217 protein-coding genes and 6 tRNA genes (2 of these 223 running past the window's edge) are annotated in these 230,686 nt (G+C 44.6%); 119 read left to right on the top strand and 104 right to left on the bottom strand.

Annotated features, from left to right (window positions below; genetic code table 11):
- Nucleotides 1–1,882: the final stretch of a T9SS outer membrane translocon Sov/SprA gene (gene sov, locus AC3WJC_RS13665; RefSeq protein ID WP_492399669.1), read on the top strand. It extends 5,138 nt beyond the left edge of the window; the window shows 1,882 of its 7,020 coding nt (coding positions 5,139–7,020); its start codon lies beyond the left edge, outside the window; it ends in the stop codon at nt 1,880–1,882.
- 65 nt (nt 1,883–1,947) lie between these two features.
- Nucleotides 1,948–2,553: a hypothetical protein gene (locus tag AC3WJC_RS13660; RefSeq protein ID WP_492399668.1), complete on the top strand. Its 606-nt coding sequence runs from the start codon at nt 1,948–1,950 to the stop codon at nt 2,551–2,553.
- A 3-nt stretch (nt 2,554–2,556) separates the two neighbouring features.
- Here AC3WJC_RS13660 and AC3WJC_RS13655 read toward each other — a convergent pair whose 3' ends face one another.
- From AC3WJC_RS13655 to AC3WJC_RS13625, 7 genes are all read right to left on the bottom strand, one after another.
- The gene (locus AC3WJC_RS13655) at nt 2,557–4,284 is read right to left on the bottom strand and encodes a M56 family metallopeptidase (protein WP_492399667.1); all 1,728 of its coding nucleotides are present in this window, start codon (nt 4,282–4,284) and stop codon (nt 2,557–2,559) included.
- Between the two features lie 4 nt (nt 4,285–4,288).
- Complete coding sequence (locus AC3WJC_RS13650) at nt 4,289–4,660, bottom strand: BlaI/MecI/CopY family transcriptional regulator (protein ID WP_492399666.1); 372 nt, start codon at nt 4,658–4,660, stop codon at nt 4,289–4,291.
- A 141-nt stretch (nt 4,661–4,801) separates the two neighbouring features.
- Nucleotides 4,802–7,792: a translation initiation factor IF-2 gene (gene infB / locus AC3WJC_RS13645; RefSeq protein ID WP_492399665.1), complete on the bottom strand. Its 2,991-nt coding sequence runs from the start codon at nt 7,790–7,792 to the stop codon at nt 4,802–4,804.
- Between the two features lie 63 nt (nt 7,793–7,855).
- Nucleotides 7,856–9,091 carry a transcription termination factor NusA gene (nusA, locus tag AC3WJC_RS13640; RefSeq protein ID WP_492399664.1) on the bottom strand — a complete coding sequence of 412 codons (1,236 nt, stop codon included), beginning with the start codon at nt 9,089–9,091 and terminating at the stop codon, nt 7,856–7,858.
- Between the two features lie 4 nt (nt 9,092–9,095).
- Entirely contained in the window at nt 9,096–9,560 is a 465-nt protein-coding gene (gene rimP, locus AC3WJC_RS13635) for a ribosome assembly cofactor RimP (RefSeq protein ID WP_492399663.1), read from the bottom strand.
- 105 nt (nt 9,561–9,665) lie between these two features.
- Complete coding sequence (locus AC3WJC_RS13630) at nt 9,666–10,079, bottom strand: hypothetical protein (RefSeq protein WP_492399662.1); 414 nt, start codon at nt 10,077–10,079, stop codon at nt 9,666–9,668.
- Nucleotides 10,080–10,084: 5 nt separating this feature from the next.
- Nucleotides 10,085–11,899 (bottom strand): FAD-dependent oxidoreductase, encoded by a 1,815-nt coding sequence (locus tag AC3WJC_RS13625; protein ID WP_492399661.1) that lies wholly within the window; start codon nt 11,897–11,899, stop codon nt 10,085–10,087.
- An 83-nt stretch (nt 11,900–11,982) separates the two neighbouring features.
- Here AC3WJC_RS13625 and AC3WJC_RS13620 point away from each other — a divergent pair, with 83 nt between their 5' ends.
- Nucleotides 11,983–12,516 (top strand): YfiT family bacillithiol transferase, encoded by a 534-nt coding sequence (locus tag AC3WJC_RS13620; RefSeq protein ID WP_492399660.1) that lies wholly within the window; start codon nt 11,983–11,985, stop codon nt 12,514–12,516.
- 86 nt (nt 12,517–12,602) lie between these two features.
- On the opposite strand, the gene AC3WJC_RS13615 is transcribed toward AC3WJC_RS13620, so the two are convergent.
- The 5 genes from AC3WJC_RS13615 to AC3WJC_RS13595 all read right to left on the bottom strand — a co-directional run bounded on the left by AC3WJC_RS13615 (nt 12,603) and on the right by AC3WJC_RS13595 (nt 16,891).
- Nucleotides 12,603–13,403, bottom strand: coding sequence for a hypothetical protein (locus tag AC3WJC_RS13615; protein WP_492399659.1), 801 nt, complete (start codon nt 13,401–13,403; stop codon nt 12,603–12,605).
- A gap of 456 nt (nt 13,404–13,859) precedes the next feature.
- Nucleotides 13,860–14,357, bottom strand: coding sequence for a heavy-metal-associated domain-containing protein (locus AC3WJC_RS13610; protein WP_492399658.1), 498 nt, complete (start codon nt 14,355–14,357; stop codon nt 13,860–13,862).
- A gap of 84 nt (nt 14,358–14,441) precedes the next feature.
- Nucleotides 14,442–14,837, bottom strand: a complete 396-nt coding sequence (locus tag AC3WJC_RS13605; protein WP_492399657.1) for an HYC_CC_PP family protein — start codon at nt 14,835–14,837, stop codon at nt 14,442–14,444.
- 91 nt (nt 14,838–14,928) lie between these two features.
- The gene (gene prfA / locus AC3WJC_RS13600) at nt 14,929–16,002 is read right to left on the bottom strand and encodes a peptide chain release factor 1 (RefSeq protein ID WP_492399656.1); all 1,074 of its coding nucleotides are present in this window, start codon (nt 16,000–16,002) and stop codon (nt 14,929–14,931) included.
- A 94-nt stretch (nt 16,003–16,096) separates the two neighbouring features.
- Nucleotides 16,097–16,891 (bottom strand): UDP-2,3-diacylglucosamine diphosphatase, encoded by a 795-nt coding sequence (locus tag AC3WJC_RS13595; RefSeq protein ID WP_492399655.1) that lies wholly within the window; start codon nt 16,889–16,891, stop codon nt 16,097–16,099.
- Between the two features lie 126 nt (nt 16,892–17,017).
- Between AC3WJC_RS13595 and AC3WJC_RS13590 the strand changes: the two genes are divergently transcribed.
- The 6 genes from AC3WJC_RS13590 to AC3WJC_RS13565 all read left to right on the top strand — a co-directional run bounded on the left by AC3WJC_RS13590 (nt 17,018) and on the right by AC3WJC_RS13565 (nt 22,188).
- A complete protein-coding gene (locus tag AC3WJC_RS13590) occupies nt 17,018–17,902 on the top strand; it encodes an FAD:protein FMN transferase (protein ID WP_492399654.1) in 885 nt (294 codons plus the stop codon).
- A 142-nt stretch (nt 17,903–18,044) separates the two neighbouring features.
- Nucleotides 18,045–18,380, top strand: coding sequence for a hypothetical protein (locus AC3WJC_RS13585; protein WP_492399653.1), 336 nt, complete (start codon nt 18,045–18,047; stop codon nt 18,378–18,380).
- Nucleotides 18,381–18,395: 15 nt separating this feature from the next.
- Complete coding sequence (locus AC3WJC_RS13580) at nt 18,396–19,271, top strand: hypothetical protein (RefSeq protein ID WP_492399652.1); 876 nt, start codon at nt 18,396–18,398, stop codon at nt 19,269–19,271.
- Nucleotides 19,272–19,277: 6 nt separating this feature from the next.
- On the top strand, nt 19,278–19,961 hold the full coding sequence (locus AC3WJC_RS13575) for a response regulator transcription factor (protein WP_492399651.1): 684 nt from the start codon (nt 19,278–19,280) through the stop codon (nt 19,959–19,961).
- An 11-nt stretch (nt 19,962–19,972) separates the two neighbouring features.
- Complete coding sequence (locus AC3WJC_RS13570) at nt 19,973–21,301, top strand: sensor histidine kinase (protein WP_492399650.1); 1,329 nt, start codon at nt 19,973–19,975, stop codon at nt 21,299–21,301.
- Nucleotides 21,302–21,504: 203 nt separating this feature from the next.
- Nucleotides 21,505–22,188 carry a YiaD family glycine zipper/OmpA-like lipoprotein gene (locus tag AC3WJC_RS13565; protein WP_492399649.1) on the top strand — a complete coding sequence of 228 codons (684 nt, stop codon included), beginning with the start codon at nt 21,505–21,507 and terminating at the stop codon, nt 22,186–22,188.
- Nucleotides 22,189–22,252: 64 nt separating this feature from the next.
- Here AC3WJC_RS13565 and pdeM read toward each other — a convergent pair whose 3' ends face one another.
- The 3 genes from pdeM to AC3WJC_RS13550 form a co-directional block, all read right to left on the bottom strand.
- A complete protein-coding gene (gene pdeM / locus AC3WJC_RS13560) occupies nt 22,253–22,918 on the bottom strand; it encodes a ligase-associated DNA damage response endonuclease PdeM (protein WP_492399648.1) in 666 nt (221 codons plus the stop codon).
- 76 nt (nt 22,919–22,994) lie between these two features.
- Entirely contained in the window at nt 22,995–24,731 is a 1,737-nt protein-coding gene (locus AC3WJC_RS13555; protein WP_492399647.1) for a thiamine pyrophosphate-dependent enzyme, read from the bottom strand.
- Between the two features lie 230 nt (nt 24,732–24,961).
- On the bottom strand, nt 24,962–26,797 hold the full coding sequence (locus tag AC3WJC_RS13550) for a DNA polymerase III subunit gamma/tau (RefSeq protein ID WP_492399646.1): 1,836 nt from the start codon (nt 26,795–26,797) through the stop codon (nt 24,962–24,964).
- Between the two features lie 298 nt (nt 26,798–27,095).
- Between AC3WJC_RS13550 and AC3WJC_RS13545 the strand changes: the two genes are divergently transcribed.
- The 3 genes from AC3WJC_RS13545 to AC3WJC_RS13535 are packed head-to-tail and all read left to right on the top strand — an operon-like array spanning nt 27,096 to nt 30,136.
- The gene (locus AC3WJC_RS13545; RefSeq protein WP_492399645.1) at nt 27,096–29,330 is read left to right on the top strand and encodes a heavy metal translocating P-type ATPase; all 2,235 of its coding nucleotides are present in this window, start codon (nt 27,096–27,098) and stop codon (nt 29,328–29,330) included.
- Nucleotides 29,331–29,350: 20 nt separating this feature from the next.
- The gene (locus AC3WJC_RS13540) at nt 29,351–29,563 is read left to right on the top strand and encodes a heavy-metal-associated domain-containing protein (RefSeq protein ID WP_492399644.1); all 213 of its coding nucleotides are present in this window, start codon (nt 29,351–29,353) and stop codon (nt 29,561–29,563) included.
- Nucleotides 29,564–29,569: 6 nt separating this feature from the next.
- Nucleotides 29,570–30,136, top strand: coding sequence for an AraC family transcriptional regulator (locus AC3WJC_RS13535; RefSeq protein ID WP_492399643.1), 567 nt, complete (start codon nt 29,570–29,572; stop codon nt 30,134–30,136).
- On the opposite strand, the gene AC3WJC_RS13530 is transcribed toward AC3WJC_RS13535, so the two are convergent.
- The 3 genes from AC3WJC_RS13530 to AC3WJC_RS13520 form a co-directional block, all read right to left on the bottom strand.
- Nucleotides 30,129–30,725: a DUF4202 domain-containing protein gene (locus AC3WJC_RS13530; RefSeq protein WP_492399642.1), complete on the bottom strand. Its 597-nt coding sequence runs from the start codon at nt 30,723–30,725 to the stop codon at nt 30,129–30,131. The two genes, AC3WJC_RS13535 and AC3WJC_RS13530, sit on opposite strands and share 8 nt — an antisense overlap.
- Before the next feature lie 26 nt (nt 30,726–30,751).
- Nucleotides 30,752–31,333, bottom strand: coding sequence for a TetR/AcrR family transcriptional regulator (locus tag AC3WJC_RS13525; RefSeq protein ID WP_492399641.1), 582 nt, complete (start codon nt 31,331–31,333; stop codon nt 30,752–30,754).
- 98 nt (nt 31,334–31,431) lie between these two features.
- Nucleotides 31,432–32,181: an SDR family NAD(P)-dependent oxidoreductase gene (locus AC3WJC_RS13520; RefSeq protein ID WP_492399640.1), complete on the bottom strand. Its 750-nt coding sequence runs from the start codon at nt 32,179–32,181 to the stop codon at nt 31,432–31,434.
- Between the two features lie 214 nt (nt 32,182–32,395).
- Between AC3WJC_RS13520 and AC3WJC_RS13515 the strand changes: the two genes are divergently transcribed.
- Together AC3WJC_RS13515 and AC3WJC_RS13510 are read left to right on the top strand one after the other, a co-directional pair.
- The gene (locus AC3WJC_RS13515; protein WP_492399639.1) at nt 32,396–33,481 is read left to right on the top strand and encodes a WG repeat-containing protein; all 1,086 of its coding nucleotides are present in this window, start codon (nt 32,396–32,398) and stop codon (nt 33,479–33,481) included.
- Between the two features lie 77 nt (nt 33,482–33,558).
- Complete coding sequence (locus AC3WJC_RS13510; RefSeq protein ID WP_492399638.1) at nt 33,559–34,545, top strand: tetratricopeptide repeat protein; 987 nt, start codon at nt 33,559–33,561, stop codon at nt 34,543–34,545.
- Nucleotides 34,546–34,599: 54 nt separating this feature from the next.
- Here AC3WJC_RS13510 and AC3WJC_RS13505 read toward each other — a convergent pair whose 3' ends face one another.
- The 7 genes from AC3WJC_RS13505 to AC3WJC_RS13475 form a co-directional block, all read right to left on the bottom strand.
- Complete coding sequence (locus AC3WJC_RS13505; RefSeq protein ID WP_492399637.1) at nt 34,600–35,043, bottom strand: hypothetical protein; 444 nt, start codon at nt 35,041–35,043, stop codon at nt 34,600–34,602.
- 230 nt (nt 35,044–35,273) lie between these two features.
- Nucleotides 35,274–35,346 (bottom strand) — tRNA-Phe (locus tag AC3WJC_RS13500).
- Nucleotides 35,347–35,459: 113 nt separating this feature from the next.
- A complete protein-coding gene (locus tag AC3WJC_RS13495; RefSeq protein WP_492399636.1) occupies nt 35,460–36,437 on the bottom strand; it encodes a type I phosphomannose isomerase catalytic subunit in 978 nt (325 codons plus the stop codon).
- 15 nt (nt 36,438–36,452) lie between these two features.
- Nucleotides 36,453–36,797, bottom strand: a complete 345-nt coding sequence (locus AC3WJC_RS13490) for a HepT-like ribonuclease domain-containing protein (RefSeq protein WP_492399635.1) — start codon at nt 36,795–36,797, stop codon at nt 36,453–36,455.
- Complete coding sequence (locus tag AC3WJC_RS13485; RefSeq protein ID WP_492399918.1) at nt 36,790–37,041, bottom strand: nucleotidyltransferase family protein; 252 nt, start codon at nt 37,039–37,041, stop codon at nt 36,790–36,792. Before AC3WJC_RS13485 ends, AC3WJC_RS13490 begins: the two co-directional genes overlap by 8 nt.
- Nucleotides 37,042–37,162: 121 nt before the next feature.
- Nucleotides 37,163–37,633, bottom strand: a complete 471-nt coding sequence (locus AC3WJC_RS13480; protein WP_492399634.1) for a hypothetical protein — start codon at nt 37,631–37,633, stop codon at nt 37,163–37,165.
- A gap of 77 nt (nt 37,634–37,710) precedes the next feature.
- Nucleotides 37,711–38,940 carry an NADP-dependent isocitrate dehydrogenase gene (locus AC3WJC_RS13475; RefSeq protein WP_492399633.1) on the bottom strand — a complete coding sequence of 410 codons (1,230 nt, stop codon included), beginning with the start codon at nt 38,938–38,940 and terminating at the stop codon, nt 37,711–37,713.
- A 193-nt stretch (nt 38,941–39,133) separates the two neighbouring features.
- Between AC3WJC_RS13475 and AC3WJC_RS13470 the strand changes: the two genes are divergently transcribed.
- The 5 genes from AC3WJC_RS13470 (at nt 39,134) to AC3WJC_RS13450 (ending at nt 43,404) form a co-directional block, all read left to right on the top strand.
- Nucleotides 39,134–39,847, top strand: coding sequence for a hypothetical protein (locus AC3WJC_RS13470; RefSeq protein WP_492399632.1), 714 nt, complete (start codon nt 39,134–39,136; stop codon nt 39,845–39,847).
- A gap of 76 nt (nt 39,848–39,923) precedes the next feature.
- Nucleotides 39,924–40,382 carry a hypothetical protein gene (locus tag AC3WJC_RS13465; RefSeq protein ID WP_492399631.1) on the top strand — a complete coding sequence of 153 codons (459 nt, stop codon included), beginning with the start codon at nt 39,924–39,926 and terminating at the stop codon, nt 40,380–40,382.
- Nucleotides 40,383–40,593: 211 nt separating this feature from the next.
- Nucleotides 40,594–40,809: a hypothetical protein gene (locus tag AC3WJC_RS13460; protein ID WP_492399630.1), complete on the top strand. Its 216-nt coding sequence runs from the start codon at nt 40,594–40,596 to the stop codon at nt 40,807–40,809.
- A 77-nt stretch (nt 40,810–40,886) separates the two neighbouring features.
- Nucleotides 40,887–42,629, top strand: a complete 1,743-nt coding sequence (locus AC3WJC_RS13455; protein WP_492399629.1) for a S41 family peptidase — start codon at nt 40,887–40,889, stop codon at nt 42,627–42,629.
- Nucleotides 42,630–42,819: 190 nt separating this feature from the next.
- Nucleotides 42,820–43,404: a hypothetical protein gene (locus AC3WJC_RS13450; RefSeq protein ID WP_492399628.1), complete on the top strand. Its 585-nt coding sequence runs from the start codon at nt 42,820–42,822 to the stop codon at nt 43,402–43,404.
- Nucleotides 43,405–43,474: 70 nt separating this feature from the next.
- Here the strand turns inward: AC3WJC_RS13450 and AC3WJC_RS13445 are convergent, their stop codons facing one another.
- Nucleotides 43,475–45,592, bottom strand: a complete 2,118-nt coding sequence (locus AC3WJC_RS13445; protein WP_492399627.1) for a prolyl oligopeptidase family serine peptidase — start codon at nt 45,590–45,592, stop codon at nt 43,475–43,477.
- A gap of 532 nt (nt 45,593–46,124) precedes the next feature.
- On the opposite strand from AC3WJC_RS13445, the gene ispG reads away from it, so the two are divergent.
- From ispG to AC3WJC_RS13425, 4 genes are all read left to right on the top strand, one after another.
- Nucleotides 46,125–48,152, top strand: a complete 2,028-nt coding sequence (ispG, locus tag AC3WJC_RS13440; protein WP_492399626.1) for a (E)-4-hydroxy-3-methylbut-2-enyl-diphosphate synthase — start codon at nt 46,125–46,127, stop codon at nt 48,150–48,152.
- A 12-nt stretch (nt 48,153–48,164) separates the two neighbouring features.
- A complete protein-coding gene (locus AC3WJC_RS13435; RefSeq protein WP_492399625.1) occupies nt 48,165–48,974 on the top strand; it encodes a 5'-nucleotidase, lipoprotein e(P4) family in 810 nt (269 codons plus the stop codon).
- A gap of 179 nt (nt 48,975–49,153) precedes the next feature.
- A complete protein-coding gene (locus AC3WJC_RS13430; RefSeq protein WP_492399624.1) occupies nt 49,154–50,020 on the top strand; it encodes an aldose 1-epimerase family protein in 867 nt (288 codons plus the stop codon).
- A 90-nt stretch (nt 50,021–50,110) separates the two neighbouring features.
- On the top strand, nt 50,111–50,455 hold the full coding sequence (locus tag AC3WJC_RS13425) for a hypothetical protein (protein ID WP_492399623.1): 345 nt from the start codon (nt 50,111–50,113) through the stop codon (nt 50,453–50,455).
- A 56-nt stretch (nt 50,456–50,511) separates the two neighbouring features.
- On the opposite strand, the gene AC3WJC_RS13420 is transcribed toward AC3WJC_RS13425, so the two are convergent.
- Together AC3WJC_RS13420 and AC3WJC_RS13415 are read right to left on the bottom strand one after the other, a co-directional pair.
- Entirely contained in the window at nt 50,512–51,276 is a 765-nt protein-coding gene (locus AC3WJC_RS13420; RefSeq protein WP_492399622.1) for a PLDc N-terminal domain-containing protein, read from the bottom strand.
- Nucleotides 51,277–51,340: 64 nt separating this feature from the next.
- Nucleotides 51,341–54,076: a DNA gyrase/topoisomerase IV subunit A gene (locus AC3WJC_RS13415; RefSeq protein WP_492399621.1), complete on the bottom strand. Its 2,736-nt coding sequence runs from the start codon at nt 54,074–54,076 to the stop codon at nt 51,341–51,343.
- 198 nt (nt 54,077–54,274) lie between these two features.
- On the opposite strand from AC3WJC_RS13415, the gene AC3WJC_RS13410 reads away from it, so the two are divergent.
- Nucleotides 54,275–54,703: a nuclear transport factor 2 family protein gene (locus AC3WJC_RS13410; protein ID WP_492399620.1), complete on the top strand. Its 429-nt coding sequence runs from the start codon at nt 54,275–54,277 to the stop codon at nt 54,701–54,703.
- Nucleotides 54,704–54,768: 65 nt separating this feature from the next.
- Here the strand turns inward: AC3WJC_RS13410 and AC3WJC_RS13405 are convergent, their stop codons facing one another.
- Nucleotides 54,769–55,275: a YdeI/OmpD-associated family protein gene (locus AC3WJC_RS13405; protein WP_492399619.1), complete on the bottom strand. Its 507-nt coding sequence runs from the start codon at nt 55,273–55,275 to the stop codon at nt 54,769–54,771.
- A complete protein-coding gene (locus tag AC3WJC_RS13400; protein ID WP_492399618.1) occupies nt 55,262–55,396 on the bottom strand; it encodes a hypothetical protein in 135 nt (44 codons plus the stop codon). The genes AC3WJC_RS13405 and AC3WJC_RS13400 overlap by 14 nt, the downstream gene beginning before the upstream one ends.
- A gap of 307 nt (nt 55,397–55,703) precedes the next feature.
- On the opposite strand from AC3WJC_RS13400, the gene AC3WJC_RS13395 reads away from it, so the two are divergent.
- On the top strand, nt 55,704–56,126 hold the full coding sequence (locus AC3WJC_RS13395) for a nuclear transport factor 2 family protein (protein ID WP_492399617.1): 423 nt from the start codon (nt 55,704–55,706) through the stop codon (nt 56,124–56,126).
- A gap of 65 nt (nt 56,127–56,191) precedes the next feature.
- Here AC3WJC_RS13395 and AC3WJC_RS13390 read toward each other — a convergent pair whose 3' ends face one another.
- Genes AC3WJC_RS13390 through AC3WJC_RS13380 form a run of 3 tightly spaced genes read right to left on the bottom strand, consistent with a single transcriptional unit; the run spans nt 56,192 to nt 58,402 of the window.
- A complete protein-coding gene (locus tag AC3WJC_RS13390; RefSeq protein WP_492399616.1) occupies nt 56,192–57,235 on the bottom strand; it encodes a sialidase family protein in 1,044 nt (347 codons plus the stop codon).
- Between the two features lie 15 nt (nt 57,236–57,250).
- On the bottom strand, nt 57,251–57,910 hold the full coding sequence (locus AC3WJC_RS13385) for a GDSL-type esterase/lipase family protein (RefSeq protein WP_492399615.1): 660 nt from the start codon (nt 57,908–57,910) through the stop codon (nt 57,251–57,253).
- 3 nt (nt 57,911–57,913) lie between these two features.
- Nucleotides 57,914–58,402: a cytidine deaminase gene (locus AC3WJC_RS13380; protein WP_492399614.1), complete on the bottom strand. Its 489-nt coding sequence runs from the start codon at nt 58,400–58,402 to the stop codon at nt 57,914–57,916.
- Nucleotides 58,403–59,090: 688 nt separating this feature from the next.
- On the opposite strand from AC3WJC_RS13380, the gene AC3WJC_RS13375 reads away from it, so the two are divergent.
- The 3 genes from AC3WJC_RS13375 to AC3WJC_RS13365 all read left to right on the top strand — a co-directional run bounded on the left by AC3WJC_RS13375 (nt 59,091) and on the right by AC3WJC_RS13365 (nt 60,699).
- Nucleotides 59,091–59,657, top strand: coding sequence for a porin family protein (locus AC3WJC_RS13375; protein ID WP_492399613.1), 567 nt, complete (start codon nt 59,091–59,093; stop codon nt 59,655–59,657).
- Between the two features lie 131 nt (nt 59,658–59,788).
- Nucleotides 59,789–60,529 carry a hypothetical protein gene (locus tag AC3WJC_RS13370; RefSeq protein ID WP_492399612.1) on the top strand — a complete coding sequence of 247 codons (741 nt, stop codon included), beginning with the start codon at nt 59,789–59,791 and terminating at the stop codon, nt 60,527–60,529.
- A gap of 2 nt (nt 60,530–60,531) precedes the next feature.
- Nucleotides 60,532–60,699: a hypothetical protein gene (locus tag AC3WJC_RS13365; protein WP_492399611.1), complete on the top strand. Its 168-nt coding sequence runs from the start codon at nt 60,532–60,534 to the stop codon at nt 60,697–60,699.
- 9 nt (nt 60,700–60,708) lie between these two features.
- On the opposite strand, the gene AC3WJC_RS13360 is transcribed toward AC3WJC_RS13365, so the two are convergent.
- Nucleotides 60,709–61,359: a metal-dependent transcriptional regulator gene (locus tag AC3WJC_RS13360; RefSeq protein WP_492399610.1), complete on the bottom strand. Its 651-nt coding sequence runs from the start codon at nt 61,357–61,359 to the stop codon at nt 60,709–60,711.
- A 118-nt stretch (nt 61,360–61,477) separates the two neighbouring features.
- Between AC3WJC_RS13360 and AC3WJC_RS13355 the strand changes: the two genes are divergently transcribed.
- The 3 genes from AC3WJC_RS13355 (at nt 61,478) to AC3WJC_RS13345 (ending at nt 66,901) form a co-directional block, all read left to right on the top strand.
- Nucleotides 61,478–63,931, top strand: coding sequence for a TonB-dependent receptor (locus AC3WJC_RS13355; protein ID WP_492399609.1), 2,454 nt, complete (start codon nt 61,478–61,480; stop codon nt 63,929–63,931).
- Nucleotides 63,932–64,020: 89 nt separating this feature from the next.
- Nucleotides 64,021–64,548 (top strand): protease, encoded by a 528-nt coding sequence (locus tag AC3WJC_RS13350; protein ID WP_492399608.1) that lies wholly within the window; start codon nt 64,021–64,023, stop codon nt 64,546–64,548.
- Nucleotides 64,549–64,654: 106 nt separating this feature from the next.
- Entirely contained in the window at nt 64,655–66,901 is a 2,247-nt protein-coding gene (locus AC3WJC_RS13345) for a Tex family protein (protein ID WP_492399917.1), read from the top strand.
- 4 nt (nt 66,902–66,905) lie between these two features.
- Here AC3WJC_RS13345 and AC3WJC_RS13340 read toward each other — a convergent pair whose 3' ends face one another.
- Nucleotides 66,906–67,382 (bottom strand): Lrp/AsnC ligand binding domain-containing protein, encoded by a 477-nt coding sequence (locus tag AC3WJC_RS13340; protein WP_345331955.1) that lies wholly within the window; start codon nt 67,380–67,382, stop codon nt 66,906–66,908.
- A gap of 152 nt (nt 67,383–67,534) precedes the next feature.
- Between AC3WJC_RS13340 and AC3WJC_RS13335 the strand changes: the two genes are divergently transcribed.
- Nucleotides 67,535–67,646, top strand: a tRNA-Asp gene (locus tag AC3WJC_RS13335).
- A gap of 225 nt (nt 67,647–67,871) precedes the next feature.
- On the opposite strand, the gene AC3WJC_RS13330 is transcribed toward AC3WJC_RS13335, so the two are convergent.
- Nucleotides 67,872–68,849 carry a helix-turn-helix domain-containing protein gene (locus tag AC3WJC_RS13330; RefSeq protein ID WP_492399607.1) on the bottom strand — a complete coding sequence of 326 codons (978 nt, stop codon included), beginning with the start codon at nt 68,847–68,849 and terminating at the stop codon, nt 67,872–67,874.
- 92 nt (nt 68,850–68,941) lie between these two features.
- Between AC3WJC_RS13330 and AC3WJC_RS13325 the strand changes: the two genes are divergently transcribed.
- Entirely contained in the window at nt 68,942–70,069 is a 1,128-nt protein-coding gene (locus AC3WJC_RS13325) for an FAD-dependent oxidoreductase (RefSeq protein WP_492399606.1), read from the top strand.
- A 53-nt stretch (nt 70,070–70,122) separates the two neighbouring features.
- On the opposite strand, the gene AC3WJC_RS13320 is transcribed toward AC3WJC_RS13325, so the two are convergent.
- The 3 genes from AC3WJC_RS13320 to AC3WJC_RS13310 form a co-directional block, all read right to left on the bottom strand.
- Entirely contained in the window at nt 70,123–70,692 is a 570-nt protein-coding gene (locus AC3WJC_RS13320) for a hypothetical protein (protein ID WP_492399605.1), read from the bottom strand.
- Nucleotides 70,693–70,768: 76 nt separating this feature from the next.
- On the bottom strand, nt 70,769–70,990 hold the full coding sequence (locus AC3WJC_RS13315) for a zinc ribbon domain-containing protein YjdM (protein ID WP_492399604.1): 222 nt from the start codon (nt 70,988–70,990) through the stop codon (nt 70,769–70,771).
- A 79-nt stretch (nt 70,991–71,069) separates the two neighbouring features.
- Complete coding sequence (locus AC3WJC_RS13310) at nt 71,070–72,053, bottom strand: pyruvate dehydrogenase complex E1 component subunit beta (RefSeq protein WP_492399603.1); 984 nt, start codon at nt 72,051–72,053, stop codon at nt 71,070–71,072.
- Nucleotides 72,054–72,193: 140 nt separating this feature from the next.
- On the opposite strand from AC3WJC_RS13310, the gene AC3WJC_RS13305 reads away from it, so the two are divergent.
- The gene (locus tag AC3WJC_RS13305; RefSeq protein ID WP_492399602.1) at nt 72,194–74,077 is read left to right on the top strand and encodes a DUF4153 domain-containing protein; all 1,884 of its coding nucleotides are present in this window, start codon (nt 72,194–72,196) and stop codon (nt 74,075–74,077) included.
- A gap of 116 nt (nt 74,078–74,193) precedes the next feature.
- On the opposite strand, the gene AC3WJC_RS13300 is transcribed toward AC3WJC_RS13305, so the two are convergent.
- The gene (locus AC3WJC_RS13300; RefSeq protein WP_492399601.1) at nt 74,194–75,840 is read right to left on the bottom strand and encodes a S8 family serine peptidase; all 1,647 of its coding nucleotides are present in this window, start codon (nt 75,838–75,840) and stop codon (nt 74,194–74,196) included.
- Nucleotides 75,841–76,236: 396 nt separating this feature from the next.
- Between AC3WJC_RS13300 and AC3WJC_RS13295 the strand changes: the two genes are divergently transcribed.
- Nucleotides 76,237–77,640 carry a tetratricopeptide repeat protein gene (locus AC3WJC_RS13295; protein ID WP_492399600.1) on the top strand — a complete coding sequence of 468 codons (1,404 nt, stop codon included), beginning with the start codon at nt 76,237–76,239 and terminating at the stop codon, nt 77,638–77,640.
- 56 nt (nt 77,641–77,696) lie between these two features.
- On the opposite strand, the gene AC3WJC_RS13290 is transcribed toward AC3WJC_RS13295, so the two are convergent.
- From AC3WJC_RS13290 to AC3WJC_RS13280, 3 genes are read right to left on the bottom strand one after another with little or no spacing between them, the layout of a single operon-like run.
- Nucleotides 77,697–78,689, bottom strand: a complete 993-nt coding sequence (locus tag AC3WJC_RS13290) for an MBL fold metallo-hydrolase (protein ID WP_492399599.1) — start codon at nt 78,687–78,689, stop codon at nt 77,697–77,699.
- A 44-nt stretch (nt 78,690–78,733) separates the two neighbouring features.
- Nucleotides 78,734–79,567: an alpha/beta hydrolase family protein gene (locus AC3WJC_RS13285; protein ID WP_492399598.1), complete on the bottom strand. Its 834-nt coding sequence runs from the start codon at nt 79,565–79,567 to the stop codon at nt 78,734–78,736.
- 47 nt (nt 79,568–79,614) lie between these two features.
- Nucleotides 79,615–79,998, bottom strand: a complete 384-nt coding sequence (locus AC3WJC_RS13280; protein WP_492399597.1) for a DoxX family protein — start codon at nt 79,996–79,998, stop codon at nt 79,615–79,617.
- Between the two features lie 299 nt (nt 79,999–80,297).
- On the opposite strand from AC3WJC_RS13280, the gene hemA reads away from it, so the two are divergent.
- Nucleotides 80,298–81,524, top strand: a complete 1,227-nt coding sequence (gene hemA / locus AC3WJC_RS13275; protein WP_492399596.1) for a glutamyl-tRNA reductase — start codon at nt 80,298–80,300, stop codon at nt 81,522–81,524.
- 5 nt (nt 81,525–81,529) lie between these two features.
- On the opposite strand, the gene AC3WJC_RS13270 is transcribed toward hemA, so the two are convergent.
- The gene (locus tag AC3WJC_RS13270) at nt 81,530–82,021 is read right to left on the bottom strand and encodes a hypothetical protein (protein WP_492399595.1); all 492 of its coding nucleotides are present in this window, start codon (nt 82,019–82,021) and stop codon (nt 81,530–81,532) included.
- Nucleotides 82,022–82,104: 83 nt separating this feature from the next.
- Here AC3WJC_RS13270 and AC3WJC_RS13265 point away from each other — a divergent pair, with 83 nt between their 5' ends.
- The 9 genes from AC3WJC_RS13265 (at nt 82,105) to hemJ (ending at nt 91,630) form a co-directional block, all read left to right on the top strand.
- Complete coding sequence (locus AC3WJC_RS13265; RefSeq protein ID WP_492399594.1) at nt 82,105–82,935, top strand: TlpA family protein disulfide reductase; 831 nt, start codon at nt 82,105–82,107, stop codon at nt 82,933–82,935.
- Between the two features lie 119 nt (nt 82,936–83,054).
- Entirely contained in the window at nt 83,055–84,629 is a 1,575-nt protein-coding gene (gene hemC, locus AC3WJC_RS13260) for a hydroxymethylbilane synthase (RefSeq protein WP_492399593.1), read from the top strand.
- A gap of 86 nt (nt 84,630–84,715) precedes the next feature.
- Entirely contained in the window at nt 84,716–85,687 is a 972-nt protein-coding gene (gene hemB / locus AC3WJC_RS13255; protein WP_492399592.1) for a porphobilinogen synthase, read from the top strand.
- A 365-nt stretch (nt 85,688–86,052) separates the two neighbouring features.
- Nucleotides 86,053–87,423 carry a glutamate-1-semialdehyde 2,1-aminomutase gene (gene hemL, locus AC3WJC_RS13250; RefSeq protein WP_492399591.1) on the top strand — a complete coding sequence of 457 codons (1,371 nt, stop codon included), beginning with the start codon at nt 86,053–86,055 and terminating at the stop codon, nt 87,421–87,423.
- 42 nt (nt 87,424–87,465) lie between these two features.
- On the top strand, nt 87,466–88,335 hold the full coding sequence (locus AC3WJC_RS13245; RefSeq protein WP_492399590.1) for a sensor histidine kinase: 870 nt from the start codon (nt 87,466–87,468) through the stop codon (nt 88,333–88,335).
- A 15-nt stretch (nt 88,336–88,350) separates the two neighbouring features.
- Nucleotides 88,351–89,058: a response regulator transcription factor gene (locus tag AC3WJC_RS13240; protein WP_194101113.1), complete on the top strand. Its 708-nt coding sequence runs from the start codon at nt 88,351–88,353 to the stop codon at nt 89,056–89,058.
- On the top strand, nt 89,058–89,585 hold the full coding sequence (locus tag AC3WJC_RS13235; RefSeq protein ID WP_492399589.1) for a tetratricopeptide repeat protein: 528 nt from the start codon (nt 89,058–89,060) through the stop codon (nt 89,583–89,585). Before AC3WJC_RS13240 ends, AC3WJC_RS13235 begins: the two co-directional genes overlap by 1 nt.
- A gap of 61 nt (nt 89,586–89,646) precedes the next feature.
- Nucleotides 89,647–90,672 (top strand): uroporphyrinogen decarboxylase, encoded by a 1,026-nt coding sequence (gene hemE / locus AC3WJC_RS13230; RefSeq protein ID WP_492399588.1) that lies wholly within the window; start codon nt 89,647–89,649, stop codon nt 90,670–90,672.
- Between the two features lie 424 nt (nt 90,673–91,096).
- Complete coding sequence (gene hemJ, locus AC3WJC_RS13225) at nt 91,097–91,630, top strand: protoporphyrinogen oxidase HemJ (protein ID WP_492399587.1); 534 nt, start codon at nt 91,097–91,099, stop codon at nt 91,628–91,630.
- 2 nt (nt 91,631–91,632) lie between these two features.
- Here the strand turns inward: hemJ and vapC are convergent, their stop codons facing one another.
- Both vapC and AC3WJC_RS13215 read right to left on the bottom strand, forming a co-directional pair.
- Nucleotides 91,633–91,923 carry a type II toxin-antitoxin system VapC family toxin gene (vapC, locus tag AC3WJC_RS13220; protein WP_492399586.1) on the bottom strand — a complete coding sequence of 97 codons (291 nt, stop codon included), beginning with the start codon at nt 91,921–91,923 and terminating at the stop codon, nt 91,633–91,635.
- 109 nt (nt 91,924–92,032) lie between these two features.
- Nucleotides 92,033–92,212 carry a type II toxin-antitoxin system VapB family antitoxin gene (locus AC3WJC_RS13215; protein ID WP_492399585.1) on the bottom strand — a complete coding sequence of 60 codons (180 nt, stop codon included), beginning with the start codon at nt 92,210–92,212 and terminating at the stop codon, nt 92,033–92,035.
- A 109-nt stretch (nt 92,213–92,321) separates the two neighbouring features.
- On the opposite strand from AC3WJC_RS13215, the gene AC3WJC_RS13210 reads away from it, so the two are divergent.
- From AC3WJC_RS13210 to AC3WJC_RS13195, 4 genes are all read left to right on the top strand, one after another.
- Entirely contained in the window at nt 92,322–92,891 is a 570-nt protein-coding gene (locus AC3WJC_RS13210) for an RNA polymerase sigma factor (RefSeq protein ID WP_492399916.1), read from the top strand.
- The gene (locus tag AC3WJC_RS13205) at nt 92,863–93,669 is read left to right on the top strand and encodes a hypothetical protein (protein WP_492399584.1); all 807 of its coding nucleotides are present in this window, start codon (nt 92,863–92,865) and stop codon (nt 93,667–93,669) included. The genes AC3WJC_RS13210 and AC3WJC_RS13205 overlap by 29 nt, the downstream gene beginning before the upstream one ends.
- A 31-nt stretch (nt 93,670–93,700) precedes the next feature.
- Nucleotides 93,701–94,543 carry an outer membrane beta-barrel protein gene (locus AC3WJC_RS13200; RefSeq protein ID WP_492399583.1) on the top strand — a complete coding sequence of 281 codons (843 nt, stop codon included), beginning with the start codon at nt 93,701–93,703 and terminating at the stop codon, nt 94,541–94,543.
- A 73-nt stretch (nt 94,544–94,616) separates the two neighbouring features.
- Nucleotides 94,617–95,615, top strand: coding sequence for an ABC transporter ATP-binding protein (locus AC3WJC_RS13195; RefSeq protein WP_492399582.1), 999 nt, complete (start codon nt 94,617–94,619; stop codon nt 95,613–95,615).
- A gap of 17 nt (nt 95,616–95,632) precedes the next feature.
- On the opposite strand, the gene AC3WJC_RS13190 is transcribed toward AC3WJC_RS13195, so the two are convergent.
- The 3 genes from AC3WJC_RS13190 to AC3WJC_RS13180 all read right to left on the bottom strand — a co-directional run bounded on the left by AC3WJC_RS13190 (nt 95,633) and on the right by AC3WJC_RS13180 (nt 99,250).
- On the bottom strand, nt 95,633–97,516 hold the full coding sequence (locus AC3WJC_RS13190; RefSeq protein ID WP_492399581.1) for a CocE/NonD family hydrolase: 1,884 nt from the start codon (nt 97,514–97,516) through the stop codon (nt 95,633–95,635).
- A 19-nt stretch (nt 97,517–97,535) separates the two neighbouring features.
- Nucleotides 97,536–97,997: a DUF2314 domain-containing protein gene (locus tag AC3WJC_RS13185; RefSeq protein WP_492399580.1), complete on the bottom strand. Its 462-nt coding sequence runs from the start codon at nt 97,995–97,997 to the stop codon at nt 97,536–97,538.
- Between the two features lie 62 nt (nt 97,998–98,059).
- Nucleotides 98,060–99,250: a phosphoglycerate kinase gene (locus AC3WJC_RS13180; protein WP_492399579.1), complete on the bottom strand. Its 1,191-nt coding sequence runs from the start codon at nt 99,248–99,250 to the stop codon at nt 98,060–98,062.
- A 662-nt stretch (nt 99,251–99,912) separates the two neighbouring features.
- Between AC3WJC_RS13180 and AC3WJC_RS13175 the strand changes: the two genes are divergently transcribed.
- Both AC3WJC_RS13175 and AC3WJC_RS13170 read left to right on the top strand, forming a co-directional pair.
- Nucleotides 99,913–100,542, top strand: coding sequence for an outer membrane beta-barrel protein (locus tag AC3WJC_RS13175; RefSeq protein WP_492399578.1), 630 nt, complete (start codon nt 99,913–99,915; stop codon nt 100,540–100,542).
- A gap of 112 nt (nt 100,543–100,654) precedes the next feature.
- On the top strand, nt 100,655–101,401 hold the full coding sequence (locus AC3WJC_RS13170) for an EcsC family protein (RefSeq protein ID WP_492399577.1): 747 nt from the start codon (nt 100,655–100,657) through the stop codon (nt 101,399–101,401).
- Nucleotides 101,402–101,473: 72 nt separating this feature from the next.
- Here AC3WJC_RS13170 and AC3WJC_RS13165 read toward each other — a convergent pair whose 3' ends face one another.
- Entirely contained in the window at nt 101,474–101,944 is a 471-nt protein-coding gene (locus AC3WJC_RS13165) for a hypothetical protein (RefSeq protein WP_492399576.1), read from the bottom strand.
- A gap of 221 nt (nt 101,945–102,165) precedes the next feature.
- Here AC3WJC_RS13165 and ligA point away from each other — a divergent pair, with 221 nt between their 5' ends.
- The 8 genes from ligA to AC3WJC_RS13125 all read left to right on the top strand — a co-directional run bounded on the left by ligA (nt 102,166) and on the right by AC3WJC_RS13125 (nt 109,757).
- Nucleotides 102,166–104,175, top strand: coding sequence for an NAD-dependent DNA ligase LigA (gene ligA, locus AC3WJC_RS13160; RefSeq protein WP_492399575.1), 2,010 nt, complete (start codon nt 102,166–102,168; stop codon nt 104,173–104,175).
- 51 nt (nt 104,176–104,226) lie between these two features.
- Nucleotides 104,227–104,778: a hypothetical protein gene (locus AC3WJC_RS13155; protein ID WP_492399574.1), complete on the top strand. Its 552-nt coding sequence runs from the start codon at nt 104,227–104,229 to the stop codon at nt 104,776–104,778.
- Between the two features lie 135 nt (nt 104,779–104,913).
- A tRNA-Arg gene (locus tag AC3WJC_RS13150) sits at nt 104,914–104,987 on the top strand.
- Between the two features lie 61 nt (nt 104,988–105,048).
- Complete coding sequence (locus AC3WJC_RS13145; RefSeq protein ID WP_492399573.1) at nt 105,049–105,621, top strand: adenylate kinase; 573 nt, start codon at nt 105,049–105,051, stop codon at nt 105,619–105,621.
- A 173-nt stretch (nt 105,622–105,794) separates the two neighbouring features.
- Nucleotides 105,795–106,793: a GTPase ObgE gene (obgE, locus tag AC3WJC_RS13140; protein WP_492399572.1), complete on the top strand. Its 999-nt coding sequence runs from the start codon at nt 105,795–105,797 to the stop codon at nt 106,791–106,793.
- Nucleotides 106,794–107,005: 212 nt separating this feature from the next.
- Complete coding sequence (gene gap / locus AC3WJC_RS13135) at nt 107,006–108,001, top strand: type I glyceraldehyde-3-phosphate dehydrogenase (RefSeq protein ID WP_492399571.1); 996 nt, start codon at nt 107,006–107,008, stop codon at nt 107,999–108,001.
- Nucleotides 108,001–108,435 (top strand): GNAT family N-acetyltransferase, encoded by a 435-nt coding sequence (locus AC3WJC_RS13130; RefSeq protein ID WP_492399570.1) that lies wholly within the window; start codon nt 108,001–108,003, stop codon nt 108,433–108,435. The genes gap and AC3WJC_RS13130 overlap by 1 nt, the downstream gene beginning before the upstream one ends.
- Before the next feature lie 122 nt (nt 108,436–108,557).
- The gene (locus AC3WJC_RS13125) at nt 108,558–109,757 is read left to right on the top strand and encodes a peroxiredoxin family protein (RefSeq protein WP_492399569.1); all 1,200 of its coding nucleotides are present in this window, start codon (nt 108,558–108,560) and stop codon (nt 109,755–109,757) included.
- 75 nt (nt 109,758–109,832) lie between these two features.
- On the opposite strand, the gene AC3WJC_RS13120 is transcribed toward AC3WJC_RS13125, so the two are convergent.
- Nucleotides 109,833–111,716 (bottom strand): DUF885 domain-containing protein, encoded by a 1,884-nt coding sequence (locus AC3WJC_RS13120; RefSeq protein WP_492399568.1) that lies wholly within the window; start codon nt 111,714–111,716, stop codon nt 109,833–109,835.
- Nucleotides 111,717–111,826: 110 nt separating this feature from the next.
- Between AC3WJC_RS13120 and AC3WJC_RS13115 the strand changes: the two genes are divergently transcribed.
- Nucleotides 111,827–112,303, top strand: a complete 477-nt coding sequence (locus tag AC3WJC_RS13115; protein ID WP_492399567.1) for a DinB family protein — start codon at nt 111,827–111,829, stop codon at nt 112,301–112,303.
- Between the two features lie 373 nt (nt 112,304–112,676).
- Here the strand turns inward: AC3WJC_RS13115 and AC3WJC_RS13110 are convergent, their stop codons facing one another.
- Nucleotides 112,677–113,978: an alpha/beta hydrolase gene (locus tag AC3WJC_RS13110; protein ID WP_492399566.1), complete on the bottom strand. Its 1,302-nt coding sequence runs from the start codon at nt 113,976–113,978 to the stop codon at nt 112,677–112,679.
- Nucleotides 113,979–114,147: 169 nt separating this feature from the next.
- Between AC3WJC_RS13110 and AC3WJC_RS13105 the strand changes: the two genes are divergently transcribed.
- The gene (locus tag AC3WJC_RS13105; RefSeq protein WP_492399565.1) at nt 114,148–116,592 is read left to right on the top strand and encodes an outer membrane beta-barrel family protein; all 2,445 of its coding nucleotides are present in this window, start codon (nt 114,148–114,150) and stop codon (nt 116,590–116,592) included.
- On the opposite strand, the gene AC3WJC_RS13100 is transcribed toward AC3WJC_RS13105, so the two are convergent.
- The 3 genes from AC3WJC_RS13100 to AC3WJC_RS13090 are packed head-to-tail and all read right to left on the bottom strand — an operon-like array spanning nt 116,589 to nt 118,044.
- The gene (locus tag AC3WJC_RS13100; RefSeq protein ID WP_492399564.1) at nt 116,589–116,804 is read right to left on the bottom strand and encodes a KTSC domain-containing protein; all 216 of its coding nucleotides are present in this window, start codon (nt 116,802–116,804) and stop codon (nt 116,589–116,591) included. The genes AC3WJC_RS13105 and AC3WJC_RS13100 overlap by 4 nt on opposite strands.
- Before the next feature lie 41 nt (nt 116,805–116,845).
- Nucleotides 116,846–117,205: a DUF1634 domain-containing protein gene (locus AC3WJC_RS13095; RefSeq protein WP_492399563.1), complete on the bottom strand. Its 360-nt coding sequence runs from the start codon at nt 117,203–117,205 to the stop codon at nt 116,846–116,848.
- Between the two features lie 2 nt (nt 117,206–117,207).
- On the bottom strand, nt 117,208–118,044 hold the full coding sequence (locus AC3WJC_RS13090) for a sulfite exporter TauE/SafE family protein (RefSeq protein WP_492399562.1): 837 nt from the start codon (nt 118,042–118,044) through the stop codon (nt 117,208–117,210).
- A 142-nt stretch (nt 118,045–118,186) separates the two neighbouring features.
- Here AC3WJC_RS13090 and AC3WJC_RS13085 point away from each other — a divergent pair, with 142 nt between their 5' ends.
- The 3 genes from AC3WJC_RS13085 to AC3WJC_RS13075 are packed head-to-tail and all read left to right on the top strand — an operon-like array spanning nt 118,187 to nt 120,456.
- Nucleotides 118,187–119,137, top strand: coding sequence for a 1-phosphofructokinase family hexose kinase (locus AC3WJC_RS13085; RefSeq protein ID WP_492399561.1), 951 nt, complete (start codon nt 118,187–118,189; stop codon nt 119,135–119,137).
- Between the two features lie 45 nt (nt 119,138–119,182).
- Nucleotides 119,183–119,941, top strand: a complete 759-nt coding sequence (locus AC3WJC_RS13080) for a L,D-transpeptidase family protein (RefSeq protein WP_492399560.1) — start codon at nt 119,183–119,185, stop codon at nt 119,939–119,941.
- A gap of 26 nt (nt 119,942–119,967) precedes the next feature.
- A complete protein-coding gene (locus AC3WJC_RS13075) occupies nt 119,968–120,456 on the top strand; it encodes a hypothetical protein (protein ID WP_492399559.1) in 489 nt (162 codons plus the stop codon).
- A gap of 63 nt (nt 120,457–120,519) precedes the next feature.
- Here AC3WJC_RS13075 and AC3WJC_RS13070 read toward each other — a convergent pair whose 3' ends face one another.
- The 3 genes from AC3WJC_RS13070 to AC3WJC_RS13060 all read right to left on the bottom strand — a co-directional run bounded on the left by AC3WJC_RS13070 (nt 120,520) and on the right by AC3WJC_RS13060 (nt 127,543).
- Nucleotides 120,520–123,909 (bottom strand): ThuA domain-containing protein, encoded by a 3,390-nt coding sequence (locus tag AC3WJC_RS13070; protein ID WP_492399558.1) that lies wholly within the window; start codon nt 123,907–123,909, stop codon nt 120,520–120,522.
- Nucleotides 123,910–123,979: 70 nt separating this feature from the next.
- Nucleotides 123,980–126,079, bottom strand: coding sequence for a plastocyanin/azurin family copper-binding protein (locus tag AC3WJC_RS13065; RefSeq protein ID WP_492399557.1), 2,100 nt, complete (start codon nt 126,077–126,079; stop codon nt 123,980–123,982).
- Between the two features lie 21 nt (nt 126,080–126,100).
- Complete coding sequence (locus tag AC3WJC_RS13060; protein ID WP_492399556.1) at nt 126,101–127,543, bottom strand: 3-keto-disaccharide hydrolase; 1,443 nt, start codon at nt 127,541–127,543, stop codon at nt 126,101–126,103.
- A 221-nt stretch (nt 127,544–127,764) separates the two neighbouring features.
- Between AC3WJC_RS13060 and AC3WJC_RS13055 the strand changes: the two genes are divergently transcribed.
- The 3 genes from AC3WJC_RS13055 to AC3WJC_RS13045 are packed head-to-tail and all read left to right on the top strand — an operon-like array spanning nt 127,765 to nt 131,115.
- On the top strand, nt 127,765–128,952 hold the full coding sequence (locus tag AC3WJC_RS13055; RefSeq protein ID WP_492399555.1) for a glycosyltransferase family 4 protein: 1,188 nt from the start codon (nt 127,765–127,767) through the stop codon (nt 128,950–128,952).
- Nucleotides 128,949–129,947, top strand: a complete 999-nt coding sequence (locus AC3WJC_RS13050) for a lysylphosphatidylglycerol synthase transmembrane domain-containing protein (protein WP_492399554.1) — start codon at nt 128,949–128,951, stop codon at nt 129,945–129,947. The genes AC3WJC_RS13055 and AC3WJC_RS13050 overlap by 4 nt, the downstream gene beginning before the upstream one ends.
- Nucleotides 129,928–131,115, top strand: coding sequence for a glycosyltransferase family 4 protein (locus AC3WJC_RS13045; protein WP_492399553.1), 1,188 nt, complete (start codon nt 129,928–129,930; stop codon nt 131,113–131,115). Before AC3WJC_RS13050 ends, AC3WJC_RS13045 begins: the two co-directional genes overlap by 20 nt.
- Here the strand turns inward: AC3WJC_RS13045 and AC3WJC_RS13040 are convergent.
- A complete protein-coding gene (locus AC3WJC_RS13040; RefSeq protein WP_492399552.1) occupies nt 131,084–131,953 on the bottom strand; it encodes a phosphatidylinositol-specific phospholipase C/glycerophosphodiester phosphodiesterase family protein in 870 nt (289 codons plus the stop codon). The two genes, AC3WJC_RS13045 and AC3WJC_RS13040, sit on opposite strands and share 32 nt — an antisense overlap.
- Before the next feature lie 180 nt (nt 131,954–132,133).
- Between AC3WJC_RS13040 and AC3WJC_RS13035 the strand changes: the two genes are divergently transcribed.
- Complete coding sequence (locus AC3WJC_RS13035; RefSeq protein WP_492399551.1) at nt 132,134–133,030, top strand: magnesium transporter CorA family protein; 897 nt, start codon at nt 132,134–132,136, stop codon at nt 133,028–133,030.
- 68 nt (nt 133,031–133,098) lie between these two features.
- On the opposite strand, the gene AC3WJC_RS13030 is transcribed toward AC3WJC_RS13035, so the two are convergent.
- The 3 genes from AC3WJC_RS13030 to AC3WJC_RS13020 are packed head-to-tail and all read right to left on the bottom strand — an operon-like array spanning nt 133,099 to nt 134,850.
- A complete protein-coding gene (locus AC3WJC_RS13030) occupies nt 133,099–133,914 on the bottom strand; it encodes an MBL fold metallo-hydrolase (RefSeq protein ID WP_492399550.1) in 816 nt (271 codons plus the stop codon).
- Between the two features lie 52 nt (nt 133,915–133,966).
- Nucleotides 133,967–134,374, bottom strand: coding sequence for an iron chaperone (locus AC3WJC_RS13025; RefSeq protein ID WP_492399549.1), 408 nt, complete (start codon nt 134,372–134,374; stop codon nt 133,967–133,969).
- A gap of 2 nt (nt 134,375–134,376) precedes the next feature.
- On the bottom strand, nt 134,377–134,850 hold the full coding sequence (locus tag AC3WJC_RS13020) for a VOC family protein (RefSeq protein ID WP_492399548.1): 474 nt from the start codon (nt 134,848–134,850) through the stop codon (nt 134,377–134,379).
- 320 nt (nt 134,851–135,170) lie between these two features.
- Between AC3WJC_RS13020 and AC3WJC_RS13015 the strand changes: the two genes are divergently transcribed.
- The 6 genes from AC3WJC_RS13015 (at nt 135,171) to AC3WJC_RS12990 (ending at nt 145,254) form a co-directional block, all read left to right on the top strand.
- Nucleotides 135,171–135,533 (top strand): Dabb family protein, encoded by a 363-nt coding sequence (locus tag AC3WJC_RS13015; protein WP_492399547.1) that lies wholly within the window; start codon nt 135,171–135,173, stop codon nt 135,531–135,533.
- Nucleotides 135,534–135,620: 87 nt separating this feature from the next.
- Entirely contained in the window at nt 135,621–138,089 is a 2,469-nt protein-coding gene (locus AC3WJC_RS13010) for a TonB-dependent receptor (RefSeq protein ID WP_492399546.1), read from the top strand.
- Between the two features lie 785 nt (nt 138,090–138,874).
- On the top strand, nt 138,875–141,727 hold the full coding sequence (locus AC3WJC_RS13005; protein WP_492399545.1) for a M16 family metallopeptidase: 2,853 nt from the start codon (nt 138,875–138,877) through the stop codon (nt 141,725–141,727).
- Between the two features lie 69 nt (nt 141,728–141,796).
- Complete coding sequence (locus AC3WJC_RS13000; protein WP_492399544.1) at nt 141,797–142,789, top strand: glycoside hydrolase family 5 protein; 993 nt, start codon at nt 141,797–141,799, stop codon at nt 142,787–142,789.
- Between the two features lie 117 nt (nt 142,790–142,906).
- Nucleotides 142,907–144,214 carry an NAD(P)/FAD-dependent oxidoreductase gene (locus tag AC3WJC_RS12995; RefSeq protein ID WP_492399543.1) on the top strand — a complete coding sequence of 436 codons (1,308 nt, stop codon included), beginning with the start codon at nt 142,907–142,909 and terminating at the stop codon, nt 144,212–144,214.
- Nucleotides 144,214–145,254 (top strand): LLM class flavin-dependent oxidoreductase, encoded by a 1,041-nt coding sequence (locus tag AC3WJC_RS12990; protein WP_492399542.1) that lies wholly within the window; start codon nt 144,214–144,216, stop codon nt 145,252–145,254. Before AC3WJC_RS12995 ends, AC3WJC_RS12990 begins: the two co-directional genes overlap by 1 nt.
- 9 nt (nt 145,255–145,263) lie before the next feature.
- On the opposite strand, the gene AC3WJC_RS12985 is transcribed toward AC3WJC_RS12990, so the two are convergent.
- A complete protein-coding gene (locus AC3WJC_RS12985; protein ID WP_492399541.1) occupies nt 145,264–145,464 on the bottom strand; it encodes a hypothetical protein in 201 nt (66 codons plus the stop codon).
- Between the two features lie 98 nt (nt 145,465–145,562).
- On the opposite strand from AC3WJC_RS12985, the gene AC3WJC_RS12980 reads away from it, so the two are divergent.
- Complete coding sequence (locus tag AC3WJC_RS12980; RefSeq protein ID WP_492399540.1) at nt 145,563–146,771, top strand: MFS transporter; 1,209 nt, start codon at nt 145,563–145,565, stop codon at nt 146,769–146,771.
- Nucleotides 146,772–146,830: 59 nt separating this feature from the next.
- Here the strand turns inward: AC3WJC_RS12980 and AC3WJC_RS12975 are convergent, their stop codons facing one another.
- Nucleotides 146,831–147,064: a hypothetical protein gene (locus tag AC3WJC_RS12975; protein WP_492399539.1), complete on the bottom strand. Its 234-nt coding sequence runs from the start codon at nt 147,062–147,064 to the stop codon at nt 146,831–146,833.
- Nucleotides 147,065–147,253: 189 nt separating this feature from the next.
- Between AC3WJC_RS12975 and AC3WJC_RS12970 the strand changes: the two genes are divergently transcribed.
- A complete protein-coding gene (locus tag AC3WJC_RS12970; protein WP_492399538.1) occupies nt 147,254–147,619 on the top strand; it encodes a VOC family protein in 366 nt (121 codons plus the stop codon).
- 4 nt (nt 147,620–147,623) lie between these two features.
- Here AC3WJC_RS12970 and AC3WJC_RS12965 read toward each other — a convergent pair whose 3' ends face one another.
- On the bottom strand, nt 147,624–148,196 hold the full coding sequence (locus tag AC3WJC_RS12965) for a hypothetical protein (protein WP_492399537.1): 573 nt from the start codon (nt 148,194–148,196) through the stop codon (nt 147,624–147,626).
- A gap of 207 nt (nt 148,197–148,403) precedes the next feature.
- Between AC3WJC_RS12965 and AC3WJC_RS12960 the strand changes: the two genes are divergently transcribed.
- The 3 genes from AC3WJC_RS12960 to AC3WJC_RS12950 all read left to right on the top strand — a co-directional run bounded on the left by AC3WJC_RS12960 (nt 148,404) and on the right by AC3WJC_RS12950 (nt 149,688).
- Complete coding sequence (locus tag AC3WJC_RS12960) at nt 148,404–148,808, top strand: hypothetical protein (RefSeq protein WP_492399536.1); 405 nt, start codon at nt 148,404–148,406, stop codon at nt 148,806–148,808.
- A 50-nt stretch (nt 148,809–148,858) separates the two neighbouring features.
- Nucleotides 148,859–149,173 (top strand): hypothetical protein, encoded by a 315-nt coding sequence (locus AC3WJC_RS12955; protein ID WP_492399535.1) that lies wholly within the window; start codon nt 148,859–148,861, stop codon nt 149,171–149,173.
- Between the two features lie 74 nt (nt 149,174–149,247).
- Entirely contained in the window at nt 149,248–149,688 is a 441-nt protein-coding gene (locus tag AC3WJC_RS12950) for a hypothetical protein (RefSeq protein WP_492399534.1), read from the top strand.
- Between the two features lie 6 nt (nt 149,689–149,694).
- Here the strand turns inward: AC3WJC_RS12950 and AC3WJC_RS12945 are convergent.
- Together AC3WJC_RS12945 and AC3WJC_RS12940 are read right to left on the bottom strand one after the other, a co-directional pair.
- Nucleotides 149,695–149,778: transfer RNA gene (locus AC3WJC_RS12945), tRNA-Leu, on the bottom strand.
- A 60-nt stretch (nt 149,779–149,838) separates the two neighbouring features.
- A tRNA-Leu gene (locus AC3WJC_RS12940) sits at nt 149,839–149,922 on the bottom strand.
- A gap of 103 nt (nt 149,923–150,025) precedes the next feature.
- Here AC3WJC_RS12940 and AC3WJC_RS12935 point away from each other — a divergent pair.
- The 3 genes from AC3WJC_RS12935 to AC3WJC_RS12925 all read left to right on the top strand — a co-directional run bounded on the left by AC3WJC_RS12935 (nt 150,026) and on the right by AC3WJC_RS12925 (nt 152,973).
- Nucleotides 150,026–151,036, top strand: a complete 1,011-nt coding sequence (locus AC3WJC_RS12935) for a WD40/YVTN/BNR-like repeat-containing protein (protein ID WP_492399533.1) — start codon at nt 150,026–150,028, stop codon at nt 151,034–151,036.
- Between the two features lie 131 nt (nt 151,037–151,167).
- Nucleotides 151,168–151,240: transfer RNA gene (locus tag AC3WJC_RS12930), tRNA-Lys, on the top strand.
- A gap of 416 nt (nt 151,241–151,656) precedes the next feature.
- Complete coding sequence (locus AC3WJC_RS12925; RefSeq protein WP_492399532.1) at nt 151,657–152,973, top strand: site-specific integrase; 1,317 nt, start codon at nt 151,657–151,659, stop codon at nt 152,971–152,973.
- Between the two features lie 47 nt (nt 152,974–153,020).
- Here AC3WJC_RS12925 and AC3WJC_RS12920 read toward each other — a convergent pair whose 3' ends face one another.
- The 23 genes from AC3WJC_RS12920 to AC3WJC_RS12810 all read right to left on the bottom strand — a co-directional run bounded on the left by AC3WJC_RS12920 (nt 153,021) and on the right by AC3WJC_RS12810 (nt 175,971).
- On the bottom strand, nt 153,021–153,305 hold the full coding sequence (locus AC3WJC_RS12920) for a hypothetical protein (protein ID WP_492399531.1): 285 nt from the start codon (nt 153,303–153,305) through the stop codon (nt 153,021–153,023).
- Nucleotides 153,306–153,309: 4 nt separating this feature from the next.
- Nucleotides 153,310–153,576: a DNA-binding protein gene (locus AC3WJC_RS12915; RefSeq protein WP_492399530.1), complete on the bottom strand. Its 267-nt coding sequence runs from the start codon at nt 153,574–153,576 to the stop codon at nt 153,310–153,312.
- Between the two features lie 32 nt (nt 153,577–153,608).
- Entirely contained in the window at nt 153,609–153,899 is a 291-nt protein-coding gene (locus AC3WJC_RS12910; RefSeq protein ID WP_492399529.1) for a hypothetical protein, read from the bottom strand.
- 3 nt (nt 153,900–153,902) lie between these two features.
- Nucleotides 153,903–154,958: a hypothetical protein gene (locus AC3WJC_RS12905; RefSeq protein ID WP_492399528.1), complete on the bottom strand. Its 1,056-nt coding sequence runs from the start codon at nt 154,956–154,958 to the stop codon at nt 153,903–153,905.
- Between the two features lie 18 nt (nt 154,959–154,976).
- Entirely contained in the window at nt 154,977–156,113 is a 1,137-nt protein-coding gene (locus AC3WJC_RS12900; protein ID WP_492399527.1) for a hypothetical protein, read from the bottom strand.
- Between the two features lie 12 nt (nt 156,114–156,125).
- On the bottom strand, nt 156,126–156,953 hold the full coding sequence (gene traN / locus AC3WJC_RS12895; RefSeq protein ID WP_492399526.1) for a conjugative transposon protein TraN: 828 nt from the start codon (nt 156,951–156,953) through the stop codon (nt 156,126–156,128).
- Between the two features lie 19 nt (nt 156,954–156,972).
- On the bottom strand, nt 156,973–158,256 hold the full coding sequence (gene traM, locus AC3WJC_RS12890; RefSeq protein ID WP_492399525.1) for a conjugative transposon protein TraM: 1,284 nt from the start codon (nt 158,254–158,256) through the stop codon (nt 156,973–156,975).
- A gap of 2 nt (nt 158,257–158,258) precedes the next feature.
- Nucleotides 158,259–158,738, bottom strand: a complete 480-nt coding sequence (locus AC3WJC_RS12885; protein ID WP_492399524.1) for a hypothetical protein — start codon at nt 158,736–158,738, stop codon at nt 158,259–158,261.
- Between the two features lie 9 nt (nt 158,739–158,747).
- The gene (gene traK, locus AC3WJC_RS12880) at nt 158,748–159,368 is read right to left on the bottom strand and encodes a conjugative transposon protein TraK (RefSeq protein WP_492399523.1); all 621 of its coding nucleotides are present in this window, start codon (nt 159,366–159,368) and stop codon (nt 158,748–158,750) included.
- Nucleotides 159,369–159,383: 15 nt separating this feature from the next.
- Nucleotides 159,384–160,583, bottom strand: coding sequence for a conjugative transposon protein TraJ (gene traJ / locus AC3WJC_RS12875; protein ID WP_492399522.1), 1,200 nt, complete (start codon nt 160,581–160,583; stop codon nt 159,384–159,386).
- Between the two features lie 10 nt (nt 160,584–160,593).
- Nucleotides 160,594–161,229 (bottom strand): TerB family tellurite resistance protein, encoded by a 636-nt coding sequence (locus AC3WJC_RS12870; RefSeq protein WP_492399521.1) that lies wholly within the window; start codon nt 161,227–161,229, stop codon nt 160,594–160,596.
- The gene (locus tag AC3WJC_RS12865) at nt 161,226–161,846 is read right to left on the bottom strand and encodes a hypothetical protein (RefSeq protein ID WP_492399520.1); all 621 of its coding nucleotides are present in this window, start codon (nt 161,844–161,846) and stop codon (nt 161,226–161,228) included. Before AC3WJC_RS12865 ends, AC3WJC_RS12870 begins: the two co-directional genes overlap by 4 nt.
- Nucleotides 161,847–161,875: 29 nt before the next feature.
- Nucleotides 161,876–162,313, bottom strand: a complete 438-nt coding sequence (locus AC3WJC_RS12860; RefSeq protein ID WP_492399519.1) for a hypothetical protein — start codon at nt 162,311–162,313, stop codon at nt 161,876–161,878.
- 10 nt (nt 162,314–162,323) lie between these two features.
- Complete coding sequence (locus AC3WJC_RS12855) at nt 162,324–163,004, bottom strand: conjugal transfer protein TraI (protein WP_492399518.1); 681 nt, start codon at nt 163,002–163,004, stop codon at nt 162,324–162,326.
- Between the two features lie 3 nt (nt 163,005–163,007).
- Nucleotides 163,008–165,485 carry a TraG family conjugative transposon ATPase gene (locus AC3WJC_RS12850; RefSeq protein ID WP_492399517.1) on the bottom strand — a complete coding sequence of 826 codons (2,478 nt, stop codon included), beginning with the start codon at nt 165,483–165,485 and terminating at the stop codon, nt 163,008–163,010.
- A gap of 31 nt (nt 165,486–165,516) precedes the next feature.
- Nucleotides 165,517–165,834, bottom strand: coding sequence for a DUF4133 domain-containing protein (locus tag AC3WJC_RS12845; RefSeq protein WP_492399516.1), 318 nt, complete (start codon nt 165,832–165,834; stop codon nt 165,517–165,519).
- Nucleotides 165,835–165,845: 11 nt separating this feature from the next.
- Nucleotides 165,846–171,392, bottom strand: a complete 5,547-nt coding sequence (locus AC3WJC_RS12840; protein ID WP_492399515.1) for a helicase-like domain-containing protein — start codon at nt 171,390–171,392, stop codon at nt 165,846–165,848.
- Between the two features lie 35 nt (nt 171,393–171,427).
- Nucleotides 171,428–171,856 carry a hypothetical protein gene (locus tag AC3WJC_RS12835; RefSeq protein WP_492399514.1) on the bottom strand — a complete coding sequence of 143 codons (429 nt, stop codon included), beginning with the start codon at nt 171,854–171,856 and terminating at the stop codon, nt 171,428–171,430.
- 9 nt (nt 171,857–171,865) lie between these two features.
- The gene (locus tag AC3WJC_RS12830) at nt 171,866–172,198 is read right to left on the bottom strand and encodes a DUF4134 domain-containing protein (RefSeq protein WP_492399513.1); all 333 of its coding nucleotides are present in this window, start codon (nt 172,196–172,198) and stop codon (nt 171,866–171,868) included.
- Nucleotides 172,199–172,334: 136 nt separating this feature from the next.
- A complete protein-coding gene (locus AC3WJC_RS12825; RefSeq protein ID WP_492399512.1) occupies nt 172,335–172,805 on the bottom strand; it encodes a hypothetical protein in 471 nt (156 codons plus the stop codon).
- A 210-nt stretch (nt 172,806–173,015) separates the two neighbouring features.
- Nucleotides 173,016–173,555 carry a hypothetical protein gene (locus tag AC3WJC_RS12820; RefSeq protein WP_492399511.1) on the bottom strand — a complete coding sequence of 180 codons (540 nt, stop codon included), beginning with the start codon at nt 173,553–173,555 and terminating at the stop codon, nt 173,016–173,018.
- 15 nt (nt 173,556–173,570) lie between these two features.
- On the bottom strand, nt 173,571–174,824 hold the full coding sequence (locus tag AC3WJC_RS12815; protein WP_492399510.1) for a hypothetical protein: 1,254 nt from the start codon (nt 174,822–174,824) through the stop codon (nt 173,571–173,573).
- Nucleotides 174,825–175,074: 250 nt separating this feature from the next.
- On the bottom strand, nt 175,075–175,971 hold the full coding sequence (locus AC3WJC_RS12810) for a LytTR family DNA-binding domain-containing protein (protein WP_492399509.1): 897 nt from the start codon (nt 175,969–175,971) through the stop codon (nt 175,075–175,077).
- A 104-nt stretch (nt 175,972–176,075) separates the two neighbouring features.
- Between AC3WJC_RS12810 and AC3WJC_RS12805 the strand changes: the two genes are divergently transcribed.
- The 8 genes from AC3WJC_RS12805 to AC3WJC_RS12770 all read left to right on the top strand — a co-directional run bounded on the left by AC3WJC_RS12805 (nt 176,076) and on the right by AC3WJC_RS12770 (nt 187,231).
- A complete protein-coding gene (locus tag AC3WJC_RS12805) occupies nt 176,076–176,507 on the top strand; it encodes a hypothetical protein (RefSeq protein ID WP_492399508.1) in 432 nt (143 codons plus the stop codon).
- A gap of 55 nt (nt 176,508–176,562) precedes the next feature.
- Entirely contained in the window at nt 176,563–177,141 is a 579-nt protein-coding gene (locus tag AC3WJC_RS12800) for an RNA polymerase sigma factor (RefSeq protein ID WP_492399507.1), read from the top strand.
- Nucleotides 177,142–177,606: 465 nt separating this feature from the next.
- The gene (locus tag AC3WJC_RS12795; protein ID WP_492399506.1) at nt 177,607–178,851 is read left to right on the top strand and encodes a hypothetical protein; all 1,245 of its coding nucleotides are present in this window, start codon (nt 177,607–177,609) and stop codon (nt 178,849–178,851) included.
- A 144-nt stretch (nt 178,852–178,995) separates the two neighbouring features.
- Entirely contained in the window at nt 178,996–180,117 is a 1,122-nt protein-coding gene (locus AC3WJC_RS12790) for a FecR family protein (protein WP_492399505.1), read from the top strand.
- Nucleotides 180,118–180,243: 126 nt separating this feature from the next.
- Nucleotides 180,244–180,624: a hypothetical protein gene (locus AC3WJC_RS12785; protein WP_492399504.1), complete on the top strand. Its 381-nt coding sequence runs from the start codon at nt 180,244–180,246 to the stop codon at nt 180,622–180,624.
- 158 nt (nt 180,625–180,782) lie between these two features.
- Complete coding sequence (locus AC3WJC_RS12780) at nt 180,783–184,340, top strand: SusC/RagA family TonB-linked outer membrane protein (protein ID WP_492399503.1); 3,558 nt, start codon at nt 180,783–180,785, stop codon at nt 184,338–184,340.
- A 7-nt stretch (nt 184,341–184,347) separates the two neighbouring features.
- The gene (locus tag AC3WJC_RS12775) at nt 184,348–185,688 is read left to right on the top strand and encodes a RagB/SusD family nutrient uptake outer membrane protein (protein ID WP_492399502.1); all 1,341 of its coding nucleotides are present in this window, start codon (nt 184,348–184,350) and stop codon (nt 185,686–185,688) included.
- A 4-nt stretch (nt 185,689–185,692) separates the two neighbouring features.
- Complete coding sequence (locus AC3WJC_RS12770; RefSeq protein WP_492399501.1) at nt 185,693–187,231, top strand: TlpA family protein disulfide reductase; 1,539 nt, start codon at nt 185,693–185,695, stop codon at nt 187,229–187,231.
- Between the two features lie 50 nt (nt 187,232–187,281).
- On the opposite strand, the gene AC3WJC_RS12765 is transcribed toward AC3WJC_RS12770, so the two are convergent.
- From AC3WJC_RS12765 to AC3WJC_RS12745, 5 genes are all read right to left on the bottom strand, one after another.
- On the bottom strand, nt 187,282–187,593 hold the full coding sequence (locus AC3WJC_RS12765) for a hypothetical protein (protein WP_492399500.1): 312 nt from the start codon (nt 187,591–187,593) through the stop codon (nt 187,282–187,284).
- A gap of 79 nt (nt 187,594–187,672) precedes the next feature.
- The gene (locus AC3WJC_RS12760; RefSeq protein ID WP_492399499.1) at nt 187,673–188,116 is read right to left on the bottom strand and encodes a MauE/DoxX family redox-associated membrane protein; all 444 of its coding nucleotides are present in this window, start codon (nt 188,114–188,116) and stop codon (nt 187,673–187,675) included.
- Nucleotides 188,113–188,694 carry a hypothetical protein gene (locus AC3WJC_RS12755; protein WP_492399498.1) on the bottom strand — a complete coding sequence of 194 codons (582 nt, stop codon included), beginning with the start codon at nt 188,692–188,694 and terminating at the stop codon, nt 188,113–188,115. Before AC3WJC_RS12755 ends, AC3WJC_RS12760 begins: the two co-directional genes overlap by 4 nt.
- Before the next feature lie 279 nt (nt 188,695–188,973).
- Nucleotides 188,974–189,888, bottom strand: a complete 915-nt coding sequence (locus AC3WJC_RS12750; RefSeq protein ID WP_492399497.1) for a LytTR family transcriptional regulator DNA-binding domain-containing protein — start codon at nt 189,886–189,888, stop codon at nt 188,974–188,976.
- 148 nt (nt 189,889–190,036) lie between these two features.
- Entirely contained in the window at nt 190,037–190,324 is a 288-nt protein-coding gene (locus tag AC3WJC_RS12745; protein WP_492399496.1) for a hypothetical protein, read from the bottom strand.
- Nucleotides 190,325–190,478: 154 nt separating this feature from the next.
- On the opposite strand from AC3WJC_RS12745, the gene AC3WJC_RS12740 reads away from it, so the two are divergent.
- From AC3WJC_RS12740 to mobC, 4 genes are all read left to right on the top strand, one after another.
- Nucleotides 190,479–191,408 carry a DUF8464 domain-containing protein gene (locus tag AC3WJC_RS12740; RefSeq protein ID WP_492399495.1) on the top strand — a complete coding sequence of 310 codons (930 nt, stop codon included), beginning with the start codon at nt 190,479–190,481 and terminating at the stop codon, nt 191,406–191,408.
- Between the two features lie 171 nt (nt 191,409–191,579).
- Nucleotides 191,580–191,999 (top strand): plasmid mobilization protein, encoded by a 420-nt coding sequence (locus AC3WJC_RS12735; RefSeq protein WP_492399494.1) that lies wholly within the window; start codon nt 191,580–191,582, stop codon nt 191,997–191,999.
- The gene (locus AC3WJC_RS12730; protein WP_492399493.1) at nt 191,987–193,264 is read left to right on the top strand and encodes a relaxase/mobilization nuclease domain-containing protein; all 1,278 of its coding nucleotides are present in this window, start codon (nt 191,987–191,989) and stop codon (nt 193,262–193,264) included. Before AC3WJC_RS12735 ends, AC3WJC_RS12730 begins: the two co-directional genes overlap by 13 nt.
- A gap of 17 nt (nt 193,265–193,281) precedes the next feature.
- Nucleotides 193,282–195,270, top strand: coding sequence for a conjugal transfer protein MobC (gene mobC / locus AC3WJC_RS12725; RefSeq protein ID WP_492399915.1), 1,989 nt, complete (start codon nt 193,282–193,284; stop codon nt 195,268–195,270).
- A 7-nt stretch (nt 195,271–195,277) separates the two neighbouring features.
- Here mobC and AC3WJC_RS12720 read toward each other — a convergent pair whose 3' ends face one another.
- From AC3WJC_RS12720 to AC3WJC_RS12695, 6 genes are all read right to left on the bottom strand, one after another.
- Nucleotides 195,278–197,941: a TonB-dependent receptor gene (locus AC3WJC_RS12720; protein WP_492399492.1), complete on the bottom strand. Its 2,664-nt coding sequence runs from the start codon at nt 197,939–197,941 to the stop codon at nt 195,278–195,280.
- Nucleotides 197,934–198,659, bottom strand: a complete 726-nt coding sequence (locus tag AC3WJC_RS12715; RefSeq protein ID WP_492399491.1) for a GLPGLI family protein — start codon at nt 198,657–198,659, stop codon at nt 197,934–197,936. The genes AC3WJC_RS12720 and AC3WJC_RS12715 overlap by 8 nt, the downstream gene beginning before the upstream one ends.
- A 1-nt stretch (nt 198,660) precedes the next feature.
- Nucleotides 198,661–198,981 (bottom strand): hypothetical protein, encoded by a 321-nt coding sequence (locus AC3WJC_RS12710; protein WP_492399490.1) that lies wholly within the window; start codon nt 198,979–198,981, stop codon nt 198,661–198,663.
- Nucleotides 198,982–199,088: 107 nt separating this feature from the next.
- Nucleotides 199,089–199,412 carry a hypothetical protein gene (locus tag AC3WJC_RS12705; RefSeq protein ID WP_492399489.1) on the bottom strand — a complete coding sequence of 108 codons (324 nt, stop codon included), beginning with the start codon at nt 199,410–199,412 and terminating at the stop codon, nt 199,089–199,091.
- Nucleotides 199,413–199,442: 30 nt separating this feature from the next.
- Complete coding sequence (locus AC3WJC_RS12700) at nt 199,443–199,757, bottom strand: hypothetical protein (protein WP_492399488.1); 315 nt, start codon at nt 199,755–199,757, stop codon at nt 199,443–199,445.
- A gap of 100 nt (nt 199,758–199,857) precedes the next feature.
- A complete protein-coding gene (locus AC3WJC_RS12695; RefSeq protein ID WP_492399487.1) occupies nt 199,858–200,628 on the bottom strand; it encodes an XRE family transcriptional regulator in 771 nt (256 codons plus the stop codon).
- Between the two features lie 68 nt (nt 200,629–200,696).
- Between AC3WJC_RS12695 and dinB the strand changes: the two genes are divergently transcribed.
- From dinB to AC3WJC_RS12655, 8 genes are all read left to right on the top strand, one after another.
- A complete protein-coding gene (dinB, locus tag AC3WJC_RS12690) occupies nt 200,697–201,860 on the top strand; it encodes a DNA polymerase IV (protein WP_492399486.1) in 1,164 nt (387 codons plus the stop codon).
- 1 nt (nt 201,861) lies between these two features.
- Nucleotides 201,862–204,921 carry a DNA polymerase III subunit alpha gene (locus AC3WJC_RS12685; RefSeq protein ID WP_492399485.1) on the top strand — a complete coding sequence of 1,020 codons (3,060 nt, stop codon included), beginning with the start codon at nt 201,862–201,864 and terminating at the stop codon, nt 204,919–204,921.
- A 31-nt stretch (nt 204,922–204,952) separates the two neighbouring features.
- A complete protein-coding gene (locus AC3WJC_RS12680) occupies nt 204,953–205,375 on the top strand; it encodes a DUF1810 domain-containing protein (protein WP_492399484.1) in 423 nt (140 codons plus the stop codon).
- Nucleotides 205,376–205,385: 10 nt separating this feature from the next.
- Nucleotides 205,386–205,622 (top strand): hypothetical protein, encoded by a 237-nt coding sequence (locus tag AC3WJC_RS12675; protein ID WP_492399483.1) that lies wholly within the window; start codon nt 205,386–205,388, stop codon nt 205,620–205,622.
- A 76-nt stretch (nt 205,623–205,698) separates the two neighbouring features.
- Entirely contained in the window at nt 205,699–206,730 is a 1,032-nt protein-coding gene (locus AC3WJC_RS12670) for a hypothetical protein (protein WP_492399482.1), read from the top strand.
- A 273-nt stretch (nt 206,731–207,003) separates the two neighbouring features.
- Nucleotides 207,004–208,014, top strand: a complete 1,011-nt coding sequence (gene ligD / locus AC3WJC_RS12665; protein ID WP_492399481.1) for a non-homologous end-joining DNA ligase — start codon at nt 207,004–207,006, stop codon at nt 208,012–208,014.
- A gap of 43 nt (nt 208,015–208,057) precedes the next feature.
- Entirely contained in the window at nt 208,058–208,261 is a 204-nt protein-coding gene (locus AC3WJC_RS12660) for a DUF2188 domain-containing protein (protein ID WP_492399480.1), read from the top strand.
- Nucleotides 208,262–208,279: 18 nt separating this feature from the next.
- Complete coding sequence (locus tag AC3WJC_RS12655) at nt 208,280–208,462, top strand: DUF3606 domain-containing protein (protein WP_492399479.1); 183 nt, start codon at nt 208,280–208,282, stop codon at nt 208,460–208,462.
- A 244-nt stretch (nt 208,463–208,706) separates the two neighbouring features.
- On the opposite strand, the gene AC3WJC_RS12650 is transcribed toward AC3WJC_RS12655, so the two are convergent.
- A complete protein-coding gene (locus AC3WJC_RS12650) occupies nt 208,707–211,754 on the bottom strand; it encodes a DEAD/DEAH box helicase (RefSeq protein WP_492399478.1) in 3,048 nt (1,015 codons plus the stop codon).
- A gap of 675 nt (nt 211,755–212,429) precedes the next feature.
- On the opposite strand from AC3WJC_RS12650, the gene AC3WJC_RS12645 reads away from it, so the two are divergent.
- The 16 genes from AC3WJC_RS12645 (at nt 212,430) to AC3WJC_RS12570 (ending at nt 225,417) form a co-directional block, all read left to right on the top strand.
- Nucleotides 212,430–212,870, top strand: a complete 441-nt coding sequence (locus AC3WJC_RS12645; protein WP_492399477.1) for a response regulator — start codon at nt 212,430–212,432, stop codon at nt 212,868–212,870.
- 43 nt (nt 212,871–212,913) lie between these two features.
- Nucleotides 212,914–213,087: a hypothetical protein gene (locus tag AC3WJC_RS12640; protein ID WP_492399476.1), complete on the top strand. Its 174-nt coding sequence runs from the start codon at nt 212,914–212,916 to the stop codon at nt 213,085–213,087.
- Nucleotides 213,088–213,155: 68 nt separating this feature from the next.
- Complete coding sequence (locus AC3WJC_RS12635; protein ID WP_492399475.1) at nt 213,156–214,373, top strand: MBL fold metallo-hydrolase; 1,218 nt, start codon at nt 213,156–213,158, stop codon at nt 214,371–214,373.
- The gene (locus AC3WJC_RS12630) at nt 214,366–215,655 is read left to right on the top strand and encodes a S1 family peptidase (protein WP_492399474.1); all 1,290 of its coding nucleotides are present in this window, start codon (nt 214,366–214,368) and stop codon (nt 215,653–215,655) included. Before AC3WJC_RS12635 ends, AC3WJC_RS12630 begins: the two co-directional genes overlap by 8 nt.
- Complete coding sequence (locus tag AC3WJC_RS12625) at nt 215,642–216,187, top strand: ABC-three component system middle component 1 (RefSeq protein ID WP_492399473.1); 546 nt, start codon at nt 215,642–215,644, stop codon at nt 216,185–216,187. The genes AC3WJC_RS12630 and AC3WJC_RS12625 overlap by 14 nt, the downstream gene beginning before the upstream one ends.
- Nucleotides 216,180–219,335, top strand: a complete 3,156-nt coding sequence (locus AC3WJC_RS12620; RefSeq protein ID WP_492399472.1) for an AAA family ATPase — start codon at nt 216,180–216,182, stop codon at nt 219,333–219,335. The genes AC3WJC_RS12625 and AC3WJC_RS12620 overlap by 8 nt, the downstream gene beginning before the upstream one ends.
- Before the next feature lie 445 nt (nt 219,336–219,780).
- On the top strand, nt 219,781–220,209 hold the full coding sequence (locus AC3WJC_RS12615; protein ID WP_492399471.1) for a single-stranded DNA-binding protein: 429 nt from the start codon (nt 219,781–219,783) through the stop codon (nt 220,207–220,209).
- A 49-nt stretch (nt 220,210–220,258) separates the two neighbouring features.
- Nucleotides 220,259–221,332 (top strand): DUF932 domain-containing protein, encoded by a 1,074-nt coding sequence (locus AC3WJC_RS12610; RefSeq protein ID WP_492399470.1) that lies wholly within the window; start codon nt 220,259–220,261, stop codon nt 221,330–221,332.
- Nucleotides 221,333–221,385: 53 nt separating this feature from the next.
- The gene (locus AC3WJC_RS12605; protein WP_492399469.1) at nt 221,386–221,763 is read left to right on the top strand and encodes a hypothetical protein; all 378 of its coding nucleotides are present in this window, start codon (nt 221,386–221,388) and stop codon (nt 221,761–221,763) included.
- An 11-nt stretch (nt 221,764–221,774) separates the two neighbouring features.
- On the top strand, nt 221,775–222,014 hold the full coding sequence (locus AC3WJC_RS12600; RefSeq protein ID WP_492399468.1) for a hypothetical protein: 240 nt from the start codon (nt 221,775–221,777) through the stop codon (nt 222,012–222,014).
- 11 nt (nt 222,015–222,025) lie between these two features.
- Nucleotides 222,026–222,556: a PRTRC system protein E gene (locus AC3WJC_RS12595; protein ID WP_492399467.1), complete on the top strand. Its 531-nt coding sequence runs from the start codon at nt 222,026–222,028 to the stop codon at nt 222,554–222,556.
- A gap of 2 nt (nt 222,557–222,558) precedes the next feature.
- A complete protein-coding gene (locus tag AC3WJC_RS12590) occupies nt 222,559–222,777 on the top strand; it encodes a PRTRC system protein C (protein WP_492399466.1) in 219 nt (72 codons plus the stop codon).
- A 3-nt stretch (nt 222,778–222,780) separates the two neighbouring features.
- Nucleotides 222,781–222,945, top strand: a complete 165-nt coding sequence (locus AC3WJC_RS12585) for a hypothetical protein (protein WP_492399465.1) — start codon at nt 222,781–222,783, stop codon at nt 222,943–222,945.
- 152 nt (nt 222,946–223,097) lie between these two features.
- Nucleotides 223,098–223,913: a hypothetical protein gene (locus AC3WJC_RS12580; protein ID WP_492399464.1), complete on the top strand. Its 816-nt coding sequence runs from the start codon at nt 223,098–223,100 to the stop codon at nt 223,911–223,913.
- Nucleotides 223,910–224,623, top strand: a complete 714-nt coding sequence (locus AC3WJC_RS12575; protein ID WP_492399463.1) for a PRTRC system protein B — start codon at nt 223,910–223,912, stop codon at nt 224,621–224,623. Before AC3WJC_RS12580 ends, AC3WJC_RS12575 begins: the two co-directional genes overlap by 4 nt.
- Complete coding sequence (locus AC3WJC_RS12570) at nt 224,620–225,417, top strand: PRTRC system ThiF family protein (protein WP_492399462.1); 798 nt, start codon at nt 224,620–224,622, stop codon at nt 225,415–225,417. The genes AC3WJC_RS12575 and AC3WJC_RS12570 overlap by 4 nt, the downstream gene beginning before the upstream one ends.
- Before the next feature lie 141 nt (nt 225,418–225,558).
- On the opposite strand, the gene AC3WJC_RS12565 is transcribed toward AC3WJC_RS12570, so the two are convergent.
- On the bottom strand, nt 225,559–228,936 hold the full coding sequence (locus AC3WJC_RS12565) for a DEAD/DEAH box helicase (protein WP_492399461.1): 3,378 nt from the start codon (nt 228,934–228,936) through the stop codon (nt 225,559–225,561).
- Entirely contained in the window at nt 228,933–229,775 is an 843-nt protein-coding gene (locus tag AC3WJC_RS12560) for a Hachiman antiphage defense system protein HamA (protein WP_492399460.1), read from the bottom strand. The genes AC3WJC_RS12565 and AC3WJC_RS12560 overlap by 4 nt, the downstream gene beginning before the upstream one ends.
- Nucleotides 229,776–229,892: 117 nt before the next feature.
- Here AC3WJC_RS12560 and AC3WJC_RS12555 point away from each other — a divergent pair, with 117 nt between their 5' ends.
- Nucleotides 229,893–230,686 carry the 5' portion of a DUF6602 domain-containing protein gene (locus tag AC3WJC_RS12555; RefSeq protein ID WP_492399459.1) on the top strand. It continues 196 nt past the right edge of the window, so 794 of the gene's 990 nt are visible here — the first part of the coding sequence; its start codon is at nt 229,893–229,895; the stop codon falls past the right edge of the window.

Raw genomic sequence — 230,686 nt, 5'->3', positions numbered from 1 at the left:
CGACAGGTTTTATTCGGAAAATACCCTGCGGCTGAATAATGATCCGCTTAATGCTATCGCCATACCGGCAAGTACCATTCCGACCACGTTTAACAAAAACTTTAACATTACCCGGGTATACGGTATCGGCTGGAACATCTCCAAATCATTACAAATGGATATTGATGCCACCAACCTCTCGGTGGTTGATGAGCCTGCGGGGCGCATTAACGGTTTGAAGCGCGATACCTTGTGGGAGAACCTCAAGAGCCTGGGGCGTACCACCAACTACAGCCACACCTTAAACTTTAACTATACCACGCCGATCAGCAAGATACCGGGTTTGAACTGGACATCGGCCATATTGCGTTATAGCACGCACTTTAACTGGCAATCGCAACCGGAGTTTTCCCTGCGCGATCCGCAGTTGGCGGTAGGTAACAGTATACAGAACGCGCGTACGGTGCAGCTCAACCCTACGCTTAATTTTGTAAGCCTGTACAATAAGTTCCCATTCATCCGCAAGGCTAATAACCCGAATAGTAAAGGCAATATTTTAATAGGGCTGCTCACCAGTATCAAAAACCTCAGCGGTACGCTAACCCGTACCGAGGGCACCTTCTTGCCCGGTTATCTCCCGATAACAGATGTGTTTGGGCAGGATCTGGGTTATGGTTCGCCGGGACTGGGTTTTGTACTGGGTAGCCAGGCTGATATTCGCGCCAAGGCGGTAGCCAACGGATGGCTCTCTACCGACTCGCTGCAAAACCAGTTGTATGTAAAAACCTATAACGAAGACATCAGGCTAAAAGGCACTATTGAGCCGTTTAAGGATCTGCGTATCGAATTGATCGCCTTCCGAACTAAGGATCGAAACTTTCAGTCCAATTACAAGTTTCAGCAATCGTCAAACCAGTTTGAGGAGCTGAGTCCGGTTACTACGGGCAGCTACAGCGTGTCATTCCTGTCGCTGGGTACGGCGTTTAAGGGAACGAGCGGAATTGACAATATATCGGGCGTGTTCCAGCAGTTCCTTCAAAACAGGCAGGTGGTATCGCAGCGTTTGGGAAGGGCGAATCCTAACTCGGCAGGTGTTACAGGTGGTTATGCCGATGGTTACGGGCCAAACTCACAGGATGTATTGGTTACCTCGTTCCTGGCGGCTTATACGGGTAAAAACGCGTCGAATTATAACCTTAATCCGTTCCCCTCAACCCCGATACCCAACTGGCAGATCAATTACAGCGGATTAAGCCGTATGCCGCTGCTCTCGGATGTGTTCGACTCGTTCGATCTGAGGCATGGTTACCGTTCATCCTACAACGTAAATGGCTACACTACACTGCTGCAATACCAGGAGCAGAACGGCGCGGTAGCTTCACGGGATATTGATGCTGACTTTTTGCCTTATTACCAGTTTTCGCAGGTAACCATATTTGAGCAATTTGTGCCGCTGGTAGGTATGGACGTTCGTTTTAAAAACAGCATGACGGCTAATTTTGAATACCGTAAAAGCCGTACACTGAGCCTGAGCTTGTTGAACAGCCAGTTAGCGCAGTTGAATGAAAGTATTGTGGTGTTGGGCTTTGGTTATCGTACCACTAAATTCAAATTTCCGTTCGGGTTATTCGGTAACTCGCGCAATAATAATGATGTGAACTTTAAGCTGGATGTGGCACTGCGCGATAATAAAACGCTGATCTATCGGGCTGATGTACAGGCCGCCGAAGTATCATCAGGCGCGCAAAACATTACCCTGCGCCCGGCAATTGATTATGTGATCAACCAGCGCTTTAACCTGAACATCTTTTACGATTCGAACATTACCCGCCCTTACACCTCGCAAAGCTTTAATACCTCGTTCACCAACTTTGGTATCAACCTCAAGTTGCTGCTGCAATAGCAAGTTTAATTAATATTTTACCGAACACAGTTGCTCTTGGTTTGTTATCACCCAAAATATACCGCATGGAGGCTACCGCTAAATTTATTCCTGAACAGAAAGAAGGGGAGCATAATGATATTGTTGAATTTATAGGGCAAAGTTCGTACGCTGAGGCCCACAAGCATTTTATGCTGGTAAAAAACCGGCTTAAAGATGTAGGTAACTGGCACCAGTTTGTAGGGCAGGCAGGTTCAACATTCGCTATTACCGATGCACAGGGTAATGTAACTTATAAGGCGGCGGAGAAAGGTGATATTTTTTATATCGATATGCCCGGCCCTGGTCCGGCTGGTGGCGATGGGTATGATTGGGTGCGCATTGAGGAAGTACATGAGCATGAGGATGAAAATGGCGATAGCGAGTATTATGTAATGACCGTACGCCCGGTAGCCAATCCGCATACGCAGGGCGAAGTAGCACACTTTTTTAGCCACGAATCAACCAATACTTTCATCGTGGAGCGCAGCGGAAACAAGCTCAGCGCCGAAGTGCATGGCCGTAACGAGAAACCTAATACCGATGGTAGCTTATTAGATAAGGCCCGTAATTTTGTGGTAGGGCTGGCCGCCCGACATGGACTGTCAGCCCCGCACTGGCAAACTTTTGCCGGTAATATATTAAGGGCTTAGGGGTTAGTTGTAGGTTCCTTTTGGTTTTTTAGTTGTTAGTAAAATTACTCCATTGCCACCTCTTGAACCGTAGAGAGCGGTGGCCGTAGCATCTTTTAATACCTCTATAGATACAATGCTTTTCTCATCAATAGTTTGCAGGTCTTCTATTGGGTGTTCGGTATGATCAATAAAAAGCAGCGCGGTTGTCCAGCCCATCCAGGCATGCTGCGGTATAGTTACCTTGCTGGCGGTGATGGTATTTCCGGCATCCTGAATTTTTACTTTTCCATACAAGGTCATCATCTTTCTGGTGGTATCTATCACCAGCGAATCCTCGGCGCTGAATGATGTTTTAGTTTTACCTTTCTCGGTTATTGAAACGGATGCTTTGAACAGTTTCGTTTTCTGACTTCTGCTTGCCAATGGCCGTTTTACAGCAGCTTGTTTTTTTGTAGTTGGCCTAACAGATTTGCTTTTAGACAGTAAATTATAAAACTTATAAGCATCAGTTTTTAACGCTGACCCTGTGTTGGAAGATGCTTGCATGATAGCTGAAAATTTATCGCATTGTTTGCAGTTGGCATTTTTATTTTTACTTAGCCCTATTAACTCGATAACTGCTTTTTCATGTTTTCTATAAACAGGGTACTGAAAGCGGCGCTCGGATTTTAGGTAGCCATTCTTTTTAAAGTTAAGGCTTATGTGAAGGGCTTTATCTTTTTGTATACTTATCGGTATAGCTACATAACCTTTTGCATCGGCATTGTAGCTTTTATTACCATATATCTCACTTACTTCTACATCAGCCAATCGCTCTTTAGTATCTATATCATAAAATATTACAGCGTAGGTCATCTCGTCCTTTTGCTGCGGCATAAGCTGGTTACGGAAGGCTACAAGGGTAACCGCCAGCAAGGGCAGTATAAACATAAATTTAAGCAGGTTGATTTTTGCTGAGCGTACTTTGTTCATCATGATGATACGGTTTTTTAGGGATGTAAAATTAAATTGGTTAGCTATGCGGTATTGTGGAATACCGATCACTTTAAGCAGGTGATATTGATAAGCTTTTTTATCAAGCCCGGTATTCACCACATTGTCATCAGCAATGTATTCCAGGTTTTGGCGGATGCTGTGCCTGATAAGCCAGGCGAAGGGGTTGTACCAGTTTACTATACAAAGCAGTTCGGCAAGTAAAATATCAAGCGTGTGCCGCTGCTTTACGTGCACATATTCATGCAATATGATCTCCTCAAGTTCGGCTTCGGTATGCAGGTTTTTGTTGAGGTAGATGGCATTACCGAAGGAGAAGGGCGTAACGTTTTTATCAGTATGATAAATTGGGGTTTCGCCATCACCAATGGGTATGGCTTTTAGTTTGATCCGTCGCAGCGCGAATAGTTGCCCTATTAGGCGGATCAGCATAAATATTGAGCCTGCAGCCAAAGCATATGCGGCAAACAGCCACCAGTTTATAGTATCACTTACGTTGGTAAGGGGCTGCTCCATGCTTTTTTCGGTAAGCGATTGTACTGACGGCACATAATGTATGATTGATTGCTGGCCTGTGGTAGCGGTGAAAGTTGATACATCAACCAACGGAATGATGAAGCAAAGCATTGTGTAGCCAGCCAGGTACCAGCGGTTAAGGTTGTAAAAGGTGAGCCTGCGTAATACTACATAGTAAAAAAGGTAGATCAGGGCAATACTTAATGATAGTTTTATTAGGTATATAAACAGGGCAGGCATAGCGTTATGATTTATGGTTATCACCTTTTTCAATCATGCTGATGATCTCCTTCAATTCATCGGCACTAATTTTCTCTTCCTTCGCAAAAAACGCGATCAGCTCTTTGTATGAACTTTTAAAGTAATCCTGTACAAAGCCTTTCATAAATTTGCGTTTATATTCTTCAGCTTTTACCAGCGGGGAGTAACGGTAGGAGTTGGCCAGCTTTTCGCTTTGTACATAACCCTTTTTTTCCAGGTTTTTTATGGTTGATGCCAGGGTAGTGTAAGGTGGTTTAGGCTCGGGCATTAAATCCAGAAAGTCCTTAACAAAACCTTGCCCGGCTTGCCATACCACTTGCATAGCCTCTTCTTCCTGTTGGGTAAGTTTCTCCATTTCAAATTACTATTATATCGTAAATCTACGAATATTTCGTAATTATGCAAATATTTAATAAAATATTTTGGTGGAGTATTGCCACACAACAAAAAAGGCCTGCCGAATGGCAAGCCTTTAAGTATATCAGTGTTTGATAAGTTACGCTAACTTACGTTTTACTTCAACATTTTCGTAAGCTTCAACAATGTCGCCTACTTCAATATTATTAAAGTTTTGAATGTTTAAACCGCACTCGTAACCGGTACTTACTTCTTTCACATCGTCTTTATAACGTTTAAGTGATGCCAGTTCGCCGGTGTAGATAACAACACCCTCGCGGATGATGCGGATCTTACTGTTACGGGTGATCTTGCCATCCAGTACCATACAACCTGCAATGGTACCCACCTTGCTGATCTTGAAGGTTTCGCGAATCTCTACGTTAGCCACGATCTTCTCTTCAAATGTCGGTGCAAGCATACCTTCCATCGCGGCCTTGATCTCGTTGATCGCGTCGTAGATGATAGAGTACAGCCTGATATCGATCTGCTCCTGCTCGGCCAGTTTACGGGCACTGCCTGATGGGCGTACCTGGAAACCGATGATGATCGCGTCAGATGCCGAAGCTAACAATACGTCAGATTCAGAGATCTGGCCTACTGCTTTAGAGATGATGTTAACCTGTATCTGCTCGGTAGACAGTTTCAGCAACGAGTCAGACAATGCCTCGATAGAGCCATCCACGTCACCCTTAACAATGATGTTAAGCTCCTTGAAGTTACCCACTGCCAAACGGCGGCCGATCTCATCAAGCGTGATGTGTTTCTGCGTGCGTAAACCTTGTTCGCGTTGTAATTGCAAACGTTTGTTGGCAATTTCACGTGCTTCCGGCTCGCTGTCCATCGCGTTGAATTTATCACCCGCGGTAGGGGCTCCCTGCATACCCAGCACCTGTACCGGTGTTGATGGGCCTGCTGATTCAACACGCATACCACGCTCATTGGTTAAAGCTTTAACACGGCCGCTGTAACAACCTGCCAGTATCGGGTCGCCCACTTTAAGGCGGCCGGCTTGTACAAGCACCGTAGTAACAATACCACGGCCTTTATCCAGGGCTGCCTCAATAACGGTACCTACGGCACGTTTGTTAGGGTTGGCTTTTAGTTCAAGCAATTCCGCTTCGAGCAATATTTTTTCGAGCAGTTTATCAACGTTAAGGCCTGATTTGGCTGAAATTTCCTGCGACTGGTATTTACCGCCCCATTCCTCAACCAATATGTTCATGGTAGCCAGTTGCTCACGTACCTTATCGGCATTAGCTCCCGGTTTATCTATTTTGTTAAAAGCGAAGATGATCGGTGCACCGGCAGCCTGCGCGTGGTTTATGGCCTCGCGGGTTTGCGGCATCACGCTATCGTCAGCAGCTATCACAATAATAACAATATCTGTTACCTGGGCACCACGTGCACGCATCGCCGTAAAGGCTTCGTGACCCGGGGTATCCAAAAAGGTGATCTTGCCTTTATTTTCAGGCAGGGTAACCTCATAGGCACCAATGTGCTGGGTTATACCACCGGCCTCACCGCCAATTACGTTGGTGTTGCGTATAAAGTCGAGCAATGAGGTTTTACCGTGGTCAACGTGACCCATAATGGTAACGATCGGTGCACGGGGGATCAGGTCAGCCGGGTTGTCAACCTCTTCAAGGTTAGCTTCCTCGTCTTCCGGTTTAACAAACTCAATCTGGTAACCAAACTCGTCGGCAACTATGGTCAGTGTTTCCGCATCCAGCCTTTGGTTGATGGATACGAACATGCCCAGACTCATACAAGTAGAGATGATCTGCGTTACCGCGACATCCATCATTGATGCAAGCTCATTGGCGGTTACAAACTCGGTAACTTTTAATACCCTTGAGCGTGCTTCCTGTTCCATGGCCAGCTCTTCCGCATTGGCTGCTACGTCATCACGTTTTTGGCGACGGAATTTTGCACGCTGTGCAAACTTACCTGATTTACCTGCACCGCTCAGGCGGGCAAGTGTTGCCTTAATTTGGTCTTGTATATCCTTTTCAGTCGGTTCCTCTTTCGGGGTATTCGGCTGAGCGGTTCTGTTACGGTTATCCGGCCTGTTGTTGCCACCACCGGTATTATTATTACGGTTCCTGAAATCAGGGCGGCCACCCGGCCCGTTCTGACCCTGGCCTTGTCCTTGTTGCCCAGGACCGCCTTGTTGCTGGCCTCCGGGTTGGTTAGGGCCTCCGCCTTCTTTACGCTTTCTTTTGCGTTTATGGTCGGCTGAGTTAGGGTTTGATGATGATGCCACCGGGTTACGCTTCGGCTCATTAACCGGAAGCTGAATTTTACCAACAATATTAGGGCCGGTAAGGCGTTCAGCCTTGGCGCGTATTACATGGTTCGGATCATTTACCGGTGTTTCAGGTGCCGGAGCCGCAGCTTGTGGTTGTGCCGGTTGCGGAGCAGGAGCAGATGGCCTGTTCTCAGCAGCAGCAACTACCGGTTCCGCTTTTGGCGCTTCAGGCGCCTTAACAGCAGGAGCTTCTTCCTTAACAGGAGGGGCGGCTGTAACCGATTCCGGTTTCACTTCAGCTTTAACCTCCGGTTTTACTTCGGGGGTAGGAGTTGGTTCCGGTGCTGGTTGCGGTTTTGGCTGTTCGGCAGGTTTTGGCGCAGCGGCTTGCGGCCTTGCATTCAAGTTGTTAAGGTCAATTTTACCTACTACTTTTACGCCGGGCAGGTTATCCCCGCGGTCGTCTGTTTTAGCAGGCGCGGCAGGTTCAGCCAGTTTTGTTTTTTCGGGTTGCTGAGCAGTAAAGTTACCCGCGTTTTTAATCAGTATCTCCTCATTCTCAAATTCCTTTGAGCGGCGTGGCTCGGCAGGTTTATCAGAAGTGGCAGGCACTTCATCTTTCCTGATCTTGCCTATGCTGATCTGTTTAGCTTCTTCCTTAATGCTTTTATCCGCAGCAAATTCCTTTAACAAGGTGGTATACATATCGCTGTCAAGCTTCGCCATAGGTTGTTTTTCAACTTTAAACCCTTTGGAAGCCAGAAAGTCGACAATGGTACCCATACCAATGTTCAGTTCCTTTACTGCTTTTATTAATTTTATGCTTTTGTCTTCTGACATTTATTATTCTTTCTCTGCTTGTAATATTTGCAAAAATACGATTTTATATCGGCTTAATTGATTTTATTCAAATTCCGCTTGCAATATTGACAGAACCTCTTTTACAGTTTCTTCTTCAAGGTCAGTACGTTTAACTAATTCATCAACGCTAAGGCCTAAAACCGACTTGGCGGTATCTAAACCAACACGTTTGAACTCATCAAGTATCCAACTGTCAATCTCATCCGAGAATTCTTCAATATCAACATCCTCTTCCAATTCATCCGCTTCGCGGTAAACATCAATTTCATAACCGGTTAGTTTACCGGCAAGTTTAATGTTATGGCCACCGCGGCCAATGGCCAGTGATACCTGGTCGGGCTTTAAGTAAACAGCGGCAGTTTTTTTCTCATCGTCAAGCTTTATTGAAGTTATCTTGGCAGGCGATAAGGCACGCTGAATATATAGTTGAATGTTATTGGTAAAGTTAATCACGTCAATATTCTCGTTCTTCAACTCACGAACGATACCATGTATACGTGAACCCTTCATACCTACGCAGGCACCTACAGGGTCAATACGGTCGTCGTATGATTCAACCGCAACTTTAGCTCTTTCGCCCGGTTCGCGAACAATCTTTTTAATGGTGATCAAACCGTCAAATATCTCCGGAACTTCCTGCTCAAACAAACGCTGCAAAAATTCAGGCGCGGTACGTGAAATTATGATCTTCGGGTTGCTGTTCAACATATCAACCTTTGATACTACAGCTTTAACGCTGTCGCCTTTTTTAAAGTAGTCGGCAGGTATCTGCTCGGTTTTTGGTAATAAAAGCTCATTGCCTTCATCATCAAGCACCAGGGTTTCTTTTTTCCAAACCTGGTAAACCTCGCCGGTAACTATCTCGCCCACGCGGTCTTTATATTTTTTGAAGATCTCGTCTTTCTCCAACTCCAGTATTTTTGATACCAGGGTTTGGCGGGCTGCCAGTATTGCACGGCGGCCAAAGCTCTCCAGCGTTATCTGCTCAACATGCTCGTCGCCAACCTCGTAATCCTCGTCAATCAGCTTTGCTTCGGCCAGTTCAATTTCCAGATCATCATCCTCGCTAAATCCGTCTTCAACAATCTGGCGGGTGCGCCATATTTCTAAGTCACCATTGTCGGTGTTAACAATTACGTCGCAATTTTCGTCGTTACCATATTTCTTTTTGATCATGCTTCTGAAAACGTCTTCCAGCACGCTCATCATGGTAGGGCGGTCAATGTTCTTAAAATCTTTGAATTCCTGAAAGGAATCAATTAAATTAATATTGCTCATTTACTTATTTGAATGATATTAAAACCTTGGTTTCACTTATTTCATTTACGGGGATGATGCTCTCAATTAATTGGGCTTTCTTCCCTTTTTCTTTTATACTCTCTTCAATGGTAATCGCGTTCTCGTCAGCAGCCAGCAGTTTGCCTTCGCGTTTGGTGCCCGCGGTTGTTTTAACCGATAACAGCCTGCCAATGTTTTTGGCGTATTGCCTTGGCAGGGTAAGCGGCATATCAATACCCGGCGATGATACCTCGAGGTTGTAAGCCGTTTCGATAGTGTTTTCTTCCTCAAGATGAAAACCCACATGGCGGCTAACCTTTACGCAATCATCAATACCGATACCGTTATCACCATCAAGCAGTATCATCAATTTTCCGTTTGAAAGGAAATTGATGCTCACAATAAACAGGTCCGGCCGGTCGGCTAATTTTTCCTCAACCAGTTCGGTTACCCTTTTCTCAATATTCATGTATCCGTTGTCCGTTTGATTGGTAAAATAAAAGAGGGGGCTACCCAGCCCCCTCCGTATTTTAATGCAAATATAAATATTTTTATTTGTTATTCAAGTACTTTGTTATAGTTTGAAGGGCACATCCGTATGCGGATGATCGCCGGGTTTATTCCTTTTGCGGATATAATCCCACAGGCGACCGCCCTCGGCATAACGGTAATACCGCACAAAGTAGGGCTGCCCTTTTGCAAAGGCGGTATCTGGTGTAAAACGGATCTGTTTATTTATAATTTGATACGTGCCCGGCTGCTCGGGTTGAAAATCTTTCATCTCCTCGTCGGTAGGTAAACGGTAAACGGGCAGTAGGCTTAGCCACAGTGCCTTAGAGGTGTCCTGTGCTAATTGGGCCAACACATCGGCAGGTAAGCCGCTGATAATGATCTGTTCATTGCTGTTTGCCGTTACGCTTATGGCAGCATCGTCAGCAGTTGAACAGGCCGCGAACATTACCCATATTATTAACCAGGCTTTTTTCATATCGATCAATTTATTACCCGGCCGGTAAGATCCACCCGGCGGGCAAACGGGTTGATGAACTTATTGGCCAGCGCGGCAAACTCATAGCGGGTAACCGGGCGGTTCATGTCAAACGTGGTCTTAAACTTATAGGTGGTCTGCCAGTTTTTTTGCATGATCTTTTTCAGCGTTTCAGGGTCGGTAAGGGTAACATCGCTGATGAACGACATGAGGTTGCCAACGGTGAATTTTTCGCCCGGTTTATTTTGATTGAACCAGATGAACGCCCGGGTATAATATTCGTTTAGTAAAGGTTTGATATCGGCTGTATTAATGGTGGAATCAGGCTTGAATATTATGGCCACGCGGTTACCCTCGGTTTTAAAAATGCCTTGCAGCAAACCGGTAGCGCAAACCTGCTGCACAGCCCTGAAATACGGATCGCTGAAAGAAATATCACTGATCGGAAAAATATATCCTTTATGATCCAGCACCTCGCCCTGAATAATGCGTGCATGCAGGTTTTTGGTAGTGGTTTTAAAAAAAGCCAGGAAAGCGGCAGTGGCCCCGGCACTTTGCCCCAAGGTCATCTGCACGGCCGGGTCGGCTGTTGTGGCGTTGGCCAGGTGACTTACGGATAAGCCTTTTTCGGTGATCACCAGGTTCTCCGCATCGCGCGCCACAAAAGCGGTAAGCGGAATGCCATAAGCCGGGAACGGCGGATAGTTCACCTTGTTCTTATCATCGCTGTAAGCCTGCATAGGCAAGGCATCACCAACCGTTATATAGGTACGATATAACTTATTTGGCCGCGAATAGGGTTGATAAATGTCATCAACGGTAAACTTCAGGATGCCGTTTGCCCGCTGGTATTCGCGGATAAAGGGAATGTACGGTAATTTATCGGGCGTATTATATTCCTCTAAACTAAAGCTTTTATAACCCAGCACCGTTTGCAGGTAATAGATAAGTCCTAATGTATGCAGGCGCGCTTTTTTAAAGGTTTGGGCCCGGTTTTCGGACGTAAGCTGCTCCACCGAAACGGTGTATTGGTTAGCGCACCAGTTGATCAGGTATTTGTCATTAGGCAGTTTGCCCGCGACCAATAGTTTTTTTACATCCGCGCCTTTAAGGCAACTATACGCCGCGGGATCATAGCCCTCCGGTTTTTTTATAGTTCGATCAGCCGCCCGTCCGTTATCCTTTACTATCGCGGCAAAGCTGATATCCTGAATTTCGGAAGTTGCGTTAGCCGGAGCCAGCGCCTCGCCGGTTTGGGTGCGGCTATCGGTACCGGCATCAAACTTTACACCCACGGCTGTTGCGGCATCAGCCAGTTCGGTGGCATCTATCAGCACGCGGGCCTTGATGGTGATGGGCTCGTTTTTTTCGGTGATGGTAACTTCCCAGCCGGTGCCATCTTTTTTAAGGTTAGTATAAGGCGTGTTGAGTTTATAAGTGAGATTTTTAACCGTATCGGCAATTTTTTTCAGGATGGCCGCGCCGGTGTATGGTTCGTAACGGAGTACGGCGTTCAGCGTGGTATCATACCCCGGTGTTTTTTTGTAGAAAGTGGTGATATGCCTGCGAAACTCCGCCCAAATGCCTGATTGAAAGTTTCTGTTGGCGTTGAGCACGCAAATGCCGCCAGCCGTCATGCCGCCGCCCAGCCAGGGGCCGGTTTCAATCAACATGGTTTTTACGTTGCTGCGTGCACATTGTATGGCCGCCGCCGTACCGCTGGCGCTGCCGCCTATAACAAGCACATCGGTTTTAATGGTTTCGGCAAAACAAACAGCACATTGAAGGAAAACACAAAGCAGCAGTAACTTTTTTATCATCAGGCTTAAATAACAAAATACAAAACGCTAATTTGGGCAAAACCTTGTTGAACTGAAAGATTAATACATAATATATTCTGCCCATGCTTACCGACGAACAAATGCGCTACCCGATAGGGAAATTTCAGCCCCCGGCATCGTATACGGATGATGACCTTTACCGTTGGATGAATGATATACGTATGCTGCCCGGGCAATTGCGGCAGGCAGTTATCGGTTTAAATGACGATGACCTGAACACCCCGTACCGCCAGGGCGGCTGGACGCTGCGTCAGGTTGTACACCATGTAGCCGATAGCCACATGAACTCCATTACCCGCATCAAACTCGCCCTTACCGAGGATAGCCCCACCATAAAACCGTACGAGGAAGCCTACTGGGCACTGCAAGCCGACTACCACCTGCCCGTGGAGCCATCATTAAAAATGCTGGAAGGCATCCACCAGCGCATGATCGTGCTGTTTGAAAGTTTTACCGAAAAGGAGTGGGAGCGTACCTTCATCCACCCGGAAACCGGTGCCACTAACTCGCTCAAAAAAACTTTGGCCACCTACTCATGGCACGGCCGTCATCATTTGGCACATATTACTGAAACGAGGAAGAAGTATGGGTTTTAATAAACCAATAAACCAAGCTTTCTACATCAAAAACTTGGTTTATCACTCCCCCTTTAGGGGGCTGGGGGGCTCGGCTTGCTGTTGCCCTATAGTCCGAAAATATTATACTCAAACCTCAGCAAATACATATTTTTACTATTACGTACCATATCATTATATAAAGGTGTGCGGTAGCTCAGATCCAGCCGGCATACACTGTTAAATATAAGCTGTACGGCCGGGGCTATATCAAGGTAACTCTGCGCATGGCCCGGGTTGGTTTTACCCAGCAGTTCCACATACAGGTTAAGGTTTACCTGGTCGTAATTCTCATACTTTTTAGGCAGCAACAAATAACCCGCTGATAGGGTATAGCCAATGCTGTTGCGCGCATAGCCGCCAGCAAAGGTATAGCCGCCGCGGTTATCAAACCCGCGCAGGTAACTTGCCGAACCAGATAACGCCAGCTTGTGCATCAATTGTGTAAACACCAGTCCGCTTTGCAGGCCGGAGTTGTCGCCCTCCAGGGAAATCTCCTGATTGACCAGCGGATTTTTAATGCTTGCTGCCTTAACAAACATAGCCCCCCTGAAATGCCGCTGCACACTATCAACCGATAAAAAGCGGTACTTGGCGTACAGGCTGCCACCTTCAAAGCGCTGACCCTGCTGGTAAAAGTTAGACATGTAGGCCGAGCCATGAAACATAAAATATTTGCTCGCGCCATACATCAGCTCAATGGTACTGCGGTTTTTGTATTCCGGCTTAAAAAAGCCTTGGTTTTCTACCCGTATACCTAATGATCGCGCCGCCATGTTGCTGGCCGGTTCGGTATTCACATAAAGCTCCTGGGCGTAGGTTGTTATAGTGATCGCCATTAGTATGGCGATGAATAGTAGTTTTTTCATGACCCCTCCTAAATCCTCCCCGAGGGGAGGACTTGATTGAATTTTGTATAAAAATCACGTCATTGCGAGGTACGAAGCAATCCTCGAGCGATCTGCTTGAAGAATATCCTAAAGAGATTGCTTCGTACCTCGCAATGACGCGGTTGTGAGTTCTTTATTGGTCATTTCTCCGGCATCAGTAATGCCCGGAGTAGTACCTGCCTTGCCCAAGCATAACCTTTCACCGGGCAGGACGTAGCCGGCGACTTTTGCTTCTTTTGTTTCGCACAAAAGAAGTTTAGGACAAGCACCCCTCCTAAATCCTCCCCGAGGGGGGGACTTGATTGAGTTTTTTGTTTAAAAACCACGTCATTGCGAGGTACGAAGCAACCTCTAAAGCGTCTTATCAAACAGGAATATCCTAAAGAGATTGCTTCGTACCTCGCAATGACGATTGGCTGATTTGCAGTTTTTGCCTCATATCGCTACACAATAAACCTTTTTACCATCAGTGGCAGCGGGTTTTTGCGGGGCGTACTTTTTATTGGTGGCAATGGGGGCAAAACCTTTATCTAAAAAGGTGATGGCTACCGGGCCGTTGAGATCTTTTTCGCTGGCGTTTACCAGGTGAAAATGCTTGCCCGAATACTCGAACATGTTATTGCTGAGTTTGGTGCCGGCAAAGTTATAGGTAGCTTTCAGGTTATTTACCGAAAAGCCCGCGCTTTGCACTTTGCTGCTTAATTTATCAAAATCAACAGCCACATCCTTTTTAAAGGTTACGACGAAGATGTTGCGGTTCAAATCGGGCTTTACATCACCAACGAAGCTCAACGAGCGGAGTGACTTTTCGGTAGCTTTTGAGCACATGGAGCAGGTGAGGCCGCTTACCTGTACTTCGGCTTTGGTGAACTGGGCTTTGGCAATGCCAACAGATATAGCCATAATGGCTATGAATATTTTTAAGGCTTTCATATTGTTATCAAAAAATTAATGTAAAAAACTATACCACGGGCTAGTTAACAGCACGTGCAATTGGTTTAAAAATTAATTTTTAAATCAGATACGAAAGTTGCAGTTGATGAGAAAGATGGAGTTTTTAGCCTTCGGCGCATCCGGCGGCGGGCCACGGTCAAAAATTTTCTCTAATAATGCCCTTTGTGCAGACAGGAAGAATTCCTCGAAAGGTAAGGCCGAAATATCAAATGAAAATACTTTGCTTAAAAGCGATTGCGGTTTTTCGGCCTGGTGAGCGTCTTTTACCTTAACAGTTACCTTTTTATCCTTGCAGCACTTCATTTTTGAAGCCGCTGTTTCGGTATGGCATTTTTTGGCAGGCTGCTCAATTTTTACGGATGCAACCGTTTTGCCGCAGTAATGAAAGTTCAGGGCAAAACCGGACACTGTAGCAAAGTACAGCAGCAGTAAAGTTATAACGCCTGATCTTTTAAACATAACACAAATCTATGTGCTTTTATAATGATATGCAAGTGTTTAACAATTTATAACACTTGCATACCAGAGAGTTAATATCTAATCGGATGGCTTACGCTACCGTTCCTTCTTTTAGTTTCTCGGCATTCTCGGCAAATTGCAGGGCTTCCATTATATCCTGTATGCCGCCGTTCATCACCTCGGGCAGGTTGTAAATGGTAAGGCCGATACGGTGCTCGGTTAAGCGGCCCTGTGGAAAGTTGTAGGTACGAACTTTGGCCGAACGGTCGCCGGTAGCCACCATGGTTTTACGTTTCTTAGAAGTTTCCTCCAGGTGCTTTTGCAGCTCCATTTCGTAAACACGTGAACGTAGTACCTGTAAAGCCTTGTCAAAGTTTTTTAACTGCGATTTTTGATCCTGGCACTGGGCCACCAAACCGGTAGGTAAGTGTGTTAACCTAACGGCTGAGTAGGTGGTGTTAACCGACTGCCCGCCCGGACCCGATGCGCAGAACAGATCCTTGCGGATATCGCTCATATTAAGTTCGATGTCAAACTCATCAACCTCGGGCAATACCACTACTGATGCTGCCGAGGTATGTACACGGCCCTGCGTTTCGGTATCCGGCACGCGTTGTACACGGTGCACGCCCGACTCAAATTTTAATGTTCCGTAAGCATCTTCGGCCAGTACGTTGAACACGATCTCCTTATAACCGCCTGATGTGCCTTCGGTATAATCAACCAGTTCGGTACGCCAGCCGCGTTTTTCGCAAAAGCGCATGTACATGCGGTAAAGATCGCCTGCAAAAAGCGAGGCTTCATCACCACCAGTACCGCCGCGTATCTCAATAATGGCGTTCTTTGTATCTTCAGGATCTTTCGGGATCAGCATCAAACGGATCTGCTCTTCCTTTTCCTCTTGTTGAACCAATAATAAATCAAGTTCTTCTTTGGCCATATCACGAAACTCCGCATCCTTTTCAGTAGCCAGAATTTCTTTATTGGTATCAATATTACTCATGATGTTGCGGTAGATGAAATACTCGTCAACAATCTTGTTCAAATCCTTGTATTCTTTATTAAGCTGGGCAAAACGCTTCATGTCAGCCATTGCATCGGGGCTGCTCAATTCACCTTCCACTGTTTTCCAGCGTTGGTGTATAGCTTCTAATTTATCTAACATAAATGTATTAGTCTGTTAGCATAACAAGTGCTATGCTAAAAAGTGCACAAAAGTACAGTTTTTTTGCCGTATTTTTTTCAGCGCAAGGTAAACGTTAAGGGCGAACCGTTGTATTTTCAAAATACGCCAGGCTGAGGTTTTCGCCATCAAAAACAGCGTACGAGTTGTAGTTGAACCACTCGCCGAGGTTGATATAGCGGCTGCCTTTGTTCAGTTGTACATCCATGGGCAGGTGGCGGTGCCCGAACAAAAAATAATCATAGTAAGTATGTTCAAGCATCTCATTACTAAAAGTTACCAGCCACTCATGCTCACCGGGTTTCAGGTCGGGTTGTTTCAGGTTGGTATCACGGCTATGCTGCGACCATGAGCCGGCAATGCCAATACCCAGGTTAGGGTGCAAGCGCGCAAACAGCCACTGGCATAATTTACTGCGGAATATCTTTTTTAATACCTTATAACTACTATCGCCGGGGCCGAGGCCATCGCCATGGTGCAGATAAAATTTTTTGCCGCCGCGCTCAATCTCCAGTTCATTACTGATGATGGTAGCGCCCAACTCTTCCGTAAAGTAACTGAACATCCACATATCATGGTTGCCTTTAAACAAGTATAGCTTTATACCGGCATCGGCCAGTTCGGCCAGCTTACCCAAAAAGCGGATGTAGCCTTTGGGCACAACGGTTTTGTACTCAAACCAAAACTCAAATACATCGCCCATTAAAAATATTTCGGCGGCATCATGCTTAATGCTGTCCAGCCAGCGGATGATGCGTGCCTCACGGTCGCGGCTGGGGCCGTAGCTGTCAGTACCTAAATGAAAATCAGAGGCGAAGTATAATTTATTGCGTATGGCCATGCTTTGGCAAAAGTAAACTATTGCAGGCATTTTTTTGAGGGGTACTTACTATAGTGCTCCAGGTTATTAATGGTAAAACTGACATTTCATTTTAATTTCATGTAGCGCCTTTACTTTAGCCTGCGTATTAGCATAAATAGTTTCACTTAAAACCGGATGAATATGCTGGCCGTAAAGAATTTAGTAAGTAAATCAACCATATACAGGCATTCAGCCATGCTGATGGGTACCCGCTTTGAGATCACCGTTGTTGGTGAAAATCCGGGCTGGGCTACAGAGCGTATTAATGATGCCATAGCAGAAATAAACCGGGTTGACAAGTTGTTGAGCACCTTTGGTGATGATAGCAATGTTAACCAGATAAACGGTAACGCGGGTATTGCACCTGTAAAAGTTAACGGGGAACTGTTCAAACTGATAGACCGCTCGTTACAGGTTGCTGAACTTACTTATGGTACTTTTGATATTACCTACAGCACCGCCCCAAAAACGGTTGCCGGTGTAAGTTATAAAGATGTTGTGCTTGACGCGACAACCCAAACCGTGTTTTTAAAGCACGAGGGCATGCGCATCAGCTTTGCCGCGAATGGTAAAGGTTACGCTGCCGACAGGGCTAAATTTGTTTTACAGATGAGCGGCGTTAGCAGCGGTGTTATTAACGCCGGTGGCGATATGGTAGCCTGGGGCACACAGCCCGGCAGCGAACCGTGGACAGTTGCCGCCGCTGATCCTGAACAGGCTGATAAACCCTACGCGCAACTCAACATCAGCAACCTGGCTTTAGCCACATCAGTTAATGTGGATGCGGTTAACAGCAAAAAAAATATTACAGCCATCAGCAATAACGGCTTTGAGGTTAGCGCCATAAAAAGCGTTACCATTTTAAGCCCGACCGCCGAGTTGGCTGATGCCATGGCTGCACCGGTAATCAGTATCGGCGTTAATGCCGGTTTGTATTTAATTAACAGGTTAAACCAGGTAGCCTGCATAATAGTTGACGACCATAACCGGGTTTATACCTCAAAAGATATCAGCATTTAAATAAGTATTTTTCAACCCAAACAATTTATATACAATTAAATTATTTAACCGCTATATTAATTATAGCGGTTTTATACTTTTTATACCCTGCTGTTAATTGTAATTGTGTGATATTGAAAATATTTTTACTTTCTTCCGTTAAATGATAAAGTGGTTTTACATAATGCTGTTGCTCCTGGCAGTGCCGCTATTATCATCTGCTGCAAAAAAAAGCAGGTACGCAGCATCCCGACCGCTTGGTTTTGAAGCCAAGGCTTCCCCGTTTTTTCAAACGCGAAAGGATACAATTATCAACAAGCAGTCAAAAAAACAACAAGAAGAGGACGAAAAGAATAAAATAAAGGAAATTGCACGGGCTAAGAAACAATACAAGCCCGAGAAAATAGGCGAGGATGACGATCAGGCTAAAAAGCGGAAGCAGCGCAGGCCTGAGGGTATGGAGCGTCCGCCGGAGATCATCAGGCGTAATGGCGGTTAATTATTAAAACGGTAAATGAAGTATTTAAGCATATTTATTTTTTCGTTTTTATATGTTGTGGCTGATGCGGCCGCAATGGAGCCACGCTATTTTTTAAATTCACCAAAAACCGCCGTGGCGGATAGCGATAGCGTGCAAGTGCGCAAACGTTCGGTATCGGTAGGTATAAATTACGGTAACGATGCCATATTTTTTGGCCGGGTAGGGCCGGTAAAATATCCGTATGTAGCTACGGATGTAGTTTATAATGATAAGTCGGGCTTTTTTCTGTATGGTTCAGCCTTAAAGGTTTTAGGGTACGATCCGTTGTTTGACGAGGTTGACCTGGGCGGAGGATATTACTTTAAATCAAAAAATAAAAAATACGCCGGTAACATCAGCTACACCCGCTTTATATTTAACAATGATGCCCGTATCATCAAGTCGGCATCATCCAATGATATCAATCTAAAAAACTCTTACGACTGGAAGATCCTGAAATCAAGCGTTACGGCTGATTTCCTGTTTGGTAAATCGAACGATTTTTTCCTGACGATCAGCCAATCCAAGTATATCGAACCTAACTGGAGCATATTTACCGATAATGATTACCTCACGTTTAACCCGTCAGTAAACGTAATACTGGGTACGCAAAACTTTGTAAACCGCTATTCTGAGGACAGGTTTTACCTGCATAACCGCGATAAGATATTCAGCTCGGCCATGCTCACCCGTAACAACGGGCGCTTTACGGTATTAAATTATTACCTTAAAGTACCCATAGCCTACAACACACCACATTATACCCTTGAAGCGGCGTACCGTTACTCTATCCCTGTAAATGTTGAAAACGCGTTACAGAACAGGCACGCATCTTTTTTTAATTTGACGTTTTATTACCTGTTTTATTAAAAACCGATGAATGTATTGATAATTGAGGATGAACGCTCGCTGGCCAGGGAAGTAGATATATTTTTGACCAACAATAATTACGTTTGCGAAGTAGCCTACAACGGGCGTTCAGCATCTGAAAAAATATCGGTTAACCTGTACGATTTTATTTTGATAGACCTGGGTTTGCCTGACTATGAGGGGCTGGACCTGCTTAAAGAGGCCAAAACCAATAATCCGGATGCCGCCTGCATTATCCTAACCGCGCGTGCCGAGGTGAACGACCGTATAACCGGCCTTGATTTGGGTGCTGACGATTATGTGCCCAAGCCATTTTCGTTGCTGGAATTGCAAAGCCGTATGCAGGCTATTACCCGCCGCAAGTTCGGCCTCAAGCAAAACACGGTAACACTCGGCGATTTTTTAATTAACCTGACTGAGCGTATCATCAGCCACGAGGGTAATGTGGTAAGTACCATCACCAAAAAGGAGTTTGACCTGATTGCCTACATGCTGCTGCATAAAAACCGCACGCTTACCCGTACACAGCTAAGCGAACATATCTGGGGCAGTATAGTTAATGATGATTATGACTCGAACTATATTGACGCGCACATCAAAAATATACGCAAAAAGCTAAATGCCTTTGCACCGCCCAACTGGTTAGAAACCGTTAGGGGGCTTGGCTATAAAATTGTGGTTAACAATTAAACAGTAAATATTTGAAGCTTAATACCAAACTCACCCTGTTCAATACCATTTCAAAATTGGTTATTGTGGTGCTTTTTGTGTTATTGCTGCCCCTGCTCATCACTAAAATAAATCTTAACTATACCGATAGCAAGCTGATTGAGCAAAAGGAAAAGGTGCTGCAAATTGTTAAAACCCTCGGCATTGGCAATTACATAACCGAAGGTGAAAGTTATGGCAGTTATACCCTTTTAAAGGAGGAGTACATCAGCCTGGATGAGGTTGACCCGCGCGAATATCTGGATACCATTATGAATGAACGGCGTATTGTTGAAGGTGATACCATTCAATACCGCATACTAAGCCATACGTTTAAGGTTAATAAAAAAAACTACCTGCTGGAGGTAGGCAAAAGCGTATCAACGCTTGATGATATTAGCGGCCCGCTGCAAAATATAGCCTTCCAGGTGCTGGTGGGCATGATATTACTTACCATTCTGGCCGATCAGGTTTACTCCAATTATGTGCTGCGCCCGCTACGGCAGATCATCAAAATAAGGCTTAATACCAACCGCTTTCCATATACGGCCACCTATCGCAAGGTGCGCACCACCACGGCTGATTTTCAGTATCTCGACATCAGCATACAGCGTATGATGGAAACCATAACCGATAAATTTCAAAAAGAGCGCGAGTTTATCTCTAATGCTTCGCACGAGCTAATGACCCCGATATCGATCCTGCAAACAAAAATCGAGAACATGTTTGTGGAAGAAGATATCGCGGATGACCTGAAGGTACGCCTGCTGGAAATGCAGCGCATCCTCAACCGGTTAAAAAGCATCACTAAAACGCTGCTGCTGATATCGCAAATTGAGAACGAACAATTCATCAAAGAGGATGAGGTGAACCTGAACGACATGCTGCATGATGTGCACGATGAAATATCTATCCGCCTGGAGCAAAAGGAGATCACCTGTACTATTGATGTGCCTGCCGATGTGGTGCTGCACAAGGTAAACAAATTTTTGCTGTTCAACCTGTTGTTCAACCTCATAAACAACGCTATAAAATACAACCACGAGGGCGGCTGTATAAATATTACCGTACAAAAAAATATTAATAACCTGATATTAAATATTGCCGATACCGGCATAGGCATAGCCGAAGATGAATTGCCCTTTATATTTAACCGGTTTAAAAAATTAAAGCGCTCATTACAGCAGGATAGCTTTGGCCTGGGCTTGCCCATCGTAAAATCAATTGCTGATTTTCACCGGATACAAATCGAGATTAAATCCGAAAAGGATAAAGGAAGTGTTTTTAGTCTGATCATTCCGGAAGCTATACTGAAAAGTTGATTGCCTGTCAGGTTGTACTAAAAAGTGTGCATTGATGTAACTATGGCATTATTTGCTTTAGTAGATTAGGCTTTTCTTTTCCTAAATATTAAATAATTATTGTTGTGGTATTGATTCAGCGGTAATAAACGCAATAAATATTATTAAACCTTTTTGGCACTGCCTTTGTCATAACTGCATAACCAAGATCATACATACGAAAAATGAAAACGTTAAAATTAAGAATAGCTAAGTTGAGTATTGCTGTAGCTACTGTAGGTATCATAGCATCGGGTTGCGACTCGTTGACAAAAACTCAAAAAGGTGCCGCCATCGGTGCCGGTGCCGGTGGTACTATAGGTGCTTTTATAGGTAAGGCTGCAGGTAACACCGCTTTAGGCGCTGTAATTGGTGGTGCCGTTGGTGGTACTGCTGGTGCATTTATCGGCCGTAAAATGGACCGCCAGGCAGCGGAGATCAAACAAACTGTACCGGGAGCAACCGTAACCCGCGAGGGCGAAGGTATCATTGTTAAGTTTGATTCAGGTATATTGTTTGATGTGGATAAAACCGATTTGAAATCAGCCGCGCGTACTAACCTTGAAAATCTGGCTACATCATTAAAAAATAATCCGCAAACCAATATATCAATCATTGGCCATACCGATAGTACAGGTACAGCAAGCTATAACCAAACATTATCTGAACGCCGTGCCGCGTCAGTAAAAACCTATTTGGTTGATAATGGCGTTACCGGCTCACGTTTAAGCACTACCGGTAAAGGTAAAAACGAGCCTATAGCATCAAACTCAACTGCTGACGGCCGTGCGCAAAACCGCCGTGTAGAGATTGTAATTGTGGCGAATGATGCCATGAAACAAGATGCGAAGCAACAAGCAAGCAACTAAGCTATAAATTAAAAAGATTAGTAAATAGATTGAACCCCTGCCGAATAAAGCAGGGGTTTTTGTTTTACGCTATCGCGATAACCTTATCTTTTAATACACCAAATATCCTATCTGTTTTTTGGTTGCGGATGGCTACTTTGCCGGTAAATCTGCCGAAAGAGGGTAATATGCCTTGCTTGGCACCAAAGGCAAAGCAAGGCAGGGTGATATGCTGCCTGCCTTTCCCGGTTAATGATACACCGGGATGAATGTGCCCGCAAAAAGCGTAAGCCGTGGCGTGTTCCAGTTGTTTAGCGGTAAGCGGGTGGTGCAGCATCAGGAAAGGGCCAACCTGCAATTCATCATACATGGCTACATTTAGCTCGGTATAATGCCTGTCATGAATAATATCGTGGTTGCCTCTAATCAGTATAATTTCAATTTTAGCATGGCGGCGGCGCCATAGCGTGAACCAGCCCCAGTCGGCATTCATATCGCTGTGGAACAGGTCGCCTAAAAAAAGGATCTTTTCCGGCCGGTATTCATCAATCAGGTCTGATAGTATAGCCAGGTCATCCTGCTCCATATCCCTCGGAACAGCAATACCCGCCTTCCGGAAGTGGCCCACCTTGCCTAAATGAACATCGGCAGCTATTAAAGTTTTTTGCTGTTGCCAGTAGATGGCGCGTTCCGGTAGTAATATTAAATCTTCGCCTAACAGGTTAAAAGGCAATCCCGCACAAATCATCATAGAGGTACAAAGATAAGCAAATACCTAAATGCGAAAAGCCGGACTGATGCCCGGCTCCTCAATAACAGAATTATCTTTACAGAATATCCTTAATGTGTTTGTAGTTTGCCTTCACAGTATCTAATACCTCGTCCATATTGCCGTTAAGTATCAGCTTGCTCATGGAAAGCGCCATGCCTTTAACCTGTTTAAACTCAATTTTTGGCGGCATGGCCAACGCGTTAGGGTCTGTCATGATGTTTACCAGTGCCGGGCCATCATGGGCAAAGGCCGCTTGTATCGCCGCTTTTACACCTGTCGGCTCGTTAACCGTGAAGCCCTTCATGCCCATGGCTTGCGCTACGAGCATAAAATCAGGGTTATGCATATCCGTTTGCCAGTCGGGCAGGCCGGCTACTTCCATTTCCAGCTTAACCATCCCTAACGACCGGTTATTAAAGACGATGATCTTTACCGGTAGTTTATATTGGGTGATAGTCGCCAGATCACCCAATAACATAGACAGGCCACCATCACCGCAAAAGGCAACCACCTGCCTGCCCGGAAAAGCCAGCGACGCGCCGATGGCCTGCGGCATGGCATTAGCCATGGAGCCATGATTGAACGAGCCCAGCATTTTACGCTTACCCGTAGCATTAATATACCGCGCACCCCACACGCACGACATGCCGGTATCTACCGTAAAAATGGTATCATCATCAGCCAGTTCATCAATACAGTGCGATACATATTCCGGGTGAATCTTGTCTGTATCGCCGGTATCTTCCACATAGGTGTGCATCTTTTTTTTCACCTCGGCATAAAACTCCAGTTGTTCACGCAGAAATTTATCGTCGGTACTTTGGTTAACCAGCGGGAGCAAGGCTTGCAGGGTATCTTTTACTGAGCCGCACAGGCCAATATCCACATTGGCGCGGCGGCCAATACGCTCTGGCTTGGTATCTACCTGTACAATAGTGCAGTCAGTGGGTATAAAGTTAGCGTAAGGGAAATCAGTGCCCAACAACAGGATCAGATCCGAATGGTGCATACTTTGATAGGCTGATGGCAAGCCCAGTAAGCCGGTCATGCCTACCTCGTTCGGGTTATGGTGCTGTATATCCATCTTGGCGCGGAAGGAGTAGGCTACCGTAGCATGTAATCTTTGTGAAAGCGCAACCACTTCATCATGCGCGTCGGCAGCGCCTATACCGCAAAATATAGTAATCTTTTTGTGCTGACCAAGAACGGATGCCAGGTTGCTCAGATCAGCATCCGACGGTTTGATGACCGGCACAGGGTTAAAGTTTTGTGTAGCCGTGGTTATTTCTTCGGCATCCATCCCGGTAATATCACCGGGTAAACCTACAACGGCAACCCCCTTTTTATGCAGGGCCGCCTGTATGGCGCTTTGTACCATGCGGGGCAATTGCTTAGGCGTGGTGGCTATCTGGTTGTAATGGCTGCAATCGGCAAATAGTTTCAGGGTATTGGTTTCCTGGAAATACTCGGTACCAAACTCGGTAGTGGCAATGGTTGAAGCGATGGCGATAACCGGCGCGCCAGAGCGGTGCGCGTCATACAAGCCATTGATCAGGTGTACGTGCCCCGGCCCGCTGCTGCCCGCGCAACAGGCAATACCCGTCAGTTCCGCTTCGGCCGCGGCGGCGTAAGCGCCTGCTTCCTCATGGCGCACATGTACCCACTGTATCTTGCCTGATCGCCTAACGGAATCGTTCACCTCGTTCAAACTATCGCCTGTAACGGCGTATATGCGTTTTATGCCCGCATTTATCAGCATTTCAACCAATTGGTCAGCTACTGTTTTTGCCATAGTTGTAATTGTTAATGTTTAAACACTTACATAGCAACCAACAGGCTGTGTATGAGTTTTAAAAAAGTGTGAATAACCCGCTTTATCTATTTAAAGGAGAAGTGTTCAAAATGATTTTGATTATTTAATAATCAAGGGAAAAAATAGATCAACGATTTTTACACTTCCCGGCCTCGATAATAATAAGCAATTAATCTTTTGGGAGAGAATTTAAGAGTGGTTGATAAAGGCTAATCTATCTCCAGGTTTAATTTATTCTTCAGATCAACCAGTTGCGGATTTTTGGCGGCCATGTATTGAAAAATTTCTTTAGCGCCGTAAGGCTTTCTGTTTGCCTGTACCTCATCAATACGGGTAATAATATCCAGATCGAAATTTTTGAGGTTACTGCGCAGGTAGTTTAGCAAAAAGGGTTTTTCATCTCGTATCGATGCTTCCTGAACTTTGGTTTCTATCACTACCTCATACAGCACCGGGTTCATCATTACCGGTTTGCCGGTAAAAATGGTTGCCAGTATTTTTTTGCCTTCAGTTTTTATGCGTTCACCGTACAAATTCCAGTAATGCATAAACTGATCGGGCGTAAAAGGTTCTTTATCCTCACCTTTAAGGTAAGGGTCTTCCTCTTCTACGGCAATGTCATCAAGCGCGCTTAAATTAGTAAGCGAGGGTATTTTTATAGAGGTAGATGGCGAATGCAGGTTAGGTATAAATACCTTGGGCTTATCTATGGGCGCCGCAGGGCTGGCCTGTACCGGAACGTTTGGCTGTACAGGTGCCGGGATCGGTGCCGAAACAGGAACGGCAACAGGTGGTGTATTTTTAGCGGTATGGTAACTTACCGGGTTTTCGCTAACTACAGGTACCGTGTTAACCTCAACAGGTTTAGCTGCCGCCGGGGCGCTTATTGTTGAGGTATCAGGTTTTTTTTTTACCTCCCCCTCGGGCAGTGACGTGTTGGCAGCGCTGAATAGGGCAGGCAAATGGCACATCTTTAATAAAGCGAGTTCAACCTGCAGGCGCTGGTTTTTGCTCAGCTTATAGTTCAGATCGCACTGGTTGGCAATGTTTAATGCCGATAGCAGGAAAGATACCGGGGCCGCCTGAGATTGCTGCAAATAACGGTTGCGAATGTTCTCACTCACCTCCAGCAGTTTTAAGGTTGATGTATCCTTACCTACCAGCAGGTTACGAAAATGCTCAGATAAGCCTGATATAAAATGCGCGCCATCAAAGCCTTTACTCAATATCTCATCAAACAACAATAATGTTTTGGCACTGTCTCCGGCTAATAAGCCATCGGTAACATTAAAATAGTAATCATAATCCAGTATGTTCAGGTTATTAATTACTGATGAATAAGTAACATTGGCTCCCGAAAAACTCACGATCTGATCGAACATGGAAAGCGCGTCGCGCAGGCCGCCATCAGCCTTTTGGGCGATGATGTGCAGGCCGTCGGGCTCATAGTTCACCCTTTCCTTTTGCGCTATTGATGCCAGGTGCGATGCCATATCCTCCACACGGATGCGGTTAAAATCAAATATTTGGCAACGCGATAGGATGGTAGGCAGTATCTTATGTTTCTCGGTAGTAGCTAATATAAAAATAGCATAGTTAGGTGGCTCCTCCAGTGTTTTCAGGAAGGCGTTGAATGCCGCCTGAGATAGCATGTGCACCTCATCAATAATGTATACTTTGTAACGGGCAGCCTGGGGCGGTATGCGTACCTGGTCTATCAGGCTGCGGATATCATCAACCGAGTTGTTTGATGCCGCGTCAAGCTCGTGGATGTTGAAGGAGTTGCCATTCATGAATGAGCGGCACGAATCGCAGGTGCCGCAAGCTTCGCCATTAGGCTGCAAATTTTGGCAATTAATGGTTTTTGCCAGTATACGTGCGCAAGTGGTTTTGCCCACACCGCGTGGCCCGCAAAACAAAAATGCCTGCGCCAGTTGGTTGTTCTTAATAGCGTTTTTGAGGGTGTTGGTTATATGTTGCTGGCCAACAACGGTTTCAAAAGTAGCCGGGCGGTATTTGCGTGCCGAAACAATAAAATTCTCCACAGGTATAAAGGTAGCTAAAAACTTTGGTAACGATAAACAGGTGTTGGTAAATTAGGCATATCATGATTTTTTGTTATTCTGTACAAAAAAATATTTTTCGCCGGTCGTCAGATTTTTTTGGATATAGAAAGTGACAACCAGCAAAGATTAAAAAGCACATCCTGATGCTCTTAGCGCATCACTTGAATTTATTATCCTCTATAAAACAATCATAGAATTCTATAAATCTTTTACATAATGATGTAAGAAATGAGCGCCTTACTCTAAGTAAATTTGTCGTATAAATTAAAGGAGTATTATGGCGGCACACAGTTTAAAAACAGAAACTTTCCCGGTAACGGGCATGAGCTGTGCGGCCTGTGCAGGCAGTGTTGAAAGCATGGTAGGCGCGCAGCAAGGGGTTAAGGAAGCCGCCGTGAACTATGCCGCCCAAACCCTCAAGGTTACTTATAACGATGCCGAGGTAATCCCTGACGCCATGCAAAAGGCCGTTCAATCCATCGGGTACGACCTGATAGTTGATACCGAGAACGCTGCCGAAAAGCAGGCCGAAGCACAGCAGGATCATTATAAAAAGCTGAAGAATAATTTTATTTACGCGGCTATACTAACGCTGCCTGTGGTGATCATCGGTATGTTTTTGATGGATATGCCGTATGCTAATTACATTATGCTGGCACTAAGCGCGCCGGTATTGTTTGTGGCAGGCCGCGGATTTTTTGCGAACGCGTTTAAGCAGGCATCACACGGCAAGGCTAATATGGATACGCTGGTGGCCATGAGCACCGGCATCGCTTTCCTGTTCAGCCTGTTCAATACTTTTTATCCTGAGTTTTGGCACAGGCAGGGTTTGCATCCGCATGTGTATTATGAGGCGGCTTCGGTGGTTATCGTGTTTATTATGCTGGGTAAGCTGCTGGAAGAGAAAGCCAAATCGAATACCTCATCAGCCATAAAAAAACTGATGGGTTTGCAACCCAATACGGTTTTAGTGTTAAAGAATGGAGCAGAGGTAGTAAAGCCGCTTGCAGAAGTAAATGTTGGCGACATCATCATGGTTAAACCCGGCGAAAAGGTAGCGGTGGATGGTACGGTGACCAATGGCAATTCTTTTGTTGATGAAAGCATGATCAGCGGGGAGCCGGTGCCGGTTGAAAAGCAAACGGGTGATAAAGTACTGGCCGGTACCATCAACCAAAAAGGCAGCTTCCGTTTCCGGGCCGAAAAGGTTGGTGCCGATACCATGCTGGCGCACATCATCAAAATGGTGCAGGATGCCCAGGGCTCAAAAGCGCCCGTACAAAAACTGGTTGATAAAATCGCGGGCATATTTGTGCCCGTGGTAATTGGCATTGCCTTGTTAAGCTTTGCCGTTTGGTTGATAGTGGGCGGTCAGCACGCCTTAACGCATGGCTTAATGGCCCTGGTTACCGTGCTGGTTATTGCCTGCCCCTGCGCGTTGGGTTTAGCCACGCCAACCGCCATTATGGTAGGCGTGGGCAAAGGTGCGGAAGAAGGTATACTGATAAAAGATGCCGAGGCGCTTGAACTCGGCCACAAAGTAAACGCCATTGTATTTGACAAAACAGGAACCCTCACCGTAGGCAAACCCGAGGTGAGCGAGTTGTTATGGAGCGATGCAGTTTCGGATAATATCTCAATCTTTAAAAGCATCTTTCTCAGTTTAGAGAAGCAATCTGAACATCCCTTAGCGTGGGCTATTGTGGCGTTTGATGACTTGAAAGATGCTTCAACTGTTAAGCTTGACGCATTTGAGAGCATAACGGGTCGTGGCGTAAAGGCTGCGTATAACGGCATAACTTATTATGCAGGCAGCCATAAACTGATAACCGAAAAACAGATCAGTATCCCGGCTGACCTGGGCGGGGCTATAACCCGTTTTAAAGATGAAGCAAAAACCGTTATCTACTTTACTGATGATAAACAGGTGCTGGCCATTGCAGCTATCAGCGATGCTATAAAGGACGGATCGGCTGATGCGGTTCGGCAACTAACTCGTCAGGGCATTGAGGTATACATGCTTACCGGCGATAACCAGCAAGCCGCCGCCGCCATTGCGCGGCAGGCGGGTATAAAACATTACCAGGCTGATGTATTGCCATCAGACAAAGCCGGTTTTATAAAGCAATTGCAGCAGCAGGGTAAAATAGTGGCCATGGCCGGCGATGGAATTAACGATAGCCAGGCGCTGGCGCAGGCTGATGTAAGCATAGCCATGGGTAAGGGCACCGATATTGCCATGGATGTAGCTAAAATAACCCTGGTATCGTCTGATCTTAGGCAGGTGCCAAAGGCTCTGAGATTATCACGCTTAACGGTGAAAGCCATACGGCAAAACCTGTTTTGGGCGTTTATTTATAACCTGATCGGCATACCAATAGCGGCGGGCATACTATACCCGGTTAACGGCTTTTTACTTAACCCGATGATAGCCGGGGCCGCCATGGCTTTAAGTTCGGTGTCGGTAGTAAGCAATAGTCTGCGGTTAAAATTTTCAAAACTCTATATTTAAATTTGTTATTATCAGAATATATGGAAACGCTAAAATTCAAAACCAATATAAAATGTGGTGGCTGCATAGTCGCTGTAACCCCTGCGTTAAACAGCCTTAAAGGTGTTAAAGACTGGCAGGTAGATGTAGCTACACCCGAAAAGGTGCTAACTATTAACAGCGACGATGCACTATCGGAGCAAGCCATAATAGCCGCCCTTAAAGAAAAAGGCTACCAGGCCGAAAGTATTTAATTAAGCATGGTGCTGCACATCAAAAATATGGTTTGTGATCGCTGCATCCTTGTGGTGCGGCAGCAACTGGAAAGCCTGGGCTTTGCAGTTGCTGGTATTGACCTGGGCAGCGCTACCGTACAGCCCGAACCTGATGCCACTGCGCTTACCGCTATCGCATCCGCGTTAAAAGTATTGGGTTTTGAGCTGATAGATAACGAGAAGGACAAACTGGTTGAGCGCATCAAAAACCTGATCATTGAAAAGGTGCACCATAGCGATTTGGCCGAGCAACAGGTGAATTTTTCGGCTTACCTGGCCGATCATCTGCATAAGGATTACGGACAACTTAGCCGCCAGTTTTCTGACAGTGAAGATACCACCATCGAGAAATTCATCATCCAGCAAAAAATCGAAAAGGTAAAGGAATTGCTGGAGTACGGCGAACTCAACCTCAATGAGATTGCCTGGAAAATGGGTTACAGCAGCAGCGCACACCTTTCCGCGCAGTTTAAAGCGGTTACGGGTTTAACGCCAAGCCAGTTTAAAAGTAATGGCAAGGGGAGGCGCAAGGCGTTAGATAAACTTATTTAGCCATACGGGTTAGTGCCTGCTGGATCAGCTCCAGGCCACCATCAGAGTAAGGCAGTTGCAGGGCAAAGGTATGCCCGTGCGCATCCATCTTTAAAAGAGATTTGTACAGGATGTTCACCATCTTATCCGGGTCGCCCTCGTATTTTTTACGGAAATCTTCATACTGATATTCCAGGAAAACCAGGCAGAGCGCGTTCTCCATCGTTTGTACATCCGCATCAACCTTAATACGTTTTTTCAGGATGATCTCGCTTACACGGGCAATTTGTTCATCGCTGTAACCGGCCTGCTGCATTAGCCGGGCGGTAACGGTAGCATGATGCTGGGCAAGGTCTTTACGCCATTTCAGGTATGGCTCACGCCCTTCGGGATAGCTTTCTCGCGGCATCTCCCAGCGGCCAATGTGCTGGCTGCGCGATGCCAAAAGCAGTTTCTCAGCGGCATCAGGTTGTAGTTTTAAAACCCAGTCATACAATCGCAAAGCATAGGCATACTCAACCGGATAGGTAGTGCCGTCCCACTCCAGTGTGCGCGGGTCGTGCATGTTATATTCGTCAAATAACCGGAATGCTTCTTGCAACTTGCTCATAGCGCAAATTAACATTTTAAGCCTAATCAATCCAATACGGAGAGGGTGGTATTGATAATATCGTCAAAAAAGGCCTTGTCGGTGCTTGATTTTGCCAGCACCTGTATGCCTTTAACGGCGTTGTATAAAAAGCGGGCCAGTGCCCTTGCATCCTGTTTACTGGTGATCTCGCCGCGTTCCTGCCCTTTTTTTATGGCGATGTAAAAGCTCTCCTCGGTGCGCTGCTCGGTTTTGCAAACAATGTCGCGTACCTCGGTATCATGCGGGGCAACCTCTACCTCGGCATTTACCATAAAGCAGCCTTTCTGCTGGTCGTCACTTAAAAGCGCGGTGGCGGTGTATTCCAGCATCTGGCGAATGGCCTGCCGGGCAGGTACGGAGCTGTTGGCCAAATCGCACATATGGTTGCTGCCTGAGTTTTGGTAATATTCAAGTGCTTTTATGTACAGCGTGTGTTTATCGCCATAAGTATCATACAGGCTTGAACGGCTTATACCCAGCGCATCTATTAAATCCTGCATGGATGTAGCATTGTACCCCTTATGCCAGAATGTGCATACGGCTTTTTTTAAAACCTCTTCTTCATCAAAATCTTTACTACGTGCCATAACCGAAAAAGCTTTGCCCTTTAGTGGGCAAAGCTAATTTATTTTATATTAAATGTTTAACAGCCGTTTATATTAACCTGTTTTACGGCTGCCGATAATTAACGTACGCCGCCGCTTACGATCAATATTTCGCCGGTTAACCAGCGTGAATCATCTGACGCCAGGAATACGGCAACCGGAGCAATATCATCCGGCTGACCGATACGGCCGAGCGGTGTGGTTTTTGTAACTTCGTGATGCATATCGCTACCGATCAAACCTGCAGTATGCGTGCCTTCGGTTTCAACCATACCCGGGTTAATGGAGTTAACGCGGATGTTTTTAGGGCCAAGCTCTTTTGAAAGTACCTTGGTAATCGCTTCAACAGCGCTTTTGGTAGCGGTATAAATTACACTGCCCGGCATGTTCAGGTTGGTAATGGTTGAGCCGATGTTAATAATGCTGCCACCATTTTCACCGAAGCTTTTAACCGCGGCCTGGCTGGCTTGCAATAAGCCCAATACGTTGATGTTGAACTGGCGGTGATACTCATTCGCATCAAAATCTTCAATCGAACCAAAGTTGTATACACCGGCATTGTTTACTAATATATCAACCTGGCCAAAAGCTTGTTTGGTTTCCGCAAACAGGCGTTCAACATCAGCAGGTTTAGCTACATCGCCCTGTACGGCGATGGCTTTGCCGCCAAGGCTTTCTATTTCGGCAACAACCTTATCGGCACCTTCTTTTGATGATGAATAGTTTACTACTACGGCGGCACCTGCTGCTGCCAGATCTTTAGCTATACCGGCACCTATACCTTTTGATGCTCCGGTTACTATCGCTACTTTGTTTTCTAATTTTTTCATTGTGATTTTTATTTGAATTATGTTTTTGGAATAATCGTTCCGCAAATATATATTCAATTCGGAATGAATGTTCCATAATAATGTCATCACAAATGAAGATGATAATCGGATGACTTTATATATTATTTCAAGTCACCTCTCAGCTCTACGGTATGTGATTCATAATAAAATCCGCTTTTTAAGGTTATTTATAAACCCGATAAATCTTACACTTATGAAAGCCGGAACACTATTTTTTATCATCTTTTTGTTTGCACCGGGTTTGCTGCTTGGTCAGGATAAAGATACCTGGGTGTCTTTTTGGAACCGGGATACTACTTTGATAGGCTATAAGGACAAGGCAGGCAAAGTCATGATCGAACCTAAATTTTCCGGACTTTCATTGGGGGGCAAATTTGTTAATATTATATCGGTAGTTGAAGACAAGGGTGGCAAATGGCTGTCTTATTACCTTACAAAATCAGGTAAAAAAGTAGGGCAGGATCAGCTATATGTTTTTGACAATACACCCGATTGCGAAAGCGAAGGTTACATTCGTTTCAGGGATAAGGCAACGCATCGTGTGGGTATGTTTAATGCCAAAGGCGATATAGCCATACCCGCGGAGTACGATAACCTGATGCCTGTTGCCAACGGACTGATCCCGGCCCTTAAAGGCGGAACTTTTGACGCAAGCAAAATAGATGAGCATAACCAATATCCCTGGATGGGCAGTAAAGAGGTACTGATAAATGCACAAAACAAGGTGTTAATTGAGGATTTTAGTTACGACCGGGAGCTGAATTTTTATTCATTGCTGATATCAAAGCAACCAAGTGCAGACCCGCTGAGAGATAACTTTAAAAGCCTGACCGGTGAATATTATTCGTTTATTAATTATGATAAGGAATTCAGGGCGTGGTTAAAGGATTCGTTAATGAATAATTTAACCGCTGCCAACCTGCTTAAATCAGCCTACCCTGAAATTTACTATTGGGGTACCGGTGATGAGCAATGGAACAAAAAAAGCAAAGAAGCATATATCGATCAAAACTTCAGTACCATACGGCCCAAATTGCTCGAGTTGAAAAACCCGGCCTGCGAGTATAATGTGTTTACCGATGGGCTTAACCCCTTTATGTATGATTATATCTTAAAAGAGTTTGAAAGGTATTTTGATAATTGCAACTCGGCCCTATCAGGCAAATATCCGGTTAAACAACTGGTGATCACCCACCATATAAACGGCGACATAAAGCAGGATCATTTTGATTTTTTACGGACAGATAGCGGGTATAAGCTTATATCAGTATCCTTATAAATATTATATAGTTTACACATGTTTGTTTGCCGCTTGCTGTCCACCCCATATTTTAAACATTATTTATATTAGATTACATGAAAGCTGTTTTTAAATACTTGCTGACGCTGATCGCCGTTGCCAACTACTGGTCGGCTATGGCGCAGGATGCCAAATTGTACCTAAAGGAAGGCAATGACCTGGCCGGCAAAAAACACTATGCGGAAGCTATTGCCAAGTACAAGGCCGCCTTAGCACTCGAGCCCGCAAACAGCGCGGCCAATTACCAAATGGCTTTTGCGCTAAACGCGTCGGGCAAGGGCAATGAGGTTATCCCTTTTTTGCAAAAGGTAACGGTTTCGGATGCATCGCCGGCAGTTTTATCATCAGCCTATAGCTTGATGGGCAGTATTTATGATAAAGGCGCCCAACCCAAAAAAGCCGTGGAGAGCTATCTGCAGGCTATTAAAGCTGATAGTGCCAATAATAGCTTATATTATAACTTGGCACTGGCTTATTTCAGGGCGAGGCAGTACAACGAGGCAGAGAAAGCGGTGCTTAATGTACTTGCCGCCGAGCCAAAACATCCGGGCAGTGTGCGTTTGTATGCCCTGGTAACCTTTCATCAAAACAAGCGCGCCCCGGCATTACTGGCGCTTTGCCACTATCTATCCATTGAACCCGACGGCCCAAGCAGTGCCGAGGCTTACGGCAATATGCAAAGCATCCTCAAAGGGGGCTCACTTAAAACCGCCCCCGGCGAAAAGCCGCCGGTAGTTAATGTTGCCGACAAGGAGTATAACCAGGCCATAACCAAGGCTATTGCCGGCGTTGGTAAACAGACTAATGCTTCACCTGCAACACTTTTAAGTAAGCAATTAAGCGCCGTGTTTGCCAATATTGGTGCCGTAGCTAAAAAGCGGGGCGATTCATCACAGTATTTCATCAACCTTGCCGCCCATTACGCTCAACTTGCCCAAACCGACCGCATGTTAGCCTTCGCCAATTATATAAGCCAAAGTACTGACAAAGCCGCCGCCGCATGGGTAAAAGTACATAGTGGGCAGGTTGGTGAGGAGTGGTAGGTAAACACACTTTCATAATTTATTAGCCAATTAGCTTACTTAACATTAGAAAATTCACTTTATTAGTCGCTGTTCTATGCGTTCAAGTCGTTTAGCGTTTTCTTGTGTTGTATAGTAATTACTAATTAGAGTAGCTATAGAGATAGCGATTGCAAATATTATCGAAATTGTGGTAATTATTTCTTTAAACCACCGAAATGTGTAACTTCTACCTTCATCTAAATATTTGTTATCATATAATGAAATTTGACCTTTTTGTAAGATTAAATAATAGGGCTCATCCTCTATCCACTCGCAACTTACCTCATTAAGGATAAGCAAGTAATCGATTTGCTCTAATATTTTATGTTTAGGAATCTGTGAAATAGATTCCAATGTTAATAATGTAGTTTGTAAGTCGAAACTATTAAAATCATTAGTGTAGTCGTATGGCTTTGTGCACTCTCTTAAAGCTTTCAAAATCTCATGCCTGATTTTATACTTTTCTCGAATAAACATAGTGTTTTACTTTTTTGGATTTGAATTGATTACTCGTCATTCTTTTAATGTGAATAGCTTTGAATTTAATATCGCGATATAACTATAGAGAGGTCACTTTATGATTTGAGACGTGATTACTGGTTTTGGTAAAGCAAATATAAAAAAACTCAATAGCTTAAGGAAGGCTAAAGTTGGTGGAGTTTGTCAAACGCAAAAAGCCTCTCAGATTTCTCTAAGAGGCTTTTTTGTGGTATCAGCTGGAATCGAACCAGCGACACAAGGATTTTCAGTCCTTTGCTCTACCAACTGAGCTATGATACCGCTCCCGTTTTTGGGTCTGCAAATGTAGCTTCTTTTTTTATTTATCGAAACTTTTTTCAAAAAAACATTCGCAATACGGGTTAACTGCCTGTAATGCAGCTAAAATATTTTTACTAAACGTAGCTCTCCAGTATTTTAAAGCCACCTTCAGTGCTTATCTCAATATGGTTGATGTTTTTTGGCAGCAAAATGCTGTCGCCCATTTTAACATCCAATGTACCGCCATCATATTTAATGGTATAGGCACCGGCCACGCAAACGTGTATCACAAACGAATTGATGCTGCTATAATCGCGCGTAGTGTTCTCGGTAAAATCAAGCACACTGGTGGTGAAATATTCGCAGCTAACGGCTTCTACAGCCTTATTTTGCGTTTGTTCGTACTGGGTTTTGTATTCCGGGTAAAACTGGTAGTCAATAGCGGCCAGGGCTTCTTCAACATGCAGTTCGCGCTTGTTGCCTTTATCGTCAACACGGTCAAAATCGTAAATGCGGTAAGTAATGTCTGATGTTTGCTGAATTTCAGCGATCAGCAGGCCCGCGCCAATGGTATGTACACGGCCGGCCGGTAAAAAGTAAATATCACCGGCGGTAACATCCTCACGGTTCAGAATATCGGTAAGGTGGCCGCTGTTAAATTTTTCGAGGTAAACCTGCTCATTCACTTCCTGGTTAAAGCCGGTGATCAGCGTAGCGCCCGGATCGGCTTCAATAACATACCACATCTCCGTTTTACCGAATGAGTTGTGGCGCTCCTTGGCCAGTTTATCATCAGGGTGTACCTGTATGGACAGATCCTCGTTGGCATCAATAAACTTAACCAGCAGCGGGAAGGTGTTGCCAAAGCGCTCGTACACTTTTTCGCCTACCAATTCGCCCTTGTACTCTTCAAGCAGGTCTGCTAATGAGCGGCCTTCAAGCGGGCCGTTAGCTACTACCGATACATCACTTTTAACACCTGATATTTCCCAGGTTTCGCCGCAGTTTGGCAGGTCGCCAAAATCTTTATGCAGGTAAGTATTTATTTTGTGCCCACCCCAAATTTTGTCTTTGTAGATGGTTTTGAATTTCAGCGGATATAATGTTGACATGATAGTTTATTTATATTAATTGTATTTGTTCAATAATGCGGTGATATGTTCGATAAGATGGTTTAAAAACTCTTCTTTGATAGTCCAGATAATGCTGTAGTCAATGCCGAAATAATCATGTACTATCCGGTTTCTGAGACCTCTGATTTTGTGCCAGTCAATTTCCGGGTTTTCATCCCTGAAACTTTCAGGCAGCCGGTTTGCGGCTTCGCCTATTATTTCAAAGTTTCGAACAACAGCATCAATGGTTTTGCTATCGTTTATAAAATCCTGATAATCTAATTGCCTTGTGTAAGTTAGAATCTTATTCGCGCTTTCCAGCATATCTTCTAATAAGAGGTTTGGCTGACGTTTAGACATAGATAATTTCAGACTCGATTTGTTCGAGGTACTTGGGTTTTATACCACTCTTTGATACGAGGTCAATTTTACGTTTTAAGCACGACTCTAATTCATCCGCCAACGTAATGAACTCTATTCCTATTGGCTTGTTAAAGTCAACTATAATATCAATGTCGCTTGAGTCTTTAAAATCATTACGTACAACTGAGCCAAATAAGCCAATGGAGTTGATTGGATATTTAGATATCAACTCGGGTTTCATAGCTGATAACGTCGTTCTTATTAAATTAAGATGAGACATATAGCAAAGATATGATTTATCTTAATACGCTTGTGTTGCTAATTTATGAGTAACATTCATTATGCTCAACACTTTCGGTTATTTATCTTTTTTTAACCACGATAAAATGACCGCTTTTTAACGAGTCGGTAAAGTTTTGCTGATTGTACCTGAAGGAAGTATTTTCAAAACTGGTGCAGCAATCCTGATCAAGCTTGCGGTTAGCCGCGAATATGGTGTCCTGATCTATCGAGTCAAGCTTTATTATCAAATTGGTTTCGCCACCAAATGGTGTGCTAAAGCCCAGTTTTATGCGATTAGGGTTACTGCCCGTGCCTCTCGGCACTATGCCCAAATTGCCGTTATTAAGTTTTTTAATTTTGGTTGTATCGTAAAAGTTGGGTGTTGCCGGGTTAAGCAGGTCACGGCCGATAGAATCTCTCAACTCAAATACAATAGCCGGTGCCGGGGTAAAGCAGGCCACATTGCCGCAATTGTTACGTACACAGCCGCTGCCAATAAATAAGGTTATAAATAATAGCGGTATTAAACAGTTAAAGGATGTAGGTTTCATGTTTAAATATATTATAAAACAAACAGGCCGCAATATATACTATCGCGGCCTGCTCATTAATAATTATCTCGCTATAATTACTTACCTAATTTAGCTTTCAGGTTTTCATCGATAGCGGCTAAAAATTCCTCAGTGTAAAGGTAATCAACACCGTGCTCAACTTTGGCTTTAGCGGTAATGGCTAAATCCTTGGTCATTTTGCCGCTCTCAACGGTTTCAATACAAACCTGCTCAAGGGTGTGGCAAAAATCAACCAGTTCCTGGTTGCCATCCAGCTTACCGCGGAACTCCAGACCACGTGTCCACGCGAAGATAGACGCAATAGGGTTGGTTGAGGTAGGCTTGCCGGCCTGGTGGTCGCGGTAGTGGCGGGTTACGGTACCGTGTGCTGCCTCAGCTTCCATTGTTTGGCCATCAGGCGTAACCAGGGTTGAGGTCATTAAACCTAACGAGCCGAAACCTTGCGCTACGGTGTCGCTCTGTACGTCGCCATCATAGTTTTTACAGGCCCATACAAAGTTACCGTTCCATTTTAGGGCGGCGGCAACCATGTCGTCAATCAGGCGGTGCTCATAAGTAATACCGGCAGCGGCGAATTTCGCTTTATAATCGTTTTGATAGATCTCTTCAAAAATATCCTTGAAACGGCCATCATATTTTTTAAGGATGGTGTTTTTGGTTGACAGGTATAACGGCCAGCCTTTCATCAGCGCCTGGTTAAAACAAGCGTGCGCGAAGCCGGTTATTGATTCGTCGGTGTTGTACATGGTCAGCGCCACGCCGTCACCTTTAAAGTTATATACCTCGTATGATTGTTCCGGGCTGCCATCCTCCGGCGTAAAGGTTACGGTAAGTTTACCTTTGCCTTTAGCTAAAAAGTCGGTAGCGCGATACTGGTCACCAAACGCGTGGCGGCCAATGCAGATAGGGGCTGTCCAGTTCGGCACCAGGCGCGGCACGTTATTCATTAAAATAGGCTCACGAAAAACGGTGCCATCCAATATATTACGTATCGTGCCGTTCGGCGATTTCCACATTTGTTTAAGGCCGAATTCTTTTACGCGGTCTTCATCAGGGGTAATGGTGGCACATTTTATACCTACACCATATTGTTTAATAGCGTTAGCGGCATCAATAGTAACCTGGTCGTCGGTTTCGTCGCGGTACTCAATACCCAGGTCAAAATATTTTATATCCAGATCCAGGTACGGGAAAATCAGTTTATCCTTAATGAATTTCCAGATAATGCGGGTCATTTCATCGCCATCCAGTTCAACTACCGGGTTTTCTACTTTAATTTTTGACATACTATCTGTTATTAGGTTTTTTAAAGGTTTCAAATATATAAAATACCACTTACGATGCTCTAAATTAAAAACTATTTTAATACCTATGCAATCGATTATTGTAGTGATATATAAGCAGCGTTTTTACCTTTGGCAAAACTATAATCAGTGTTTAGTCGTTTAACGAGCAATACTTTACCACAAGCAATTATCTATGACATTAAAATTTACCAGAATATTTTTGCTAACGGCCCTTGCTGCCATGGCAACCATCACAGCAAAAGCGCAGCTCGGTTTTAATTACAGCCAGCACGATATTGGCATAGGCCTTAGCAATAACCAGGTTTTTGGTGATGCCGAAAAAACAACTTCAACACTGTCGGGCAGTTTAAGCTACAGCTATAATGCTACTCCATTTGTAAACTACATTGTTGAATTGCAGGCGGGTACGTTAAAGGGTGGCGATTCGGTTGAGTACCGCTCGGGCAGGCAGTTTAAAAATGATTTTATAGCGGGTACCTTTCGTGCGCAGTTGCAGGCCGGTGAGTTTATTGATTACTCTAACAGCGCCATAATGGACGCGCTTAAAAATGTATACGGTTCGGTTGGTATAGGGTTGGTATCAAACCGTATTAAAGATGTTTCGCGGAATTCCAATACTATACCCGGTTATTATACGCCCGGTAAAGATAAAAGCACAGAGTTTTATGTACCGGTTAAGCTGGGTTATGAGTACAAAATATTCAATAGCTATAACGAGCCGTCGGTAAAAATTGACTTGGGCTACCAGGTAAATATCATGACGGGCGAAAACCTGGATGGTTTTGATGCCGGCTCGCGCAGGGATATCTGGACACAGCTTACCCTTGCCGTAAAGTTCTCCATAGGCGGGGTTACCTCATACCATAAACCGCTAACGCGCGACTAATAAATTGGCGAAGCCGGTTTGCCTAAAACTTTGGCAAGGTTTTTAATGTTAATCAAATATATTAAAACAGAAACCTATGGACCCTAAAAATCAATATCCGGGCTTTAATGATGATAGTGCGGAAAACGACAAAGATCTGCGTAGCGAAATTGATGGTGATACCAACCGTGATGCAGAAGAGAGTACCTCGACAGTAGGGGAGAACTTGAAATTTAATGAAGATGCCGACAGCTTTGAGCTGGATGTAGAAAGCGAAGACACGGATTACGACCATCCTGATCCGTACAATACCATAGCGAAGAATGGCGATGATTTTGATTCGACCTATGACGAAGCTAACCCTTACGCGGTTGACGAATATATACCAAATGAAAACCTGGAAACGGATGTTGACAATTTAGGTATGCACATTGACAGTGGCCGTATCACCGAGGTTGACCCGGTTGACGAAGCCATATCACGCACTCCTGAAGATGACCGCGACGACCTGGACGAAGAAGGTTATCCTAAAAATGACGGTGAATATTTGAAGTAATCAGATATTGAAATAATATATTGAAGAGCTGACAGTGATGTCGGCTCTTTTTTGTTTAACAATATTTAATAAGCGGAGTGCTGTCATACTTGAAATCATTATAAGCATGCTATTATTCTTTACAAAACATAGGATGACAGATTGTAAAATAGGATACCATGTCTGATAAAAATTGCATTTTTTTATACTTTTGCAACAAACAACTAAAAGCATGGCCGAAATTAGCATTAGCAACCAGGACTGGAACCGCGTAAAAATAAAACTGCAACGCAAGTACAACCATCTTACTGATGCGCAGCTACAATATACCGAGGGGCAGGAAGATAACCTCATTACCCGCATAATGGATCTCGTTAAGCGCGACCGTGATTATGTGGTGTTCACCCTTAAAAAAGCGCTGGTTAATATTGATAACAACCGCTTGTAAAATTTAAGAGCCCTCCGTTAAAACCGGGGGGCTTTTTTGTACATTTATATTTCAGTATAAATACGAATACCGGCAACGTGAAGATCAAAGAATATAAAGTACAGTTACTACTAAGCGGTATAGTTGCCGCGGCAGCTATTACCTTCGGTTTTAAGGACGACCTTTTCCAGATATCAAAAAACCTTGATGTTTTTGCCTCGCTGTATAAAGAGGTAAACATTAATTATGTTGATGATATCAATTCGGCCAAGATGGTAAAAACCGGGGTTGATGCCATGCTTAACGGGCTTGATCCGTACACCGAGTTCGTGCCTGAATCAGAAATAGAGGATTATAAGCTGCATTACATCAGCACCCAATATGGCGGTATAGGTGCATCCATATTCACCCGCGACGAAAAGGTTTATATATCTGATGTATTTACGGGTTTCCCCGCGCAAAAGAATGATGTACGTGCCGGGGATCAGGTTTTAAAAATTAACGATATAACCCTCAACGGTAAAAATAATGAAGAGGTAAGCCAGTTACTTAAAGGGCCTAAAGGCGCGCCTATAAAAATTGTTCTAAAACGCCCCGGCGAAGCTAATCCGATAGAAAAAACATTGCTGCGTGATGAGATAAAGCAGCCTAATGTAAGCTATTACGGCATGGTTGATGGCAACATGGGCTATATTAAACTTGATAAGTTTTTAGAACGGTCAGCCGAGGAAGTGAACAATGCGCTACAGTCCGTTAAAAAGAACAACCCGGCGGGCATTATTCTCGATCTGCGCTCAAACGGTGGCGGTATTTTACAGGAAGCTGTAAAAATTGTGAACCTGTTTGTACCAAAGGATGTAAAGGTGGTATCGCAAATGGGTAAGATAAAAGAGAAAAATTATGTATACGCCACCCAAAGTTCCCCGGTTGAGCTTAACCTGCCCCTGGTGGTGCTGGTAAATAACCGCTCGGCATCAGCGTCAGAAATTGTGGCCGGTACCCTGCAGGATCTGGACCGTGCCGTGGTGATCGGTCAGCGGAGTTTTGGCAAGGGTTTGGTACAGCAATCGTTCAGCCTGCCTTATAATAGTTTGGTTAAGATAACGGTGGCTAAGTATTACACCGCATCCGGCCGTTGCGTACAGGAACTGGATTACGCCCACCGTAAAAATGATGGCAGCGTGGTTAAGGTAGCCGATTCATCCATCCATGAATTTAAAACTAAAAACGGCCGCTCGGTATATGATGGCAGCGGCGTATCGCCGGATATTGAGGTGAAGCGCGATAAATACGCCCGTATTACCCAAACACTGGTAGGCAAGCTGTTGATATTTGATTATGCCACCCAATACAAAAACACCCATCCCAAAATTGCCGACTCGCGCTCGTTCTCGCTTACGGATGCTGACTATGATGATTTTGTGAAATACCTTTCGGGCAAGGATTACAAGTACACCACCGTTACCGAAACCCTGCTGAACAGCCTGAAAACGCAGGCCACTAACGAAAAACAGTTTGGAGAGATACAGGCTGAATATGATGTTTTGCGAAACAAGCTGCTGGCCAGCAAAGGCAACGATTTAAAACAGCATAAGCAGGAAATAAAGGAATTGCTGGAAAATGAAATATCCGCCCGTTACTATTACGAAAAAGGGCGGTACGAAACCCATTTTAAGTATGACAAGGAACTGGCCGAAGCCATAAAAACCATGCAGGATAAAACACTGCTCACTTCGGTACTTAGCGGCAAGGGGAAATATAAAACCATCGGCAAGCCACAGTTAGCTGCCATGGCAGTTAAAAAAAGTACCGCTACCAGTGATGATGAGGATGATGAATAAGCATACCGATACACTATCGGTTAAATATTTTAATTATAAAATCATATATCAAAATTCAATACACAAAATATTGATTATTTTTTCGCATTGACTATCAATTATTTACACCTACGCCACAGCTATAAACAATAAGTGTTTAAACTTTTTATAGCATATCATTGTCATACCTACCAAACAATGATATAACACTATGAAAAAGTTCATATTAACAACCGCCATAGCATTAAGCTTTTTAACCATACAAAAAGCAAGCGCGCAATTAAGCGTTAACATAAATATTGGCAGCCAGCCGGCATGGGGACCTACGGGTTACGATTACGTAAATTATTATTACATGCCGGATATTGATGCCTATTATGATGTACCCGCACGCCGCTATGTATATTTAGATAATAATGTTTGGGTACACCGCAGATCCTTACCGGCACGTTACAGTAATTACAATTTGTACAATGGCTATAAGGTAGTGATAAACGATCGCGACCCATGGCGTAACCATACCGTAATACATAATAAATATATTACCTACAAAGGCCGCCCAAGCACAACTGTAATTCGTGATAGCCGCGATATTAAATACACCAAGTACCGTGGCCACCATACCAAAGTTACCCATGTAAAGTACAAGCAGCGTGGCAGAAAAACTCCTCTGCTGAAAAGGAACGACAACAAACACAGTACACCGCTTTTAAAGAGGAATTCAAATAAACACAGAACGCCTTTGCTGAAGCGAAATTCGCACGAACACAAAACACCTCTGCTGAAACGCGGATGAAATTAATGTAAAAGCGAAACGGCTGCCCTTGATAGAGCAGCCGTTTCGCTTTTACATCAAGATAAAACTATTACCATTTAATGCCCATGTTATAAAACATGAACGACCATTTATCGGCCTGCTCACTTATTACCTGGGCGGTTGAACGGCCCGCGCCATGGCCCGCGTTGGTTTCAATACGGATCAGGATCGGAGCTGCGCCTTTCTGCATTTCCTGCAAACGTGAGCCGAATTTGAACGAGTGCGCAGGTACTACACGGTCGTCATGATCGGCGGTGGTAATCATAGTAGCCGGGTAGCTTGCCGGTTTAATGGCATGGTATGGCGAGTATTTGTACAGGTACTCAAACATTTCTTTTGAATCTTCGGCCGTACCATAATCATACGCCCAGCCTGCACCCGCGGTAAATTTATTGTAACGCAGCATATCCATCACCCCTACCGCCGGGAAGGCCACCTTACACAGGTCAGGGCGTTGGGTAATGGTAGCGCCTATCAGCAAACCTCCGTTAGATCCGCCTGAAACAGCCAGGTAATCCTTCGAGGTGTATTTGTTTTTGATCAGGTATTCTGCTGCCGCGATAAAATCATCAAACACATTCTGCTTGTTGAGCTTGGTGCCGGCAAGATGCCATTTTTCGCCATACTCGCCGCCGCCACGAATGTTTGGTACGGCATAAATACCGCCATGCTCCAGCAATACAATGTTCGAGGTGCTGAAACCCGGGGTCATGCTCGCGTTAAAGCCGCCGTAGGCGTAAAGCAGTAACGGGTTCTTGCCATTCATCACGGTGCCTTTTTTATAGGTGATGATCATCGGTATTTTGGTGCCATCCTTTGAGTTATAGAATACCTGCTTTGATTCGTACAATTCAGGATTAAATTGCACGCCTGATTTTTTATATAATTCAGATTTACCGGTAGCTATATCATACTTAAATATGGTTGACGGGTAGATATATGAAGTAAAGGTATAATACAATTCCTTCTCCTCCTTTTTAGCGCCAAAGCCACCTGCCGAACCTACCGAAGGCAGTTTGATGTCGCGTTCCAGCTTGCCGTTCATATCATACTGCTGTACAAAGGTGGTCGCATCTTTAAGGTACTCGGCAAAAATCTTTCCGCCGCCGGTTGATACATTTAACACATTCTCCGTTTGCGGTATCAGATCCTTCCATTGAGATGATTTCGGGTTCTTAAAATCAACCGTTACCAAACGATAGTTAGGCGCGTTAAGGTTGGTATGGATGTACAGCTTATCCCCAACGTTGTCAACAACGCTGTTATCGTTATCGAAATTATCTACAATATTGATGATCGGGCTGCCCGGTTTGCTCAGGTCCTGAATATAAAGCTCATTACCACTGGTTGATGTCGCCGCGCTCAGGATCAGGAAGCGTTCATCCTCAGTTAAACCCGCACCAATATAACGGCGTGGTGTTTTATCGCCGCCAAAGATCAACTTATCCTCGGTTTGCGGTGTACCCAGTTTATGGTAAAATAGTTTGTGGTATTGGGTTAATCCGGCCAACTGACTGCCCTCTTTCGGCTTATCATAACTGCTGTAGTAAAAGCCATCGTTACCATGCCATGCAGTGCCCGAAAACTTTACGTCGATCAGCGTATCGCCAACCACGCTTTTATCATCCGTTTTTAAAACGATCACCTTGCGCCAGTCTGACCCACCTTCAGAGATCTGGTAAGCGGCCAAGCTGCCATCCTTGGTAAAGCTGATGCCCCCTAACGAGGTGGTACCATCCTTTGAAAATTTATTAGGATCAAGGAAGATCTCCGGCTGGCCATCCTTTGCCTGCCGCCATAATACCGATTGGCTTTGCAGGCCATCGTTTTTATAATAATAGGTGTATTTGCCTTCTTTAAAGGGGGCGCTGTACTTCTCATAGTTCCACAGGGCGGTAAGGCGTGCTTTTATCTGTTCGCGGTAAGGTATCTGCCCTAAATAGTTTTGGGTAACCTTGTTTTCTTCCCGCACCCAGGCTTTGGTATCGGCAGCGCGATCATCTTCCAGCCAGCGGTAAGGGTCTGGCACGGTAGTGCCAAAATACGTGTCGATTACGTCGCCTTTTTTAGTTTGGGGGTAAGGTAGTGTTTTAATATTCATGGTTTGTGCATGCGTGTAACCGTATAGCATTACGGCAACGCCAAGTAGTGAGGTAAATTTTTTCATCAATAATAAAAGTTATGAGGCGTAGCAAGATACAAAAATAACCCTCCCCGTGGTAATCAACGGTGTTTTTACGAATTGTACTGCGAAGATTAAGAGCCGATGCTCTAACCATCGTCAGTCTGCTCTTGGCCGCAGAGGCCAGTTACTTTGTCTTAGACACAAAGTAACCATACTAAGCGTAGCGATCTCATGAACGCCTTAAAAAACAAATAATAATGTGAATAACGTCAAGCCGGAAAAAACCTTCATCCGCACAGGCCATACTCCCGGCCCGGTTTTCCGGCAGGCCAACGCGCATTTTTTATTTAATTGGAAAGAAGCATAAACCATTCATAACCTATAATTCCGGCCTCTTAATTTTCGGGCAGCAGGTTGATGCACTGACTTTCATAGAAAATTAAAAAGCCGGCGATTTTTCTTTCTTTTGATCGCTCAAAAGAAATTCAGGATAGGTGATGAATATGCTTTGATTATTTTAACATGCCTTTGGCGTTACATTTTCGTACTTTTGTTTAAATATATTTCTGATTGCATGAATGCTGATGCTGTAAAGCTGCTGCAAGGCCGCTACTGTAATTCGTTAACTGAATACTCGCGCTTTGTTACCCGTGAAGTTAAGATAGGTGATGTACCGATGGGCGGCAATAACCCCATCCGCATACAAAGCATGACCACTACCGACACTATGGACACCATAGGCACGGTAGAACAATCCATCCGCATGATTGAAGCCGGTTGCGAATACATACGCATTACCGCGCCCAGTATTAAGGAAGCCCAAAACCTGGCCGAGATAAAAAAGCAACTGCGCATGCGCGGCTATAATGCCCCGCTTGTTGCCGATATACATTTTACCCCCAACGCCGCCGAGGTGGCCGCACGTATAGTTGAAAAGGTACGTGTTAACCCCGGTAACTATGCCGATAAAAAACGCTTTGACGAGATAGATTATACCGATGCCGAGTACCAGGGCGAACTGGAGCGGATCTACCAAAAATTCGCCCCGCTGGTAAATATTTGCAAAGAGTATGGCACGGCCATGCGTATCGGTACAAACCACGGCTCACTGTCCGACCGTATTATGAGCCGTTATGGTGATACCCCGCAGGGCATGGTGGAGTCGGCTATGGAGTTTATAAGGATTTGCGAACTGCTGGATTACCGCAACCTGGTGGTTTCCATGAAATCGAGCAATCCGCAGGTAATGGTGCAGGCTTACCGTTTATTGGTTGAAACCATGGTGGCCGAGGGCATGAATTACCCGCTGCACCTGGGTGTTACTGAGGCCGGCGACGGCGAGGACGGCCGCATTAAATCTGCCGTGGGCATTGGCACTTTATTAGAGGACGGCTTGGGCGATACCGTACGCGTATCCCTCACCGAAGAACCCGAAGCCGAAGCCCCCGTAGCCATCGCGCTGGTGGAGCGGTACAATAAGCGTAAAGCTGAAAGCAGTATTAAGACCATGGACCATAGACCATGGACCATGGACGCGAAGCATAACCCCTACGAATACAAACGCCGCGAAACCCACGAAGCCAACGCTTTTATTGGAGGGCACATGGTGCCGAGGGTTGTGGTTGATCTGTCGCGGGCTAATTTGAAAGACCCATCGATATTAAATGATGCGGGTTACCTCTATTCGCCCATACTGGATAAATATAACATGGCCGAGCAGTCGGTTGATTTTGTTTACCTGGGTGATAACCTACCCTCATTCAACTTTCCGGGCAACCTGAAACAGTTGTATAATTATAGAACATGGTCAGGCTTAACCAATAAGTTTTTATGCCACCCGGTGTTTACGCTGGATGAATACCTGGATGTTTCGGCCGACCGATCATCGCCTTTGAATTTGGTGCGGGTTACGGCTGATGATATGCTGAAAGATGATTTCGCTAACATCCCGAATGACGGGTCGTTAGTATTTGTGCTGGAAACTGACAAAGCGCACGGCATGGCCGATCAGCGTACGTTCTTTTTCAAGCTGATGGAGCTGGGGTTGAATACTCCGGTGATTGTGAAAAGGAGTTATGACCTTATAGTCGATAGTCCATCGACCATGGACCATGGACTATCGACTATGAACCAAAGCATTACCCTACTCCAGCTCTACGCCGCTACTGATATGGGCGCTTTGCTGGTTGATGGTTTCGGGGATGGTATCTGGATAGATGCGCCGGGATTACCCACGCAGACTATTACTTCAACTTCGTTCGGCATATTACAGGCTACCCGCTCGCGCATCTCAAAAACGGAATATATATCATGCCCAAGTTGCGGGCGTACTTTGTTCGATCTGATGATCACCACGCAGATGATCCGCAGCCGTACCAGTCACCTTAAAGGATTGAAAATTGGTATAATGGGTTGTATCGTAAACGGTCCCGGCGAAATGGCCGATGCCGATTACGGCTATGTAGGCTCAGGCACTGATCGTATTACCCTATACCGCGGCAAGGAAGTAGTTAAAAAGAACGTAACATCTGAAAACGCGCTGGACGAACTGATCAACATCATTCGTGAAGATGGTAACTGGATTGAGCCGGTAGAGAATTAAATATCTGTTATAATGATTGAAAAAATAAAACTCCCGCTGGTAGTAGCACTTTGCACTTTACTTAGTGCCTGTTCTGTATACCGCTTAGCTGTACAAAAGCGCTCGGCAGTAAACAGTGGTAAAACATGGGCATCATTATGGCAACAAAGAGCTGCGGAATATAAAGCTTTATGCTTTCAGGCGTATAACAGTGCCCATTTACAGGTTGATCAGGCTATAAAAACACCAAGCACCAAACCCCTGGCTATTGTTACTGATATTGATGAAACCGTGTTGGATAATAGTCCGTACGATGCGCAACGTGCCCTTAACAACCTGGAGTTTGATGCGAAAACCTGGAAGGAATGGACAGCCAAAGCCATTGCCGACACGGTTGCAGGTGCACCATCGTTCCTTAAATACGCGGCATCAAAAGGCATCACCATATTCTACATTACCAACCGCGATGAGGACGAACGAGGCGCTACCCTCAAAAACCTGCAACGCTATGGCTTACCCAATGCCGATAATGCACATTTACAATTACGCACAACATCATCAAGTAAAGAGAGCCGCCGCCAGCAGGTGTTAAAAACGCATAACATTATTTTGCTTTGCGGTGATAACCTGCCTGATTTTGATCCGTTATATGATAATAAGCCTACTGAGCAAGATCGTGATGAGGCGACACGCAGACTGACCAATCAGTTCGGTATTAAATACATCGTGCTGCCTAACCCCACGTATGGTGATTGGGAAGGCGCTTTATACAAATGGCGTAATAGGCTTAGCCCGATTGATAAGGACTCGCTGATGACATCAGCAACTAAGGTGAGCCAATAGTTAAATGGTGAGTGGTGAATGGTGAGTGGTGTTTAGAGATTAGTGATCAGAGGCCGGTGGTTAGTAACTCCTGATTAGAATTTTAGGTTTTAGCATTTATGATTTAGAACTTAGATTTTAGAATTTTTTGCATAGCACAATTATAATAAACATATATTATCAGCTAAAGTTATCCGTACATGACAACCATTCAAAACGATCACTTAAAAGTATCTGTCCGCTCTAAAGGCGCCGAACTAACATCGGTATTCAATAAAAAAACAGGCGTTGAACAGCTTTGGCAGGCCGATGAAACGGTATGGCCTTGGCATGCGCCAAACCTGTTCCCTATTGTGGGTATGGTATTAAATAACGAATTACTGGTTGATGGCGAAAAATACCCGCTGCCCCGCCACGGCTTTGCCCGCAACAGCGAGTTTGTACTGATTGACGAAAGTGAGGTACATGCCGTTTTCTCGTTACCCAACAGTGCCGAAACCTTAAAGGTTTACCCATATAAATTTGATTTCCAGATAATTTATACCCTGATTGAGAATGCCCTGCGTATTACCTACAAGGTCATTAATCATGACGACCGCACTATTTACTTTTCGGTAGGCGGGCACCCGGCATTTAATGTGCCGTTTAACGCGGGTGAGAACTATGAGGATTATTACCTGGAGTTTGAAACGGAAGAAGAACTGAACCGCTATGTACTCTCTGACGGTGGATTTTTGACTGGCCAAACCGAACCGGTAGCGCTTGAAGGGAAAAAGCTACGCTTAACCAAACCTTTATTTGACCGCGACGCGCTGGTTTTCAAGAACGTTAAATCAAAGCAACTAATTATTAAAAGCGACAAGCACGATCAGTCACTAACGGTAGAATACCCGCACTTTAACCATTTAGGGATCTGGGCAAAACCGGGTGCTGATTTTGTTTGTATTGAGCCCTGGCTGGGTTATACCGATACCGAAGGCCACCCGAATGACATTAGCCAGAAAGAGGCTATACATTCACTTAAACAGGGCCATACGTTTGAAGCGGCATGGTTCATCAGCATTTAAAAATGTGTAGTGTTAATTTATTGCAAATTCTTAAAACATTTCAAAGCGTTTAAATATTATCAGTGTAAAACTCACAATAAATTAACTGCTATGAAAAGGAAAATTTATCTATTAGCTACTACCTTGCTGCTAACTTTTGCAGCTTTTACCAGCAATGCCGCTACTTATAACGACGACAAGAAAGACGGCGTTAACAAAGAGGCCATTGCCAACATGACCGAGGAGCAAAAGCAAGCCCGCATTGAAGAAATTAAACTGCGCGTTGCCGAGATCAAGGCGATGGACAGATCAGAAATGAACAAAGCCGAGCGCAAGGAATTGAAAAACGAGCTGAAAAGCCTGAATAAAGAAGCACAAGCCATGGGTGGCGGTGGTGTTTACCTTTCAGTAGGCGCTATCATTATCATCATCCTGGTATTGATCCTGATCTTGTAATCTGGAGGAAGAAAAATATTATTTACGGAAAGCGGTACAGCAATGTGTCGCTTTTTTTATGCGGTCTTATTTGATGAATGTAATTTACGTAGTTCAGCATTGGCATAACTAAACCACTTACTATTGCTTTTGCGCTCAACCGGGGTAAGGTGCTGTTGTTCTTCCAGCATATCGGCCAGTATATCGGCGGCATCAGCGGGGCGGTCGTTGCGTATTAAAAATAACGCGTATTCGTAACGTTGCTCAAAGTAGGAGTAGCGGCCTTTCATCAGCTTAAATTCAGCTTCGGCCTGCTCTGTGTGGCCGGTTTTTTCGAGGGCTACAGCATACAATATATGTGAGCGGGAACGTATAAACTGCGGCAGTTTGTATATCTTTTGTGCGGTTGTAATCGCATCTTCATACCGCTCGCTTTGGGTATAGGCTATGATCAGTTGCTGCAAAACATGCTCATTTTCAGCAAAAGCACCGGTCAGGCTATTTTCATACAGTTCAATGGCCTGTTGGGTAAAGCCGCCCTCCAGGTAGGCATCGGCCAGTTTTATGCGGTTGGCAAAGGTATCGCTAAAGCGCAATTGCTCCTCTAAACGCTTGTACTTAACACCGGGGTTAAGCATGGCCTTTACATCAATATTAGGCTGGCGCATACGGCGGCCCGATATAACTTCGGAATACAGGTAGGCAATACAGCCAATAACCGGCAGTACTATAATTACCCATAACCATTTTTGCTGATGCCCGTTACGAATGCAATGGATGGCGCAAATACCTTGTAAAACAAATGGTATATAATACAGATAGCTATTATCAGCAGAAAACATATAGAGAATCAGTTATATATGATAAAGTACTAAGTACCATCAAATATAACCAATTCCCTGTAGTTTAAAACAGGCCCAACTGCCCGCCTTTATCGTCTATATCAATATCATCCGGATTGGTGATCTCCAGGTCTATCTTCTTTGCCGGTTTTTCTTCCACCACGTTATTAACCGGTGTGTTTTTAGCAGGCGGGGCATCAACCGTAGTTTTATTCTCCGGTGTTTGGATGATCTCGGTAGCCTCCACACTATCGGGTGCCGGGTCGGGCACATCGGCGGCATCATCATGCTCGGCAATCAGCTCAACCGTTTGCACTATATGGGCCGACAGGCGGTTACCCATCGCCTTCATTCCCTTAACATCAATAAGGTCGGCCAGGTTAAGTTCAGCGGCCTCGGCTACCTGGGCTTTGCCCTTTAACTGCTCCACCTTAACCACTACCTGCGCCGCGCCGGATATGATGACCAGTTTTGAGCCGGCCTCATCGCTGATGATGCTGGTTTGCCTGCCAATGGCGGTATTTTCAAACATAAAGCGCTTAACCATATAGTTTTTGGCCTTGCCCTCAAAGTGCACCACCGTATATACTTTTTCCGGATCGTATTTTTCGATGACGATCATCTTGTCATCAAAGTGGTTATTCAAATCAAAGCTGGTTAGCTCATACACGCCGTTGCTTAGCACGGTCAATATGCGATCGTCGCCGTCAAACTCGCCCAGGTATTTGCCGCGGCCATCGGCATTGAGGCGTTTAAGCACGTCATCATACCAAATTTTACGGCCGGCAAGCGTGCTTACGCCCTTACTTTTAAGCGTTATTTTTTTAACCGGGTACTTGGTAACAATGTTACCCATTGAGCCGCGGCCCTTAATGCCTACCTCGGCAAAATCCAGATCGAACTGTAGTTTTTTAAGTTTGGAGTGCGGCTTTAACTGTATGTTGATCACCTCGGCCTCGCCGTTAGGATTGGCGCTGAAATACAGCGCTTTTGAGCCTTTGGTACCTTTGGTGAGGTCGTACTCCTTATCGCGCGTAATGCCGGTTACCGCAAAACGCTTAATATAGCATACGCCGGTTTCGCCATCTTTGTAGATCATGTTGTAGATGGTGCGTTCGTCGTTCTTTTTAAACACGGCTACATGCACAATATCCTTACCTACAAAAACCTTATCCTGTATCTTCACCACGCTAAAGCGGCCATCGCTGCGGAAAACGATGATATCATCAATATCTGAACATTCGCCTACCAGCTCTACATTATCATCTTTTTTGAGGCCTGAACCTACAAAGCCATCGGCACGGTTTACGTAAAGCTTAACGTTGGCCAAAGCTACTTGTGCAGCCTCTACCCTGTCAAATGTGCGCAGCTCCGTTTTGCGGCCGCGATCTTTACCGTACTTGTCTTTTAATTTTTCAAACCAGGCAATGGCATAATCATTAAGGTGTTTAAGGTGATGCTTTACTTCCTTGATCTCATCCTGCAGGTTTTTGATCTGCTCATCCGTTTTCTTTACATCAAAACGGGTGATGCTGCTCATTGGTTTATCAATCAGCTTTTTATAATCTTCCGCTAATATCTCGCGGTAAAACTGTGGAAAGAACGGCTCGAACAAGCGGTTAAGCACGGCCACCACTTCTTCAAAATTAGTTGAACGCTCGTAATCCGGGTGCTTGTACATGCCCTCCTGGATAAATATTTTAAGCAGCGAGCTGAAAAAGATCTTCTCCATCAACTCCTTCAGCCTGATCTCGAGCTCCTGTTTAAGCAGGGCCTTCGTGGCTTCGGTACACTCCACCAGCATATCGTTCACGCTCAAAAAGCGTGGCTTGTCGTCCTGTATTACACAGGTATTGGGCGATACGGATACCTCGCAATCGGTAAAGGCATAAAGCGCATCAATGGTAACATCGGGCGATATGCCTGGTGCCAGGTGAATAATGATCTCTACATCCTTAGCGGTATTATCCTCTATTTTCTTGATCTTGATCTTACCCTTATCATTGGCTGATATTACGCTATCAATCAATCCCCCGGTAGTAGTGCTGAAGGGGATCTCGGTAATGGCCAGCGTTTTTTTATCGCGCTCAACAATTTTAGCACGTACACGCACACGCCCGCCGCGTTGGCCCTCGTTATAGTTAGAGCAATCGGCCATGCCGCCGGTGGTAAAATCGGGCAGCAGGTTAGGGCGCACACCCCTTAATACCCCTACCGAGGCATCAATCAGCTCCACAAAGTTGTGCGGTAATATTTTAGTGGCCAAGCCTACGGCAATACCCTCGGCACCCTGTGCAAGCAGCAAGGGGAACTTTACCGGCAGTGTTAACGGCTCCTTATTACGGCCATCATAACTGGCCTGCCAATTGGTGGTATCCGGGTTAAATACTACTTCATTAGCGAATTTTGACAGGCGGGCCTCAATATAACGGGGTGCCGCCGCCGAGTCGCCGGTTACCGGGTCGCCCCAGTTACCCTGCGTATCTATCAGCAGGTTTTTTTGCCCTATCTGTACCATGGCATCGCCAATGGAGGCATCACCATGCGGGTGGTACTTCATGGTATTACCAATAACGTTGGCCGCTTTGTTAAAGCGCCCGTCGTCCATCTCTTTTAACGAGTGCAGTATACGGCGTTGTACCGGTTTTAAACCATCATTAATATGGGGTACGGCACGGTCAAGTATTACATACGAGGCATAATCCAGAAACCAGTTTTCGTACAGGCCATCAAGTGAGGTAACATTGTGTAATTTTTCTTCGCCGTTAGCAGGTATATCGTTAGTCAGATCGTCACTCATTTATTAGCAATAAAAAATATGGATTTGTAAAGATAAGGCTTCCCCCGCTATTATCTAAGCCTACTTATGCACATGTTAACCTAAGTTGTTTGCCATAAGTATCTTTTATAATAAATATTCTGATCAGGCTGTAACGTATTTAATTTTCGGAGTGTCTTATCTATATAAATAATAATTAACCCCTTTACTACCACGATCATGAAAAGTTTAAAAATATTATTCACCATACTGCTGATAGTAGTTGGTGGTTTTGCAAAGGCAAACAACGACGACGATTACAAACTAACTAAAACATACGCTACCAATGTTTATGTAGAAGCGGTAACGCTTGGCAAATTGGAAGGCCTTGAAAGCCTGTTAGACAAGGATGCCAAGTTTTGCATACTGATGGGCAACAAACGTGTGGCCACTTACAGCAAAACCGAAATGATCGCGTACATGCAAACCAACTTAAAAGGCATAAAACAACAGTGTAATACCCATACCACCGTTGTTGAGGAGAACGGGCAAATGTCAGTACTCAAAGTAGAAATGGAGTATGGTAACTTTACGCGTACCAACTACGTGACCTTTGCCGACACAGGCAAGGGTTGGAAAATTACTAATGTTTGCTCGGTATATAAGTAAGCGTTGGTGTATAACAATTGTGTGTAAAAGGGTCCCGATTTGGCTTTCAGGGGCCCTTTTTATTTTTACTCCTTTCGGGATGCGCGGATCATCTGCCCGTAATCCCAGCGGTTAACCAGCGCGTTTACTGTAAGGGCGATACGCTTATCGCGTGTGGGCTGGGTTTTGGCACTGTCAATCCATTTAATAAAATACCCGCGGTGTGATGGCGTTAAGCCATAAAAATACTCGCCGGCTTCGGGCTCGTACTCCAGGCATACGGCCAAGTCATCGGGTACTTCTATTTTAAAATCCGTATCTTCTTCCAACTCCACCCGCAGCATAGCGCCTTCTCCCTTGCGGATACCTTTGCGCATCTGCGCGTTTACCGGCAATATAAAGTTACCCTCGCCGGCGGGCAGTAAAGCTACACCGGCCACAGCGAAACCATCAAGCATGCCTTTAACCCGGAACGACCTCTTAAAGCCGGGCTTCAACTCCGCTGCCAAATCAGCCGGTACTTCAATATACGTCCAGCCGGTTTTATCGCCGTTCTCGGCAAATTGCAGTATAATCGTATCAAACGTGATCATCTGATTTTTTTGGCTTTACCGGTATCCATATTTCTTCTTCGGATGATGGATCGTTGCTTTTATACTTTCCGTCAAGTGGCTCAAAGTACAGCCGGTTATCCAGCACATAAACGTTTGCCATAATAAGCCCGTGCGGTTATGGGCTATGCTGGTTGTTACCTGAAGCCCGATTATTTTTTTTGCAGCTAAATGCTCCAGCCGTAGCTGCATAAATGTGAGGTTTTGTAATAACATAGGCCTAGTGTTATAATCCGGTTAATTAAAAAGTGCTTTTTGAGGCTTTTAGCTTGCCTTTTTGCGGCGTTTGTTAAATATATGTTAAAAGTGAATCAATTAGTAAAATGCCTGTAACGTTTGCAATAGTGCTGCTGTCTTATAGATATAAAAACAAAACATAATTTATAAATAACCTTTAAACAATCAATATCATGAAAACCTTAAAATCAATCCTATTAGGCTTAGCTTTAATCATAACTACCAACTTTGTTAAAGCCGACGACATTGCTAAATTAACAAAAGACTACGCTGTTAACACCTATATAGAAGCCGTTACACATGGCAAACTTGATGGCTTTTCGCAAGTGCTTGACAATAATGTAAAATTCAGCATGATGCGCGGCAAGCAAACTTTAAACTTCAGCAAAAGCGAGATCCTGGAGTCGATGAAATCAACCAAAAATACTGACCAGGAGTGTAAAGTAACCACTTCAACAGTTGAAAGCAACGGCGAAGTAGCCATTGTAAAAGTTGATTTAGAGTATAACGGTTTTACACGCAGCAATCTGGTAACCATAAGCAACACCGGTAACGGCTGGAAGATCACCAATGTGTACTCTACCTTCAAAGCGTAATAATTAGTTTAGTTTATTTTTATTCTTTAAGCAAAAACCCTGGTCATTTGACCGGGGTTTTTTATTTATTGTTCTTTCAATACTACGTGCTTAATGTTTTTACGGTCATACGTATAAGTAATGTGTATCAAGCCTTCTTTAGTTTGTATAATGGCGGGGTAGCTGTATTCCTCTTTGTCACCATTCTCCAATTCAGCAACGTCAGTCCACTTTTCACCATCGATACTCATGGCCACGCGCAACTTACCACGGCCATTAAACCAATCTTTACCCGGCACATCAGGATTATAAACGATCAGTTGCTTACCGCTTTTCAGTGTAACGGCATCTGTGCCCGAGTTGGGGTTGAGCAGTGAGGTTGCCGAAAGCTTGCCCCAGGTTTTACCCCCATCGGCGGACCAGGCCTGTACAACCTTGCCTTGCTTACTACGGCAAAGTATCTGCAACTTGCCATCGGGGTACGTTAATACGCTGGGTTGTATCACATCAAACTTACCGCCGGTATCTACCGGGATGTTGGCCCAGTTTTTTCCGCTATCCGCGGAGTACTCGATATGAGCTTTCCAGCGACCATTTTCGCCCATTTCCTCAATGCTTGACGGTGACAGGATCACGCCATTTTTAAGCTGAATAGGTTTGTTTTTTATCGGCCCTAAAATACCGGCAGGTAATTTTACGGCTGCCGACCATGTTTTACCATCATCATTAGATGTTTTATACATGCCCCACCACTCGCGCGGGTTTGGGCCAACCTTGTAAAACAGGGTAATGGTACCGGTTCTATCTTTAAACAGCACCGGGTTCCATGCCGGGTAACGCAAGGTATCGTTCACTACGCCATCGGCAACTTTCATTACTGACGAGGCCTTGCCGTTACGTAAGGTGGTTAACCAGATGGACACATCATTTTTACCTTCCTGCGTGCCACCGAAACAGGCCAACAGCAATTCGCCCGCCTTGTTTTGCACGATGGTTGATGTATGGCATTGCTTAAAAGGCGGAGCGGTAAAAACCAGGCCGGTGGATAGTTTTTTGAAGGATTGTGCCTGAATAAGACCAGGCAGCGTAAAGAATATTACAGCTAACAGTAGATGCCGATTTTTGATCATCTGCCTAAACTAATTCTATTTCACGTATTTCTTCAAAACTTTTTCCCACTTGTCATACCCCTTGCTGTTCAGGTGCAGGTAATCTCCTTTGAACAGGGCCGAATCGGGCCGCATGGTTTTTTTGTTGAAGATAGGAGTGGCTACGTCAATAAATTTAGTTTTTGGCTTGCTATCCGTATAGGCCTTGATCAGGTTATTGGCCAGCACCACCTCGTTTAAAAATTTAGCACGGCTTGGGCTTGGCTTTATCGACAGGAAGTAGATCTCAGCATTGGGCAATTTATCATGGATCATGGTCCACAGTTTTTCAAAATTACTGGCTACATTTTGAGCCGTGCGGCCTGAAGCAATATCGTTCTCACCAGCATAAACAAACACCTTTTTTGGTTGATACGGAAACAGCACATAAGGCGTATAATACTCTACCCACTGCCATAGTTCGGAGCCGCCAAGTCCGCGTTTGATCACCGGCTTATCCTCAAATCGTTTCTCCAAATCATCCCACAAACGGATAGACGAACTGCCGACAAATAATATGCCGCCCGGTGCAGGCATCTGCAAGCTATCCTGGTGTTTGAACTGGCGCACTTCGGCATCAAACGGAAAGCCCTTTTGCGCGCTGGCATTAAGGGTAAATAAAGCGGCAACAATGGCTAACAGTAGTTTAATTTTCATTGGTTAATGTGTTAAACGGTCTTCAAAAAACATAAAGGGCAAAAAGCTCTGTACTCCTTCAACCACCCAAACCGGGCCGTTTATACAGTATAACAGTACGCGCATGGGGCTGTTTTGCTTTTTTTCGCATTCGGCCATTACCTGCAGGCAGGCCCCGCACGAGGTTATGGGTTTCAGCAAATCAAAATCATTGGTTTGCGCGGTAACCGCCATGGTTACAATAGCATCATCGGCGTGGTTAGCACCCCAGTTAAACAGCGCCACACGCTCCGCACATAAACCGGATGGGTAGGCCACATTTTCCTGGTTGCTGGCGCGCAATATATTTCCGCTTTTCAGTTGCAGCGCCGCGCCTACCTTAAAGTGCGAATAAGGTGAGTGAGAAGTATCTAAAGCCTTTACCGCTTCAAGGCATAATGCTTTATCTGCATCGGGCAGTTCATTAACAGAAGTATATTCTTTAAAAGCTATATTAATTTGTCTATCGGTCATGTACAGATGCCCTTATTTTAAAGGGGGCATACAATATAAGGTTTTAGGCGTTTAAATGCAATTTTATATTAACGATTGGTCGCTTCATTATCTTGTCCTAAATTTCTTTTGAACGATCAAAAGAAACAAAAATCGCCGGCTACGTCCTGCCCAGTGAAAGTTTGTGATTTGGCAAGGCTTGTGCTGCTCCGGGCATTACTGATGCCGGTTGTTGAGGTTATCTGGGGTTCATGCTTTACCTGAATAATACTTTGTCATCTCGAACGATAGTGAGAGATCTGCCTGCATTCATAGTAGAGCGACGGATTTCTCTCGTACATAGATCGAAATGACAAACTTTTTATTTTAAGTTCTCCCTATCGGGGAGGATTTAGGAGGGGTTAAAGCGCATATACCTGCCTGAAAACCGGGCCAGGGAGTATGGCATGTGTGGCTAAAGGGTTTTTCCGGCTTGATGTTTGGTTGCTTCGCACCAAGGGAATTAACTGGCCCCTGCGCCCAGAGCAGACTAAGTTTAATAAAGATACAAGCTTGAATAATCACCATCATCATTAAGTTGTAAATGAGGAGATAACACAGTACTATAAGCAACACAAATGTTAATGCCTGTTAAATTTCACACAATCCGGTTAAACTATTGTTAAGTACGATGCATCTAAATGGATGTTGAACCAAATTTTTACACAACATGAAAAAGTATTTTTTATCAGTTGCAATGCTGGTGGCATGTTTCATCAGCGCAAAAGCACAGGTTACAGTAGGAGCAAAGGCAGGCGTTACCTTTTCAAAAATTAATACCGATGAATTGAAAGAATCAAGCGTTGCAGGCTACCAGGTTGGTGGTTTTGCCCGTATTGGCTCTAACTGGTTTTTACAACCCGAATTATATTTAGGCAGCAGCGGTGGTAAGTTTGAGAGTGATGATAACACCTATAGCGGTAAAGTGCGCTTTACCACGCTTAACATACCGGTACTTGTAGGTAAAAGCTTCGGACAGGACGATCTGAACCTGCACCTGGTGGCGGGCCCAGTTTATTCGGCCATATTGAGTGATAGCCGCAGTTTTGGCGATAATGTGAACGAGGCTTTCCGTAACTACAAAAGCAGCACACTTGGTTTCCAGGCCGGTGGTGGTGTTGATGTTGGTAACATCACAGTCGATCTGCGTTATGAAGGTGGCCTGAGTAAGGTAAGCAACTACTTTGATCAGCGCCAGAGCCTGTGGGCATTAAGCGTTGGCTATAAGTTCTTTTAATAACTGATAGTCAATTCATAAGAAAAGCCGCGGTTTAATAGCCGCGGCTTTTCTTTTTATGGTGTGTTAATTTTTGGTTTGTAAATTGTATATTTGATTAATACTAACCTTATAACATTCTGTAATTTTTAATGAGAGAATATATTAAAATCGTAGGTTTATCTTTAATTCCTACAGCTTTAGTTTTTATTGGTAAATCGGATGGTTTCTTCACTTTTCTAAAAGAGCACAATTTCATTTCTTCAAATGCGGATATTGCCAAGCTTCAATTTTATTCTTTTTTTGTAGGTATTTTTTGGGCGGGTTTAATATTGCCAATTCAGTTTGCACATACTAAAAATAAGCTGGAACAAATAAATAAAACTTTAGAAGATTTATTATCGTTTAATAAAGACATATACTTTAAAAGTATAAAAGACAATATTAAAAAGCATAACAAAACGTTTAAAACAAGAATATTTGTGCCAGAGCGTGGTTTTAAAGCTTTATTCAACAAATGGTATAATAAAAAATTGGTTTTTACATTGAAGGAGATTAAAGGTATTAGTGATCCTATCCATGCTGGAAAGTTGAATTTTGAAATTACACCAAAGTGTGAAGGCTTGGTAGGAAAGACCTGTAATGATAAGGCAATAATAGTGGATTGTTCTGTAGAACCGAGAAATTACAATTTAACTCATTATCAGATTAGTAAAACTAATGATGTCAAATTTTGTACTACGGCACCTATATTTAATGAAAGTAACTCTGTTGTTGCAGTAGTCGCCATTGACAGTAATGACGAAATACAATTATCAGAAGATGAAACTAAATTATGGACAAATCAAATAGTTTACTATTGTGCTTTTGTTGACAAACATATAAAATTTTAGAAATGAAAAGGCAAGATAAACCAGAGAATAAGACTTATGGAACACTTAGTAACCGAACTCGTGTTAAAATTGAGAAGTCTTTTAGCCAAGAATTGGAAAGCGGTCGTGATAAGTATTTAAGTCACGAAATTGAAAAATATAGAGATTTAAAAATTATTATCAAAAAGTAATTTAAAAACTTATTCCACCAAAATATTCTCACCAAATTTTTGAGATACGGTGGTTTGGTCTTTTCCGTTAATGCTGATCACCAGCGAATTATCAAAGGCTATTTTTTCTACCAATTGTATCTGCGTACCTATACCGATGTTGAGTTTAAGCAGGTACTGTAAAAAAGCGCTGCTGGTATCGCGTACGGCAGCTACATGGCAAGTGCTTCCGCTTTTCATGGCCGCCAGGGTTACCGAGTAAGGCTTAGCCATTTTGCCGTTTGCCTTGGGTATCGGGTCGCCATGCGGGTCATACTCCGGGAAGCCTAAAAACTTATCGAGCCTGTCGGCCAGGGTATCATTATTTATATGCTCCAGTTCCTCGGCAATATCATGTATCTCATCCCAATGATAGCCCAGTTTTTCAAGCAAAAATACCTCCCATAAACGGTGGCGGCGTACAATCAGTACGGCATCTTTTAAACCTTGCGGGGTTAGTTTTACGCCTTTTTTCTTGTCGTATTCTATCAGTAGCTTTTCGCTTAGTTTGCGTATCATATCTACCACCGATGCCGGGTTGTTGCCTAATGATTCGGCTATGGCTGTGGGCGTTATTTTACCCTCATCCTGCGACAGGCGGTAAATAGCCTTTAAATAATTTTCTTCTGATAGTGTATACATCCCTCAAACAACAAGTACACAAACATAGTTAATAGTTTAAATAAATAAAATTAGCCTTGTCTAATTTTATTTATATTATAAATATAAATAAATATCTATGTTTGTACAAAATAAATCTATGAGATACGCTTTATTGTTTTTTATGCTGATAGCTGTGCCTATAATAGTTAATGCGCAAACAGGTGAAATTAAAGGCCGGGTAACTGCCGATACCACCGGTTTGCCTTACGCATCAGTAACGGTTGCCGGTACCAAGTTGGGTACCCGGGCTAATGCCAATGGCTATTTTGAACTAAAAGGCATCCCGGCAGGTAACCGTAACATCAATTTTTCGAGCGTAACATTTGAGGGTAAGAGCATTAAAGTGAATATAATAGCAGGGCAGCCGCAAACCATCAACGTAAACCTTAAACCAATTGAAACCAAGCTGAACGAGGTGGTGGTAACCGGTGTATCGCGTGCAACGCAACTGCGTAAAAACCCCGTGCCTGTGGCCGTGCTGTCAAAAAGTACGTTAGAAAGGCAGATCAGCACCAACATCATCGAGAGTGTAGTAAAAGGTGTACCGGGCGTTAATGCCGTTACTACCGGGCCTAATATATCCAAGCCCTTTATCCGCGGATTAGGCTATAACCGGGTGCTCACCCTGTATGACGGCATCCGCCAGGAAGGCCAGCAATGGGGTGATGAACACGGTATCGAAATTGATGCTTACGGCCTGGGCAGGGTAGAGGTGGTAAAAGGCCCGGCAAGCCTGACTTATGGATCTGACGCGTTGGCGGGCGTGATCAACATGATACCTTACATTCAGCCGGATAGTACCGGTTTTAGGGGAGATGTTACTACCGAGTACCATACCAATAATGGCATGGCGGCTACTTCGTTAGGCTTAAATTACAGTAAAAACGACTGGAAATATAACCTGCGAGGCACCTACAAAATGGCGCACGATTACCGTAACCGTACCGATGGTTATGTATACAACAGCGGCTTCCGCGAACTGAATTTTACAGGCATCGCCCGTACCGATAAAAAATGGGGTTACACACAAATTGCCGCCACGCTATACCATAATTTGCAGGAGATACCGGATGGCAGCCGTGATTCGCTTACCCGCAGGTTTACCAAGCAGGTGGCTGAGAACGATGATATCAAGAATCGTCCGCTGGTTAGTGATGATGAATTGCGAACGTATAGTATAGCGCCATTGCATCAAAGCATAAAACACTACCGGGTGTACTCGCAAAGCCAGTTTAAAGTAGGTGAGGGGAGCATCAACGCGCTGGTGGGTGTTCAGCAAAACATCAGGCAGGAGTACACACACCCTACCGCGCTTAAACAAGCCGCGCTGGATATTGTACTCAATACCTTAAACTACGAAGCCCGCTATAACCTGCCGGTGTTTGCCGGGATAGAAAGTACCATCGGCGCAAATGGCTTTTACCAAACTAACCGTAATAAAAACGCTACCAGTTTCCCAATACCTGATTATAATTTGTTTGATATTGGAACGTACATCTTCGCTAAAAAAAGCTGGGGTAAGGTTGATGTTTCGGGAGGTGTGCGTTATGATAACCGCCGCATAACCTGGAATGATTTTTATGTAGGCACCGATGCACAAACCGGCTTCGGCAAAAGGGTGCAGGCAGGTACAACCAATGCAGAACTACAATTTCCGGAGTTCGATAAAAATTATACCGGTATCTCGGGCAGTTTGGGCTTAACTTATAACATTACGGAGCGATTACTAATTAAGGCCAATGTGGCACGCGGCTACCGTGCCCCCAACATTACCGAGATCGGCTCAAACGGGCTTGATCCCGGGGCGCACATCGTATACCTGGGTAACCGCACCTTTAAGCCGGAGTTTAGCTTACAGCAGGATGTGGGTTTTATTGCCTACCTGCGCCATATGGATATTATGGCCGAACTGTTCAACAACAATATCGACAATTACATATACCAGGCCCGCTTAACTGATGCGAACGGAAACCCTGTGGTAATTGTAGAAGGCAACAGCACTTACCAATACCAGCAATCAAAAGCAAGGCTTTATGGTGCCGAGTTTACGCTTAACCTGCATCCCGAAGGGTTAAAGTGGGTGAGCTTTAATAACAGCCTCTCGTATGTGCGCGGCATCAATAAAAATGAGGCACTGATAGCGCAATCCAACGGCGCGGCTAAGTATCTGCCTTTTATTCCGCCGTTGCATGTGCGGTCGCAGTTGCGGTTCAAGCTGGATAGGGAATATGGCGCGTTCTCTAAAATTTACACCGGAGTTGAAGCTGATATATATTCCGAACAAGATAAATTTTACGCCCTTGACAATACCGAAACTTATACCCCCGGCTATACGCTGATTAATTTAAGCGCGGGTACAACCATCAAAACCAAAGCCGATAAAAAATACCTGGAACTTTTTTTACAGGCTGATAATGTGTTTGACAAGGTATACCAATCCAACCTTAACCGGTTAAAATATTTTGAATACTACCAATCGTCACCCAATGGCAGACTGGGTATTTACAATATGGGCCGCAATGTGAGTTTGAAAGCCATATGGCATTTTTAGTGATCTGGAATTTACTTTTCAGGTATTTACATGTCAAATCTTAAAAATTAATTAGAATTAAACATTCAGCACTTACTTTTGCGCTCATTATGAAAAACTACAAAATATTATTATCTGCCGCAGCAATGGCGCTGGCATCATGCAGCGTTAGCAACAACAGTTCAAGCAATGTTGATTCAACGGCTAACAATGCCGATTCAACCACCGCCCAAAATCAGGATGCGCCAAAAACCATATATGCCACCATGCAGATTGCCGATACCATTAAGGTTGGCGAGCCGGTAAACTTGAAATTTACGGTTTATAACCCTGCGGATACGGCATCAAAGTTTTTGAAATGGCATACCCCCTTTGAGCCGCCTTTAAGCAAATATGTTGACGTTAAAGGTGAGGATGGCCAGGAAGCCAATTATAAGGGTGCCATGGCCAAACGCATGATGCCGCCACCTGCCGATAGCTATATTAAAGTTGCCCCCGGCGACAGCACCTCATCTACGGCCGACCTGTCAAAATCATACGCTATTGAAAAACCGGGCAAATACACCGTGGTATACAACAGCACAGGCGTAAGCGGACTAACCGTTAAGGATAGCGTAAGTTTTGTGTATGTAAAATAATATTGATTATCATTATAATGATGAGCCTTCTTGATTTTTTAGGAAGGCTTTTTCTTTGATAATTGCCCAAAGAAACCCAACTTCGCAGTCCGAAAAAACGATGCTTATGGTAACCCACTTTAAAAAAATTGCCACCGAACTTGCTATTGCCGAAAAACAGGTAAGCGCTACTGCCAACCTGTTGGATGAGGGTGCTACCGTGCCCTTTATATCCCGCTACCGTAAGGAGTTGACAGGCAGTTTGGATGAGGTGCAAGTTGCCGCCGTGCGCGACAGATTACAGCAACTGCGTGATCTTGACAAGCGCCGGGAAGCCATCTTGAAATCATTAGCCGATATGGGTAAGTTAACACCCGAGCTGGAAGCCAGGATCAACGAGGCTGAAACCATGGTATCGTTGGAGGATATTTACCTGCCGTATCGCCCTAAGCGTAAAACCCGCGCTACCACCGCCCGTGAAAAGGGGTTGCAGCCACTGGCTGATGCCCTGCTTGAGCAAAACAGGTTTGATGTGGAAGCCGAGGCTGAAAAATATATCGATACGGAAAAAGGTGTGGCCGACAGTAACGAAGCGCTTGCAGGTGCCCGCGATATTATTGCCGAGTACATCAGCGAGCACGCCGACACCCGCACCAAAATGCGCGAGCTGTTTATCGAAAAAGGTACGATACAAAGTAAGGTGGTAGATGGTAAGGAGCACGAAGGCATTAAATACAAAGATTATTTTGACTGGAGCGAACCGGTGAAAACCGCGCCATCGCATCGTATACTGGCCATGCGCCGCGGCGAAAAGGAAGAGATACTTTGGCTGGATATCAAGCCTGCCGATGAGGATGCAATAAGTTTGTTAGAGCAAGTATTTATAAAGGGCAATAACCCGGCATCGCAACAGGTACAACTGGCTTTGCTGGATAGCTACAAACGCCTGCTCAAACCCTCTATGGAAACAGAGATTCGCCTGTTCACCAAAAAGCAGGCAGATGATGAGGCTATCCGTGTATTTGCCGAGAACGCCCGGCAATTACTGTTAGGCGCGCCGCTGGGCCAAAAACGGGTCATGGCTATCGACCCCGGTTTCCGTACGGGTTGTAAAGTGGTATGTTTGGATGAACAGGGCAAGCTGCTGGAGAATGCCGTCATCTATCCGCATACCGGCTCGGGTAACGTTAAAGAAGCAGAAAAAACGGTTAAATACTTAACCGATCAGTATAAAATACAAGCTATAGCCATCGGGAATGGTACTGCCGGGCGCGAGACGGAGGTTTTTGTACGTGGATTGAATCTAACGGGTGTTACTATCGTGATGGTGAATGAAAGCGGGGCATCGATCTACTCCGCGTCTGACGTAGCGCGTGAGGAGTTTCCGGATAAGGATGTAACCGTGCGTGGTGCCGTATCTATCGGCCGCAGGCTGATGGACCCCTTGGCCGAACTGGTAAAGATCGACCCGAAATCAATAGGAGTAGGGCAGTACCAGCACGATGTGGATCAGAATAAACTGCAAACCTCGCTGGATGACACCGTGATCAGTTGCGTAAATGCCGTAGGGGTTGAGTTGAATACTGCATCAAAGCAAATACTGGCGTATATATCAGGCCTTGGGCCGCAGTTGGCGCAAAATATAGTAACCTATCGTGATCAGAACGGAGCCTTTAAACGCCGAGACGAACTGCGTAAGGTGGCCCGGCTGGGCGATAAGGCTTATGAACAGGCGGCAGGTTTTTTACGCATCCGCGATGCCGCAAACCCGCTTGATGCAAGTGCTGTACACCCGGAGCAGTATGCGCTGGTTCAGCAAATGGCCAAGGATCATAACTGCTCGGTAAAAGAGCTAATGACTGATGAAAGGCTGCGCAAAAGCATCAGCCTGCAAAAATATGTGTCGGATACGGTGGGCTTGCCTACGCTGAACGATATTATGGCGGAACTGGCCAAGCCAGGCCGTGATCCGCGTGAGCAGTTCGAGGCATTCAGCTTTACTGATGGGGTAAACGCCATTGGCGATTTAAAGGTAGGTATGAAGCTGCCGGGCATCGTAACCAATATTACCAACTTTGGTGCTTTTGTTGATATAGGTGTGCACCAGGATGGTTTGGTACACTTGAGCCAGATCACCAACCGTTTTATAAAGGACCCGAATGAGGTACTGAAGGTGCATCAAAAGGTGGAGGTGCGGGTTACCGAGGTGGATGCTAACCGCAAGCGCATATCGCTATCCATGAAGGATGATGAAAAACCTGCCTTGCCACGCCGAAACGATAATAATAAGGGAGCGTCAAACCCAAAAAATAAGCCACACCCGGAAACGGATATGGCTGCTAAGCTTGCTGCTTTAAAAAGTAAGTTTAAGTAAAAATTTACTCCAGTGTTATTTGGCGTTTAATGCTTTCTTCGAGTGAAATAAATGTTTCGGTACGTTGAATACCGCTTACACTTTGTATGTTTTCGTTCAATACTTCGCGCAGGTGGTTGGTATCATGGCATACAATTTTAGCGAAAATGCTCCAGCTACCGGTGGTATAATGCAGCTCAACAATCTCGTTGATTTTTTTTAGCTGCGCTACAGCTTCCTGGTATTGTGAGCCTTTTTCAAGGTAAATACCCAGGAACGCGGTAATGTCATATCCTAATTTTTGCGGGTCAACCTCGAGGCTGGCACCTTTTATAACGCCCATCTCTTCAAGCTTTTTCATACGCACGTGTATAGTACCGCCTGACACGATCAGTTCCTTAGCTATCTCAGTGTAAGGAGTTGTTGCATTTTTCATCAGGATTGATAAGATCTGAATATCCAGATTATCAATTTCTAAATTTTGGGCTTTTCTGTGGGGCATAAATTAGAAAATCTATATTTTATTACAAGTTTAATTAAAACTTGCATAAAAATAAAATTATTTTGTTGAAATATTTGCAAGAATTTAATAACTCCGTTAAATTTGTATCAAGCAATTGACAAATGCTTAACGTTCTTATAAAGAAAAAATACTGTTGGGTGGTGAAATTTTTGGCAGACACACCTCCTTGTCCCGGTGGCGGAGATCATAGGAAACCCGAAGCGGGCTAACTACTCTGTGGAGGTTCGAATCCTTCCCCAACAGCATCCGATGGCTCGGATAATTACTGTAGGATGGTGAAATTTTGGCAGACACACCTCCTTGTCCCGGTGGCGGAGAACCTGGGAAACTCTTAGCAATAAGAATAACCACTCCGTGGAGGTTCGACCCCTTCTCCTACAGCTCTTCTCATAATTTAGGTTTATAATTGGTTAGTAAAGGCCCCTGCCCATCAGGGGCCTTGCTTTTTTATACGATTTTTGATTTAGCCTATATACCTTCATCCTCCGCATGTTTATAATTGCTGTATTGCTTAGGCTTCATACCGGTATGCTCATAAAATACTTTCGAAAAATGGCTCAGGTTGGTAAACCCCAAACTATAACCTATTGCCGACACAGATAGCTTGTTTTCTTTTAATAAGCGTGCAGCCTCCTTCATCCTGAATGCCTGATAATAGCTGAATATGCTGTCGCCAAAAATTTGCTTGAATAGTCGTTTTAACTTGGTAGGGCTCATGTTGGCTTCAATGGCCAGTTCGCTAATAACAGGTGGTATATGCAGTTGCCTTATCATCTGCTCCTTCAGGTTGTAGATGGTTTGTACATCAGCCATATTTAGCGCGTGCACCTGTACTGCATCTCGTTTTTCTAACGCTATCAATAGTTTGCATATCAGTTCTTCGGCTTTAATTCTTAATAAAAAAAGCTTAAAGTTTTCGCTGATAGGGTCGGTTAAAATTTCGCTAACCACTTTTTGTAATGATGGATAAATAAGTTGCTCAAATATTAACGGCTGATTATTATCCAGCAATCCCTGCAAAATGGGCGAATGGATGTTAGTGTTTAAAATCTTATTCAGATAATCAGCCTGTATCTCAATATTAATAGTGGCAGTGTTTGAGTGTATGGTTATTAATTCATCGGTATTAATACGGCTTGTAGCAATAAGTACCGAAGGTGAAGCAGGGCTTGTACTATCAAATATGGCTGATGCTGCTTTCGGAAAGATGTTTTGAAATTTAAAAAATATCACTTTACCGGTATGATGCAGATTGGGGTTGCTAATGGTCAGATCCTGATGTAACTCATAATTACTGATGAGCATACGGATATCTTCATTAAACATAAAGCCGCTGCAATAACCCCTGCCAAATTGTTGAGGGATCTCCAGGCGATGGTTGGTTACCTCTGTATTTAATAATCGGGCAAAGGTGTATAACACTTCAGGTATCGTTTTATCGGTCATTGTTTTAAAGGTCTTTTACGGCTATTTTTAGGTTGAATGTAGGTATTTTACCTGTCATGTTGCACGCATCTTTGTACTATAATATATAAATAATGTTATTGACAAATAAAAAGGTAGCCATTATTGGAGCCGGCCCCGTTGGTTTAATGATGGCGAGGTTGCTGCAACAATGTGGTGTAGGTGTAGCCGTTTACGAAAGAGATGAAAATGCCCGGGCCAGAATATGGGGTGGTACGCTCGATCTGCATATAAACTCAGGGCAAAAGGCTATGAAAAAAGCAGGACTGCTTGATCAATATTATGCCGCGGCTATACCTATGGGGATAGTGTTTGCTAACCAAAATGGAGAGGTGTTAGCTACCCGGAAGCCCACACTTGAAAACCGGTACGATAACCCCGAGATTAACAGAAACTACCTGCGAAAGATATTATTGGATAGCCTGGCATGTAATACGGTTGTTTGGAATAGCAAATTTACCGACTTGAAAGCGTACAATGGTCAATGGCTTTTACAATTTGATAATAAATCTGATGCTGTGGCCGATGTGGTTATAGGTGCTAATGGCGGTATGTCGGTCATCAGGCAATATATTACCAATGCACAGGTTGAAGAAACCGGAACTATTATTATCCAGGGTGACATACCTCAGCCCAAAAAAAACTGCCCTGAACTTTATAATTTGTGTGATGGCAGCAGGTTAATGGCTGCATATCAGGGTAATTTATTGGTTGTCAATCCTCTTAATAATGGTAGTCTTACTTACGGTGTAATATTTAAAAAGCCGGATGACTCATTTGAGCAGGACTCCAATTATAAGGATAATGCCGGTATCGCCGCATTTCTGTCTGCCCGTTTTTCCGGCTGGGATATGCGGTATAAACAACTGTTTACTCCAACAGCACAGTTTGTGAGTTTGCCTACCCGGAAATTTCCGCTGGATAACCCATGGAGAACAAACCGGCCTTTACCCATAACCCTTATTGGCGATGCCGCGCATTTGATGCCGCCCTTTGCCGGACAGGGTGTAAATACAGGGTTAACGGATGCGCTGATTTTAGCCGATAATCTTACCTCCGGTAAGTTTGCCAACGTTAATGATGCCATTGCTGACTATGAGCAACAAATGTTTATTTATGCACGGGAGGCACAGGCAGCATCAAGCCGGAACGAAATAGAGATGTGTTCGCCGGGATTTTCGTTCAGACAGTTTTTTGATTGAATATAGTTCCATATACAACTAATACGCCCGGCGTTTTACTACCATCTTTAACCTTAAGGCTTTTTACAATAGCCGATGCCTAATGTACCTCCTAAACCTATGTAACTGTATTTTGAAATATTGCCGAATAATTTAAGGCCAACGCCGCCACCAACTCTGTGACGGGTCTTCTTTTGCCTGAACCAGTTCATATTGATCTCCAAAGGAAAACCAATGTAACTGCTGTTATGATGAATTGCGTTATCAGTTGTAAAAGAAAGCTGGTGCCTTTTATTGTATGATGTACCTATCGTTACACTCATATTATTGATGCTTTGGCCATACATTATGCCAAACTCATCATAGTCAGGGGAGTAAGATACCGGTGGCGCAGTATAAAGATGTTCACCTTGCGTTGCATGTAACGCCTTAATGGTAAAAACATGCTGTTTATATTGATAATTAAGCTCGGCACCTAAATTAAGCCCATGACTACCACCGCCAAAAAGAGTATTAAAAAAAATGAGCGGGTTACTTTTTGATGATGTATCTCGCTTTGGTTGTGGCGTTGCTTTTACACTGTTTTGCAAACATGCGTATGTGGTAATAAGTAATAGCAAAAATAAAAATGGCTTTAGGTTCATAACAAAGGTTAGCACTTAAATATATATAATTATTTGCTAAAGCCAAAAACGCCCGGCGGGTTTGCCGGGCGGTCTGCTATCTCTTTTTAACAAAGGCGGTTTTAAGCACGATGCTCATCCCGTCTATGCGGCAATCAATCTCTTCCGGGTCATCGGTAAGGCGTATCTTTTTTACCAGAGTACCTTGTTTAAGGGTGGTATTGCCGCCTTTTACCTTGAGGCTTTTTATCAGCGTAACCGAGTCGCCGTCGTTAAGCTGATTACCGTTGCTGTCTTTTACTATTATCTGTTCGTCCATAATGATGAGGGTGGTGTTAAAAAAATAAGCCTGCTTAAAAAGCAGGCTTAAAAATTGTATTTAGTTTGGTTTGGAGGTCTTATTTGGTAACATACATTACCTGTTTAACCGCCTTAACCACTCTGTCGGCATTTGGCAGGTACTCCTGTATCAGGGTAGGAGCGTACGGTAGTGGCACATCGCCACCCATAATACGTTGAATAGGCGCGTCTAAGTAATCAAACGCGTCTTTTTGTACTTTAAAGGCAACCTCAGTCGCGATAGAACCTAAAGGCCAGCTTTCTTCAACAATTACCAAACGGTTGGTTTTTTTAACCGATTCAATAACTGTAGGGTAGTCAATAGGGCGAACGGTGCGTAGGTCAATAACCTCAGCGTTGATGCCTTCTTTAGCCAGTTCTTCGGCAGCGGCGTTAACCACTTTCATTATTTTACCAAAACCAACTAAGGTAACGTCTGTACCTTCACGGGTTACTTTGGCTTTACCTATTTCAATGTAATAGGTTTCTTCAGGCACTTCGCCTTTGTCGCCGTACATTAATTCCGACTCCATAAAGATAACCGGATCCGGATCAAGGATAGCTGATTTTAATAAGCCTTTGGCATCGTAAGGGTTTGATGGAACCACCACTTTTAGGCCTGGGCAGTTGGCATACCAGTTTTCAAAACACTGGCTGTGTTGTGAGCTAAGCATACCCGCGTTGCCTGTAGGGCCACGGAAAACGATAGGCACAGAGAACTGGCCACCGCTCATGCTCATCATTTTTGCTGCCGCGTTGATCACCTGGTCAATAGCTACAAGCGAGAAGTTGAACGTCATGAACTCGATGATCGGTTTTAAACCATTCATGGCCGAGCCGATACCGATACCCGCAAAACCCAATTCAGAGATAGGCGTATCAATAACGCGTTTAGCGCTAAATTCATCAAGCATACCCTGGCTTACTTTATAGGCACCGTTATATTCAGCAACCTCTTCACCCATCAGGTATATGGTATCGTCATTGCGCATCTCTTCCTGCATGGCCTCGCGAAGCGCTTCTCTGAATTGTATTTCTCTCATTGTACGTTGAAAAATGATTTTTTTACGGAGGCAAATATAAACGATAATGTTTGAAAAGCAATCTGCCTGCATTTTAATAAAGTGATTTTTAGAGGGCATGTTTAAAGTTTGTTACATTAGCCAAACAAAACTTTATCTGCATGAAATTTCCATCGGTAAAAAATCTGGCCGAAAGCGCTGCCACTACTGCCAAACGCTTTCCGTTCGAGCTGCTTTTCGCGCTTATGGCCACTATTGCTACCACAATAAATATTGAGCTGGACAGTATAGCCCGCGATGCCGAAAGCTGGTGCATGCGCCTTACCATGATGGGTAACCTGGGCCTGCTGCTCAGTTTGTCGGCTACCTTGTATGCCGAGGCTAAGGGGCTTGCACGCGGCCAAAAACTGCTGCTGAATTTAGCTGCCGCGATAGTAGCGGTGGGCATATTATTCGCGCTTAACCCAATGGAGCGCGAATCCGACTATATCCGCTTTTTTTTACTGAGCCTGGCATTACACCTCATTGTAGCTTACGCGGGGTTTACCGCTAAAGGGCATATACAAGGCTTTTGGCAGTTTAATAAAACGCTGTTTTTGCGGTTTTTAACATCCGCTTTATATTGCGTGGTGCTTGGCTTGGGTATTTCCGCAGCTATCGCGGCGGTTAACTACCTCTTTGGATTTGATTTTGAATTTGACACCTACCGCATCATCTGGACCTGGATTGTGTTCATGTTCGGCACTATCTTCTTTTTATCGAGCGTGCCGGCGGATTTTTCGGCTTTAGATGTAGATTTAAGTTACCCCAAAGGATTAAAAGTATTTACGCAGTATGTACTTATTCCGCTGGCGACTATTTACGTGGCTATTTTACTGGCTTACGAGGTGAAAATTTTACTGGCCTGGAATCTGCCTAAAGGTAACGTAGCCTACCTTATCATGGGGTACTCGGTATTTGGTATCCTGTCCTTACTGCTGGTTTACCCTATACGTGAGCAAGCCGAAAATAAGTGGCTCAAAACATACGCCCGCAGCTTTTACTTTTTAATGCTGCCCTTGCTGGTGCTGCTGTTTGTGGCCATTGGCGCAAGGGTGTTTAAATATGGCATTACCGAATTGCGATACTTTTTGGTAGCGCTGGCCTGCTGGCTGCTGTTTATTACCATATACTTTTTACTGTTTAAAAAACAGAATATTAAGCTGATCCCCATCACACTGAGCATACTTACCCTGCTATCGGTTTATGGGCCGCAGGGTGCTTTTTCGGTGTCGGAGTTTTCGCAGCGCCGTATACTGGTTAATGTGATGGCGCGTAATGGTGCCTATCACGATGGTAAATTCATCCCCGTAAAAAAAATAAATAAAAAAGACGGCAACCGGGCCGCGGCGGTTTTAGATTACCTGGTAAACAAGCATGACCTGGCCTCATTACAGCCTTATTTTAATAAGGATTTGACGGTTGTAAGCGACTCGTTAAGTAAGCAGAAAAGTAAATGGAGCGATGGCGATTATATCAGCCGGTATGAACTCAAGAGTAAAAAACTGGATTGGGTAAAGCAACAACTAAAACTTGAACATTATAGTGGCAGATATTATGACGACGATTATACAGATGTGGCTACACAACAGCCCTACAGTAACTTTGTTAACCAGGATAATTTATTATTACTGGCAGGATATGACTACAGTTTGAACCTGGATGCCTACGACTCCCTTGGTGTAGTAACCCGGTCTTTCGGCTTAGCGATCAGGCAAGGTGTTAGCAAAGCGCAGTATAGCTTATGGCTGGATAACGAACATATTACGCTCAATACCATGCAGATTATTCCTCAGTTAGATTCCATTAAGCGTAAACATGCATCAGGAAATACCGAGTATGATTATGACCCCATAACGGTACCGGCATCAAAACTTACGCTTACCGGCCAGTCAAAAAGCTTTGAAGTGAAACTGGTGTTTAAAAACCTGAACTATGTTTACTATGACGACACAAAGGTTGACCAGGTAAACGGAACAGGCACTTACCTCATCAAGCGCAAATAAAAAAGCGGAGGCCTGGTATATTTACCGGGCCTCCGCTTTTTATTTGCATTGTTCATTAGTCATTAGGTAATTGTCATTAATATTTTGTTCAATGACTAATGAACAAAATGACCAACTTATTTCCTTTCGCCTTTTAAAGTAGCGGCTATCTCTAAGGCTTTTTGGGCGTTAACAATACCGCCTGCTTTTGATAAGGTGGTAAAATCAACCTTATCGGTTTTGCTGCCCGGTTTTAATACCATGGTGCCTTTAAGCGGCACTGCCGATTGCAGGATAACCTGTTTCAATTGTTTGGCGCTTAGTTTAGGGTAATACTCCAGCACTAATGCAGCAACACCCGCGGTAATGGGCGAAGCAAAGCTGGTTCCGTCTGCCGTGTTAAACTCGGCATCCTTATCAACCGAGGTTACCTTAACGCCCGGCGCGAAAACGTCCACATTCATTTTACCATAATTACTGAATGATCCGGCCAGGGTCGAATCGTTCCTGGCGGCTGAAGCACCTACCACGATCACGTTATCCATATCTTTTACCGAGCCATCCTCAAAGGTATCATTCGGGAATTGCGGTTTAGCATCAACATCCTGGTTGTCATTGCCTGCGGCCTGTACCAGCAGTACATCTTTTGATGCCGCGTATTTAAAAGCATCATCAACCCATTTTTTATGTGGCGACAGCTTTTTACCAAAGCTCATGTTGATGATCTGCGCGCCGTTATCCACCGCGTAGCGTATGGCCTTGGCAATATCCTTATCATATTCATCGCCGTTAGGTACGGCTTTAATACCCATCAAACGTACATTATCGGCAACACCATCAATACCGTAACCATTGTTGCGTACGGCACCTATTAAACCGGCAACACCAGTACCGTGCGAGGCATCCGGGAATTTAAGAATGTTGCTGCCATACGGTTTGGTATCCCAAACGTCAGGGTTATCGCCCACAATTTTTTGGCGCGAGGTAAGGTCAGGGGTCAGGTCATTGTTCAGTTTGGTGAGGTACTCACTTAATTCCTTAATAACACCTGCCGCGTCGTTATCGCCGCCCTGCTGGGTAAATATGGATTGCCAGATGGCCTTGCTCTGCATAATGGTATCATTTGCCGAGGTGATCTTATCCAGGTCGCCTTTTTTAAATGAACCTTCGGAGTTTAGTTTCAGTTCGCGTTTAATATAGCCGCTGGTCGCCATCAGTACATTCAATACCGGCGACAGTTGCTCGGTTTCGGTTTTAGCCTTGGCAACGGTAGTATCGTGCGTGGCCTTTACCTGCTGCCAGTAAGCAAACTCCTTTTTATTGGTGGCCGATGCTTCGGTAAGGGTAGCGTATTTGCCTTTAAGGCGGTTATATTCACGCACCTCCTCGGTAGTTTCGGTATAATCAGCCTTGCCGCCCGGGCCGCCTAAAAAGTTCCAGCCATGTACGTCGTCAATATAGCCGTTCTTGTCATCATCCTTGCCGTTGCGGGCTTTTTCTTTAGGGTTGATCCAAAGTACCGGCGAAAGATCCTTTTGCGCGGTATCAATACCGCTATCAATAGTAGCTACAACTACCGTTTTGCTTTTTTTGCCTTTAATTAGCTGGTAGGCGGGGGTAAGGCTTATACCAAAAAAGCCGTCGCTCTTTAAATCCAGCAAGTGCCAGTTTTTAGGTAATTCGGCTTCTGCCGCCGGGGCAGGGGCTTGCGCGTGCACGCCCAGGTTAAGCAATAAGGCACCGGCCAGCAAGGGCGCGGCGATCGTTCGTTTTATATTAAGCATGAATAAATGATTGTTTTTCAATTGTTAAAATGTAATAAGTACGCTGTTATTTAATCGCTGTTAATGTATCCTGCCGGATGCTGTACTACAGGCCCGGTTTTTGTCGTTTATATGTAAATCGTCAACGTAATAACAGTAAGGTTGCGTATTATGTTGTACCTTTATCAAAGGTAATTTTTTAATCCGATTCCGATCAGCAACACTCCTTTGCGTTCGTACCCATTGATATTTGTTTATTATCAGATAGTTACAACTGAAAGGTGTTAGCTAATGTTCGGATGTGGAAAACTAAATTATCCGCCCGATACTTTAAGTTATTAAATTGAACGCAATAAGCACTGAAGTAACGTTTAAACGTTGCTTTTTAAGCGAGATGTTCTGCAAACAAAATAGTGAATGGAAGAAGAATTTGAATTTGGTTTTGCTGAAGATCCAAAGTTTTCAGTAGAACGTTACGAAGAGATGATTCGTAACCAAGACCAGTACTTTTTTGATGCCCAGGCGTTTGAGAACATTATCGACTACTACATCGAGAAGAACGATCCGCCGAAAGCATTACAGGTAGTGGAATATGCCCGTAACCAGCACCCGTTTGCCGCTGTGTTTTTTATAAAGCAGGCGCAACTGTTAATGGTTACCAACCGTGCTAATGATGCTTTTGAAGCGCTTGATAAAGCCGCCATGCTCGAAGCGTCTGACCCGGATATCTACATCATCCGCGGTAACCTGTACGAGAGTATGGAGCGCTATACTGAAGCCCTTGAGAATTATGAAAAGGCCCTTGAACTGGCCGACGATACTGATGAGGTGCTGCTGCACATGGCCTATGTTCATCAAAACATGGGCGATTATGAGCAGGCTGTAATATACCTTAAACGCTGCCTGCAGCAAAACATGGAAAACCAGGATGCCCTGTACGAACTGGCATTTTGCTATGATGTACTGGATAACCAGGCCGAAAGTATACAGTTCTATCAACAATATATTGATAACGAGCCTTACAGCTATGCCGCGTGGTATAACCTCGGCAACGCGTTTACTAAACTCGGTTTGTTTGAAAAGGCTATTGACGCGTATGATTACGCCATCCTGATCAAGGACAGCTTTGCATCAGCCTACTTTAATAAGGGCAACGCGCTGGTTAACCTTGAAAAATATGCCGAGGCTATTGAGGTTTACCGCCAGACCTTTGAGTACGAACAACCCAATGCCGATACTTACTGCGCCATTGGCGAATGCTACGAAAAGCTGGAGCAGATGGATGATGCCCGCGCCTTCTACAAAAAATCAGTTAAGATGGACCCTAAACTGGCCGATGCCTGGTTTGGTATCGGGGTAACACTTGATTTTGAGGAACGCTATTTTGAGGCGCTGCACTTTTATAAAAAAGCGCTGGATATTGACCTGTCAAATGCTGATTACTGGTTCGCTATAGCGGATGCCGAGTACAAGTTGGGGCACATACCCGAGGCCGAAAAGGCTTACGAAAAGGTGGTGGAGTTGAATCCGGTTGATGTGGATGCCTGGCTGGACTATTCATCTATATTATACGAGCAGGAAAAACTGGGCGAAGCCATAGAGGTGATGACCCAGGCGATCAAGAACAACCCCGACGCGGCCGAACTGTATTACCGCATGGTAGCCTACCTTTTTGCCCAGGGCGATTATAACGAGGCGCTAAACCAGTTAGAGATAGCGCTCACTACTGATCCTGAAAAACATTACATCCTGTTTGATTATTTGCCCCAGTTGCAAAAAAACAAGGTGATTATTGACATCATCAGCAGGTATACAAGGTAGTTTTTTGATTAATGCTTTATTTTTTCAGCGGCCGGATAACCCGGCCGCTGTTTTTTTTATAAGCTGAGGTAAGGTGTCCACCAGTTAGAGATCAGGTTGGCGCTTACCTCGGTAGGCGTACCCGGCGAAGGCATAAACAAGCTGATACCTTTTTGCGCGGCATAGTCGATCACTTTTTCGGCAGGCTCGTACCAGGCATGCGGGGCAAGGTTAAAAGTACCCCAATGTATGGGCAGCATTACCTTGCCTTTTAAGGCTAAATGCGCGTTGGTGGCATGGTCGGGCCCCATGTGTATATCGGGCCAGTGTTTACCGTAAGCCCCAACTTCAAGCATGGTTAAATCAAACGGGCCAAACTCATCGCCTATATCCTTAAAACTTGGCGATGGACCTGAATCGGCACCAAAATAAATATTGTGCTGTGGCCCTTTAATAACGAAGGATGACCATAGCGTTTCATCGCGGTTAAATGCTCCCCTGCCCGAAAAATGCCTGGCCGGGGTAGCCGTTATCGTCAGGTTATCCAGTTGGGTACTGTCGCCCCAGTTAAGTTCAGTAAAAGTTTTAACACTCCATTTGCGCAGGTAGCGGCCAACGCCCAATGAGCATATAAACGGAATGTTTTTAGTAGCCAGGTATTTAATGGTGTTCTCATCCAGGTGATCATAATGATCGTGCGAACTGATCACGGCATCAATATGCGGCAGTTTGTTGAGGGGCAACGGTGCATCAAAAAAGCGTTTTGGCCCGATGCTTTGCGAAAATGATACCCGCTGGCTCCAAACCGGGTCGGTAAGCAGGCGTTTGCCGTCAATTTCAATAATAATGCTGGAGTGGCCTATCCACGTAATGCGCAGGTCGGTGGTTGGTGCTGTATCATAGATGCCCGCGTCGGTAGTAAAAGGCCCTAACTTTTTAAGCGGTACATTCTCCTGTTTATTACTGATGTATTCGCGCAGTATCGGCAGCATTTTGCCTAAACCCGCGGCATCCGTAGGTATAATGTTGACAAATTTTTTGCCTTGTTTTTTAGCGGGTTGTATGCCCATAATGGTGGTGTGTTTTGTTCAGGGCTAATATGGCGCTTTAGTATTTAATCGTTCTGTAAAAAAGTGATGCATTTGTCGCAAAACTCCTGCAATACAGCGGGTAGCTCTTTTTCGCTATAAGGATGCCTGCCGCCAAACACATGGTCGCCACCCGGAATGATGTATAACTCCGCATCAGGCTGCGCGGCATACAGTTCCTGCGCGTGGGATAGGGGCACTGTCGGGTCGGCATCGCCGTGGGCTATAAGCCAGGGTTGCGTGATCTCCGTAGCGCGAACAATAATGTTCAGCCGTTCCGGGTTTTTATCCAGATCATCCAGCAATGTAGATTTTACCGGCATTTGCTGCCCGGTACGGTAGTTAGGGAAATGCATTACCCCCATCAGTTTCCACTGCTTTTCGGCCTGGCGCGGCCACAGATTACGGAAGGTAGCCACCGCAGCCATCGTGATCAGCTTTTTTATCCGCGAATCCTCAGCCGTTTGTATAATGCTAACGCCGCCGCCCATGCTGTGGCCAATTAAATACACCTGGTTAGTACGTTTAAAGGCCGCGCCGCTGGCGGCAAAATCCAGCACATGTTTCAGGTCATCCAGTTCGATGGAAAAGGTGTTCTCGCTAAAACTGGTCAGGTCGGCAAATTCGGTGGGTTCATCAGCCGTGGTGCCGTTATGCGAAAAGTTGAACTTTAAAAACCGATAACCCTGCTGCGCGAAATAATGCGCGATCAGGTTATGGGTACCCCAATCCTTAAAGCCCTTAAAGCCATGCGCGAAGATCACGAGCGGGGCATCGCGGTTTTCGTTATCCACGGTAATGTCAAGAGAGATGGGCCGGCCTTTGGCACCGGGCGTTACAAAGTTTTGCTGTACTATCATTATAAATAAGTAGTCGTAATAAAATAACGGCGCTTGCCGGGTTTTGTTTATCGGGTATTGCGGCTTGGTGTACCGCACCACCATGCCCAGGCTATCAGCAAGGGTTGCAAAACAACCAGGCGTATCCAGGCCAGCAGTGGGGTAACGGTGAGCTTACCTAATTGCAGCGGCGCATCGGCAACCATGCTGATGTGTACCGGTAAAAAAGCGATCAGCATCAGTATAATACCGTAAGCGGCTATGGTTCTGGTTTGTTTGAAGATCAGTAAAACGGCAAAAAGAATTTCAAACCCCCCCGCCAACAAATTCAATACCTGCGGGAATGGTAAATAAGGCGGTATTATTTTAAGATATGATGCAGGGCTGATAAAGTGATTAAGGCCCGCAAGCATATAGCCGATGATCATGATAATAAGTGCCGCCTTCTTCATAAGTTGTAATTAAATCGCCGGTAAAACCCTTATTAACAGCGCATCGCTTATTTATAATGTAGTACAGGCAACCCTGGAGCTTGTTTAAGAGTATTTACTTTATGGATAAGTGTTAAGCGGTAAACGCGAAATATTGTTTTGCAATGTTGCGTGTGCGGACTGAATAATGTTTATTTGCAGCCCCGTAATTAAGTAAATGATGGTTATTTATACACATTCTAAATACGGCTGTTTGACAAAGGGTTGACATAAGGGGTTTTTATTCCTGTTATTTTTGTTGGGTTAAATTTAAAACTGCTTTGAAGTATTTAAAGGTTATAGCTTTTACGCACAAACAGATCGAGCTGAAGGAGTTGGGGAAATTGGTGATATGCCAGGAGGATCTGACCGTTAAACTTCAAAGGGTTAAAGTAGAGTTCGGTATCTCTGAATTATTTTACCTGGCTACCTGTAATCGAGTGGTATTTGTTATGGCCACCTCTCAAAATGTTGACAGACCTTTCGCCGAAAAATTTATCGGTTCGTTGGAGATGGGCTTATGCTCACACTATATGGGCACCTTTATGGATGCAGCCGTTATTTACGAAGGGCAGGATGCCTTAAACCATTTATTGCGTACCTCTTGCTCGTTAGAAAGTTTGGTAGTAGGTGAAAAGGAAATACTGGCCCAGATTCGCAAAGCTTATGAGCAGGGCAGGGAAGGCGGCCTGACCGGCGATTACCTGCGCATGGTAATGAACTGTGTAGTTAAAACAGCTAAAGAGGTTTATACTAATACCAATATTTCTAAAAATCCTATATCGGTAGTATCTCTTGCTTACCGTAAGCTAAAGGATCTTAAACTTTGCTCAAACGCCCGCATACTAATTATCGGTGCCGGCGAAACTAACCGCAATATCAGCAAGTATCTTCAAAAGCATAAATTCAGCAACTTTGTGGTATTTAACCGCACTGTGGCCAATGCCGAAAAACTGGCTGCCGATTTGGGCGGCGAGGCTTACGGACTGGAAGAGCTTGCCAACTATAAAAGCGGGTTTGATGTTATTATTACCTGTACATCGGCAACATCACCTATTATCACTCCTGAGTTATACGCCTCATTACTGAATGGCGAAACCGGCCGTAAAACCGTTGTTGACCTTGCCGTACCTAATGATACCGCTGCCGAAGTGCTGGAGCAATTCCCGGTTAACTTTATCGAGGTGCATTCGCTTAACGAGGTAGCCAAACGTAACCTGCAGGAGCGCTACCAGGAACTGGTACATGCCGAAGCCATAATTGATGCCAACACTACCGAGTTTAGCTTACAGCTTAAACAACGCCGTGTGGAGATCGCCATGCGCCAGGTGCCTGAAAAAATTAAGGAGATACGTACTACCGCTTTAAATACCGTATTTGTTGATGAGGTACAAGGCCTGGACCAGCAATCGCGCGAGGTATTAGAGAAGGTGATCAGCTACATGGAAAAGAAATATATCAGCGTACCCATGATCATGGCGAAGGATATATTGATCAATGGTAATTAAACCGGTTACCGGATAACCCTTATCAGGTTTCCATTCCTGTCAAAACACAAAATATACTTACTCAGCAAAGCGGCTCCGCTACTGTCAGTCACCTTAAAGTGATGGTCAACTTTGTAGCCGATGAATTTTGGCTCCACACTTTTTATTATCGCCGCCTGCTTCTGTTTATACCCCGTCTGTTTTTTTTCATAATACCCGCTCTCTTTCCGCTCGTTAAATAACTTAAAATTTTCGCCCATTTCCTGGAAACGAAGAGCCTCGATCTGCATAATAGAATCTTCAAGGCGGATGTAAGCGCTATCGTTTTGGTAAGACAGGACTATGCTATCTACAGGGCTAAAGTTAATTGACTTGTAGCCCGGCGTATCAGCGAGGTTTTTTGCTGCCCAATTTTTTGCGTTGCTGTCTATTGTAGCTGCTATGTGCTCGTCCGTTTTTTTATTGGAACAGGCCGCTGCGAATAATGCAATCAGTAATAGGCAAAAGGGTAAACGCATAGCGCAATTTAGCTTTTTCAGGATGCTTTGTTAACTTAAGTACTGTATTATTTATGATGTAATTATTTTATTTACATTGCAATATGATAAGATCAAGGCTTTTTTGGGTGGCATCCATCATGCTGGCTATTATTCCTTTATTGGGAATTGATATTGCCGAGCATCGCCTGGCCTGGGAGAAAGATGTGCGCGAAGAAATGATCAACGTAGTGCAAAATGTTTATGATCTGAGCCGTGAGCAAAAAGCGCATATTCTGGATAATATCCTCGAGCGTAATTACACCCTTAATATGCTGATCTATTTAAAAAGCTTTTTAGTAGTTGCATTACTTGTAGCGGGTGTGTGGTTGTTAATTAAATACAAAAAGCATCATGGTAAAATATTAAAACCTATAGCATTTACCGTGGTGTTGATGGTTTTATTCACAGGTGCTAAGATCAGCCTGGCCCTTATGCTTAGCCCGGACAGTGAAAAGATAAAGTTTATCAGCGTAAACGATCAGGAGACAGACATTTCCAATGTTATTAAGCAGAACTTTAAAAACCAGGTGGTGTACATTGATTTTTGGGGGACAACCTGCGGCCCTTGCTTGGCCGAATTTCGGGATTTTACCAAGCCGGTAAAAGATAAATACCGTAAAGCCGGAAAAGTTGGCTACCTATACATTTCACAAGGCAACCCATATTTATGGAAAAAACAGGTAAACAAATATGACGTGGAAGGCACGCATATTTTTGTGAATGATCAGCAATACAATAAGCTTTTTCGCCAGGCTGTGCGTAATAATTCTACAATGATAACGATGCCAACTTACCTTATTGCAGATGTTAAAGGCAACATAGCAGAAACGAATGCCGCCCGCCCGAGCGACAGCAAGGCGCTGTTTGCACAAATTGATAAACAGCTCCATTAATTGCTGTTAGCGTGCTGGCTGCTAAGTCTTTCAGTCACTTCAATTTCATATCGTTAATAATTAAGTAAACCAAAGCCTTAAAAAGTTAAATTTGTTGTCGCAAATACATAATATATCTTTTGGACAGGACACTCATAATAGGAACCCGCGGAAGTGAACTCGCGCTATGGCAAGCCAACTTTATTAAGGATAGTTTGGCAGCAATTAATATTAAAGCCGAATTAAAGATCATCAAGACCCAGGGCGACCGTATACTGAACCTGAGCTTTGATAAACTGGAAGGCAAAGGCTTTTTTACCAAAGAGCTGGAAGAAGAACTTATTGCCGGTACCATTGATCTGGCTGTGCATTCGCATAAGGACTTGCCTACTGAAAACCCGCCGGGGCTGATCATCGCCGCGGTATCTGAACGTGAAGATCCTGCCGAATTACTGCTGATCTTGAAAGATTGTGTAGATGTGCGGCAAAAGCTGTCGGTTAAATACGGCGCTATTGTGGGTACATCATCTAACAGGCGCAAGGCGCAGTTACTGGCTGTTCGCCCCGATCTGGAAATAGAGGATCTGCGCGGCAACGTACCAACCCGTATCGGTAAGCTGCGCGATGAAAATTATGATGCCATTATGCTGGCCAAAGCCGGTGTAGCCCGTTTAGGATTAGACCTGAGCGAATTTCATGTAGAAGAATTAACGCCAACCGAACTGATACCCGCGCCCGCGCAAGGTGCGTTGGCCATACAAATAAGGGAGAACGACCCGGAGCTATTTCAAGCCCTGCAAGCCCTGAACCATGCCGATGTTGCCGAAGAACTTGCCGTAGAGCGCAGGGTACTTAAACTGTTTGGCGGCGGCTGCCACTTGCCATTAGGCTGCTATTGCCGCAGGGATGATGACAAATTCCAAGTGTTTACCTCTAAGGCCGATACTGGCGAGGGCTTCCCCGACCGTTTGTTTATTGAGGCAGATACCACCGAAGGCCTGGCCGAAAAAGTGGTGGCCCGTTTTGGTGCCGAACATAAGCATCCGGCTAAAGTATTTATCTCGCGCGAGGTGAGCGAGAACAGTTATTTCCGTAAAGCATTAAGTAAAAATAATATAGAGATCGAAGCACGTTCGCTGATACGTACCGTAGCGGTGATCACCAAGCTCGATCCGTTTATACTGCGTAATACCGACTGGGTATTTTTTACCAGCAAGAACGCGGTTGAGTATTTCTTTAAACTCGACCCGCAACTGCCTAAAAAGGTGAAATTTGGAGTGATGGGTAGCGGCTCTGAAGATGCGCTGCGCCGCCACGGCTACTTTGCCGAATTTACCGGCGAAGGCACCGATACAGCCGATGTTGCCGCGGAGTTTGCAGTATTAGCCAACGGTACTACCGTAACTTTCCCGGGGGCGGCAAGCCCGATGCGGAGCATTCACCAGGGTTTATCAGCCGATACGAAGATCATCGACCTGCCGGTTTATGAAACCGTGCTGGAAGAAGATGTGGAAGCCAGTTCGGCAGATGTGGTAATATTTACCAGCCCGTCAAACGTTGATGCTTACTTTGCCGATAACCTGCTTGATCCGCATCAAAAAGTGATCGCCATAGGCAAATCAACCGGAAAGAAATTTGAAGAAATGGGTGTTCGCTATACGCTGCCTTTCTCGCCCGACGAGGTAGGATTGGCCGAAGCGGTGTTTGGAATTTAGTCCATGGTCCATAGTCGATAGACCATAGATATTTTTATAAAACAAGAAAACCATGGACCATCGACTATCGTCCATGGACTGAGCTTATGTTACAACGACCAAGAAGAAACAGGAAAAGCGAGGCGATACGCCAGATGGTGCAGGAGACACATGTGAGTGCGGCTAACCTGATATTTCCGTTATTTATTGTGGATGGCGAAAATCAAAAAACCGAGGTAGCCTCTATGCCGGGCATTTACAGGTATTCTATCGATAACCTGTTGCGTGAGGTGGAAAGTTGCATGAAGCTGGGTTTGACGTCGTTTGATCTGTTTCCGAATATTGAGGAGGCGTTGAAAGATAAACTTGCTACCGAAAGCCACCGCGAGGGAAGCCTGTACCTGCGTGCCATCAGCCAGGTGAAAAAGGAATTTCCGGAAGCCTGCGTAATTACCGATGTAGCCATGGACCCATACAGCAGCGACGGCCACGATGGTATTGTGGAGAACGGCGAGATACTGAATGATGAAACGTTAGAGGTATTAGGCAAAATGGCTCTGGCACATGCCCAAAGCGGTGCAGATATTATTGCCCCTTCGGACATGATGGATGGCCGTGTAGGTTACATACGCCGGGTGCTTGATGAAAATGGCTTTAAGCACGTAAGCATCATGTCGTACTCGGCTAAATATGCCAGCGCGTTTTACGGTCCGTTCAGGGATGCACTGAACTCTGCACCTAAATTTGGCGACAAAAAAGGCTACCAGATGAATCCGGCTAACCAGCGTGAGGCATTAATTGAGGCCCGTTTGGACGAAGCCGAGGGTGCCGACTTCCTGATGGTTAAACCGGCATTGCCTTACCTGGATGTGATCAAGCTATTAAAGGATAGCACCGAGTTACCTATAGCGGCCTACAATGTAAGCGGCGAGTACGCAATGGTTAAAGCTGCTATACAAAACGGCTGGCTTAACGAGCAGCGCGCCATATCGGAGGTGCTGATGAGTATCCGCCGGGCAGGTGCTACCGCCATTTTAACCTACCACGCTAAAGAAGTGTTGGAGAATAAGTGGTTGTAGCTGTTACCAGGAGCGAGCCAAAGGGTGCGAGCGGGGGAATAGCCAAGCGGTGAGTGCTTCGATAGCTCGGCATGACAAAAGGAATAAAAGAGGCTTGTCACCCTGAGCATGTCGAAGGGTGCGAGCGAGGTGGATTAGCAAAGCGGCGAGTGCTTCGACAAGCTCAGCATGACAAAAGTAATAAAGCCGTCATTGCGAGGTACGAAGCAATCTCCAAACCCACCCAACCCTCCCGAAGAGAGGGCTAAAAAATAAAGTCCTCCCCTTGGGGGAGGATTTAGGAGGGGTTAGCGATGACGGGAGTGAAGAATACAAACAAACAAAAGCTTTAAGCCTTATGCTTTCAGCTTTCAGCTAAAAATAAAATGTTCGATTCAATAAAGAAGATATTTTCAGATGACGAGGGTAAGCCGGTGAGCACTACCGCTAAGCCGGATATAAGCAGGGAAAAATCTGCCGAATTGTATGAGAAGGCCAAAACTTACTTTCCGGGTGGGGTTAACTCGCCGGTTAGGGCGTTTAAATCAGTTTATGGTACACCGCTTTTTATACAAAAAGGCGATGGCTGCCACATCTGGGATGCCGACGGTAACCAGTTTATTGATTTTTGCTGCTCATGGGGGCCGCTGATCCTGGGCCATAACAACGCCAAGGTGCGCGAAAAGGTGATCGAAACTATCCAAAATGGTATGTCGTTCGGTGCGCCAACAGCGTTAGAAAATGAGTTGGCTGAGCTCATCCTGAAAAATAATACATTCATTGAAAAGATCCGTTTTGTAAGCTCTGGTACAGAGGCGGTAATGTCGGCCATCAGGCTGGCAAGGGGTTACACCAAACGCGACAAGATATTAAAGTTCGAGGGCTGCTATCACGGCCACTCCGATTCGTTGTTGGTAAAAGCAGGCTCAGGCCTGGTAACCTTTGGTGAAACCTCATCGGCAGGCGTGCCCAAATCATTCGCTGATGAAACCATCGTGGTATCATTAAATGATAAAGAGGCCCTGCAAAAAGCTTTTGAAGAATTTAAGGATCAGATAGCCGCCGTAATTATCGAGCCAATACCGGCCAATAATGGTTTGCTGTTACAGCATAAAGAGTACCTGCAATTTTTACGTGAGCTATGTACGGCCAACGGTACCATGCTGATATTTGACGAGGTGATCTCTGGTTTCCGGGTAGGCTTTGAAGGTGCAGCGGGTTATTACCAGATCAAGCCGGATATTATTACTTATGGTAAAATTATCGGTGGCGGTATGCCTGTGGGCGCTTACGGTGCATCGGCACAAATTATGGATCATATATCGCCGGTAGGCAGCGTTTACCAGGCAGGTACATTGTCAGGCAACCCGGTTGCCATGGGCGCGGGTATAGCGCAAATTACCGAGCTGCTGCGCATGGGTTTTTACCGCGACCTGAATAACAAGGCACAGGAGTTTACCGAGGCCATACAGCGTTTTGCAACGGCACGTAATTATAAGCTTAAAGTATTCGGCATAGGTTCGATATTCTGGTTCGCGTTTACGGATAAGGATATCCGCACGGCCGAAGATATTGACCCTACAAGCATGGAAAAATTCAAAAAAATGCACCGCGAGCTATTGAACAGGGGCATTTACTTCGGGCCATCAGGTTACGAGGTAGGCTTTATTTCATCGGCCCACACAAAAACAGACCTTGAAAAGGCTAAACGTGCTATATTTGATAGCCTGGATGTAGTGTTCAGGTCTAATAGTTAGTAACTTAGCCAATTATAAACAACGCATACAGATTGTAGAGAGATGAAAAAGTCGTTGATCATATTTTACGCGATAATAACCTACGCGGTTGCCGAATTGGTTTGGTGGGGGTATATGCTGGTTAAGCTGCAGCCCGAGCGTAGCGGCATGATCATGGGTGAGGGTTGCATGTTTGTGGGCGTATTCTTTTTGGGGGCGTTCTACCTGCATAAATCCATGAACAGGGAGCGCAAGCTACAGGAGCAAAAGAAGAACTTTTTATTATCCGTAACGCATGAGCTGAAATCACCATTGGCATCCATCAAACTCCTGCTGCAAACCATACAAAAGCGCGATCTGACCAAGGCTCAGGTGCTTGATTTTATCGATAAATCGCTTAATGATATTGAGCGTTTGGATGATATGGTAGAGAATATGCTGCTGGCCTCAAAAATTGAGAACAGTTCATACACCTTCCCCAAAGCAAGTTTCAACCTCTCAAGCCTGGTTGATAATATTGTTAACCGTTTACAGATCAGCAAATGCGATTGCAATCAGCAGATCATTAATGCCGAAATTGAACCTAAAATTGAAATAACCGGCGATAAATTCGCCCTTACCTCGGTAGTTACCAACCTCATTGAGAACGCTGTAAAATATTCAAATCCATGCCAATCGGTTGATGTTAAGTTGTACCGCAATGATGGCCGCATTTATTTTGAGGTGGCTGATAACGGCATTGGTATAGCTGATCCGGAAAAGGCACGTATATTTGACCGGTTTTACCGGGTAGGCAGCGAAGAGACCCGTAACACAAAAGGTACAGGTTTGGGTTTATATATTGTTAAACAAGTGCTTGATAAACATCAGGCCAGTATCAAGGTAAAAGACAACGATCCATCAGGCAGTATATTTGAAGTTACTTTTGGATAACCTAAAACACATAACATGCAACACAAAAAACGGATATTATTAGCAGAAGACGAAGAACACCTGCTGGAAGCTATAAAACTTAACCTGGAGCTTGAAGGCTACAAGGTATCAACCGCTAAAAATGGTAAAAAGGCACTTCAATTGTTTAAAGAGGAGCGCTTTAACCTGATTATACTGGACGTAATGATGCCCGAAATTGACGGCTTTGTGGTTGCTGAAACCATTAGGCTGGAAAACAGCGAGGTGCCCATCATGTTCCTGACCGCTAAAAATACCAATGAAGATAAAATATCAGGCCTTAAAAAAGGTGCTGATGATTACCTGACTAAGCCCTTCAACCTGGAAGAGTTGATATTGCGCGTTAACAACCTGGTAAAACGCAGTCTGAAGGGTGAGGATCTGAAAGAGTTTAACAGCTATAAAATTGGTGATAAAACCATCCATTTCAACTCCTTTGAGCTGATCAATGAGGATGGCTCTATCACCGCCCTTACCAAAAAGGAAACCATGCTGCTGAAATTGCTGATCGAACGCCGCAACGAGGCCGTATCGCGTGAGCAAATATTGGAAACCGTATGGAATTATGACGTATACCCGTCAACCCGTACCATTGACAACTTTATACTCACCTTCCGTAAATATTTTGAGCCTGATCCTAAAAATCCGGTGTATTTTCACTCTATACGTGGGGTAGGTTATAAGTTTACCGAAGATCATCACTAATGTTCACTAACAAAGCGCGTATAATAGTAACGCTTTTGTTTTTGGCTTTGGCCGTTGTGTTCGCATACTATCAAACCTATCAGCTCACGGCGGTTGCGCTACTGCTGGCAGGTTTAGTAGTTTGGGGATACTTTAAGGAGGGTACCGTTATTTTAGCCGCCAAACAATTTCACCACAAGGAATTTGATAAGGCCGAAAAACTGTTGCTGCAAATTCGTAACCCTAATTACTTGGGAAAAAAACGACGCGGGTTTTATGAATTCATCTTCGGTAGTATCAGCCTGCAAAAGCGTGATTATGAGGAAGCTGAAAAGCATTTTGAAATAGCCGCCCAATACCCGCTGCGTACGGTTAATGACCATGTGGCGGCGCTGGTGCATGTGGCTACCATAAGTTATCGCAACGGAAATTACGAAAAGGCCACCGCTTTTTTAAGCCTGGCCGAAAAGCATCGTGACAACATCACTGCCAAAATGCGTGAGGTGCTGAACACACTAAAACAAGAATTAAACAATAAAAAGAAATAATATCTGTCATTTATATTGACAGGTAAAAAGTCCTCTCCTTTGGAGAGGATTTAGGAGAGGTATGAAAGATTCGTTATTTATTAAGGCAGCTTTATCTGAACAAACAGAGCGCCCACCCGTGTGGATGATGCGCCAGGCAGGCCGTTTTATGAAAGAGTACTGGGAGATCAAAAACAAGTACTCGTTTTTAGAAATGTGCAAAACGCCGGAGATCGCCGCTGATGTTACCATGCTGCCGGTTGATCTGCTGGGTATTGATGCTGCTATTCTATTCTCGGATATACTGGTTACCGGCGAGGCCATGGGTGGCGATTTAAGCTTTACCCAGGGCGTAGGCCCAAAGTTTGCCAACCCGGTACGTACCGCTGCTGATATTGACGCGTTGGAAACCGATGTTAACCATCGCCTGCAATACGTTGCCGATGCCATTAAGGTGATACAACAGCGTTTGGATGGCAAAATACCACTGATCGGTTTTGCCGGTGCGCCGTTCACGGTAATGAGTTATTTGGTTGAAGGCGGATCGTCAAAAGATTTTAAGCTGACCAAACTGTTAATACACAACCAGCCAGAGTTGGCTCATCGCCTGTTAGCGAAAATCGCTACCGTGACTGCCGATTACCTTAACCTGCAGATCGCTGCCGGTGTAAATGCCGTGCAGATATTTGACAGTTGGGCACAGGCATTATCGTGGGATGATTATACCGAATTTTCGCACCGCTATATCACCGAGATCATCAGCAAACTGAACCGTAAGGATATCCCGGTAATATCGTTCTGCAAAGGCAGTTCAGTATTCGCGCCGCTGATGGCGGAGGCCAAGCCTGATGTGATCTCTATCGACTGGAATGTTGACCTGAAGGATATTAAACAGCGTTTACCGCAAGGCATTGCAGTACAGGGCAACCTTGATCCACATATTTTGTATGCCGATAAAAAGGTAATTAAGGAGCGTATCCACCGCCTGTTCGAACGTATGCGCGGCGAGAATGGTTTTATATTCAACCTCGGTCATGGTATTATGCCTGATATTCCGTTTGATAACGTGAAGTACGCGGTTGAGGTGATTAAAGAATTTCGTTACTAACGCTAGACCCCCTAAGCCCCTAAAGGGGGAATTAGATGTGCAGTAGTCAATAAACAGGGGGGCTGTCACCCTGAGCTTGTCGAAGGGTACGAGCGCTGGGGAATTAGCCAGGCGGCGAGTACTTCGACAAGCTCAGCATGATAAAAGTTTAAATCCACACGTCATTGCGAGGCAATAACTTGTGGTGTTGAATTGATAAGTAGTTAATAAATAAAAGTAAAACCTCTCATAAACTAATCCTCCGGCCTCTTAATTTTCGGGTAGCAGGTTGAAGCATACCGCTAATAGAAAATTAAAAAGCCGGCGATTTATTAGCTATTGTTTATGTTAATTGTGCTCATGAGATCGCTAACGCTAAGTTTTGTTTCTTTTGATCGCTCAAAAAAAATTTAGGACAGGTATTAAGCTGTTTAACCGGGAAGACATGTACGAATACATTAAAGCCATACACATCATATTTGTAGTCTGCTGGATGGCGGGGCTGTTTTACATTGTGCGCCTGTTTATTTACCATACCGAGGCGCAGCAAAAGCCCGAGCCGGATCGCCGCATCCTGTCCGAGCAGTTCGAGATCATGGAGCGGAAGCTTTGGTATATTATCGCTGTGCCATCCATGGTGCTTACCTTATTGGCAGGCATAAGTATGCTGATATTGGCTCCCGCCTGGCTGCAGCAAGGCTGGATGCACATTAAACTCACCTTTGTTGTATTACTGATCGTTTATCATCACATCTGCCAAAGCAAAATAAACCAGATGCGAAAAGGCATCTTCAAGTGGACATCTACCCAGCTACGCATCTGGAACGAACTGGCTACTATCTTCCTGTTCGCCATTGTGTTTTTGGTGGTGCTTAAAAATTCGCTTAACTGGATATTCGGCGTTATTGGCATCATTGTATTCTCACTTATCATCATGTCTGCCGTGAAGATTTATAAGTATTTTAGGGAGAAGAAATAGTATCAGGCTTTAAAAGTACGCAAGTCACTAAATGAGGCAATGTTGGTAAAGTCTTTGTCATCATGCAATAACCTCATATTATTTTTGATGGCATAAGTAGCAATCAGGCAATCGTTAGGTTTTCGCACAGTAACACCATGTTTTCTTAGCATTCGGTACAGGCGTGCGGCTTCCAAAGCATTTTCATAGACATTTCCCCGCAAAAGGGCGAGTTCACCAAAATAGGTCTTTATTGTATCAAACTGCTTGTCATTCACAATGCCTTGTAACGCCTCTTGTACAACCACAGGCACGTTGCTATCCTGAACTTTTCGCCGTTATGTTTTACAAACAAACTTGCATCAGTTTCAATGCCTTTGAAAACGTTTATCCATACAGATGTATCAACTAACACGGTTTCCATTACAAATAAGCTTTGTCATCAATTTCCACTTGTCCCCAAAGGTCAATGAGGTTTTTTTGGTTTTCTAAAGTTACCACCAGTTGCAACGCGTTTTCAATAGCTGCTTTTTTGGTTTTCGAGTTGGTGATCTTTTTTACTTTATTGAGCAGATCATCATTCAAATCAATATTCGTTCTCATGTGTATAAATTTAAATAAATATACACATAAATTATTCCGGATAGATATATAATTTTTTTTCTTACCCGTTGCAACCATTTCCTGCAAACATTCATCTTACCTTTAAATGATGTTTTTGGAGCCAACCTTTACAATTGATGATGTGATACAGCGATGCCAAACGGGCGACCGTAAAGCATGCGAAATGCTGTATAAGCAGTATGCTTCAAAAATGCTGGCGGTTTGCATGCGCTACGCGGTGGATAGGATGGAGGCCGAAGATATGTTGCAGAACGGTTTTATCAAGGTATTTAAAAACCTGGTAAACTACCGCGGCGAAGGATCATTTGAGGGTTGGATACGGCGCATTATGGTGCACAGCTCTATCGAATACTACCGCAAGCATCATAAAATGATGCAGGTGGTTGATATTACCGAACATGGGCACGAGCAATCGGTTAACCCGGCTGCTGCGGCTAACCTTGATGCTAAGGACTTGCTGGCCATGGTGCAGCAATTGGCTCCGGGTTACCGCATGGTGTTCAACCTGTACGCTATTGAAGGTTATACCCACAAGGAGATAGCCGAGATCGTGGGGATCACCGAGGGGGCATCAAAGTCGCAACTATCAAGGGCGCGTGCTATTTTAAAGGAATTAATTGCTAAAAGCGATGGAAAAAGATATGAATATGCAGGATAACGAACTCGACGATCTGTTCAGAAACAAGCTGAACGCGTTGGAAGTAGAACCATCCGGCAACGTGTGGGGCAATATAGTGAGCGGGCTTGACGGGGACAAAAAAAAGAAACCGCTTTGGGCTTACATCAGCGTAGCTGCATCGGTTATAGTTATTGCCACCGCCGGTTTGTTGCTCATGAAGCAGCAGGAGGTTAAGCCAGGCAATAATACCCAACGCATAACTAAAGTTCAGCCTGCAAAAAAAGTAGCTGACAACATAGCCAAGGTTGAGCAGCCCGAGATAGCGCAAAGCATTGATAAGAGCGACGCGCCGGTAGCAACCCCGATTGAGGAAGTACGCAACAATGATAGTAAAAGGGAAAAAACCGCTCCGGCTAAGTTAGCCAAAACCCGGGCAACGCCTTTAAAACCGATAGCAGGTATCAAGGCCAGGCCGGTCATGATAGCTGCTGTTACCAATCAGCAGGAGATAATAACGGAGCCGGTGTTGCCCGATGCGGATGTTAAACTTAACGAGCAAACAATTTTGCAGGAGCCCGAACCATTTAAAACAAAGCCTGTTGTAATTGCTTCGGCAGGGTTGCCGCAAACAGGTAAGGCGCAGGCTGATGAGCCGGTGAAAAAGAAGCGCAGAGGTTTTGGCGGACTGCTTAATGCCATCGTATCAAAAATTGATAAACGTAAGGACAAGATAATTGAATTTGAAGATAACGGCGATGGCCAAAGGCTTACCGGCATTAACCTCGGCATTATAAAAATAGAAACAGAAGAAGAATAGATCAACCTAAAATAACTATACAGTAATATATATGAAACGCCTGATTTTTACCCTGATAGCTGCCGGCTTTACTACGGCCCTGTTCGCCCAAAACAATGCCGACAGCGTGTTTACCACCACTACTACCATAACTACTACTACCACCGCTAAGGGTACGGTTACTGATACCGTTATACGAAAAAAACGCAAGCTGAAATTCAGTTTTAGTACTGAAAACCGCGATACGGTGTACAAAGAAGCGTCCAAACATCCCGGATGGTCGTTCACACCAACTTTCTCACGGGTGGATATCGGTTTCGCTACACTGGTTGATAACGGCAGTTTTGCCTTATCCCCTGAAAACGAATTTTTACGATACCGTTCATGGAAGAGCAGCAACTTTGGTTTCGACCTTTTGGAGTTGGGCTACCGCTTTAACAGCTCATTTAAAATATACGCTTCAGCCGGTTTCGACTGGACCCGCTTTCGCCTGCGCGAAAACGTTACCCCGCTGCGTTTTCAGGATCAGCTAACTTACAGCGTTGATGATATTGATTACGATAAGAATGTGTTTTCATCAACCTATCTGCGCATCCCGCTATCGTTTTACTGGAGAAGTAAGAATGATAACGCCGGTCACCGTTTCCACATCGTAGCAGGCCCGATACTGGGCATTTTGATAGACGGCCACGTACGCCAGAAGAGCCTGGAGAATGGCGATCAGCACTTCAGGGCAGGCTTTAACATGGCCAAGGTTAGGTACGGTGGCTTTTTACGCGCAGGCTACGGCGGCATAGGTTTCTTTGCCAAATACTATGCTAACGATATGTTTGAGGATAGTTCGGCACAAAAAGGTTTAAAGAACTTCTCGTTCGGCGCAACCGTAGGTTTCTAACCTATTAATTGCTCTACGCTATAACAAGGCTGCCCCACGGGTGGCCTTTTGTTTTATGTATATTTGCCCGTACATGACTGATAATTCATTTTTGCAGGCCGCAAACGTAAGTATGCGTTATCCCGGCGTACATGCCGCCGGTGTAAACAATGTGGATCTGCATATAAAGCCCCATGCCATTACCGCCATTGTAGGCGCGAGCGGCAGCGGCAAAACAACCTTGTTGCGCTTACTTTATGGTTTGATATCACCCGATTCGGGACTGATCACCTTTAAACGTGAACGCATTTGGGGGCCGGAGGAAAAACTGATCCCCGGGCACGACAGTATGAAGATGGTAACCCAGCATACCGATGACCTGAACCTGTTTGCCAAGGTAGCCGATAATGTTTCCATCCTGTTACCAAGCACCAACCTCAAGGCGAAAAAGGAAAAGACCGAAAAAGTACTGCAACAGCTCAATATGCTGCACCTTGCCGGTAAACGCATAGCCGACCTGAGCGGCGGCGAAAAGCAGCGTGTAGCCATAGCCCGCGCATTGGTTACCCAACCGGAGGTGTTGTTTTTGGATGAACCTTTTAACCAGGTAGATACTTCCTTTCGGGATGGTTTGCAGCGCGACATCAGGCAGGTGGTAAAGGAAACCGGCATCACCGTAGTAATGGTATCACATGACCCGGCAGAGGTACTCTCTATGGCCGATGTGCTGGTGGTGATGAAGGATGGCGAGATAATCGAATCAGGCTCGCCGCAGGAGCTGTATCAGCAACCGGGGAGTTTGTATACCGCGCAAATTCTGGGTAATTGTAATGTACTTACCGCTAACGAAGCAAAGCTGCTCCATATATCGGCGCAAAAGCCAACGGTGGTTATTTATCCTGACGAAATAGCTATTACCAGCAGCCTGAGCCACCGCGACTGGACGGTTAAGGAAATATTGTTTAAAGGCTTTTATGAAGAGCTATTGCTGGAGCGGGATGGGGTATTACTGCGTGCCGTCAACCTTAAAAAAGACATGCACTATGTGGGCGAAAAACTCCATATAAAAGCAAACAGGTGGCTTGAATATTAAGCCACCTGTTGCAAGATCTATTTTTTCTCTATCACCTGCACCTTTAAAAAGCTCGGGCTTGTTTTTGAGGTATAAACTTTGTGCGTAGCCTTTTTAAAGTCGCTATCCTTAGCTTTCATAATATCCTGAAACTGCTGCGTGTTCCTGTCAATAAGCGGGAACCAGGTGCTTTGTACCTGCACCATAATGCGGTGCCCTTTTTTAAAGGTGTGCAGTACATCCTGCAACTCAAAGTTTACAGGCGTTATCTCGCCGGGTTTAAAAGGTTCAGGCTTTTCAAAGCTGTTGCGGAACTTACCACGCATGGCCTCGCTGCGCACCATTTGCTGGTAGCCTGACATGGTTACGCCTTTGCCCGTAAACTTGTTGCTGCTTGCCGAGTCCGGGTAAACATCAATTACCTTCACAATCCAGTCGGCATCGGTACCGGTGGTTGATACCTTTAGGTTGGCCCATATATCCCCGGCCAGGGTAATATCATCGGTCAATACATCCGTTTGGTAAACCAGTACGTCCGGGCGTTGGGCGGCAAAGCGCTGATCGGCGGTCATGTACTCGCGGTCCATATCCATGCTGATGTTGTTAACAAAGGGCACGGGTTTATTTGGGTCGGACACGAACTCGTCAAAGCTCTCCCCAGCAGCAGGCTCCGTGAAGGACAGTTTTCCGTTGGACAAAAAGTACAGGTTCTTATCCGCAGCCTCTTTTGGCGGCCAGGTGCTGTAAGTGTTCCACTTGTTGGTTCCGGTTTCAAAGGCGTTTATTTTAGGCAGATTAAAATCGCCGGTGCCTTTGAGGTAATGGCTAAAGAATTTAAATTCTATGCTCTCGCGATAAAATGGCCCGGTTTCGCCGCCGAAATCCACATCACCTAAATGATCGCCTGCGCCGCGTGCCCAGCCGCCGTGTACCCACGGACCAATTGCCCAGTATACCGGTGTTTTCGGGTTGTTTTTGGCTAACACTTTATAAGTATTAATGCCGCCGTACAGATCCTCCGCATCATACCAGCCGCCAGTAACCAGTACGGCTGTTTTAATATCGTGCAGGTGGGTCAGCACGTTCCTGTCTTGCCAGTGCTTATCGTAGTTGGGATGATCCATCATCTCATTCCACAGGAGGATGGTATCCTTAAAATACTTCACATTACTGTTACGCATCGAACCCATTTCCAGAAAAAATTTGTAACCATCCTCCGTGCCGAAATCAACGCGGCTGCCACGGCGCTGGGTCGGCTTATCATCCTGACGGTTGGTAAAACCCGGGTAAAAGCCAAAGTTGGCCACCAGCATAAACGCGCCGTTATGAAAGGCGTCGTCGCGATATAAATCAGCAATAGGTGCCTGCGGCGATGCGGCCACTAAAGCCGGGTGACGGCTCAATAAGGCCGTAGTAGTATAAAAGCCGGGATAGGAGATACCCCAAACGCCCACCTTGCCGTTATTGCCGGCAACGTTTTTCAGCAGCCAGTCAATGGTATCATAGGTGTCCGTACCCTCGTCAACATCCTTTTTGGTTTTATGCTTTTCAAGCTCGGGTGTCATCTCCTCATAAATGCCCTCGCTCATCCAGCGGCCGCGCACATCCTGGTAAACAAATATGTAGCCATCCTTTAAAAACAATGGCGAAGGGCCAAGGCTGCCCTTATATTTATCAGTTCCATAAGGCGCAACGCTGTAAGGTGTGCGGTCCATCATAAAAGGATATTTTTTCGATTTATCCTTCGGCACATAAACCGAAGTAAACAGCTTTACCCCATCGCGCATGGGTATCTGGTACTCAAATTTTTGGTAATTGGCTTTCACATACTCGGCATCAGGGTTAACGGATTGAGCCTGTAAGCCCGGTATGCCGAAAGCTAAAAGCAGCAGGCATAAAGCTATAGTGTAGTGTTTTTTCATGTATGAGGGGAGTGTATAATTATTTCATTTTGCTGCGCAGATACTTGTCGGAGAAATTACCTTTTTCCGTTTGATGTTTATAATCAAATATCGCCCAGTCCTCTACATTACCCTTCGGGATAACAACCTTATCGCCGGTTTTGATCTTTTTCAGGTTATAAGCAGAGTCTGCCATTACACCATAAAATTTGTCCTCTTTATAATTCAGGATCACGCTCCACATGTGTTCATGAGTTTCGCCTTCAGCAAAATCCGACTTCACCATAAACCGGTAATTGGTATCGAGCCTGTTTTCTTCAAGGCCGGTAATAAATTCGCCGATGTGATTTTGTGCGGTGTCCTGTAAGGCCAGGAATTGTTTATCCTCTTTCTCAAGTTCAGCGAGCGGATAGTTTTTACTTTTTTTGACCGGTTGTTCGCAGGCTATAAAAGTACTAACACACGCAATGGCTAATACTATTTTCAGCTTAGGTAAATTCATATTCAAAGCTAAACAAAAAAGGCGACCAGATGGTCGCCTTACATTATCTCAATATACAGATATTACTCGTTGATCGCTTTTACGCCCGGTAACTCTTTGCCTTCCATATACTCCAGCAAAGCGCCACCCCCGGTTGACATATAGCTCACTTCGTTCGACAGACCAAACTTAGTTACAGCCGCTGCCGAATCGCCACCACCAATCAGGGTGAAGGCACCGTTCTCGGTAGCTTTAACTACGGCATCGGCAACTGCCTTGGTGCCTTTATCAAAGCTTTCCATCTCAAAAACACCCATCGGGCCATTCCATAAAACAGTTTTTGATTCTTCGATCACCTTGGCAAAAGCTTCCCTTGAATCCGGGCCGATATCCAGACCCATCCAGTCGGACTTAATGGTATTATTTGGCGATACCGCTGTTTGCGCGTCGTTGGCAAATTTATCGGCAACAATGCAATCAGTAGGCAATATCAGGTTAACGCCTTTGGCTTTGGCTTTTTCAACCAGTTCGTTAGCCAGGTCAAGCTTGTCGGCCTCTAATAATGAAGTGCCAATTTCGCCGCCTTGCGCTTTAACAAAGGTGTATGCCATGCCACCACCAATGATCAGGTTATCCACCTTTTCAAGCAATGACTCGATCAGTTGTATCTTGTCAGACACCTTGGCACCACCCATAATAGCGGTGAAAGGGCGTGCTGCGCCATTCAATACCTTTTCGGCATTTTCAAGCTCTCCGGCCATCAGGTAACCAAAGTATTTGGCATCAGGGAAAAACTGCGCGATAACCGCTGTTGAAGCGTGCGCACGGTGAGCGGTACCAAAAGCATCGTTCACGTAGATATCGCCTAATTTCGATAGTTTTTCAGCAAAGTCCTTATCGCCTTTTTCTTCTTCTTTATAAAAGCGAAGGTTCTCCAGTAAAAGCACTTCGCCTTTTTCAAGCTCGCCTGCTTTTTGGGTAGCTTCTTCGCCAATGCAATCATCAGCAAACTCAACTTGCTGACCTAACAGGTCAGACAGGTGGTTGATAACATGCTTTAATGAATATTTTTCGGTCGGGCCATCTTTTGGCCTGCCCAGGTGCGACATCAGGATCACCGCGCCGCCATCCTTCAATATTTTTTTGATGGTAGGCAAGGCCGCGGTAATGCGGTTGTCGTCCGTAATTTTATAATCGCTGTCAAGCGGAACGTTAAAATCAACCCTTATAAGGGCTTTTTTACCCGAAAAACTTATCTGATCAATTGTTTTCATATTCAAACTGGTTATAATAATTCAGCAGTGCCGCAAAATCAGCAAATTATTTTAAATACCGAACGTAAAAGTTAAAAAGGTGATTGGTTTTAAGCAAAATTCATGTTAGGTTAACACGTACAAAAGGAGTTTAGTGCAGGTATCAAGATGCTTTTAGTGCTCTAATTAACGATTGTGCTTTAAATGAAACGTTAGTCTGCTCTTGGCCGCAGAGGCCAGTTACTTTGTCTTAGACACAAAGTAACCAAAAGTCAAGCCGGAAAAAACCTTCCGCCCACAGGCCATACTCCTTGGCCCGGTTTTCCGGCAGCCCACGCTATTTTTTGTTACTTAAATATTATGTCCTCTCCCTTGGGAAGAATTTAGGTGTTGTAAATCTGTCGCTCAAACCAATAAATGCAAACGACCTTACCCTCCAAGCAAAAATTGCCGGCTGTTAAGTTTTCTGTGAAAGGCAGTGCATCATCAGTGCTGCCCGAAAATTAGATGGACGGGATTATGGGTTATGATCAGGTTGTGCTTTTTGATTGTTTTTTTAATTTATCCTGCACATAATTAACGCTTTATAAAAAATGTAAAATAGCCGTTAAACTATCTGTCACGCCTGCCGTCATACTGACAATTAAACACACAATTTCAACTTAACACACTACACAATTTTCATGAAAAAAATTATTGCTGCAATGCTGCTATGTGTTGCTTCCGCGACCGCCTTTGCCCAAACCGAAAAGGGAACACAGAACATTGGTGCTTCATTTTCCATCCAAAATTCAGACAGTAAGAACACCTTTTTTAACGGCACAAGCACCACAACCGACAAGGTTAAATTAAATGTGTACAATGCAAATGTTAATTACGGCTATTTTGTTGCTGATAAATTGGATGTTGGCGTATTTGGCGGTTACGGTTTCCAGGAAAATCGCCAGGAAAACGACGTTTATGGGTACGCTCAAAAATACAAAAGCTTATTTGCCGGTGTTCAGTTGCGTAAATATATACTCTTTAACGATAAAGTGGGCATACGTACCGGGCCGGCCTTTCAATACTCTCGCGACAAGCAAACATCAACTTATAATGAAGACCCCGACAATGTAACCACCACAAACAGCTATACCGGACGCGTAGGGCTTGATTTTGTGTTTTATCCCACTAAGCATTTAGGCATAACTTCAAACATAGCTAATATAGCCTACAGTCATTCCAAATCAACAGGCTACAATACCGGGTCGGCCAATAGTTTCAGTGCTAATTTAGTCAACTACCTAAACCTTGGTTTTTTCTATAGCTGGTAAATACCGGCATGCCCTCTCTGTACAATTTATACAGAGAGGGATTTTTAAAAATTTATCGTAACAAGCCTGCCCGTTTAATTGTCATACACCATAACCAAGTAATATATCAGCTATGACACCGTACGAAGAGCAGGCCTATATACAACTGGAGTTTTGGCAGCACCGCATGCAAAAAAAGCCCTCGTTGGGTAATCGCATTGCCAAAGGGCTGCAAAGTAAGATCAATAATATCATCCCCGAGAAGGTACATGCGGCTATCACCATAGCTATTGAAAAAATGGTAAAAGGCGTTTTGTTTGGCGCGAAGTATGTAACCAAAGCACCGCTTGCCGATGTCCCATTGCAAATGCGTGAGGTATTTGTCAAGGAGCAGATTGAATTTTACAAGCGCACAGCATCAGTTGAAGGTGCTGTAACCGGCGCGGGGGGCATATTGATGGGCTTGGCTGATTTCCCGATACTGATTGGTATTAAGATGAAATTACTTTTTGAAATAGCGGCTTTGTATGGCTACGATGTGCACGATTATAAGGAACGTTTATATATCCTCTACATTTTTCAACTGGCATTTAGCAGCCAGCAGGGCCGTAACCAGGTATACCAAAAACTTGCCGCATGGCAGGGGTATAGCCGGGGCTTACCTGAGGATGAGAATGAGTTTGACTGGCGCACCTTTCAGCAGGAGTACCGCGATTATATTGATCTGGCCAAAATGGCGCAACTGATACCTTTTATTGGCGCGGCGGTTGGCGCCGTGGTAAACTACAGGTTGATCAATCAACTGGGCGAAACTGCCATAAACGGCTACCGTATGCGCAGGGTTAGCCCGCTTAAAATTTTAACCTACCCTACACCTTAAATAACAATTTATGGAAAACGAAAAAAGCCGCGTAAAGCGGCTTTTTTTATTGAGTTTAGTTAACAATCAATGTTAAAAAGTATAACGGAAACCAAGACCAAAGCGTGCTGCCTCAAAATCAGAGTCGTTGTTTAATTGCCATGCCGGGCGCCAGTCAAGCGTCATGCTGATCGGTGCAGATGGTACTTTAAAATCTAAACCTACCATCGGGCGTAAAAATATAAAGGTATTGCTATCGCCAAAACCATTGTCATCAGCAAAAGCTAATTGCGGACCAACACCTAAATACCATTTTAAAGGCGTGCCTTTTAATGGCTGATGGTATTGATAGTAAGCACCAAGCCAAACAGCATCGGCACCAAACAACAGGTCGGCCTGGATGGCATCTTTACCATTAAAAAAATGTTTGTAAGTTGGGCCAACAAGTGTTGAACCATCACCAAACTCAATACCCAAACCAGCTCCGGTTTTGTAGCTTTGGGCGAACGAATGTGTTGCTGACAACACAATTGCGGTTACGGCTAAAAGAAAAATTTTTTTCATAAGTTGAAAATAAGGTTAACGATAAATATTAATTATTTGTGCTTAACAATATTTATGCCATTGCACAGTAAAAAATATGCTTGTATATTTTTTTCATAGGGTACAACATTGCTGCAAGATAATGGTTTCGCAAAAGTTAAAATAATTCAAATGGCTTGTAAGTCTTTGGCTTAGCGTCAATCACTTGCAGCTAAAGCGGGCAAAACTGTATCTTCGCCTATATGTCATCCAACGAGGTAAAAAAACAAATTGAAGCACTTACTGCCGAGCTCAAAAAGCACAACTATAATTATTATGTGTTGGCTATGCCTACTATTGCCGACTATGATTTTGATCAGAAATTAAAGCAACTGGCCGAACTGGAAAAGCAGCACCCGGAGTTTGCTGATCCTGATTCACCTACCCAAAAAGTGGGCGGCGAGGTTACCAAGGAGTTTATTACCGTTAGGCACCGCTGGCCCATGCTCTCATTAGGCAATACCTATAACGCGCAGGAACTGCTTGATTTTGACCAGCGTATCCGAAAAGCCATTGGCGATAATTTTGAGTATGTGTGTGAGCTGAAGTTTGATGGCCTATCCATGAGCCTAACTTACGAAGAAGGTAAGCTGGCCCGTGCCGTTACCCGCGGCGATGGCGTTCAGGGTGATGACGTAACCACCAATATACGCACTATACACACCATCCCCAAAAAGTTAAACACGGGCGACTACCCTGCGCTTTTTGAGATCCGTGGCGAAGTTTTTATGCACTGCAAGGCATTTGAAAGGCTTAATAATGAGCGTATTGAAAATAATGAGGTGCCTTATGCCAATCCGCGTAATTTTGCATCGGGCACCATGAAAATGCAGGATTCGGCAGAGGTAGCCAGGCGCCCGCTCGACTGCTTTTTGTATGGCCTGTATACCGATAAAACCTTATTTAGAACCCATTGGGAAAGCCTGGGGGTCTTAAAAAAATGGGGTTTTAATGTAAATGATCATAGTCGCCTTTGCGGCAGTATTGACCAGGTGCTGGAGTTTATTAACCATTGGGATACTGAGCGTTTTAACCTGAGCTATGATATTGATGGCATCGTAATAAAAGTAAATAACTATGGCCAGCAGGAAGAGTTGGGCTTTACCGCTAAATCGCCGCGCTGGGCTATATCCTATAAGTTTAAAGCTGAGCGTGTTGAAACCGAATTGCTTAGCGTAAGTTACCAGGTAGGCCGTACAGGCGCGGTTACCCCGGTGGCTAACTTAAAGCCGGTTTTGCTGGCGGGTACTACGGTTAAACGCGCCACGCTGCATAATGCCAATGAGATCATCAGGCTTGATCTGCACGAGGGTGATAGCGTTTACGTTGAAAAGGGCGGCGAGATCATCCCCAAGATCATCAGCGTGAATACCGAAAAGCGGCATCAGAACGCCGTGCCGGTTGAGTATATAACAAGCTGCCCGGCATGTGGTACAACTTTAGAACGCAAGGAAGGCGAGGCCGCGTTTTATTGCCCTAATGATGAAGGCTGCCCTCCACAAATTGTTGGTAAAATGCAACACTTTATCGGGCGTAAGGCGATGGATATTGACGGGCTTGGCGATGAAACCATTGAAGCGCTTTACCAAAAAGGTTTACTGCACCACATCAGCGATATTTACCTTTTGCACCAACATGCGGATGAATTGAAGCAGATGGAGCGCTTTGGAGAAAAATCGATCACCAATATGCTGGAGGGGATCGAAAAGTCAAAACAAATGCCTTTTGAAAAAGTGCTGTTCGGCTTGGGCATACGTTATGTAGGCGCAACGGTGGCCAAAAAACTGGCGCTGCAATTTAAAAATATCGATGCGCTAAGCAAAGCTACGTACGATGAACTGATAGCCGCCGAGGAAATAGGCGACCGTATTGCCCAAAGCCTGATAGAATATTTTAGCGGCGAGGTACATCAGCAGGAGATACAGAAACTAAAGGATCACGGGCTACAGTTTGTGGTTGAAGAGAAAGAGGTTACGCTGGCCAGCAATAAGCTTGCAGGCAAAACCTTTATCATATCGGGCGTATTCGAGAAATTCTCTCGTGATGAGCTGAAGGATATTATTGAGCAGAATGGCGGCAAAATTCTCAGCAGCATATCGGCCAAGCTGAACTACCTGGTAGCAGGCGACAACATGGGCCCGGCTAAGCTGGAAAAGGCCAACAAGCTAAATGTGCCGATTATTAGTGATGAAGAGCTGTTAGGAATGATTTAAATTGCGGATTGCGGAAGGTTGATTACGGATTAAGTTTAAACTTTAGGTTTCATGATTACTTTAAAACAATACTTGCCTTTAGCACTGCTGATTACCGTTTGGAGTTCATGTATTAAGCCAATAACTTATAAAGAGGCTACTGATGCTTTAATAAAAAAGTACGATAAAACTGACTTTAGTCTTTTTAACCAATTTTACATACACTACCAAAGCTCTGGCAATAACATTAATTCCAAAATATACTTTGCAGGAGTAAGGGTAAAGGGATTCAATTGCGCGCCTTATGCTGTAGAGCATAGCAAATTCATTATTATGGATTTTTTTGATATTAGTAATAAGCTGGTGTTACAAAATAACTGTCCAGATTATATGACTGACAATCAAATAAAACACATGGCTTCAGCAATTGACAAATATGGTTTTTTTATGATAGAGGCAGACAGTGTTGGAAACGTCTACATTAGGCCTTACGAATCAGATAATCATGTTTTGTTAAGAACAGTTTCGTCGCCGCAAAAATCAATATTGGAAGGATTTAAGCACTATAAAGGGCGTTGGTATATTCACAAATCTGCTTTACCAAAATTACAAAGCGAGCAATAGTAGTAGTATCTGCAACAATAATCAGCCTTGATATGAGGCAAATAGCCTATCAAGCCACTTATTTTTTCAAATAAATTTGCACTAATTAAAAAGAAACGTATTTTTGCAGTCCCAATCAAAAGGGATAAATAATACGGACTTGTAGCTCAATTGGATAGAGCATCTCACTACGGATGAGAAGGTTAGGGGTTCGACTCCCTTCAAGTTCACTCAAATAGTAAATATAGCCTTTCCGTAATCGTACAGAAAGGCTATTTAAATTTTATAAGCATGCTAAACTTGGTTTTGTTCGGCCCTCCCGGCGCAGGTAAGGGCACTCAATCACAAAAACTTATTGATAAATACGGACTGATACACCTTTCAACCGGCGATTTGCTGCGCGGCGAAATTTCGCAGGGTACTGAGCTTGGTTTAGAGGCTAAAAAACTGATGGACGAAGGTTTGTTAGTGCCCGATGCCGTAGTTATCGGCATGATCAGCAATAAGCTGGATGCGAATAGGGATGCCAAAGGCTTTATATTTGACGGTTTCCCGCGCACTGTGGCGCAAGCCGAAGCATTGGATACTTTGCTGGAGTCAAAATCATCAGCCATATCAGGCATGGTAGCCCTTGAGGTTGACGATAACGAGTTGGAGCGCCGCCTTTTACTGCGCGGTAAGGATTCAGGCCGCCCGGACGATGCCGACCCGGCCATCATCCGCAAACGTATTAAAGAGTATAACGATAAAACTAAACCGGTAGCCGGTTACTATAAAAATCAAAGTAAATTTACCAGCATCAATGGCATAGGCTCCATCGAGGAAATATTCAGCGCCATTGTAGCGGTAATTGAAAAATATTAATTTTTGGTTTCGGATTTCGGATGTTCAATTTCGGATTTATAGAAAATTGAACGTTTGAAATCCGATTTTTTGTTTAGCACTGTTTCAGGATAATCAATCATCCAATTTAAGCAAAAGCAATATCGCTTAGCTAAATCCGAAATTGAACATCCGAAATTCGAAATCATAACGCCATGTCCCAGGGTTCCAATTTTGTTGATTATGTGAAGATATGCTGCCGTTCGGGGCATGGGGGGGCAGGCTCTGCGCATTTACACCGCGATAAGCACACCGCCAAAGGTGGGCCCGATGGTGGCGATGGAGGCCGTGGCGGGCACGTTATTGTAAAAGGCAACGCCCAGTTATGGACACTGCTGCATCTTAAATACCGCAAACACGTAATAGCCGGCAACGGCGATCCGGGCGGCAGTGCCTTATCCACCGGCAAAACCGGTCGTGATGAAATACTGGAAGTGCCGCTGGGCACCATAGCCAGGGATGCTGAAACCGGCGAAGTGATATTTGAAATAACGCACGACGGCGAAACCAAGGTGCTTACACCGGGCGGGCGTGGCGGGCAGGGCAACTGGCACTTTAAATCGGCTACGCAGCAAACACCACGCTTTGCGCAATCAGGCCTGCCGGGGCAGGAAGTTTGGAATATACTCGAATTAAAATTACTGGCCGATGTAGGGCTGGTAGGCTTCCCTAACGCAGGTAAATCAACCCTTTTATCGGTAGTATCTGCCGCCAAGCCGGAGATTGCCGACTATGCCTTTACCACCATTGTACCTAACCTAGGCATTGTAGCTTATCGCGATAGCAAATCATTTGTTATGGCCGATATTCCGGGAATTATCGAGGGGGCATCAAAAGGCAAGGGACTGGGTTTTCGTTTTCTGCGCCATATTGAGCGTAACTCGGTATTGTTGTTTATGATACCCGCTGATACCACGCGCACTATTACTGAGGAATACCGGATATTGCAAAACGAACTGGAAGAATATAATTCCGAACTGATGCACAAGCCACGCGTGCTGGCCATCACCAAAGCCGACATGCTGGACGATGAGCTGACCGAAGAAATGAAACAACAGGTGCCGCCGGGTATTCCCTACGTATTCATATCATCAGTAGCCCAAAAAAATATCGATAAGCTGAAAGATCTGCTGTGGGAGGCCATTAATCAGTAGCACCCTGACCCCTCCTAAGTTTTCCCCAAGGGGAGGACTTATTTAAGCGTATTTCTCGCAAGAACTTATAACTCTTTTTTACCTCCTCTCCTTTGGAGAGGGTTGGGGTGGGGTTTCTTTAGGAGAGGGGTGAGGTACAAAAATTACTTCCAATTTATTTATCCCGAGCTCAGGTTGCGTACCTTTGTGCCCTTATTGATAAGCGCAAGGTTATGAGGATAGCAATAAACGGTTTCGGGCGTATCGGCCGTATTTTTCTGAGGAATATATTGGATAAACCGGGCATTGAGGTTGTGGCCATTAATGATCTGACGGATACCCATACGCTTGCCCACCTGTTTAAGTATGATTCTGTTCACCGAGGCTTTAAAGGTTCGGTAACACATACTGATAGCGAACTTGTTATCAACGGAAAAACAATAAAAGTATTCGCGCAGCGCGACCCATCGCGATTGCCCTGGGCTGAGCTTGATATAGATTTGGTGATCGAATCCACCGGAAAATTCACCTCTCAAAACGGAGCAGAACAGCACTTGCAAGCGGGCGGCAGGCAGGTTATTATATCAGCGCCTCCGACCGATAAATCCGTGCCTACTGTAGTGCTTGGCGTTAATGATGAGCAAATTGATCTTACTGCGCCCATACTATCCAATGCATCGTGTACCACCAACAATGTGGCAGCCATGGTGAAAATACTGGATGATAACTGGGGTATTGTGGATGGCTATATCACCACCGTACACTCCATGACGGGCGACCAAAACCTGCACGATGCCCCGCATAAGGATCTGCGCCGGGCACGGGCAGCTTCGGCATCCATCATCCCTACAACTACAGGCGCGGCAAAAGCCATCACCAATATTTTTACCCATCTGGAAGGTAAATTAGGCGGTGCCGGTATACGTGTACCCGTGCTTAACGGTTCGCTTACCGATTTTACCTGCAGCCTTAAAAAAGACACGACCGTTGAACAGATCAACGCCGCGTTTAAACAAGCGGCAACGGGACCGATGCAAAATATATTGGAATATACGGAAGACCCTATAGTATCAACCGATATTCTGGATAACCCGCACAGTTGTATATTTGACGCGCAGCTAACCTCTATTGTTGGCGGCTTGGTAAAGGTAGTTGGCTGGTATGATAATGAGATGGGCTACTCAAGCCGCCTTGCCGATCTGGTGGTAAAAATAAACGGCCTTAAATAATGATCAAATTTATACAGGTTGATGACCTGCTCCCTATACGTAACGAAGTACTACGCGAAGGCAGGCTGCAATTGCACGAATGTGTTTTTCCGACGGATAGGATAGAGGGCGCGTTTCACCTTGGATACTATGTGGATGATGAACTGGCCTGCGTGGCTTCGTTCCACCCGCAAAGTTATGGCGAATTTACAGGCAAAGGTTATCAGTTACGGGGCATGGCCACAGTAGAGCAACATAGGGGCAAGGGCCTGGGCAACCAGTTAGTAAACTTCGCTATTGTTTATTTGCGTGGTCGGCAGGCCAATTACCTGTGGTGCAACGCCCGCAAAAAAGCCATGGGGTTTTACTATAACGTTGGCTTTGAGGTAATATCGCCGGAGTTTGAGGTGCCCGGCATCGGGCCGCATCATGTAATGTATCTGCGGGTGAGGTAATGCCTTCATCAAGGGTAGTGCTTGGAAAGCATTTGATGATATTATTTTCCTGCGCTTTAAACCTTATGCCAATAAGTTATCTAACCTTAAATCTTATCTTTAAATACTAACCTGATAATCCTATGTCAACCTTAAAAACAATTTTTATACTGGCTGCCCTATGCTGGTTTAGCTGCCCGGCCTTTTCGCAAACTAAAACCAGTTCAACCGATTCATTAAGCGGCTTTATTACCCTTAATATTGATGTAACTACACTTAAAGACACTGCTGGGGTTTTTAAAGTTCGCTTTGGCGGCGAGACGCTGTTTCCTGAAATTAAGAATAACCGAATAATGGTTAAACATTATTTAAAGGAACCAAGAAGGGCTTATATAATGTTCTATCCGCGAGACAGCATCAAAAAAGATCCGAACCGGTCAACCGATAACATTGTAGTAGCTTATAACGATTTTTATACTTTCTTTTCGCATCCGGGCAATTTTAATATAACCGTTAATGATTTTATAAATAATAGCCAGATTGAGAATGCCAGCCAGTATCAAAAAGATTATGATACCATGGAATTACAGCTTAAACAGTTTCAGGAAAATTTTTGGCGGCAAAATGCCGACAAGTTTGCACAGTTACAATCAGCCAGCGGTAAGCTAAAAGATTCATTATCTGAAGTGATGCAAAACAAATCGACAGAAGCATACCGTAAACACTATGATAATGTAGTGCTTGCGTATATTAAATCGCATCCTGATTCTCCTACAGCCTTGCATCTGTTAGAACAATATTCGTACACCCTTTTTGTGAATTATGATGCCTTATCATTATTATACAATAACCTTACAGACAGGATCAGGGCCTTGCCCAGTGCCCGTTTAGTATATAATGCTATTGACCGGAATCAATTTCAGAGTAACCTGATTGGTAAGGTAGCGCCCGATTTTAGCCTGAAAGATGTTGCCGGAAAAGAAGTATCCTTAAAAAGTTTTAGAGGTAATGTTACCCTGATGGAGTTTTGGGCCAGTTGGTGTGGGCCATGCCGGGCAAACAACCCGGGCTTAGTTAAAGTGTACAACAAATTTAAAGCAAAGGGCTTTAAAATATTAGGCATATCGTTAGATCATACAAAGGATGATTGGCTGAATGCTATTAAAAAGGACGGGCTTACCTGGACTCATGTATCCGACCTGAAATTCTGGAATGGCGAGGTCAGTAAGCTATATCATATTACCGCGGTGCCTACCAATTATTTGATCGATAAAGACGGTAAAGTACTGGCCAAAAATTTAGATGAAAAAGCGCTGGAAGAACAGCTTGCAAAGCTATTGTAACAGCCTTATTTTTAAACAAACAAAAAGCGATGCTGTTAGATGCATCGCTTTTTGTTTGGCTGTAATTATTCAGATTTATTGCGCGCCGGTATCAGTTTTTGCCGGTTTTTTATCTTCGGCTTTCGGTGCCTTCTTTTCGTCTTTTTCTTCAGGCTGATCGGCTTTTTTGTTACCCGGTTTTTCAACTTCATTGCTCAGCATAGCCTCTTTAATGTATTTAACCGGGGCACTGCCGTAACTCAAAAATTTCTCGTTAAATTCCTTGAGGCGGTATTTGTCGGCCATCTTTTTCTTATACTCCTCGCGCAGCAGTTTTATTTCGTGGTAGCCGGTAAAGTAGCTGGTAAGCTGTACACTGCTCAGGGTTACACGCCTCCATTTACCTTCAGCCTCAGCCTGTTGCTGAAAGGCTTCTTTGGTAAGCAATTTAATGGCTTGCTCCTTGGTCATGCCGCCGGCGTGTACACTGTAATCCAGTATGGCATTACATACGGCGCGCAGGTTCCATTTACACCACATCAGGCGCATTTCAGGTTCGTTGCCACCGTACCCGGCATCAAGCATCATCTCCTCGCCGTAAACAGCCCAGCCCTCTACCATAGCTCCATTGCCCAATACCGATTTTATTAAACTCGGCGATTTGTTAGCGTAAACCAATTGCGTATAATGGCCGGGGATAGCTTCGTGTATGTTCAGTATCTGCAGGGTATAGTCGTTATACTCACGCAGGTAGCTTTCGGCGCGTTCTTTATCCCAGCCATCCAAACTGCCTACATTATAATAGGTGTTGCCATTTTTTTCGTACGGGCCCGGCGATGATACCGATGCCCCGGCTACACCGGCCATGTAAGCCGGTTCGCGGCGTACCACCAATGGCTTGCTTGGATCCATGGTCAGCAGATCTTTTTCCTTAACAAAGGCGCTCAGTTTAGGGATCTGTTTTTCAATGGCCGATTGGAATTGTGCCGGCTCAACATGTTTTAAGGATAACGCCTCAATTACATCAGTAATCAAAGCCAATGAGTCTGCCGGCATTTTTTTATCGCCCATGTATTTTGGCCAGAGCTCCTTACTCAGCTTGATCATCTCCTTATGCAAAAACTTTTTGCGCTCAGCAGCGGCATTGAACATTTGCTGCGATGTAAGGGCCGATTCAATCTCATAAGTGAACTTTTCATCATAGAGTGATTTACCCAGCCTGAAACTGCGCCCCTTATCACTGCGGATTGTTTTTAACCAGGCGGTAAAGTTACGGATGGCCGTAGCACCCGTTTTAGCCCTTTCGCGCATCAGCTTTTGCTGTGCATCAGGCAGGCTGCTTTTGGTAAGCGAGTCTATAAAATCTTTTTCGATAACGTTGGCACCACCGTTCAACTGGTCAATAGCCAGATCGGTAAGTTCGGGCACCGGGTTTTTCACCAGTTTTTGCGCATCCTTATAATAGGCCGGTATAGCTTCCATTTTTTGATAAAAGCTTTGCAGCCGTTTGGTAAGCGGGGCATATTTTTCATTCAGAATATAAGCGAAACCACCAATAACATTGTATGAGGTTGGGTCCCACTCGTACGCTTTAAGCGAACCGTAAACCCATTGTGTTTTACGCAGTTGGTTTTGTATCAGGTTATAATCCATCCGGTTGCTCGCGCTTAATTCATTTTGCGGGTAATGGCTTAACGAGTCCAGGTTTCTCTTGGCAAAATCTTCCAGTTTCTTTTTTTGTTCGCTGGGTAACAGCAACACACTATCGTAATTATGATACCCTACTGATGTGGCCCAATCGGGGTTCAATTTCCAAAGTTCATCCAAAAATTTGCCTTCGTAGCGGGTAAACGAGTCGTTATTTTTTTCCTCGTCAGACATTTCGCCGCCCATGCCGTCTTTTTTGCAGGCCGAAAGTACAGTGAAGCCGCAAATAACGGTGAGGAGTAGTTTGTATAAGGTGCGCGCATTAATCATCATGCGCATAAACTTAAAGCATTTACTTTAAATTTTACAGCATAACCTAAACAAAGCGCTAAAATAAAACCAACCTTACGCTATCGCGATTGTTAAGCTGTAAAACATAAACTATGAGCCAGCAACACGATATCCTCATTAACGAACTGATAACCCTGCTAACCGGAAAGGGTGCGCACGTAAGTTTTACCGAAGCGGTTGAAGGCCTGCCTGCTAACCTGCGCGGCGCAAAGCCGGATAATATGCCTTATAGTATATGGCAACTGGTGGAGCATATACGCATTGCCCAGTGGGATATGCTGGAGTTTAGCCGCGATGCCGGGCATGAGTCGCCCAAATGGCCGGATGAATACTGGCCGGAAGAAGCCGCGCCTAAAAGCGAAGATACCTGGAATGAATCCCTCAAAAAGATTGATAATGATATGAATGAATTTATCGCCCTGTTAAAAAACGCCGACGATATTTACGCACCCTTTGCCCATGGCTCCGGCCAGAACCTATTGCGAGAAGCCTTACAGATAGCCGACCATAATGCTTACCACACTGGGGAGATTTTAGCGATCAGAAGAATGCTGGGCGCGTGGAAGTAACCTCACTTTAATCCAATAAAGGGAAGTGTTTTCATTGTTGTCATTCCGAACGAAGTACGATGAGGAATCTGTCGCTTTGTTAATGAATGCGTACGGATCTCTCACTATCGTTCGAGATGACAGGTTGTTAAAAGATTATCCCTTGCAATACCGTGATGTAAAATGAATTTTTTTGTCATTCCGAACGAGGTACGAGGAGGAATCTGTCGTTTTGCTAATGAACGCGGCCGGATTTCTCGCTATCGCTTCCAAATGACAGGTTGTTAAATGTCGTCATTGCGAGGAACGAAGCAATCTCTAAAGCGGTTAGCTTAAAGACTGTCCTAAAGAGATTGCCTCACTATCGTTCGCAATGACGTGATAAAAAATGGCTTTACTTCACCTTTCCTACAAAATCAACTATACCGTTAACCAGCTCGGGTTTCAGCGGTAAACTTGGGTTGTTATAGGTAGCCATGTTTTGTTTGTTATCAGCCGGGGCTGATTTCAGGATATGGTTCATCTCCGGAATGATGAGCAATTGCGCGTCTGATTTTGCCTTTTTGAGTTTTTCGGCCTGGGCAACCGGCACCTGCAGGTCTGTTGTACCTTGTACAATCAGCACCGGCATCTTTAATTTTTTGATCTCGCGCTGCGGATCATACCTGCACCACGACATCAAGTAGTTTTGGATGCTCGGGCGGGCCAAGGCATATAGCGACGCGTCAACATTCGGTGTGGTTTTGCCTCTTTTTAAACTATCAAGCACCCGCTTAAAGCCATCGGCAATATATTTAGGCTGGGTCTTCATCTGTTCGGTCAGTATCTTTTCGGCAGGATCACCGGCACCGGCTACCGATATATAGCCTTTTACCGGGGCATCTTTAGCGGCAAGCATACCCACTAACGAGCCCTCGCTATGCCCAAGTACGATGATCTTTGAAAACTCGCCTTTGTCGTTAACATCATTTATCAGGCCAACGGCATCCTCCACCATATCCTCAAACCTTAGTTCTGATTCTTTAGTAGTACTTACGGACTGGCCGATCAAACGCTTATCATACCTTAATGTGGCTATGCCTTTTTTGCCCAGTTCGTTAGCCAATTGCACATAGGCATTGGTGTTTAAGCCAAGCTTTTCGCTGTTACCGTTACGGTCGGTAGGACCTGATCCGGCTATGATCAACACCAAGGGCACTTTACCTTCAGTTTTAGGCCTAACCAGTGATCCGGCTATACTGCCCGAAAAAGTTTTCAGCGTATAAGGTATTTCTGTTAAGGATGCATCAATAGCTGTAACCGCCGGTGCTGCCGTGGCAGTGGGCTCATAAGGGCGTAATAACAAACCCATGTATTGGTTTTGGGCGTTTACTGCTACGTTCAGCGTAAAGGTGGCTTTGTCGAAATTAGCTTTGTAAACCGATACGTTTTTTTCCATCTTAACATAATCGGCACTTTTTAAAAGGCCTAACTGGTTTTTAAGCTGTATGGTAGTGGTGCGAAACTGTTCGGCAGTTAAAGCTGCTTTCATTTCAGTACTAAAGCGAGCGTATACGCTATCGGGATGCCCGGTATTATATTGTTTAATAAAGTACTGTACCGCTTTTTGGTTAGCTTCAGGTTCGGCCTGGGCAAATAAACTAAGCGAGGCAGTTGTCAGTATGATATAAGTAACGAGCGTTTTGAAAGTGTTCATTTTTAAACGGCAATATAATTAGTATAAAGGCAAAGCTAATTAAAAAACGTGGCTGTGTATTGTTTATAACAACAACATATTTGGGCTGTTAGCGTAAAAAAGCTTATTATTGTGATACCGTCAATACTTAAACCGATGGTAAACAGCAAGTTTTCTTTCTACTGTGTTAATGAATATACTGACCCGATCCTTTTTGCTGATTTTGTTCGCTTTAGCGTATGGGCAAAGTTTGGCGCAAACAGGTTTAAAAGGTATCGAGGGTAAAGTATTAACAGAGGCTAAACAACCGGCGGATGCCGCCACGGTAAAACTGCTTCACTATCCCGACTCAGCATTGATTACCACCACCATTAGCGATAAGAATGGGTTTTTTGAATTCAGGGATATTAAGCCGGGCAAATATTTCATCGCCATAAATAAAATTGGTTATAACCGTTTTTATACCCTGCAATACGTTGTTGCCGAAGGTTCGGGAAATATTAAAACCCCCGATGTTAAACTGGTGCCGCTTAACTACCAGCTTAAAGAGGTTAAGGTAACTGCCAAAAAGGAATTTATTGAGGTGAGGCCCGATAAAACCGTTATCAATGTTGAAAAAAGCATTGTATCCGCAGGTAATAACATGCTCGATGTGCTGAAGAACGCGCCGGGGGTAAAGGTATCGGGTGAAGAAGTGTTATATAAAGGCGGACAGAAAGCTCTTATAGCCATTAACGGCAAAGTAACCCAGCTTACGGGTGAGCAATTGGCCGAACTGCTAAAAAGCTACCAGAGCAGTATGGTGAGTTCGGTAGAACTGATCGGTAATCCATCAGCTAAATATGATGCGGCGGGTGGCGGACTGATCAATATAGTACTTAAAAAAAATCGCGATCTGGGCTGGCGCATCAGTACCACACAAAGTGCTGCCGTGGGCGAAAATTATAAATTTAACTCAAGCGTAAACCTCAACTTTCGGGCTAAAAAGGTAAACCTGTTTGGCAGCTACGTATTTACCGCTAACGAAGTGCCGCGCTTTTGGGATGTGGACAGGCTGATCACCGTTGGCCCCAATACATCCGACTATAGGATGCGTTACAAAGGCACCACCCGCCTTAAAAGCTATACTTTTAATACCGGTGCCGATTGGGCTTTATCGCCTACGCAAAACTTAGGCTTTATTGTACATGGCTATGCCACCCCGGCGGATATTGATAAGAAAAACACCACTAACATTGCCAATAACGGCATTCCCGACTCGGTAATTACCACTAACTCCGGCATTAAACGCACCATATATAACCTCAACTATAACCTGAATTATAGGGGTTATTTTGGTAAGGATAACAAGCATGTGCTTTCGGCTGACCTGGATTATTCGGATTATAACCGGCGGTCGGACGAAGAGTTGCGTAACGATTTTTTTAACCCAGCCGGAGCGCAGGTTCGCGATCCACTGTTTTACCAGGTTATATCTCCTGCCGATATTAATATATATTCGGCCAAGGTTGATTATACCCGCGTGTTGTCCGCATCAAGCAGTGTTGATGCCGGTGTTAAGGTGAGCAAGGTAAACAGCGATAACCGTATTGATTTTAACGAGCAGGTTAATGGCAACTTTCAACTGGTGCCCGGCCTTACCGATCATTTTGTGTATAAAGAGCGTATTGAGGCGGGCTACATAAACTATCATACTAAAATAGGCACTACTGATATTACCGCCGGGCTGCGGGCCGAGCAAACCCATGCCAACCGTACCTCATACAACCCGAACCGCGTAGCCGATACGTCGTACTTCAACCTATTTCCGAGTATCCAGTTGATACGGGGTGTGGGGGAGGAGCATCAGTTCACCTTATCTTACAACAGGCGCATAGGCAGGCCCAATTACCAGGATCTAAATCCTTTTGTAGCCTATATCGATCCGTACGCGTTTAGTACCGGAAACCCCTTTCTGAAGCCGCAATACGTTAACTATTTTGAACTGGCTGATACCTACCTGATTAAGTTTAAAGCGGCACTTAGCTTCACGCAAACCACCGATTTTTATACCACCATTTACGAGCAGAACAACGCCACAGGTGTTTACACTACCACAAAAAGTAATATTGCTAACCGACAGGTGTACGGCTTAGAAATTACAGCACCTTTTGACATTACGCCCTGGTGGCAAATAAATAATTATTTTGAGTTTAGCCACAGCCGGTACTTTTATAAGGATGAAAATGCCGTAAATAAGCACGCGTATGATTTTGTAACCCAGATCAACCAGTCGTTCAGTATAACCGATAAATTTAAGGCTGAGGTAAATGCCAATTACGAAACACCTACCTACTTTGGTATCAAAAACTATAGAGAGCAATATTATTTCAGCGCGGGAATGAGCCATATCATCCTGCATGATCAGGGCACTATCCGGCTGGCCATGAGCGATATTTTTAATACGCAGATTGACCGGTACGATACCCGCTTTTTAAACCTTAACATGCGCGGCCGCGAAAAGCCGGGAACGCGTTTTGTAACAGTAACGTTCAATTATCGCTTTGGTAATAGCTCACTGAAGGCCGCCCGTAAACGCACCGGTGGTTCGGGCGATGAAGTATCGCGTATGGGGGGTAGCAGTAACGAAAATTAGGGCATGCGCTGCTCCATGTATCTGCCTTTTATCTTTTTCACAAAAAAGCGGCCTAATGAATCGGCATTAGCAAACCTTTTAAAGGTGGATGGCTTGAACTTGAAGTATTGCCAAACGCCGCCATTATCCCTGAACTCCAGTTCGAGAGTTTGGCTTTCGGCATCGTAACCAATGCTTTCCAGAGCTGATGATTCTACTTGGACGCGTTTCATTTTGCTATCCCTTAAACCATCAAAACATGTACCAGTGTTGCTTAGCCCGCCTTGCCGGTTAACATGCTGAAAATGATGATGCCTAATACCAGGATGGTAATAGCGGTGTAGCGGTAATCTTTTTCGGCAGCAAAGCCAATGGCCGAAAATATAAGGCGCACAACCGGCGTAGCGATAAGCAGCATAATGCCTAACTGTATAATGGCCCGACCACGGAGTTCAAAAATACTTTTAAAAATATTTGAAGGCCGCACATAATCCGGAATGCCTTTAAAGGTAGCATAGTCAACTGTTTCATGGCCATGCCTAGTAAGGTAGATAACCCCGCCCAAAAAAGCGATGCCTATGGATGCGAATACCCCGATGCGCAATAGTTGGCCTATAATAATCTGTATCCTCATAATTATACCCTCCCTAATATGCCGTTATAGATCATTTGTATGGCCAGTATTAAAATAATACCCGCGAATAAATATTTAAGCCAGGCGGCTGATGCCGTGCGTACCAGTATTTTTGAACCGCTTAAAGCACCCAGTACCACACCTATTACCACAGGCATGCAAATACCCGGTTCAATATAACCGCGTTGCAGGTATATTACGGCACTCGCGGCGGCGGTTACGCCGATCATAAAATTACTGGTGGTGGTTGATACCTTGAATGGTATACGCATTACCCCGTCCATCGCTACCACCTTTAGCGCGCCCGAACCTATACCCAATATGCCTGATATGATACCGGCTACGATCATCATAAAAAAACCGCCTACTACGTTTATAACCCGGTAAGCCACAAAGCCCCCCGCTTCCGGAAATTGGCCATCAAGTTGCAACTTTTCGGCCAGGTAACTTTTTTTAACGTTTACCTCGTTTGATTTTTTTTTGAGTGATATCACGGCCGAGCATATCAGAACAGTACCAAACAGGATGGCTATAAAATGCGCCGGTATAAAGGCCGCCAGCATAGCACCGGTAAAAGCGCCTATAGTGGTGGCTATCTCCAAAAATATACCTAAACGCATATTGGTAATGCCCTCCTTTACATAAGCCGCGGCCGAGCCTGATGAGGTGGCGATAGCCGAAACGAGAGATGCGCCGATAGCGTAATGTATATCAACCCCTAAAGCAAGTGTAAGCAGTGGTATGACCACAAACCCGCCACCCAGGCCGGTTAGCGAGCCTAACAAACCCGCGGCGTAGGCACCGGCAAGTAAAATGAGGGTAAATGTTAATACAGTCATAAGCTACATCCTTGCGAGGTGTAAAAGTACAGTTTTTGCCATAGGATGCAGGTTAGAATACCATTAAAAATGCAGTTTGCATGAGGTATGCCTGCCAAAGGTTGCGTATGTTTGCCCCCGATTTGCAAAAATACCCCCTGTTATGAAACATATACTTACGCTTACATTAAGCCCCACTATAGATAAAAGTACATCGGTTGATAAAGTTATTGCAGAGCATAAGCTACAGTGTGCCGAGCCCAAATTTGAGCCGGGCGGTGGTGGCATCAACGTATCCCGCGCCCTTAAAAGGTTAGGGTTAGAGTCGACCGCCATATTTACCTCCGGCGGACTGAGTGGTAAACTTTTGCAGGAATTACTGCATCGCGAACAAATAGAACAGCACCCGGTTGAAACCGCTAACCTGACGCGCGAAAACTTTATTGTAGTTAACCGTGCTACCAATGAGCAGTTACGCTTTGGCATGCCTGCCCCGGCCTTGGTTGCGGGCGAAGAGGAGAAGATATTAAAGGTTGTAAAGCAAATGGCCTCAAAAGCCAGCTATATTGTGGCCAGCGGTAGTATACCCAAAGGTGTAAGTACCGATTTTTTAGCGCAGATAGCCCGCATTGCTCACCGCGAAGGTGCCCGCCTGGTGATTGATACCTCCGGCGAAGCCCTTGAACAGGCTATTGAAGAAGGTATTTACCTGCTTAAACCTAACCAGAATGAGTTACGCAAACTTACCGGCATAGATGCCGAGGACAACGACTCGATTGAAGAAGCGGCGCGTATTATTGTTAATAAAGATAAATGCGGCATTGTGGTGGTATCTATGGGGCCGCAGGGTGCTTACGTGGTAACCAAGGATCACGCGGAGTTCGTAAACGCGCCATCGGTAAAAAAGCGCAGTACGGTTGGCGCGGGCGATAGCATGGTTGCCGGTATGGTATACGGTTGTGTGAATGATTTTGATCTGGGGCAGATGGTGCGTATGGGCATTGCCTGTGGCAGCGCGGCTACCATGAACCACGGCACCGAATTGTTTAAAAATGATGATGTTGACCGCCTTTATGAGTGGCTATCAAAGCAATCTACTAATTATTTAGTTTAAACTATAATTTTAGGTTTCAGAAGGCGTTATTCATCTAAACACAACATGATGAAACGCCTTGCCTTACACATTACTGCAGCGATATTTGTAATACTATCAGCCGCGTTTATTGATGATGCCGCTTTTTTACGCGATCAGAAAAAATACTCCCATGTAAAACAGGCTTATGCCGACAAGGAAACACTGCTGGCACAAAAGCTGAAACTGATGAATGTTTCGCTGAAAAAGATCAACATACTGATAACCGCTTTTAAAACAGAGCAGGAGCTGACCGTGTATGTAAAAACGCCCGGCGAAGCTAAATATAAAAAGTTCGGTACGTATAACATCTGCTCCATGTCGGGCATATTGGGGCCTAAGCGCCGCTCGGGCGACAGGCAGGTGCCCGAAGGGTTTTACCACATTAACAGGTTAAACCCTACAAGCAATTACTATCTTTCGTTAGGAATTGACTACCCCAACCAGGCTGACCAGATCAGGAGCAGCGGTACTAACTCGGGCGGCGATATATTTATCCATGGTAAGTGTGTTACCATAGGCTGCATGCCGCTTACTGATGATTACATTAAGGAGGTTTACCTGCTTGCGCTGCAAGCTTACCAAAGCGGGCAGCATCATATACCGGTTTACATCTTTCCGTATAAGTTTAACAGTGTATCGGCAAGCCAGTTTTCGGCACCGTATGCAGGTGATCAGCATACCATAGCCTTTTGGAAAAATCTTAAAAAAGGGTACGATCAATTTTTGGCTAAGCAGCAGGAATTACCTGTTAAAGTGAATGCTTCCGGCGATTATGTTTTTTAGTTATATTAGTAAAATAAACGCATTCCATGATCGCACTCCATCACATTAAGGCAGCTACCCGGGTGGCTTTAGCCGCAGCCGCCTTACTAATCACATCCTGCACCAAAAAGAGTGATTGCTGTAAAGTGGTTAGTATGAATGTTGATCTGGATGTAAGGCATAAATCCAACCAAAGTGTATTTGATAAATCTGTACCGGGTTATTTAACTCCCGACAGCATCAAGGTATTTTATCTTTATAAGGGCGAATATCAGCTCGTTAAAAATACAGGTTACGATGCTGAGAATGGCTTTTTGTTTTTCAGTACGAATAATCAGCCAACAGAATATACTTTGAGGGTTATGGTAAGTAGCTTTACTGACAGTAAGAACGAAAGTTTTACCCAGGTTAAATACGGTAGTTTGAAAACGGATACGCTAAAAACACAGATCAGCAATAATGTGATACAGAAAACTTGGATAAACGGCAATGAGATCAGCATATCTGCTAAACCCTTTGTAAGGATCATAAACTAATTGCCATAAAAAAACGCCCTGCTGTTAAGTCAGCAGGGCGTTTTTGTTTTATACAGGTTCAGCCTATAAAGGCACAAACCTGATGGCTTTAAGCAAAGGCGGATTTTTAACCGCGGTATTTTGCTTCACTTCAATAAAGTAATCGCGCAGGGCGGGGGTAAGTGCTTTGGTAAGCGGAATGTTAGCCGTAGTTCTTTGCTTGCCTGCTGCAAAGCTAAGGGTACCACTGCCTAATTTAACGCCGCCTTTACCATTGTAAACAGTGATGGTATAACTCGCGGCAGTACCATTGCCCAAACCGATAAGTTCAAGCGAGGCAATACCTGTCGCGTCAAACTTGCCCGCTTTAAAGCTGCCTGTAGCGGCAGGGAACACCAGGTATTCTGTACCGGCCGAATCCTTGGCGGCTAAGCCGTTAACGGCAGTAAATTCGCTTGCCTCAATAACATTGCTGCGTAGTATAGCCGCACTTGTGCCTGAAAGCGGCCTGATACCGTTGGCACCTTCGTCGGTATAGTTAGCCTGGATGGTATAAACCATGTTTTGCTTACCTGCATCATCGGTTTTAGGTGTTATCGTGCCGCTGGCCGGTAATGATTTGGGTTTGTTGTCATCAGCCAAAGAACGGATCCAGCCAACAATCAGCTTGGCATCATCCTCTTTTAATGATGGATGTGCAGGCATAGCTACCTCGCCCCAAACACCGGCGCCGCCTTTGATTATTTTATTGGTAAGATGCGTGTTGGCATCTTTAGCGTCCTTATATTTTTGTGCTACCTTAACAAATGCCGGACCTATCGAAGTTTCATTTTCCTTATGGCAAGCCTTGCAATCCAATGTAAGCATAATGTTTTTACCGATGGTTGTTGCCTGTACCACTTGGTGGCCAAGGTTGGCACCGGCTTTATCGGTACCCTTCAGCATATCGGCAGATACATATAGGTTGGCGGGGTTAACAGCCGCACCTTTATCTGTTACGCTAACCTTATACTTAACCGGTTTGCCGGGGAAGAAAAAGCTGCGGTTACTGCTTACATTAACAGCAACCACCGGGCGTACATTACCCGCGTAGACGGTTACGGTGCTGCTTGTCGCCATCGCTTTTTTACTGTCGATAACATCAACGCTCAGGTCATACTCACCGGCAGTGGCTACTACATGTTTAAGTACGGGAACCTTGGTTACCTTTTTAGTTTTGCCAATGTGCCAAATATAAGTAAGCACATCTTTTTCAGGGTCGGTAGCTTTTACCGTTGCCGATATGGTGAGCGGTACGTTGCCGCTGGTTTTATCAACCTTTAAAGCAGTTACTTCGGGCGGGCGGTTACCGGCAAGGTAATCAATGCGCGATATGGCTGCATCCGGGTTTTTGTTGAACCAGCCGTTGCCGTATTCCAACACGTAGATACGTCCGTCAGGACCGGCTTCCATATCAATCATGGAGTTAAACTTCATGCCGTCAACAAAAGGCTCTATCTTATCCACATCACCTTCCGGGGTTTGCGATACGGCCTTGATCCATCCGCGTACAAAATCATAAATAATTAGCTTTCCGTCATAATAAGATGGATAGCGGGTACCTTTGGCATAATCTGAGCTGTGATAAACAGGTCCGGTCATAGCTGTGCGGCCACCGCTACCCAGCTCCGGAAACTCCGGCGACTCTGCATAAGGGTACCAGATGTATGCCGGTTGCGCAGGCGGCAACTCGTTTAAACCGGTGTTGTTGCGTGATGTATTCATCGGTTTTTCGGCCGGGTAAGGTGCGGCGTTTTCATTGGTATTGTAATTATGGATATTGTAACCGTAATTATTACCCACAAACAATGGCCAGCCAAAGTTGCCAGCCTTACGTGCCTGGTTAACCTCATCATAACCACGCGGGCCGCGTGTGCCTGTGCTATCTACATTGGCATCAGGGCCAACTTCGCCCCAGTACAGGTAACCGGTTTTTTTATCAACTGAGATACGGTATGGGTTACGGTTACCCATTACATAGATCTCCGGGCGGGTTTTGGCTGTACCTTTAGGGAACAGGTTGCCTTCCGGAATATCGTAGCTGCCATCGGCTTTTACTTTTATGCGGAGAATTTTCCCGCGCAGATCATTGGTGTTACCTGCGGAGCGGCGTGCATCGTATTGTTGATGGCCGGGACGGTCATCCAGCGGGCCGAAGCTATGTGTTGGGTATTTCTCGCCCGGTTCATCAAATGGCGTAGAGTTATCACCGGCGGATACATACAGGTTATCATCCTTACCAAAGGCGATAGAGCCACCGGTATGGCAGCATATTTCGCGCTGTGTTTTAACCTCTAATATTACTTTTTCAGATTTATTATCTAAAGTATCGCCCTTAAATACAAAACGCGACAAGCGGTCTATCGACTCACTGCCCGCCGGGCTGTAATACATGTAGATGTAATGGTTGGTAGCATAATCAGGGTCGGCGGTTATGCCCAGCAGCCCTTCTTCACTGTTAACATTTGGTACACTGGTTTTAAAGTACACATTGAGTAAGCCAACCTGTTTAACCGTTTTTTTGTTAGCATCATATTTCATCAGTTCGCCGCGGCGCTGTGCTACCAAAATATCAAAGTTTGGCAGTATGGCCATTTCGGTTGGCTCAAACAGTGTGCCTTCAGTAAGTATGCGTTTTACAAAGCGGTTTGCTTCGGGTACGCGCTGGTTTTTCGCTTTACTGTAATCGATTGCATTGTTATCACCAATAGCGTATTTTATGCCCCCTAAAACATGTTGCAAATACTGCGGATCAGCATAAGATTCATCAGTATGGCCAAGCTCGGTGTAAAAAGCACGGCCGCCATCAAAATCATGGTACCAGGCCATCGGGTGTTTATCGCCGTTTTCGCCGCCTTTGTAGCTTTTTTCGTCAATGTTGATCAGTACCTTAACATCCGGATTAAGCTTTTTGAAATTATACCATTCATCGGTACGTGTCCAGGTATCAGGCAGGTGTTTTGTTGCCGGATGATTTTTATCAATCACATTTAATACAGCCTGTTGCGGTGCCGGGTGGCTTTTAAAATAACCGCCAACCAAACGGCCATACCATCCCCAGCCATATTCCGTATCGGTAGCGGCATGGATGCCTACAAAACCACCTCCGGCTTGTATGTAGCGTTCAAAATCTGCTTCCTGGTATTGGTTCAATACATCGCCGGTGGTGCTTAAAAAAACCACGGCGGCATACTTTTTAAGGTTAGCCTCGGTAAACGCGGTTGCTTTGGTGGTGGTATCCACATCAAAATTGTTCTCAACCCCCAGTTTAATAATGGCGTTAAGCCCCTTGGGTATTGATGAATGGTGGTAGCCAGCCGTTTTGCTGAAAACCAGCACCCTCGGCTTGGGGGCCATCCTTCCGCATAAAAACAGCACGATGCAAATGCCCAGTGTGGCAAAGCCCGTTAAGCGTAAATAAAACGTACGTTTCACAGTTAAAATTGGGTTAAAACAAATAAACCGGTAACTAAGTACCGGTTTATCATGTATGGTGTAATGTTAGTTAATTCACAATCATTGTGCCTTGCATCACGTAGAAGTGTCCGGGTACAGTACAAACATAGGTATATTTTCCGGGTTTGGCAGGTGCCACAAAATAAATGGTTTGTGACCCGCCCGGCCCTACCAGTGTAGTGTTAAACAACACCTTAGGTGTATTAGGTATGTGGCTCAGCTTAACGCTTTGTAAACCGAGTTTCATGGCCAGTTCGCCAACGGCTACGGCTTGCCCGTCAGGCACTACCACAAAGTTATGCGGCATATCATCATTGTTACTGAAGGTAAGTTTGATCTTGCTGCCGGCTTTAACGGTAAGCTCGCCCTTATCATACTTTAAGCCCGGTTTGGTGCCCAGTGTTATGGTTTGGTCAACAGCCGTCCATGAAGCTGGTTTAGTTTGCTGATTCTTTTTCAGGCCAGAGCCTTCAGGCGTTTTAGCAGCCGCGGCTTTAGCCGGGGTTTGGGTGGTTTTACCCATATTCATGTGGTCATGCCCTGCCATTGCCATTTTAGGCGTACGTTTAGGCACGTTCAGTTTTGCACCTTCGGGGATGTTGTTCAATGTGTAGTAGGCTACCGGGTGCAATACCTTTGCAGCGCTATCTGCCGATGTAATATCATCGCTCAGAGTGATCTCGTGAACATATTTTTCGCGAAGGCCGTCAATCACCAGGCGAACTTTTGTACCATCTGCTGATACAATAGCCGCATTTACCACATGCTGTTGCTCACGCACGGTGTTACTGCCGTATACGGGGTGGTATTTGTAAATAAAGCCGGTAATGGCGTAAGCATCCGGGTTAGCCGCCGCTTTTTTGTTAACCGGTTTGGTAAATTCGATCTCAAAACCATCAGGCATGGCCTTAACGGCTTTCATCTCAAACGGTGTACGTTTGCTCCAAACTACGCGCTCCAGGCCAAAATCCTTTTGACCTTTTGAGCCCCAGCCACGGTTGGTTTGGCCAACAAACAGTGAACCATCATTACCCCAGGCCAAACGCAATACGCCCGATTCAAAACCTTCGCGGAAGGTGAAGGCTGCGCCCTGATATTCGCCTTTTACCTGCTCCAGGTAAACGCGGTTCAGGCGGCTTTGGCCCTGGTCGCCAATAATTACCTGCCCTGCAAACGGACCAAAACGATCGTCATTTGGGATCTGTATCATTGCTGAAGTTGAGGTGCCTAAGATAGAGTGTGGCAACCAAACGGTTGGCAGCTTCATGCCCGGTACTTCCTTGGCAACTTCAAAATATGTTTTGTACGGACGGTTCGGATCGTCATCCTCAATTTTGCCCTGGTTAAAGCGAGGGTCAACACGTGAGTAAATATCCTGGGTACGTGCCTTAACCGGTGATTCCGGACGGTCAGCCCAGTTTAAACCGGCCGGGTGGCCTGCAAAATCGCCTTTGTTCAATTGCATCATGTGGCCCGAGCCTACCCAGTCGCCCTGGTTTTCAGAGTAAAAATATTTACCATCAATCAAACCCTGGCCTGCAGGTGAGCGTAAACCGGTAGCAAATGGCATCATTTTACCATCAGGCGTGATCTCCATTGTCCATGCTCTCCATGGCACATGGCTTTTACCTCGCCACCACTCAAAGCCATCAAAACCCACGTTGGCGTTAACCATAAAGTTACCGTTAGGCATAACCACCGGGCCGTAAGAGTACTCGTGGTAGTTACCGGTTAACGGCCAGGCGAATACGGTTTCGTAAACATCAGCTTTGCCGTCGCCATTTTTGTCAACCAGTTTGGTTAACTCGCCGCGTTGTACGGCATATAAGGCACCATCTTTATAGGCAAGGCCTAATAGCTCGTGCATACCGGTAGCAAACTTGCGGTAGTATGGCGTAGTGCCGTTAAGCATGTACGGGTTTTCAATAATGTAAACATCGCCACGGCGGGTTGATGCCGCCATATCGCCGTTAGGCAACAGGGCTAAACCGCCAACCTCAAGCTCAACGCCCTCAGGTATCGGCAGGGTAACAATGCGGTAAAAATCTTTTTCGGTAGCTCCCGCTTCCTTATTTTGTGCTTTAGCTGTAAACCCAACAACGGCAGTTACAGATAAAGAGAGTAATATATTTTTTAAATTAGCTTTCATTTATAGCGGTGTTTGTTGAGATTACCAGATAAGTGAGTATTTAATAGATGCGCCTTTATCCGCATCCTTTATAGGGATAAGCAACTCCTTGCCGTTACCTGCTGCGCGCAGTACGGGCTTGGTGCCTTTATCAAACTGTACGTAGTACTCATAGTTGTTAACCGCGTACATGCCGTTACCGGCCTCAACAATATCGCTGCCGGTTGCGGCGCGTAGGTAAAGCTTATCTTTAACCGGGCCACTAACCGTTACCACGCGGGTTAAGCCACGGCTATCCGCACTGGTTAGTTTATCATCTACTTTTAACTGGCTTACCTCGTATTTAAAGGTTGGGTAACCTTTGTCGTCAAGCTCATAACCGCGGCTGCGGAACGCCTGGTCGGCATTAAGTGAATCCGGCCACGCGGTGTTCTCTGCCGTTAAAACAGCTAACGATGGTGCATCAGTTAAAGGTAGTTTGCTGCCTATAACGGTAGTATTACCATCACCACGGAACAGCCACATTGGCGTACCATCAACAAAGCCGCCTTTCCATACCTGGAATAAAGCACCTGTACCTAAATCGTAAGAGTAGCTGATGTTGCCCGGGTAGCCTACGTTAATAGCATGGGTAACGCGTTTTTTATCGTTAATATCAACAAAGCTGCGCAGTAATACAGGCTCATCGGTTACGGTAACAAATACTTGTTTTTCGCTAAAGCTGCGGTCTGAGCCATCGGTTGCTTTTGTATCAACCTTATTGCTGTACTTGATGTTCCGGAAAGCCACAGCACCGTGGTCGCCTTGCAGGCGGATAGGGCCGGTAGCAGCCTCATTGGCAAATGCCGAGCCGCGTGTAGGTGCCTGTAATTCGGCATTCTCAATAATGGTTGCGCCATTAAGCACAATTTTTACAATACGTGCGTTGGCTGTTTTTTTGCCCGATGCATCAAATTTAGGTGCCTGGAAAACAATGCGGATGTTTTGCCAAAGCCCCGGCGCGCGGCTTACGTTAATACGTGGTACCACACCCTCGTAAGCGAACTGCCCTTGCGGACGGCTTTCATCCCAGCGCGGGTAAACAGCGCCCAGATCCTGGTAGGTCAGTTTATCTTTACCCCAGGCATCGCTCAGTTGAATTTCGTAACGGCCTTGCAGATAAATGCCCGAGTTTGAGCCTTTAGGCATCAAAAAATCAGCGCTCAGGTCAATATCGCCATGTTCCATGTTGGTAAACAGGTCTTCATTTTTGCCCTTGCCGGGGATGGTTACCAGTATGCCCTGGCCATCTTTTTTTTCAAGGTACTCTTCTTTGTTAAAATCGCTTTTTACCGAACCGGCAACAGACCAGTTGGCTGATGGCTTTTTAAAAGCCGATAGATCACTCAGAGGTACCTGTGTATCCTGCGCGGCAACACCAAACGGTAAAGCAGCGGCTGACAGGAACAACAGGGATGTTGTTTTTAGTAAAAGGTTTTTTCTCATAATAATTGTTATATCGAGGTGGGCTAATATAGGAAATTTGATCATACCTGAGCGCCTTGATTGCCATGTTTTATAAAAAACTGAAACGATTAAGCAAATTGTTACAATACAAGCCTGATTGTTTATATTTTAGTAACATACCCGCTTTTTACGACCACTGATATAAGCCATTAACAATATTAAATTAATGCTGAGATTATAAGTTGCTCATAGTTTTGGGTATGATATACCGCAAAAGGATAAAGGTTGTATTCTTCTCGGAGATACTGGATAAAGATCATGATGGCGCGGTGCGTACCATGTACCAGCTCATCAGTCGTATTGATGCCGAAATTTTTGAATACCTTTTTATTTGCGGTACCGGGCCTGATGTATTGCACGGTTTTGAATGTGTAAAGGTACCCGCCTTTACGGTGCCGGTTAACCGCAGTTATAAGCTGGCACTGCCCGGCCTGGTACAAAGCAGCCTGAAGGAAAAGCTCAAAACCTTTGATGCTGATGTGGTACATATAGCCACTCCCTCGCTTTTAGGCGAGTTCGCCCTGAAGTATGCCCGGCAGGAGCGTTTGCCGGTGATCACTATATATCATACACACTTTGTATCGTACATTGATTATTACTTTAAGCATGCCCCTTTCCTGATCGATTTTATAAGATCGCGCGTTACGGAGAGCCAGCGGAACTTTTACAACGGCTGCGACATGATCTACATGCCGTCCGAAGGTATAAGTAAATGGCTTGCGGGGGTAGGCGTAAAGCCTGATAAAATAAAAAGCTGGAAGCGGGGCATTGATACCGGCCTGTTTTCGCCTTCAAAGCGAGATGCAGCATGGTTGCGAAACCTAACGGGCAATAGTGCCCCCGTAATATTATTTGCCAGCCGCCTGGTTTGGGAAAAAAACCTGGAAACCCTGTTTGATATATATGACGGTTTAAAAACCGCCGGCACACCATTCAACCTGGTTGTAGCAGGCGATGGTAAAGAAAAGGCAAGCTGCGAAGAGCGTATGCCTGATGCTGTTTTTACCGGTAGGGTAGATCATGAAACGCTTTCGGTGCTGTACGCCTCGGCAGATGTGTTCGTGTTTCCATCCGTGTCCGAAGCTTACGGCAACGTGGTTTTAGAAGCCATGGCATCAGGCCTGCCTTGTGTAATTGCCGATGGCGGCGGCTCTGCCGATTTTATTTCGCAGGGCATGAACGGCTTTAAGTGCAGTCCTTATAATGCTGCTCAATTCATCAATAAAATAATGCTGTTACTTAATAATGATGCTTTGCGGCAAAGCGTGGCAGCGGCAGGGTTAAAGTATAGCAGTACGTTTAATTGGGATGAGCTTGCCGCTATATATTTTAATGACGTTAACCAACTGGCCAAACAAAACCATGGCCAACTGCTGCCTGCTGAATGAAGTATCTGAAAATATTAATTATTGTTACGATACTCATCTGCGCCTGGCTATTTCTTCGCCATACGGATTTTAGCAAAGTAGGCCGCTCCATGCAACAAGTAGGCCTTCATTTTATAGGGCTGTTGCTGGCCAGCGCCTGCTCATATATTTGCGGTACCATTGCCTGGCGGTATTGTATGGGCGCTGATGGCGGGCGGATAACACTCGCCCGGTTATTTTGGGTGCGCCATACCGGCGAAACGATAGGCATTATCAACCCGACCAGCATTGTAGCTGGTGAGGCCTTAAAGATCTACCTGCTTCGCAATTACGCTATTGAAAAACAGGTTATTGTTACTTCGGTACTGCTTTCGCGGGTGTTAATGATGGCTACGCAGTTGCTGTCATTGCTTATCATCACCATATTGGCATTTGTGTTTGTGCCCGCGCTGCATTTTTCGTTCAGTGTTATGGTAAAGGTGCTTAGCATAGTTGCCGGTATGGGTATAGTAATATACCTATTGATACTGATTTTAAAGGGGCTTGGCAAAACACGTTTGGGCAGTTGGTTTTTAAAGCGTACCGAAAGCATACGTGTTAAGGTAAATGATGCAGCTATGGCGCTCCGCGTGTTTTATCGTACCAACAAAAAGCACCTGCTGATAGCCTCAGGCTTTTTTATGCTGCACTGGGTATTGGGTTCGCTCGAACTGTATATTATACTCTACCTGTTGGGCACGGGCGCGGGTTTTATACCTGCCATGTTTGTTGATATGAGTGTGATCATTTTTAAATCCGCCGGGGCGTTTGTACCCGCCCAGTTAGGGGTTGAAGAATACGGCAACAAACTGATGCTGGCCGCCATTGGCCTAACCGCTACCGAAACCTGGGTAACCGCCTCGCTGCTGCGGCGTGCCCGCCAGTTATTCTGGATAGTGCTGGGCCTGGCAACTTATTTTTTTATTGACAGAAAACAAACGGCAACATCTTACCAAAATGGAAATACTGTTTGTTAGCCATAAACACCCGCCTGCTACAGGGGGGATGGAAAAGCAAAGCTATGAGATGATACAGGGCATGAAAAAGCATACCCGCATACATGCCATAGTGTACAAAGCAGGCACCAGCAAGCTGCGCTTTTTTATGTCGCTCAACCGGCGTATCATTGATATATGCCGCAAATATCCTGGTATCAATATTATACATTATAATGATGGGCTGATGGCGGCTATATGTATGCGGCATAAGGGGTATGAGCACCTTAAACGTACCGTAACGCTACACGGGTTGGATGTGGTTTTCCCTAACCATGCCTATCGCCGCGCCGTATTGCCCGAGTACAAAAATTTTGATAAGGTATTTGCAATAAGTAATGCCACGGCGGGCGCTTGCACTAAATACGGCATACCGGCTAATAAGATACAGGTGATCAGTAACGGGGTAGATGCCTCCATAGCCGATTGCCTGCAGCAGCCGGCACTGCTTAATGAAATTGCCGCCCAGCACGGCCTCGACCTGAAGAATAAAAAAATATTGATTTGCATGGGGCGTGCGGTAAAGCGTAAGGGTTTTGCCTGGCTTATAAAGCATGTAATGCCCGCACTGAGCGATGATTTTATGCTGCTGATTATCGGGCCGTTTAAACCTCGCGCCCCGCTGGCCGACAAAGTGATACGCACGCTGCCCCCTAAAACGCGCAGGCAGGTAACTTCGCTGTTAGGCTGGCCTACGGATGAGGAGGAGATCCGCAGGTTGCTGCAAAAATCGGGTACGGCAAACCGGGTTAAGCATCTGGGCCGCTTGCCTTTTGAGGATATACTGCAATTGCTGATGGCTGCCGAAGCGTTCATAATGCCTAACATTCGCGTGGCGGGCGATCTGGAAGGATTTGGTCTGGTATGCCTGGAGGCTTGCTTGTGCGGCACCAAGGTATTTGCATCCAGTATTGAGGGAATAAAGGATGTAATAGCCGACGGTAAAAATGGTTATTTATTGCCCACCGCCAATACATCGGCCTGGATAGAGGCTTTGAATAAACTGGCTACAGAGCCGGATCGTTACCGGCTAAAGCCAGAGCAGATAAAGGCATACACGATGGAGCACTTCGGTTGGGATAAAATGGTAAAGGAATATCTGAAATGTTTTGAGGAACTTACAATGATGCAACCCGCGCCTTTTTTGTAAGATTGATATTTTCATTGCCTGATGTATTGGTGATAAGGAATTTACGTAACATCGCCAGCTCGTCGGTATTGATCAGGTCTACCCCGCAGTTTAATAGCTGCTTCCAAACGCACTCCTTTTCGGGCGAGGCCCAGAGGCGTACCTTTTTACCCATACTATGCGCTTTAGTTACATAGCTGCATAACAGTTTTCGCTCCTTATCGGGCATGGTGCCGCTGCCATCCCAGTTTAGTAAGGAGCTGTATTTGCAGCTTGCCATCTGGTACACGTGAGCGTTACTTTTGTCTTTACCCACATCGCGCAGGTCTTCATCAATAAAGGCCAGCCGCTGCTTTTCGTTTTTTATGGATTGGTAGGGTTTATTGCCCGATAGTACGATGGTTACCAGCCGCTGGTGTACCTTGCCATTTTCATAGCTTGATAGTATGTGCCTGTACTTTTTCAATAGTGGTTTTAACGCGCGGTAAGTGTCATCAGCATCGGTCTTGATATCGATCATCAGCGTAATAGGGGTATCATAGCCTTTAAAAACGCTTCCTTGTTTTTTAATGCGGTCGGCCAGGGGTTTCAGGTATAGTTTTTCAAGCGTACGGTTACCCTGAAAAAAGGGGAAGAAGTGGGCTACAACCATTTCGCCGTTAATGTAAAATATATCAGCCTCAATGTGGGTGTAGCCATTGTCCAGCGCGTCAAACAAGGGGCGTTTGTGCCAGTAATCGTTATGGGCGAAGCCGTTTTGCAGGGGGATGTTTTGTGCCAGGCAGGGCAGGCAGCCGCTAATGAGAAGTAGGAGGATCGCGGCCCTAAGGAATTTTACTATCAATTTTGCCGTTCGCATATTTAAGTTAAATTTCTTATTTCAAAGGTCGGTTAAGGGTATGTGCAAATCATAAAATAAAGGTTAAGTAAACTCTAAATCAGTAGGTTTCAGATTAATTTATTGTAATTGATGGCTAAATGCATCATCGGTACTATGAACTTATTTGCCGAACCGGTGTTTACTTATTTTATTTGGATAATGCTTAGACAACTTGCCAGCAAACAGGAAAACAATTTTGAGTGGATCGATATTTACGAGCCGCAGCATGACGAAATCCATGCGACCGCCGAAAAGTATAACCTGCACGAAGAACTGTTAGATGATAGTTTGCAACCCGACCACCTGCCCAAATATGAGCAGATGGAAAATTACGCCTTCATTATATTCAGGATACATACGGATAGCCGGGTGAGCGAGGCTGATACCGTGCAGCAGCTTACGCATAAAATAGCCATATTTTACGCTAAGGATTTTGTGGTTACGATTCATCGTAAATCGCACAAATTGATTGATACCCTGGGCGAAGAAGTAAAGAAGGGTAAATGCAGCAGCACCTACCACCTGTTAAACAACATTATAAAGGCCTGTTTGCTTACGTATGATGAACCCTCAAACCATTTGTCGCGTAGCCTGGAATATTACGAGGAACAGATATTTTTACGAACCCGCAAAGCGCCGCTTTTAAAAGGGATGTACTTTTTAAAACGCAAGGCCGACCTGGTAAGGCGGATGCTTATGCTGTCGTACGATATAATTGATAACATTGATGCCGAGCAAGGTGATGTAAACACGCGCGACACACGCGACCTGTATGTGCGCCTGCAAAGTATTTATGATGCCTTGTCCGAAAATATAAACCATCTTCTTAACCTGTACTTTAACGTATCCGCGCAGCGAACTAACGAAACCGTACGTATACTCACAGTATTTTCGGTGTTTTTTATGCCGCTTACCTTTATAGTAGGCATTTACGGAATGAACTTTGATTTTATGCCCGAATTACGCGCGCACTATGGCTACCCGGTTGTGCTCGGCGTAATGGTAATGATCACGCTGCTTATTTATTTTTGGTTCAGGCGCAAGGGCTGGTTGTAGGTAAAATTCCTTTTCACTCCCTCTCCCTTGAAGAGGGCAGGAATGACTTTGAAGAGGGCAGGTGATAGTTACAGCGCCAAACTCATTTGTAAGGTTTGCGGCACCGTATTAAAACATGGCTTTTGCCCATTTACATGGTAAAGCGCTGTTTCGGCATAGCGTGAGGCTACGGCTACGTGCACATCACCGGCGTGCTGGTTAAAAAGCTCCAGTGCCAGATCGGGGCAATTATTATCTTTTGAAAGATGCGATAATAAAAGGTGCGACATGAACGCCGGCCGGTGCTCAATAAATAGCTGCAGCGCCTGTGTGTTGGATAAATGCCCTTTGCCGCCACGAATGCGCCGTTTTAAAAAGTAAGGATATCGGCCGCCATCCAGCATCTGCTCATCGTAATTAGCTTCTAAAAAGGCTGCATGGCAAAGTTTAAAATATCTGGTCAGATTGTTACATACAGCGCCGAGATCGGTAAACACGCCTATGGTGATGCTGTCATCGGCCACAATAAAACTGTACGGATCGGCAGCATCATGCAACTTGTTAAATGCGGTTACCGTTAAGCTGCCAATGGTTACAGGGGTATGCTCTGTGAAGTTTACCACACAGTCAAGCATCAACCGGCCATGCAGCATGGTGCCGGGCGTAATGTATACAGGTATACCATACTTACGGCAAAGCACGCTAAGTCCGCTGATATGGTCGCTGTGCTCATGCGAGATAAAGATGGCTTTTACCTTGCTGATATGCAGCCCCAAACGGACCATGCGGCGCTCCACCTCCCGGCAGGAAATACCCACATCGATCAATACGGCATCATCATTATTACCAACGTAATAACAGTTGCCGTTACTGCCCGAATTTAGTGCTGCAATGTATAATGACATCGCGACAAAAATACCGGTTAGTTTTTTATAATGATAATTTTTTTAGCAAAAGTTATGCTTTTTTGCTATAAGGCTTTTTGCCCGGTTCAAAGCTTTCTTCATTTTCTTTCAGGCGGATAGTCACGATTTGTTTAACCACATCAGCCGGTAAACCTTGGCTGGCTTTGAATTGAATGGTATTACCATTTATTTTACAATCAGGCAGTTGATCCTTAAATTGATCTATTACCGCTTTGCTTACGCCGTAAAAGCCGCAATGATTTTTAAACGCGGCAAAATGCACCAGCATACCTTTATATTTAAAGGTAGGTATCTGGTAGCTGATGCATTCTTCGGCTTGCGGTGCCGCCTCGCGCACGGCTGCCCTAACGGCGGTTAACGCGCTTTTGGCGGGCTCGGCAAGCATGGTCAGGTACTCGTCTACCGTTTTGGGCACATAGGGCTTTTCCTTGCTGTTCATTATTAACCGGCGTAAGCCTTTTCCAGTTCGGCAATATCAATCTTGATCATACTCATCATGGCTTGCGCTACGCGCCGGGCTTTAGCCGGGTCTTTATCCTGCATCAGCTCGATCAGCCGGGTAGGGGTTACCTGCCATGATACGCCGAACTTATCCTTCAGCCATCCACAAGCGGATTCGGTGCCGCCATCGCCAATAAAAGTGTTCCAGTAATAGTCTACCTCTTCCTGGTCTTTACATTTTATTACGAATGATATGGCTTCATCAAACTTAAATTGCGGGCCGCCGTTCATGGCGGCAAACTCCACGCCGTTGAGTTCAAAGTAAGCCACCAGCACTGAGCCGGATGCGCCGGGCATGCCCTCTGTCGCGCGCATAATGCTAATCGGCTTTGAATCTTTAAATACGCTCAGGTAGTAGTTCATGGCTTCTTCGGCGTTATTATCAAACCAAAGAAAAGGGGCGATCTTTTGCATAAAAGTTGTTTTTATTGGTTAAAGGAGATTATTTATACAAACATACCGGGTCTGTTGTTGAGCCGTGCTGTGCAAAAAAGACAGATTAAGGGGTCAAGCGCGACAACTCATCGAAAAGGAAAACCCACCCCAACCCTCCCAAAGGAAAAACCTCACCCCAACCCTCTTCAAGGAGAGGGAGTAAAAGAAAAAATAAAGTCCTACCCCTCGGGGAGGATTTAGGAGGGGTGCATTTCCAAACTTTTACTAAATTAGGCTCTCGTTAATCTGATACTATGAGCACAAAAAGCAGGCGGAATTTTATAGCAACCACAGCAGTTATGGCAGCAGCAACAGCAGCATCGGCGGTGCCTATGGCATCGGCAAAAAGCAAGTACCCAATTGTACACCATGTGTTTTTCTGGCTTAAAAACCCGGGCTCGGTTGAGGACAGGGATAAACTGGTAGCCGGTGTTAAAGCATTATCAAAAATTGAAACCATTAAGCAGATGCATGTTGGCATAGTGGCCAGTACTGAAAAGCGCGATGTGGTTGACAATAGCTGGGGCGTGTCGGAATTGATGTTCTTTGCTGACCTTGAAGGACAAAAAACATATCAGGATCACCCCATTCACCAGGAATTTATCAAAAACCACAGCCATTTGTGGGAAAAGGTTATTGTGTATGATGCGGTAGAAGCATAGTTAATACTTTGTTATCAATTAAGTTACATATTAATAAAGTTACATACTCCACTCGCCCCCCGGTATTAAAAAAGGCACTTTTGCAGCATGAGAATGTTGATAAAGGCGATTGTGGGTGTATTGTTATTAACGGCTACCAATTTATATGCACAGCAAACAGGCACCGTTACCGGTACGCTTACTGATGCTGAAACCAATAAACCGGTTGAATTTGCAACCGTAGGAATTTTTGATAAAGCGACCAATCAACCCGTAAAGGGTGTACAAACCGGGCTTGACGGTAAGTTTGTCATTAATGGTTTGGCCGATGGCAGTTACCAGGTGCGCATTACTTTTGTAAGCTATACCAGCTTTACCAAGGATAGCATAAACATAAACGCTACACAAAAAGCGTATAACCTGGGTACTATAAAGTTAGCCCGTGCCACCAGCGTACTTAAAGAGGTGGTGGTAAAGGCGCAACCCAATACCATACAGCTTGGGGTTGATAAAAAAACCTTTAGTGTTGACCAAAGCCTGGTAAGCCAGGGCGGTTCGGCTACGGATCTTCTGAGCAATGTGCCCTCGGTACAGGTAGATGTGGATGGCAACGTGAACCTGCGCGGCTCAAGCAACGTGCGGGTGCTGATCAACGGCAAGCAATCTGCGCTGACAGGCGGCAGCGTGAGCGATATTTTGCAATCGTTACCGGCCAGTTCTATCGAAAATATTGAGGTAATTACCAATCCATCCTCAAAGTATGATCCTGAAGGGCAATCGGGTATTATCAACATCATCCTTAAAAAGAACGCCCGCGTTGGCTTTAACGGGCAGGCCGCTTTTACAGCCGGTAATTATGATACCTATAATGGCAACCTTAACCTGGGTTATCAAACCGAAAAATTTAACCTGTATACTAACTACAGCTATCGTCATGGTAAAAGGGTTGGTAATGGCTTTACCAACAGGCAAACTTATATTGGTGCCGATACCTTGTTTCAAAACCAGGTGCAGGATCAAAGCTTTGTATTTGATTCGCATAACATACGGGCGGGTATTGATTGGAACGCGGCCGACAAAACGACCATCAGCCTATCGGGCAATGTAAACACCCGTAAACGTGACCGTTATCAAACCGGCTCAACCGATCTGTTCGGGCAATCGCGTGTGCTTACCCAGCAAACCGTGCAGGATAACGTAAGCAATGGCAGCGGTACCAATTTTGATCTCAACCTTGACCTCGATCAAAAATTTAAGCGCAAGGGCGAGCAGTTAACCGCTAACTTGGGCTACTCGCGGGGCGATGAGGATAATTACGATTACCTTAATACGGCGTACCGGTATTACGAGCCGGTATCAGCAAACAACTTTTTGCAGAACAACTATAATAAGGAAAAAGAGAATAACTGGAACATCCAAGCCGATTATGTATTGCCATTTGCTGATAACAAAGGCAGATTTGAAGCAGGTTACCGCAGTACCATCGCCAAAAACGATAATGATTATCTGGTTGATACCGCCTTTACGCAAGGCATGTTTCAGCGGGATTTGAGCCAGACCAACCGTTTTTTATATAACGAATATATCCATGCCGTTTATGCCAACTACCAGCGCCAGTTTGGTAAATTTGGCATACAGGCCGGTGTTAGGCTGGAGGATGCAAACATCCGCACCTCGCTTATTGACAGTGCCAGCACCGTACGTAATAACCAGGATTATTTCAGGGTTTACCCAAGCATCTTCCTTAGCCAAAAACTGAGTGACGCGCAAACCTTGCAGTTAAGCTATACCCGCCGGGTAAGCCGCCCGAGGGAAAGGCAGTTATCGCCGTTTTTAGACAGGAGCGATCCATTAAACTATCAGCAGGGTAACCCGTTGTTAAGGCCGGAGGATACCCACTCATTCGAGTTAAGTTATATTAACTACTGGAAGGCGCTTACGCTTACATCATCATTATACTATCGGCTTACTAACGAGAATTTTCAACGTATAAGCGTTGGGTTAGATAGCAGCCGTACCCTTACCCGGTTTGAGAATGTTAACAGCGCGCGCAACGCCGGTTATGAGCTGATAGCCAAATGGAGTTTTTCACAGGCCTTTGATGTTACCGGAAACGTGAACGTGTACTACCGCCAAATTGATGGTGATGTTGACCTGGGTTTGCGCGAAACATCAGGCTATGCCTGGAATGCCAACATAACCGGTAACCTGAAACCCGTTAAAAAACTGGGCATACAGTTAAGGTATGATTACCAGGGCCCGCAGGTTATAGCCCAGGGTAAAATGAAAGCCATGTACGGAATGGATGCCGGCGTTAAATATGATATTACCGACAAGCTGAACATTAGCGGCAACGTGCGCGATGTATTCAACACCCGCCGTTTTCGCTCGGAGATATTGAATACCGCAGGCCCCTATCCTTATTACCAGGATGCTTCAAGGCGTTTTTCTATGCGGGTGATATCTTTTTCGATAGGCTACCGCTTTGGCTCAACGGGACGTAAGAGTGAGAACAAAAAAGACGAAAATAAGCAGCAAAACCAAGGGGATGTACAGCCGGATGAAGGTATGAGGTAATACCTCACCCCAACCCTCTCCTTTAGGAGAGAGAGTGAAAAGAAATCTATTATTTTTTGTCATTTCGACGTAGGAGAATCTGTCGCTTGCTAATGGACACGTGCAGATTTCTCCTTCGTCGAAATGACAAGAAGGGTGTAAAAAGCAAACGTACGAACCCTAAATAACCTATCACCCCCGGCATCAGTAATGCCCGGAGTAGCACAAGCCTAGCCAAAGCACAACCTTTCACCGGGCAGGACGTAGCCGGCAGTTTTTCTTTGGTTACTTTCTTTTTTCTGCACAAAAGAAAGTGACATCTACTAACGCCCGGGTGAGCAAATCCCAATGCTCATTAGCAGTGGCATTGCTTTTATTAAGGAGAGTGCTTTGATTGAAACGTCAGTCTGCTCTTGGGCGCAGGGCCCAGTTAATTCCCTTGGTGCGAAAGTAACCAAACATCAAGGCAGAAAAACCCTTCATCCGCACATGGCCATACTCCCCGGCCCGGTTTTCTGCCAGGCCCACGCTCGTTTAACCCCTCCTAAATCCTCTCCGAGAGGGAGGACTTTAGATAAAAAGACTTGTTATTTCAAACGAGGTACGAGTAGAAATTTGTCGTTTAGCTATAAATGCAGACAGATTTCTCGCTGACGCTTCGAAATGAACAGAAAACTTTAAGCGCTCTCCTGTAACAACTCCTTTACAAAGTAATTTTAGCTAAATTTTGTAATATTATGCCTTCCCTTGCAAGTGTACGGCAGCAACCGGCCTTGTATAACTTACAGTTGATTAAATACTAAAAAATGACCAGACCTCTTAAAAGCTTATTGCTTGCAGCGTCGGTATTGGCGGCATCGCTTACCGCTAATGCACAACAGGCGCAGCCCAAACTCATTGAAAAGGTAACCCGTAAAGGTACCGAATTGGTGATCCCTTATGAAAAATATGTGTTGCCTAACGGTTTAACCGTGGTTTTAACCGAAGATCATTCAGACCCTATCGTACACGTTGACGTTACCTATCACGTAGGTTCAGCGCGTGAGGAGATCGGTAAATCAGGCTTCGCGCACTTTTTTGAGCACATGATGTTCCAGGGGTCAGACCATGTGGCCAATGGCGATCACTTCAAGATCATCACCGCGGCGGGTGGTACCCTTAACGGTTCAACCAACCGCGACCGTACCAATTATTACGAAACCGTTCCCGCCAATCAGCTCGAAAAAATGCTTTGGCTGGAGTCAGACCGTATGGGCTTTTTGCTTGATGCTGTTACCCAGCAAAAATTCGAGGTTCAGCGTGCTACTGTGAAAAACGAACGCGGGCAAAATTATGATAACCGCCCCTATGGTTTAGTTGGCGAGTACTCCTCAAAAGCGTTATACCCTTACGGGCATCCGTACTCCTGGTTAACCATTGGTTATATAGAGGAGTTGAACGCGGTAAGCCTTAATGACCTTAAAAACTTCTTTTTGCGCTGGTACGGGCCAAACAACGCTACCATTACCATTGGCGGCGATATTAACCCGAAACAAACTTTGGCTTGGGTAAGCAAATATTTTGGCAGCATCCCTAAAGGGCCGGATGTTAAAAATGTAAGCATGGCGGCACCGGTATTAAAGGCTGATCGTTATCTATCTTATACAGATAATTATGCCAAACTGCCTTTACTGTCCATAAGCTATCCGGGTGTAAAAATGTACGCTAAGGATATGTCGGCGCTTGATGTATTATCATCCATTATTGGCCAGGGTAAAAACTCTATATTTTATAAAAACTTTATAAAAACCCGCAAGGCCGCGCAGGCTTACATGGGCTCGTCAAATACCGAACTCGCGGGCGAAGTGAGCATCCGTATCATCCCGTTCCCGGGGCAATCATTAGCTGATATGAAAAAGCTGGTTGATTCGTCATTGATCGAGTTTGAGAAAAAAGGCGTTAGCGACGATGATTTGACCCGCTTTAAGGCTACTGCCGAGGCTAACTACATCAATGGCCTGCAAAGTATCAGCGGTAAAGTGTCTGAACTGGCAGCCGCGCAAACCTTTACGGGTAACCCCAACCAGATCGGCCGTGAACTGAACGATATCCGCTCGGTAACCAAGGCTGATGTTATGCGGGTGTATAACCAGTATGTTAAAGGCAAACCGGCGGTTATATTAAGCGTATTGCCTAAAGGCGGCACCCTGCAGCCGGTAGCTGCTGATAACTTTACAATTGATAAATCAGGTTATAAAGCACCGGACTATGGTTATAACGGCCTGAAGTATGCCAAGGCTAAAGATAATTTTGACCGTACTAAGGTTCCCGGTACCGGCGCTAACCCGGCTATCAAAGTTCCGGCTATATGGACGGCTAAAACCGCTAACGGTATCAGCATGGTAGGTACCGATACCAAGGAGATCCCGACGGTAACCATATCATTATCTATTGATGGCGGTGGTTTGTGGGCCATTAACAATCCGCAAAAGGCGGGTGTGGCCAACCTGGTTGCCCGTATGCTGAATGAGGATACCAAGAATTACACTGCCGAGCAATATAATGCCGAACTGGAAAAACTGGGCAGCGATATCAGTGCTTACGCCAGTAATGATGACATTAGCATAGAGATATCATCGCTTACCAAAAATCTGGATAAAACCGTTGCCCTGTTACAGGAAAAACTGTTCAACCCTAAGTTTACCCAGGAAGCGCTTGACCGTAACAAAACGCAGATAATGGAAGGCTTTAAACAAGCCAAAACCCAACCTGCCGGTGTGGCATCAAGCGTATATAATAAAATTCTGTATGGAGTTGATAACGTGCGAACCTTCTCAACCATGGGTAACGAGCAAACCGTGCCGGGCATTACCCTGCAGGATGTTAAGGATTATTACGATAGCTACTTCGTGCCGTCATTAACTAAAGTAGTTGTGGTAGGCGATATTAACGAAGCCGCGGTTAAAACCAAGCTGGCTTTCCTGAATACCTGGAAAGACAAAAAGGTTGAACTGCCAAAACCTGCTGAAGGTAAATCATTTGATAAAACTACCCTTTACCTGGTTGATGTACCTAATGCCGCGCAATCAGAGATCCGTGTTGGTTACCTGAGCGGCCTTAACTACGATGCTACCGGCGATTATTACAAACTGGGTATAGCCAACTACATTTTAGGCGGCGCGTTCAACAGCCGTATTAACATGAACCTACGCGAAAACAAGGGCTGGACCTACGGTGCGCGTTCAGGCTTTGCCTCAGGCAAGTTTGGCGGCAACTTTACAGCAAGTGCAGGCGTTCGCGCTTCATCAACCGATAGCGCGGTAGTGGAGTTTATCAAGGAGATAAAAAACTACAATGCTACCGGTATAACTAATGATGAGTTGGTGTTCACAAAGCAATCTATCGGTCAGAGCGATGCCCGCAAGTATGAAACCAACGGACAAAAAGCCAACTTCCTGTCTTACCTGTTGGAGTATGACCTGAAACCAACTTATGTTGATGATCAGAACAAGATTTTATCCACCATCAGCAATAATGAGATCAATCAGTTGGCTAAAAAGTATCTGAATACCGATAAAATGGTGATACTGGTTGTTGGTGATAAAGCCAAAGTTTTACCCGGTCTGCAAAAATTAGGCTACCCTATTGTGGAGCTTGATGCCGACGGAAAAACGCTGTAATATATTTTAACTTCATAGTAAAACCCCTCAGGCATTGAGGGGTTTTTTGTTTATAGCCATAACCAAAATATGATGCAGGTAAAAAATTTCAGGATGCTGTTTTGTTTAGTTTCGCTGTTAATTATGCAGGTGGCATGTTCGCAGCCGGTTAGCACGCCTGTTAAAATTAACGGCAAGCTGAGCGTGCAAAACGGGCTGGTAGTTAACGGGCAGGGTAAACCGCCCAGGCTAAGGGGTATCAGCATGTCGTGGAGTGTGTGGCAGGGGCAAAAGTATTACAACCCCGAAGTGATCAGGTGGCTCTGCACCGATTTTAAGGCATCGGTTATCAGGGTATCAATGGGGGTAGAGCCCAAAGGTGGTTATCTGCAGGATTCTTCCCGGCAGGTACGCTTAATAACCACGGTTATTGATGAAGCCATTACAATGGGGGCGTATGTGATCATAGACTGGCACGATCATCATGCTAATAAAAATATAGAAAAGGCAAAGCAGTTTTTTGCCATAATGGCGCAAAGGTACAAGGGTACCCCCAATATATTATATGAGGTATGGAATGAGCCTGAGCGGGTAAGCTGGCCTGTAGTGAAAAACTACGCTACCGAAATTATTAAAACCATACGCCGGTTTGATGCTGATAACCTGATAATTGTGGGCAGCCCGCAGTGGGATCAGGATGTGGATATAGCATCCAACGACCCTGTTTCAGGGTTTAAAAACATTGCTTACTCCTTTCATTTTTATGCTTCTGACCCGTATCATCAACAAAAATTACGTAATAAAGCTAACATTGCCATAAAAAATAAGCTGCCGCTTTTTGTAACCGAATGGGGTGTTGGGGAGGCTGATGGCAATGGGGTGTTTGATAAAGCAAAAACGGAAGTTTGGTTAAAGTGGATGGAAGATAATCAGCTAAGCTGGGCCAACTGGAATGTAACCGATAAGAAGGAAACCACCGCCTTGCTTAAACCCGGAGCTTCAACATCAGCGGGTTGGGCAGTGCAGGACCTTACACCGGCAGGTATTTACATACGTGCCAGGCTACGGGAATTGAATAAGTAAGTTAATATTGACTCATTATCATTTTATGATTAAACTGATGTCAATTTTTGAAATACGATATAATTAACCAAAACTAATTGCCAACTTGTGTGGTAGTGTATTTAAGCTGATTACCACATGAAGATAGTTATCATAGGCGGAGGGTTTGCCGGTTTAAAACTGGCCCGTGAATTAAATAACAAAAAGGGGTTTGAAATTATGTTGCTTGATAAGGTGACTTTCCACCAGTTTCAGCCGCTATTTTACCAGGTTGCTACAGCCAGCCTGGAGGCCAGCAACATCTCATTTCCATTACGCAAGGTTTTTCACAACAGCAAAAATGTACGCATCCGTTTTGCCGAGGTTGAAGAGATAAAGCCTGAAATTAATACCGTAGTTACTGATATTTGCAATTTTGAGTATGACCTGCTGGTGCTGGCCACGGGTACGCAAACCAATTTTTTCGGTAATCAGCAAATACAATCGCATGCCTTCCCCATGAAAACCACTTTTGAGGCGTTAAGGCTGATGAACCGCATTATCAATAATTTTGAGGACGCGCTTGAAACCGCTGATGAAGCTGAAAAAAGCCGTGTAATGAGCATTGCCATTGTTGGCGCGGGGCCAACGGGAGTAGAGCTTGCCGGGGCATTGGCCGAAATGCGCAAGAATATATTGCCTAAGGATTACCCGGAGCTGAACTGGGATTTGATGCACATCTATCTTATTGATCATAATAAGAACCCGCTATCAAACATGAGCGAAAAATCAAGCAACGAGGCCAGGCAGTACTTGCAGGATATGGGCATTATACTCAAGCTTGGTGCCGGTGTTGAACATTTTGACGGGGAGCAGATCATTGAAGATAATGGAGAGATCATCAATGTAAAAACAGTGATTTGGGCTGCCGGCGTTCGCGGTAACCTGCCTGAGGGTATTCCGCCGGAGAATGTAGCCCGCGGTAACCGTGTTAAGGTTGACCGGTTTAATAAAGTTATAGGTTCGGGTAATATTTATGCCATAGGCGACATTGCTTATATGGAAACCGATCTGTACCCTAACGGGCATCCCCAACTGGCCAGCGTAGCCGGAGATCAGGGTGAGCATTTGGGTAAAAACCTGATCAGGATAGCTGCCGGAGATCCGCCTTTGCCTTATGAGTTTGATAATAAGGGCGTGATGGCTACCATAGGCAAACGTAAGGCGGTAGTCGATCTGGAAAAGCCTAAAATTCACTTCAAAGGCCGTATCGCCTGGTTGATATGGATGTTTTTACATTTGATGCTGATTTTGGGCATCAAAAATAAATTGCAGATATTCATCAACTGGGCTTATAAATATTTTACATCCGACCAAAGCCTGCGCCTGGCGCAACGCATACGGGGCAAGGGAGAGGAATTGCAAATTTTCAGGCCACCCAATCACGCTTCAATTGATAAAGTATAATGGAATTAGGTATCAGCACCTTTGGCGAAGTTACGCCCGATAATAAAGCCGGCGGCGCGGTAAACGCGCACCTGCGTGTACAGCAATTGCTGGAAGAAGTTAAACTGGCCGATGAGGTCGGTCTGGATGTATTCGCTTTTGGGGAGCATCACCGGCCTGATTTTGTAATATCGGCCCCGGAAGTGTTTATGGCTGCCGCGGCATCAGTTACTAAAAATATAAAGCTCACCAGTTCGGTAACGGTACTCAGTTCAGCCGACCCGGTGCGTACATTTCAAAATTTCGCGACGGTTGATCTGCTATCGGGCGGCAGGGCCGAAATTATTGCCGGCCGCGGCTCGTTCATCGAGTCGTTCCCGCTGTTTGGGTTTGACCTGGATGATTATAGCGAACTGTTTAGTGAGAAGCTGGAAATGCTCCTCAAAATAAATGACAATGAAAATTTAAACTGGGAAGGCAAATTTCGTGCACCTGTAAAAAATCAGGGTGTATACCCGCGTCCCTTGCAGCAGAAGCTGCCCGTATGGATAGGGGTGGGTGGTACACCGGCTTCCGCAAAACGCGCCGGTACATTAGGTCTGCCCATGATCATTGCCATTCTCGGCAGTGCGCCCAAGCATTTTGTAACGTTTGTTGAATTATACCGTGAGTCGGCAGAGAAAGCGGGGCATGATGTGAGTAAATTGCAATTAGGCATCAGCTCACAATTTTACGTAGCCGAAAGCAGTGAGCAAGCACAAAATGAATTCTATCCATCTTACGAAGTATTAATGAACCGTGTTGGGCGCGAACGTGGATGGTCGCCCATGAACCGCGAATCTTTTAACTACCTGCGTGAGCAAGGCCCCCTGGTAGTGGGCGATGTGCAGCAAGTGGTGGACAAGATACTGGAGCAATATGAATTGTTTGGCAATACCCGCTTTTTAGCACAATTGGTTACCGGCCATACGCCACATAAGCAAGTATTAAAAGCGATAGAATTATATGGCACCAGGGTAGCGCCCGAAGTACGCAAATATATCGGTGAGAAAAATAAGTAATCAGTAGATTTACTGAACCATAGCCGGGTCGTCAACACTTTCCATGCCTAATTCATCAGCCTGCAAGTTATGCTTTTCTCGCAGCTCATCAAATTTTGAGCGTAGCATGGTGTCAATATTCAGGTCAGGGTCAAGCCTTAACGAATGCACGTAAAGCGTATTATTATTACGCTTGTCAAAATAACGGTAATGTATTTGATCTGAATCCATAAATCAGACAACAGCCTACTTATTAAAAAGTTTATAGCATCATATTATAAGGGGCTGACAAATTATTTTAGAGGCGTTATTATCTTAGCGCTCTGCTTATGAATAATAATAACACTACAAAAATTACGCTTACCCCGGCGCTTACCTGGTTAATGGCTATTGGTGCCGGCATGGTGGTAGCCAATAATTATTACAACCAGCCATTGCTTGGTAAAATAGCTGCCGAGTTTAAAGTTACCGAAGCCCGCGCCAGCCTAATAGCCATGCTTACGCAAATAGGTTATGCAACAGGGCTGCTGTTAATTATTCCTTTGGGAGATATGCTACGGCGCAAAAGGCTGATCCTGTTTGATTTTATATTTATTGTGATCGCGTTATTAGTGGCGGGTTGGGCCAAAAATATCAATATGCTGATGATAGCCAGCTTTTTTATCGGGTTGACATCAGTTATACCTCAACTATTTGTGCCGATGGCCGCCCAATTAGCTAAGCCCGAAGAAAGTGGTAAAGCCATTGGTACTGTGGTAAGCGGGTTGCTTATTGGTGTGCTAACCTCGCGCACGGTTAGTGGTTTTGTGGGGGAGCATTATGGTTGGCGTGCTATATTTTTTATAGCCGCTGGTTTAATGGTGCTGTTATGGATAGCCCTGCTGATAAAATTGCCGGATTTAAAACCGCAGTTTAGCGGTACCTATGCTTCGTTAATGAAATCGCTGGTAAATTTTGTACGCACTGAGCCTGCTTTACGCCTGGCTGCTGCAAGGGGAATGCTGGCCTTTGCCAGTTTCAGCGCGTTTTGGACCACCCTTGTGTTTTTGTTGGAAGGGCCTCCGTTTCATAAAGGTGCTGATGTAAGCGGTGCTTTCGGAATCATCGGCGCGGGCGGCGCTATCGCTGCATCCGTAGTGGGCAGGCTGACGGATAAGGTGAGCCGCTCATTCATCATCACCATTACCTTGATCATGATGGCGGTATCCTGGCTTATTTTTGGGGTGTACGGCTATTACTTTGCAGGCTTGATAGTAGGGGTGATCCTGATCGATCTGGGTTTGCAGGCTATGCACATCACTAACCAGGCTATCATATTCGCGTTACACCCTGAAGCCCGTAACCGGCTGAATACAGTCTACATGGTTTGCTATTTTATTGGCGGCGCCATGGGTACCTGGCTTGGAGGCCTATGCTGGCAAACCTGGAAATGGACCGGTGTTTCAATACTTGGCGGTGTACTTGTAATGGCGGCGCTATTGTTACACTTTGCCTTTGGCAACAAGCCTGAACCTAAACCCTCTGTAATAAAGATTTAGTATTATCTATAAGCCTGAGATGTGCCTATTATCTGTAGGTAAATAAGAATAAACTTTTCTTACAAATCAAAAATAGGCGTACCTGGTTTTTCAGCCCCATGTTTCCTGGTATGCAGAATTATGCCAATGGTAAGTACCGCTATACAGATAAGCAATGTTGCCGTGATAATAAGATGCGTAACAGGTATTGAAGTTAAAGCTGACGAACCTGTTAAATACAACCCGAGGTCCGGAACAAGCAAACCTAATAACGGGAAGCTTAAAAATATTCTGAATTTTATAATATCTTCCATAAACTGATGTTTTTGTTACTACATTACAAATATATACACTTATTTGTTGGAATTTACATAAAAATTAAAAAAGAAATATTTAAGGTGATTATACATAGCTACATACAGTGATTTAACCCTTAATAATTAGTACCGGTGTTTTGTACAAATTCTTTCAGGATAAAAATTGCGTTTATATATATTAGCCCTATGATAAAAGCATTTTTAGGGTTACGTACAACCATATACAGAGTAACTGATTTACAGGCCGCCAAGGCATGGTACACACAAGCATTTCAAACTGAACCATACTTTGACGAGCCATATTATGTGGGCTTTAACATCGGCGGCTATGAGCTCGGCCTGCAGCCTGATGAGAGTACTACCGGTGATAATGTGGTTACTTATTGGGGAGTAAATGACATTAACGCACAATACGAACGTCTGATTCAGTTAGGTGCCCTTGCGCACGAAGCGCCGCAAAACGTAGGTGGAGATATTATGGTGGCAACGGTTAAGGATGCCTGGGGTAACCTGATCGGCCTGATCTATAATCCTAACTTTTCAGCAGAATAAACGCTTATTTCAGTTTGATATCGAACTTGCCGGTTACTTTATAAAGTACGGCATTTTTGCTGGTATCAGATGCCAGGAAGGTGGTGAAGGTGCCTTTGGCGGCAACATCATCCTTTTCGTTAACATATTTTTTTAGCGATAGCTTACCCAGGTCAAGCTCATGGGCGGACTTGCTGAGCGTATAAGCAGGAGACAATTTTTCATCCTTAAATAAAAACTGGCTTCCTTCAACCTTGGTGCTTGCCTTGCTTATAGCTTCGCCAAGGCCGCTTATGCCAAAGCTCATGGTATGGTCATCATTAATAGCGGTTATGCCGAAATATTGGTTGCCCGCGGTATCAACCCTTACAAAGGCAATGCTATCTGTAGCGGCATCAAATACAAAGGTACTGTCGTTAAAGGTAATGCTTAATTCGCCTGAGGTGGCAATGAAACTGCCGGACGATGATTGAGCAGTGCTGTCCGCGACATTTTTGTTAAAACTTTGCACATCCTCATCCTTACGGCATGAGCTTATAACCGCCGAAACGAAGAGCAAAAGCAGGAAAAATAAATGCGTAAACTTTTTAGTTTCCATCCGGACAGATTATGATTAAAAGTACAAATTAATTATTCACATAAGCAATAGCAAAACCATGGCCAATTGTCAATTTAACATTATTTAACTAAGCTAATTTTTAATAAAAGTTAAAAGGCCGGATATGGAAAATATTTCTCAAATTATTCTTTATATTTAAAGAAATATCTGTATATTTGTATTGTTCTTTTTAATCACACATAACTTATGTCTGTCAAATTCCAATCATCTGCTGCTTTTCAGCAAAGGGTAGATAATTATTTTATACAATACTGTACTGATATAACATCAACTGATAAAAAAGCAGAATCACCCACTTTTTGCGGAATGATACTTTACCTGGGCTTTAACAGTCGGGATGAATTCGCTGTTTATGAACAGCAAGGCCGCTTTGCCGAAACCGCCCGCAGGGCACGGCTGCAGATTGAAGCGGAGTATGAAAAGCGTTTACATCTGTCATCACCAACAGGGGCGGTTTTTGCCTTACGATCAATGGGCTGGGGTGGCGAACAGCAATATGGGCCGGTACAAATTAATCAACCGGTATTACAAATTGAGGTGCAGGGCAGTAAGGTTTTGCCTGCTAATAAGGAAGGTGATGTTGAGTTATAAACGGGAATTTATTATGCCAAATGTCATTTATTTCATAAATAGGTTTTTTGATGCAGACATCAGTATTATTTAATTATAATTACCAGGAAACAGCGCATATTATCGTTAACCAGGGCGGTACGTCATCCGGTAAAACTTATGCTATATTACAAGTGCTGTTTTGCCTGGCATGCGAAACCGGCGGATTAATTATTACTGTTTGCGGGCAGGATATGCCTAACCTGAAAGCAGGTGCCATACGCGACGCGCTCAACATTTATAAAAGCAACACACCGCTGATGGCGGCCATCAAAACATATAATAAAAGCGACCGCTTTTTTGAATTCATCAATGGCAGCGCAAGACGCACAATCACGCATAAATGAAATCAGGTTGAATGTGTTAGAAGGCCAGGTTGTTTTATTACAGGAGCAACTAAAAGACATAAACCATAAATAGTATGAATATAAAAGCGATTATAAAAACTATATTAAGTTTCGTTCAGAATATATTTTCAAAGATGCCGGTTGATATTAAAAAGGCCATAGCTTTAAGTGTTACCATAACTGAAAATCTAAAGAATTTTGTTGATTCTCCTTTTGCTGATTACCTTACAGCGTTAATACCCGGGGATGTTGATGATAGAACAAAAGAATGGCTGCGAGAGGAACTTCCACAAATACTGATAAAACTTAAATTGGCTTCATCTGATGATGATGCTACAATCTCGTCAGCCACAAAATCACTGAGCACAATGGATTCAAATATTAAAAGTGCCCATTTACATTGTTTTTCAATACTTTGCGCACAAGCTATAAGTGGGAATAAAATAAGCTGGAGTGATGGTGTATATCTGCTGGAATGGTATTACCAAAATAAGTACAAGCAGAATCAAGGTTGATTTGTGTGCCCAGAACGAGATTCGAACTCGTACATCCTTACGAATGCCACCCCCTCAAGATGGTGCGTCTACCAATTTCGCCACCTGGGCCTAACTCAATATTTACAAAAACAGATCAGCCATAAGCTGATCTGTTTTTGTTTTGGGGCGTGCCCGAGGAGAGACTCGAACTCTCAAGAGACAATTCTCAACGGCTTCTGAGACCGCAACGTTTACCAATTTCGCCACCCGGGCTTAAATGAGCCAATGGCTCAAATGAGGCTGCAAATATAATCGCTTTCAGCAAATAGTAAAAGAAAATGTTAAATCATTATACAAGCTGACTATATTAGAGATTATGAATAAATTCCTGATAATTCTTTTCGCACTGATTACGCCGTTAAGTATAACAAATCTGAGCCATGCTCAATCCGTAACATTAATTCCGCAAACTGTTACAGCAAGCATCAGGGGGATGTGTGTTGTGGATAATAAGGTAGCTTGGGTAAGCGGCAGTAAAGGTCATGTAGGCATAAGCATAGATGGGGGGCTTAACTGGAACTGGCAGCAGGTTAAAGGATACGAAACGGCCGATTTTAGGGACATGCAGGCATTCTCTGATAAAAAGGCAATTATTATTGCATCAGGCACGCCGGCATTGGTTCTTAAAACCATTGATGGTGGACATAGCTGGAAATTCGTTTTTCAAAATAATGACCCGGCTTATTTTTTAGATGCAATGGACTTTGCAGATGATAATCACGGCTACATTATGGGCGATCCCATTGATGATAAATTTTTACTGCTTGAAACTAAAGATGGAGGAGATACCTGGGCAAAAGTAGCTGATGCCCCTAAAGCTATACCAGGCGAGGCTGCTTTCGCTGCCAGCGGTACCTGTATGCGTATACAAAACGGGCAAATAATAATTGCTACAGGAGGTGCCGTTTCAAGATATATTTATTCTCCTGTTAAAAATATAAAGTGGCAATACGTAAACACACCACTGTTGCAAAGCAAGGATAGTCGCGGCGCTTTCGGAATAACTAAAACTAAAAGCAAAGTTATTATTGTAGGGGGTGATTATGCACTTCCGGCAAAGCATGACTCTGTTGCCGCGGTGTTAGTAAAATCAAATAAACTCAATCTGCCTGTAAAAATGCCCGCAGGTTTCCAGTCATGCGTTGAATATATTTCGGGTGATACATTTGTGGCCACCGGTACATCAGGTACTAATATTACAACTGATGGCGGCGTTACGTGGACGCAAATAGATAAGACAAGTTTTAACGTTTGCCTAAAAGCAAAGCATGGAAACCTCATACTATTGGCCGGGGATAAAGGTAAATTGGGCGTTTTGAAATTTTAGTGACTGTACATTAGTGAGTTATTATATTGTTGTAAAATATTTTTAAATAGCACTTGCACACATTAATTCAGACTCCTATATTTGCACCACTTTAAAGGGAACGGATATAACAATCCAAACTAATAAAGGATGATTCCGTAGCTCAGCTGGTAGAGCATAACACTTTTAATGTTGGGGTCCTGGGTTCGAATCCCAGCGGGATCACAGAAAGCCCAAATGTTGCGATAAGCGGCGTTTGGGCTTTTAAATATCAATCGTGGCAGAATCATGGCACTTTTGATTTTTCAAAGAAAGAAATCAGCGTTTACGCGGGCTTGGAGCATAAAGTTCCATTCCCTCATCGCCCACCACTTTCCAAGGAAAAAGATCGAAAAGTATCTTAAAAGCCTTTAAAACCTGCAAATTTTGGATTTGCAGGTTTTTTTATTTACCCCCTGTACACCCAAAATTTGCAAAAATGCACAAAGTTAACGTGGCAGATTCGTGGCACTTTTGTTAAAGAAAAAAAAGTGCCACAAAAATCAATGTAACATGTTGATTTACAACATGTAAAGCACGTTAACATCTTGATTAGAAAGCGCAATAGTTCGACATTTAATAACAATTTAAAAAGTTGAATTATGTTAGAGAGCAGCTTCGGGTTAAACTTCTTTTTGAAGACTCCCAAAAAAAAGACAAACAATGTAAGGTTCATCTACCTTAGGGTTACCGTAGACGGTATTCCGAAAGAGACTTCGACCAAACGCAAATGGGACATGACAAGATGGGACCAAAATGCGGAAAGGGCGATTGGCAACAGAGAAGATGCAAGGGCATTGAACTCGTTCCTGGATTCATTTACAGCGAAGGTCCATATGTTCAAAAGTGAGATACTGATTAAAGGAAATACCCTGACTTCACAAAAGATCATGGACTTTATCCTGGGCAAAAATGTTCCCAAAGTAAAAGTCCTGGATGAATTTCAATTGCATAACGATGAAATGTTAGCTCTTATCGGTAAAGGCGAATATGCACAGGGAACCCTTGACCGTTTCTTAATAACAAAATCACACGTTAAAGAATTTATAGGATTTAAATATAAAACAGAAGACCTGGAATTTAGGGAATTGAATTACGAGTTTGTAAAAGATTTCGATTTCTATCTCAGGACTGTAAAAAACTGTAGCAACAACACTACCCTTAAATATATTTCAAACTTTAAAAAGATCGTGTTACGGGCAATTGACAAGGATATTATCCCTTCCGATCCGTTCAGGAATTTTAAGGGCAAAAAGCTAAAGACCAATAAAAAGCCCTTAACAAGGGACGAGTTGTTTAAACTTGAGCACCATGACTTTTCAACTTCACGTTTGGGTGTTGTAAGGGATGTATTTGTATTCCAGTGCTACACCGGCCTTGCTTATATTGATGCTTTCAATCTGAAGCCCGAGGATATAAAAAACGGTATTGACGGAGAAAAATGGATCATGACCGAGCGTCAAAAGACAGGTTCAGAGACTAATGTACCGCTCCTGCCAAAGGCACTTGAGATAATTGAAAGATATAAAAATCATCCCCTATGCTTAAAGCGTCGTAGCGTCCTACCAGTCAAGTCAAACCAAAAGATGAATGCTTATCTTAAAGAAATAGCGGATATATGTGGTATCACATCGGAATTAAATACCCATAAGGCACGCCGAACCTTTGGCAGCACCGTAACTTTAGCCAATAACGTTCCCATTCACATCGTTAAAGAAATGCTTGGGCACCAATCTGTAAAACAAACTGAGGAATATGCTATTACCGAGCAGCAAAGCATCGGGCGTGAAATGCAGGGATTAAGGCAACGCCTTTCAAAAGAAAGCCCTGCTTCGGAAATTTCAATTGAAACGATATCAAGGATGCAGCAGGAACTTGATGAAATGAAAAGGAAATTGTCAATTCAACAAGCCTCATAAGGGATTACATACAGCAATTAAAATTAAAGCCTTAAAGAATTTAATCTTTAAGGCTTTATTAATTCTACCTCACTTCGGTATCCCGGATGGTATGAGGGGCGATAAATAATGTACCCCATATCCTGAAGTTCCTTGAAATATTTGTGATAGGTTGGCGCGGTACTTACATGAGAAAGCGCCATAATTCTGCTCCGGCTCACTTTTATTACTTTCTTTTGCCCCTGCCGGTAGCCCAGGTAAAGGATGGCAGTCAGGATGGCAAAGTGCCAGACCGAAAGGCGCTCATCCCTTTCAAGCAAAGCAAGGTATTTCAATAATTCTTCCGTTCCCATTGCGTTACTCGTCAAAAAGGTTCAACAAATCTGCTTTATTGTAATAGTATGAGCCGAGTATCTTCTTATACCTGACCTTGCCAGTTATCCGCAGGTTTTGCAGCGTGCCTGCTGACATATCCATCAGCCTGCGTACTACCTTGCTTTTAAGCCATTCCGGGTGCAGTGTGTCCGCTTCCTTGTTTTTATCCCGTTCCACCAATTGGCGGATATCATTCAGCAATACCATGCCGAACTGCCTTAAGTCATCTTTTGTCACCACATTTTCCATCGCTTCATTTTCTTAATGGATGCTTAATCAGTTTATTGGTCTTCCGGGAAATAGATCATACTCCCCATTTTCTTATTATTGGACGGCTCATAACGTATGTAGCCGTAGCGGTCAAGGTCGCCGACGCAACTATAATAGGTGTTGCGCAATACCTTCGCAATCTTCATTATATCGTGTCTAAAAACTTTTATAGGATTGGCAAAGCCCTCATTCACCCTGAACTTCCATAGCGCAACGTAAACGGCAATATGGGTCGGGCCAATGCGCCCGTCCTGCTGCGCCAGTGATAAAAATTCCGATAGGGGCTTTGACCTGTCCATCATTCTTTAAACTATCCGTAGACCCTGTTTCGTAGGCTGCTTTTCCTGTTCTTTCATTTGCTCCCTGTCGGCTATTTTGACCGCTTCCATTGTCTTGGCACCAATTGCCGTATTCATTGAAATTTTGCGGGAATGCTCATCATAGATGTTGACCGACTTATGCTGCGGGTTGGCCTCAATGAAGTAGCGCCGCTCGCTGCCATCTTTCAAGAAGCTGACTTCCGTACGGTTCCCTTGTTTCAGGTCGTCTTTTAATCTGTTCAGCCCATTGAAGTTTTGTAATTCTTTCAGCGGGAGCTGTTGCAGCATTTTGTCAAGGTCGTAACCATATCCGATTGGAAATTCTTTCATACGGTAGTTCCCCTGCGCGTCTTTGTCGTTAAGGTCAAACTGTAGCCATTTGCCGTCTTTCTCAACCGAACGTCCTGACAATAGATTGTACGCTTCAGTAGTACTGATTTCGTGTCCCTGCCGGGCATCGAAAAAGTGCTGCCGCTTCTCGGAAGGGTTTCCCTCATTGATAAGGCTCGTGTTAAAACCTTCAAATTGGTAGCGTCCGGTATGGTCTTTTGCAAATGACAATTGGTGTTCAAGCCTTTCTTTATCATTATGGTAGTACCCTGTGGAAAGCGAGAATTGCTGGTGCCCTTCGTCCATCTTTTTTGCAAGCTGTTCTACCAGGCCCCTAAATCCGGCGCGCTGCAACTGTAATTGCAACGCACCGGTATTTTGCTGGACCGACAGGCGGTCGATATATACCACCATCTGCTCCCTGACAGGCGCGACAAACAATTTGCGAAGCAGTCGCAAAAAGAAATTAGGATACAGCTGCCTTTCAATCTGCTTGCTTTCCTGCCTGAGTACCCGCAGTGCCATGCGTTCTTCTGAGCTATCTGTATTTTTAAACCTCGCGGCAATGCGATCATAATTACGCAGCTTTTCAGCAAGCAGCGCTCTGCTTTGGGCGAGGTCAACTGAAAACAATTGACCCAGGCGCTGCTCCCGTGCCCGCCATTCCTGCAAAGCTATTGCCACCCGGTTTAAAGGTTCCTGCACATTCATGATTAATGAATTAACGTATTACACTTTTTGTCCACGGTTCCTTTTAGCTTTGCTTTCGCCGCCCACCACTTCTGGATCGGTGACATTAGTTTTTTCTGCTTTTTTAGCAGACTGGCTTTCACCTTCAGCCTGTTTTTCAGATTTCGATTCGCGGGCGCCCAGCTTTTGCATGTTCTCATCGTACACATTGACACTTTTAAATTTTGGGTTGGCCTCAACAAACTGTTTAGTTTCCACCCCGTCAATTACTGCGTTGACTGACTGAATGTTCCCTTTTTTCAGGCTGTCCATCAGGTCAAGTTTGGAATTGTCGTATTTCAGTTCTTTAAGCGGATGCTTAGAGAGCGCGGCTTCAAGGTCATAACCATAGTTTTCACTATATTTTCTCAAGGCGAAGTTGCCCTTGTCGTCGCTCTGCCTCATGTCGAGCTGAACCCAGCTGTTGTACTTTTCACCCTCTTTATTAGTAAGGTCTTTGTTTACCGCACGTCCTTCCATGAGGTTGTAGGCCTCTTTGAGCGTGATGTTCTGGCCCTTGTTGATGTAAAAGGTCTGTTGCATCGCCTCTTCTTTGCCTTCCTTTTTCAGGCTGACATCGTAAGAATTGAAAAAATACATTTCACTTTGTTTTGACTTAGAGAAGTTCAATGTGGCATCCACCGTATCATTCCCGATCTTAGTGCTGTGCTGAAGCTTAAATTCATCGCCGCCTTTGTCAATTTTTGCCTGTATTTGCTTTGGCAGATCCTCGCCAAATCCTGTGTACTTTACCTGGTCTTGCAGGTATTCTAAATTTTTCTGGTTCATGTCCATGTTATTTTTATGTTTAATAGTTTCCGATTCGATGTGATAATAGGTTTTAAGCAATGTGGATAAGTCAATATAGCCGTCCTTCACTTCGAGCAGGCTGCTGTCTTCCATACCTTTTTCCATTGCACGGTAGAGCGGCCAGATGGGTTCATAATTGAAGAAGTCTAAATCGGTGCTCATCTCATGGCAGTATTCAACTGCATCGTAACTGTCATCGAAGGCGTTAAGATCCCGCACATCCGATACCCGCAGTACTGGGTCAAAGGCGATGTAGGCGTAACCCTCCGCATACAGGTCAGCCAAGCCTTCCATAACTGTGTTGTAATCTTCAAATGCTATTTTCATTTCCTGATCGGTTTAGGGTAAAAGCCTTGCCCTTACGAGCTGCCGGTTCTTGATGCGCACCTCCAAGTGCCTGCCGCCATTCTTTTCCATGAGCTGTATAGCCAGGTATTTTTTGTCGGGAATGGTAAATTTTGGCAGGGCAAATACAATGGCTTGCGTACTGTTTGCTTTTATCACCTTCGTATTGGTTTCTGTAAGAACCGGCGTTACTTCAATTTCCTGTGTGGCAGTTCGGTTGGCTTTTTGCTGGTCACGGATGAAGAACCGTAGCTGGCCAATATCGTAGCCGATATTGGTACGGTTCTCAATTTCCAGCCTGCAATAGATCACATCGTTATGGATAAAGAAACTGCGGATAAACAAGCTGACACCGGCCTTTCGGTCGTGGGTGACGCTTCCTTTTACCTTTGTGTTCAACGCCGCTTTAGCATATCGCGCGACTTCAGCCTTGTTGTAGTTCGCCTCTGAAAATGTAATGCTGTTTTTTATGGCACTTTCCGCAATTGATAAATTGAGTGTTTGTGGCTGCCTGCTATAATTCACAACAAAAGAGTTGAGCCTGCCGTCGGCGGTAATTACCGACAGGTTGGTTTCGGGGAAGCTATCCCGAGCTGCCTTAACCTGCAGGATGTTTTCCACGCCCTTTGCCTTTTGTGCAAGGATATAGCGGCTGCCACGGTCCACGCTGATAATGGCCTGCGGAAAAATAATGTTGGTTGTTTTGGACTGGCTTATCGAAAGTGGATAAGCAGCTATGGGCGCTGGCTGCTGCGCATTTACCCTGAATGCGCTTACTAATAGGGTTAATCCCAATGTCAAGATTGAAATGAATGCTTTCATCGTTAGTATGTTTAAAGGATTAATTATTCTGTATTTGAACCGTTACCTGCTTTTGCCTGCCGTCACGTAGCAGCACCTGGTAGCCAGCCTTGACGGTAACCTTTACAAGCTTTACTTTTTTGCTGAACAGTGTCTTAGCCGTTTCGATGCCTGCGCTGGCGGCCTGTCCCTGCCATGTAGGGTCAAGAGAGGTTAGGCCGATGCCCTGCACGCTGCGGTCAGCGGAATTTGCTGCTACATCCCGCGTAATGGCACCGGGGATGTGGATGCCGCTGAGCCCGTCCATATCGAACACTTCAAGTGCAACCGGGAATATGGAATTACCATAGCGGATATTGGTGATCTCAATATTCAGGCGCTCGCCACTGAGTGAGGCTACCCCGAAAATGAAACTGTCTTTAGGAATCTGTACCCCGTTTACTGCAATATCCTCCTGGAGGCGTAGCTTTACAATTCCCCCGTTTACCAGGGTTTGCGTTTCATTAATTACTGCCGGGATCGCGTTTTGGGCGGTAGTGTCGGTAGTGTTATCATCAAGTCCGTAAAAGCCGCTTTCGGTATTCTGGAAATACACATTATTATCCAAAAGCGTGACATTCGCTGCATCACCTGTTGCTACTTTGTAGGCTTGCTGCTGTTTTTGCTCCTTTGCTTTATCAAGCTGCTGCTTTACACGCTCGGGGTTTTGTATGTCCATAATTTTCTCCAGCATGGCGTTGAGCTGCGCCAGTTCCGGGTCGGCCTCTCCGGGCTGGTTCATGGCCTGCATCATCTTTTCCAGCTTTTCTACATCGGCCGTGCTGACTGTTGTCCCGCCGCGCGGCGTTTGTGCGTAAGCGCTGCTGGCAGATGGTGAGGTTGCCGGTTTATTCAGTTCTTTATTGAGTAGTTCCAGCTTGCGGTAAATATTTTCCGTATTAGGGTCGTTTCCAATCCCGCCGCCTACGGAGGTATTAAGCCCGCCGCTGGCCGTATTGTCCCTAAAAGGGTTACCAAATGGCTCAGCCTGCCCTTTGCTCATGTTAGCCTGGTCGTTACGTCTTTGCTCTCCAAGACGTGCTGAATCCTTTTGTGCCTGTGCGTAATAGCTCATCTTATCCATCGGCTTGTCCTCTTTAAGGTTCGCGCCGGGCAGGTTCAGGTTAAACCCTTTTGTTTGTAAGGATGCTGCTTCAGCGGCCTCCATTTTGCCGCCGCCCAATGCCCAAAAGGCAAGGGTAAGGAATGGCAGTACAAGCAGCGGTAGTACCAGCAGGAACTTGCGCTGGCGCTGCATTTTCGGTGTGATCTCTTCTTTTTTCATGATTATCTGTTTTTAAATTGCTGGTAATATTTTTCGACCTGCTTTACGCTGTCCATCAGCCCCGGCCTTGCTTTGGTTATACTGTCATAAATCCTTTTGCCTGACGGGTCACGGGCAAGGCTGTCCATGTAGTGGTGAAACCTTTCAATACGCTTATATTCTTTGCGTGAGATGCTGGCCTGCAATTCAGGTTCACCCATATCGCCCGTGTGGGCAGGTTTTCGGATTGAGCCGACCTTTAAGCTGGTAGCAGGTGCACCGGTAAAAGCGCTAACGATCAGGTAAGTGCTGTAACTTCCCATCAGTACCACAAGAAGGGCAAGTAATGTTATCCAGCCTCTTTTTGTTAGCCCCGCGGTACGGGCTGCCATCCAGTCAGCCCACGCCGATTTAATTTTATTATACCCGGTGTTTACCTTGCCACTTACCATTTGCTTTAGCGGTGAAGCCTCTTTGTCTTTGGATTTTCTAAATAATCTCATGGCTTTGCGTTAATGCCTTGCGGCGGTTTTCAGGTCCCGGTTCTCAATGGTGTTCCAGCGCTCGATCAGGAAACCATGCGGGTTGTTGTCGCTTCGCGACACATTGCGCAGTGCGCCTTCGGTCACAAGGCTGCGTGTGGTAAGGCTGGTAGGACGCGTGATGCTTTGCGTGGCATAACAGCGAAAGCGGTGCGGGTACTCAGCCACATCGACCATCACGCTGTCCACGCTGATAGTCTGGCTTACATTGCCGGAAATGAGCCCGGCGTAATAGCCGTTCTCCTTAAGGTCATCATACGCCCGCTTGGCGCTGCCATCGGCCAGGTACAGCGCTTTTGTGGTATTGGCTGCAATGGCCTTATCATCAGGGTCGAGCGTGAAGAACAGCTCATGGAAAGTCCTTACATGGTCGCGGGCTTCAACCGGCACGTTGTCTTTCCTGCCTGCGGAGAAAGCCTCCAATGCCTTACCCCCCGAAAGGATATACACCCTTGATTGTACTTCTGCTACCAATGCAAAGCTTTTCCAGATGGCGAAGCAGCAGATAGCAATACACCCAATCACAATGGCAATGGTAAATGCCTTTAAGTGACGTACCGCCGTATCGATATTTTTCATTTTTGTAAACATGATTTCCCCCTTTCTTTATGAATTACCTTTTAGTTTATCTGCCATATAAGCACCGGCAGTACCCGCAGCCGTATATGCACCTTTACCAGTCGCGATTGCTCCATCGTTTACTATTTTTGCTCCATCGTTCGCCGAGCTTAGGAAAGATCCTCCCGCAGCGGATGCCATAGAGGAACTGGTTTGGTAGGAACTACTCAGCATGCTTGTGACCTTTTGTTGTAAAGCGCCACCGCCTCCGGCGTGCACGATATAATTTGCTACGGATGGTACCGTGAAGTACCCCACAATACCGATGATCATGAACACGAGGTATGCTACATCCTGCTTGCTGAAAAATGTATCGCCCTGGTCGGCAATCTGCCCAAGGTCGTGTATGATCATTTTTTCCTGTATCTTTCCTATTATGGCACCGAAGATGTTGGCGACCGGTAGCCATAAAAAGATGTTGATGTAGCGGGATAGCCATGCGGTCAGGGTATGCTGCAACCCGTCAAATACCGCTAAACCGAACACCAAGGGGCCGAGTATAGCCAGTACGACCAGTTGGAACGTGCGCAGGGTGTCGATGCAAAGGGCAGCGGCCTGAAATAGCACTTCCAGCACTTCGCTCATCCATTCTTTGACCGAGTTCCGAAAATTGTAGTAAGCTTTTGACATGGCGAACCTCAGGTCATTACCAATCCCCTCGAACAGGCCTTCATTTGACGAAGATTGGCCATCATGGGTATATTGGTACCATTTTTCGCGATCGCCCTCACCATCGGCTCCTACATACATTTTCCAGGGATCAGTTTCCTTAATAGCGCGTTCTTTTTCAGCAAGTAACCGCTCGATGGCTTTGTTGGAATCTTCTACCATTGCCGCCGTTGCTGTTACAGTAGGTTTCATAACGCCGTTAATGATGCCAAGTACTGATGGGAACATCAGCACGCACATTCCGAGGGCAAAGGGCCTGAAGAGCGGGTAAAAATCAATAGGTTCTGCGTTTGCCAAATGCCGCCAAACGCGTGAGCTTATATACCACAGTGCCGCAAACCCGGCAATGCCCTGTCCAACGGAGATAAGTTGGCTGCACAGCGGTATCATCTCATCGTATAGCTCATCCAGCACGCCGTGCATGCTTTGCATCTGCTCTGCAACGCCCTGCGCATGGCTAAAAAAGGGCAAAAGCAATCCTGTTACCGCCATAAAGGCGGTTTTTGTTAGTCGTTTCATAATTGCTGATTTAGTCGTTTATACCATAGACACTTTTAGAAGTACGGGCATCGTTACGCTCTTTTGCCCGTTGCAAAGCCAGCACGGATGTGTCGTTATTGAAGCTGCGCAGAAACATGAGCTTGTCCATCATTTCGGCATGGATACGGTCAATTGCCTGAAGGCGCTCATCGTCGCTCATACGCGCCTGCCCGGCGGTAATGACCAGCAGCAGCTCGTCCAAATTGCGCAGGCTTTCCTTTAGCAGGTTATCGTAGACCTTGCCGAGGTAACCAATTTCTTGAGTATTGAAATTATCATCGGCTCGGAAACGGTTATACGCCGCGCGGTATTCGCTCACGAGCTTTACCTGGTAGTCCACAATTTCTGCGGCCTTGTAGTAATTGCGGACGGTCGGGCTAACGGCCATCAGCCCGTCAAGGAACGCTTTGTGCAGGCTGAAATTACCTTGCGAAATATCCTTAATGGTATTGTAGCCACCTTCAATAATTTGGTAACCCTTTTTCATATCGGAAAGGATTTGCTTAAACTGCGTAAGCTTCTCGATATTGAGCAGGAGTTGCTGCACCTCCTGTGATTGGGCGGAAGCCCTGTTTTGCACCATTCCAAATAGTACAAGAATCCATATTAAAAATGTCCTTTTCATTGCTCATTGAGGTTAATGCCGTTTAGGGTACGGCCAGTTATTGCATCGTTCTTATCGCGTATCCTTGCGATGGCAAGGGTTTTGGACTGGTTGCCAAAGCCACGGCAGAACTCCCAATTTTCCTGCATCTGGTTATAAAGGGTGTTGATGCGTTCCATACGCTCATTGTCCTTCATTTCAAGCTCTCCATCTGTTGTGACGGCGATAAGCTCATCGATCAGCGCTTCGCAATTGTCAAGCATCCTGCCGTAGGCCCTTTCGATATAATCCAGCTCGCTGCCATGAAACGCATCGCTGCCCGATAGCCAGCTGTAGGTGCGGTTATAATCCTGCACGATCTTCACCTGAAGGGCAATGATGTCAGCGACACGGGCATAGTTCTTTACCTCCGGGTTGACCGTACGCAGCGAGTTAAAGAACACATCGTGCAGGTTGAACTCGCCATCTGTGATATTACCAATGGTAGCAAGCCCTTCCTTGGCAATCTTATATCCTTTTTGGGCGTATTCAATGTATACCTTAAGGGCTGCAATTTGCTGGGTAAGGTATTTCTTTTGCGTCTTATTCTGCTTGAACCATTCGCTCCAGGTCTGGCCGCTTGCAACACCAAATGTCATCACGGCAATGCAGGTGATTATAAATGCTTTCATAACTTCATCCGTTTAATGTTTCTTTTTCTTAATTCGTTAGCTGGCACAGCCAGCCCTTTCAGCGTATCGCTTAATTGCTGTTTATCAGGTATATCTTTAGGCTGCGGTTCCTTTAGCAGTTGTCTTGACAATTCACCATTATAGGCACCGTTGTTATAGCTCAGATCTAAAAGCCTGATACTAAATTTTTCGTCTTTATAGGCGCAGGATATGTAACTGGATACATAAGGCGCACCCTGCTTTTCCCATACCGGGTAAGAAGACAAACTAAATGTTCCAGGGTCACGCTGCCCTGCAAATTCCTGCTGCACCCGCTTAAGGCCTGCCTCAACGGTATCGGTAAACTCAAACGAAGGGGAGTAAAACTGAGTAAGCCCCGTATATCCCTTAGCTTCAAAAAGCTTAAAAAGGTCATTCGCTGTAAATGCTTGCATACCACTTGCTCTATTGGATACCGTAAAGCTTTTTTATCACATCGGCCTCATGTGCATCTTTCGAGCGTTGCAGGCTCAGCACTGCATTCTGGCGGTTAAAGCGGGTCAGGTCGCTGTAATTCTCATCCACACGGTCGGCGGCTTCGTTGATCAGTTCCAGCCTTTTTGCATCACTCATGGTAGTAGCGAACGATTCTACCACAAGGGTAATCTGGTCAATGTTCTTCAGGCTCTCTTCCAGTATGCCTGCATACACCTTACCCATGTATTCAATTTCGTCCGCTGTAAAATGTTCGTCCTGCTGAAGCATACCCCAGGCGTGCTGGTATTCCTGTACGAGCCGCATTTGCTTTTGGCTGATGTCCCGGATACGCTGGTAATAGCTGATGATGGCTTTTACTTTGGCAAGCTCTTCGTAATACTTGGCGTATTGCTCCTTTTGCTTTTCAGTCCAGTCGGCTATTTCATCGAGCTTTAGTTTTGACAATGCATTCTCCAATGTCTTTTGCGCATTTTGCAGCCAAATGGTTTTGTTTTGCAGGCGCTGGATACGCAGGTCAATTGCCTTGACCACCCGCTTTACCGCGCCGGTTATAAAATCCAGCCCCGGTATCTGCGCATTTGCCTGCTGGGCAGGTACTGCCAGCCATAGCACAAGGGCTAAGCCTAAAATTCTGATACTCTTTTTCATCTTTTACATTTTTAAAGTCCCACTTCTTATATCCTGCGCCATAGCCGCGATCCCTTTGCGGATATCCCCGCCAAAGGTTGCAGCGTATTCCATCAACTTTACTTTCTCGGTCTGCTCTGTTGAGTAGGCCAAATATTCTTCGAGCGATACTTCTGTGCGATATACCTTGCTGAGCATCCCGCCCAGGGAGATGAATACTTCTTTGTATTTGCGTGCCGGGTCGTTGGCTTTGTTGACCGATAGCACGAGCGCTTTTTCCTTTTCGGTAAGGCCGAGCAATTCCTGGATCTGGTCGAATTTGTTTTGGTACTTGCTTTGGTCGAGCAGTATCTTGCAGTCGCTGTTGTTTATGATGGCCTGCTTTACCACGGGGGAGGAAATGATGTCTTCCACTTCCTGTGTTACTACAATGGCTTCCCCAAAAAACTTGCGGACGGTTTTAAAGAGGTATTTGATGTATTCTGCAAAGCCTTCCTTCATCAGCGCCTTCCATGCTTCTTCAATTAGGATCATCTTTCGGATGCCCTTCATTTTGCGCATCTTGTTGATGAATACCTCCATAATGATAATGGTCACCACAGGGAACAGTATCGGGTGGTCTTTAATGTTGTCCAGCTCAAATACAATAAAGCGCTCCTGCAATAAATTCAGGTTTTCCGTGGCGTTAAGCAGGTAATCAAACTCACCGCCCTTGTAGTATGGGCGCAGCACATACAGGAAATTATCCACGTCAAAATCCTTTTCCTTCACCCGGTCATCTTCCAGTACTTTTTTATAGGCATCCTGCAAAAACTCATAAAAGCTGTCAAAGCAGGCAAACACATCCGGGTGGCGTACCAGGTGATGGTAATAGCCGCTGATGGCATTCGATAGGGCTACATATTCGCTGCGCTTAAAGGCCTCGTCATCCTTTTTCCAAAGTGCCAGAAGTAACGTCTTGATACTTTCCTTTTTTTCAGTGTCAAGGCTGTCGCCTTCACCAATAAAGAAAGGGTTGAAACGGATGGGATTCTCTTCACTGTAGGTGAAGTAGTAGCCCTTAACCATATCGCACAGACCTTTGTAGCTGTGGCCCACATCTACGAGCACTACGTGCGTACCCTGCTCGTAATAGCTGCGTACCATGTGGTTGGTATAAAATGACTTGCCGCTGCCCGAAGGGCCAAGGATAAACTTATTGCGGTTGGTACAGATGCCCATCGTCATGGGCTCATCACTGATGTCCACATGTACGGGCTTGCCTGTAAGGCGGTCGCCCAGGCGGATGCCCACAGGGCTGAGCGATGTACGGTAGCCCGTTTCCAAATTAAGGAAGCAGGTAGCCTGCTCGGCGAAGGTATCAAAGGTGTCGTTCATCGGGAAGTCCGCCGCATTGCCCGGAATCCCCGCCCAGAATATCTGGGCTGCTCCCACAGTTTCCTGTTTGGCAACAGCGTCCATTTGTGCAAGTGCTGACGATACCATGTTCTTCAAATCCTTAAGTTCCTCTTTATTATCCGTCCACGCCAGTACATTAAAGTGCGCCTTTACCGGCAGGCGCTGCTGCCCGATGGCCTCATTCAGAAAATCATTAGTAGCATCACGGGCGATCATGTTCTCCCTGCTATAGGCAGACAGCGATTGCAGGCGCAGGCGTTTGGCTTCCAGCTTCTGGATCGTTTTCTGCGCGTCGTCTATAAAAACATACTGGTTATAGATGTGGTTGCAGGGCAAAAGCTGGCCGAGCGTTGACGCGAAACCAATACTGAATTTGGTACGGTCAGTGGAATACTTATCGTAGTTGATACGGCTGCCGCACAGCGCTGGCAAATCCTGCGCATCCGATAGCGTATAGAGCTGGCAATGGCGGTCGCCGACCTGCAAGCCCTCACCAAACTGGATATCGTTAACGATAAAGCTCTGATCCCTTTCAGAGAGGTAGCAGTATTTTTCAATAACACCGTGCGACCTGCTTTGGCTGAGCAGCTCACTTTCAGTTAGTCTTTTAAGCTTAACAAAGCCACTGTCTTCCATAATGCGGCAAAACTGGCCTGCATTATCCAAGAAGTCCTGAAGCAATTGTGGCTTAAGGGTTTCTTCCGGAACGATTGACCTTTTTAAAAGGCTTGAAAACATTGAGGTGGCTGTTTGCCTGTTTTGTGGCTTCTTGGTCAAAAAGATATAGCAGGTATGGTCCAAAAACGGGCGCTCGTTAAAGAAGCGTTCGCTGGCACGGCTTAAAAAGCTGTTGTCCTCTTTGGAAAAATCAGACTTGTGGCCGCTTTGCAAAAACCAGTCCTGCTTATGCAGCACCGTATGCTTGGGCAGTATCTTAATAGCCTTTATCCATGCCTGGTGGAAGGCCTCATACTCCTGGTCGGAGAGCGTGAAGATCTCCGGCAGCTCCGCTTTAAAGGCAATGGTCACATCGCCCATCTTGCTCAGGATGCAGTCATGCTGTACATCCATAATCGGTAACATATCATCCAGCACTCTTTCCATCTCTTTATCTTTTACCTTGTTTATTATTCAGTTATTTAGAAGCGGTGAAAATCCTGCGGCTGCGTGAGCGCAGTACCTTCGGCACCTGCTTTTTTGCCAGCGCCTTCATCAGGCCATACTCACCGTACTTGTTGCTCATTCCGTAGATTTTTACCACCAGTCCAGTACCTGCAAGCAGAATCACGCCAATGCAGAGGTACGACGGCAGGCCAACGAGGTACATTATGGCGAACAGGATAAGCAATGCCACCACTCCGCCACCCAAATACCATATGTACTGTGCCTTCAATCCCTTGAACTCAATTGAGGCATTTATGCCTTTGTTGATCTGATATACACTGTTTGCCATAATCTTATACTTTACATTCTCATTCCTTTACGCCTTGCATGTTGCAGGCTTTCACTTGTGGCCCTGGCAGGTTCCAGCACCATTGCCGTTTTTTCGGAAGCGTGATCTAATGGTTTCATCGCTATAATAGCGGCTTCTTTGCTGCTTGCAGGCACATGCTCATCATGCCCTTGATGCTCTAAAAGCTGTTTTTCCTGTATTTTAATGGCGATCTGCCGTTCAAGATTGGCGAGTTCGGTTTTCATCTGCTGCAATTCCGCCTCCTGCATAAAAGGCTTTTCTGTCAGTTTTTGCAGCTTTGGTATTTCGGTATCCAGCCGCTGTACTTCCTTTTCGTATTTCTCTTTCAGGTGCACCACCCGGTCAATGGCATTGAGGAAATGCCGCGCCGCCAACTTGGGATTATCAATATTGGGCTGACCATCATTAAAAGCGTACTTGATGCCGTCACTCCCGCGCTGCGCGTAGAAGCTGTTGGAATATCGGTACTCGTAGCTGCCATTTTCCTCATAGGCTTTGCGATTCCGTTTGATGTACAGGTTAAAGCCGTACAATTCACCAACCTGTTTGGGCTGGTCAAGGTCTACGGGTCTCCAATCCTTGTATAGTTGGATGATCTTATTGCCAATTACCTCAGGGTCGCTGCTTGCAATGCTTTCCAGTTTAACGGGGTTAACTTTACTGCCTTCGGTATCATATTGCAACTTGCTTAAATAGATTGTGCTGTCGGCAGTCAGTTTTTCAAGCGTACCCTTAGTTTTTACAAGGTCGTATTGCAGCCCTTCCATCTGGTAGCGGTTACGGGATACCTCCCGGAAGTGGGATTGCTTCAGGCTTTCCATCACCGCCACTTTCTTTTCCAGCTTGCTTTTCTCCAGTAGCGAAGTATCCCCCGAAAGGATGGCGATGTATTCCGAGAAGTTCATACCGCTTTTCTCGTCCATAGCGCCCTCGTCAATGGTGCGCACGTTAAGCTCGCAGTTCTTCATTTGCGAGATGAAGGTCTGCTTGTTTTTAAGCAGGTTGAACTTGTAGTTGTCCAGGGATTGCTCGACGGCGTACACATAGTTCTGTACCTTATTTTCATAATGTTCCTTGGCCAAAAAGTTGCCTTGCCTCGCACCGCGCCCGTTGCGCTGCTCCAGCTCCGAAGGTTTCCACGGGATGTCCAGGTGGTGCATGGCTACCACACGCTGCTGAACGTTGAGTCCGGTCCCTGCTTTTTCGGTGGAGCCGATTAGGATACGTATCTCACCCCGGTTCATTTTGCGGAACAGCTCGGGTTTACGCTTGTCGGTCCAGTCGTGGATGAACGTCACCTCATGTGCCGGGATGCCCAGGTCGCGCACCAGCTTTTCTTTTAGCGCATCGTAAATATTGAACTCTCCCGGTTTAGGTGTGCCGATATCACAAAAGGCGATCTGTGTGCCTTTATGTGGGGTGCTTTCCTTGTAGATCCCGGCAATCTTCCGCGCGGCGGTATTGACCTTGCTGTCCGGGTGGTCGCCGTACGCCGGGCTGATCAGGCGCATGTCGGCGGCCATCTTTTTGGCATAGTTGGTCGCAATGAGCATACGGGCGTTGTCTTCACTCTTTGTCAGCGGCGCACGGCCTATGAGCGTGGCATCGCCACTCTTGGCAAACTTCATGAGCCTTTCAATGAAACGGCTTTGCTCCGGTGTCGGCTTGATGTTGACCAGCGTCTCATTCAGCTCCGGCTTTTCCAGCCTGATATGCTTAGCCGTTTTGTAATCTGTGATCTCATTGTAAAATAGCGCCAGTTCCGGTACCTTGATAAAATGGCGGAAGCGTTCTTTGGCAATGATCTCATTAGTTACGCTGAACTCAAAGTCAGTGGTCTTGCGGGCAAACACCGCCGCCCAACCGTCGAAGTTCTCAATGTGCTGGCGCTCCATTTCTTTTGGGCGCAGGTATTTGAAGAGCAGGTACATCTCAGTCAGCGAATTGCTGATGGGTGTACCCGATAAGAAAGTAGCGCAGAGGTCTGAATCAAACTTGTCCTGAAGTGTGCGAACAGCAAAAAGCATATTGAGCGCCTTTTGGCTGCCTTCCATATTGCCCAAACCTGCTACGCGATTGTGGCGCGTGGTAAAAGTCAGGTTCTTAAATTTGTGCGCCTCATCTATGAATAGGTGATCGATGCCCATCTCCCTGAAATTGATGCCGGTGTCTTTCTTTTCCTCAATGCTTTTCTCAATGCTTTTAAGTTTGTTTTCGAGGTTATTCCGGCGTATTTCCAGCCCTTTGAGCATCTTTTTAGAGATGTCGCCGCCCAAATCCCGCACGGTATCCAAATCCCTTTCGATGCAATCAAGCTCCTGCTGAAAAATCTGCGTTTGTATCTGCGGCGACTGGGGTATTTTACCGAACTGGTCATGGGTTAGGATGATACAGTCCCAATTGTTGTTCTTGATCTCGTGAAATATGCGCATCCTTTGCGCAGGTGTAAAGTCATTCTGTCCCGGAAAAAGTATGCGTGCATTAGGGTAGGCTTTCTTATAGGTCTCTGCGATTTGGTCCACATTCGCTTTAAGTGCTATGATCATCGGCTTGTGCAGTATGCCAAGCCTTTTCATCTCCTGTGCCGCTACGATCATTGTGAGGGTCTTGCCTAGGCCGACCTCGTGGTCCACCAATGCGCCACGGTTTTGGATGATGCGCCAGGCCGCATTTTTCTGTGATGAATACAGATCTTCGATACCGAGTGCCTTATTATCCAGCCCCGGGAACTTAAGGTGGCTACCATCAAATTCCCGCAGCACATAACAGTTGAAGGTTTCGTTATACAGGTTTTCAATTTGTTTTTTCTCCCTGTCCGGCAGATCCTGCAAGTAGCTGATAAAGCCGCTTCGCATCTGCTCAATTTTCTGGTGCGCCAGTTGGATGGCTTCATTATCCGGCAGGCGGATGGTTTTACCCGCCCGTTCAACTTCATAAGTAAAGAAGGGCGTAGTGTTCTCCAAGGCATGTTCCAATAAAGTATAGCCGTAGGTCTTCCGTCCATTTTTCGGTGTTACAGCAAACTCGGTAGACACCTTGATGTTCATACCAGTGCTCACCTTAAAAGCATCCAGTGACGGGAAATAGTTAATATCTACCGGCTGCTCGAACAGCTCCGCTGCAAACTGCTCGTAGTACTTAAGCGGTATCCAGCGCTCCCCAAGGTTAAATTCCAGCAGCTCAAACGGGATGCGCTCGGGCTGCACCTTTTCAAGTGCTTCTACGCTGCGCTTTAGCTGTACATTATCCGGCTGGCTTTCCAGTTCTTTGCTGGCAAGGCGCAACTTTTCTACAACGTTGCCGCTCAGGTACTGGTCTGCGGTTTCCCATGCATTATTTAAAGGATTTTGGTAAATGTGGTGGCCCATGCGGCTGATGGCCTCCGGTTCTTCCACACTCATGGCAGCGCTGATGAATTGCAGGTCTACCTTGCCGGTATCGTTCAGGCTGTGGGCCAGCGCTTCAATAGGGTCATCGGTGGTAAAGCGTTCCTTGGTATGCTGCACCGAACCCGTTAAAATATCCGCTTTTACAAAACGCTCGCCCTCACGGCGCTCTAAAGAGGCAATTGTAACCAGGCCAAAAGCCGTATCCTCCAGTATACGCCTGCGGTTCTCGACGCTGTTCAAAATGCCGTAACCCAATACAAAGTCATCATACTGCTTTAGTAAAGCTTCTCGCTGCGCGATAGCGATGGGCTCACCTGATACTTCCTTTGCAGAAAGTTCAAGGTAGTTGTCCCGCAATCCAATGTACCGTTCAAAAAAAGCGGTGCCCGGTTGCCCGGCAACAGGCTGGAATTGTGCGCTTTTAAATTCGGCATCCGGCTCTTTAATAATACCGACCTTCCCGTTATGTATGACCAGCGTACCACCCTTATAAAAAGGTTTTAACCCGGTAAAGGGAAGCTGCGCTTCGGGCCTGAATTGGAACATACCTTCCAGTGTGCGGTCGCCATCATATTTAAAGGCGTGGTCAAAACGCTGGAGCTTGTTCGATAAGGCCTTTAGTTCGTGGCCGAGCAGCCGTGCATCCATCCAGTTGGCCGAAAAGCCGTCAATTTCCTTTACATTGCTGTACAGCTTGTAGAGGTAGCGGTTTGTTTTATGCTGTTTGGCTGTAAGCAATACCACATTCTCATGCAGGGGGGTATCCGTTGTACGGATGGTACTAATGATACGGGCAGTATCTTTCTGGACAACGGTTTCATCCATTGGATTAACATACGCAAGCGCGCGGTTAATGCTCTCAGCCGGGGCCATATCAAAGAGGCCAAGCTGTACGGATGCAGTTGGTACTTTGCTTTCCGGCATAGGCAGGTAGGTCAGCTTTTCACCGGGTGTTTGATTTGTGGCAGCTTGCTGTTCAGGCTTAGCTTTATTAAATAGTGCGGCATTTACACCCAATACAATGTCTTCTGAAAGGCCTTTGTAAAGCTTGCCTGAGATGTCGCTGATATCCCCGTCCTGCCAAACCAATTGATTTGCTTGACCATATTGGTTGCGGCCAGCACTGATACGGTTACCTATGATAACATTAGGGTATGTTGTGATGTAGGTGTTTTGGTAGTAACTGCCAAACTCATTTTGTTGCTTATCACTTACAACCAGCAATTGCTCATCTGTAGATAGACGATCTTTACCGGTATTTTTCTGTACGATGACCAAGTGGTTGGGCGCTTCGGTATTGCCCGTTTCCTTCATCAGGTTGTCCGGCATGACGGTAAGACTGACAAAATCAGCATGCTCAAACAGGTATTTCCGTACTGAAGCGTTGGACGGCCCATTAAGGAATGCATCAGTGGTAATGTAGGCCATCAGCCCGCCTTCGGCAAGCTTGTCAAGCCCTTTGGCAAAGAAATAGTTGTGTATCTTGCCAGATAGTTCATTGCCCGGATAAGCCGGGTCATAGACAGAAAAATTACCAAAGGGGATGTTGCTGACTACAAGGTCGTAAGTGCCATTGTCTTTTACAGGAGCTTCTTCAAAACCACTGATATGGGTATCAGCCATTACGCCGAGTGAACTGTTGATGGCTGAAAGTATCAGCCCTGTTAGCTTATCCTTTTCAACCGCCGTGATCTTTTCCAGGGATGGAAATGCCTTAGCTGCTTCGGTTATAAAAACGCCACTACCGGCCGAAGGCTCATACAAGCTTTTGGGTTGTATGCCTTGCTCTTTTAATACTTTGTAAAAGGTCTGCGGTACCACTTCAGGTGTGTAGAAAGCGGTAAGGACACTGTTGCGAAGTGAAGCGACAATCTCCTTATACTGGTTTTCAGGATAATGTGCTTTTAGCAAGTCGTGAAGTTCCATTATCCTGCCATGTAGCTTCAGGTCTTCTTTTGTAGCGCCGTTTGCCCTCCACTCTTCCTGTGAGCCATAAGGGTACAGGATGGCCTTGATGCCGCCGAAACCAGCATAAGCTCGCAAGGCATCTATATCGCGATTGGAAAGCGATTCGCCATTCTGATAATCCAGTGCAAATTTAATCGCGCGGATATTATCGTCTAACTTATGGGAAGTATTATAAGCCATCTCAGCACATTTTCATTCTTCATCAGTTCGCAAGCTTATAGCAGGTAGTCGTGTACCTGCGCGATTATCGCATGCCGCAGGTGGCGGTCGTCTTCCGTTTCTGTCGAGAAATTGAAGGTGTCGAAGGTTTCCTGGCAGGCTGCAATGAGGTTCACCACCTCGTAGGTCAGTACGCCGTCTTCCGAGAGCCTTTTGAAATCATCAGGAAATTCTTCTTCGAGTACACTGCGGATGTAGAGGAATTTGGAGGGTTTCAGGTCTGCGGTCAGCTCGTTTAAGGCAAGCTCTTCTATGATGTACTGCGGCTTGCCCTCGGCAAGCAGGCTATCAATCATAGGCAAGATGCCGCTAATCTTTTCATCAAGATACTTGGTAACCGAATAGTCCTCCTGGAGGCCCAACATCACATCGGGATTGTTGTGGACAATAAATGCCCACAACTTTTCTTTTAATTTTTCTACCATGATAATTTCTTAAGAGATGCCGAAGAAGGACTGGATCACTGTGGCCACCACCACAAGGAAGATGCAGCTGCCAAACCATGCGGCGGCAACCTTGCCGGTATCCTGGTCGCCTGCATTCCATTTTTGGTACACCTTGACGGCGCCTATCAATCCAAGGATAGCGCCCACGGCATACATGAGATTGGTACCGGCAGCAAAATAGCTGCGGACTTTGGTATTTGCTTCCTCGATGCCCTCAATACCGTCCTGGGCATTTGCGTTAATAGTGGCCAGAACAAGGAAAGCTCCGGCAATAAAAGCCCTTTGCAGGGCTGGCTTTTTAATCCAACTGCACATTTTCATAACTCACTTGATTTAAAAGATTTGTAAAAAAGAATAGTAAAAAACGGGAGGGGCATCGCCGTCGCATCGCACCATCTGTCTGTCACTCTTGCCCTTACGCACCGGCGTGGACAGGGAGCCCGCTTCCGTTATATTTTTATTGCTCCCAAAGCTTGTCTGCTTCGGCCTCGCTGACAGGTATATTTTGTTTGGCGCATTCTGAGGAAACCAATTCGTTGATCGCCGGGCGCATGCCATCGTTTTTAAGGGCTGGGTATTCCTTAAATACCAATGCCAGATATTCTTTTACTTCACCAGGCTGCGCTTTACGGATGGCGGCATCGCTGATGGTTTTGTTGACACGGCCGATCAGATGTTCCAGCTCGTCGTATTCACTTTCATTTGATTCCGCTGTGACATCAGCCGATGCGGTAACCTCGGTTTGATGCGGATGGGTCTGCGCAAGGCTCGCAGTTGCCGCTTTTGGCGCAACCCTGTCGCTGGTTTTATTTGCAAACCACGTGGTGAAGTCATTCCTGAAATAACGCACTGCGATGTAGAAATAATAGATGGCTGCCGATGCGGCTACTACCAGGAGATAGCTTTGCCATGAAATACCTGTAAACATATGCTCTCATTTTAATTGTTACACATAGTCCGCCGTCGCGGCTTGTTTAATTTCTGAGAGCAAAGTAAGGGCGTATGAGAACGCCGGTAAATTTCAACTTGTTGTTGAAACCCAAGTTGAAACCCTGAAACCCGTTACAGCCTTGAAAATACAATACATAAAAAAGCCCACCCTTTAGAGGCAGGCTTGGTGTTTTTATTCTTATTCTAATTAGAAATGCTGTTTCTGCAATATCCACTTACCATCATCTGACAAGGCGAAAGTCGCGGTCTTTTCCTTTTGCTTGCCTTTAAGGTCGGTGGTCGATAATACATGAAACGGCGTTAAGTTCTCGAATTGGGTACTATAAGTTACTGTTGCGGTCTTGTTATCCCCGTTGACAATAGACAAAACATCTACGATATCCTCATCCGCAAGTTTCACCGGCCGAATGAAATCTTTTTCATCCTCTTTAGATGCAAAGGGTCGCAAATAGGGTTTCGCTTTTTCGGTAAAAAATATGATCGGCACGACACCTTCTTCAAACATTCTGACCTTCCTTTTTATGGTAACCAGGCCTTGTTCCTCAAGTCCTGAGTTCATGATCATCCTGGCATGGCCGACATCGCGGCAAAAGATATGACGTTCGATTACGCGTGGATATTTGTATTCTTTCCGAAGCAATTGCTCGGCTTCATCCTTTGACAATTTTTTCTGGCTGCAACCGCTAAGTGTAACGGCCGCCATTACCAATATTATCAGTGCTTTCATAATACATAGTTTTGATCAATACTCCTTTATTTTATTTATGATCTTTTGTAAAGTTTCTATAGCAATTTCCTTATCCCGCTCTTCCGCTACATAAGCCTGGGTTCGCATACCTTTATAAGAGGGATTGGTCCTGTTAGTGGTAGAAAGGTGCGGAACGATGGTTTTAAAGACCTCGCTCAGCGAACGCGCTACCAGAATGCGCAGGTCATCGGCAGCCCTAAGGATTAGCCCCGCCTGGTCTGACGACAGCTTCACCAACACTTTTTGTAAAACCTTGGTCTCTATTTTATCTACTGCCTTATCTTTTGCAATTGGCCGCTCACTACTTTCTGAAGACCATTCCAATTCTTTTTCGAGATACCTGATTTCTTCAGCAAACCAGTCGTTTAGTGCCCGGCTAAGATGGTGGTATCCCGGATTGAGGACTAAGCCTGGTTTAGGCAGGATATGCCGGAAAGCCTTTTGATAGAGCAGCAAAATTTTTAATCGCTCTCTCGTGTCATTAAGGCTGTCCAGATGCATGAAAATCTTACGCGTAAGTAGTTTAATAAATCCTTTGCTGTTATAATTAAGGTAGATCAGCATATGCTCTACCGGTGTGAATAGCATATCAGGCTCATTTTTCCATCTGATCTCTTCAAGGTGGCGCAACAATTCTTCCTTGTATCGTATATCCCTGTACCGAACACGGAAGGGTATCGGGCGGGATGAAGCCGCGAAGTGCCGCAGCCTTTTAAATATCTCCCCGGCGACCATTTCTTCGGGATGGGTAAGTACTTTCTGCTCGATAGCGCTAAGTCGGGTGACCAGTTCCTTTCGTTGGCGGCAAAGGGTTACCAGCGGCACAGTTTGGAGCGGGCTATGGTGTTCGTGGAAGTAGTTGTCGATATAATTGATTATCGCTTCGACCGTTGCGGTGTAACTTTCAAAAGATTGCTTAGCAGCAGCAATTTTATCTTCTTTATCTTGCCACTCGATTGTAATTCGGTCCAATAACCGGGTAAGACTTGCATGGTAGCGTTGCACGAGCTGCCGGATCTCTTTTTCCCGGCCAAGTGCCAGTGCCTGGTTATTGATGAAAGCCCGAAGGCTGGCCGATTCAGCGTCAAGTTGTTTATTAAATTCTTCAATGTTGATTGCAGCATCCGGCGATGGAAACAGGAATACATCGGCCAATTGTTCCAGTTCCTGCAGAGGATAGTAATGCTCAGATGCTGAATGTGTTGGTAATTGCTGTAACATATTCATACTGTAATAAATTTGGAACACTTACCACAATTAGCAGCCCAATGCCAAACCCGCGTTTTCATGGTGCCGCCTAAATCGTTGAATGCCCATTATTTCCGATATGTTGCGCAAGGCATTCATTTCTTTATCTGGGGGACTCAGGTATTTCAATGGGGAAATCAACACTGAATGTGGGGAATTCAGCATTTTAATTTAAACCCTAATCCCTTAAAGAAAAGCCGTTTCCGGCCTTTAGGACACTATATTGCACAATCTGTGCCGTTGTGTAGGCTTATCTGTCCATCCATATTTTAAAATCCGGCACCCTGTCCTCGCTGATTATAAAAAGCCGCTCATGTTCTTTTGGTACCTTGGCATCTTTGGCATAAGGTGCAGGATCAAGCGTGAGCTCCAACGTTTTGTTTTTTCCGGGACGGTAAAACCCGCAGGCTTTGAAATTGACGATCATCTGCCGGTTGATGCGGAAAAACATGCTTTTATCCAGCATCGCTTCTAATTGTTTCAGTGGTATATCCAGCCGGTAGCTGTCACTAAGGGAGGCCATGCTTTCTGTCCGCATAAATACATTGCCTTTAAGTATAAAGAAGTAGGAGACATCCTTCAACTGTACCGGAATGGACCGGATGGGCGTATCAACAATAAGCACTTCACGCGGTTGCGGTGCCTGTTCGGGCGCTTCACTTTCAATGCTCCGATTTATCTTTGCTCTGAGCAGGTAAGAATTTAGTCCGAAGTAATACAGGTTTAGCACCAGGAGCATGAGCAGGATGATGGTATAGTCTTCACGCAAGTAAGAGGTTTGCAGGATGTGTACGCCCATAAGGGCAAAGAATACCGCTGCCAAGAGGAAAGCCCCGACAGCAGGCGCAAGGAAACCAAGCAAGCCTTGCCGAAAAAGCCGTTGCATGGGGTGGTCATGCCAATCAAACCGCTTATCCAGCCGCACTGTTATAAGATGAATGTAGGTGGTAAGCGTTATTGATATGACAAAACTGGCGGCCATTCCCCTCCAGTACGAAGGCGTAAATATCGCTTCAAAGAAAGTATCAGGCTCGTTATACATCACAAGGATGTGGGAAGCAATGAGTGCCAAAACTATCCTGAAAAACATATCATTATATAAATCTTCCGACGCTGGCCGGTGGTCTCGTATCTTAAAAAGTGCCATAACATCTTTGCTTTGAAGGAAAAATGAACGGTGTTGCAACAATTATATCAAATTATTGTCACTTTTAGAAGTTGTAAATTAACCTTTAAGCAATATTGTAGATATTGGTTTTGCTATTAATTGTATCAAAAACATCAATCTTACCTGACATGGCAAAACTACCTTTCACCCCACAGGGCGTTAAACAAAAGTTTCATGAAATCTACGCCCTTCCCCAATCAGACATTAACGCGCATGCGAGCAGGATCGCATCTGACCTTCCCGGCTGGATGAACGCTGAGTTTACGCTCAACCAAAAAGAGTCTCAGTACCTTGATTCCATCGACGAGGAATTTTTAGGCTTCCTTTCCGGGGAATTGTCCCTGGCTGTTGAGCAAAAGCTGCCGATTTATCTTGACCCTCCGTACCCTCCGGTGGATGATACGGGCAGCAAGCGTATCAGGGTACGTAAGACAGTTGACCGCTATTACCGTAACGGGCAAATTCTGCCGGCAACGGGCGGGGTTAACATTACGATTGAATACCTGAATGGGTAAGAATTAATTCTATTTTAATATACGCTTTAAAACCAGTATTTTGGCATAACGTTCTATGCCAAAATACTGTGTCCTCAACGATGTAGACCTGGCATCCTTACTCTTGAAGGGTGATGAGCGCGCCTTTGCCGAGATTTACGACCGTTACTGGGCTTTACTTTACCGCCATGCGCTTCGTATGTTGGATGATGAGGACCAGGCGGGCGATGTGGTGCAGGAGGTGTTTTTATCGTTATGGAATAAAGCAGCCGAAATCACTATCACCACTTCTTTATCGTCTTTCTTATACACAGCGGTCCGCAACAGGATTTTGAATTACTGGACGAGCGAGAAAGTGCGGCAAAAGCACATTGCTTCTTTCCAGAATTTTATACAGCATGAAGAAAGCCGGACAGATCATAAGGTGCGAGCTCAAATGCTTACCGAGCTTATTGAACAGGAAGTCGCCAGGTTGCCTGAGCATATGCGTAAAGCTTTTGAGCTCAGCCGGAACCATGATCTATCCTATAAAGAGATCGCTGAAGAATTAGGGGTCTCTGAGCATGTCGTGCGGAACAACATCAGCCGGGCTTTAAAGATTTTAAGGGTAAGGCTTGGGGATTTGGCGGTCCTTTTACTATTTCTAAACAGTTAAAGAAATAGCCTCCCGGGTGGAAATCTCCTCACAAAACCAGTCCGGAAGGCTTTTATTGCAATAAAATTGGCTGCAATAGCAGGCCTCTCCTCAAAAACCTGCATTGTCGATGCGAATTTTATTAGGCAGTGCAATTTACAACGATACCTTTTAGAGAGTTGTTAACGAACTGTTAATCGTTAGGCAGCTTCAAACTCAAAGACAGCCATAACAAGAAATGCCAAAGCAATTGTAAGTCAGTAAGTTAATTGTACACAATTACGAGAAGTTGATGTGACATAATAATACAGTTTGAAGCAGTTATGTTCACAGATTTCAAGTGTTTTAGTATTAATTTATGCTTCGACTTAGAGATATTAAAGTATATATTAATAAGTAAATCCTGTAATATTATAAATAGCTTGCTAATCAGGAAAAGCTGACCTAACTTGTTTTCTTTTATGCAATCAGCTATTGCAAATTAATATGAATAAATCACGAGGCTTATTATATCCGGCAATACATAAATTTTACAGTGCACTGAGCAGCTTGGAGAAATTTGAAAAAGGAACTAACTTTTTCGATAATATAGGCTATCTGGATAATTTTTTCTCAGAATACAGGAATATTACCTTTGTTCTTCAACATTCTTTGGCTCATACCGACTTTTTGGTTACCTATGAAAGGCTGCGCAATGAATACCTTGTTAATAGTGTTGGTAAATGGTTTGTAGAAAAGCGTAATGAGGTATTAAAACAACAGCCTTTTAATCTGGAAAAACGCATCGTTATCACTATTTATTCTGCTGAGGCGACAGTATCGCTCCCTGAGTTGGTTTTAACGATTGATAACGATGTAGAAATTTCGACAATTGTCGAATCCTTGCGTGCCACTTTTATGAGCCTGCGGCAACTTGAGGTAATGTTTTCGACCGAGTTTTTCTTTTACGAACAAGGCCACACCGAAGACCTGTATGATAATTTTATTTTCGGCATCAACCAAATGAAACTCCTTTTGGCGGCGTTGAAACAGGCTATAAATGAGCCTTGTCAATTATCCGATGAGTTGGAAAGCAAAATAGATAAAATGAATTTCTACCAGGTACCCAAAGACTTTCTTTTAGTGGATGATTACGTTTTTTTTGTTAAATCATACACATTTGAAAAAGCGTCCCGAGTAGCTATGTGGGCCGGGCCTGCCAAGGCAAGAAGCCCAATAGAAAATCTGAATAAGGCGTATCCTAATGGAGACTTGTTTAACAAATTTGAATTAATGCATTTGGTGATATTCCAAATGCAAAAAACCTTGATGCCTACCTGTTTGGTTGTTTACAGCGATAATACTTTCGAGCTTCTCTCTTTTGGATTCTCGATCAAAACAACAGTATATCGAAAATTTAATGAGATCGCCAAACGCATTGAAGCGGATGTAATTACTGATGTACTTTTTGTGACCGAAATGTATGTTTACGATACAAAACATCTTAACAAGGAGAGCCGAGAAAGAGTTAAACATGCTCAAAATGAAATATTGGCTTTTTATATGGTTAATAAGGATTTGGTAACGAAGGCCCATTCTTATGATTCGAAAAAAGTTAATGATTTTAACTATATCGCCTCGGTGATGTTTGCCAAACCAGAGAAACCTCAATTACCTTATTTTATGAACCCCGTCATACACGAATTTGACAGGCTGAAGTCAAAATCAGACAATGACCCAATGCATAATTGATTACGTTATATGTAATATTTAGATATCATCTTCTTATACCGAAACTGTCACATCAACTTTACTTATCGACAGCAAACTAATTTTTATTTTTTTTGAGAGTACATACTGACGGGCGCTGTCATTACTATATAACACATAGTATTGATGGAACCAAAGCAAATTGAAGCACTGCTCGAAAGGTATAATGATGGTAAAGCATCTGCCGATGAAATGGCCCTGCTCGAAAGCTGGTACCTTTCACAAGGTAAAAAGCTTCCTGCCTATGGAGGCGAAATTGACTATCAGGCAAAGAAACAAGAGCTGTGGCAGGCAATCAATAAACGCCGGGGCCACAATCCTTCAAAAGTATATCCGTTACTGCCACGCCTTGCGGCAGCCGCGTCCATTGTCCTGGCCGTAGGGCTGGGTTGGTATTTCTTCCTGAAACCAAATACTCAAAAGGAACAGCAAACAATTGCTTCCACCCATGATGCGGCGCCGGGCAGTAATAAGGCCATCCTTACCCTCGCTGACGGCAGCAGTGTCGAACTGGATTCACACGCAAAGGGCACACTTGCCATGCAGGGCAATACAGCCATTACCAAAAATGGGCAAGGCCTCATCAGCTATAATGCTAAAGTTGCAGGTATTGAAAAGATGGCCTACAATACCATAACCACGCCTAATGGCGGTGAATACCAGGTGCTTTTACCTGACGGCACGCATGTTTGGCTTAATGCTGCTTCTTCACTCAGATATCCGGTTGCCTTTACCGGTAAAGAGCGCAGGGTTGAGTTAACAGGCGAGGCTTATTTTGAAGTTGCCCATAACAAAGCCAAACCATTTAAAGTCATTACCGGCCTGCAAAGCGTGGAAGTACTCGGCACCCATTTTAATATTAATGCCTACAGCGATGAGGCTTTCATAAGAACAACTCTCCTTGAGGGCTCCGTTAAGGTTATAAAGAGCGATGATCAGACTGCGTTGCTAAAGCCAGGACAGGAAGCGTGTGTAGGAAGCGACATTAAAGTACAGGAGGCGGATACATATCCTGCCGTAGCATGGAAGAATGGCAAGACATACTTCAAAGATGCAGATATTCAAACCATCATGCGATCCATTACCCGATGGTATAATATAGAAGTTGTCTATAAGGGAACAATAACCAAAGAGCTTTTTACAGGGGGTATTTCCCGTAAATCTAATTTATCAAATCTGCTAAGGATATTGGAGACCGGCGGCATACATGCCCGTATAGATAATAGAAGAATAATTATAACTCCATAATATTAACCCTTAACCCCTTCGCTTATGTAAATAAAAGATCATGTTTAGTTAATTCAAAGGGTCGGTAATGCTTCCAACATCTACCGGCCTTAATTTCAAATCCTTCTAACAAACTATTAAAAATTTATGCCATTACAACCATTAACCCCGGCTGGGGTAACCGCCAAAACCACTGAATTGTACGCCCTTTCAAATACTTTGCTAAGCGCACAGGCAGATGCTGTGGAATCCGATTTCCGGGACTGGGTAAAAGATAATTTTACCCTTACTACCGCCCAGAGCACCTATTTAAATTCAATGAACGATAATGCGGTTAAATACTACGGTACACAATGTTCTACTGCTTTTCGTTCTCGGTTATCCATTACCCTCACAGTAGGTCCTGACCCTGGTTCCGGTTCTTCCAAATGGGTAGTTTCACAGGACTCGATGATTGTTTCCACAAATGCCTCAGGCGCTTGGGAAGCTATCGGCTCGCTGGCTTTTAAATTTGAATACCGCACCTGATAGTTTTTAAAAGCTTGTGCGAGGCTAAACTAAAATACTGTAGCCCAATAAGGCCGGTGAGTGCTTCCAACACTCCCCGGCTTAACGTCGGGGCAAAAGCCGGGCAAGCCGGAAAATCCTTCTAACGATTTAACTATTAACCCTAACTCGACAAAAGTATGAATATTTTTACGCTTCCCTATAGGGAGCGGCTGGTCAAAATTTTACTGATCATGAAGCTTGTTTCCTTCTTTATTTTGCTGGCTTGTTTTTCCGTCTCTGCCTCAGTCGTCGCGCAGACCATAACTCTTAATGAAAAGAACGCTCCTTTGAGCAAAGTCTTTAAATTAATTGAAGGGCAGAGCGGCTATAGCTTTTTCTATAAAAACGAAGTGCTCAAAACAGCCAAACCTGTAACAGTTACTATCAGCAATGCAACCCTTGGCGATGCCCTGGCAAAATGTTTTGAAGGTCAGCCTCTTGCTTATGAAGTTATTGATAACACCATAACAATTAAGCCTAAAGTGAGGGCCTTTACTAAAAGATTAAAAGACCTGTTTTCTGTACCTAAAAAGGTGTCGGGACGAGTAAGTGATACCGCAGGCACACCGTTGCCCGGGGCGAGCATCCGCATTCAGGATAAGGACATACTGTATACAACCCCTTCCAACGGCGAGTTTTCTATAGAAGCCGAATTAGGCGATGTAGTAATCATTTCTTTCGTGGGTTATGCCCCTGTCACCTTTGTGGTAAGCGACGACCTGTCTTTTCAAAACATAATATTACACCGTCTAAACAGTACCCTAAATGAAGTGTCTGTTCTTTCAACTGGGTACCAATCTGTACCCAGGGAGCGCGCGACCGGCAGCTTTTCGCAGCCAAACAAGCAATTATACGAATCCCGTGTAAGTACGGACGTTATAAGCAAACTCGACGGAATAACAAGCGGCCTTATCTTTAATACTACCGGGATAACCAGTAGCAATACGCCAAAGCTCAGCGTCAGGGGCCGAAGTACTATTTATGCTAATGACAATCCACTTATCGTGGTCGACAACTTCCCTTATGATGGCGATATTAGTAATATCAATCCTAATGATGTGGAGAGCGTCACCATCTTAAAAGATGCCGCCGCCGCTTCTATTTGGGGTGTTCAGGCCGGTAACGGGGTTATCGTAATCACTACTAAAAAAGGCGCCAATAACTCACCATTGAATATTCGCTTCAACAGCAATTTAACCATTGCTAATAAGCCCAACCTGTATTACGACCGGAATTTTTTGCCTTCGTCATCCTATATTGATGTAGAGAAATACCTGTTTGATAAGGGGTATTATGATGGAGAAATTGCACTTAACGATCCGTCAGATCCCAATTCCACTTTTACCCCTTTGTCGCCGGTAGTTGTATTGCTGAACAGGGTAAAGTCAGGTTTGATTTCACAATCCAGCGCCGAAAGCCAAATAAATGCTATTCGCAATAATGATGTGCGCGCAGACCTTTCTAAATATTTTTATCAAAGGTCGCTGAACCAGCAATACCTATTGAGCCTTGATGGAGGCCTAGAAAAGTATAAGTACTATTTTTCCGCCGGTTACGATAATAACAGGCTTAACCAGGTTGGTAGCCAATCTGACAGGTTGACAATTAATAGCCAAAATACTTTTCAGGTATTTAAGTCCTTACAATTCAATGCAGGCATTAATTATGTTCATAGCAGTCAGACTGCCGATAATACACTATCCCAATTGTCTCCGGGTGGCCGCTTCCTTACTGTCTTTCCATATACGCAGTTGAAAAAGGCCGCTGGAGCGCTACCTATTGTCAAAGACTACAACTCTTCTTTTGTGCAAAATGCAGAAAATCGTGGCTTCTTAAATTGGCAATTTCTCCCTGTCGATGAATTAAATAACGGATATAACACTTTGGCCAACCAGCTAAATGATATCCGGCTAACCACAGGGTTAAGGTACAGTATTATAAATGGCTTAAATGCTGATATAAAATACCAGTACCAAAAAACTCTGGCCGATACCCGCAGCCTTGGGACCGCAGAAAGCTATTATGCACGAAACCTGGTCAACCAATATTCATCCCTTGATGCTAACGGGAATGTTTCAGGAAGGAATATTCCGGCTGGTGGTATTTTAAACCAATTCGATTCAGGACAGGACGCACACCATTTCCGTGGGCAGCTGGACTACGCCCTTTCAGGCGGCCGCTCGCAACTTGCCGCAATTGCAGGATACGAGATCACCGAGGTAAGCTTTAAGGGCAGTAGTAATTTACTATATGGCTATGATGAAAACCTGGGTATTTCAACGCCGGTTGATTATGTAAACGGGTTTACATTAACACCTGGAAATGGATTTAATACGATTCCTTATGGTAACACCAGCGTCGGCACCTTGGACCGCTACCGTAGTTACTTTGCTAATGCTGCTTATACTTATGACGAAAAATATACCGTTTCAGCAAGTGGCCGCATAGATGCTTCAAATTATTTCGGTGTTAATACTAACCAGAAGTCAGTGCCTTTATGGTCAGTGGGTGCTAAGTGGGATTTATCTAAAGAGAATTTTTATAAGATAGCGATGCTTCCCTCGCTACAATTTAGAGGATCGTATGGCTTTCAGGGAAATTTAGACAAGACATTATCTGCATATAATACAATAAGTTATGTAGCCACCCCGGCACAATACACCAACGCTTTATTAGCAACACTGCGAAATGTGGGGAATCCCGAATTGCGCTGGGAAAAAGTAAGGCAGCTTAATGTAGCGTTGGACTTTGCTACAATAGGACAGCGCCTAACAGGAACAGTTGAGATGTACTTCAAAAAAGGCATTGACCTAATAGGTTTTTCCGTTTTTGCCCCAAGTACGGGTATAACGCAAATGAAGGGCAATTATTCCGGCATTTCGGGTAAGGGTATTGATATCCAGCTTAATTCACAAAATATCAAAGGCAAGTTTAGTTGGTCCAGTTCTTTCCTGTTCAGCCGTGCTACCGATAAGGTAACCCTCTATACCGGCACTCCGTTTACTGCCAATAACCTGGTTGGCACCGGCAAAAATATTCTACCGGTAGTTGGGAGGCCTGTCTACGGATTGTACAGCTATAAATGGGCCGGGCTGAGCGCGACCAGCGGCGATCCGCAGGGCTACGATAATCAAATGGCCTTAAGTACGGATTTCGCGGCGCTCAGAAATCCGGCTGACATATCTCAAATAACATATCACGGCCCGTCAAGGCCAGTAACCTTCGGGGGTTTCGGTAATCGTTTCACCTACGATGGTTGGGCATTGGCCTTCAATATCAGCTACAAATTGGGATACTATGTACGTAGGAACAGTCTAAGCTATACCAGCCTTTATGATCAGGGAGTAGGGAATGTGGAATACCTGAACCGTTGGCAAAAACCCGGAGATGAACTACTGACCAATGTGCCTTCACAAGTTTATCCCGGTAACTCAAACCGCGACTATTTCTATAATTATTCCGAAGCGACCGTCGAGAAAGGTGATCATGTCCGATTACAGGACATTACATTAAGCTACGATCTGTTCCGCTCAAAATACCGTTGGCTGCCACTCAAGTCTGTACAGGTTTATGGATATGCCAACAACATCGGGATTTTGTGGCGTGCCAACAAGGTAAAACTTGATCCGGACTATCCTACTACGGGATGGCCGGCACCGCGGACAATCAGTTTTGGTATTAAAGGCACTTTATAATATTATCATGAAAAATCGAAGATTAATTTATATACTCACTTTTGCGGTATTTATAGCAGCCACTGCCGCTTGTAAAAAAGACTGGCTGGATGCCAAGCCTTCACAGGATCTTGCCGTGCCCACAACGGTCAGGGATTTCCAGTCCCTGCTCGATAATACAAACCTATTCAATATTACTGTCGGTGGTATGGGAGAGCTATCCTCAGACAACTTCTACATAACCCCTGCCACCTGGCAGGCAAGAAACCTTACCGAGCGGTATCTTTACATATGGGCGAAGGATATATTTGAAACGCGTACTGCCGGCGAATGGAATACGCCGTATCAGCGTGTCCTTGTTGACAATATAGTTCTGGAAGGGCTGGAAAATATTCCGGACCACACCACCGAAGATTGGAAAACGGCAAAGGGAACGGCATTTTTTTTCCGCGCCTTTGACTTCTATGGTTTATCACAGGTTTTTTGCAGGGAGTATTCACCAAGTGCCGCGACTGATCCGGGTATAGTTTTGCGCCTTGACGGTAATGTAAATTCTCCCGTACAGCGTGCAACGATACAGCAGACCTATGACCAGGTGATTTCAGATTTGCGGCAGGCTCGAAACTTAGTGCCGCAAACATCACAATATAAAACCAGACCATCGTTGCCTGCTGTTTATGGAATGTTGGCTAGGGTGTACCTGAGCATGGAAAACTATGGACAATCTGAAAAGTACGCGGACAGCTGCTTACAGCTATACAATAAATTGCTCACCTACAGCACGCTAAATGCATCCGCAGCCCGTCCTTTCGCCCTCTTTAACGACGAAGTCATCTTACATTGGGGCCTTACCAACTTTGCCACGTTTAGTTCAGCAATCGTTGACCCTGCGCTGTATGATTCCTACAATGCAAATGATTTGCGTAAAGCGCTTTTTTTCACAGCGACTAAAACATTCCGCAACCAATATACCGGCTCGGCGGTGCCTTTTTGCGGCTTGGCCACCGATGAAATACTGCTGATACGCGCGGAAAGCCGGGCAAGGAATAATAACCTGTCGGGCGCTGCCGAAGACCTTAATACTTTACTGGTCAAAAGATGGAAGCAGGGTACCTACCAACCGTATTCATTTTCTTCACAGGATCAGGCATTAACTGTGATCCTAAATGAAAGAAGAAAGGAATTAGTAATGCGAGGATTGCGCTGGAGTGATTTGAGAAGGCTCAACAAAGATAGCCGTTTCGCTTTAACACTCACCCGCGAGCTAAGCGGAACAAAGTACATCTTACCGCCCGGCGACCCCCGGTACGTATTACCCATTCCCCAAGCCGAAACAGATAATAGTGGTATTACTCAAAACCCCCGTTAATTACATGAAAAATTTTATAATATTTATATTCTGCGCCTTAGTACTGAACAACGGTGCAGCCTTATGTCAAGGCAAAAAGCAAAGTGCACCACAGCCCATTGAAATATCAGGCCATGTGGAAACACATGCCTCTGATTCCCTTACATTGTATGTATGGTACGATATTCTGTCTGGTAACAAAAGATTTAACAACCCAAGCCAAGTATATAAAAGCGCTATAAAGGACGGGGCCTTTCACTTTAAAACACGGCCTTTAAAGGATGTGGCCTATATAGAGATCGCTTATGGTGAATCTTCAGCCGCGTTCCCGTATACCTTCTTTAAACCTTATATCATTTCGCCGGGAAGTAAAATTATTATGACGGAAACTAAACGCACCGGTTTGGTGAGTAAAGCTGTGTACGGATATGAGCACTGCAATGATTGCAGTACCTTAAGCTTTAAAGGCAAAGGAAGTAAGAGCTTATCTCTTCAATGGGAGCTTGACGAGAAAGAAAAGCAAAATAAAGATTTGTATTTTAAATCGTCAAATAGAGGGGACAGCGTTAAGTCCCGGTCTGACCAACTAACCAAATTGGTGTACCGAGATATGATTAACCTAGGAAAAGGAAAGGATGTGATCATAAAGCACTATAAGGCTTCCATTTCCCCCTCCGTACTGAATATCATTAAAGCTAATACCTTGGCCAGTAATATGCTATACTTTTTTAATTCTGCTAACCGCATGAGCGACGACGGGAAATACCTTCCCGCGGATGAAATGGTCCGTGCTGTGAACGCTTTTTTTTCGACAAAACAAGCTAATTTTAACATTCACGCTCAAATACCAGAGACAGGCCTTCTTAAATCTTACAAATATATCTCTATGTGTATAGCAAGGAGTGTTTTTGAAAGTGTTTATGTACTGCCGAAAAAAAATACATTTGCAATCCTAGAAGAACGATTTAGTGGCAATATGCGTGATCAGGTCTTAACAAAGTATCTGTATTATCATACCAAAATACCAAAATATGATAGCCTTTTGAATAGAGCCGCGGCACTTGTCAAGGATCAAAGCTATCAACAAGTCTTGTGGCAACTTAAAAAAAGCTTATTGGTGGGTAGCCCGGCGTATGATTTTGCATTGCCTGACAGTTTAGGGAAGATTGTACGTTTATCCGATTTTAAAGGGAAAGTGGTTTTAATTGACTTTTACTACACCGGTTGCTCCGGGTGCAGCGGTTATTTTCAGAATGCGGTTACGCCAGCCGAAAAATTATTTCATGATAATCCTGATGTAGTCTTTGTTGCCATTTCAATTGACAAGAAAGATATCTGGCATAAAGGATTAAAGACCGGCCTATATACTTTCCCGCAAGGGATCAATCTTTACACTGCCGGTAAAGGAAACAGGCATCCGGTATCCGAGCATTACTTGTTATCTTCTTTTCCTAATCCGCTGCTGGTAGGCAAGGATGGTAAAGTTATCACCAATGATATGGAACGGTTGGGCTATATAAAACCATCAAATCTCATTAGCGAAATAAATAATGCTTTGCACTAAGTAGAGGTGGCAGGAAGTGATAGTCTTCCCGCCATTCCTTTTTCTACTAACTACTGGATTTCTCCATCCTGAATTACTTCAACAAAGGAACCTGTGGGATGGCTGTTCAGCGCTGGTGCTGTTGTCTGTGACCAGTTGGCCTTACATGTGACATCGGGATTGAATTCACAATCACCTGATGAGGTGCCCCGATATTCATAATCTGCCGCGTTTGTAGAGCGGTCAGGACCACTAACCCTTACAAAACTGTAATCGGCAAAACCGTTTTCATCCACTTTAGGAGCGTTTGATTTTGCGGTTGTGAACGCGCTTCCTACAGCAAACACAACGGCAGCTGCAAGGATAAAAGAAACTTTTTTCATAATGTTATAATTAAAATTGGTTGCCTACTCTGTCAAAGGTTTTCGGCTTCCCCTTAATTTCTCGGCCAAAAAATATTATTTAAGATCGAATCGCGGTCGATCGGTTATTTCTGATTGGATGATCAAGGTAAATACCAAGTGACGATATGATAACATAGAAAAGATTCAGTGCCAAATGCTGTGCCCACGTCAGGTGTTTGATTACACCACCACAACTGCAGGGGATATACCTAAAGCTGTGCATCAGTACCAACGCTGTATAAAGGGTGAACATAGCCATAAGCGCCATTGATGCCCACAGCCCCCTATGCCGCCAGGACGGTATCAACAGGCTGATCACGGTGCCAATTTCAAGTAACGGTATTAACCAGATTAATATAGGGGTCAGCACATTGGGGAAAGGCTGATTATTCAGGTCCTGGCGAAATCCTTGAAAGTCTAAAAACTTACTTAAGGAAGAATAGAGAAATAACACGACTATCAATGCAGTAATCAGTTCTATATAAATTCGCCTGCTGTTCATCTCATATTATTTTTATCGTTCTCTATTTCATGGTGGCCCGCGAAATGTCGGGTGTACTTGTATTTTCTCGTGCTTACAACGACGCTGTATGATTTCGGAATTTTACGATGTATGAAATAACCAGTTACCGATAGCGTAAGCAATCCAAAGTGAACGACTAAATGTTGTTTCCAACTGTAGTGCTTTCCCAGCAGATTGATGCATGTATAAGGTAATTTTGAAGGGAGGCTTTCCTTGAAACATATAATTGTAACTATATAACCGGCAGTTAAAAAGGCGTTCATTAAAAATGTGTCGTTATATAACTTTGATGGCAAAGCAGTGTATCTGGCCAATAAAAAAACACCGATAGTCCCCATTTCCAAAGAAATCCCCGCTGTTGCTAAAAGCATTAAAACGGGAAGCCAGTAATCAGGAGGGCCTGACGGGATAAAGGGAGGATCGCTCTCTAATCTCCATAGCGCGCTTGGCATTGTTTCTCTTGTGAAAAAAGTATAAATAAACTTTCCAATTATGTCATAAGATAAGGCAACAGCTAATAGCAAGCCAATAACTATAGTTACAAATTTTATCCGCATAATTAAACATTAAAGGTTTAGGTTTTGGATTGGAATTTCGGTAGTCAGGTTCAGTAACTGAAGCGCTGTAAGTATCGGTGGGTTAAAAGTATAAACAAAAGAAAGTACGAGTCAATGGGTGAGTTTTTGCCGACAAAAAAAGGTGACGAAAAAACAGATGAACTGCAAGAAAAACCGTTAAGAGGAAAATTGTCCCTAATCTTTAACATTTTTAGGTGATGAATAAACAAAAAAGGTGATGAAAAAACAGTGAATTATAAAAATACTTAGGGTGCATTTTTAGTCAATTCTGCTTAAATCGGGGAAAGCAGCTTTGATTGTTGAAATATGATCTTTAGTAACCGTCAATTGATCTTTCCTTAAGTTTTGTTTAACTAACAAAAATTCTTTTTTAATAGATATTCGAAGCGTATTTCTCGTCAGTCCGGATTGATAGCCCTCAACGATTTTTTGATTGACAATAACCTCACGGTTTATCCTGAATAATCCTTTGCTATGAAAACGGGCTTCTAAGCTGTTCATTGATTCACGGGTAGTATAAGTATTATTATCTTCTGTAAGAGCGCGGGTGTAATTACCCGATTTATAAAAGCAATATATGTTTTCCGGTAGCAACAGTATCTGGCTCTTTTTGTAACGAATTTCCAATAGTTCCTCGTCAACTACATTTTTGGAATCATGGGCTTCTGATTCTTGATTTAAAAATGACTCCTCTCCATGCTCGTCGTTAGATAATAGCCCCCTATTTAGTTCAGTACTTTTACGCCAATAATAGTATTGGGCATGTAAGAAGTAATAAATATTGAGAAGTGACAAGAGTAGGGAGACATACAAAAAGTCCTGTGGGAAAAACCGGTTAGTGAAAATATTTTGCCCATCTACGTAATGATAGATTGCAAAAACGGCAAAATCGATTACCAGTGGAGCTGCAAAACAACGGATAACCTGTTGGACAAACCTTTCCAGAGTATCTTCATTCCATGGATATTTGTTGTCAAGACGAACTATCAAATGATGTATGATATAAAACAGGAATAAAGCAACTGAATAACTGGCAATAAAAGCTTTCCAAAATTTTTGTGAATGCAAAGCTTCACCTAAGTCAAAGGGACGGCCTTGAAAGAGCACAACTAATGTGCCTGATAAAGCGGCGATGATACGGAAGTAGGTATTGTTATAAGGAACGGCGCTCATAAAGATTTTGGCTGGTAGAAAGATTTTACTTTGAATAAAATTACAAAAGCTAATCTTAACAATTTTCTACTTTGTCGTTATTCGATAAAAAACCGTTTTTGCCATTTAAAATGCACTGTAAAAGGCCGGGATCATGCCCGGCCTTAAATCATTTTGAACCACTTAATGAATTGAGCTTTTCATGCAGTTCTACAAGCCCTGCTTTTTGCAGCATCTCGTGGGCAAGCGTTGTTAACCCCTGCAAATCCTCTTTGGATACGTTTACTAAAACCCCATCACTATCGTTCATTTCGCCCGTTAGTCCGCGTTCGATAACACTGTTTAATACTAAAAGATTCTTGCGAGAGACTTTCAAATCAATCTTCACCACTTCATTCATGCCAGGGATACTCATAATCGTATCAAATACCTGGGCCGCTACATTTGTTGTTGCCATAATCGCACGTTTTAAATTAGATTTTTACTGGTATCAAAGTTAGCCGACAAGGCTATACGCATCCTGCCCGAAATTTGGGCATGATAGGTAAAATCCATATGGCCTCCCTAATTTTACATCAGTAAACTGAATGTGAAAGTGAAAAGATGCAGTTATGGAGTTCAGGGAAAGCAGGCTTACCATTGCGCAAGCCAAAGAAAAAGATATGGTGACAATCCTGTCACAGATGGGTTTTGAGGCTGTAAAAGTTAGCCGTAATGACTATTGGTATCACTCACCTTTAAGGGATGAAAGGTCGCCGTCTTTCAAAGTAAACCGAAGGATAAATAGGTGGTATGACCACGGCATTGGCAAAGGCGGCAACCTGGTCGATTTTGCCGTGCTGTTTTGGGCGTGTAATGTATTCGAAGCACTCCAAAAATTGGCCGGTAATTTTTCCCTTCAACAGCACCCGGCGAAGCCCTTTAAAATTATTCCGGAACAGGAAGCGCAGATTAAAATTTTAAGTACAGCTGCGCTATCTTTACCGTCGCTTTTAAACTACTTTCAACAGCGTGGTATTATCTTTGAGATTGCCCATCAATTTTGCTGCGAAATACGATATGAGCTTAACGGCAAAGCATGGTTCGGCATCGGCTTCAAAAATGATTTGGGCGGCTATGAAATCCGCAATGCTTTTCATAAGCTGAGCAGCTCGCCCAAGAGCATTACGAGTATCAAAAATGGTAGCGATGCAGTAGCCGTGTTCGAGGGCTTTTTCGACTTCCTATCTTTCATGGTTATTGCAGGCAAGGAAAGCTTTAAAGACCTTGATTTTATAATCCTAAATTCACTTGCTTTTTTAGAAGGTACCCGCCACATTCTGTACCGCTACTCAAATGTGTTGCTGTTCCTTGATAATGACGCTGCCGGGAAAACCGCTACCAAGCTTGCCCTGACCTGGGGCAATTCTTACCATGATAACAGTAGCCTTTATGTTGGTTACAATGATGTAAACGATTGGCTTATAAAATCCCGCCATCACACTGCAACCACTTTAAGGGACATCCTTTCAATTAAAGAAAAACCTCCAAATCTTCTATAAATCTGAAAAAAGGTAATATTCAGCATTACGCTTTTTAGCAGCTTTTAGGACTTCCTTAAAGCAGTCTGAGTTTGCCTGTTCTAGCAAACGGCCAGATAAACGGTTGTCGTACAACCGGATCTGGCTGCCTATTCCCTCGGAACTCGGGGGCAGTGTTGCTACAATGATATAATGAGTTTGAAACGTGAAAATGATAATGTGATGGAAAATGAAAATTCAAACAGGACAAGACGTGTGATTTTCAGGCTGACACCGGAAGAGTACGCAAAGATCGAACGTAAATGCCAGGCTTCGACCTGCAAAAAACTGAGCGATTATTTAAGGCATTGCCTTTTTGAGAAGCCGGTAGTAACGCTTTACCGCAACAGCTCCGCTGACGATTTTATAACAGAAACCGGCAAGCTACGCTCTGAGCTTAATGCCATAGGTAACAATTTCAACCAGGTCGTTAAGCGCCTGCACACCTTACCGCAGGCCGCTGAATTCAAAAACTGGCTTATGGTTTTTGAGGTTGAAAAGCGCACCCTTTTCAATAAGGTTGAGGAAATAAAGAATCATATCCAAAAGGCTTCGGAATCATGGTTGCGGTGATCAAATCCGGCAAGTCGCTGCACCGCGTTTTTAACTATAATGAGAACAAGGTAAAAGAGGGTGTGGCACAAATTATCGGGGCTGAAAACTATCCTTTCGACCCCGATAAGATGACAGTAAACATGCGTTTGAACAGGCTGCTAAAACAGGCGAAATTGCGTCCGAATGTGCAGGTTAACAGCGTGCATATATCGCTCAATTTCGCGCCTTCAGAAAATCATTTTGACAATGAAAAATTAATGGAAATCACGCGCTCGTATATGGAAAAATTAGGTTTTGGTGAGCAGCCCTTTTTGGTGTACCGGCACTATGATGCCGGGCATCCGCATTGCCATGTGGTAACCACAAATATCACTTCGGAAGGGCAGCGCATCGACCTGCATCATTTAGCCGCAAAAAAGTCTGAGCAAGCTCGTAAGGAAACGGAAGAATTATTTGGTTTGGTTGTGGCAGAGGGGCGGCAGCAGAACCCTAAATATGAGTTAGAGCCAATTGCGATGGGAACGGTAAAGTATGGCCGCATCCAGTCAAAAAAAGCGATTACAAAAGTGCTTGACGGGGTGCTGCCGGTCTATCGATATGCCAGCCTTGCCGAGCTCAATGCCGTGCTGTGCCAGTATAATGTATTGGCTGACCGGGGCAGTGAAAATTCCCGAGTATTCAAAGCAAATGGTTTAGTGTACCGGATACTGGATGATGACGGCAATCCGGTTGGGGTGCCGATTAAGGCCAGTGACTTTTACAACAGCCCGACTTTGAAATTCCTGGAAAGCAAATTTGATAGTAATAAAGTGAGGCGGACGCCTTTTAAGAGCCGGGTTAAAAATGCTATTGATATGGCGCTATTGCGGAATAAAATAAGCTTGAAGGATTTGGTACAGACACTAAAAGACCAGGGTATCCATGTTGCCCTACGCCACGCTGAGACCGGGCTGATCTATGGTGTCACTTATGTTGACCACACCACTAAATGTGTCTTCAATGGCAGTGACCTTGGCAAGCAATACAGTGCCAAAGCTATCCAGGAACGTTGCCAGGCTGCACCAAAACAGGGGCAGCATTTGGCAAGCCATGCAGCCCCTTTGAATATGGGGTTACAGCCGCCTTCGCAAGCTTCAGCGGCAGAAACCAAAGAGCCGGAATTATCGCATGGTAATGCCAACCTGATGGATGTGCTCATGCAGCCCGAACAGGTATCCGATTATGTTCCTTATCCGCTTAAGGGTAAAAAGAAAAGAAGGAAGAATAAACGTAAAGGACTTTAAAATTTTAAGCTATGGCTATGCAAACAGGAGAAAACGAAAAGGCGCTGCGCAAGATACTTGACATGACGCGGCTCATCAGCATGGTGATATTGGTTATCCATTGCTACTATTTTTGTTATACTGCCTTCCAGCAATGGGGGCTGAGCAGCAGGTTCAGCGACCGTCTTTTAGGCAACGTTTACAACACAGGGCTGCTGTCAAATTTCGTCAAGTCAAAGCTTATCGCTCTGGGCTTTCTGGCTATTGCGCTTATGGGTGCCAAAGGGCGCAAGGATGAGAAGCTGAACCATAAGACAGCGTTCGCTTATATCATTACCGGCGTGCTGTTATATTTTGCCAGCTACCTTGCGCTGAAATTATCCCTTGAAATCAGCTGGCTTGCCATTATCTATATCGCTATAACAGCCGTAGGCTATCTACTGATATTAACGGGCGGTACTTTGCTGTCCCGTATCATTAAGAACAGGCTGAACAATAAAGATATATTCAACAAGGAAAATGAGACCTTCCCGCAGGAAGAGCGGTATTTGGAAAACGAGTATTCGATAAACCTTCCGGCGCAATACTACCTGAAAGACAAGGTACGCAAGAGCTGGATCAATATTATTAACCCGTTCCGCGCTGTCATGGTTCTCGGCACCCCCGGTGCCGGTAAATCCTATTTTGTGATACGGCATATTATCACGCAACACATCCGCAAAGGCTTTACCATGTTTGTGTACGATTTTAAGTTTGATGACTTATCCAAAATTGCCTACAACACCTGGCTGAACAATAAGGATAAGTACAAAAAGGCACCAGCCTTTTATGTGATTAATTTTGATGACCTTTCGCGCAGCCACCGGTGTAACCCGTTGGAACCATCGGGCATGAGCGATATTACCGATGCAGCGGAATCGGCACGTACCATCCTGATGGGCCTGAACCGCGAATGGATAAAAAAACAAGGCGACTTCTTTGTAGAATCGCCGATCAACTTTCTCACTGCTGTAATATGGTACCTGAAGAAGTATAAAGACGGTGAGTTCTGTACGCTGCCGCATGTAATTGAACTGATGCAGGCCGACTATGACAGCCTGTTTACCTTGCTTCGGACAGAAAAGGAAATTGAGGTACTTATCAACCCTTTTGTGAACGCCTACTTAAATGACGTTATGGAGCAGCTGGAGGGGCAAATTGCCTCGGCAAAAGTAGCAATGGCGCGGCTGTCCTCGCCCCAGCTTTATTATGTACTGTCCGGCAACGATTTCACACTGGACATCAATAATCCCGATGAGCCCAAGATCGTCTGCATGGGCAATAATCCTCAAAAAATACAAATTTACGGTGCTGTACTTTCTCTTTACGTAACACGCCTTGTAAAGCAGGTCAATAAGAAGGGTAAGCTTAAGAGCAGCCTGGTTTTTGATGAGTTCCCCACAATCTACCTGAACAATATGGACAGCCTTATTGCAACGGCCCGTAGTAATAAAGTATCCACCTGTCTGGGCATCCAGGACTTCAGCCAACTCCGCAAGGACTACGGGCGTGAGCAGGCCGATGTCATCATGAATATTACTGGCAATATTGTTGCCGGGCAGGTAACGGGCGATACAGCCAAGCAATTGTCGGAGCGTTTTGGTAAGATTATGCAGGACAGGGAAAGCCTTTCTATCAACAGCGGCGACACTTCCATAAGCCGTTCCAAGCAACTTGAATCCGCGATACCGCCATCTAAAATATCGGCGCTTAGCTCAGGTGAGTTTGTAGGCATGGTAGCCGACGATCCGGATTGCAAAATCGACCTTAAAGCCTTCCATTGCGAAATATTAAATAACCATGAAGGCCTCAAAAAAGAACAGGATAATTATAAGGATATTGAAGTCATCCGTAAACTCGATAACTCAATGGTGAACCGCAATTATCTTCAAATCAAACAAGATATAGATGACATTATCCGCTTTGAAATGGAGCGCTTAATCAATGATCCTGGGCAGGCACATTTAGTCATCAGAAAAAAGAAGTAACGTAGGCTTAAAATCGGAAAACCATTTCAGCCAGAACAACTCTGCCAATAAGGTTATAGGAAGATTCACTTTGATAGTAATCTGAAATTGAAAATGTTTTGAACCGGGTATAGTTGGTCAGGTTTCTTCCGGTTAAGATATACTCAAATTTTTTATTCTTTGAGCGTAAAGTCAGTTCCGCATCCACAAAAGTATAATCACTGCTGATCGAAGTGTTCGGTACCAGGTAAGTCAATGTCATGTTGCCTTTAAGCCTGCCTTTATTATCAAAGGTCAATTTCAGCGCATCATTGAGATTGGTGAATGTATTTTGTCTCCTGTTTTCCAGGTAAGAGGAACTGATGTATAAGTTGAGTTTATTTTCCAGGTTAAACCCTCCGTGAAAGGCAGGACGTGCTGAAATGCTTGTATTAAGCATTCTATACTGCACATCCCTAAGGTCAGAATTGTTAACGATGTTTTTGCTGAAGGATAGCATATAACTGCTTTCCAGTTGAAATGTAGTTCTTGTAAAGTGCAGGTATTTTTCTCCATTCAAATTAAAGGTCAGATCCTGATTTCCGACGGGAAGCAGGAATGCGGTCGATATAGAATTAAAAACGTTTATGTCCGTACGGTAGAAGTAATTGTTTTTCCGGTACGAATAATTTATACCACCGCTTAACTTTTCAAGTGCTGTTCGGTTCTCATAATTTAGGTTGACGATAAAGTCATGTGTTTTTAGAAAACGTAAGTCGGGCTCGTTATTACTGAAACTGCGGTAACTGGTAAGAATGATGCCGCTGTAAATATTCCTTTCAGAAGGAACGGCTTCATTGTAGCTGTAAGCTGTATTTAAAATATACTTCGGGCCAATTTCATAACTGGCCTGGAAATATGGCGCGGTTACCCAATGTTCTGATTTAGTTTCTTGGGCATCTATCTCATCATGATGCAGCAGACTGTAATACGATAATTTTACACTGCCGGTTAATTTCAACTTTTTTGTGACCGTGGAATTCACACCGGCTGAAACGTGAGGGGATTGGAACCGATACTCCATATTGTTCTGATAATCCGTATTGGTATAACTGTCTTCCGACGTAGTGGCATTGAGGGTAGAATTAATGCGGCTTTGGACAAAAGAATAACCTGCATCCAGGTCTAATACAGTCTCCTCCCTTAATTCGTAAAGATAACGTGCTTTTCCCAAGGCCACCTTTTTCTCAAACCGGCTGTACTGGTCGTTATACAGAATGTCTTCTGTAATCGCTTCCTGGAAATTTAAGCCCGGATATAAAAGATAGGTTTGAGGAGCCTCGTTAAAAGAGAATGTGGCCGTAGCAGTAAATGCAGCGGCATCGTTAAGTCGATTTGTGAAATTTAAATCATGCTTCGTAAACAAATTTTCAGTGTTGACGCGATTGTTTTGCACGATCCCATTGTTACTGCTCAAATTGCTATATAGCACGTCCCGATAAGTTATTTTTCCATTATATTCCCACATAATATCTCTGGTTGGTTTATCAGTGGCCAGTAGCGCCGCATTATATACCCTGGGCTTCTTTATCAGGCGATCCGTTTGCTCAACAGTCAGCGTTTCACCATTCAAAAAATATTTTGTTACCGACTTATTATTTCTACGTAGTCGGTCATCATATATGCCAATATTGGTTTTTACCGATAATGTAGGGCTCAGTTTAAATATTGAATGGAGACTGCCGAAAAGATTGTTGTTGATATTAGCATAATCACTATTAAGGGTTGTAAAAAAATATCCCTGGTTGATTACTTCTGGCGCTAAAAAAGAAGCTTCGCTCATCGCCTCTACCGACAATATAGATGAGCGGAAATTATAAGGGCTGGAATTGTTACCAATATTGTTATAACTGACAACCCCAAAAGCTTTTACTTTTTTGTTGACCGCTATGGCAGTTGTGGAAACAGCATACTTATCCGTTATACCGTAACCCGGTTTGACGTTTCCAGAAACGTCGGTTTTCCCGCTCTTAAGTTTAAGATTGATGACTACCTGGTCTGAATTAACCAAGTCTTTAAGAAGGGGATTATCATTGTAATGCTCAATGGCTTGTACGGTTTCCACCATCTCTACATCAATATTCCTGCTGCCGGTCGCATACTGACCGCCGAAAAGATCATCGTTGTCTAACAATAATTTACTAATGGTTTTGCCTTTGTACTTAATCTCACCGTTATCCATTACCCTTACACCCGGCAAATTTTTAAGCAGGTCTTCTACCACTTTCTCGGATCCGTCCCTAAAAGCTTCAGGATTAAAGCTTACGGTATCTTTTTTAACAGTGACAGATTGTCTATTTTCTATGATAACTTCCTTAAGTTCAGTAAGCCTGGGTTCAAGTTTAAAATCATAGGTGATGACCCGGCCTTTAGTTATTCCTTTTACTATCGTGCTTTGGGGCTCATACATAGGACTGACCACTTCGAGAATCAGTGAATCCGCTTCATGATTAACTATCAAGGTGTATTTGCCATACAGATCTGTTTCTGTGTATTGTACAATTTTGTCCAGCGATGCCGGCGACTTGACCAGTATGGTAACAAAAGGAACAGTTTCGCTTTCATCTGAAACTGTTCCTTTAATGGTCTGTCCGTAAAAAGAATATCCTACCAAGAGGAAAACATAGCATATCAGCCGCTCTAATTTAATCATCAATCAGGTATTCAATTTCACGTTTCGGGATGCTGGACTCTGACACGACACCGTCCGGTGTCTCAGGGCGGTAGTTAACGATTTTTTCAAATCTTAGCTTATACTCTTTGGTATACTGCTCCCAGTTAATCTGTGGCTTTTTGTTATCGGCAAAGGGATTGCTTATTTCTTCCGAAGTTTTCCTGACCTGTAACGCTTTAATATTAACACATCCGTCATCGGATTTGACTTCCAAAACTAAACCGGGAAGCCCGTCAAACTTGAAAGGTCCGTCACGATAAGGAAGCTCGGTTGTAAAGTAAACATGGTACTTTCTTCCTCTGAAGTCGCCGGTTGCCTCTTGGCAGTTATATCCCAGGATTGTTTTAGACTTAGTGGTAATATTCCAGTGAATGGAATAGTCAACGTCTTTCAGAAGCTTATTGATTGTCAGTGCTTGTACAACATACTTTTCCTTTAAATTCTTGTACATTCTCATACCCCTGGACTTTTTATTGGGGTCTGACATTTGTATATAATCCCTGTAAGGAGTTACAATGGTAGTGTCTATCGGTAAAGTATAATAGATGCTATGGCTGTCATCGGTAACAAGCTCATTAGTAGCAACCATTGCACTCCCGTATTCGAGCGTATCAAGAAAGAAAGTCTTATAACTTACCGTAAGCGTTTGACTGTATAAGCTAATGCTAAATAGCAGGAATAAGGATAAAGTTTTCATTTTACCCTGCATCAGCGACCATTTGTCTTGCAAGTGACGTAGCTACCGCCAAAGCGGTATCATGTGCTTCAGTACATGCCAGAGCATACGTTTCGTCAAATGTTTTACCTGGATCAACGCACGCTGTTATCTCAGCATCCGCAGAATAATATTGCTCTTCGTGCCAGATACCAACGGTGACTTTCTTTTTACAGCAAACCTGATCTCCAAAGGCTTCTTCAGTTAACGTTAATTTTAGCGAATCTCTTTCGGCCGGATTTCCGTTAGATGCAAATGTTGCGGCGGAAAACAGCAACGCCGCAATAGCAAGAAAATTTTTCATAAGATTAAAGTGTGTTAAAATATTATTTATAAAAGTGGTAGGTTCGCAAACAAGCTAACTTGAATCACTATATTTTCAATAGCCTTGTTTCTATATATTGATAAGAATCAACCACCTTCAGCCTCGCTGATCATAGCCTTTACAACTGCGGTTGCAACAGCTAACGCGGTATCATAAGCTTCGCTACATGCCAGGTCATGTGTGGCTTCTTCGCCTTCCTTAAGTAAATCTAAGCAAGCAGTGATAGTTGCCGTGTAAGAATAAGATACATCATGTGACACTATGGTAACACTGGCTGATTTTCGACAGCAAACATCTGTTAAAAGTACTTCCTGCCCTTTATCTGAATGGGGAGCTACCGGTACAGTAGGATTATTTGATGCCAGTGAGGCAGTAGTTACAAATAGCCCGGCAAAAATGAATTTTTTCATTCGAGAAAATTTTAGGATTTCTTAATTGGTTTACTGTGGTCCCGCGGCTATGGCTGCCGCAAGATTTCGTTTAGCTTCAGCGATAGCTACTTTGTTTGCATCATCACATGCCTGATCTTGAATAGTCTGAGGGTGATCTCCTTCTTCCAGGTCTATACATACATTAGCTTTCCCTGAACCGCTATAAACATAGCTACCGTCAAAATAACTAAAGAATGCGCTTTTTTCGCAACATATTGATTCTACTGCATCGGCATCGATAAGTTGAACTTTCGGAAGAATTGGAACATTTGCTTGTACAGCAGCGCTGGCACCTAATGCAGCGCACAATAACAAAATTTTCATAATGATTGGTTTAAAATTATATTCCAATATTATGATACTTTTATGTTAATAAAGGTTAATAATTAGTTAAAATTTAACAAGTTTCACGATAAATTTTGTCTTATACTTTCGAGTCTTGGTATTTTGCTACCTCTCTTACTAAATCCAATAATATATGTTGAATGTTTCCGGTAATGAAACTCTTAAGTTGATATTCTTTCAAGGCAAGACTACACTCAAATCCCCAAATTTCAATTATCTCATTAAGCAAAATGTCATAGGCTTCATAAAATTCATTATCTGAAATTAAAGTCAGTATCTCTTTATCCTTTTTTTGTACGCGCTTGTACACAATACCTTCACTAAGCGTAAGCAGGACGTACGTTTTTCCGTCTTTGATTTCGTTTTTATTTTCTAAAAAGCGTCCAATGATAAATGACCCGTCAGTATGCGGCGGCATGGAATCTCCCTCAATGGGGAACGCACGATATTTTTGGCCTTGCTTAAGAAATGGCAGTGAAATATGCTCCAGGCTTTCAATAAATTCCGGGTCAGCATAACCTGTTGTGTATCCCGCTTTGGCAGTGTGTGGAATAATTTCGATGTAGTTTTCTCCTTTGGAGTCCACCGTAATGGGCAGCAAAATACGATTGCCTTCCAACTTTACCAATTCATTCATCGGTACCCGGCGCAGGTCCACGGCCAGGAGCAAGTCTATGCTGACATGGAAGTATCGGGCGATATTCTGAAGAAGGCTTAAAGGCGGCTCTGAAACACCGTCTTCGTATTTGGCATAGCGGCCGCGCGTGATGATCAGGTCATCGGCAACCTTCTGCTGGGAGAGCTTGCGCTGTGCCCTTAAATACCTCATGTTCTCTGACAGGAATGACATTGCTAATATTTTTAGCAACAAATGTAATAATGTTTGCTATAATCCATCCTAATTTTGTCGGGAGATAAATGTTAAATGTTATGGAGAGGGCAATTGTTCACATGGATTTGGATACGTTTTTTGTGTCGTGCGCGCGGCTAACCAACTCACAATTAGAGGGTATCCCGTTAATTATTGGTGGTGGCGACCGTGGCGTGGTGGCATCCTGTTCCTACGAGGCAAGGGTGTTCGGTGTGCGTTCTGCCATGCCCATCAAAATGGCTTTACGGCTTTGCCCGCAGGCAAAAATTGTCAAAGGTGATATGGAATACTACTCCAAAATGTCCCATACGGTAACAGAGATCATTGAGGAAAAAGCGCCGGTAATGGAAAAGGCGAGCATTGATGAGTTCTATCTCGACCTGACCGGGATGGATAAATTCTTTGGTTCCTATCAATGGACCAATGAGCTTTCGCAAAGAGTAACAAAGGAGACTGGCCTTCCTATCAGCTTTTCATTATCGGTTAATAAGACCGTCTCCAAGATTGCCACAGGCGAAGGCAAACCCAAAGGGCACCTGGAAATTCCTTCAGGATTGGTACGCCCTTTTTTGAACCCGCTATCTATCCGCAAGATACCGATGGTCGGTGAAGTAACATTTAATCTTTTATCGCGTATCGGAATCCGCAATATCGGCACGCTTTCTGAAATGCCGTCCGAAGTTTTGCAGCAGATGATCGGCAAGAACGGCCAGGAACTGTGGAAGAAGGCCAACGGGATTGACAATACCCCCGTGCAGCCTTATACCGAACGCAAGTCAATCTCTACCGAACACACTTTTGACCAGGACACGATGGACGTGCGCCTGCTGAAATCCATGATCAGCGGCATGGTGGAACGCCTGGCCTTTCAGTTGCGCGATGAAGAGTGGCTGGCTTCTACCGTTGTGGTGAAAATACGCTATGCCAATTTTGATACCGAGACCAAGCAGTGCCGGGTAACCTATACTTCAGCCGACCATAAGCTAAGCGAGGTAGCTATCGGCCTTTTTGATAAGCTCTACCAGCGGCGCATGCGCCTGCGCCTTATCGGTATCCAGTTTGCCGGACTGGTACGCGGCACCTACCAGATCAACCTCTTTGAAGACACACAGGAGATGATGGCCCTGTACCAGGCAATGGATAAAATGAAAAAGCGGTTTGGGGCCAACGCAGTAGCACGGTGCGCGGGTGCATTTTTAAAATCTGAATGATATGTACCTGAACTGCCACACTTACCATAGCCTGCGTTATGGCACCATCCCGCTTACGGATCTGGTGCAGCAAGGCATAGCCTGCGGGGCAACCGTTATGGCACTTACCGACATCAATACAATCACAGGCATTTACGATTTTGCAAAGCAATGTTCCACCGTTGGTATCAAACCGCTTTGCGGCATAGAGTTCCGTCAGGACAACAACCTGCGCTTTATCGGGATAGCCAAATCGTTTGAGGGGATTGGCGAGCTGAACCGTTTTTTGACCGCGCATAACCTGGACGGGATGCCGCTTCCGCCGACTGCACCCGCCTTTAAGCAAGTGGCCGTTATTTACCCCTTGGAAAATGTACCTGATGCACTACAGGATAACGACTACATCGGTATCCGCCCTGAACAGCTCCCTCTACTCTTCCAGGCAAAATGGAAAGCGCTCATATACAAGATGGTCGTATTGCAACCGGTAACATTCCGTACGGAAAAGGAATACGAACTGCATAAGGTGCTCCGGGCCGTTGATAACAACAAGCTGCTCTCCATGCTGGTTTCCAAGGATATATGTGATGCGACCGAGTTCATGCTGCCACTTGAAGATTTATTGAGATGTTACCGTGATTACCCGCAGATTATATCGAACACCCAAGAGCTTATTAATAGCTGTGATTTCCATTTCGAGTATGATGTGCCTAAAAACAGGAAGTTTTACACCAAAAGCCGGGCGGCCGATATGAAACTGCTTACCAGCCTTGCGCACCAGGGCATGGCAAAGCGTTACGGGCGCAATAACAAAGCGGCCAAGGCACGGGTGGAACGCGAGCTTGCCGTGATTGACCAATTGGAGTTCAGCGGCTACTTCCTCATTACATGGGACATCATACGCTACAGCAACAGTATGGGCTTTATGCACATCGGGCGCGGCAGCGGTGCCAACAGCATCATTGCCTACTGTCTGGGTATTACCGATATCTGTCCCTTAGAACTTGACCTGTATTTTGAGCGTTTCCTGAACCTTAACCGCAAAAGCCCGCCGGACTTTGACCTGGATTGGAGCTGGAAAGAGCGCGATACCATATTACAGTATATATTTGACCGCTACGGAAGCGAGCATGTCGCCTTTTGCGGTACCAACGTAGAGTTCAAGTACCGTTCGATATTCCGTGAGGTCGGCAAAGTGTTCGGCCTTCCCAAAGAGGAACTCGATGCCCTGGCCACAAAATCCATTGATACCCACGATAATAATTCGGTGGTACGGCAGGTACACGAGTACGGCCTTATGCTGGAAAAGTTCCCGAACCAGCGCTCCATGCACTCCTGCGGTATCCTGATATCGGAAGAGCCCATTACCAACTATAGTACCCTGGTAGTACTCGAAAAAGGCTTCCCAATCGTACAGTTTGACATGCACATTGCCGAGGATATCGGCTTTGACAAGTTTGATATTTTAAGCCAGCGCGGCCTCGGGCACATTGACGAGGCGGTACGGTTGATCGAGAAAAACAAGGGGGTTAAGGTAGACATCCGTGATACCCGCATCTCCAAGGACGAAGCCTTATGCAACCAGTACCTCGGCATAGGGCGCACTATCGGCTGTTTCTATATCGAGAGCCCTGCCATGCGGGGGCTTTTACGAAGACTGAAATGTGACAACTACAAAGTTCTTGTGGCTGCTTCGTCTATTATTCGTCCCGGAGTGGCGCAAAGCGGTATGATGAAGGAATACATTTTCAGGCATAATTACCCGGATAAGTTCGAATACTTCCATGATGTTTTCCGCGAACAGCTCGGTGAGACCTACGGCATTATGGTCTACCAGGAGGATGTGATTAAAATTGCCCTGCATTATGGCGGGGTATCCGCCGCAGACGGGGATGTACTGCGCAGGGCCATGAGTGGTAAAGGGCGCTCCCTCGAAGCGCTTCAGCGGGTGAAAGATCACTTCTTTGAATGTTGCGCCGAGCAAGGCCACCCTGAACAGTTAAGCGCGGAAATTTACCGCCAGATAGAGTCTTTTGCCGGGTATTCGTTCTGCAAGGCACACTCGGCATCCTATGCCGTGGAAAGCTACCAAAGCCTTTACCTGAAAGTATATCACCCGGTGGAGTTCATGGTCGCCGTGATCAACAACCAAGGCGGGTTTTACCGTACCGAAGTATATGTGCATGAGGCGAAAATGTCGGGCGGTGTGGTCCATAACCCCTGCGTAAACAAAAGCGAATTTGAAACTACCCTATATGGTAACGATATCTACCTCGGCTATATGCACCTCCAGGGGCTTGAAGCAAAAGTTGCACGGGCGATTGTTTCAGAACGGGAGATAAACGGTGTTTATGTCTCGCTGGAAGACTTCATCAACCGTGTGCCTATAGGCATTGAAGGCGTGCAGATACTCATCTTTATCGGCGCGTTCCGTTTTACCGGCAAGACCAAGAACCAGCTACTCATTATTGCACGGCTGCTATTGGTGAACTTTAAGCCGGAAAACCGCGGCCTGACACTGCTTTCTGAACCTGTGAAAGACTACAAGCTGCCCGTACTGGAACGCTCGCTGTTTGAGGATGCCTTTGATGAAATTGAACTTTTGGGCTTTCCCGTATCCTGTACGCCATTTGAATTATTACAGACCAAACACCGTGGCGATGTGATGGCGAAAGACCTTGTGAACTACCACAAAAAGGAAGTACGGATGCTGGCTTACCTGGTATCGCGCAAGCATGTGCCGACTAAGATGGGTGCCATGTATTTCGGTACCTGGATCGATGCGAATGGCGAGTTCTTTGACACCGCCCATTTCACCGGCAGCCTGAAGCAATACCCTTTCCTGGGCGGGGGCTGTTACCTGCTTTTGGGAACTGTAGAAGTGGATTACCATTTTCCGACCATTACCATCAGCAAGATGGCCAAGATGCCCTTTATTCCCGACCCACGTTATGCCGAAGGTGATGAGAACCAGCGCAAGGCGCCGCAGCGCCTGCGCGAGGATGTCTCCATGACCGACCGCGCACCTTACCCGCAGGAACAGGAGATCAATTTGCCTCGTCACAAAATGAAAAAGGATTAAATTTGCGAAACGTATAAACGCCGATTAAACTATGAAATCAAATGGGCTAACCCGCTTTTTGGATGCACAGAACCAGGTATACCTCCGGGCATTGGAGGAAGTGAAAAACGGCAAGAAAACCACGCACTGGATGTGGTTTGTCTTTCCCCAACTTGCCGGGCTTGGGCGAAGTGATACGGCACTATTCTATGCCATAAGGGATTTACAGGAGGCAACCGACTATCTTAAACATCCGGTACTGGGAAAGAACCTGATTGAAATCGCCTCAGCACTACTCGCGCATAAGGGAAAGACCGCTACCGACATCTTCGGCTCTCCTGATGACATGAAATTGCGCTCCTCTATGACTTTGTTCGCGCAGGTTGAAGGTGCGCACCCTGTGTTCAGTGAAGTGCTGTTCAAATATTTTACCGGTTATTTGGACCCATTGACCATGGGACTGCTCCAAAGTTAATATAGATCTTATGAAACTCTATGATTTCCTATCCCTTAACGATGATTTGCAATACCAGGCCATATGGGATCATGGCGTGCACATTGACGATATTATTTTGGATAAGCGCCATTATCAGCTCTATGCCATTAATGATTTTTATGTGGAAGTACATTATGATGCTGCCTCCAATAAAATTGTAGGTAAGCTGCCTTTCAAACAAGGGGAGCCGCTCGAAAAATACCTGCGAAAAATGCCACTGCTGTAAAGGAAGGGTGGTTAAATGTGCCTATAGTTACTGAAATTCTTAAATTTGTGTATCTGCTCATTAAACACATCCAGCCATGACAGACACCCATTACTACATTACCGAGCTGCTCAAAGGTAACCTCCTACCCGGTGAACCTTCTTTTGCATTGGATGCTAATTTCCGGGCAATTGACCGGGAGGATTATCAAAGTTACCTCCCGCTGCTTTGCAGGTTCATCGAAAATGAAAAGGAACCCTACCGCAAAGCGGTAGCAAGGCTGATACTGGAACGTATTATACTTGATGAGCCCGACCTTCCTATAGCCACCTGCCTGCTCAAAGGATTGGAAAGCCCAGATCATATCACAAGGGATTTATTGCTCAGCCATATCGCACCTTTGCACTTGCCTGAAGGGACGGACCTGCATCTTATAAAAGAGTGCATCCGAAAGGGTGACCTGGTGGAACGCAATTCAGCCCTTAAGGCACTGCGGGCAGCCCCGGGCACAGAAGGCGAGCTTTTTTTGCTGGTAGTGTTACGGCGTACCGAGGACCTTTGGGATATAGAAACCATCGCCGATGTCCTGGCCGATATTGGCGGGGTGCTATCGCTCCCTGTCCTGATGGCAAGGCTCGAAGACTACAAGCCTGAAACCAACGACGCCATTTACAGCGCTTTGGAAAAGATCGCACTAAGGCTGGAAATGCCTGACGATATCAAAGAGCAAATGGGCAACCCCGATTTTTGGAAGATCAAGTGGCAGGGGACTAAGGAAAGCTTTGTCGGTTTTATGTCCATAGTGGCCCTGATGTCGGGTAATGGGGACGATGAGGAGGCTGCCGACCAGATAGCAGAGGTTTTCCGCGAGGAAATGGAAGTGGATATTGCACCGTTCCGGACCTACCGCGAGCTGCGCCTGTGCAGCGGGGATGAAGATATGTTCAGCGCTATGGCAGGCATACAAGAAAGCCTTAACTCGCGTGTACTTTTAGAGGTTGCCCTGAGTGGCACCGGTATTTCAGAAAGCAGGGAGACTCGATACCAGGATGTATATTTCAACATGTTGAACGACTACCTTTTTACGCGCCTGCGCCGGAAGATACATTTTGCTGATGACGACTTCTAAACCGGGGCAAACGGTATGATTTTGAAATAGGCAGTATTATAGCCATATTCGCATTTCAGGGCACCACGCCCTGTATGATAAGGTTTAGGTTAAAGCTTCCCGCAGCGAGTGTTGGGAAGCTTTTATTGTTTACGGATAGCCTGACTAAATTGGACGCGTTAAAGTTTTGCTATTATCATAACGGCATTTCTGCCTATTTCGTAATTTCAGTAGTCCATAACGAAGAACAATTCAGGCAGGCACACTGTTATATTAAGCATCCTTTTGCAGCGTATGGCACAAAAACCAAAATATGGACCGGACAAAATGCCTTCCAAGGTGTCGCCAATGTTGTGCACTTTAGTCAAAGATGTGCCGCAACTCCCAGGGTACCTCTACGAAATGAAATGGGACGGCTACCGTATTGTCGCCTATAAAAAGGACAGCAAGGTGCGGATGGATTCCCGAAGCGGGCTTGACTATACTGCTAAGTACCCGCCTGTCGCAGAGGCGCTGAAAAATTTAGGGCATGATGTGGTACTGGATGGTGAAGTAGTAGTTTTTGATAAGAACGATAGCCCTGACTTTGATGCCCTGCAAAAGTACAACGGCCATCATACACCAATATCATACTGCGTTTTTGACCTCTTATGGCTTGACGGCCACGACCTGAAAGATATTGCGCTGACTGAGCGCAAGAACCTGCTGCATATGCTGGTAAAAGACCACCCGGTGTTCCGCTTCAGCGAAAGCTTTGAAGATGGCAGCGCGCTTTACCAGGAAATACTAAAGCGTAACCTTGAAGGCATTGTCGCCAAGAAGAAAGACAGCCCTTACCGGGAAGATGCCCGCGGCAACGACTGGCTTAAGGTCCCCACCCGCAAGCGACAGGAATTTGTCATCGGCGGATGGGCGGAATCGGATAAGTCCCGCGCCTTTAAAAGCCTGCTTTTTGGCGCTTACAAAGATGGGAAGCTCGAATGGATCGGCCGCTCCGGGGGCGGATACAAAGACAAGGAAATGCCGGGCATCCTTAAAAAGCTTCAGGCCCTTGAAATTGACCAATCGCCCTTCGGAAATAAAGTGCTTGATACCAAAGGTGCGGTAATGCACTGGGTAAAACCCGAGCTTGTCGCCAATTTTGAGTTTGCCACCTGGACCAAATCAGGAAGGATACGCAAACCCGCCACTTTCCTGGGTTTTAGGCTGGATAAAGACCCCTCGCAGGTCGTGCGGGAAGTACCGGAAACAGCGGCCCATGTCGAAGAACTGCTCGACCATAAAGGCACTGAAAATGTCAGGTAAATATGAGAACTGTTTATAATGATTAACCTTAAAAATCATTCATATGCCATGGGCCAAAGGCGACTATCCGCCATCATACAAGAACCAGCCGGTAAAGCTGAGGGAGAAAGCCGTTGAAATAGCCAACGAGCTTTTAAAAGACGGTGCTGAAGAAGGCATTGCCATCGCAACTGGCTTAAAACGCGCCAGGGAAGTATTAAAAAAAGAACAATCCGGCGGTGATAAGCGTTCTGGAAAAAGTAAATAACCTTTAATACGTATAATTATGTCAGACGATAAAAACAAAAGGGATGGCCGTGACCGCAGCCAGGTGGCCGGTGACGAGGATTATGAAATCGGTTACCTTGCGGAGAAACTGGGTGTGACACGGGACCAGGTACGGGCAGCCATACAAAGTGTAGGCAACGACCGTGATGCGGTTGAAGCCTACCTGAAAAGAAGTAAGTAATTACAATTGGTACATCATTTTAAAGGCTGGTTAATCTGGCCTTTTTTTGTCTGGTTTTCTACTTTTTTAAAATTCATGATTTTATGTCCAAATTGTAGGGTGTATGCTTGGGTGGCGGTATTAAAACGCCCAATCTTTGCCCAATACATATAAAACTTAAAGTGTTTTTGCTTTAAATCTCGCTACTGAAAACTGGTAATTTTTAAGAAAAAACGTTTATTTAGGAACAGTCTTTCCCAACATACTACTTAATTATTTTAGCCATTGTGTTGAAATACTTACAAGAAACCCAAAGTTTTTTATTCCCAATAACATAAAACCGCTTCTTTGCCCGAGTAAGTGCGACATTGAGTATATTTGGTTTTTGTGATGCCCAGTTCCGAGCCTTTGAAGATTTTGGATCACTTCCCAATACGAGAAATACTATATCCGCTTCCTTTCCCTGGAATTTATGTATAGTCCCGCAAGATACCTTCTTATGGTTTTTCAATTTCTCATTACAATAGGAGGCTATTGATTTGAATGGAGAGATAACGTAGATATCGCCTGAATAACTTACACTTCTCAATTCGGAAATCTTTTGTATCAAAAGCTCTATTTCTTCTTTTACAACATGTTTGTTAATGAGTGTCGGACTGGCGCTCATATCAAACCAGCATGAGAGCCCGATAAATGGTTCTGTAGAATTTATATTAATGGCTTTCACCATTTGGTTGCTATAAGCAATTTCATTAGCAATCGAAAACATAGGATCATCGCAGCGTCTGTGAGTCCTTAAGGGAAAACCTGTCCAGATTTTCTCATCGGCATCGCCTGCATTCATATATGTTCCCCAAAGGGAAACCCTATCGGCTAATTGCTGTACAGAAACCCGGTAAGGCGACCAGTCAACGTCAACGGCATGTTCTTTTCTCAATTTTGTGACTAATTTTTCCGGCATGGTCACCACAGGTTCCACCTGCAAAGGGTCTCCTACGATAACACAGCGTTTTGCCCGGTGAATCAATCCAACTGCGGATTGAGGGGTAGCTTGTCCGGCCTCATCTATCAGTAACCAGCCAATTTGTTGATTACCAAGATTCGGGAAAAGCCTGCTGGCTGAAGCTAATGTAGTAGAGACCACAGGGACACAAAGAAAGAAAGTATCCCATAAATTTTGGGCAATTCCAGCATCTACTTTGACCCATCCAGCAGTCATTTCAAAGTAGGCCCTTAAGTTGTTTCTGATATTCTTTGCATTCACCAGGATGGCGTCCCGATGTAACTGTAACGCGGCAATGAATATATCACTTCTGAGCTTCGCTATTTTTGGCGAATGATAAGGATGAAGCAAATGAATATCGGAAATATCCTTATCCAAAAATTCAATATTGAAAAGGTTCTTGGTATCAATCTCATATCGTTGTGATAGGATATCCTGCAATTTTTTGTATTCCGCAAAAAAAGAGGTTACCCGGTTCAATATAGCCTCACATTCTTTTTGTTTTGATAGTACTGCCTGGATATCTTTAAGATTCTTTTCCAGTATCCCTTTTATTTCTTTTAATTCGGAATTAATTTGTTTTAAACTGGTTAGTATCTCTTCCGCCTCGGAATTCCATTTTTTAAAATTTGTGGTGTTAAAAAGTTTTTGAAAGAAAAAGAATGAAGGTTTACGCTGGCTATGGAGGTTAAGCAGGGATTGAACACGTTCGGCCTCTTTATTGGCGCTTTTTTCCTTATCCAAAACCTCTTCCTTTTTGGCTATCAATTGCCATTTAGCAGCCGGTAATTGTTCCAACATCGTAATTACTCTGGATTCCTCTTTTTTATTCTTAATAAATAATGGCAACTGTTGATGAAATGAACCAGCTAAAATTTTAAATTCTTGAAAATTAGCGAGTAATGAACGTAAGCGTTCCTGATGGCGGCCAAAAGATTCGCGATGGGCCTGGACCTCGTCATTTTCAGTGTCTTTATAGACGTTGTGCAGTAAGTCATTGAATCCTAAGATGTCAACATGGGATTCCCAAAAAGCCTTTTTGAAAGTGCTTCTGTTCTTTGCATTTCCTAAAGCAGCGGCCAATACTCCCCAGCTTTCCTCGTCTATAATAGCTTTAGCACATTCAGAAAAATAATCAGCTTCAGGAAAAACAGCAGCATCTATCTTGCTTTTGAGGGGAAGCTCTTTACTGATGTTTTCAACCGCAGCATTATTATTGCTTGCTACCACAATACCGAAGTTTCTTTGGAGTGAGGGCACAAGATTGTACGTGTGTAAGGTGAAGCCGGATTCTTTTTCAATTCTATTATAGCCTTTAAACAAATTTTCACAGCCTAATTTTGATATCGCTTTAGCGCGCTCAACGATAATCTCGGCAATAACATCCAATAAGAGAGTGGTTTTACCGGTGCCCGGCGGGCCATTTACCCCCTGTAACCCATCATTGTCCCTTAAGTTTGAAAATATGGTATTTACGGCCCCGGCCTGTGCAGAATACAAACCGTGTTCTATTTTAGCAGGCCATCTACCTGCCGGCATTAGATTGGGATCTAAAGTTTCGCAAAACAGATTCTTGCTTTTGATTAAATCTTTTCGTTCCCTTTTGGAGGGCTGCAATGTGAGATACTGCTGGAGGGCTACGCCGAGATTTTTATTGTTCTCAATGGCTGACAGGAAATTTAGATCATCCATGTAAAAACTGTTTAGGAAACCTGAAGCGGGCTCACTGTCTTTTGGGACCTCTTCCACCAATATAAATACTTTAATATTGTCCTGATACCATTTCGCAAGGTTCGTTAAGTAGCCGACCTCTTTATTCAGTTGTCCCCAATAAACCACATCCCCTTTATTTGCAGTTCCTTCTGTGGAAATGTTGGCAGGAATATTATAACGTTCCAAAAAAAGGTCTCTTGCTTTTTCCAGGTCTATGGAAACTGAAGAAAGTTCTTTCCTTTGTTCTAACACATTTATACCAAACGTATAGCTTGCAGTAATGTAGCTGTCTTGCTGCGGCCGGCCATCTTCATCGAGAATCAGGGCGGATAAACAGCTGAATCCCTGTACAGGTTCTTCCCAGTCGCTTCTTTCATCAACCTTAAGCAGTGTATTTAGGTGGTCAAGGATCAGTTTTTTTTCAATTCTACCAAAAATGAGTGTATAGCGCCATTTATAATTATTCCTGTTACCAGGTCTTTGTTGGAGCCACGGCAAGATGTCGCCATTATTGAGAAGCGCAGCATCGTTATTAAAATCTGGAAGGTCAAATATTTCTATGTCCCTCCAAAATTTCAGTATATCTCTTTGTTTCAATTGTTAACAGGATTCAGGTTAATAATGACATAGCGGGTTAATCCCAATGCGTCTGGTTGCATGTATAGGTTCACACCAACAAACTAATATACCTTTTAACACATTTTGGTATGGTAAGTAGCATTCGCGCAAACCGGAAAGTTTACCGAAGGCATACTTTACTGCTAATATACAAATCTACTTAATACCGGCCACTCACTGCCAGGTAAGTTACTTCGTGCGTGTTTTCCGAAAGTATGTGGTGATGACACCAAAGCAATGCCGTGATAATAAATTGTAGGGTGTATGCTTGGCTGGCGGTATTAAAATGCCCTATCTTTGCCCAATACATATAAAACTTAAAGTGTTTTTGCTTTAAATCTCGGTACTGAAAACTGGTAATTTTTGTATCCCCGGGAAGATAGGTAAGAACGCTCATGCCATAGGCGTGGGCGCTCGCTTATCCGGGGATTAGGTATACCAGTACCTCAGTATCGGTAAGTGTGGTGTCCCACGTTTTTTTATAGTGGTACCCATAAGTAAATAACGATTGTGGTACTGCTAAATTCTTTTGGCCCTCCAGCTTGCCCTGCCCCCGGCAACTTTTTCTCTAGTCCATCTTCTTATTTACTTACACTGCCGATAACGCCGGTGTTTTTGTAAATCACTTTCTGGTTTTTGCCAAAAAGAAGAAAAATGGACAAAGAAAGTAAGATCAAGGTAGCGCTCATTGACGATAATGAGCTGCTGCGCCATGCTATCCGGCAGTACCTTGAAAGCTTCGGCTTTGAGCTGCTCTGGGAAGCCGGACATGGACAAGAAGCTTTGGACAACCTGCAAAGCATTGAACCCTTTCCTGAGATCTGCATTGTGGATATCAATATGCCTGTGATGGACGGTTTTCACACTGTGGCGACATTGCGGCACAGATATCCCATTATAAAGCTCATTGTGTTTAGTGTAAATGATGATTACGAAAATTTAGCAAGGATGCTAAACTACCGCGTTGAAGGTTACCTGTTAAAAGGAGCCGATCCCGCGGAACTGGAAACAGCAGTACGTGCAGTCAACGAAGGTAAGCAGTATTTTAGCAAGGCCATACAGCCGTTGGTGGAGCGCTATCTGTCAGAGAGCTGACACTGTAGTAAAAAATATTGGAAATTGTACCTGCTTATCAATCGTGACTACGAATAAACATATTGCCAATGAATTGATAGGAATGGCCTGGTATGACTTTGAAATGCGCGAGCGGTTACTTAATGAACGGACACTCTCACCTGGCTATAATCCCGAAATGGAGCGCGTCCACAGAAAGAATGGCGCATCTGGAGATCATCGAATTGTGCAGCAATAAGTATTACTATAAAATTCTTAAATGGTTGATGAAATTTTCAATATCTTTAACATGCCAATCAACCTAGAATGATCACAATTAATCTATTGCCAGCGCTTTACGGAGATACTATTTTAATTGATGTTGAAAATGACTCCAAAAACACTAATATTCTTATTGACTGCGGATATAATTATAAACATGGGTTGCTGCCACTTTTAAAATGCTTTAATGCTCAGGGTAAGGTTATTGACCGATTTATTGTAAGCCATTACGACGATGATCATATTAGCAGTGCCGCAAAATTCATAAAAGAAAATGGCCAATTCGCTGATCCTAAAATCATAAAGATCAATCAAGTTTGGCATAATACCTATAGGCACCTTCAATTTGACAAAAAACGAGGTAATCCTAACGAGGAGCAGATATTGCGTATCCACAAGTTTGTCGCAGAACAGCAGCTGCCTGGCGATAATACAGGTGAAGAAATTGGGGCTGCCAAAGCTTCTCTATTGGGTCAGGTCCTTTTAGAAAAAAAATACGCGTGGAACACTGATTTTAAAGACCAGGCGGTATGCACAGAGCATGTAAAAGAGATTGTAGTAAATAATCACATCAAACTTATTTTGCTTGGACCCGATAGGCGGCAATTATCTGTACTTGAGAGCTCTTTTGAGGATGCTTTGAAGAAAATGAATATTGAAGTTTCGGATACAGACCTTTTAGATGACGCTTTTGAACTATTTAGCAGAAATGAGGGAACTGCTGAAGCGGAAATATATACCGGTAGCATTAGTGGCTCCGAAACAAGTCCTATCACAAAAGAATACATAAAGCAGGTAAAGGAAAAATCAGAATACAAGGCGGATAGTGCCCCTGGCAATGGCAGTTCAATCGCGTTTATTTTAGATACAGGTAAGAAAAAAATATTAATGCTTGCAGATGCGCATGCTGAACCCATAATGGAACAACTTAAAAGCCTGTATCCAAATCAGGAAAAGATTTATTTTGATGCAGTGAAAGTGCCGCACCATGGTAGCTTTAACAACAATCCCAAGGAGTTGTATGGATTAATTGACAGCCCATTATATCTTTTTTCGACCAATGGCGGTCACCCATCACATGTACATCCCGATATCGAAACTATTGCTTTCATAATTGACAGGCCTCTCCAGTTCGGTATAGAACAACGTAAGCTTGTCTTTAATTACAGTCCAGACCACCTAAAAGAAATTTTTAAACAGGATCTAATGGATGAATTCCACTATTCGGTTGAAATTACTAATACCGTACCATTAAATGATTGATACCAGGGACTTACAAACTAAAACTTGTAAAATATTAAATACTACAAATCAAATTGTCGGCACAGGCATTGTCGTGCATGAAAATTTAGTGCTAACCGCTTACCACGTTATTGAACATTTCCAGGATGCAATATTCACCATTAGGGATATTGCCTCCAATGAAATAACCGTGCGCGTTGCAGATGTATGCCTACAAAATGACTTAGCTATTCTGAAAACTGAGGAACATACCTTTACAAACATTGTGACGCTCTGTAAAGAAGAACCGTTTATTGGCATGGAATGGGCTACCCACGGACACCCTGAAACGCAAGAAGGACAAAGTGTAGGCACGCGGCTTAACGGAACAATTATTAATGTCATTGCGGCTACTCACACCCATGATGTAGTATTGGCACCCGGACCTATTCAGGTAAATCGTACATTTCGGGGATTCTCCGGTTCTGGCCTGATAAACCAGCTCAATCAAGTGACTTCTATAATGCGTTTCAAAGATGTCAACGACTTATGTTCCGTCAGCATTAAGAAAGCAGAGCCGTTTTTGAAGGCAAACGGAATTCCTATCCAGGAAGATGCGCTACAGGATTTTACTCAATACCTGCCGGAAATCTTTCAAACTATAAGTGGCGATTTTAAAAATATCGGCATTGGCCATGCGACGGCAGTTTCAAAAATGACGTCGCCGCAGACAATTGCAGATAGTCTTAAAGGAAAATTACTATTTCCGGAATTTGCAGGAGGCCTAGCAGAAATTATTGGCCATCTTAAACGTACCACAGGACTAAATAAACATATTTGGATGGCGTGGCTCGAATTCCTTTCTTACGTTTTAATGTTGAGGGGCCAGTTTTCGGACATAAATGCTGTGTATATCACTATACCCAAAGCCGAAGTCTCAAAATTGGTAACAGGGGTTGAAACTAAAGTAAACCAAGATATCGACCTTACACTTCAATTCTTTTTTACCAGTGAGAAAGAATATTTCGCAATTGCACAGAGGTACTTGATTGAGCATTCTATCGCTGGTACCTTGCAAAATAATCATTGCCATATTTTTCATTCTCATACCCCTTCTTTCGGTTTCCAACCTTTCACTAAAGAAGATAAGGAAAAAATCATAGTTGATATAGCGAGTCCCGCTGATGCAGGGTTAAATCTCCCGGCAAGCATAGATTTCGGTGTTTTAAGCTTTACGCAACTCTCTTTAAAGGTGGCCGGCAGCAAAACGCTTGCGGATGCAACTACAAACCTAATAGAAATTTTCACTCATGCAATTAGTTAAATCACACCATACCATTGAGCATCTGAGCGCCTTTGATGAGTTTTTCAAAGATGAACGGGTAAATTGCTGGTCTGCGGATTCCGGGAAAATAAAGATCTATCTCTTTAGTTCTATTTATGATACTGCGGACGAGCTGGCGCAGCATTATAAAGATCTACGCGACCATGTGGCCATAAGCTTTCAAAGCAGAACCCTTGAAAAAGCAGCGGAACGATGGAATCTGTATTTGCTGTACCTAGTCAAGGAGGAAATTCCACAAGAACTGAAGCAAAATATTCTCCAGGACAAATTTTCCGCGAGGAAGATGGTTTGGTTCATCGGGGATAAGCAAATTGACGATAATTACATTAAGTCAACGGCGGTAAAGTCGTTGATTGATATCGATATCCCGCAGCGTGCAGTTCAGGCCGAAAGCCTGGAAAATATTATCATCGCAAAGCATCCGCAAGTTGCTGCTGCTATACAGCGAATTGACGTCATGAATAACCGAAGTAACCTTGAAAGCCTACTTAAAATCCTGAACGATGACTAAAATAAAAAACATCCGCATCGCTGACTTTCGGATATACAATGGACAGCAGGATTTCAATTTTGAAATGGGCCACGAGGATATAGCGAATCTAATGGTTATTTATGCTCCCAATGGATTTGGTAAAACGTCTTTTTTCGACGCTGTTGAGTGGTGTTATTCCAGTAAAATCCGGCGTTTTGAAGGTCCTGTTTTGGGCAGCGAAGTAGAGCGTAAAGAATATTCAAGCGGCAATAAAATACTACTAACGAATCGAAAAAGCCATGAAAACGGCCTCATAGGGAATGTAGTTATAACAACTGTCGATAATAGGCAGATTAGCAGATCCGCAAACGACCGTAAAATTACGAATTCGCAATTTAGGCACGACTATAGGTTCAATCAAGAGATTTCAGAATTTAATTCGGATACCCTTCAAAAGCTTGTGCGCACCAACATACTTACTCAGGACCAAATCGATGAGTTTCTACGGCACACTTCGCCGGATCAAAGGTTCAATCAGTTGAAAAACTTTTGGCCCGAGGGCGAAAAAGCTGTAACCATATTACAAAAACTTGATAGCTACTTAGCGGCAGTAAAAAATCAAAAAACAGATTTAGAAAGTAATATCTCTGAAGCCAGGAACATAATTGCTGAATATTTAAACGCCGATGAGCAAATTGCCCCAATTAATATCGCGATCAAGGAGATTGTCGAAAATTCCATTTTAGATGTTAAAATCGATCCTTTATCGGAGCAGGTAAACCAGCAAACCTACGATAGTATACTATCCTTGATCCAGAGCTACATCGAAAAAGCTAAACTCAAAATTTTAGACAGTAAAGAAACTATATCCAAGGTGGGAAGTCTCCGCTCCGAACTACCCAATTATTTACAATGGATAACTGACAGAACCGCAATAGCAAAATATCTCGCACAACTCGGTGAATTAGAAAAAAGCTACGCTGATTTGCAATCGTTGATAAAATCGCAAAGTGACCAGTCAACAAATCTTGCCAGGCTTCATGGCGAGCAGCAGAAACTTACCAAACTTGTCAGTATCTATGACCTTGTTCAGAAATTGTATGCTGATGAGAGAGACCTGCGCCAGGCCATGCGCTCAGCGCACGAAAAGATTGACCGGTACCTCGGTAATGTAAGGGGTTACAATGCCTCAAAAGTATCTTTGCAGCAGTATTATGATGAAGTGCAAAGAGAGCACACCCAATTGGATCAGCGCCTCGCCTTTTGGGATAAAGAGTTAGAAAATTATCGATTTTGGACCGTTGAACAGGACAAGCTTTTGTCAAAAATTCAGCAGCAGAAAGTAGCGCTTAAAGAAAAGGAAGACGCAATGGCGTCAGAATCAGCAATACGATCAGAGCTACAGGAAATACTACGAAATCGCCAGTATGATAATTTGCCGGATATAATGAAAGTGGACCTGGTTGGCGCTATGGACAGCAGGGAACAAATTTTAAAGTCGGTGGAAGACGCAACCAATTCCATAACAGAGTTAGAGTCCACGCTTGCGCGTAACAATTCTCTTGAAGAAACTTTAGGTAATTTGCTTGAGTGGGCAGGACAATATGTAAAGGATACTGATGCAAGCCATTGCCCGGTATGTGCATCGGGATTTAAAGATGCCTCAGCGCTGCTTACAAAGATAGAGGCGCAAAAAAATCAGGGAAGCAACGCGCCGAGTCTTAAAAGGCAGATTGACGGGGCTCACGCTACACACCGAGCACTTGTTGCTTCATTAAATGAGAATGAAACTATAATTCAGGATTATATCCATGATAAAGTGGTTCTCTTTGGAGAAACTTATGCAGCGCTGCAACAACAAAAAGATAGTATTTCAAGTGAGATTCTTACTAATGAAAGGCAACTCGATAATGCAATTATATCTGCCAGTTCAAGCAGGCAACACCTTCTTGACAATCGTCAAGAAGAATTGGACGAGGCTGATCCTGATTTTGAAAGTTTTAAAAGTGAAATGCACCTGCGATTGCAAAGGCTTGCTAATATAAGCACAAGAATGTCTGCGATATTAAAAGGCAAAACAGAGCTTATCCTTTCTGCCGAGAATGTAATTTCCACTTTAAGAAATGATAATGCTACTGCCAAAAATAAGCTTGACATCTTACTGGAAGATGAAACTCTTTTGGAAGCGGAACAACTACTTGAAGATTTAGATATTTTACCGGAATCTTTTTCTAAAGAGATACTGGACCAACGCCTGAAAGCGGTTACTTCAGATATTACAAACCTGGAAACATTATTAAAAGATATAGGGGGCAAAAAAAGTGCGGCGGAACTGTTAATCGCAAATCATGCTTTAAAAATTGAACAGGCGGACGTTGCAGGAGTCAGGATTGAGAAGGAAAATGAGGCGAAGACAAATGCGGCCCATCTTGATACTTTCGAAAGTCGTGTTAAAACGCTATCTGAAGTACCTGAGTACACTGACTCGTTTTTCACACAGCAAATGAAGGTAAATACCGATGAAAGTGACGCGCTCGAAACAGAACTTAGCAGGCTTGAAGCGCTTTTCGTGGGTTTAAAAGTTATTGAAAAAAATGTAAATAAGAACTTACAACAGGATAACATTGCTACATGGAGTTCCGAAGTTACTGCATTAGAAAGCAGTCTGATTAAAATTACGGAAGGCCGGCAGACGGCTGAAGAATATATCAACCGTGAAATTCAGCATCATTTTAGTGAAGATGTCATTAATCAGATATATTCTAGGATTGAACCGCATCCAGATTTAAATCATATCAAAATTAATCCTAAGGTTACTTCCAGTGGCCCGATACTTGAAATCAAAGCTATAAGTAGCAATGAAGAACTTGACCCATCTCTGTATTTGAGTGCAGGGCAGCTCAATGTACTTTCCTTAAGTATCTTTCTGGCTAAAGCTTTCGAAGTAAATAACGATGAGATTGGTACAATTTTCATGGATGATCCTATTCAAAACTTGAGTGATATTAATGTTTTGTCTTTTATTGATCTTATAAGAACGATGATTACAAAGTATGACAGGCAGATCGTCATATCTTCTCATGATGAGAACTTTTATAAGTTAATGCGAAATAAAATGCCTTCAGACGCATTTCCAGTAAAATACTATGAAATTAAAAATTTTGGACAAGCAAGCTTTATACAGTAGATCTAGTAAGTATTTTGGGCATCCCCTTCGGGCGGGCTTTCCACTCTAATCTTTTCTCCTGGAAAAGGATATCCGCTGCAATCCCTGATGCAGAAGTGGCAGTACATTTTATATTTTACAACAAATGATCCGGTGCTATAACCGGATTTTTTTATTCCTGACAGCGTCTTACTGAATTTTTTGCGTTTGGATTTTTTCAATGCGAAACGGCAAAAAAGGCAGCTAAGGTATACCGGGGCATCCTTACAAACCAAAAGACTACGGCATAACGGCCCCTGGCCGCCCTTCGGGACTTATTCCGTTTCCTTCCGGTTTGCGGCTGCCCCGACCTTTTAGCTGGCTTTCTTTTTTTCCGTTTTTTCTTTTGAAAAAACTTGTTTTGGAGGAAGTCAGACGGCTGAAAAAGGAAAGTGAAATAAAATAATAACACTTAAAAATTTTAGTCATGAACATCATCGGAAGGCTGACAAGGGATGCGGAGGTACGCAACGTGTCAGGGGAACAGGAAGTAGTGAATTTCTCGGTAGCCATTAACGACAGCTACCGCAACAAGGAAGGCGAACGCACCGAGCAGGTAACGTTTGTGGACTGTGCCTATTGGCGCACCACAAAGGTAGCGCAGTATCTCACAAAGGGTACACTCGTAGAGCTACAGGGCAGGATTAGCCCACGGGCGTGGGTGGATATGGATGGCTCAGTAAGGGCAGCACTGAATTTCCGCGCTTCGGAAATCAAATTCCACGGGGGCGGTAAAAAGGACGAGGCAACAAACAGTACTCCTGTACAGGCCAGTACCAAGCCTAAAAACAACAAGGCAGCAGCAAAGGCAACACACGTACAGGGCGCAGAGGATAACGACGACCTGCCATTCTAACCCCAATCTTCAATTCTTTCAATTTTTTAATCTTTAAATCTTAGAAATCATGGCACATAATCTGAATTTCAACGAGCATACAGGACGCTATTCTTTCTTTAGCGTACAGCAAAAGGCATGGCACAATTTAGGGCAAATCGTAACCGATTACCCAACAAGCAGTGAGGCGATAAAACACGCAGGGCTGGATTACAAGGTAGCCAAAGCCCCCTTGTTTACCAAAGGCAGCGGCCTCATACAAACCGCAAGCGGTTTGGAAGTAACAGGCAGCGAGGTTACCGTACCGAACTACTTCGCCAACATTCGCACCGATAACAACGCCGTACTCGGCGTGGTAGGCAGGGATTACCATATCGTACAAAACAAAGACGCCTTCGCCTTTTTTGACGCTATTGTAGGCGGCGGGGATGGTATCCTGTACGAGACCGCAGGGGCATTGGGCATTGGCGAACGCATTTTCATAACCGCTAAACTGCCCGGCTATATCCGCGTGGGCAACGGGGATGATGTAACGGAAAAATACATTTTCCTGACTACCTCCCACGATGGTTCAGGCAGCATTACCGCAGCCTTTACACCCATCAGGGTAGTCTGCCAAAATACCGTTAACGCAGCCCTTCGCAACATGAGCAACGTGGTACGCATCAAGCACACCGCAGGGGCAAAACAGCGTTTGGAGGATGCACATAAGGTAATGGGTTTAGCCAATACGCTGACCGAACAACTGGAGGGCATTTTCAACGAGTGGGCTACCGTGAGGGTTACGGACAAGGAAGTGAAGAAACTGATACAGTTGGCACTTTGCCCTAACAAGGAAACCTTTGACCTTTTGAAAAAGGGTGCGGAAGATGAACTCTCTACCGTATTCAAAAACACCGTCGATGATGCTTTTTCCTATGCCATGCTCAGCGATACGCAGCAGATGGACACCACCCGTGGCACATTGTACGGGGCGTATAATGCGGTGACAGGCTACTACCAAAACGTACGCAACTACAAGGACAGCGAAGCCAAGCTGCAATCCATCATCATGGGCGGTACAGCGCAGGGGAAATCACAAAAGGCATTTGAGCTGTGCAGCAGCTTTGCCAAAGACGGCAGCGACATTTTTCTATTCAACTAAATCTTGCAAGCTAACAGGGGCAGGTACTGCCTGTCCCTTAATACCTATACGCCATGAAGACATTAAAGCAACTAAACAACGTAGAGAAAGCAAGGGTACTGCACGCATGGTTCCCTGAGGAGATACCCGCCTTATTGGACACCATTCAGGGCATGAGCAACAACATCATACAAAACGAGGCAGAACACCGCGCCAAATGGCAGGAAGGGCTGTTCGGGTTTGACTTTTGGCTACAGCTTGCAGGGCAAGCCGAACGCATCATCAAACAGTACGGCAAAGGGCTGCACAAAAGCAATAAGGTATTTTCCGACCAACTCTTTGACCATTACCAAGCCATTTATACAATACACTGTGTAATAGCCTATGCCAAGACACGGCAATTGGAGAACCGCAAATTCTATTTGGCAACGGACTTATTATTTGACATCTAATCTTAATCCTTATGGAGACGATAACCACATTCATAAACGCACACCCTAAAAGCCTGATGCTTTTGGGGGTGGCACTACTCATTCGCTTTTGGGTAAACCGCCGCAGGTTCAATCGCAGGGGTTGGGGCGGTATGCAGCACTTTACAAGCTATGGCAAAGCACTCTTTACCACTGTATTTGAAAAAATACTGATGCTCATTGCAATGCTGCTCATTGTAGCTGCTATCCTTTTATTTCTTACAGGACACTAACAGATTTTATTATGGAAACGAACTTTTTTCAGTCCATTGCCGCCCTGAATGTTGCAGGCGGGTGGACACTCAATATTACCAATGATACCACAGGCAAATGGGTAGTATCGGCATTGTTCTACAACGACAAAGTGGGCGATGATGCCCGCAAGCGTGTACCGCCGATTATCCTGAAAGGCACTACTGCCGAACTGGACGCAGGATTTTTTGCGGCGATAGCACAGCCCGTACAGGAAACCGCCGCCCTGTTTACCAACATGGAAGCCTACTTGAAACAGCGTGAACAGGCAAAAGCCGCCTCACAAATGGAAAAGGACAAAGCCGCCAAAGCGGATAAGGACAAGACCGATAAGCAAAAAAAATATGAGGAAGCCATGAAAAAGGTGGATGAACTGGAGGTGGAGGGCAAGTACAAGGACGCCTGGATGAAAGTGCCAAGCCCGCAGGACTATCCCGATGAAGCAGAAGCCCTGCGCGCCCGTAAGGCTTTGCTGTCTGCCCAATTCGCCCCCGATTTGTTTAATGAACCCAAAACCGCATAGCCATGTTAGTTACAGCCAAATTAGAACGGGTATTTACCTTTAAGGAAAAAGGGCAGGAAATACGCCTTGCCGACCCCTCAGATACCTTTAGCCCCGAGGCGGTACTGAACTTTTATGCACAGACCTACCCAATACTGACCACAGCCACCATACAGGGGCCTGTCATTAAGGACGATACAATACAGTATGAATTTGCCGCCCAAATTGGCACAAAGGGATAAGTGATGAAAGCAACTACAGGAATAATCGAGAACCTCAAAACCAAAAGGCAATGGAAACTGCACCAGCAATTAGGCACCTTCGCACAAAGCCTCAACACCCTGCCCGATGCCGCAAGGGCGAACAAGGCGCAGGGCGCACCGCTTGCGCTCCTGCCGATGGTTTTCTAAGGCATAGCTTCCTGCCCCTTTACGGGCAGGGGGTTGCGCCTAAACAACCAAGCATAGAACAGGATTTCTTTGCTTCTCTTGACAGGCTCATAAAGCAATACAGCCTGAACGGTATTAATGTAACAGGCAAGCCTTATCCCTACAATGTGCTATTGGCGTACGAGAGGGCGCAAAAGCAATTAATCGCCAAAGGCAGGGACATTACCCTGTCCATACAGCAAAATGATGAAGGCAGTACCTGCCTTGCCACAACCGAGGTGCTGTATACAGGGGATACGCTGTACTATATACCCATAGTGCCTTTGTACAGGATGCTACAGGATAAAAAGCAAAAGCATACCGCCGAATTGCTGCTATCCATTTGCAGCTACCTTTACCGCTTTGCAGGGGTGCCGTATTACCGAAACGATTACGAATATATCTGTAGCCACTATGCATACATGGAGGATTGGTATACGGATATCCGCGAGAGTGAAGGTGACGAATATGCGCAGAGTATGTTGTCTGAACTAAGCACCGCCAAATATTACGGCGATGTGATGCAGCGCAAACTGCACAGCCCGTACCACCTTTCGCATTTTGCGGAACGTATAGCATACTATACCCCGCAGGGCGAATACGGGCAGGAGACCCTAAAAGCTGCCAAACAGGCGTATGCACTTTTTCAGGATTATCCCGATGAAAATATTTTCCGCTATACAGAATTTGACAATCCCGACCTGTATGACGATGAGGTGGTTCGGGCGCAGCAATACATCTCCTTTGTGGCCGAAACAGAGGGGGTATTGTACAACCAAATGGAACAGATGATAAACGACGAGTTTGGCAATTGCGGCGAGACCGAAATGCCTACCCTCACCAAATATTTTGATGAAGGCAGCCGCTTTGATAATGATACGCTCGATTTTGAACGCAGGGTGTTTGCCCTTCTTGATAGTATATGTCACTTATTAAATAATATGCCATGAACGATATAACTGCCAGCTTTGGCACATTGTACCGCCCTGTAAAAGCCTTTGTGGTCTATGAACAGGATAGTACTGAAAAGAATTATTATGTGGAAAGCTATGATATGGACGATAGCGGCTGCCCCATGAACGCCCATCCCTTGAGCGTTAGGGAAGCAAGCGCACTTGCCAAATCCCTTGACACGTCCGAAGAATTGCAGCGCAATTTCTTGAAGCCCGAAGGCTTGCTGCCAAAAAATCTGCTGTATATTAACCCTGCACAGGGCGGCTATGTGGTATGGCATACGCCTAAGCAACGGGCGATGCTGTATTTTACCGAGAGCCTTAAAATTCCAAACGGCATAGCCTCCATACCGCCGCTTGTATGGCGGGCATCAAAGGACACCCTATGGATATACGCCCTTGTCGATGATACCCAAATCCTCGCGGAAACGCCGCTTTACCGCGCACCATTTTTTAACCTGTACAATGATGGCAAAGTGTGCATGGGGACGGTTAAAATCAAGATACCTGCCGACTGCCTCTTGGAAGAATTTATCCAAAAATGGCAACGCTACTTTTTCGAGAGTTATTTCAGCCACACCATTGGCAATAGCCCTGTGAAAGGCAACATTATACAGCTATGGCAAAGCCTTGTCGGCACTAAAAAGCAATTCCCTGTAAAGTCCCTTATGGAAACCCGTTACACCCTAAAAAACCTACTGAAATGAAAACCAAGATGCACTTCGCCGATAATTACCTGATAAACCCGACCAACCCCGTAACGGTCAACCTCATCGGTGCAGGGGGAACAGGCAGCCAGATGCTTACCGCACTCGCGCGCATGAACCACAGCCTATTGGCATTGGGGCATACAGGCTTGCAGGTAAACCTGTATGATGATGATGTGGTAACCACCGCCAACCAAGGTAGGCAGCTATTTGCAGATTGTGAAGTTGGCTTGAACAAAGCCGTTGCGCTGATTAACAGGGTTAACCGCTTTTTTGGCACGAACTGGAAAGCAGTTACCAAACCCTTTACAAGCAAAGGCATCAATCAATTGCCTGAACGCGGCAGGGCGAATATTTACATCACTTGCGTTGATACCGCAGCCGCACGTTTTAATATTGCTGACGCTCTCGAAAACTTATCGGGTGATAGCAGGGCGCAGCGGGACAAGCCGCTGTACTGGCTTGACTTAGGCAACTCCAAAAGTACAGGACAGGCTGTACTGGCTACTATCAGTTATATTAAACAGCCAAAATCGGAACGGTACGAGCCTGTAGCAGATTTACCTTTTGTGACCCAAGAATTTAAAGCGCAATTGGAAGCGCAGGATGATAGTAACGAGCCAAGCTGCTCCCTTGCCGAAGCACTCGAAAAGCAGGATTTGTTTATTAATTCTACAATAGCGAACATGGCGGCATCCCTGCTATGGAATCTGTTCCGGGAAGGCATGACCGATACAAGGGGTTTCTTTCTGAACCTTAAAAATTTTAATAGTACTTCAATAAAGGTGGGCTGAAAACGCCCGCCGCCGCGCAATCGGCTTCCTTCGTAAGGGGATTGCGCGGCGCTTTTCTTTTTGACTGCTCTTACATTCGATGATTGCCCCGCCGCCAATTTCGATAGAAAGTTGCAGATTTAGTTACAAATCATATTGATGCTATTCGTTTTCTTGTAATTCTAAATACGGATTATTATTAATCATCTCCCAATGCTTTGTTTTACCATTATAAACGAACTCTATTCCTGGCAAGTCTGCAACCGAAGAAAAATCGACGTTGCCCCAGCCCTCATATTTAAACTTTAGATCCGGACTTAGCAAGTATTGTTTCCCATTAATTATTCTGGCAATTAGTGTATCGGTTTTTTCATGGGTATTACCGAATTTAAAACTTTCAACCATTCGGATTTTCGTAGATGCTCTGGAAGAATAGCGCTGTAACATTTCCATCCATTCCGCCGTTGTCTCAGTGACCTGTGGCAAATAAGAATTGGCATTGCGGATTAATTCTTTCTTAACTGCCGAAAGTGATTGGTTAGCAAATGATTCATCCAGCAAATCGCCAAGCTCATTCACAGCTTTTCGCGAACGAATTCCCGATTGATAAATTTTTACTTTCTTAATTGTAGGTAGGCCAGCTTCTACTAAAATAGATAATTCCTCTATGACATCTGCTTGTTCTTCTCTATCACGGCTTCTCATTTTTTTAGCAATACCATTGAGCACCCACGGGAGAGAAAACGCATAAACATCTGTAATGACATCCATTCCGTGGGGTATTTTTATAATGTTTGCAGTTGAAATACCCTTTAACCACTTTCTTCGTATTTTATCAATGTCATGGTAATTAAGATATTCTCCTTTTTCATTTAGTACAGGAAGACCACTTATGCTACTCTCAATATTTTTAAGTAATTCTATCTTTTCGATGATTCCATCATCCAATAACAAATAGCCATCGACTAAATCAATTATAACTTCTATCTTATCCTCTAAAATGAGGTCACTATTTAGCGGTATGCCTGATTTTACTATTGAATTCCATTTGGTGCGATCATTGCCCACTTTACGTGCAACAGCAGAAGTCCTTGATGTAATAAAATCAATCAGTTGTTCCGGGGTTATTTCTTTAGAAGATGACGCTTGAATGTAGGCTAACGATTTGCAAAAGAAATCTTCAACCCAACTAACGTCTATACTTCCAACAGGATTGTTCAGCAAGAGCAATGATAGCAACGTATCATCAATCCAATCCAGTATATCATCTATTTGGGAGGCGTCTTCTCCAATTTCGGCAACTTTATTTTCCGATATAAGTTCAAGTAATAAATCAAAGTCGGTACCGCTTTCCTCGGCAAATTTTTTTAAAGCAATTACAAGTGACAGTATCCCGCTTTTGGCATGGTCAATTCTATCCTTGTCGAAATAGTCTTTCTGTATACCTTTAAATAAAGCCCGGCGGTATTGCGGGCTTCTACCATTTGTTTCAACTGCAACAAGTATTTTACCCTCATGATCTACAAATGCGCGTCCTGCCCTTCCTGCAATATTCCAAAAATCCCGGGCTTTTACTTTCTTGCCTCCTTGGCTAAGCGTCGAGAATATTACGGTAGAAACTCCCAGGTTGACACCTTGCCCCAGTGTTGAGGTTGATATAATTACATGTGGTCTGTCATCTCGCATTAATCTCTCTAAGGGCAAACGAACATCAGCATGGAGTGCTCCATGATGGCACAAAATACCTTTTCGAGCAAAAGCAAGCCATTCATTATCCTGCCCGTAGGTTTCAGCACAGGCCAGTTCGTAGGCACGCCAATTTGATTTATTGGTCCAGATATAGTCGGGAGCATTTACACCAAGCACAGCATCATACGCCCTTGCCATTACAAATACGGAATCTTTGACACCCACAAATATTAATACTGGGCCAAAAGTCTTTAGCCTGAAGGCTGTTGCCGCAACTGCTTCATTCTTATTAGCCGGAGAGTATTTCGTACGTTCCTCGCCTTTATATTTGTATTTTTTAACTTCAATAGCGGATACAAAACGTGGATTAAATGAACTGCGCTCCTGATCTTGGCTTTCCCAATTCAGACTAACATTATTATTTCTCCACTCCAATATGCCGATTCGTTCATCCGATGGTCGCCAATTATCCCTAAATACTGTATCCGAACTCTCAGTCAGCCAATTTGCCAAGTCAGTCGCATTAGGGAGTACAGCAGACAAGACAAGAAAACGGGCATTATTTTGCTGCATATAATAGCGCAATTCTTCGTAAAACATCTCATTCATTATAAGCCTCTTATCACCACCCAACAAATGACCTTCATCTAAAATGGCTAACGATATCTGTTGGATGACATCATTACTGGCCCTTAGAATTGCTTTTGCCTTCTCGGGCGTCGCTATGATTACGTGAGCATTATCAACGCTCAATTCATCAAGCTTACTATACATGCTACCGCCATACAGATGGGAAACAACGATTCCTGAATATTCAAAAACTTTTTCTAAACTGTTTTCTACCTCAAAGGCAAGGGAGCGGAATGGAGCAATGTATAGAACCTTACCATTGGGGTTTTTTATAATGGAATTCAAAATCGCTATTTCGGCAATCCGTGTCTTTCCGCTACTTGTTGGTATACTGACTACGCACCCTGAATTTTCGGATAGGACTTTAGATAAGGAGGCCCTTTGGGACATAAAAAGTTCATAATGGCCTCTTGGCCTCATAAATACTAAGGAACGAATGTATCCTTTGACCTGTTCATCATCAATCGGAAAATAGGTAGGTAAAATATTCCAAACCGATGCTTCGTTAAAACCTTCAGATATTAGTATCAACAATCTTATGACCCACCAAATGCCAGCATCTTTTTCTAATTCAGCAATTTCTTTAAGGTTTTCAAGTGACGATTTTGCATTTTCAAGAATTTCAGTGTCTCCGGTCAGGTAAAACTTAACAAATCCATCAATTGCTTTTGCAATAATAAATTCGTAAATTTTGGGGGTATCGCCATCTTGGTTGTCAATGGCCACTGCCGAATCAGAATATTCATCACCAATCAGGATGGGATAAAGCTGGGCATTGAGTTCGTTGAAATTACGTTGCAAAAATTGCCGTAGTAGTGAAGCTATTACAGTAGTGGGCTCAAATTTTGTTATAAGTATAAAAGCTTTTGAATATTCAAAAGCAACATAATATGATAGGGCTGCTATTAAACCGTAATAATTGCTGTTTTGGCTGCGGTTAGCTTGGGCAGCGTGAACTACTTCAAGTAACGCAGCTCCTTTTTCGAGTGGCGCGGACGCTAACGAAAAATTTTGGTTCTCCGCGTAGCTACAGCCTAAGTTTAAATATTGTAGCGCCAGTAAGTTGAGATTCTCGTCAATAATTGTATAGGGTGGAAAGCTTTCACGTTCCTCGCCTGTATTAAGTAAAATATAACGTGCATTAGCCTGAGCAAAATAATTCTGAATAGTTGCATCCTGATTTAATCGTTCCAGTTTACTGGTAATTTGTTCATTAGTCATATGCTGTCAGGTTTTGCGACTAAACTTTCTACTTCTTTAAAGGCCTCGTTTATTAAAAGCTGGGGATTACTAAGTCCCGCAGAAATGATGAGCATCTGTGGATTATCACATGTAAAATTTGTTTCCACGACTTTGGAAGTGTTTGCATTGCTAAGTAACAGGCCGATATACCTCATGTTTCCTTTAGCCTTTACTTCTTCCAAAACAAACTGCTCAAGTAACTCTGCTAAAGCTTCTGTTTTCGGGTCTTCATAAAGGCGGTCAATTAGAAATGTATAGGAAAGAGGAAGCTTATCTTTTCCTAATGAAGTACTAATTTCTTCAAGCACCGCTTTGTCCGGGATGCTCCTGAATTTAGCCTCTCCAAGAAACACCTTTATCTGCTCATTTCCGGGGGTGTCGTTGATAAGGTCAATTATTAAAGCATCATCTCCTTTCATAGACTGATCTACGTTTGGATTGTACCTGAATTTATAATATTTTACAAATTGCCGGTCAGGCTGACATTCTCCAATGTACTCGATCAAAACAATTTCAGTAGTGTTGCCTTTTCTTGTATTTAACAAGTTGGGGATTTGTCGATGTTGCTTCGCGTATTTTGGAAAACCAATTTCTTTGTACTTCTTTCGAAGGCGTTTTAATTTTTCAGTGGAGTAATGATGATCTATGATTTTTTTGGCTAACCATGAAATTAGTTCAGGGTCATCAGAAGCTATTTTAGCAGTAAGTGACCTGTGACATCTTGAAGGTTCGGGAGCTATGTCTTTAGCGGCAAACCACTTTCCAAACATATTCGGATTTTCAGGATGCTCGCCAAGTATATCATTTTGTAAAGGCATTAATCAATTGGTTAAAGGTTTCAGCATGTTAAATATATATTTTTTTCTTTTATAACCTACTAAAACAAAGTCCATGTTATTATGGAATTTGTACATTAGATAACACAATTTAATCCTATGGCAGACGGTCAACCTAAACCACAAATACAGATTCCCAACCAGGGATGGAAACAATTTCTTACCGGTAGGGATGAAATGCTTCATGAATACGATAGAGCCCGTGTGCACAGCAGTAAAAGAACTGTAGAGACCGGACACGGAAACGTTGCTGAAGCGGCGTTTAGAAAGTGGCTTGCAGAATTTCTTCCAAAACGATACGGTGTCACCTCGGGATTTATTATTTCCCAGGGTATACCAAATTCGGAGGATTTTGTACATTATGATGTAATCATTTATGATCAATTGGAATCCCCTGTCTTATGGGTTGAAGGGAGTCCTGATTTTTCTTGGCAGGGAAGATCCAGGGCAATTCCTGTGGAATATGTTTGCGGGGTAATTGAGGTGAAGGCAGTATTTAATAAAAAAAGCGTTAAAAAGGCAGTTGAGCAGTTAAGGAAATTACTACCATTAATGGGGTTTAGTGAACCCTCAGTTCATGACTACAGATTTTATCTTCCTAAAAGCTTTTTTTGTGCAACGGTTTTTTTTGAACTATTTAAGGATAATGAAAAAGATTTTGCAGCACTGGATGCTACGCTTGATGGTTCAGACCTAAGAGGCTTTTATGGAGGATACATTCTTCGTCCTGAATCACTTGACAAGTACTACAGTGGCAAATTAACCTTTGAGTATTTGCAGGAGGAACTAATACCTAAAAATAGCTCCTTACTCTTTTGGTCTTATTCAAGATGCAAACCGGTAAATAATCTCTATTTAAGGGCAAAGCTATTACATTCAGAAACGCACTTTTC

The organism is Mucilaginibacter sp. FW306-07-L (assembly GCF_058782065.1).
Note: the sequence above shows the minus strand (reverse complement) of the source record. Positions and strands in the feature narration are given on the sequence as shown.

Coding starts and splice junctions, on each gene's coding strand:
- AC3WJC_RS13660 (WP_492399668.1), top strand. CDS start 1,948: ATGGAGGCTACCGCTAAATTTATTCCTGAACAGAAAGAAGGGGAGCAT.
- AC3WJC_RS13655 (WP_492399667.1), bottom strand. CDS start 4,284: ATGCCTGCCCTGTTTATATACCTAATAAAACTATCATTAAGTATTGCC.
- AC3WJC_RS13650 (WP_492399666.1), bottom strand. CDS start 4,660: ATGGAGAAACTTACCCAACAGGAAGAAGAGGCTATGCAAGTGGTATGG.
- infB (WP_492399665.1), bottom strand. CDS start 7,792: ATGTCAGAAGACAAAAGCATAAAATTAATAAAAGCAGTAAAGGAACTG.
- nusA (WP_492399664.1), bottom strand. CDS start 9,091: ATGAGCAATATTAATTTAATTGATTCCTTTCAGGAATTCAAAGATTTT.
- rimP (WP_492399663.1), bottom strand. CDS start 9,560: ATGAATATTGAGAAAAGGGTAACCGAACTGGTTGAGGAAAAATTAGCC.
- AC3WJC_RS13630 (WP_492399662.1), bottom strand. CDS start 10,079: ATGAAAAAAGCCTGGTTAATAATATGGGTAATGTTCGCGGCCTGTTCA.
- AC3WJC_RS13625 (WP_492399661.1), bottom strand. CDS start 11,899: ATGATAAAAAAGTTACTGCTGCTTTGTGTTTTCCTTCAATGTGCTGTT.
- AC3WJC_RS13620 (WP_492399660.1), top strand. CDS start 11,983: ATGCTTACCGACGAACAAATGCGCTACCCGATAGGGAAATTTCAGCCC.
- AC3WJC_RS13615 (WP_492399659.1), bottom strand. CDS start 13,403: ATGAAAAAACTACTATTCATCGCCATACTAATGGCGATCACTATAACA.
- AC3WJC_RS13610 (WP_492399658.1), bottom strand. CDS start 14,357: ATGAAAGCCTTAAAAATATTCATAGCCATTATGGCTATATCTGTTGGC.
- AC3WJC_RS13605 (WP_492399657.1), bottom strand. CDS start 14,837: ATGTTTAAAAGATCAGGCGTTATAACTTTACTGCTGCTGTACTTTGCT.
- prfA (WP_492399656.1), bottom strand. CDS start 16,002: ATGTTAGATAAATTAGAAGCTATACACCAACGCTGGAAAACAGTGGAA.
- AC3WJC_RS13595 (WP_492399655.1), bottom strand. CDS start 16,891: ATGCCTGCAATAGTTTACTTTTGCCAAAGCATGGCCATACGCAATAAA.
- AC3WJC_RS13590 (WP_492399654.1), top strand. CDS start 17,018: ATGAATATGCTGGCCGTAAAGAATTTAGTAAGTAAATCAACCATATAC.
- AC3WJC_RS13585 (WP_492399653.1), top strand. CDS start 18,045: ATGATAAAGTGGTTTTACATAATGCTGTTGCTCCTGGCAGTGCCGCTA.
- AC3WJC_RS13580 (WP_492399652.1), top strand. CDS start 18,396: ATGAAGTATTTAAGCATATTTATTTTTTCGTTTTTATATGTTGTGGCT.
- AC3WJC_RS13575 (WP_492399651.1), top strand. CDS start 19,278: ATGAATGTATTGATAATTGAGGATGAACGCTCGCTGGCCAGGGAAGTA.
- AC3WJC_RS13565 (WP_492399649.1), top strand. CDS start 21,505: ATGAAAACGTTAAAATTAAGAATAGCTAAGTTGAGTATTGCTGTAGCT.
- pdeM (WP_492399648.1), bottom strand. CDS start 22,918: ATGATGATTTGTGCGGGATTGCCTTTTAACCTGTTAGGCGAAGATTTA.
- AC3WJC_RS13555 (WP_492399647.1), bottom strand. CDS start 24,731: ATGGCAAAAACAGTAGCTGACCAATTGGTTGAAATGCTGATAAATGCG.
- AC3WJC_RS13545 (WP_492399645.1), top strand. CDS start 27,096: ATGGCGGCACACAGTTTAAAAACAGAAACTTTCCCGGTAACGGGCATG.
- AC3WJC_RS13540 (WP_492399644.1), top strand. CDS start 29,351: ATGGAAACGCTAAAATTCAAAACCAATATAAAATGTGGTGGCTGCATA.
- AC3WJC_RS13535 (WP_492399643.1), top strand. CDS start 29,570: ATGGTGCTGCACATCAAAAATATGGTTTGTGATCGCTGCATCCTTGTG.
- AC3WJC_RS13530 (WP_492399642.1), bottom strand. CDS start 30,725: ATGAGCAAGTTGCAAGAAGCATTCCGGTTATTTGACGAATATAACATG.
- AC3WJC_RS13525 (WP_492399641.1), bottom strand. CDS start 31,333: ATGGCACGTAGTAAAGATTTTGATGAAGAAGAGGTTTTAAAAAAAGCC.
- AC3WJC_RS13520 (WP_492399640.1), bottom strand. CDS start 32,181: ATGAAAAAATTAGAAAACAAAGTAGCGATAGTAACCGGAGCATCAAAA.
- AC3WJC_RS13515 (WP_492399639.1), top strand. CDS start 32,396: ATGAAAGCCGGAACACTATTTTTTATCATCTTTTTGTTTGCACCGGGT.
- AC3WJC_RS13510 (WP_492399638.1), top strand. CDS start 33,559: ATGAAAGCTGTTTTTAAATACTTGCTGACGCTGATCGCCGTTGCCAAC.
- AC3WJC_RS13505 (WP_492399637.1), bottom strand. CDS start 35,043: ATGTTTATTCGAGAAAAGTATAAAATCAGGCATGAGATTTTGAAAGCT.
- AC3WJC_RS13495 (WP_492399636.1), bottom strand. CDS start 36,437: ATGTCAACATTATATCCGCTGAAATTCAAAACCATCTACAAAGACAAA.
- AC3WJC_RS13490 (WP_492399635.1), bottom strand. CDS start 36,797: ATGTCTAAACGTCAGCCAAACCTCTTATTAGAAGATATGCTGGAAAGC.
- AC3WJC_RS13485 (WP_492399918.1), bottom strand. CDS start 37,041: ATGAAACCCGAGTTGATATCTAAATATCCAATCAACTCCATTGGCTTA.
- AC3WJC_RS13480 (WP_492399634.1), bottom strand. CDS start 37,633: ATGAAACCTACATCCTTTAACTGTTTAATACCGCTATTATTTATAACC.
- AC3WJC_RS13475 (WP_492399633.1), bottom strand. CDS start 38,940: ATGTCAAAAATTAAAGTAGAAAACCCGGTAGTTGAACTGGATGGCGAT.
- AC3WJC_RS13470 (WP_492399632.1), top strand. CDS start 39,134: ATGACATTAAAATTTACCAGAATATTTTTGCTAACGGCCCTTGCTGCC.
- AC3WJC_RS13465 (WP_492399631.1), top strand. CDS start 39,924: ATGGACCCTAAAAATCAATATCCGGGCTTTAATGATGATAGTGCGGAA.
- AC3WJC_RS13460 (WP_492399630.1), top strand. CDS start 40,594: ATGGCCGAAATTAGCATTAGCAACCAGGACTGGAACCGCGTAAAAATA.
- AC3WJC_RS13450 (WP_492399628.1), top strand. CDS start 42,820: ATGAAAAAGTTCATATTAACAACCGCCATAGCATTAAGCTTTTTAACC.
- AC3WJC_RS13445 (WP_492399627.1), bottom strand. CDS start 45,592: ATGAAAAAATTTACCTCACTACTTGGCGTTGCCGTAATGCTATACGGT.
- ispG (WP_492399626.1), top strand. CDS start 46,125: ATGAATGCTGATGCTGTAAAGCTGCTGCAAGGCCGCTACTGTAATTCG.
- AC3WJC_RS13435 (WP_492399625.1), top strand. CDS start 48,165: ATGATTGAAAAAATAAAACTCCCGCTGGTAGTAGCACTTTGCACTTTA.
- AC3WJC_RS13430 (WP_492399624.1), top strand. CDS start 49,154: ATGACAACCATTCAAAACGATCACTTAAAAGTATCTGTCCGCTCTAAA.
- AC3WJC_RS13425 (WP_492399623.1), top strand. CDS start 50,111: ATGAAAAGGAAAATTTATCTATTAGCTACTACCTTGCTGCTAACTTTT.
- AC3WJC_RS13420 (WP_492399622.1), bottom strand. CDS start 51,276: ATGTTTTCTGCTGATAATAGCTATCTGTATTATATACCATTTGTTTTA.
- AC3WJC_RS13415 (WP_492399621.1), bottom strand. CDS start 54,076: ATGAGTGACGATCTGACTAACGATATACCTGCTAACGGCGAAGAAAAA.
- AC3WJC_RS13410 (WP_492399620.1), top strand. CDS start 54,275: ATGAAAAGTTTAAAAATATTATTCACCATACTGCTGATAGTAGTTGGT.
- AC3WJC_RS13405 (WP_492399619.1), bottom strand. CDS start 55,275: ATGATCACGTTTGATACGATTATACTGCAATTTGCCGAGAACGGCGAT.
- AC3WJC_RS13400 (WP_492399618.1), bottom strand. CDS start 55,396: ATGGCAAACGTTTATGTGCTGGATAACCGGCTGTACTTTGAGCCACTT.
- AC3WJC_RS13395 (WP_492399617.1), top strand. CDS start 55,704: ATGAAAACCTTAAAATCAATCCTATTAGGCTTAGCTTTAATCATAACT.
- AC3WJC_RS13390 (WP_492399616.1), bottom strand. CDS start 57,235: ATGATCAAAAATCGGCATCTACTGTTAGCTGTAATATTCTTTACGCTG.
- AC3WJC_RS13385 (WP_492399615.1), bottom strand. CDS start 57,910: ATGAAAATTAAACTACTGTTAGCCATTGTTGCCGCTTTATTTACCCTT.
- AC3WJC_RS13380 (WP_492399614.1), bottom strand. CDS start 58,402: ATGACCGATAGACAAATTAATATAGCTTTTAAAGAATATACTTCTGTT.
- AC3WJC_RS13375 (WP_492399613.1), top strand. CDS start 59,091: ATGAAAAAGTATTTTTTATCAGTTGCAATGCTGGTGGCATGTTTCATC.
- AC3WJC_RS13370 (WP_492399612.1), top strand. CDS start 59,789: ATGAGAGAATATATTAAAATCGTAGGTTTATCTTTAATTCCTACAGCT.
- AC3WJC_RS13365 (WP_492399611.1), top strand. CDS start 60,532: ATGAAAAGGCAAGATAAACCAGAGAATAAGACTTATGGAACACTTAGT.
- AC3WJC_RS13360 (WP_492399610.1), bottom strand. CDS start 61,359: ATGTATACACTATCAGAAGAAAATTATTTAAAGGCTATTTACCGCCTG.
- AC3WJC_RS13355 (WP_492399609.1), top strand. CDS start 61,478: ATGAGATACGCTTTATTGTTTTTTATGCTGATAGCTGTGCCTATAATA.
- AC3WJC_RS13350 (WP_492399608.1), top strand. CDS start 64,021: ATGAAAAACTACAAAATATTATTATCTGCCGCAGCAATGGCGCTGGCA.
- AC3WJC_RS13345 (WP_492399917.1), top strand. CDS start 64,655: ATGGTAACCCACTTTAAAAAAATTGCCACCGAACTTGCTATTGCCGAA.
- AC3WJC_RS13340 (WP_345331955.1), bottom strand. CDS start 67,382: ATGCCCCACAGAAAAGCCCAAAATTTAGAAATTGATAATCTGGATATT.
- AC3WJC_RS13330 (WP_492399607.1), bottom strand. CDS start 68,849: ATGACCGATAAAACGATACCTGAAGTGTTATACACCTTTGCCCGATTA.
- AC3WJC_RS13325 (WP_492399606.1), top strand. CDS start 68,942: ATGTTATTGACAAATAAAAAGGTAGCCATTATTGGAGCCGGCCCCGTT.
- AC3WJC_RS13320 (WP_492399605.1), bottom strand. CDS start 70,692: ATGAACCTAAAGCCATTTTTATTTTTGCTATTACTTATTACCACATAC.
- AC3WJC_RS13315 (WP_492399604.1), bottom strand. CDS start 70,990: ATGGACGAACAGATAATAGTAAAAGACAGCAACGGTAATCAGCTTAAC.
- AC3WJC_RS13310 (WP_492399603.1), bottom strand. CDS start 72,053: ATGAGAGAAATACAATTCAGAGAAGCGCTTCGCGAGGCCATGCAGGAA.
- AC3WJC_RS13305 (WP_492399602.1), top strand. CDS start 72,194: ATGAAATTTCCATCGGTAAAAAATCTGGCCGAAAGCGCTGCCACTACT.
- AC3WJC_RS13300 (WP_492399601.1), bottom strand. CDS start 75,840: ATGCTTAATATAAAACGAACGATCGCCGCGCCCTTGCTGGCCGGTGCC.
- AC3WJC_RS13295 (WP_492399600.1), top strand. CDS start 76,237: ATGGAAGAAGAATTTGAATTTGGTTTTGCTGAAGATCCAAAGTTTTCA.
- AC3WJC_RS13290 (WP_492399599.1), bottom strand. CDS start 78,689: ATGGGCATACAACCCGCTAAAAAACAAGGCAAAAAATTTGTCAACATT.
- AC3WJC_RS13285 (WP_492399598.1), bottom strand. CDS start 79,567: ATGATAGTACAGCAAAACTTTGTAACGCCCGGTGCCAAAGGCCGGCCC.
- AC3WJC_RS13280 (WP_492399597.1), bottom strand. CDS start 79,998: ATGAAGAAGGCGGCACTTATTATCATGATCATCGGCTATATGCTTGCG.
- AC3WJC_RS13270 (WP_492399595.1), bottom strand. CDS start 82,021: ATGCGTTTACCCTTTTGCCTATTACTGATTGCATTATTCGCAGCGGCC.
- AC3WJC_RS13265 (WP_492399594.1), top strand. CDS start 82,105: ATGATAAGATCAAGGCTTTTTTGGGTGGCATCCATCATGCTGGCTATT.
- hemB (WP_492399592.1), top strand. CDS start 84,716: ATGTTACAACGACCAAGAAGAAACAGGAAAAGCGAGGCGATACGCCAG.
- hemL (WP_492399591.1), top strand. CDS start 86,053: ATGTTCGATTCAATAAAGAAGATATTTTCAGATGACGAGGGTAAGCCG.
- AC3WJC_RS13245 (WP_492399590.1), top strand. CDS start 87,466: ATGAAAAAGTCGTTGATCATATTTTACGCGATAATAACCTACGCGGTT.
- AC3WJC_RS13240 (WP_194101113.1), top strand. CDS start 88,351: ATGCAACACAAAAAACGGATATTATTAGCAGAAGACGAAGAACACCTG.
- AC3WJC_RS13235 (WP_492399589.1), top strand. CDS start 89,058: ATGTTCACTAACAAAGCGCGTATAATAGTAACGCTTTTGTTTTTGGCT.
- hemE (WP_492399588.1), top strand. CDS start 89,647: ATGAAAGATTCGTTATTTATTAAGGCAGCTTTATCTGAACAAACAGAG.
- hemJ (WP_492399587.1), top strand. CDS start 91,097: ATGTACGAATACATTAAAGCCATACACATCATATTTGTAGTCTGCTGG.
- AC3WJC_RS13215 (WP_492399585.1), bottom strand. CDS start 92,212: ATGAGAACGAATATTGATTTGAATGATGATCTGCTCAATAAAGTAAAA.
- AC3WJC_RS13210 (WP_492399916.1), top strand. CDS start 92,322: ATGTTTTTGGAGCCAACCTTTACAATTGATGATGTGATACAGCGATGC.
- AC3WJC_RS13205 (WP_492399584.1), top strand. CDS start 92,863: ATGGAAAAAGATATGAATATGCAGGATAACGAACTCGACGATCTGTTC.
- AC3WJC_RS13200 (WP_492399583.1), top strand. CDS start 93,701: ATGAAACGCCTGATTTTTACCCTGATAGCTGCCGGCTTTACTACGGCC.
- AC3WJC_RS13195 (WP_492399582.1), top strand. CDS start 94,617: ATGACTGATAATTCATTTTTGCAGGCCGCAAACGTAAGTATGCGTTAT.
- AC3WJC_RS13190 (WP_492399581.1), bottom strand. CDS start 97,516: ATGAAAAAACACTACACTATAGCTTTATGCCTGCTGCTTTTAGCTTTC.
- AC3WJC_RS13185 (WP_492399580.1), bottom strand. CDS start 97,997: ATGAATTTACCTAAGCTGAAAATAGTATTAGCCATTGCGTGTGTTAGT.
- AC3WJC_RS13180 (WP_492399579.1), bottom strand. CDS start 99,250: ATGAAAACAATTGATCAGATAAGTTTTTCGGGTAAAAAAGCCCTTATA.
- AC3WJC_RS13175 (WP_492399578.1), top strand. CDS start 99,913: ATGAAAAAAATTATTGCTGCAATGCTGCTATGTGTTGCTTCCGCGACC.
- AC3WJC_RS13170 (WP_492399577.1), top strand. CDS start 100,655: ATGACACCGTACGAAGAGCAGGCCTATATACAACTGGAGTTTTGGCAG.
- AC3WJC_RS13165 (WP_492399576.1), bottom strand. CDS start 101,944: ATGAAAAAAATTTTTCTTTTAGCCGTAACCGCAATTGTGTTGTCAGCA.
- ligA (WP_492399575.1), top strand. CDS start 102,166: ATGTCATCCAACGAGGTAAAAAAACAAATTGAAGCACTTACTGCCGAG.
- AC3WJC_RS13155 (WP_492399574.1), top strand. CDS start 104,227: ATGATTACTTTAAAACAATACTTGCCTTTAGCACTGCTGATTACCGTT.
- AC3WJC_RS13145 (WP_492399573.1), top strand. CDS start 105,049: ATGCTAAACTTGGTTTTGTTCGGCCCTCCCGGCGCAGGTAAGGGCACT.
- obgE (WP_492399572.1), top strand. CDS start 105,795: ATGTCCCAGGGTTCCAATTTTGTTGATTATGTGAAGATATGCTGCCGT.
- gap (WP_492399571.1), top strand. CDS start 107,006: ATGAGGATAGCAATAAACGGTTTCGGGCGTATCGGCCGTATTTTTCTG.
- AC3WJC_RS13130 (WP_492399570.1), top strand. CDS start 108,001: ATGATCAAATTTATACAGGTTGATGACCTGCTCCCTATACGTAACGAA.
- AC3WJC_RS13125 (WP_492399569.1), top strand. CDS start 108,558: ATGTCAACCTTAAAAACAATTTTTATACTGGCTGCCCTATGCTGGTTT.
- AC3WJC_RS13120 (WP_492399568.1), bottom strand. CDS start 111,716: ATGATGATTAATGCGCGCACCTTATACAAACTACTCCTCACCGTTATT.
- AC3WJC_RS13115 (WP_492399567.1), top strand. CDS start 111,827: ATGAGCCAGCAACACGATATCCTCATTAACGAACTGATAACCCTGCTA.
- AC3WJC_RS13110 (WP_492399566.1), bottom strand. CDS start 113,978: ATGAACACTTTCAAAACGCTCGTTACTTATATCATACTGACAACTGCC.
- AC3WJC_RS13105 (WP_492399565.1), top strand. CDS start 114,148: ATGAATATACTGACCCGATCCTTTTTGCTGATTTTGTTCGCTTTAGCG.
- AC3WJC_RS13100 (WP_492399564.1), bottom strand. CDS start 116,804: ATGAAACGCGTCCAAGTAGAATCATCAGCTCTGGAAAGCATTGGTTAC.
- AC3WJC_RS13095 (WP_492399563.1), bottom strand. CDS start 117,205: ATGAGGATACAGATTATTATAGGCCAACTATTGCGCATCGGGGTATTC.
- AC3WJC_RS13090 (WP_492399562.1), bottom strand. CDS start 118,044: ATGACTGTATTAACATTTACCCTCATTTTACTTGCCGGTGCCTACGCC.
- AC3WJC_RS13085 (WP_492399561.1), top strand. CDS start 118,187: ATGAAACATATACTTACGCTTACATTAAGCCCCACTATAGATAAAAGT.
- AC3WJC_RS13080 (WP_492399560.1), top strand. CDS start 119,183: ATGATGAAACGCCTTGCCTTACACATTACTGCAGCGATATTTGTAATA.
- AC3WJC_RS13075 (WP_492399559.1), top strand. CDS start 119,968: ATGATCGCACTCCATCACATTAAGGCAGCTACCCGGGTGGCTTTAGCC.
- AC3WJC_RS13065 (WP_492399557.1), bottom strand. CDS start 126,079: ATGAAAGCTAATTTAAAAAATATATTACTCTCTTTATCTGTAACTGCC.
- AC3WJC_RS13060 (WP_492399556.1), bottom strand. CDS start 127,543: ATGAGAAAAAACCTTTTACTAAAAACAACATCCCTGTTGTTCCTGTCA.
- AC3WJC_RS13055 (WP_492399555.1), top strand. CDS start 127,765: ATGATATACCGCAAAAGGATAAAGGTTGTATTCTTCTCGGAGATACTG.
- AC3WJC_RS13050 (WP_492399554.1), top strand. CDS start 128,949: ATGAAGTATCTGAAAATATTAATTATTGTTACGATACTCATCTGCGCC.
- AC3WJC_RS13045 (WP_492399553.1), top strand. CDS start 129,928: ATGGAAATACTGTTTGTTAGCCATAAACACCCGCCTGCTACAGGGGGG.
- AC3WJC_RS13040 (WP_492399552.1), bottom strand. CDS start 131,953: ATGCGAACGGCAAAATTGATAGTAAAATTCCTTAGGGCCGCGATCCTC.
- AC3WJC_RS13035 (WP_492399551.1), top strand. CDS start 132,134: ATGCTTAGACAACTTGCCAGCAAACAGGAAAACAATTTTGAGTGGATC.
- AC3WJC_RS13030 (WP_492399550.1), bottom strand. CDS start 133,914: ATGTCATTATACATTGCAGCACTAAATTCGGGCAGTAACGGCAACTGT.
- AC3WJC_RS13025 (WP_492399549.1), bottom strand. CDS start 134,374: ATGAACAGCAAGGAAAAGCCCTATGTGCCCAAAACGGTAGACGAGTAC.
- AC3WJC_RS13020 (WP_492399548.1), bottom strand. CDS start 134,850: ATGCAAAAGATCGCCCCTTTTCTTTGGTTTGATAATAACGCCGAAGAA.
- AC3WJC_RS13015 (WP_492399547.1), top strand. CDS start 135,171: ATGGCAGCAGCAACAGCAGCATCGGCGGTGCCTATGGCATCGGCAAAA.
- AC3WJC_RS13010 (WP_492399546.1), top strand. CDS start 135,621: ATGAGAATGTTGATAAAGGCGATTGTGGGTGTATTGTTATTAACGGCT.
- AC3WJC_RS13005 (WP_492399545.1), top strand. CDS start 138,875: ATGACCAGACCTCTTAAAAGCTTATTGCTTGCAGCGTCGGTATTGGCG.
- AC3WJC_RS13000 (WP_492399544.1), top strand. CDS start 141,797: ATGATGCAGGTAAAAAATTTCAGGATGCTGTTTTGTTTAGTTTCGCTG.
- AC3WJC_RS12995 (WP_492399543.1), top strand. CDS start 142,907: ATGAAGATAGTTATCATAGGCGGAGGGTTTGCCGGTTTAAAACTGGCC.
- AC3WJC_RS12990 (WP_492399542.1), top strand. CDS start 144,214: ATGGAATTAGGTATCAGCACCTTTGGCGAAGTTACGCCCGATAATAAA.
- AC3WJC_RS12985 (WP_492399541.1), bottom strand. CDS start 145,464: ATGGATTCAGATCAAATACATTACCGTTATTTTGACAAGCGTAATAAT.
- AC3WJC_RS12980 (WP_492399540.1), top strand. CDS start 145,563: ATGAATAATAATAACACTACAAAAATTACGCTTACCCCGGCGCTTACC.
- AC3WJC_RS12975 (WP_492399539.1), bottom strand. CDS start 147,064: ATGGAAGATATTATAAAATTCAGAATATTTTTAAGCTTCCCGTTATTA.
- AC3WJC_RS12970 (WP_492399538.1), top strand. CDS start 147,254: ATGATAAAAGCATTTTTAGGGTTACGTACAACCATATACAGAGTAACT.
- AC3WJC_RS12965 (WP_492399537.1), bottom strand. CDS start 148,196: ATGGAAACTAAAAAGTTTACGCATTTATTTTTCCTGCTTTTGCTCTTC.
- AC3WJC_RS12960 (WP_492399536.1), top strand. CDS start 148,404: ATGTCTGTCAAATTCCAATCATCTGCTGCTTTTCAGCAAAGGGTAGAT.
- AC3WJC_RS12955 (WP_492399535.1), top strand. CDS start 148,859: ATGCAGACATCAGTATTATTTAATTATAATTACCAGGAAACAGCGCAT.
- AC3WJC_RS12950 (WP_492399534.1), top strand. CDS start 149,248: ATGAATATAAAAGCGATTATAAAAACTATATTAAGTTTCGTTCAGAAT.
- AC3WJC_RS12935 (WP_492399533.1), top strand. CDS start 150,026: ATGAATAAATTCCTGATAATTCTTTTCGCACTGATTACGCCGTTAAGT.
- AC3WJC_RS12925 (WP_492399532.1), top strand. CDS start 151,657: ATGTTAGAGAGCAGCTTCGGGTTAAACTTCTTTTTGAAGACTCCCAAA.
- AC3WJC_RS12920 (WP_492399531.1), bottom strand. CDS start 153,305: ATGGGAACGGAAGAATTATTGAAATACCTTGCTTTGCTTGAAAGGGAT.
- AC3WJC_RS12915 (WP_492399530.1), bottom strand. CDS start 153,576: ATGGAAAATGTGGTGACAAAAGATGACTTAAGGCAGTTCGGCATGGTA.
- AC3WJC_RS12910 (WP_492399529.1), bottom strand. CDS start 153,899: ATGATGGACAGGTCAAAGCCCCTATCGGAATTTTTATCACTGGCGCAG.
- AC3WJC_RS12905 (WP_492399528.1), bottom strand. CDS start 154,958: ATGAATGTGCAGGAACCTTTAAACCGGGTGGCAATAGCTTTGCAGGAA.
- AC3WJC_RS12900 (WP_492399527.1), bottom strand. CDS start 156,113: ATGAAAATAGCATTTGAAGATTACAACACAGTTATGGAAGGCTTGGCT.
- traN (WP_492399526.1), bottom strand. CDS start 156,953: ATGAAAGCATTCATTTCAATCTTGACATTGGGATTAACCCTATTAGTA.
- traM (WP_492399525.1), bottom strand. CDS start 158,256: ATGAAAAAAGAAGAGATCACACCGAAAATGCAGCGCCAGCGCAAGTTC.
- AC3WJC_RS12885 (WP_492399524.1), bottom strand. CDS start 158,738: ATGAGATTATTTAGAAAATCCAAAGACAAAGAGGCTTCACCGCTAAAG.
- traK (WP_492399523.1), bottom strand. CDS start 159,368: ATGTTTACAAAAATGAAAAATATCGATACGGCGGTACGTCACTTAAAG.
- traJ (WP_492399522.1), bottom strand. CDS start 160,583: ATGAAACGACTAACAAAAACCGCCTTTATGGCGGTAACAGGATTGCTT.
- AC3WJC_RS12870 (WP_492399521.1), bottom strand. CDS start 161,229: ATGAAAAGGACATTTTTAATATGGATTCTTGTACTATTTGGAATGGTG.
- AC3WJC_RS12865 (WP_492399520.1), bottom strand. CDS start 161,846: ATGACATTTGGTGTTGCAAGCGGCCAGACCTGGAGCGAATGGTTCAAG.
- AC3WJC_RS12860 (WP_492399519.1), bottom strand. CDS start 162,313: ATGCAAGCATTTACAGCGAATGACCTTTTTAAGCTTTTTGAAGCTAAG.
- AC3WJC_RS12855 (WP_492399518.1), bottom strand. CDS start 163,004: ATGAAAAAGAGTATCAGAATTTTAGGCTTAGCCCTTGTGCTATGGCTG.
- AC3WJC_RS12850 (WP_492399517.1), bottom strand. CDS start 165,485: ATGGAAAGAGTGCTGGATGATATGTTACCGATTATGGATGTACAGCAT.
- AC3WJC_RS12845 (WP_492399516.1), bottom strand. CDS start 165,834: ATGGCAAACAGTGTATATCAGATCAACAAAGGCATAAATGCCTCAATT.
- AC3WJC_RS12840 (WP_492399515.1), bottom strand. CDS start 171,392: ATGGCTTATAATACTTCCCATAAGTTAGACGATAATATCCGCGCGATT.
- AC3WJC_RS12835 (WP_492399514.1), bottom strand. CDS start 171,856: ATGGTAGAAAAATTAAAAGAAAAGTTGTGGGCATTTATTGTCCACAAC.
- AC3WJC_RS12830 (WP_492399513.1), bottom strand. CDS start 172,198: ATGAAAATGTGCAGTTGGATTAAAAAGCCAGCCCTGCAAAGGGCTTTT.
- AC3WJC_RS12825 (WP_492399512.1), bottom strand. CDS start 172,805: ATGTTTACAGGTATTTCATGGCAAAGCTATCTCCTGGTAGTAGCCGCA.
- AC3WJC_RS12820 (WP_492399511.1), bottom strand. CDS start 173,555: ATGAAAGCACTGATAATATTGGTAATGGCGGCCGTTACACTTAGCGGT.
- AC3WJC_RS12810 (WP_492399509.1), bottom strand. CDS start 175,971: ATGGCACTTTTTAAGATACGAGACCACCGGCCAGCGTCGGAAGATTTA.
- AC3WJC_RS12800 (WP_492399507.1), top strand. CDS start 176,563: ATGCCAAAATACTGTGTCCTCAACGATGTAGACCTGGCATCCTTACTC.
- AC3WJC_RS12795 (WP_492399506.1), top strand. CDS start 177,607: ATGAATAAATCACGAGGCTTATTATATCCGGCAATACATAAATTTTAC.
- AC3WJC_RS12790 (WP_492399505.1), top strand. CDS start 178,996: ATGGAACCAAAGCAAATTGAAGCACTGCTCGAAAGGTATAATGATGGT.
- AC3WJC_RS12785 (WP_492399504.1), top strand. CDS start 180,244: ATGCCATTACAACCATTAACCCCGGCTGGGGTAACCGCCAAAACCACT.
- AC3WJC_RS12780 (WP_492399503.1), top strand. CDS start 180,783: ATGAATATTTTTACGCTTCCCTATAGGGAGCGGCTGGTCAAAATTTTA.
- AC3WJC_RS12775 (WP_492399502.1), top strand. CDS start 184,348: ATGAAAAATCGAAGATTAATTTATATACTCACTTTTGCGGTATTTATA.
- AC3WJC_RS12770 (WP_492399501.1), top strand. CDS start 185,693: ATGAAAAATTTTATAATATTTATATTCTGCGCCTTAGTACTGAACAAC.
- AC3WJC_RS12765 (WP_492399500.1), bottom strand. CDS start 187,593: ATGAAAAAAGTTTCTTTTATCCTTGCAGCTGCCGTTGTGTTTGCTGTA.
- AC3WJC_RS12760 (WP_492399499.1), bottom strand. CDS start 188,116: ATGAACAGCAGGCGAATTTATATAGAACTGATTACTGCATTGATAGTC.
- AC3WJC_RS12755 (WP_492399498.1), bottom strand. CDS start 188,694: ATGCGGATAAAATTTGTAACTATAGTTATTGGCTTGCTATTAGCTGTT.
- AC3WJC_RS12750 (WP_492399497.1), bottom strand. CDS start 189,888: ATGAGCGCCGTTCCTTATAACAATACCTACTTCCGTATCATCGCCGCT.
- AC3WJC_RS12745 (WP_492399496.1), bottom strand. CDS start 190,324: ATGGCAACAACAAATGTAGCGGCCCAGGTATTTGATACGATTATGAGT.
- AC3WJC_RS12740 (WP_492399495.1), top strand. CDS start 190,479: ATGGAGTTCAGGGAAAGCAGGCTTACCATTGCGCAAGCCAAAGAAAAA.
- AC3WJC_RS12735 (WP_492399494.1), top strand. CDS start 191,580: ATGAGTTTGAAACGTGAAAATGATAATGTGATGGAAAATGAAAATTCA.
- AC3WJC_RS12730 (WP_492399493.1), top strand. CDS start 191,987: ATGGTTGCGGTGATCAAATCCGGCAAGTCGCTGCACCGCGTTTTTAAC.
- mobC (WP_492399915.1), top strand. CDS start 193,282: ATGCAAACAGGAGAAAACGAAAAGGCGCTGCGCAAGATACTTGACATG.
- AC3WJC_RS12720 (WP_492399492.1), bottom strand. CDS start 197,941: ATGATTAAATTAGAGCGGCTGATATGCTATGTTTTCCTCTTGGTAGGA.
- AC3WJC_RS12715 (WP_492399491.1), bottom strand. CDS start 198,659: ATGAAAACTTTATCCTTATTCCTGCTATTTAGCATTAGCTTATACAGT.
- AC3WJC_RS12710 (WP_492399490.1), bottom strand. CDS start 198,981: ATGAAAAATTTTCTTGCTATTGCGGCGTTGCTGTTTTCCGCCGCAACA.
- AC3WJC_RS12705 (WP_492399489.1), bottom strand. CDS start 199,412: ATGAAAAAATTCATTTTTGCCGGGCTATTTGTAACTACTGCCTCACTG.
- AC3WJC_RS12700 (WP_492399488.1), bottom strand. CDS start 199,757: ATGAAAATTTTGTTATTGTGCGCTGCATTAGGTGCCAGCGCTGCTGTA.
- AC3WJC_RS12695 (WP_492399487.1), bottom strand. CDS start 200,628: ATGTCATTCCTGTCAGAGAACATGAGGTATTTAAGGGCACAGCGCAAG.
- dinB (WP_492399486.1), top strand. CDS start 200,697: ATGTTAAATGTTATGGAGAGGGCAATTGTTCACATGGATTTGGATACG.
- AC3WJC_RS12685 (WP_492399485.1), top strand. CDS start 201,862: ATGTACCTGAACTGCCACACTTACCATAGCCTGCGTTATGGCACCATC.
- AC3WJC_RS12680 (WP_492399484.1), top strand. CDS start 204,953: ATGAAATCAAATGGGCTAACCCGCTTTTTGGATGCACAGAACCAGGTA.
- AC3WJC_RS12675 (WP_492399483.1), top strand. CDS start 205,386: ATGAAACTCTATGATTTCCTATCCCTTAACGATGATTTGCAATACCAG.
- AC3WJC_RS12670 (WP_492399482.1), top strand. CDS start 205,699: ATGACAGACACCCATTACTACATTACCGAGCTGCTCAAAGGTAACCTC.
- ligD (WP_492399481.1), top strand. CDS start 207,004: ATGGCACAAAAACCAAAATATGGACCGGACAAAATGCCTTCCAAGGTG.
- AC3WJC_RS12660 (WP_492399480.1), top strand. CDS start 208,058: ATGCCATGGGCCAAAGGCGACTATCCGCCATCATACAAGAACCAGCCG.
- AC3WJC_RS12655 (WP_492399479.1), top strand. CDS start 208,280: ATGTCAGACGATAAAAACAAAAGGGATGGCCGTGACCGCAGCCAGGTG.
- AC3WJC_RS12645 (WP_492399477.1), top strand. CDS start 212,430: ATGGACAAAGAAAGTAAGATCAAGGTAGCGCTCATTGACGATAATGAG.
- AC3WJC_RS12635 (WP_492399475.1), top strand. CDS start 213,156: ATGATCACAATTAATCTATTGCCAGCGCTTTACGGAGATACTATTTTA.
- AC3WJC_RS12630 (WP_492399474.1), top strand. CDS start 214,366: ATGATTGATACCAGGGACTTACAAACTAAAACTTGTAAAATATTAAAT.
- AC3WJC_RS12625 (WP_492399473.1), top strand. CDS start 215,642: ATGCAATTAGTTAAATCACACCATACCATTGAGCATCTGAGCGCCTTT.
- AC3WJC_RS12620 (WP_492399472.1), top strand. CDS start 216,180: ATGACTAAAATAAAAAACATCCGCATCGCTGACTTTCGGATATACAAT.
- AC3WJC_RS12615 (WP_492399471.1), top strand. CDS start 219,781: ATGAACATCATCGGAAGGCTGACAAGGGATGCGGAGGTACGCAACGTG.
- AC3WJC_RS12610 (WP_492399470.1), top strand. CDS start 220,259: ATGGCACATAATCTGAATTTCAACGAGCATACAGGACGCTATTCTTTC.
- AC3WJC_RS12605 (WP_492399469.1), top strand. CDS start 221,386: ATGAAGACATTAAAGCAACTAAACAACGTAGAGAAAGCAAGGGTACTG.
- AC3WJC_RS12600 (WP_492399468.1), top strand. CDS start 221,775: ATGGAGACGATAACCACATTCATAAACGCACACCCTAAAAGCCTGATG.
- AC3WJC_RS12595 (WP_492399467.1), top strand. CDS start 222,026: ATGGAAACGAACTTTTTTCAGTCCATTGCCGCCCTGAATGTTGCAGGC.
- AC3WJC_RS12590 (WP_492399466.1), top strand. CDS start 222,559: ATGTTAGTTACAGCCAAATTAGAACGGGTATTTACCTTTAAGGAAAAA.
- AC3WJC_RS12585 (WP_492399465.1), top strand. CDS start 222,781: ATGAAAGCAACTACAGGAATAATCGAGAACCTCAAAACCAAAAGGCAA.
- AC3WJC_RS12575 (WP_492399463.1), top strand. CDS start 223,910: ATGAACGATATAACTGCCAGCTTTGGCACATTGTACCGCCCTGTAAAA.
- AC3WJC_RS12570 (WP_492399462.1), top strand. CDS start 224,620: ATGAAAACCAAGATGCACTTCGCCGATAATTACCTGATAAACCCGACC.
- AC3WJC_RS12565 (WP_492399461.1), bottom strand. CDS start 228,936: ATGACTAATGAACAAATTACCAGTAAACTGGAACGATTAAATCAGGAT.
- AC3WJC_RS12560 (WP_492399460.1), bottom strand. CDS start 229,775: ATGCCTTTACAAAATGATATACTTGGCGAGCATCCTGAAAATCCGAAT.